This window comes from Streptomyces sp. NBC_01298 (genome assembly GCF_035978755.1).
GTDB lineage: Bacteria > Actinomycetota > Actinomycetes > Streptomycetales > Streptomycetaceae > Streptomyces.
On record NZ_CP108414.1, the window covers coordinates 7,342,340 to 7,571,177 of the forward strand.

General features: G+C 72.3%; 203 protein-coding genes, 3 rRNA genes, 6 pseudogenes and 2 riboswitches (1 of these 214 only partly in view). Of the genes and pseudogenes, 133 read left to right on the forward strand and 79 right to left on the reverse strand.

The annotated features are described in order from the left end of the window. Positions 1-45 precede the first annotated feature (45 nt). The 3 genes from coaBC (at position 46) to OG730_RS33430 (ending at position 4,919) form a co-directional block, all read left to right on the forward strand. The gene (coaBC, locus tag OG730_RS33420) at positions 46-1,260 is read left to right on the forward strand and encodes a bifunctional phosphopantothenoylcysteine decarboxylase/phosphopantothenate--cysteine ligase CoaBC (RefSeq protein ID WP_327307720.1); all 1,215 of its coding nucleotides are present in this window, start codon (positions 46-48) and stop codon (positions 1,258-1,260) included. Between the two features lie 195 nt (positions 1,261-1,455). Continuing rightward, positions 1,456-2,664, forward strand: a complete 1,209-nt coding sequence (gene metK / locus OG730_RS33425; protein WP_243334350.1) for a methionine adenosyltransferase — start codon at positions 1,456-1,458, stop codon at positions 2,662-2,664. A 152-nt stretch (positions 2,665-2,816) separates the two neighbouring features. Then, the gene (locus OG730_RS33430) at positions 2,817-4,919 is read left to right on the forward strand and encodes a primosomal protein N' (RefSeq protein WP_327307721.1); all 2,103 of its coding nucleotides are present in this window, start codon (positions 2,817-2,819) and stop codon (positions 4,917-4,919) included. Between the two features lie 332 nt (positions 4,920-5,251). Here the strand turns inward: OG730_RS33430 and OG730_RS33435 are convergent, their stop codons facing one another. Further along, positions 5,252-5,782, reverse strand: coding sequence for a hypothetical protein (locus OG730_RS33435; protein ID WP_327307722.1), 531 nt, complete (start codon positions 5,780-5,782; stop codon positions 5,252-5,254). Between the two features lie 261 nt (positions 5,783-6,043). Here OG730_RS33435 and fmt point away from each other — a divergent pair, with 261 nt between their 5' ends. Both fmt and OG730_RS33445 read left to right on the forward strand, forming a co-directional pair. Next, positions 6,044-6,988, forward strand: a complete 945-nt coding sequence (gene fmt, locus OG730_RS33440) for a methionyl-tRNA formyltransferase (protein WP_327307724.1) — start codon at positions 6,044-6,046, stop codon at positions 6,986-6,988. 67 nt (positions 6,989-7,055) lie between these two features. After that, complete coding sequence (locus OG730_RS33445) at positions 7,056-8,510, forward strand: RsmB/NOP family class I SAM-dependent RNA methyltransferase (protein ID WP_327307726.1); 1,455 nt, start codon at positions 7,056-7,058, stop codon at positions 8,508-8,510. A gap of 148 nt (positions 8,511-8,658) precedes the next feature. Here the strand turns inward: OG730_RS33445 and OG730_RS33450 are convergent, their stop codons facing one another. After that, entirely contained in the window at positions 8,659-9,054 is a 396-nt protein-coding gene (locus tag OG730_RS33450) for a RidA family protein (protein ID WP_327309529.1), read from the reverse strand. 158 nt (positions 9,055-9,212) lie between these two features. Here OG730_RS33450 and OG730_RS33455 point away from each other — a divergent pair, with 158 nt between their 5' ends. From OG730_RS33455 to OG730_RS33480, 6 genes are all read left to right on the forward strand, one after another. Further along, positions 9,213-10,196 carry a helix-turn-helix transcriptional regulator gene (locus OG730_RS33455; RefSeq protein WP_327307727.1) on the forward strand — a complete coding sequence of 328 codons (984 nt, stop codon included), beginning with the start codon at positions 9,213-9,215 and terminating at the stop codon, positions 10,194-10,196. Between the two features lie 782 nt (positions 10,197-10,978). Then, positions 10,979-11,665: a ribulose-phosphate 3-epimerase gene (gene rpe / locus OG730_RS33460; RefSeq protein ID WP_327307728.1), complete on the forward strand. Its 687-nt coding sequence runs from the start codon at positions 10,979-10,981 to the stop codon at positions 11,663-11,665. Positions 11,666-11,803: 138 nt separating this feature from the next. Then, on the forward strand, positions 11,804-12,817 hold the full coding sequence (locus OG730_RS33465; RefSeq protein ID WP_442815226.1) for a sugar-binding transcriptional regulator: 1,014 nt from the start codon (positions 11,804-11,806) through the stop codon (positions 12,815-12,817). A gap of 136 nt (positions 12,818-12,953) precedes the next feature. Beyond that, positions 12,954-13,178 (forward strand): hypothetical protein, encoded by a 225-nt coding sequence (locus OG730_RS33470; RefSeq protein ID WP_250741347.1) that lies wholly within the window; start codon positions 12,954-12,956, stop codon positions 13,176-13,178. Between the two features lie 232 nt (positions 13,179-13,410). After that, complete coding sequence (locus OG730_RS44360; RefSeq protein ID WP_442815101.1) at positions 13,411-13,713, forward strand: guanyl-specific ribonuclease; 303 nt, start codon at positions 13,411-13,413, stop codon at positions 13,711-13,713. Continuing rightward, the gene (locus tag OG730_RS33480; protein ID WP_327307731.1) at positions 13,710-14,147 is read left to right on the forward strand and encodes a barstar family protein; all 438 of its coding nucleotides are present in this window, start codon (positions 13,710-13,712) and stop codon (positions 14,145-14,147) included. Before OG730_RS44360 ends, OG730_RS33480 begins: the two co-directional genes overlap by 4 nt. A gap of 96 nt (positions 14,148-14,243) precedes the next feature. Here OG730_RS33480 and OG730_RS33485 read toward each other — a convergent pair whose 3' ends face one another. The 5 genes from OG730_RS33485 to OG730_RS33505 all read right to left on the reverse strand — a co-directional run bounded on the left by OG730_RS33485 (position 14,244) and on the right by OG730_RS33505 (position 17,758). Continuing rightward, positions 14,244-14,723, reverse strand: a complete 480-nt coding sequence (locus OG730_RS33485) for a group II truncated hemoglobin (protein ID WP_327307732.1) — start codon at positions 14,721-14,723, stop codon at positions 14,244-14,246. After that, a complete protein-coding gene (locus OG730_RS33490) occupies positions 14,720-15,049 on the reverse strand; it encodes a putative quinol monooxygenase (protein WP_327307733.1) in 330 nt (109 codons plus the stop codon). Before OG730_RS33490 ends, OG730_RS33485 begins: the two co-directional genes overlap by 4 nt. Before the next feature lie 90 nt (positions 15,050-15,139). Next, entirely contained in the window at positions 15,140-15,637 is a 498-nt protein-coding gene (locus tag OG730_RS33495; RefSeq protein WP_327307734.1) for an ATP-binding transcription factor AbmR, read from the reverse strand. Between the two features lie 88 nt (positions 15,638-15,725). Next, positions 15,726-17,369, reverse strand: a complete 1,644-nt coding sequence (locus OG730_RS33500; RefSeq protein ID WP_327309530.1) for an FAD-dependent oxidoreductase — start codon at positions 17,367-17,369, stop codon at positions 15,726-15,728. Between the two features lie 116 nt (positions 17,370-17,485). Next, entirely contained in the window at positions 17,486-17,758 is a 273-nt protein-coding gene (locus tag OG730_RS33505) for a UBP-type zinc finger domain-containing protein (protein WP_266876491.1), read from the reverse strand. A gap of 295 nt (positions 17,759-18,053) precedes the next feature. Here OG730_RS33505 and OG730_RS33510 point away from each other — a divergent pair, with 295 nt between their 5' ends. From OG730_RS33510 to OG730_RS33655, 30 genes are all read left to right on the forward strand, one after another. After that, positions 18,054-18,878, forward strand: coding sequence for a type 1 glutamine amidotransferase domain-containing protein (locus tag OG730_RS33510; protein ID WP_327307735.1), 825 nt, complete (start codon positions 18,054-18,056; stop codon positions 18,876-18,878). Positions 18,879-18,931: 53 nt separating this feature from the next. Beyond that, complete coding sequence (locus OG730_RS33515; RefSeq protein ID WP_327307736.1) at positions 18,932-20,587, forward strand: thiamine pyrophosphate-binding protein; 1,656 nt, start codon at positions 18,932-18,934, stop codon at positions 20,585-20,587. Positions 20,588-20,646: 59 nt separating this feature from the next. Continuing rightward, entirely contained in the window at positions 20,647-21,078 is a 432-nt protein-coding gene (locus OG730_RS33520) for a nuclear transport factor 2 family protein (protein WP_327307737.1), read from the forward strand. 32 nt (positions 21,079-21,110) lie between these two features. Beyond that, positions 21,111-21,566 (forward strand): nuclear transport factor 2 family protein, encoded by a 456-nt coding sequence (locus tag OG730_RS33525; RefSeq protein WP_327307738.1) that lies wholly within the window; start codon positions 21,111-21,113, stop codon positions 21,564-21,566. Between the two features lie 13 nt (positions 21,567-21,579). Further along, positions 21,580-21,951 (forward strand): nuclear transport factor 2 family protein, encoded by a 372-nt coding sequence (locus tag OG730_RS33530; protein ID WP_327309531.1) that lies wholly within the window; start codon positions 21,580-21,582, stop codon positions 21,949-21,951. A gap of 11 nt (positions 21,952-21,962) precedes the next feature. Beyond that, a complete protein-coding gene (locus OG730_RS33535) occupies positions 21,963-23,567 on the forward strand; it encodes a GMC family oxidoreductase (RefSeq protein WP_327307739.1) in 1,605 nt (534 codons plus the stop codon). Further along, positions 23,560-24,216 carry a DJ-1/PfpI family protein gene (locus tag OG730_RS33540; RefSeq protein ID WP_327307740.1) on the forward strand — a complete coding sequence of 219 codons (657 nt, stop codon included), beginning with the start codon at positions 23,560-23,562 and terminating at the stop codon, positions 24,214-24,216. The genes OG730_RS33535 and OG730_RS33540 overlap by 8 nt, the downstream gene beginning before the upstream one ends. A gap of 8 nt (positions 24,217-24,224) precedes the next feature. Then, a complete protein-coding gene (locus OG730_RS33545; protein ID WP_327307741.1) occupies positions 24,225-24,650 on the forward strand; it encodes a VOC family protein in 426 nt (141 codons plus the stop codon). A 1-nt stretch (position 24,651) separates the two neighbouring features. Beyond that, complete coding sequence (locus OG730_RS33550) at positions 24,652-26,472, forward strand: AGE family epimerase/isomerase (protein WP_327307742.1); 1,821 nt, start codon at positions 24,652-24,654, stop codon at positions 26,470-26,472. A gap of 36 nt (positions 26,473-26,508) precedes the next feature. Next, the gene (locus tag OG730_RS33555) at positions 26,509-26,853 is read left to right on the forward strand and encodes an STAS domain-containing protein (protein WP_327307743.1); all 345 of its coding nucleotides are present in this window, start codon (positions 26,509-26,511) and stop codon (positions 26,851-26,853) included. Beyond that, positions 26,850-28,985 (forward strand): glycogen debranching protein GlgX, encoded by a 2,136-nt coding sequence (gene glgX / locus OG730_RS33560; RefSeq protein ID WP_327307744.1) that lies wholly within the window; start codon positions 26,850-26,852, stop codon positions 28,983-28,985. The genes OG730_RS33555 and glgX overlap by 4 nt, the downstream gene beginning before the upstream one ends. Before the next feature lie 60 nt (positions 28,986-29,045). Then, positions 29,046-29,357: an STAS domain-containing protein gene (locus tag OG730_RS33565; protein ID WP_327307745.1), complete on the forward strand. Its 312-nt coding sequence runs from the start codon at positions 29,046-29,048 to the stop codon at positions 29,355-29,357. Positions 29,358-29,362: 5 nt separating this feature from the next. Further along, the gene (locus OG730_RS33570; protein ID WP_327307746.1) at positions 29,363-29,827 is read left to right on the forward strand and encodes an ATP-binding protein; all 465 of its coding nucleotides are present in this window, start codon (positions 29,363-29,365) and stop codon (positions 29,825-29,827) included. Beyond that, positions 29,809-31,068 (forward strand): PP2C family protein-serine/threonine phosphatase, encoded by a 1,260-nt coding sequence (locus tag OG730_RS33575; RefSeq protein ID WP_327307747.1) that lies wholly within the window; start codon positions 29,809-29,811, stop codon positions 31,066-31,068. The genes OG730_RS33570 and OG730_RS33575 overlap by 19 nt, the downstream gene beginning before the upstream one ends. Continuing rightward, positions 31,068-31,820 (forward strand): AAA family ATPase, encoded by a 753-nt coding sequence (locus OG730_RS33580; RefSeq protein WP_327307748.1) that lies wholly within the window; start codon positions 31,068-31,070, stop codon positions 31,818-31,820. The genes OG730_RS33575 and OG730_RS33580 overlap by 1 nt, the downstream gene beginning before the upstream one ends. Before the next feature lie 79 nt (positions 31,821-31,899). Then, positions 31,900-32,640: a type 1 glutamine amidotransferase domain-containing protein gene (locus OG730_RS33585; protein ID WP_327307749.1), complete on the forward strand. Its 741-nt coding sequence runs from the start codon at positions 31,900-31,902 to the stop codon at positions 32,638-32,640. 48 nt (positions 32,641-32,688) lie between these two features. Next, positions 32,689-34,173: an aldehyde dehydrogenase family protein gene (locus OG730_RS33590; RefSeq protein ID WP_327307750.1), complete on the forward strand. Its 1,485-nt coding sequence runs from the start codon at positions 32,689-32,691 to the stop codon at positions 34,171-34,173. A gap of 72 nt (positions 34,174-34,245) precedes the next feature. Beyond that, the gene (locus tag OG730_RS33595) at positions 34,246-34,860 is read left to right on the forward strand and encodes an NADPH-dependent F420 reductase (protein ID WP_327307751.1); all 615 of its coding nucleotides are present in this window, start codon (positions 34,246-34,248) and stop codon (positions 34,858-34,860) included. After that, positions 34,845-35,384 (forward strand): (2Fe-2S)-binding protein, encoded by a 540-nt coding sequence (locus tag OG730_RS33600; protein WP_327307752.1) that lies wholly within the window; start codon positions 34,845-34,847, stop codon positions 35,382-35,384. The genes OG730_RS33595 and OG730_RS33600 overlap by 16 nt, the downstream gene beginning before the upstream one ends. Before the next feature lie 5 nt (positions 35,385-35,389). Beyond that, the gene (locus tag OG730_RS33605; protein WP_327307753.1) at positions 35,390-37,816 is read left to right on the forward strand and encodes a xanthine dehydrogenase family protein molybdopterin-binding subunit; all 2,427 of its coding nucleotides are present in this window, start codon (positions 35,390-35,392) and stop codon (positions 37,814-37,816) included. Further along, positions 37,813-38,640, forward strand: coding sequence for an FAD binding domain-containing protein (locus tag OG730_RS33610; RefSeq protein WP_327307754.1), 828 nt, complete (start codon positions 37,813-37,815; stop codon positions 38,638-38,640). Before OG730_RS33605 ends, OG730_RS33610 begins: the two co-directional genes overlap by 4 nt. A gap of 35 nt (positions 38,641-38,675) precedes the next feature. Next, a complete protein-coding gene (locus OG730_RS33615) occupies positions 38,676-40,010 on the forward strand; it encodes an MFS transporter (RefSeq protein WP_327307755.1) in 1,335 nt (444 codons plus the stop codon). Continuing rightward, positions 40,007-41,554, forward strand: coding sequence for an ATP-binding protein (locus tag OG730_RS33620; protein WP_327307756.1), 1,548 nt, complete (start codon positions 40,007-40,009; stop codon positions 41,552-41,554). The genes OG730_RS33615 and OG730_RS33620 overlap by 4 nt, the downstream gene beginning before the upstream one ends. 12 nt (positions 41,555-41,566) lie before the next feature. After that, positions 41,567-41,908, forward strand: coding sequence for a nuclear transport factor 2 family protein (locus tag OG730_RS33625; RefSeq protein ID WP_243334431.1), 342 nt, complete (start codon positions 41,567-41,569; stop codon positions 41,906-41,908). Positions 41,909-42,009: 101 nt separating this feature from the next. Next, positions 42,010-42,657 carry a TMEM175 family protein gene (locus OG730_RS33630; protein WP_327307757.1) on the forward strand — a complete coding sequence of 216 codons (648 nt, stop codon included), beginning with the start codon at positions 42,010-42,012 and terminating at the stop codon, positions 42,655-42,657. Positions 42,658-42,729: 72 nt separating this feature from the next. After that, positions 42,730-44,055, forward strand: a complete 1,326-nt coding sequence (locus tag OG730_RS33635) for an IS701 family transposase (protein ID WP_327307758.1) — start codon at positions 42,730-42,732, stop codon at positions 44,053-44,055. Continuing rightward, positions 44,055-45,257, forward strand: coding sequence for an XdhC family protein (locus tag OG730_RS33640; protein ID WP_327307759.1), 1,203 nt, complete (start codon positions 44,055-44,057; stop codon positions 45,255-45,257). The genes OG730_RS33635 and OG730_RS33640 overlap by 1 nt, the downstream gene beginning before the upstream one ends. 136 nt (positions 45,258-45,393) lie before the next feature. After that, positions 45,394-46,836 carry a GuaB1 family IMP dehydrogenase-related protein gene (locus OG730_RS33645; protein ID WP_327307760.1) on the forward strand — a complete coding sequence of 481 codons (1,443 nt, stop codon included), beginning with the start codon at positions 45,394-45,396 and terminating at the stop codon, positions 46,834-46,836. A 151-nt stretch (positions 46,837-46,987) separates the two neighbouring features. Then, positions 46,988-47,785: a VOC family protein gene (locus OG730_RS33650; protein ID WP_327307761.1), complete on the forward strand. Its 798-nt coding sequence runs from the start codon at positions 46,988-46,990 to the stop codon at positions 47,783-47,785. 279 nt (positions 47,786-48,064) lie between these two features. Continuing rightward, positions 48,065-48,634 carry a sigma-70 family RNA polymerase sigma factor gene (locus OG730_RS33655; protein ID WP_442815105.1) on the forward strand — a complete coding sequence of 190 codons (570 nt, stop codon included), beginning with the start codon at positions 48,065-48,067 and terminating at the stop codon, positions 48,632-48,634. Between the two features lie 36 nt (positions 48,635-48,670). On the opposite strand, the pseudogene OG730_RS33660 reads toward OG730_RS33655, so the two are convergent. The 9 genes and pseudogenes from OG730_RS33660 to OG730_RS33700 form a co-directional block, all read right to left on the reverse strand. Beyond that, positions 48,671-51,808: pseudogene (locus OG730_RS33660) on the reverse strand (AAA family ATPase); the annotation flags it as partial. 56 nt (positions 51,809-51,864) lie between these two features. Further along, positions 51,865-53,100, reverse strand: coding sequence for a histidine kinase (locus tag OG730_RS33665; RefSeq protein ID WP_327307762.1), 1,236 nt, complete (start codon positions 53,098-53,100; stop codon positions 51,865-51,867). A gap of 166 nt (positions 53,101-53,266) precedes the next feature. Continuing rightward, a complete protein-coding gene (locus OG730_RS33670) occupies positions 53,267-55,072 on the reverse strand; it encodes a sodium/solute symporter (RefSeq protein WP_327307763.1) in 1,806 nt (601 codons plus the stop codon). A gap of 154 nt (positions 55,073-55,226) precedes the next feature. Next, complete coding sequence (locus OG730_RS33675) at positions 55,227-55,502, reverse strand: hypothetical protein (RefSeq protein ID WP_327307764.1); 276 nt, start codon at positions 55,500-55,502, stop codon at positions 55,227-55,229. Between the two features lie 200 nt (positions 55,503-55,702). After that, positions 55,703-56,560: a LytR/AlgR family response regulator transcription factor gene (locus OG730_RS33680; RefSeq protein ID WP_327307765.1), complete on the reverse strand. Its 858-nt coding sequence runs from the start codon at positions 56,558-56,560 to the stop codon at positions 55,703-55,705. Between the two features lie 116 nt (positions 56,561-56,676). Further along, a complete protein-coding gene (locus tag OG730_RS33685) occupies positions 56,677-57,624 on the reverse strand; it encodes an SCO0930 family lipoprotein (protein ID WP_327309533.1) in 948 nt (315 codons plus the stop codon). A gap of 139 nt (positions 57,625-57,763) precedes the next feature. Further along, positions 57,764-58,828 carry a GDSL-type esterase/lipase family protein gene (locus tag OG730_RS33690; protein ID WP_327307766.1) on the reverse strand — a complete coding sequence of 355 codons (1,065 nt, stop codon included), beginning with the start codon at positions 58,826-58,828 and terminating at the stop codon, positions 57,764-57,766. Next, complete coding sequence (locus OG730_RS33695; RefSeq protein WP_327307767.1) at positions 58,825-59,700, reverse strand: SDR family NAD(P)-dependent oxidoreductase; 876 nt, start codon at positions 59,698-59,700, stop codon at positions 58,825-58,827. The genes OG730_RS33690 and OG730_RS33695 overlap by 4 nt, the downstream gene beginning before the upstream one ends. Further along, positions 59,697-60,821, reverse strand: a complete 1,125-nt coding sequence (locus OG730_RS33700; RefSeq protein ID WP_327307768.1) for an LLM class flavin-dependent oxidoreductase — start codon at positions 60,819-60,821, stop codon at positions 59,697-59,699. Before OG730_RS33700 ends, OG730_RS33695 begins: the two co-directional genes overlap by 4 nt. A 309-nt stretch (positions 60,822-61,130) precedes the next feature. Here OG730_RS33700 and OG730_RS33705 point away from each other — a divergent pair, with 309 nt between their 5' ends. Beyond that, positions 61,131-62,615, forward strand: a complete 1,485-nt coding sequence (locus tag OG730_RS33705; protein ID WP_327307769.1) for an amino acid permease — start codon at positions 61,131-61,133, stop codon at positions 62,613-62,615. A 10-nt stretch (positions 62,616-62,625) separates the two neighbouring features. Continuing rightward, complete coding sequence (locus tag OG730_RS33710) at positions 62,626-63,081, forward strand: Lrp/AsnC family transcriptional regulator (RefSeq protein WP_243334460.1); 456 nt, start codon at positions 62,626-62,628, stop codon at positions 63,079-63,081. Here the strand turns inward: OG730_RS33710 and OG730_RS33715 are convergent. The 6 genes from OG730_RS33715 to OG730_RS33740 all read right to left on the reverse strand — a co-directional run bounded on the left by OG730_RS33715 (position 63,059) and on the right by OG730_RS33740 (position 68,471). After that, positions 63,059-63,499: a WhiB family transcriptional regulator gene (locus tag OG730_RS33715; protein ID WP_327307770.1), complete on the reverse strand. Its 441-nt coding sequence runs from the start codon at positions 63,497-63,499 to the stop codon at positions 63,059-63,061. The two genes, OG730_RS33710 and OG730_RS33715, sit on opposite strands and share 23 nt — an antisense overlap. 193 nt (positions 63,500-63,692) lie before the next feature. Further along, on the reverse strand, positions 63,693-64,838 hold the full coding sequence (locus tag OG730_RS33720; RefSeq protein ID WP_327307771.1) for an LLM class flavin-dependent oxidoreductase: 1,146 nt from the start codon (positions 64,836-64,838) through the stop codon (positions 63,693-63,695). A 72-nt stretch (positions 64,839-64,910) separates the two neighbouring features. Beyond that, a complete protein-coding gene (locus OG730_RS33725) occupies positions 64,911-66,278 on the reverse strand; it encodes an NtaA/DmoA family FMN-dependent monooxygenase (protein ID WP_327307772.1) in 1,368 nt (455 codons plus the stop codon). 26 nt (positions 66,279-66,304) lie between these two features. After that, a complete protein-coding gene (locus OG730_RS33730) occupies positions 66,305-67,498 on the reverse strand; it encodes an LLM class flavin-dependent oxidoreductase (RefSeq protein ID WP_327307773.1) in 1,194 nt (397 codons plus the stop codon). A gap of 61 nt (positions 67,499-67,559) precedes the next feature. Continuing rightward, positions 67,560-67,670: a putative leader peptide gene (locus tag OG730_RS33735; protein WP_327307774.1), complete on the reverse strand. Its 111-nt coding sequence runs from the start codon at positions 67,668-67,670 to the stop codon at positions 67,560-67,562. 93 nt (positions 67,671-67,763) lie between these two features. Beyond that, entirely contained in the window at positions 67,764-68,471 is a 708-nt protein-coding gene (locus tag OG730_RS33740) for a GNAT family N-acetyltransferase (RefSeq protein ID WP_327307775.1), read from the reverse strand. 174 nt (positions 68,472-68,645) lie between these two features. Between OG730_RS33740 and OG730_RS33745 the strand changes: the two genes are divergently transcribed. The 4 genes from OG730_RS33745 (at position 68,646) to OG730_RS33760 (ending at position 72,018) form a co-directional block, all read left to right on the forward strand. Further along, positions 68,646-68,762, forward strand: coding sequence for a cell envelope biogenesis protein OmpA (locus OG730_RS33745; RefSeq protein WP_327307776.1), 117 nt, complete (start codon positions 68,646-68,648; stop codon positions 68,760-68,762). Positions 68,763-68,810: 48 nt separating this feature from the next. Beyond that, complete coding sequence (locus OG730_RS33750; RefSeq protein ID WP_327307777.1) at positions 68,811-69,266, forward strand: glutathione S-transferase family protein; 456 nt, start codon at positions 68,811-68,813, stop codon at positions 69,264-69,266. A gap of 177 nt (positions 69,267-69,443) precedes the next feature. Next, on the forward strand, positions 69,444-70,244 hold the full coding sequence (locus OG730_RS33755; protein ID WP_327307779.1) for a carbon-nitrogen hydrolase family protein: 801 nt from the start codon (positions 69,444-69,446) through the stop codon (positions 70,242-70,244). A gap of 76 nt (positions 70,245-70,320) precedes the next feature. Next, entirely contained in the window at positions 70,321-72,018 is a 1,698-nt protein-coding gene (locus tag OG730_RS33760) for a flavin monoamine oxidase family protein (RefSeq protein ID WP_327307780.1), read from the forward strand. 304 nt (positions 72,019-72,322) lie between these two features. Here OG730_RS33760 and OG730_RS33765 read toward each other — a convergent pair whose 3' ends face one another. The 3 genes from OG730_RS33765 to OG730_RS33775 all read right to left on the reverse strand — a co-directional run bounded on the left by OG730_RS33765 (position 72,323) and on the right by OG730_RS33775 (position 75,761). Beyond that, positions 72,323-72,973: a DUF5995 family protein gene (locus OG730_RS33765; RefSeq protein ID WP_327307781.1), complete on the reverse strand. Its 651-nt coding sequence runs from the start codon at positions 72,971-72,973 to the stop codon at positions 72,323-72,325. Between the two features lie 76 nt (positions 72,974-73,049). Continuing rightward, a complete protein-coding gene (locus OG730_RS33770; protein ID WP_327307782.1) occupies positions 73,050-74,462 on the reverse strand; it encodes a uracil-xanthine permease family protein in 1,413 nt (470 codons plus the stop codon). 81 nt (positions 74,463-74,543) lie between these two features. Beyond that, on the reverse strand, positions 74,544-75,761 hold the full coding sequence (locus tag OG730_RS33775; RefSeq protein WP_327307783.1) for an MFS transporter: 1,218 nt from the start codon (positions 75,759-75,761) through the stop codon (positions 74,544-74,546). A gap of 54 nt (positions 75,762-75,815) precedes the next feature. Here OG730_RS33775 and OG730_RS33780 point away from each other — a divergent pair, with 54 nt between their 5' ends. Then, positions 75,816-76,994, forward strand: a complete 1,179-nt coding sequence (locus tag OG730_RS33780) for an ROK family transcriptional regulator (protein ID WP_327307784.1) — start codon at positions 75,816-75,818, stop codon at positions 76,992-76,994. 147 nt (positions 76,995-77,141) lie between these two features. Here OG730_RS33780 and OG730_RS33785 read toward each other — a convergent pair whose 3' ends face one another. Then, a complete protein-coding gene (locus tag OG730_RS33785) occupies positions 77,142-79,535 on the reverse strand; it encodes a chitinase C-terminal domain-containing protein (protein WP_327307785.1) in 2,394 nt (797 codons plus the stop codon). A gap of 339 nt (positions 79,536-79,874) precedes the next feature. Continuing rightward, positions 79,875-80,005, forward strand: a riboswitch (FMN riboswitch). 150 nt (positions 80,006-80,155) lie between these two features. On the opposite strand from OG730_RS33785, the gene ribD reads away from it, so the two are divergent. The 10 genes from ribD to OG730_RS33835 all read left to right on the forward strand — a co-directional run bounded on the left by ribD (position 80,156) and on the right by OG730_RS33835 (position 88,894). After that, a complete protein-coding gene (gene ribD, locus OG730_RS33790) occupies positions 80,156-81,322 on the forward strand; it encodes a bifunctional diaminohydroxyphosphoribosylaminopyrimidine deaminase/5-amino-6-(5-phosphoribosylamino)uracil reductase RibD (protein ID WP_442815107.1) in 1,167 nt (388 codons plus the stop codon). Beyond that, a complete protein-coding gene (locus tag OG730_RS33795; protein WP_327307786.1) occupies positions 81,323-81,961 on the forward strand; it encodes a riboflavin synthase in 639 nt (212 codons plus the stop codon). A gap of 5 nt (positions 81,962-81,966) precedes the next feature. Further along, positions 81,967-82,614 carry a nicotinamide mononucleotide transporter family protein gene (locus OG730_RS33800; RefSeq protein WP_442815227.1) on the forward strand — a complete coding sequence of 216 codons (648 nt, stop codon included), beginning with the start codon at positions 81,967-81,969 and terminating at the stop codon, positions 82,612-82,614. Then, on the forward strand, positions 82,611-83,918 hold the full coding sequence (locus tag OG730_RS33805; protein WP_327307788.1) for a bifunctional 3,4-dihydroxy-2-butanone-4-phosphate synthase/GTP cyclohydrolase II: 1,308 nt from the start codon (positions 82,611-82,613) through the stop codon (positions 83,916-83,918). Before OG730_RS33800 ends, OG730_RS33805 begins: the two co-directional genes overlap by 4 nt. A 56-nt stretch (positions 83,919-83,974) precedes the next feature. Further along, complete coding sequence (gene ribH, locus OG730_RS33810; RefSeq protein ID WP_327307789.1) at positions 83,975-84,463, forward strand: 6,7-dimethyl-8-ribityllumazine synthase; 489 nt, start codon at positions 83,975-83,977, stop codon at positions 84,461-84,463. Positions 84,464-84,495: 32 nt separating this feature from the next. Further along, positions 84,496-84,774, forward strand: coding sequence for a phosphoribosyl-ATP diphosphatase (locus OG730_RS33815; protein ID WP_327251701.1), 279 nt, complete (start codon positions 84,496-84,498; stop codon positions 84,772-84,774). A 122-nt stretch (positions 84,775-84,896) separates the two neighbouring features. Next, positions 84,897-85,745, forward strand: coding sequence for an ATP phosphoribosyltransferase (gene hisG, locus OG730_RS33820; RefSeq protein WP_266876436.1), 849 nt, complete (start codon positions 84,897-84,899; stop codon positions 85,743-85,745). A 58-nt stretch (positions 85,746-85,803) separates the two neighbouring features. Further along, positions 85,804-86,268, forward strand: a complete 465-nt coding sequence (locus OG730_RS33825) for a PH domain-containing protein (RefSeq protein WP_327307790.1) — start codon at positions 85,804-85,806, stop codon at positions 86,266-86,268. A gap of 203 nt (positions 86,269-86,471) precedes the next feature. After that, positions 86,472-87,854 (forward strand): hemolysin family protein, encoded by a 1,383-nt coding sequence (locus OG730_RS33830; RefSeq protein WP_327307791.1) that lies wholly within the window; start codon positions 86,472-86,474, stop codon positions 87,852-87,854. After that, positions 87,851-88,894, forward strand: coding sequence for a hemolysin family protein (locus OG730_RS33835; protein ID WP_327307792.1), 1,044 nt, complete (start codon positions 87,851-87,853; stop codon positions 88,892-88,894). The genes OG730_RS33830 and OG730_RS33835 overlap by 4 nt, the downstream gene beginning before the upstream one ends. 131 nt (positions 88,895-89,025) lie before the next feature. Here OG730_RS33835 and OG730_RS33840 read toward each other — a convergent pair whose 3' ends face one another. Both OG730_RS33840 and OG730_RS33845 read right to left on the reverse strand, forming a co-directional pair. Beyond that, positions 89,026-90,978, reverse strand: a complete 1,953-nt coding sequence (locus OG730_RS33840) for an AAA family ATPase (protein WP_327307793.1) — start codon at positions 90,976-90,978, stop codon at positions 89,026-89,028. Between the two features lie 399 nt (positions 90,979-91,377). Further along, complete coding sequence (locus OG730_RS33845) at positions 91,378-92,022, reverse strand: uridine kinase family protein (RefSeq protein WP_327307794.1); 645 nt, start codon at positions 92,020-92,022, stop codon at positions 91,378-91,380. A 344-nt stretch (positions 92,023-92,366) separates the two neighbouring features. On the opposite strand from OG730_RS33845, the gene OG730_RS33850 reads away from it, so the two are divergent. The 3 genes from OG730_RS33850 to OG730_RS33860 all read left to right on the forward strand — a co-directional run bounded on the left by OG730_RS33850 (position 92,367) and on the right by OG730_RS33860 (position 94,591). Continuing rightward, positions 92,367-93,779 (forward strand): C39 family peptidase, encoded by a 1,413-nt coding sequence (locus OG730_RS33850; protein WP_327307795.1) that lies wholly within the window; start codon positions 92,367-92,369, stop codon positions 93,777-93,779. Positions 93,780-93,863: 84 nt separating this feature from the next. After that, positions 93,864-94,313: an SPW repeat protein gene (locus OG730_RS33855; protein WP_327307796.1), complete on the forward strand. Its 450-nt coding sequence runs from the start codon at positions 93,864-93,866 to the stop codon at positions 94,311-94,313. Between the two features lie 119 nt (positions 94,314-94,432). Continuing rightward, on the forward strand, positions 94,433-94,591 hold the full coding sequence (locus OG730_RS33860; protein WP_243341628.1) for an SCO1431 family membrane protein: 159 nt from the start codon (positions 94,433-94,435) through the stop codon (positions 94,589-94,591). On the opposite strand, the gene OG730_RS33865 is transcribed toward OG730_RS33860, so the two are convergent. The 3 genes from OG730_RS33865 to OG730_RS33875 are packed head-to-tail and all read right to left on the reverse strand — an operon-like array spanning position 94,566 to position 97,008. Beyond that, positions 94,566-95,510, reverse strand: a complete 945-nt coding sequence (locus OG730_RS33865) for a hypothetical protein (RefSeq protein WP_327307797.1) — start codon at positions 95,508-95,510, stop codon at positions 94,566-94,568. The two genes, OG730_RS33860 and OG730_RS33865, sit on opposite strands and share 26 nt — an antisense overlap. Further along, entirely contained in the window at positions 95,507-96,469 is a 963-nt protein-coding gene (locus OG730_RS33870) for a DUF6114 domain-containing protein (RefSeq protein ID WP_327307798.1), read from the reverse strand. The genes OG730_RS33865 and OG730_RS33870 overlap by 4 nt, the downstream gene beginning before the upstream one ends. Next, on the reverse strand, positions 96,460-97,008 hold the full coding sequence (locus tag OG730_RS33875; RefSeq protein ID WP_442815228.1) for a DUF6230 family protein: 549 nt from the start codon (positions 97,006-97,008) through the stop codon (positions 96,460-96,462). Before OG730_RS33875 ends, OG730_RS33870 begins: the two co-directional genes overlap by 10 nt. Before the next feature lie 188 nt (positions 97,009-97,196). Here OG730_RS33875 and OG730_RS33880 point away from each other — a divergent pair. The 3 genes and pseudogenes from OG730_RS33880 to OG730_RS33890 all read left to right on the forward strand — a co-directional run. Beyond that, positions 97,197-97,709, forward strand: a pseudogene (locus OG730_RS33880) (TetR/AcrR family transcriptional regulator); the annotation flags it as partial. Between the two features lie 497 nt (positions 97,710-98,206). Further along, on the forward strand, positions 98,207-99,376 hold the full coding sequence (locus OG730_RS33885) for an acyl-CoA dehydrogenase family protein (RefSeq protein WP_327307800.1): 1,170 nt from the start codon (positions 98,207-98,209) through the stop codon (positions 99,374-99,376). Between the two features lie 95 nt (positions 99,377-99,471). Then, positions 99,472-99,804: a GNAT family N-acetyltransferase gene (locus tag OG730_RS33890; RefSeq protein ID WP_327309535.1), complete on the forward strand. Its 333-nt coding sequence runs from the start codon at positions 99,472-99,474 to the stop codon at positions 99,802-99,804. A gap of 4 nt (positions 99,805-99,808) precedes the next feature. Here the strand turns inward: OG730_RS33890 and OG730_RS33895 are convergent, their stop codons facing one another. The 3 genes from OG730_RS33895 to OG730_RS33905 all read right to left on the reverse strand — a co-directional run bounded on the left by OG730_RS33895 (position 99,809) and on the right by OG730_RS33905 (position 102,871). After that, positions 99,809-99,985, reverse strand: a complete 177-nt coding sequence (locus OG730_RS33895; protein WP_327307801.1) for a hypothetical protein — start codon at positions 99,983-99,985, stop codon at positions 99,809-99,811. 222 nt (positions 99,986-100,207) lie between these two features. Continuing rightward, positions 100,208-101,077 (reverse strand): AraC family transcriptional regulator, encoded by an 870-nt coding sequence (locus tag OG730_RS33900; RefSeq protein ID WP_327307802.1) that lies wholly within the window; start codon positions 101,075-101,077, stop codon positions 100,208-100,210. A gap of 153 nt (positions 101,078-101,230) precedes the next feature. Beyond that, on the reverse strand, positions 101,231-102,871 hold the full coding sequence (locus tag OG730_RS33905) for a CocE/NonD family hydrolase (RefSeq protein ID WP_327307803.1): 1,641 nt from the start codon (positions 102,869-102,871) through the stop codon (positions 101,231-101,233). 136 nt (positions 102,872-103,007) lie between these two features. Between OG730_RS33905 and OG730_RS33910 the strand changes: the two are divergent. The 5 genes and pseudogenes from OG730_RS33910 to OG730_RS33925 all read left to right on the forward strand — a co-directional run. Then, positions 103,008-103,358, forward strand: a pseudogene (locus tag OG730_RS33910) (TetR/AcrR family transcriptional regulator); the annotation flags it as partial. Positions 103,359-103,434: 76 nt separating this feature from the next. Beyond that, positions 103,435-103,887 carry a pentapeptide repeat-containing protein gene (locus OG730_RS44365; RefSeq protein WP_442815229.1) on the forward strand — a complete coding sequence of 151 codons (453 nt, stop codon included), beginning with the start codon at positions 103,435-103,437 and terminating at the stop codon, positions 103,885-103,887. Beyond that, positions 103,860-104,288 (forward strand): annotated as a pseudogene (locus tag OG730_RS33915) (TetR/AcrR family transcriptional regulator C-terminal domain-containing protein); the annotation flags it as partial. The gene OG730_RS44365 and the pseudogene OG730_RS33915, both read left to right, overlap by 28 nt. Positions 104,289-104,652: 364 nt before the next feature. Then, positions 104,653-105,786 (forward strand): Rv3169 family protein, encoded by a 1,134-nt coding sequence (locus OG730_RS33920; RefSeq protein ID WP_327307804.1) that lies wholly within the window; start codon positions 104,653-104,655, stop codon positions 105,784-105,786. A gap of 73 nt (positions 105,787-105,859) precedes the next feature. Continuing rightward, the gene (locus OG730_RS33925) at positions 105,860-106,963 is read left to right on the forward strand and encodes a phosphotransferase family protein (protein WP_327307805.1); all 1,104 of its coding nucleotides are present in this window, start codon (positions 105,860-105,862) and stop codon (positions 106,961-106,963) included. A gap of 27 nt (positions 106,964-106,990) precedes the next feature. Here OG730_RS33925 and OG730_RS33930 read toward each other — a convergent pair whose 3' ends face one another. Continuing rightward, positions 106,991-107,437, reverse strand: coding sequence for a hypothetical protein (locus OG730_RS33930; protein WP_327307806.1), 447 nt, complete (start codon positions 107,435-107,437; stop codon positions 106,991-106,993). Between the two features lie 218 nt (positions 107,438-107,655). On the opposite strand from OG730_RS33930, the gene OG730_RS33935 reads away from it, so the two are divergent. The 4 genes from OG730_RS33935 (at position 107,656) to fxsA (ending at position 111,829) form a co-directional block, all read left to right on the forward strand. After that, the gene (locus tag OG730_RS33935; RefSeq protein ID WP_327309536.1) at positions 107,656-108,096 is read left to right on the forward strand and encodes an Lrp/AsnC family transcriptional regulator; all 441 of its coding nucleotides are present in this window, start codon (positions 107,656-107,658) and stop codon (positions 108,094-108,096) included. A 237-nt stretch (positions 108,097-108,333) separates the two neighbouring features. Continuing rightward, the gene (locus OG730_RS33940; RefSeq protein ID WP_327307807.1) at positions 108,334-109,992 is read left to right on the forward strand and encodes an amidohydrolase; all 1,659 of its coding nucleotides are present in this window, start codon (positions 108,334-108,336) and stop codon (positions 109,990-109,992) included. 311 nt (positions 109,993-110,303) lie between these two features. Further along, the gene (locus OG730_RS33945) at positions 110,304-111,113 is read left to right on the forward strand and encodes a polyprenol monophosphomannose synthase (protein WP_327307808.1); all 810 of its coding nucleotides are present in this window, start codon (positions 110,304-110,306) and stop codon (positions 111,111-111,113) included. Between the two features lie 122 nt (positions 111,114-111,235). Further along, entirely contained in the window at positions 111,236-111,829 is a 594-nt protein-coding gene (gene fxsA, locus OG730_RS33950) for an FxsA family membrane protein (RefSeq protein WP_327307809.1), read from the forward strand. 134 nt (positions 111,830-111,963) lie between these two features. On the opposite strand, the gene OG730_RS33955 is transcribed toward fxsA, so the two are convergent. The 4 genes from OG730_RS33955 to OG730_RS33970 form a co-directional block, all read right to left on the reverse strand. Then, a complete protein-coding gene (locus tag OG730_RS33955) occupies positions 111,964-112,338 on the reverse strand; it encodes an RNA polymerase-binding protein RbpA (protein ID WP_007262928.1) in 375 nt (124 codons plus the stop codon). Between the two features lie 311 nt (positions 112,339-112,649). Then, positions 112,650-114,044 (reverse strand): MFS transporter, encoded by a 1,395-nt coding sequence (locus OG730_RS33960; RefSeq protein WP_327307810.1) that lies wholly within the window; start codon positions 114,042-114,044, stop codon positions 112,650-112,652. A gap of 68 nt (positions 114,045-114,112) precedes the next feature. Beyond that, positions 114,113-114,883, reverse strand: a complete 771-nt coding sequence (locus OG730_RS33965) for a glycerophosphodiester phosphodiesterase family protein (RefSeq protein WP_327307811.1) — start codon at positions 114,881-114,883, stop codon at positions 114,113-114,115. Positions 114,884-114,980: 97 nt separating this feature from the next. After that, positions 114,981-115,601 (reverse strand): hypothetical protein, encoded by a 621-nt coding sequence (locus OG730_RS33970; protein WP_327307812.1) that lies wholly within the window; start codon positions 115,599-115,601, stop codon positions 114,981-114,983. 237 nt (positions 115,602-115,838) lie between these two features. Here OG730_RS33970 and OG730_RS33975 point away from each other — a divergent pair, with 237 nt between their 5' ends. After that, entirely contained in the window at positions 115,839-117,341 is a 1,503-nt protein-coding gene (locus OG730_RS33975; protein ID WP_327307813.1) for an SCO1417 family PLP biosynthesis transcription factor, read from the forward strand. 31 nt (positions 117,342-117,372) lie between these two features. Here the strand turns inward: OG730_RS33975 and OG730_RS33980 are convergent, their stop codons facing one another. After that, on the reverse strand, positions 117,373-119,010 hold the full coding sequence (locus tag OG730_RS33980; RefSeq protein ID WP_327307814.1) for a P-loop NTPase family protein: 1,638 nt from the start codon (positions 119,008-119,010) through the stop codon (positions 117,373-117,375). Positions 119,011-119,060: 50 nt separating this feature from the next. Next, positions 119,061-119,255: a hypothetical protein gene (locus tag OG730_RS33985; protein WP_007262923.1), complete on the reverse strand. Its 195-nt coding sequence runs from the start codon at positions 119,253-119,255 to the stop codon at positions 119,061-119,063. A 280-nt stretch (positions 119,256-119,535) separates the two neighbouring features. On the opposite strand from OG730_RS33985, the gene OG730_RS33990 reads away from it, so the two are divergent. Both OG730_RS33990 and OG730_RS33995 read left to right on the forward strand, forming a co-directional pair. Continuing rightward, positions 119,536-120,009 (forward strand): ankyrin repeat domain-containing protein, encoded by a 474-nt coding sequence (locus tag OG730_RS33990; RefSeq protein ID WP_327307815.1) that lies wholly within the window; start codon positions 119,536-119,538, stop codon positions 120,007-120,009. A gap of 390 nt (positions 120,010-120,399) precedes the next feature. After that, on the forward strand, positions 120,400-121,806 hold the full coding sequence (locus OG730_RS33995) for a HEAT repeat domain-containing protein (RefSeq protein WP_327307816.1): 1,407 nt from the start codon (positions 120,400-120,402) through the stop codon (positions 121,804-121,806). Positions 121,807-122,355: 549 nt separating this feature from the next. Here OG730_RS33995 and OG730_RS34000 read toward each other — a convergent pair. The 3 genes from OG730_RS34000 to OG730_RS34010 are packed head-to-tail and all read right to left on the reverse strand — an operon-like array spanning position 122,356 to position 124,669. Next, positions 122,356-123,243 carry a 5-oxoprolinase subunit C family protein gene (locus OG730_RS34000; RefSeq protein WP_327307817.1) on the reverse strand — a complete coding sequence of 296 codons (888 nt, stop codon included), beginning with the start codon at positions 123,241-123,243 and terminating at the stop codon, positions 122,356-122,358. Continuing rightward, entirely contained in the window at positions 123,240-123,872 is a 633-nt protein-coding gene (locus tag OG730_RS34005) for a 5-oxoprolinase subunit B family protein (RefSeq protein ID WP_327307818.1), read from the reverse strand. Before OG730_RS34005 ends, OG730_RS34000 begins: the two co-directional genes overlap by 4 nt. Further along, complete coding sequence (locus tag OG730_RS34010) at positions 123,869-124,669, reverse strand: LamB/YcsF family protein (protein WP_327307819.1); 801 nt, start codon at positions 124,667-124,669, stop codon at positions 123,869-123,871. Before OG730_RS34010 ends, OG730_RS34005 begins: the two co-directional genes overlap by 4 nt. A gap of 107 nt (positions 124,670-124,776) precedes the next feature. Here OG730_RS34010 and OG730_RS34015 point away from each other — a divergent pair, with 107 nt between their 5' ends. The 3 genes from OG730_RS34015 (at position 124,777) to OG730_RS34025 (ending at position 132,630) form a co-directional block, all read left to right on the forward strand. After that, positions 124,777-126,282, forward strand: coding sequence for a hypothetical protein (locus tag OG730_RS34015; RefSeq protein WP_327307820.1), 1,506 nt, complete (start codon positions 124,777-124,779; stop codon positions 126,280-126,282). Between the two features lie 589 nt (positions 126,283-126,871). After that, positions 126,872-127,819 (forward strand): hypothetical protein, encoded by a 948-nt coding sequence (locus OG730_RS34020; RefSeq protein ID WP_327307821.1) that lies wholly within the window; start codon positions 126,872-126,874, stop codon positions 127,817-127,819. A 68-nt stretch (positions 127,820-127,887) separates the two neighbouring features. Continuing rightward, positions 127,888-132,630 (forward strand): hypothetical protein, encoded by a 4,743-nt coding sequence (locus tag OG730_RS34025; RefSeq protein ID WP_327307822.1) that lies wholly within the window; start codon positions 127,888-127,890, stop codon positions 132,628-132,630. A gap of 55 nt (positions 132,631-132,685) precedes the next feature. On the opposite strand, the gene OG730_RS34030 is transcribed toward OG730_RS34025, so the two are convergent. After that, positions 132,686-133,144, reverse strand: coding sequence for a hypothetical protein (locus OG730_RS34030; protein ID WP_327307823.1), 459 nt, complete (start codon positions 133,142-133,144; stop codon positions 132,686-132,688). 396 nt (positions 133,145-133,540) lie between these two features. On the opposite strand from OG730_RS34030, the gene OG730_RS34035 reads away from it, so the two are divergent. Genes OG730_RS34035 through OG730_RS34050 form a run of 4 tightly spaced genes read left to right on the forward strand, consistent with a single transcriptional unit; the run spans position 133,541 to position 138,125 of the window. Further along, complete coding sequence (locus OG730_RS34035; protein ID WP_327309537.1) at positions 133,541-136,636, forward strand: nitrate- and nitrite sensing domain-containing protein; 3,096 nt, start codon at positions 133,541-133,543, stop codon at positions 136,634-136,636. Further along, complete coding sequence (locus OG730_RS34040; protein ID WP_243341589.1) at positions 136,633-137,070, forward strand: roadblock/LC7 domain-containing protein; 438 nt, start codon at positions 136,633-136,635, stop codon at positions 137,068-137,070. Before OG730_RS34035 ends, OG730_RS34040 begins: the two co-directional genes overlap by 4 nt. 10 nt (positions 137,071-137,080) lie before the next feature. Continuing rightward, positions 137,081-137,521, forward strand: coding sequence for a DUF742 domain-containing protein (locus tag OG730_RS34045; protein WP_327307824.1), 441 nt, complete (start codon positions 137,081-137,083; stop codon positions 137,519-137,521). Continuing rightward, complete coding sequence (locus tag OG730_RS34050; RefSeq protein WP_327307825.1) at positions 137,502-138,125, forward strand: GTP-binding protein; 624 nt, start codon at positions 137,502-137,504, stop codon at positions 138,123-138,125. The genes OG730_RS34045 and OG730_RS34050 overlap by 20 nt, the downstream gene beginning before the upstream one ends. 214 nt (positions 138,126-138,339) lie before the next feature. On the opposite strand, the gene OG730_RS34055 is transcribed toward OG730_RS34050, so the two are convergent. The 4 genes from OG730_RS34055 to OG730_RS34070 form a co-directional block, all read right to left on the reverse strand. Beyond that, positions 138,340-139,530 carry a lipid-transfer protein gene (locus OG730_RS34055; protein WP_327307826.1) on the reverse strand — a complete coding sequence of 397 codons (1,191 nt, stop codon included), beginning with the start codon at positions 139,528-139,530 and terminating at the stop codon, positions 138,340-138,342. Further along, the gene (locus OG730_RS34060; RefSeq protein ID WP_442815230.1) at positions 139,527-139,991 is read right to left on the reverse strand and encodes a Zn-ribbon domain-containing OB-fold protein; all 465 of its coding nucleotides are present in this window, start codon (positions 139,989-139,991) and stop codon (positions 139,527-139,529) included. The genes OG730_RS34055 and OG730_RS34060 overlap by 4 nt, the downstream gene beginning before the upstream one ends. Positions 139,992-140,055: 64 nt before the next feature. Then, positions 140,056-140,436 carry an Mpo1-like protein gene (locus OG730_RS34065; RefSeq protein ID WP_327307828.1) on the reverse strand — a complete coding sequence of 127 codons (381 nt, stop codon included), beginning with the start codon at positions 140,434-140,436 and terminating at the stop codon, positions 140,056-140,058. 13 nt (positions 140,437-140,449) lie between these two features. Then, the gene (locus tag OG730_RS34070) at positions 140,450-141,283 is read right to left on the reverse strand and encodes a M15 family metallopeptidase (RefSeq protein WP_327307829.1); all 834 of its coding nucleotides are present in this window, start codon (positions 141,281-141,283) and stop codon (positions 140,450-140,452) included. Between the two features lie 29 nt (positions 141,284-141,312). On the opposite strand from OG730_RS34070, the gene OG730_RS34075 reads away from it, so the two are divergent. Continuing rightward, entirely contained in the window at positions 141,313-141,822 is a 510-nt protein-coding gene (locus OG730_RS34075) for an NUDIX domain-containing protein (RefSeq protein WP_327307830.1), read from the forward strand. 190 nt (positions 141,823-142,012) lie between these two features. Continuing rightward, positions 142,013-143,854 (forward strand): M1 family aminopeptidase, encoded by a 1,842-nt coding sequence (locus tag OG730_RS34080; protein WP_327307831.1) that lies wholly within the window; start codon positions 142,013-142,015, stop codon positions 143,852-143,854. 141 nt (positions 143,855-143,995) lie between these two features. Here the strand turns inward: OG730_RS34080 and OG730_RS34085 are convergent, their stop codons facing one another. After that, on the reverse strand, positions 143,996-146,497 hold the full coding sequence (locus tag OG730_RS34085; protein ID WP_327307832.1) for a glycoside hydrolase family 31 protein: 2,502 nt from the start codon (positions 146,495-146,497) through the stop codon (positions 143,996-143,998). A gap of 248 nt (positions 146,498-146,745) precedes the next feature. Here OG730_RS34085 and OG730_RS34090 point away from each other — a divergent pair, with 248 nt between their 5' ends. Beyond that, positions 146,746-148,725, forward strand: coding sequence for an acetoacetate--CoA ligase (locus tag OG730_RS34090; RefSeq protein ID WP_327307833.1), 1,980 nt, complete (start codon positions 146,746-146,748; stop codon positions 148,723-148,725). A 70-nt stretch (positions 148,726-148,795) separates the two neighbouring features. After that, complete coding sequence (locus tag OG730_RS34095; RefSeq protein ID WP_327307834.1) at positions 148,796-149,719, forward strand: DUF8829 domain-containing protein; 924 nt, start codon at positions 148,796-148,798, stop codon at positions 149,717-149,719. 82 nt (positions 149,720-149,801) lie between these two features. Here the strand turns inward: OG730_RS34095 and ptsP are convergent, their stop codons facing one another. After that, entirely contained in the window at positions 149,802-151,472 is a 1,671-nt protein-coding gene (gene ptsP / locus OG730_RS34100) for a phosphoenolpyruvate--protein phosphotransferase (RefSeq protein WP_327307835.1), read from the reverse strand. Between the two features lie 71 nt (positions 151,473-151,543). Then, entirely contained in the window at positions 151,544-151,993 is a 450-nt protein-coding gene (locus OG730_RS34105) for a PTS sugar transporter subunit IIA (RefSeq protein ID WP_327307836.1), read from the reverse strand. A 740-nt stretch (positions 151,994-152,733) separates the two neighbouring features. Here OG730_RS34105 and OG730_RS34110 point away from each other — a divergent pair. The 13 genes and pseudogenes from OG730_RS34110 (at position 152,734) to OG730_RS34170 (ending at position 168,463) form a co-directional block, all read left to right on the forward strand. After that, a 16S ribosomal RNA gene (locus OG730_RS34110) occupies positions 152,734-154,258 on the forward strand. Positions 154,259-154,541: 283 nt separating this feature from the next. Beyond that, positions 154,542-157,664 (forward strand): 23S ribosomal RNA (locus tag OG730_RS34115). Between the two features lie 74 nt (positions 157,665-157,738). Beyond that, positions 157,739-157,856 (forward strand): 5S ribosomal RNA (gene rrf, locus OG730_RS34120). The 16S, 23S and 5S rRNA genes sit together here, the layout of an rRNA operon. A 130-nt stretch (positions 157,857-157,986) precedes the next feature. Continuing rightward, positions 157,987-158,577: a cardiolipin synthase ClsA gene (locus OG730_RS34125; protein WP_250745186.1), complete on the forward strand. Its 591-nt coding sequence runs from the start codon at positions 157,987-157,989 to the stop codon at positions 158,575-158,577. Between the two features lie 99 nt (positions 158,578-158,676). Continuing rightward, positions 158,677-161,172, forward strand: coding sequence for a sugar phosphate nucleotidyltransferase (locus OG730_RS34130; RefSeq protein ID WP_327307837.1), 2,496 nt, complete (start codon positions 158,677-158,679; stop codon positions 161,170-161,172). 133 nt (positions 161,173-161,305) lie between these two features. Next, positions 161,306-162,208: a DUF881 domain-containing protein gene (locus OG730_RS34135; protein ID WP_327307838.1), complete on the forward strand. Its 903-nt coding sequence runs from the start codon at positions 161,306-161,308 to the stop codon at positions 162,206-162,208. After that, a complete protein-coding gene (locus OG730_RS34140; protein WP_112452698.1) occupies positions 162,205-162,537 on the forward strand; it encodes a small basic family protein in 333 nt (110 codons plus the stop codon). Before OG730_RS34135 ends, OG730_RS34140 begins: the two co-directional genes overlap by 4 nt. Before the next feature lie 5 nt (positions 162,538-162,542). Beyond that, positions 162,543-163,397 (forward strand): DUF881 domain-containing protein, encoded by an 855-nt coding sequence (locus tag OG730_RS34145; protein ID WP_442815112.1) that lies wholly within the window; start codon positions 162,543-162,545, stop codon positions 163,395-163,397. 483 nt (positions 163,398-163,880) lie between these two features. Then, positions 163,881-164,420, forward strand: coding sequence for an FHA domain-containing protein (locus OG730_RS34150; RefSeq protein WP_274547808.1), 540 nt, complete (start codon positions 163,881-163,883; stop codon positions 164,418-164,420). Between the two features lie 19 nt (positions 164,421-164,439). Continuing rightward, positions 164,440-165,213 carry a transcriptional regulator FtsR gene (gene ftsR, locus OG730_RS34155; protein WP_327307840.1) on the forward strand — a complete coding sequence of 258 codons (774 nt, stop codon included), beginning with the start codon at positions 164,440-164,442 and terminating at the stop codon, positions 165,211-165,213. Between the two features lie 107 nt (positions 165,214-165,320). Next, positions 165,321-165,794 (forward strand): bifunctional nuclease family protein, encoded by a 474-nt coding sequence (locus tag OG730_RS34160; protein WP_327307841.1) that lies wholly within the window; start codon positions 165,321-165,323, stop codon positions 165,792-165,794. Positions 165,795-166,142: 348 nt separating this feature from the next. Next, positions 166,143-166,640, forward strand: a pseudogene (locus tag OG730_RS34165) (MerR family transcriptional regulator); the annotation flags it as partial. Positions 166,641-166,729: 89 nt separating this feature from the next. Beyond that, the gene (locus OG730_RS34170) at positions 166,730-168,463 is read left to right on the forward strand and encodes a DNA polymerase IV (protein WP_327307843.1); all 1,734 of its coding nucleotides are present in this window, start codon (positions 166,730-166,732) and stop codon (positions 168,461-168,463) included. A gap of 256 nt (positions 168,464-168,719) precedes the next feature. Here the strand turns inward: OG730_RS34170 and OG730_RS34175 are convergent, their stop codons facing one another. Further along, the gene (locus tag OG730_RS34175) at positions 168,720-169,085 is read right to left on the reverse strand and encodes a PRC-barrel domain-containing protein (RefSeq protein WP_327307844.1); all 366 of its coding nucleotides are present in this window, start codon (positions 169,083-169,085) and stop codon (positions 168,720-168,722) included. 120 nt (positions 169,086-169,205) lie between these two features. Then, positions 169,206-169,304, forward strand: a riboswitch (glycine riboswitch). A gap of 199 nt (positions 169,305-169,503) precedes the next feature. Here OG730_RS34175 and gcvP point away from each other — a divergent pair. After that, positions 169,504-172,389 (forward strand): aminomethyl-transferring glycine dehydrogenase, encoded by a 2,886-nt coding sequence (gene gcvP / locus OG730_RS34180; RefSeq protein WP_327307845.1) that lies wholly within the window; start codon positions 169,504-169,506, stop codon positions 172,387-172,389. A gap of 83 nt (positions 172,390-172,472) precedes the next feature. On the opposite strand, the gene OG730_RS34185 is transcribed toward gcvP, so the two are convergent. Together OG730_RS34185 and OG730_RS34190 are read right to left on the reverse strand one after the other, a co-directional pair. After that, positions 172,473-172,679, reverse strand: coding sequence for a DUF5999 family protein (locus OG730_RS34185; RefSeq protein WP_327307846.1), 207 nt, complete (start codon positions 172,677-172,679; stop codon positions 172,473-172,475). 272 nt (positions 172,680-172,951) lie between these two features. Continuing rightward, positions 172,952-173,572, reverse strand: coding sequence for a hypothetical protein (locus tag OG730_RS34190; RefSeq protein WP_274547803.1), 621 nt, complete (start codon positions 173,570-173,572; stop codon positions 172,952-172,954). A 512-nt stretch (positions 173,573-174,084) separates the two neighbouring features. Between OG730_RS34190 and OG730_RS34195 the strand changes: the two genes are divergently transcribed. Continuing rightward, on the forward strand, positions 174,085-175,599 hold the full coding sequence (locus tag OG730_RS34195; protein ID WP_327307847.1) for a glutamate-cysteine ligase family protein: 1,515 nt from the start codon (positions 174,085-174,087) through the stop codon (positions 175,597-175,599). 161 nt (positions 175,600-175,760) lie between these two features. Beyond that, positions 175,761-176,564 (forward strand): CPBP family intramembrane glutamic endopeptidase, encoded by an 804-nt coding sequence (locus OG730_RS34200; protein ID WP_327307848.1) that lies wholly within the window; start codon positions 175,761-175,763, stop codon positions 176,562-176,564. Between the two features lie 21 nt (positions 176,565-176,585). Here the strand turns inward: OG730_RS34200 and OG730_RS34205 are convergent, their stop codons facing one another. Continuing rightward, positions 176,586-177,410 carry a PhzF family phenazine biosynthesis protein gene (locus OG730_RS34205; RefSeq protein ID WP_327307849.1) on the reverse strand — a complete coding sequence of 275 codons (825 nt, stop codon included), beginning with the start codon at positions 177,408-177,410 and terminating at the stop codon, positions 176,586-176,588. A 334-nt stretch (positions 177,411-177,744) separates the two neighbouring features. Between OG730_RS34205 and OG730_RS34210 the strand changes: the two genes are divergently transcribed. After that, positions 177,745-178,365, forward strand: coding sequence for a PadR family transcriptional regulator (locus OG730_RS34210; protein WP_327307850.1), 621 nt, complete (start codon positions 177,745-177,747; stop codon positions 178,363-178,365). Between the two features lie 130 nt (positions 178,366-178,495). On the opposite strand, the gene OG730_RS34215 is transcribed toward OG730_RS34210, so the two are convergent. After that, on the reverse strand, positions 178,496-178,924 hold the full coding sequence (locus OG730_RS34215; RefSeq protein WP_327307851.1) for a type II toxin-antitoxin system Rv0910 family toxin: 429 nt from the start codon (positions 178,922-178,924) through the stop codon (positions 178,496-178,498). Between the two features lie 192 nt (positions 178,925-179,116). On the opposite strand from OG730_RS34215, the gene OG730_RS34220 reads away from it, so the two are divergent. Together OG730_RS34220 and OG730_RS34225 are read left to right on the forward strand one after the other, a co-directional pair. Beyond that, positions 179,117-180,082 (forward strand): EamA family transporter, encoded by a 966-nt coding sequence (locus tag OG730_RS34220; protein ID WP_327307853.1) that lies wholly within the window; start codon positions 179,117-179,119, stop codon positions 180,080-180,082. A gap of 165 nt (positions 180,083-180,247) precedes the next feature. After that, positions 180,248-181,273 (forward strand): DMT family transporter, encoded by a 1,026-nt coding sequence (locus OG730_RS34225; protein WP_327307854.1) that lies wholly within the window; start codon positions 180,248-180,250, stop codon positions 181,271-181,273. Here OG730_RS34225 and OG730_RS34230 read toward each other — a convergent pair. Next, positions 181,260-181,988: a pyridoxamine 5'-phosphate oxidase family protein gene (locus OG730_RS34230; RefSeq protein ID WP_327307855.1), complete on the reverse strand. Its 729-nt coding sequence runs from the start codon at positions 181,986-181,988 to the stop codon at positions 181,260-181,262. The genes OG730_RS34225 and OG730_RS34230 overlap by 14 nt on opposite strands. Positions 181,989-182,025: 37 nt before the next feature. Between OG730_RS34230 and OG730_RS34235 the strand changes: the two genes are divergently transcribed. Then, positions 182,026-183,357 carry an aminotransferase class I/II-fold pyridoxal phosphate-dependent enzyme gene (locus OG730_RS34235; RefSeq protein WP_327307856.1) on the forward strand — a complete coding sequence of 444 codons (1,332 nt, stop codon included), beginning with the start codon at positions 182,026-182,028 and terminating at the stop codon, positions 183,355-183,357. Between the two features lie 129 nt (positions 183,358-183,486). Here OG730_RS34235 and OG730_RS34240 read toward each other — a convergent pair whose 3' ends face one another. Next, a complete protein-coding gene (locus tag OG730_RS34240) occupies positions 183,487-184,488 on the reverse strand; it encodes a DMT family transporter (protein ID WP_327307857.1) in 1,002 nt (333 codons plus the stop codon). Between the two features lie 75 nt (positions 184,489-184,563). On the opposite strand from OG730_RS34240, the gene OG730_RS34245 reads away from it, so the two are divergent. After that, positions 184,564-185,505: a LysR family transcriptional regulator gene (locus tag OG730_RS34245; protein ID WP_327307858.1), complete on the forward strand. Its 942-nt coding sequence runs from the start codon at positions 184,564-184,566 to the stop codon at positions 185,503-185,505. 55 nt (positions 185,506-185,560) lie between these two features. On the opposite strand, the gene OG730_RS34250 is transcribed toward OG730_RS34245, so the two are convergent. Continuing rightward, positions 185,561-185,986: a pyridoxamine 5'-phosphate oxidase family protein gene (locus OG730_RS34250; protein WP_327309538.1), complete on the reverse strand. Its 426-nt coding sequence runs from the start codon at positions 185,984-185,986 to the stop codon at positions 185,561-185,563. A gap of 199 nt (positions 185,987-186,185) precedes the next feature. On the opposite strand from OG730_RS34250, the gene OG730_RS34255 reads away from it, so the two are divergent. Continuing rightward, on the forward strand, positions 186,186-186,800 hold the full coding sequence (locus OG730_RS34255; RefSeq protein WP_327307859.1) for a cysteine hydrolase family protein: 615 nt from the start codon (positions 186,186-186,188) through the stop codon (positions 186,798-186,800). A gap of 282 nt (positions 186,801-187,082) precedes the next feature. Beyond that, positions 187,083-187,502 (forward strand): hypothetical protein, encoded by a 420-nt coding sequence (locus OG730_RS34260; protein ID WP_327307860.1) that lies wholly within the window; start codon positions 187,083-187,085, stop codon positions 187,500-187,502. Here the strand turns inward: OG730_RS34260 and OG730_RS34265 are convergent. Both OG730_RS34265 and OG730_RS34270 read right to left on the reverse strand, forming a co-directional pair. Continuing rightward, the gene (locus OG730_RS34265; protein ID WP_327307861.1) at positions 187,423-187,815 is read right to left on the reverse strand and encodes a hypothetical protein; all 393 of its coding nucleotides are present in this window, start codon (positions 187,813-187,815) and stop codon (positions 187,423-187,425) included. The genes OG730_RS34260 and OG730_RS34265 overlap by 80 nt on opposite strands. Then, positions 187,812-188,954, reverse strand: a complete 1,143-nt coding sequence (locus tag OG730_RS34270) for a molybdopterin-dependent oxidoreductase (RefSeq protein WP_327307862.1) — start codon at positions 188,952-188,954, stop codon at positions 187,812-187,814. Before OG730_RS34270 ends, OG730_RS34265 begins: the two co-directional genes overlap by 4 nt. Before the next feature lie 198 nt (positions 188,955-189,152). Here OG730_RS34270 and OG730_RS34275 point away from each other — a divergent pair, with 198 nt between their 5' ends. Then, on the forward strand, positions 189,153-189,587 hold the full coding sequence (locus tag OG730_RS34275) for a hypothetical protein (RefSeq protein WP_327307863.1): 435 nt from the start codon (positions 189,153-189,155) through the stop codon (positions 189,585-189,587). A gap of 71 nt (positions 189,588-189,658) precedes the next feature. On the opposite strand, the gene OG730_RS34280 is transcribed toward OG730_RS34275, so the two are convergent. Further along, complete coding sequence (locus OG730_RS34280) at positions 189,659-191,683, reverse strand: glycosyl hydrolase family 8 (protein ID WP_327307864.1); 2,025 nt, start codon at positions 191,681-191,683, stop codon at positions 189,659-189,661. 271 nt (positions 191,684-191,954) lie between these two features. Here OG730_RS34280 and OG730_RS34285 point away from each other — a divergent pair, with 271 nt between their 5' ends. From OG730_RS34285 to OG730_RS34315, 7 genes are all read left to right on the forward strand, one after another. Continuing rightward, the gene (locus OG730_RS34285; protein ID WP_327307865.1) at positions 191,955-192,794 is read left to right on the forward strand and encodes a HipA family kinase; all 840 of its coding nucleotides are present in this window, start codon (positions 191,955-191,957) and stop codon (positions 192,792-192,794) included. Further along, positions 192,791-193,174: a DUF3037 domain-containing protein gene (locus OG730_RS34290; protein WP_327307866.1), complete on the forward strand. Its 384-nt coding sequence runs from the start codon at positions 192,791-192,793 to the stop codon at positions 193,172-193,174. Before OG730_RS34285 ends, OG730_RS34290 begins: the two co-directional genes overlap by 4 nt. 143 nt (positions 193,175-193,317) lie before the next feature. Next, complete coding sequence (gene fabG, locus OG730_RS34295) at positions 193,318-194,079, forward strand: 3-oxoacyl-ACP reductase FabG (protein ID WP_327307867.1); 762 nt, start codon at positions 193,318-193,320, stop codon at positions 194,077-194,079. 20 nt (positions 194,080-194,099) lie between these two features. Continuing rightward, the gene (locus OG730_RS34300; protein ID WP_250745254.1) at positions 194,100-194,861 is read left to right on the forward strand and encodes an SDR family oxidoreductase; all 762 of its coding nucleotides are present in this window, start codon (positions 194,100-194,102) and stop codon (positions 194,859-194,861) included. Positions 194,862-195,013: 152 nt separating this feature from the next. Continuing rightward, on the forward strand, positions 195,014-196,597 hold the full coding sequence (locus OG730_RS34305) for an ABC transporter substrate-binding protein (RefSeq protein WP_327307868.1): 1,584 nt from the start codon (positions 195,014-195,016) through the stop codon (positions 196,595-196,597). 161 nt (positions 196,598-196,758) lie between these two features. After that, entirely contained in the window at positions 196,759-197,427 is a 669-nt protein-coding gene (locus OG730_RS34310; protein ID WP_327309539.1) for a uracil-DNA glycosylase, read from the forward strand. A gap of 96 nt (positions 197,428-197,523) precedes the next feature. Next, positions 197,524-198,033, forward strand: coding sequence for a hypothetical protein (locus OG730_RS34315; RefSeq protein ID WP_327307869.1), 510 nt, complete (start codon positions 197,524-197,526; stop codon positions 198,031-198,033). A gap of 26 nt (positions 198,034-198,059) precedes the next feature. On the opposite strand, the gene OG730_RS34320 is transcribed toward OG730_RS34315, so the two are convergent. Next, positions 198,060-198,653: a hypothetical protein gene (locus OG730_RS34320; RefSeq protein ID WP_327307870.1), complete on the reverse strand. Its 594-nt coding sequence runs from the start codon at positions 198,651-198,653 to the stop codon at positions 198,060-198,062. A 72-nt stretch (positions 198,654-198,725) separates the two neighbouring features. Further along, positions 198,726-199,250, reverse strand: a complete 525-nt coding sequence (locus OG730_RS34325) for a DinB family protein (RefSeq protein WP_327307871.1) — start codon at positions 199,248-199,250, stop codon at positions 198,726-198,728. A gap of 82 nt (positions 199,251-199,332) precedes the next feature. Between OG730_RS34325 and OG730_RS34330 the strand changes: the two genes are divergently transcribed. Beyond that, entirely contained in the window at positions 199,333-200,238 is a 906-nt protein-coding gene (locus OG730_RS34330; RefSeq protein ID WP_327307872.1) for a Gfo/Idh/MocA family protein, read from the forward strand. Here OG730_RS34330 and lnt read toward each other — a convergent pair. From lnt to OG730_RS34355, 5 genes are all read right to left on the reverse strand, one after another. Continuing rightward, positions 200,162-201,793: an apolipoprotein N-acyltransferase gene (gene lnt, locus OG730_RS34335; RefSeq protein ID WP_327307873.1), complete on the reverse strand. Its 1,632-nt coding sequence runs from the start codon at positions 201,791-201,793 to the stop codon at positions 200,162-200,164. The two genes, OG730_RS34330 and lnt, sit on opposite strands and share 77 nt — an antisense overlap. Before the next feature lie 76 nt (positions 201,794-201,869). Next, on the reverse strand, positions 201,870-202,349 hold the full coding sequence (locus OG730_RS34340) for a nuclear transport factor 2 family protein (RefSeq protein WP_327307874.1): 480 nt from the start codon (positions 202,347-202,349) through the stop codon (positions 201,870-201,872). Positions 202,350-202,418: 69 nt separating this feature from the next. After that, entirely contained in the window at positions 202,419-202,595 is a 177-nt protein-coding gene (locus tag OG730_RS34345; protein ID WP_243339660.1) for a DUF8839 family protein, read from the reverse strand. Between the two features lie 114 nt (positions 202,596-202,709). Continuing rightward, positions 202,710-203,588: an undecaprenyl-diphosphate phosphatase gene (locus OG730_RS34350; protein ID WP_327307875.1), complete on the reverse strand. Its 879-nt coding sequence runs from the start codon at positions 203,586-203,588 to the stop codon at positions 202,710-202,712. A 48-nt stretch (positions 203,589-203,636) separates the two neighbouring features. Continuing rightward, positions 203,637-204,374 (reverse strand): TVP38/TMEM64 family protein, encoded by a 738-nt coding sequence (locus tag OG730_RS34355; RefSeq protein ID WP_327307876.1) that lies wholly within the window; start codon positions 204,372-204,374, stop codon positions 203,637-203,639. Between the two features lie 49 nt (positions 204,375-204,423). On the opposite strand from OG730_RS34355, the gene OG730_RS34360 reads away from it, so the two are divergent. From OG730_RS34360 to OG730_RS34375, 4 genes are all read left to right on the forward strand, one after another. Continuing rightward, entirely contained in the window at positions 204,424-205,149 is a 726-nt protein-coding gene (locus OG730_RS34360) for a DNA alkylation repair protein (protein WP_327307877.1), read from the forward strand. Positions 205,150-205,413: 264 nt separating this feature from the next. Then, positions 205,414-206,595, forward strand: coding sequence for an elongation factor Tu (tuf, locus tag OG730_RS34365; RefSeq protein WP_327307878.1), 1,182 nt, complete (start codon positions 205,414-205,416; stop codon positions 206,593-206,595). Positions 206,596-206,713: 118 nt separating this feature from the next. After that, the gene (locus OG730_RS34370; RefSeq protein ID WP_327307879.1) at positions 206,714-207,622 is read left to right on the forward strand and encodes a patatin-like phospholipase family protein; all 909 of its coding nucleotides are present in this window, start codon (positions 206,714-206,716) and stop codon (positions 207,620-207,622) included. Positions 207,623-207,689: 67 nt separating this feature from the next. Further along, entirely contained in the window at positions 207,690-208,481 is a 792-nt protein-coding gene (locus OG730_RS34375) for a spermidine synthase (protein WP_327309540.1), read from the forward strand. 29 nt (positions 208,482-208,510) lie between these two features. On the opposite strand, the gene OG730_RS34380 is transcribed toward OG730_RS34375, so the two are convergent. Both OG730_RS34380 and OG730_RS34385 read right to left on the reverse strand, forming a co-directional pair. Further along, on the reverse strand, positions 208,511-209,824 hold the full coding sequence (locus OG730_RS34380; RefSeq protein ID WP_327307880.1) for an MFS transporter: 1,314 nt from the start codon (positions 209,822-209,824) through the stop codon (positions 208,511-208,513). 70 nt (positions 209,825-209,894) lie between these two features. After that, positions 209,895-210,956, reverse strand: coding sequence for a DUF8017 domain-containing protein (locus OG730_RS34385; protein ID WP_327307881.1), 1,062 nt, complete (start codon positions 210,954-210,956; stop codon positions 209,895-209,897). Positions 210,957-211,051: 95 nt separating this feature from the next. Between OG730_RS34385 and OG730_RS34390 the strand changes: the two genes are divergently transcribed. From OG730_RS34390 to OG730_RS34405, 4 genes are all read left to right on the forward strand, one after another. After that, entirely contained in the window at positions 211,052-211,504 is a 453-nt protein-coding gene (locus OG730_RS34390) for a DUF4442 domain-containing protein (RefSeq protein WP_327307882.1), read from the forward strand. 100 nt (positions 211,505-211,604) lie between these two features. Continuing rightward, on the forward strand, positions 211,605-211,757 hold the full coding sequence (locus OG730_RS34395; protein ID WP_327309541.1) for a DUF2191 domain-containing protein: 153 nt from the start codon (positions 211,605-211,607) through the stop codon (positions 211,755-211,757). Between the two features lie 334 nt (positions 211,758-212,091). Continuing rightward, positions 212,092-214,617, forward strand: a complete 2,526-nt coding sequence (locus OG730_RS34400) for a beta-glucosidase family protein (protein ID WP_327307883.1) — start codon at positions 212,092-212,094, stop codon at positions 214,615-214,617. Positions 214,618-214,678: 61 nt separating this feature from the next. Beyond that, the gene (locus OG730_RS34405) at positions 214,679-215,380 is read left to right on the forward strand and encodes a DedA family protein (RefSeq protein WP_327307884.1); all 702 of its coding nucleotides are present in this window, start codon (positions 214,679-214,681) and stop codon (positions 215,378-215,380) included. Between the two features lie 64 nt (positions 215,381-215,444). On the opposite strand, the gene OG730_RS34410 is transcribed toward OG730_RS34405, so the two are convergent. Continuing rightward, complete coding sequence (locus OG730_RS34410) at positions 215,445-215,990, reverse strand: gamma carbonic anhydrase family protein (protein ID WP_327307885.1); 546 nt, start codon at positions 215,988-215,990, stop codon at positions 215,445-215,447. 126 nt (positions 215,991-216,116) lie between these two features. On the opposite strand from OG730_RS34410, the gene OG730_RS34415 reads away from it, so the two are divergent. Continuing rightward, positions 216,117-216,893, forward strand: coding sequence for an acyltransferase (locus tag OG730_RS34415; RefSeq protein ID WP_442815118.1), 777 nt, complete (start codon positions 216,117-216,119; stop codon positions 216,891-216,893). Positions 216,894-216,939: 46 nt separating this feature from the next. On the opposite strand, the gene OG730_RS34420 is transcribed toward OG730_RS34415, so the two are convergent. After that, on the reverse strand, positions 216,940-217,809 hold the full coding sequence (locus OG730_RS34420; RefSeq protein ID WP_327307886.1) for an EamA family transporter: 870 nt from the start codon (positions 217,807-217,809) through the stop codon (positions 216,940-216,942). Between the two features lie 115 nt (positions 217,810-217,924). On the opposite strand from OG730_RS34420, the gene OG730_RS34425 reads away from it, so the two are divergent. Further along, positions 217,925-218,506 carry a helix-turn-helix domain-containing protein gene (locus OG730_RS34425; protein WP_327307887.1) on the forward strand — a complete coding sequence of 194 codons (582 nt, stop codon included), beginning with the start codon at positions 217,925-217,927 and terminating at the stop codon, positions 218,504-218,506. 30 nt (positions 218,507-218,536) lie between these two features. Here OG730_RS34425 and OG730_RS34430 read toward each other — a convergent pair whose 3' ends face one another. Both OG730_RS34430 and OG730_RS34435 read right to left on the reverse strand, forming a co-directional pair. Then, positions 218,537-219,217, reverse strand: coding sequence for an HAD family hydrolase (locus tag OG730_RS34430; protein WP_327309543.1), 681 nt, complete (start codon positions 219,215-219,217; stop codon positions 218,537-218,539). A gap of 228 nt (positions 219,218-219,445) precedes the next feature. Continuing rightward, positions 219,446-219,850 carry a CoA-binding protein gene (locus tag OG730_RS34435; protein WP_327309544.1) on the reverse strand — a complete coding sequence of 135 codons (405 nt, stop codon included), beginning with the start codon at positions 219,848-219,850 and terminating at the stop codon, positions 219,446-219,448. Between the two features lie 186 nt (positions 219,851-220,036). Between OG730_RS34435 and OG730_RS34440 the strand changes: the two genes are divergently transcribed. Further along, positions 220,037-220,588: a hypothetical protein gene (locus OG730_RS34440; RefSeq protein ID WP_327307888.1), complete on the forward strand. Its 552-nt coding sequence runs from the start codon at positions 220,037-220,039 to the stop codon at positions 220,586-220,588. Positions 220,589-220,603: 15 nt separating this feature from the next. Here the strand turns inward: OG730_RS34440 and OG730_RS34445 are convergent, their stop codons facing one another. After that, complete coding sequence (locus OG730_RS34445; protein ID WP_327307889.1) at positions 220,604-220,975, reverse strand: S1 domain-containing protein; 372 nt, start codon at positions 220,973-220,975, stop codon at positions 220,604-220,606. Between the two features lie 87 nt (positions 220,976-221,062). After that, a pseudogene (locus OG730_RS44370) lies at positions 221,063-221,317 on the reverse strand (IS110 family transposase); the annotation flags it as partial. A 51-nt stretch (positions 221,318-221,368) separates the two neighbouring features. Between OG730_RS44370 and OG730_RS34455 the strand changes: the two are divergent. Then, positions 221,369-221,995 carry a YigZ family protein gene (locus OG730_RS34455; RefSeq protein WP_327307891.1) on the forward strand — a complete coding sequence of 209 codons (627 nt, stop codon included), beginning with the start codon at positions 221,369-221,371 and terminating at the stop codon, positions 221,993-221,995. 473 nt (positions 221,996-222,468) lie between these two features. On the opposite strand, the gene OG730_RS34460 is transcribed toward OG730_RS34455, so the two are convergent. After that, entirely contained in the window at positions 222,469-223,959 is a 1,491-nt protein-coding gene (locus tag OG730_RS34460) for an RHS repeat-associated core domain-containing protein (protein WP_327309545.1), read from the reverse strand. A 699-nt stretch (positions 223,960-224,658) separates the two neighbouring features. Between OG730_RS34460 and OG730_RS34470 the strand changes: the two genes are divergently transcribed. Together OG730_RS34470 and OG730_RS34475 are read left to right on the forward strand one after the other, a co-directional pair. Beyond that, on the forward strand, positions 224,659-225,831 hold the full coding sequence (locus OG730_RS34470; protein ID WP_327307892.1) for an exonuclease SbcCD subunit D: 1,173 nt from the start codon (positions 224,659-224,661) through the stop codon (positions 225,829-225,831). Next, positions 225,828-228,838 carry the 5' portion of an AAA family ATPase gene (locus OG730_RS34475; RefSeq protein ID WP_327307893.1) on the forward strand. The gene runs 1 nt beyond the window's last position, so the window shows 3,011 of its 3,012 coding nt (coding positions 1-3,011); its start codon is at positions 225,828-225,830; its stop codon straddles the right edge of the window (only 2 of its three bases are visible, at positions 228,837-228,838). The genes OG730_RS34470 and OG730_RS34475 overlap by 4 nt, the downstream gene beginning before the upstream one ends.

Consider the following 228,838-nt stretch of genomic DNA (forward strand, 5'->3'; position numbering starts at 1 on the left):
TGTCGTCGCGGTCAGTCGACGCAGTCAGCCGAAGGGGCGTGTGTGGTGGGTAAGCCGAAGGTCGTGCTCGGAGTCAGTGGCGGGATCGCCGCTTACAAGGCGTGCGAGCTGCTGCGCCGGCTGACCGAGTCCGGGCACGACGTCCGCGTGGTGCCGACGGCGGCGTCGCTGAACTTCGTCGGGGAGGCCACCTGGGCCGCCCTCTCGGGGAACCCGGCCTCCACCGAGGTCTGGGAGAGCGTCCACGAGGTGCCGCACGTGCGCATCGGGCAGAGCGCCGACCTCGTCGTCGTCGCCCCGGCCACCGCCGACATGCTGGCCAAGGCGGCCCACGGGCTGGCCGACGACCTGCTGACCAATACGCTGCTCACCGCGCGCTGTCCCGTGGTGTTCGCACCCGCGATGCACACCGAGATGTGGGAGCACCCGGCGACCCGGGAGAACGTGGCCACGCTGCGCCGGCGGGGCGCCGTCGTCATCGAGCCCGCCGTCGGCCGGCTCACCGGCAAGGACACCGGCAAGGGGCGGCTGCCCGACCCCGAGGAGATCTTCGAGGTGTGCGCAAGGGTCCTCGCCCGCGGGGTGGCCGAGCCCGACCTCGCCGGGCGGCACGTGGTGATCAGCGCGGGCGGCACCCGCGAGCCGCTGGACCCGGTCCGCTTCCTCGGCAACCGCTCCTCCGGCAAGCAGGGCTACGCCCTCGCCCGTACCGCGGTCGCCCGCGGGGCCCGGGTCACCCTGGTCTCCGCCAACACCGCGCTCGCCGACCCCGCCGGGGTGGACCTCGTACGGGTCGGGACGGCCCTGCAGCTGCGCGAGGCCGTGCTCAAGGCCGCCGCGGACGCCGACGCGGTGGTGATGGCCGCGGCCGTGGCCGACTTCCGGCCGGCCGAGTACGCGGGCGGGAAGATCAAGAAGAAGGACGGGCAGGAGCCCGCACCGGTCGCCCTCGTACGCAATCCGGACATTCTCGCGGAGATTTCCTCCGACCGGGCCCGGGAGGGCCAGGTCGTGGTGGGATTCGCCGCCGAGACGGACGACGTCCTCGCCAACGGGCGGAGCAAGCTCCTCCGCAAGGGGTGTGACCTTCTCGTCGTGAATGAGGTGGGTGAGGCGAAGACCTTTGGTTCCGAGGAGAACGAGGCGGTCATCCTGTCCTCCGACGGAAGCGAACTCGCCGTCCCCTACGGTCCGAAGGAATCGCTGGCAGACGTGATTTGGGACCAGGTGGCACCGCGACTCGCGGCGCGACGCGCCTGAGCGGAGGCCCTTTCCGCAGGCTGCTCCTTGGGTAAGAATGGAGTGTCGCAGGTCACACGGCTCCCATAGGGCGAGACGGGTGGTCCGGCGAACGGTGGCGACCGATAAACTGCAGCCGGAACGTGATCGGGCGCAGCCTCCGATGTCGTTCCACCAAAATTTCAGCCAGCAGCCGCTGCAACCCCAGGGAGCGTTGTGTCCCGTCGCCTGTTCACCTCGGAGTCTGTGACCGAGGGTCACCCCGACAAGATCGCTGACCAGATCAGCGACACCATTCTCGACGCGCTCCTCACCGAGGACCCGACCTCGCGCGTCGCCGTGGAGACCCTCATCACCACCGGTCTCGTCCACATCGCGGGAGAGGTGACGACGAAGGCGTACGCGCCGATCGCGCAGCTCGTCCGCGACAAGATCCTCGAGATCGGCTACGACTCCTCGAAGAAGGGCTTCGACGGCGCCTCCTGCGGCGTGTCGGTGTCCATCGGCGCGCAGTCCCCGGACATCGCGCAGGGCGTCGACACCGCGTACGAGAAGCGGGTCGAGGGCGATGAGGACGAGCTCGACAAGCAGGGCGCCGGCGACCAGGGCCTGATGTTCGGGTACGCCTGCGACGAGACCCCCGAGCTCATGCCGCTCCCGATCCACATCGCGCACCGCCTCTCGAAGCGGCTGTCCGAGGTCCGCAAGAACGGGACCATCCCGTACCTGCGCCCCGACGGCAAGACCCAGGTCACCATCGAGTACGACGGCGACAAGGCCGTCCGCCTCGACACGGTCGTCGTGTCCTCGCAGCACGCCGCGGACATCGACCTGGACTCGCTGCTCGCCCCGGACATCCGCGAGTTCGTCGTCGAGCACGTGCTGAACCAGCTCGTCGAAGACGGCATCAAGCTCGACACCGAGGGCTACCGCCTGCTGGTCAACCCCACCGGCCGCTTCGAGATCGGCGGCCCGATGGGCGACGCCGGCCTGACCGGCCGCAAGATCATCATCGACACCTACGGCGGCATGGCCCGTCACGGTGGCGGCGCCTTCTCGGGCAAGGACCCGTCCAAGGTCGACCGCAGCGCCGCCTACGCCATGCGCTGGGTCGCCAAGAACGTGGTCGCCGCCGGTCTGGCCTCGCGCTGCGAGGTCCAGGTCGCGTACGCGATCGGCAAGGCCGAGCCCGTCGGCCTGTTCGTGGAGACCTTCGGCACGCACAAGGTCGACGTCGAGAAGATCGAGAACGCCATCGGCCAGGTCTTCGACCTGCGCCCGGCCGCGATCATCCGCGACCTCGACCTGCTGCGCCCGATCTACGCCCAGACCGCCGCCTACGGCCACTTCGGCCGCGAGCTGCCGGACTTCACCTGGGAGCGCACCGACCGCGTGGACGCCCTGCGCACCGCTGCCGGCCTGTAGGACCCGCGCGTCCTGCTCGTAGGACCGCTCGTGGCACCCGCTCGACGGACGGCCCCGGACCCCTGTGGTCCGGGGCCGTATTCCGTTGGCGCTATCGCGCCGGTGCCGCACCCTGGACGCCACTGTCGGTGGCGTTTGGTAAGAATGCTGCTGTGAGCAGCGCGAACGATTCCCCGCCGGAGCAGCTGGCGCTGATGCGGGAGATGGTCGCCGAGGCGAAGGCCAAGGCACCCAAGGCCAAGCCGCGGACCTGGCGCGGGGCCTCCGTCGCCGAAGAACTGCCCGTGGCCCGGGTCCTGGTCAACAAGGGCGTGCTCCACCTCGACCGGCTCTTCGACTACGCCGTCCCCGCCGAACTCTCCGCGGACGCCCAGCCCGGCGTCCGCGTCCGGGTCCGCTTCGGCGCGGGCTCCCACCGGGTCCACGGCGGCCGCCGCGAGGGCGGCGGGCTCATCGACGGCTTCGTCATCGAGCGCCGCGCCGAGTCCGACTACAACGGAGCCCTCGCCGCCCTCGCCCAGGTGGTCTCGCCCGAGGTCGTGCTCGGCCCCCGCATGCTCGCCCTGGCCCGGGCCGTCGCCGACCGGTACGCCGGCAGCCTCGCCGACGTCCTCCAGCTCGCGCTGCCCGCGCGCAGCGCCCGCGCCGAGTCCAAGCCGTCCCCCGAACCGCTGCCCCCGCCCGCCGCGCCCGAGCCCGCCGGCTGGGAGCGGTACGGAGCCGGCCCCGGCTTCCTGCGCGCCCTGGCGAGCGGCGGAACCCCGCGCGCCGTCTGGACCGCCCTGCCCGGCCCCGGCTGGGCCGACGAGCTGGCCCGCGCCATGGCCGCCGCCCTCGCCTCCGGACGCGGCGCCCTCGCCGTGGTCCCCGACGGACGCACCGCCGCCCGCGTCGACGCGGCGCTCACCGCCCTCCTCGGCGAGGGGCGGCACGCGCTGCTGACCGCCGAGTCCGGGCCGGAGAAGCGCTACCGCGAGTGGCTGGCCGTCAGCCGGGGCTCGGTGCGGGCCGTGGTCGGCACCCGGGCCGCGATGTTCGCCCCCGTACGGGACCTGGGGCTCGTCGCCGTCTGGGACGACGGGGACTCCAGCCACAGCGACGTCCACGCCCCCTTCCCGCACGTGCGGGAGGTGCTGGAACTGCGCGCGGTCACCGACGGCTGCGCCTTCCTGGTGGGCAGCACCAGCTGCACGGTGGAGGCCGCGCAGCTCGTCGAGTCCGGCTGGGCCCGGCCGCTGGTCGCCGACCGCGAGACCGTCCGGACGTACGCGCCCCGGATCCGGACCGTCGGCGACGAACTGCTGGCCCGCGACGGGGCCGCGCGGGCCGCACGGCTGCCGAGCCTCGCGTGGGAGACCGTACGGGAGGGACTGAAGACCGGGCCCGTGCTCGTACAGGTGCCCCGGCGGGGCTACGTGCCGCGGCTGGCGTGCGAGCGGTGCCGGACGCCCGCGCGGTGCACGGTGTGCGCGGGGCCGCTGGAGGCGCCCGACCAGCGTGACCTGCACTGCGGGTGGTGCGGAAGGGGCGAGCCGGCCTGGCACTGCGAGGAGTGCGGATCGTTCCGGCTGCGGGCCCAGGTGGTGGGAGCGCGGCGGACCGCCGAGGAGCTGGGGCGGGCCTTCCCGGCCGTACCCGTACGCACCTCCGGGCGCGACCACATCCTGGACGAGGTACCGGACCGGCCCGCGCTGGTGGTGTCCACGCCCGGCGCCGAGCCGGTCGCGGCGGGCCCGGGGTACGCGGCGGCGCTGCTCCTGGACGGCTGGGCCATGCTGAGCCGGCCCGACCTGCGGGCGGGCGAGGACGCGCTGCGGCGGTGGATCGCGGCGGCCTCGCTGGTACGGGGGGACGGGCAGGTGGTGGTGGTCGCCGAGCCGACGCTGCGGCCGGTCCAGGCGCTGGTGCGGTGGGATCCCGTCGGGCACGCGGTACGGGAGCTCGCGGAGCGGGCGCAGCTCGGGTTCCCGCCGGTGTCCCGGATGGCGGCGGTGGCCGCGGGCAGCGCCGAACTGGTGCAGACCTTCCTGGCGGGGGCCGGGCTGCCGCCGGACGCGGAGGTGCTGGGGCCCGTGCCGCTGCCCGGGCTCCGGGGGGAGCCGTCGGCGGGGGAGCGGGCGCTGGTCCGGGTCCCGCCCGGGAGCGGGGCCGCGCTGGCCGCTGCGCTGAAGTCTGCGCAGGTGGCCCGTCTGGCGCGGGGCGTCCCGGCGGCGGAGGCGGTCCGGATCCGGATCGATCCGCTGGACATCGGCTAGGCCCGGGCTGGGCTGGGCCGGCGTGCCCTGCGGGGCTGTCCCCTACCCGCCCTTCGCCCGTTCCCCGGGCTCCGCCCGGACCCTTCTGGGGCTCCGCCCCAGACCCCGCGCCTCAAACGCCGGCGAGGCTGGATTCGCCGTGCCGCGGCATCTCCAGCCGTCCGGCGTTTGAGGACCGGGTCCGGGCTGGTCCGGGGAACGGTGGAAGGGCGGGTAGGGGACCCTCTCCGTCCTTCCCGTTGCCAGGAAGGACGAAGCCCCCGGCGGGGCGGCCCTGGGGGCGCTCTGGCGGGGGCTGGGCCGTCGGGGGTCGGCGTCCCGACGGGGGTGGGTCAGCCGTTGCGGGGGCCGGGGAAGGCGGCGGGGCGGGACGAGGCGCCCGCCTCCTCGCGCACCGGCTGCGGCGGCACCGAGCGGGCCGCCGGGACGGTGGGCAGGGGGCCCAGGGTCCGGGTCGTCGTGGTGGTCGTCGTGCCCTCCGCCAGCGGCTCCCGCTCGGCGGACTCGGAGCTCTGCGCCCGCCGCGCACCGTAGCGCCGGTGGACGGCCTGCTTGGTGACGCCGAGCGCCGAGCCGACCGCGTCCCACGAGAAGCCGAGCGAGCGGTCGAAGTCCACCGCGGCGGTGACCAGCGTCTCGACGCTGTCCCGCAGCTCCTGGGCGAGGCGGACGGTGGGCGCGGGTGCCCGGCCGTAGACGACGAAGCCCGTGGACGGGCCTGAGCGGCGCGGGCGGTAGACGTTGCCGAGCTGGGCGGTGAGCGTACGCAGAGCATCCACCTGCCGGCGAACCCGCTCGATGTCCCGCACCAGGAGGTGCAGGCTGGCCCGTGCTTGGGCGTCGTGGGTGGCGTGGTCGGCCATGAAGAAGCCTCTCGAACCGGTGCTGAAGAGCGGATAGGGCCGCAGACACCGTTCTGTTTCGCGGCCCGTTTCGGTCAATCTCTCTTGACCAACGCGCTACCGGGTGGGCAGGTCACGCTGTGGGGGCGTGTCGGCATATGCGAGGAGCGCGCGTGTGTGCGTACGCCCCCTCGGGCGGGCGGTGCGACGCAGGTGGGACCGTGGGCGGACAGACCATAGACTGATGTGCTGCTGACAGCCGAGATAGCGAGGTAGACCCCAGTGAAGCTCGTCTTCGCAGGCACCCCCGAGGTCGCCGTGCCCGCCCTGGACGCTCTGATCGCCTCCGGGCGTCACGAGGTCGCCGCCGTAGTCACCCGGCCCGACGCCCCGGCCGGCCGGGGCCGTCGCCTCGTCGCCAGCCCCGTCGCCGAGCGCGCCGAGGAAGCCGGCATCGAGGTGCTCAAGCCCGCCCGGCCGCGCGACCCGGACTTCCAGGCCCGGTTGAGGGAGATCGGGCCCGACTGCTGCCCGGTGGTCGCCTACGGTGCGCTGATTCCCAAGGGCGCCCTGGACATCCCCAAGCACGGCTGGGTCAACCTGCACTTCTCGCTGCTGCCCGCGTGGCGCGGTGCCGCGCCCGTGCAGCAGTCGATCATGGCGGGCGACGAGGTCACCGGTGCCTCCACCTTCCGGATCGAGGAGGGGCTGGACACCGGCCCGGTCTTCGGGATCCTCACCGAGGAGATCCGGCCCACCGACACCAGCGGCGACCTGCTGACCCGCCTCGCCTTCGCCGGCTCCGGGCTGCTGGTCGCCACCATGGACGGCATCGAGGACGGCACCCTGCGCGCGGTGGAGCAGCCCGCCGACGGGATCTCGCTCGCGCCGAAGATCACCGTCGAGGACGCCCGGGTCGACTGGAAGGCGCCCGCGATGCGCGTCGACCGGCTGGTGCGCGGCTGCACCCCCGCGCCGGGCGCGTGGACGGTCTTCCGGGGGGAGCGGCTCAAGCTGGTCTCGGTCAAGCCGGTCGCGGACCGGACGGACCTCGCGCCGGGTGACCTGGGCGTGGCCAAGAACAACGTCTACGTCGGCACCGGCTCGCACGCCGTGGAGCTGCTCTGGGTGCAGCCGCAGGGCAAGAAGCCCATGAAGGCCGCCGACTGGGCGCGCGGGGTGCGGATCGCCCCCGGCGAGCGGCTGGGCGGGACCGACGTAGGCTGATTTTCTGAGTTTGTTTTTGTTTGTTTTGTTCCATCCCAGCGGTACGTAAATCCGGAGCACCTTTCACGTGAGCGAACAGCCCAAGAGCGGCGGCAAGCCCGCCAAGTCGGCCAAGCCCCACCGGAGGCCCAAGAAGGACCCCGTCCGGATGCTGGCCTTCGAGGTGTTGCGGGCGGTGGACGAGCGCGACGCGTACGCGAACCTCGTGCTGCCGCCGCTGCTGAAGAAGGCCCGCAAGGACGAGACCTTCCAGGCGCGGGACGCGGCGCTGGCCACCGAGCTCGTCTACGGGACCCTGCGCCGCCAGGGCACGTACGACGCGGTCATCAAGGCCTGCATCGACCGGCCGCTGCGCGAGGTCGACCCGCCGGTGCTCGACGTGCTCTCGCTCGGCGCGCACCAGCTGCTCGGGACCCGGATCCCCACCCACGCGGCGGTGTCCGCGAGCGTGGAGCTGGCCCGGGTGGTGCTCGGGGACGGGCGGGCGAAGTTCGTCAACGCGGTGCTGCGCAAGATCTCCGCGCACGACCTGGACGAGTGGCTGGAGAAGGTCGCCCCGCCGTACGAGGACGATGCCGAGGAGCACCTCGCGGTCTTCCACTCGCACCCGAGGTGGGTCGTCAGCGCCCTGTGGGACTCGCTGGGCGGCGGCCGGGCCGGGATCGAGGACCTGCTGGAGGCCGACAACGAGCGGCCCGAGGTCACGCTCGTCGCACGGCCCGGGCGGTCCACGGCCCAGGAGCTGCTGGAGGCGGTGGGCGAGGACTCGGCGCTGCCCGGGCGCTGGTCCCCGTACGCGGTCCGGATGGCCGAGGGCGGTGAACCGGGCGCGCTGGAGGCGGTGCGCGACGGCCGCGCCGGAGTCCAGGACGAAGGCAGCCAGCTGGTGGCGATGGCCCTGGCGGCCGCCCCGGTCGAGGGCCGCGACGAGCGCTGGCTGGACGGATGCGCCGGACCGGGTGGCAAGGCGGCGCTGCTCGCGGCGCTCGCCGCCCAGCGGGGTGCGTTCCTGCTGGCCTCCGAGAAGCAGCCCCACCGGGCCCGGCTGGTCGAGCGCGCGCTCGCCGGCAACCCGGGCCCCTACCAGGTCATCACGGCCGACGGCACCCGCCCGCCGTGGCTGCCGGGCTCCTTCGACCGGGTCCTGATGGACGTGCCCTGCTCGGGCCTCGGCGCCCTGCGCCGCCGCCCGGAGGCGCGCTGGCGCCGCCGCCCGGAAGACCTGGAGAGCTTCGCGCCGCTCCAGCGCGGGCTGCTGCGCGAGGCGCTCTCGGCCGTCCGGGTGGGCGGCGTCGTGGGCTACGCGACGTGTTCGCCGCACCTGGCGGAGACCCGGGTGGTGGTGGAAGACGTACTGAAGGGCCGGGGCGCGGGTGCGGCCCCGATCGCGGCGGAACTGATCGACGCGCGACCGTACATGCAGGGGGTCCCGGCCCTGGGCGACGGCCCGGACGTACAGCTGTGGCCGCACCTGCACGGGACGGACGCTATGTATCTGGCGCTGATCCGCAGGACCGGGTAGCGGAGCGGTTCGGTCGGTTCGGGTCGGTCGGTTCGGGTCGGTCGGTTCGGGTCGGTTCGGTCGGTTCGGGTCGGTTCGGTTCGGTCGGTTCGGTTCGGTCTGGTCCGGCGGCCGACCATCCCCCGGGTGGTCGGCCGGACCGGGCGCCTTACGCGACGGCGGTTCCCTCCAGCTCGACCAGCTGGCCCGGGATCGCCAGCCGTGACACCCCGAGCATCGTGGTGGTGGGCGCCACCCCGGCGGCGCCCAGCCGCGACGCCAGCTCGCCGTAGTGCCGGAAGAGCAGGTCGACGTCGGTCGTGTAGACGTTGAGCCGGACGAGGTTGGCGAGGGACATGCCGGCCTCGGCGAGTACCGCCTCCACGTTGTCGATGCTCAGCGCCAGCTGCGCCGCCATGTCGCCGTCGTGCTCGGGCTTGCCTTCGGCGCTCATCGCGGTCTGGCCCGAGAGGTAGAGGGTCCGGGTCTGGCCGGAGACGACCTCGCCCTGGTTGAAGCCCATCTCGACCGACCAGGTCACGGGGTTGACGGCGGTGCGCTGGATTTGCGTGGCCATGTCGGCTCCATCGGTTCGTTGGGGAAGAGGCTGGGCTGCTGCGTTGCTGCGTTGCTGCGTTGCTGTGCTGATGTGCTGCTGTGCTGATGAAGAGCCTCGCAATGAATCACGACACCCTCTGTCATGTATTCCGATAGAGTTTTTTCATGCGCGCAGATCGCTTGGTCTCGCTCGTACTGCTGCTGCGTCAGCGCGGTCAGCTGACCGCGGACGCGCTGGCCAGCGAGCTGGAGGTGTCCACCCGCACGGTGCTGCGCGACATCGAGGCGCTGTCGGCCGCCGGGGTCCCGGTCTACGCCGAACGCGGCCGGCACGGCGGCTTCGCGCTGTCGCCCGGATTCCGCACCGAGCTCACCGGCCTGAACCACGAGGAGAGCCTCGCCCTGCTGGCCGCCGGATCGGGGCACGGCGAGCAGGCCTTCGGCCTGGGGCCGGCGCTCGCTTCGGCGAGGCGCAAGGTGGTCGACGCGCTCCCCGAAAGCCATCGGGCCGTCGCCAGTGACGCGGCGCAGCGATTCCTCGTCGACCCGGAGGCCGACCTTCTCTCGCGCAGGCGGGTCGCCGAAGAAGTACCCGGCGCCACGATGATGGAGGTCCGGCGCGCGGTGCTCGCCGGACACAAGCTGCGGATCCACTACGCGGCCACGGGCGGAACGCCGCAGTGGCGGACGGTGGACCCGATAGGGCTGGTCACCGTACGGGACCGGGGCTATCTGCTGGCCACGAGATCCGGCGAGGACCGCACGTACCGGCTGTCGCGCGTGCTGGCGGCCGAGGAACTCCCCGAGGCGGCAGTGCGGCCGAACCGGGTCGATCTGGACCGGATCTGGCGGGAACGCTCGGCGCAGTTCCTGTCGGGCGGCGACCACATCGCCGTGCGGCTCCGGGTGAACCCGGAGCGCCGGGAAGACCTGCTGAACACCGCACTGGCGGTCCGCGCGGAGGTGCCGGAGAGCGACGGGGACGGCTGGCTGCGCCTGGAGGTGACCTTCCAGGACATGCGCCATGCCCAGTGGGCGCTGTGGCAGCTCGGCACGGACGGCGAAGCCCTGGCCCCCCAGTCGCTGCGCACGCTGCTGCGGGAGCGGGCGGAGGCGGTGGCGGCGCGTTATGGGGGGTCTGGGGTGTAGGGGGTGTAGGGGGTGTTGGGGTGACGGGGTGGTGGGGTGACGGGGTGGTGGGCTTGTGCTGCGGGTTGGTCGGTGGCGTTGGCATGGTCCGGGGGGAGCCCGGCAGTCCAGCGTCCTTTCGGTGCGGGCCGGTCCCTCAAGGGCGCTCCCTTCGGTCGCGTCGCTACGCGATGGCCTTCGGCCACCCTTGACCGACCGGCCCACCCCGAAACGCCACAAGACTTCCGGGATCCCCCCGAGGAACGGCCGGGAGGGAGGACAGGGAGGAGCGGCCCAGTCGCAGATACGCAGCCCCCTCCGGCCAGTGGGCATCCGTCACGGCTCCGGCAGGACAGGAAGCTCAGTCACCACACACGCGCGGGGCGATCAGAGCATCCAGGGCCGGGCGTCTGGACACCCTTCCCGTGACGGTCGCCCGCCACCACGAGCGAGAGGGGGACATGCAGCCCCTCGGAGTCGGTGGGCGCGACAGATCGCTACACACTCCCGCTCGGCTTAGCGACTAACCGCCGTCCCTGGCTGATCTGGACGGGGTGTCCGGGACGGGCCGGAGTCCGGGAGGTTGTCGCGGAGGTCTTCGGCGCGGCCTGCCGGAGCCGTGTATGGATGGCCATCAGCCGGAGAGGGCCCACAAGGAAGCGACTGGGCCGCTCCTCCCCTCCTCCCTCCCGGGCTCCCCCCCCGGACCATGCCAACGTCACAGATCGGCCCGCAGCACGAGCCCAGCACCCCACTTCCGGGGTAGTGGCCGGAAGGCGTTGGCGGCATGGCACGCTTGGGGCATGGCCGTTCAGATCAATCCCAGCATCTTGTCCGCCGACTTCGCCCGACTCGCCGAGGAGGCGAAGGCCGTTCAGGGGGCCGACTGGCTGCATGTCGACGTCATGGACAATCACTTCGTCCCGAACCTCACGCTGGGCGTGCCGATCGTGGAGTCGCTGAGCCGGGCGACGGACATCCCGCTCGATCTGCACCTCATGATCGAGGACCCCGACCGCTGGGCCCCCCAGTACATCGAGGCCGGTGCCGGCTCCGTGACCTTCCACGCCGAGGCCGCCGCCGCGCCCGTGCGGCTCGCGCGGGAGATCCGGGCCAAGGGGGCGCGGGCGTCGATGGCGCTGAAGCCGGCGACGCCCATCGAGCAGTACGAGGACATCCTTCCCGAGCTCGACATGCTGCTGATCATGACCGTGGAGCCCGGCTTCGGCGGTCAGCCCTTCCTCGACATCATGCTGCCCAAGATCCGCCGCACCCGGGAGCTGATCTCCAGGCACGGTCTGGAGCTGTGGCTCCAGGTCGACGGAGGCGTCTCCGCCACGACCATCGAGCGGTGCGCGGAGGCGGGCGCGGACGTGTTCGTGGCGGGCAGCGCGGTCTACGGAGCGGTGGATCCGGCGGCAGCCGTACGCACGCTGCGTGACCAGGCGGGTGCGGCGATCGCCGCTGCGCCCTGGGCATGCAGCCACTGAGACAAGGCTTGGTGAACAGCTCGGTGAACGGGAGCTGTCCAGGCTGATCAACGGCCGTCGGATCTGACAGGATGAACGGCGAGTCGAGAGTGTGAACACGATGGTGTGAACAGCAGTGAGGAGAACGCGGTGTCTGCAATGTCGGCGGGACGGTCAGCCCTGCGGATGGGACCCGCGGAGCTCGTGCAGGCGGCGGCCATGGCGCGCCGCTTCTACCTGGAGGGGAAGTCCAAGATCCAGATCGCCGAGGAGTTCGGCGTGAGCCGCTTCAAGGTGGCCCGGGTCCTGGAGACCGCTCTGGAGCGCGATCTCGTACGCATCGAGATCCGCGTACCGGCGGAGCTGGACGCGGAGCGGTCCGACGCGCTGCGCGCCCGGTACGGGCTGCGGCACGCCGTGGTCGTGGAGTCTCCGGCCGATGCCACCGAGGACGCGCCGGACCCGGAGAACCTGGGTGCCGTAGCCGCCGATCTGCTGGGTGAGCTCGTCAACGAAGGGGACGTGCTGGGTCTCGCGTGGGGGCGGTCGACCATTCACATGGCCGCCTCCCTGCACCGCCTGCCTCCTTGCACCGTCGTCCAGCTGACGGGCGTCTACGACGCCGGTACGGCCGAGCGCGGGTCCGTGGAGGCCGTGCGCAGGGCCGCGCAGGTGTCGGGCGGCGATGCCCACCCGATCTACGCCCCGATGCTGCTGCCCGATCCGGCCACCGCGGCCGCCCTGCGGAACCAGACGGGGATCGCGCGGGCCTTCGAGTACTTCGACAAGGTGACGGTCGCCGCCGTCTCCATCGGGTCCTGGGAGACGGGCATCTCTACCGTCCACGACATGCTGAGCGACGAGGAGCGGGCGCACTACGCCTCGCTGGGTGTCGCGGCCGAGATGTCCGCCCATCTGTTCGACGCCCAAGGGCGCCGGGTCGGGCGGGACCTCGGCGAGCGGTGCATCACCGTGGAGGCGGACCGGCTGCGCCGGATCCCCGAGGTCGTGGCCATCGCCGGCGGGCTGCGCAAGGCGTCCGCGATCGGGGCGGTGCTGCGCTCGGGACTCGTGACCAGTCTGGTCACCGACACCGCCGTAGCGGACTATCTGCTGACCGAATCGGAGCCCGGTCTGCGGCCGGCGCTGGAGCGGGCCGACCCCGACGAGTGATTGTTCGGATTGGTCCGATTGTCCGGACGAATGCCGGTCAAACGCGGGCACGTGAGGTTCGCCGATGCGGATGGTGCCGTAATTGAGATCCGAACGGCGGACCGTTCGACGGCCTGCTGGGCGCATACTGGGTGCAATGACAAAGTCCGCAGTACCTCGCCGCCATCTGCCGTCCAGCCCGTTCAAGGCCCCCGTGGAAGCGCCCCTCCGGCACTTCAGCGTCGGCGACCGGGTTTCTCACGATGAGCACGGCCTCGGCCGTGTCGTCGCCATTGAGGAGGGGATCGCTGTCCTCGTCGAATTCGGGCCTGAGGTCCGTAAGCGCATCCTGAGTCCGTACACCAAGATGTCCGCCCTCTGAAGACACCGCGCGACTCGCGGGAGAATCGGATATTTGGCACGATCGGTGCATGATCTTTCGGAACGTGCCCCGATCGTTGCTGCGTGTGCTGGGGGCCGTGTTCCTCTGCGCGGCGCTGGTCGGTGCGGTGGGTTGCAGCGGGAAGAAACCCGCGCCTGCCGCGGCCACCAGTACGAGCGCGAGCGCCGGCTCCGGCGTTGACGTTGCCCCGAGCGGGGCGGCGAGTTCCGCCGTGCCGACGCCCGGATGGGCGAAGGGCATGGCGACGGTACGGGCCTCGGCATTGCCGCAGCAGGCCCGGGACGTGCTGACGCTGATCGACAAGGGCGGGCCGTACCAGTACCGGCAGGACGGGACCGTCTTCGGCAATTTCGAGAAGGTCCTGCCGCAGAAGAAGCGCGGCTACTACCACGAGTTCACCGTGAGGACGCCCGGTGAGCGGGACCGTGGGGCCCGGCGGATCGTGACCGGTGGGGGCGGGGAGTTCTTCTACACGGACGACCACTACGAGACCTTCAAGGCGGTTCTCCGATGACCTTGGACCCGCGGCCCCTGGCCCCCGCGCTCGAAGCGGCCGAGGCCGCCGGGTGGGCGACCGTACGGCTGGATCTGGACGGCGTACGGAGCAAGGCCGAGCTGATGCGGCGGTGTGGCGGCGCGCTGCGGCTGCCGCCGTGGGTCGGGGGGAACTGGGATGCCCTGTCGGATGCGCTGAGGGATCTGTCGTGGTTGCCGGCGGCGCCGGGGCGGCTGATCGCGGTGACCTCTTGGCGGGGGTACGCGGAGGCTCGGCCTGCGGACTGGGAGACGTTGCGGGAGGTCTTGGAGGAGGCCGTCGATTTCTGGCGGGCGGACTCCGGGGGCGAGGGTGACGGGCCGGTGCTGACGGTGCTGCTCGCCGAGTCCGGCCCTGGGCCGGCTGCCGGGGCTCCGCCCCGGGCCCCGCGCCTCAAGCGCCGGCGAGGCTGACGGATTCGGGGCTCCGCCCCGGACCCCGCGCCTCAGACGCCGGCGAGGCTGGAGGTGCCCCGGCGGAGCCCGGGGGCTCCGCCGGGGGGCCTGGAATCAGGACTTCGGGATCCAGGGTGGGGTCTGGCCCCAGGACCAGACCGGGATGTCGGCCGCGTCGACCGGGGGTGGGTTGGGGCCCGAGTAGATCAGGGCCATGCGGGTGCCCCACTCGATGTAGTACGCGAAGACCGCGCGGAACTCCGGGTCCGTGGGCAGGCCCACCTCGTCGGCCGTGTCCGTCAGCAGGTCCACCCAGCGGCGGCGCTGCTGTTCGGTGATGCCGCGGCCCAGGTGCTTGGTGGCCATGTGCTGGTGGCCGCCGTGGGAGGCGGTGTACTGCTTCGGGCCGCCGAAGACCTCCGCCAGCCAGACCGCCACGTGCTGCGGGTGCTCGGAGTCCATGCCGGCGAAGACCGGGGCCAGGATCTCGTCCCGCAGGGCGTGCGCGTAGAAGACGTCCGTGAGGCGGTTCATCGCCTCTTCGCCGCCCATCCATGCGTAGATGGTGGGCGTGGTGTCGGGTGTGGTGCTCATGACGGGGTGGAAGCCTTTCCGGGGCCGGCCACCTTGGTGACGAGGTAGTGCTGCATTTCCTCGATGGCCGTGACGTACGGGCGGATCGCCGTGAAGAACGCGGGGAAGTGCTCGCCCTTGCGGAATCCGTTCAGGTGGGCGTCGATCGAGGTCCAGCGGATGCGGAGGATGTAGCGTTCGGGCTCCTCCTCGCAGCGGGCGAGTTCGTAGTCGACGCACTCCGGCGAGGCGGCCAGGGCCTCGGAGGCCCTGACGTACGCGTCCTCGAAAGCCGGCTGGTCGTCCAATGCGATCCGGTAGCGGATGTATTCGACGGTGGTGGTCATGGTGCGGCCTCTCCCTGGGGTCGGGCGTTGATCGCCGGTGGTCCGTGCCAGGCTCGCGCGATCTTGCGGGCGCGGGGAGATCTTTCGCCGTTATGACCCGGACTTCTGGGAGTCGGCGAGGTCCGGACCCTCGGCGCGGACCTGCTGGACCCGGTCCAGGGACTCGCGCAGGTCCGTCAGCCAGGTGTCGGTGTTGCGTCCGACGAGGCGCACGCACCAGGCCAGGGCGTCGGCGCGGCTGCGGGCGACCCCGCCCGCGACCAGGGTGTCGAGGACCTGGCGCTCGGGCTGGCGCAGGCGGGTCATGACCGGGACCGCGAGGTGGGTGAAGAGGGTCAGCTCCTCGCCCGACCGGGCGGCCCAGGACACCTTGCGGCGGTAGAGCTCCTCCGCCTGCCGGGCGACCTCCACGCGCTGTTCGCGGGTGCGCTCGCGGAAGGCCGCGACCGATTCGGTGGCGGGGATCTCACCGACCACGGTGATCTCCTCCCGGTCGACCGTGACCGAGAGGAGCGAGGCGTAGACGTCCACCGGCAGGTGCTCGGCGAACCAGGTGCGGAGCTGTTCGTTCTGCTCGGATGTAATCATGTAATCAACGGTGCGTCCGGGCCGGGCTTGATCGCAAGTGGGTCGGTGCGATGTTCGCTCTCAGCCCAGGAGGATCAGCCCAGAGGGGTCAGCCCATCGAGCGGTAGCGGTGGATCAGGGAGACCGCCATGGCTCCCTCGCCCACGCCCGAGGCGACGCGTTTGACCGAGTGGGCCCGTACGTCCCCGGCCGCGAAGACGCCGGGGACGCTGGTCTCCAGCGGGTACGGGGCGCGCTCCAGGCTCCATTCCTCCGGGAGTTCGCCGCCGTTCGAGATGAGGTCCGAGCCGGTGAGCACGAAGCCGTACTCGTCCCGTTCCACCACCCCGGCCAGCCACCCCGTGTGCGGGCGGGCGCCGATGAAGGTGAACATGAAGCGGGCCGGGACCTCCTTGTCCTCCCCGGTCTCGGAGTTGTGGAGCGTCAGGCGTTCGAGGTGGTCCTCGCCGTGCAGGCGGACGACCGTCGTGCGGACCCGCACCTCGATGTTGGGGGTGCGCTCGATCTCGTCGATGAGGTAGCGGGACATGCTGTCGTCGAGCGAGGCCGCGCGGACCAGGATCGTGACCCGGGCGGCGTACTTGGCGAAGTGCACGGCGGCCTGGCCGGCCGAGTTGGCCCCGCCCACGATGAACACGTGCTGCGAGATGCACGCGGAGCTCTCCGTGGTCGCGGCGCCGTAGTAGAGCCCGGCGCCCTCGAAGCGGTCGGCGCCGGGGGCGTCCAGCCGGTTGTACGAGACCCCGGTGGCCAGGAGCACCGTCTCGGCGCTGATCTCCGTGCCGTCCGCCAGGGTCAGGATCTTCGCCGGGTCGTCGCGGGTCAGCGAGGTCACCTCCACCGGGTGCAGGATCTCCGCGCCGAAGCGGGAGGCCTGGATGGTGGCGCGGCGGGTCAGGTCGCCGCCGGAGAGGCCCGAGGGGAAGCCGAGGTAGTTCTCGATCAGGCTGGAGGTGCCGGCCTGGCCGCCCGGGGCGCGGGAGTCCAGCATGAGCGTGGACAGGCCCTCGGAGGCCGAGTAGACCCCGGCCGCGAGGCCTGCCGGGCCCGCGCCGACGATGACGCACTCGTAGTGCGGGCGCGAGGCGGTGGTGGCCAGGCCCAGGCGCTGGGCGAGCTGCGTGTCCGTAGGCGCGGAGACCACCGAGCCGTCCGGGAAGCGGACCAGGGGCAGGGCGGCGTCGGGCTGGGCGGCGGCGATCACGGTCAGGGCCTCGGGGTCCCGTTCCACGTTGAGGAAGCGGAAGGGCTGGCCGTTGCGGGTGAAGAAGTCCCGGACGGCGTGGGTGCCGGGGGAGACCAGGTGACCCGCGACGATGATCCCGTCGTACGCCGGGCGGTAGGTGGCCAGCCAGTCGGAGAGCAGGTCGTCCAGGACCGGGAAGAGCCGCTCGTGCGGGGGGTCCCAGGGCTTGAGCAGGTAGTAGTCCAGGCGGACCCGGTTGATGGCGGTGATCGCCGCGTCCGTCTCGGCGTACGCGGTGAGGAGCACGCGGCGGGCGTCGGGGAAGCGGCTGACGGCCTCCAGCAGGAACTCGACCCCGGTGACGTCCGGCATCCGCTGGTCCACGAGGAACAGCGCCGGGTCGTGGCCGCGCTCGTCGAGGGAGTCCAGGATCTTGAGCGCGTCGGCGGCCGAGGAGGCGCCGAGCACCCGGTAGCGGTCGCCGTACGCGCTGCGCAGGTCGCGGCGGACGGCGCGCAGCACCTGCGGGTCGTCGTCCACGGCCAGGATGACCGGCTTGCGGTTCTCCGCGCGGGCCGCGGCTTCGGCGGTCGCGGAGGTGGTGCTCGTGGGCGCGTTGGCCGTGGGCGGGGTGCCCGCGGTGGCGCTCTCCGGGGCCGTGCTCACGCCGGGTCCAGCATCAGCTTGTCGGCGTAGCACCAGGCCCAGTCCTCGCCGGGCTCGTGGGAGGCGGCGATGGGGTGCCCGGTGGTCCCGTAGTGCCTGGTGGCGTGACGGTTCTTCGAGGAATCGCAGCAGCCGACGTGCCCGCAGCTCAGGCACATCCGCAGGTGCACCCAGGCGTCACCGGAGACGAGGCACTCCTCGCAGCCCTCGGTGCCGGGTTTCACCGGACGTATCGACTCGATGTGGGTGCACAACAGGTCCATCGTCATCGTCCCCGTCCCTCTCTCGCGCTCTCGCGCCCTCGCGCTTCGCGCCCGTGATTGCGGCGCGCCCGTGATTCCGGGGCGTCCAGACCATAAGGCGGAGCCCCGGCGACGGTTCAGTGATTCGGACGAAGTCAGGTAGTCCGGAAGCTACTTCATGACATCGCCGGACGACTTCCTGAGGTGCCCCCATGACCTGGGCGACTACCTCACGAAGTCGCACACCAGCGCTTTGACGGAACCCCCGGGCGCGGCCAGTGTGGGGGACGCCAACGACAACAGGCGGCGCCTGGAGGAATCCGTGAGCAGAAAGATTCTGGTCATTGTCTCCGAACACGGTTACTGGGCCGAGGAACTGATCGGCCCCGTATCGCAGTTCGACGAGCAAGGCTATGAAGTCGTATTCGCCACGCCGACCGGAAAGCGTGCCCACGCTCTCCCGCCGAGCCTCGACGCGAACTACATCGATCCTCCGCTGGGACGCTCGGTCACCACCGAGGAGAACGCCCGGCTGGGCCGGGAGTTCGAGCAGTCGAGCCGGCTCGACTCCCCCCTCGACATCGAGGCCTTGGCCCCCGAGCGCCCGTACACGAGCGACTCGGCCTATCTGCCCAAGCTCGAGCAGTACCACCGCGATCTGGACAAGCTCCAGGCCGACATCGCCGGCTTCGACGCGGTGCTCATCGTGGGAGGCAGCGGTCCGATCGTCGACCTCGCCAACAACGAGCGCGTGCACGCCCTGATCCTCGCCTTCAAGAACGCGGGCAAGGTCGTCGCCGCCGAGTGCTACGGCGTCGCCTGCCTGGCCTTCGCCCGGGACTGGGGCGACCGGCGCAGCATCATCTGGGGCAAGCACGTGACCGGCCACTGCAAGGAGTACGACTACAAGGACGGCACCGGATTCCTCGGTACCGATTTCAACATGGGGCCGCCGCCGTATCCGCTGGAGTACATCCTGCGCGATGCGACCGGGCCGCGCGGCGCGTACATCGGGAATTTCGGCCACCCCCTTTCGGTGATCGTCGACTTCCCCTTCGTGACCGGTCGTTCGACCCCCGACTCATATCTCACGGGGCAGAAGATCGTGGAAGTCCTGGAGAACGGTCTCACTCGGTACGGCTGGTAATTCCGGTAACTCCGGCAATCCGGAACGACGGTACGCAAAGGAGGGGGAGTTCGATGAGTTCTGGAGCCACTCCCGGACGGGAAAGGCTGATCGACCAGTTCAAGGCCGACGGCCTGAACGTCATGTTCGGAAATCCGGGGACGGTGGAACAGGGATTCCTCGACGCGGTCGACGCGGCGGAGGACTTCCACTACGTCCTCGCCCTCCAGGAGACGGTGGCCGCCGGCATCGCCGACGGCTACGCCCGGGCCACCGGCGGGGCGGCCCTGCTCCAGCTCCACTCCGGGGTGGGGCTGGGCAACGGCATCGGCATGCTCTACCAGTCGCTGCGGGGCCACACCCCGCTCGTCGTGGTCGCCGGCGACGCCGGGGTGCGCTACGACGCCATGGACGCGCAGATGGCGTCCGATCTGGTGGCGATGGCGAAGCCGGTGACCAAGTACGCGACCCGGGTCACCGACCGGCACTCCGTGCTCCGCACGATCCGCCGCGCGGTGAAGATCGCCCTGACCCCGCCGCGCGGCCCGGTGTTCGTGGCGCTGCCGATGGACGTGCTGGACGAGCTCAACTCCGAGCTCGTCCTGCCCGCCGCGGTGCCGCTCACGGACGTGGCGCCCTCGCCCGCCTCGGTGGGGCGGGCGGCGGAGCTGCTGGCCTCCGCCGAGCGGCCGGTCGTCCTCGTCGGGGACGGGGTCGCGCTCTCCGGGGCGCAGCGCGAGCTCGTCGCCGTCGCCGAGCTGCTCGGCGCCGACGTGTACGAGGTCGACTCCTCCGAGGTGAACATCGCGGCCTCGCACCCGCTGCGCCGCGGTCAGACGGGCCACATGTTCGGCCCGCACAGCAAGGAGCTGATCGGTCGGGCGGACGGGGTGCTGATCGTCGGCACCTACGTCTTCCCCGAGGTGTTCCCGGAACTGGAGAGCCCCTTCCGGGCCGGCGCGCGGGTCGTGCACATCGACCTGAACGCCTACGAGATCGCCAAGAACCACCCGGTGGACCTCGGGCTCGCCGCCGATCCCCGGCAGGCGCTGCGCGCGCTGGCCGGCGTACTGGAACACGTGCTCACCCCCGCGCAGCGGGCGGCGGCGGCCGGGAGGCTGGACGCGCGGACCCGGGAGCGGGTGCGCACGGACCAGACCGAGCGGGAGGCCAAGGAGGCGGACGGTTCGCCGATGGCGGTCTTCCTGCGGACCCTGGCCGAGCGCACCGGCGGGGACCTGATCGTCTTCGACGAGGCGCTGACCACCTCTCCGCTGGTCACCCGGTACCTGCCGCCGGAGCGGCCGGGCGACTACCACCTCACCCGGGGCGGATCGCTGGGCGTGGGCTTCCCGGGCGCGGTCGGCGTCAAGCTGGCCCGGCCGGAGCGGACCGTCGTCGGCTTCGCGGGCGACGGCGGCTCGATGTACACCTACCAGGCGCTGTGGACCGCGGCCCGGCACGGCATCGAGGCGAAGTTCGTGGTCTGCAACAACCGCAAGTACCGGCTGCTGGACGACAACATCGCCCAGTACTGGCGGGAGCGGGAGATTGCGCAGCACGGCTTCCCGGGCTCCTTCGACCTCTCGCACCCCGAGATCGACTTCGCCGCCCTGGCCCGGTCGCTCGGGGCGGGCGGGATGCGGGTGGAGAAGCCCGACGAGGCGATCGCCGCCGTGGGCCGGATGCTCGCCCATCCCGGGCCGTTCCTGGTCGACATACAGATCTGACACCGCCGGATCTGACGCACGGACCCCACGCAGAGCACGGACAGACAGGAGGAGACCGCATGCCCGCCGAGCGGCTGACCGAGGACGCGATCCGCGCCTTCGCCGAGAAGTGGTACGTGGCCCTGGACCAGCACGTCCAGCCGGACCAGGTGCTGGCCCTGATCACCGAGGACCTGGAGTTCAAGGTCCCGGAGGACACCTTCGTCGGCCACCAGGGCTTCGGCCGCTGGTACGAGGCGGTCACGAACCGCTTCTTCGACGAGGTGCACACGGTCACCAAGGTGGAGCCCGTCATCGAGGGGGACCGGGCGATCGTCCGGGTCCTCGTCAACTGGCAGGCCAAGATCTGGGACCCGCCGGCCGCCCGCAGCGTGTGGCTGGGCTTCGACGCCGACCAGACCTGGACCGTGGTCGCCGGCCCCGACGGGCCGCTGATCCGGCAGTACACCGTCAACGACCTGGCGCCCATGCCCGGCTCCGCCTCCCTCTGAGCGCCGGACTGATCGCCGAAGGAGAAGCGACGATGACCGAAGTGACACGGGAGCGGGTCGAGGCGGCGTACCGCGCCCTCGGCTCCGGCGACCGGGCCAGGATCCTGGAGTACTACGCGGAGGACCTGCGCTGGCAGGTCCCCGGCAACCATCCGCTCGCGGGCTGGTACGAGAGCCTGGACGCCTTCCTGGAGCTGATGGGCCAGACCCACAAGCTCACGGGCGGCACCTTCCGCATGGACATCGAGGCCGTCCTCGTCGGCGAGGACTGCAGCGCGGACGTCTGCCGCAACGTCGCCGTGCGCGGCGGTGCCGACGAGTCGAGCGGGTCCCCGTACGAGCGGATGGACTACCCGGTCTTCCACTTCATGCGCTGGCGGGGCGGCCGCATCGTCGAGGGCCACGACGGGCTCTTCGGCGACACGGCCACCGCCTTCAGCCAGTTCTGGGCGCCCTTCGCGCCCGACGGAACCCGCAGGGACCAGTAGGGGGTTGAGCGCCATGGACGCGCGGCAGATCTTGCAGAAGTACTACGAGTACGCCAACGCCGGTGACTGGGACAGCTGGTGCGACCTGTTCGCCGAGGACCAGGTCATGGACGAGCAGCTCGCCGGCCACATCGAGGGCCTGGACACGCTGCGGTCGATGATGAAGGGCATGGGGACCATGTACCGGGTCTTCCGCAACGAGCCCGTGCACTTCCTCGTCGACGGGGAGAAGGCCGCGGCCGTCTCCCACCTGACCGCGGTCACCCCCTCCGGGGACGGGATCGAGGCCGAGGTCATGAACTTCTTCCGGATCGTGGACGGAAAGATCGCCTACATGGCGAACTACCACGACACGGTTCCCTTCCAGGTCCTCGGCCAGGGCTGAGGGGGCGCGCGATGGCCGTGGATGAGTACGACTACATCGTCGTGGGATCCGGCACCGCCGGCAGCGTCCTCGCGAACCGCCTCTCCGAGGACCCGGACGTCACCGTCCTGGTCCTGGAGGCGGGGGCGGGCCGCATCCCTCCCGAGGTGGACGATCCGTCCTCCTGGTACAAGCTGCTCGGCGGGCCCGTCGACTGGGGTTACACCAGCGTCCCGCAGCCCGGCCTGGACGGCCGCCGCACCTACGAACCGCGCGGCAAGGCCCCCGGCGGCAGCAGCAACCTCTACATCATGATGCACATCCGGGGCCACGCCTCGGACTTCGACAACTGGGCCTACCAGGGCGCGGCGGGCTGGGCCCACGAGGACGTACTGCCCTACTTCTCGCTGCTGGAGGGCCAGGAGGACGCCACCGCGCCCACCACCGGCACCCGCGGGCCGCAGCGGATCACCCACGCCGGGCGGCACGGCCCCAACCCGGTCTCCCGGGCCTTCATCGACGCCGCGGTCGAGCTCGGTCACGAGGAGATCGCCGACTTCAACACCGACGGGCCGCGGCGCGGACTCTTCGGCACCGGCTGGCACCACATCGACGTGGCCGACGGCCGCCGCCAGGGCGTCCTCGCCGCCTACCTGGAGCCGGCGCTGGACCGCTCGAACCTGACCCTGCGCACCAGTGCGCAGAGCACCCGGCTGCTCTTCGACGGGGACACCTGCACGGGTGTGGAGTACGTCCAGCTCCAGGCCCCCGCCCAGATTCCCGGGCGGACGGTGCGGGACGGGCACAGCACGGCGTCCGAGCCCGGGCTGCACACCGTACGGGCCCGCCGAGAGGTGATCGTGGCCGCCGGGGCGATCGAATCGCCGAAGCTGCTGCTGCTCTCCGGGATCGGGCACCCCGAGCAGCTGCGCGAGCACGGCATCGGGACCGTCGCCGCCCTGCCCGGGGTCGGCGAGAACTTCCACAACCACGTACTGACCGGGCTGATGGCCGAGGTCACCCAGGAACTGCCGCCGCCCGCACAGAACTTGTCGGAGAGCGCGCTGTTCCTCTCGTCCCGGCCCGGGCTGCCGGCGCCGGACCTGCAGATCGCCTTCGTCCACGTGCCGTTCGACGTGATCGTCGGCCAGGACCACCCGAACACGGTGTCCATCCTGCCCGGCGTCGTCCGGCCCGTCTCGCGGGGCTGGATCAAGCTGGCGAGTGCCGATCCGCTGGCCCACCCGCTGATCAACCCGAACTACCTGGGCGACCGCTGGGACCTGGAGCGGATGGTCCAGGGCGTCAAGACCGCCCGGGAGCTCTTCGCGACCTCCGCCTTCTCGCCCTGGTACAAGCAGGAGCTCCAGCCCGGACCCGGCTACGTGTCCGACGAGGACCTGCGCACCTTCGTGAAGCAGAAGTCGGAGAGCTACCACCACCAGGCCGGCTCCTGCCGGATGGGCATCGACGACCTCTCCGTCGTCGACCCGGAACTGCGGGTGCACGGCGTACGGAACCTGCGCGTCGTCGACGCGAGCGTGATGCCCGCCGTCCCGTCGGGCAACTGCCACACCGCCATCGCGATGATCGCCGAGCGCGCGGCGGACTTCCTGAAGGGAGTGTCCCGTGCCTGATGTGGTCCTGCGCGAGGGCGCGCTGACCGGAACCCGGATCGCGGTCCTGGTCGAGAGCGACTTCTACGAGCCGGAGATCTTCTACTACGGCCACCGGTTCGCGGAGGAGGGCGCCGAGGTCGACTTCCTGACCCGGCTGTGGGGCAACGACTCCATCACCTTCTCCGGGCACGAGTACCGGGCGCCGTTCACCGCCACCCAGTCCCTGGAGGGGCTGAGCGACGAGGACCTGCGGCGCTACTCGGCGATCATCGTGCCCTCGGGCATGGTGGCCGACCGGCTGCGCTACACCGAGGACGTGGACGTACTGGCCCCGGCGACGGAGCTGCTGCGCCGGGCCTTCGAGGAGCCGACGGTCCTCAAGGGGATCATCTGCCACGGCATGTGGCTGGCCGCCTCGATCCCGGACAAGGTGCGCGGCCGCAAGGTCGTCTGCCACAACAACCTCATCGGCGACGTCCGGAACATGGGCGGCGAGTACGTGGACGAGGACGTGGTCGTCGACGGCGACCTGGTCACCGGCCGCACCGGGGCCCACCACCACCTGTTCGCCCGCCGGATCATCGAGCTGATCGCCGCCGACCGGGGCGCGCGGGGCGCTCGGGGAGCGGGAGCGGGGAGCGTACCGGGCGCGCGGGGCACCGCCTGATGGCCCCGATGGTCTGGTCGCACGTGGGCCTGAACTGCGCCGACCAGAAGACCACCGAGGAGTTCTACACCCGGTACTTCGGCTTCGCCCGGGCCCGGGTGGTCGACCTCGGAGACGCACAGATCATCTTCCTCCGCCAGGGGGACGTGTACCTGGAGCTCTTCGCGGCCGGCACCGAGCCGGGCGACACGGCACAGCACGACGGGCCGGCGGCGCCGGGCCGGATGCGTCACCTGGCCTTCCAGACCGACAGCGTGGACGGCTTCCTGGCCACGCTCGGCGACGCGGCCGAAGTGACCCTGGGGCCACTGGACTTCGACGACTTCATCTGCGGGTGGCGGACCGTGTGGGTCCGCGATCCCGACGGGGTGATCGTCGAGGTCAGCCAGGGATTCGAGGACGAACACGGTCAACACGACAAGGACGGTGCATGACATGGCGGACGCCGTGAGCTTCTCCTTCTCCGACACGATCGCCGGCTACGTCGGCCGCTTCGACTCCGGGTCCCGGCTGCTGAGGCTGAAGACCTCGGACGGCCGCGAGTTCGACGTCTCCCTGGCCGGGGACCCCAGCGCCGAGCTGGTCCGCAACCTGGACGAGCCGTACATCGACGCCTCCGGGCACATCGACGAGATGCTCTCGCCGGGACGGTTCCTCTACGTCTACGGGGTGCACTACCCCGAGCAGGGCGGCCGCTTCGAGGCCAAGCGCCTGGTGTTCCTGGGCCGCGGGGCCGAGGACTACCGCTTCGAGGAGCCCAGCTGGTGGATCAAGCAGATCGAATCGCTGGCCGACTTCTACAAGCGGGCGCAGTTCGGCGACGGGCCGGTGGACTTCACCGACTACCGCACCGAGATCCGGCTCGGCGGTGACAAGACCGCCAGTCATGTCCAGGAGACCGACACGATCTCCCGCCTGGTCTACGGCATGGCCTCGGCCTATCTGCTGACCGGCAAGGACGAGTACCTGGAGGTCGCCGAGCGCGGCACCGAGTACCTGCGCAAGCACATGCGCGTCGTGGACAGCGAGGAGGACGTGGTCTTCTGGTACCACGGCATCAGCGTGGACGGGGACAGCGAACGCAAGCTGTTCACCTCGGAGTTCTCCGACGACTACGACGCGATCCCGATGTACGAGCAGATCTACGCGCTGGCCGGCCCGATCCAGACCTACCGGATCACCGGTGACATCCGGATCAAGAACGACGCGGACGCCACCATCCGGCTGTTCGACAAGTTCTTCAAGGACCCGGAGCAGGGCGGCTACTACTCGCACATCGACCCGATCCTCTTCAGCGCCGACCACGAGTCCCTCGGGGAGAACGCGGAGCGCAAGAACTGGAACTCGGTCGGCGACCACGCGCCCGCGTACCTGATCAACCTGTACCTGGCGACCGGGGAGCAGCGCTACGCGGACTTCCTGGAGTACACCTTCGACACGATCGCCGACAAGTTCCCGGACTACAAGAACAGTCCCTTCGTCCAGGAGCGCTTCTTCCGCGACTGGTCCCACGACACCGCGCACAGCTGGCAGCAGAACCGCGCGGTCGTCGGCCACAACCTCAAGATCGCCTGGAACCTGATGCGGATGAACTCGCTGAAGGCCAAGCCGGCCTACGAGGAGCTCGCCCGCAAGATCGGCGAGATCATGCCGGCCGTCGGCAGCGACGTGCAGCGCGGCGGCTGGTACGACGTGGTCGAGCGCGTCAAGTCGGGGGACGAGGAGACGTATCGTTTCGCCTGGCACGACCGCAAGGCCTGGTGGCAGCAGGAGCAGGCGATCCTCGCCTACCTCATCCTGAACGGCACCGTCGGCGGCGACGCGAACCTGCGCGAGGCCCGGCAGGCGCAGGCCTTCTACAACACCTTCTTCCTCGACCACGACGAGGGTGCCGTCTACTTCAACGTGCTCGCGAGCGGGACCCCGTACCTGCTCGGGACCGAGCGGCTCAAGGGCAGCCACTCGATGTCCATGTACCACTCGGCGGAGCTCTGCTACCTGTCCGCCGTCTACAACAACCTGCTCATCAACGGCCGGGAGATGGACTTCCACTTCCAGCCCGACCCGACGAACCTGCCCGACCGCGTGCTGCGCGTCTCGCCCGACCTGCTCCCCGCCGGCTCGGTGCGGATCGCGTCCGTCGAGATCGACGAGAAGCCGTACACGGACTTCGACGCCGACGCGCTCACCGTCCGGCTGCCCGACGTACAGGGCCGGGTCAAGGTCAAGGTCCGGCTCCGCCCGACCGCCCAGTAGCGCTCAACGGGGGCGCCCCACCCAGAGGGGAAAGCAATGACCCTGAACGTGAAGGAACGCCGCAACAAAGCGGGAACCGTGCTCGTCGCCATCGGCGAGATCAACAGCGAGACCTCCGGAGCGCTGCTGCAGACGCTGCTGCCGCTGGTCCGCGAGGGCAGGCCGCTGCGCATCGACCTGACGGCCGTCACCTACGTCTCCAGCGCCGGGCTGCGCACCCTGCTCGTCGTCTACCGCGAGGCCCAGCACGCCGGGGTCGCCGTCACCCTCTACGGGGTGAGCGAGGAAGTCCGGTTCGTCATGTCGGCCACCGGCTTCCTCGACTTCTTCTCCACCGGAGAGGCCGCCGCGGCGGCCTCCAAGGCCAAGGCCGTCCGATGAGCGAGTCGGCCTCCGAACAGGTGCTGCGCGTCGACGCGTACCCGACCCACGAGGTGGGCGGGTTCCGCGTCCGCGCCGGCAAGCCGTTCCCCTTCGGGGCCAACGTGGTCCCCGGCGGGGTCAGCTTCTCCGTCTTCTCCGACCAGGCCACCTCCATGACCCTGGTCCTCTACAAGCGCGGAGAGCCCGAGCCGATGGCCGAACTGGAGTTCCCCCAGGAATTCCGCACCGGCAGCGTCTTCGCCATGACGGTCTTCGGCCTCGACCACGAGAACATCGAGTACGGGTACCGGGCCGACGGCCCCTACGACCCCGTCACCGGCCACCGCTTCGACGCCCGCCAGGTGCTCTCCGACCCGTACGCCCGGCTGATCGCCGGCCGTGACGTGTGGGGCGTGGAGCCGGACCGCAGCCGCGGCTACCAGTACCGCTCCCGCGTCTGCCTCCAGGACTTCGACTGGGGCGACGACACCCCGCTGGGCATCCCCGCCGAGGACCTCGTCGTGTACGAGACCCACGTGCGCGGCTTCACCCGGCACCCCTCCTCGCAGGTCACCGCCCCCGGCACCTTCGCGGGGCTGCGGGAGAAGATCCCGTACCTGAAGGAGCTCGGGATCAACTGCATCGAGCTGCTGCCGGTGTTCGAGTTCGACGAAAGCGACAACCCGCGCACCAACCCGGAGACGGGCGAGCAGCTCTTCGACTACTGGGGCTACAACACCGTCTCCTTCTTCGCCCCCAAGGCCGGCTACGCGGCCACCGGACGCTACGGCATGCAGGGCGACGAGTTCCGCACCCTGATCAAGGACCTGCACGCGGCGGGCATCGAGGTCATCCTCGACGTGGTCTTCAACCACACGGCCGAGGGCAACGAGCACGGCCCGACGATCTCCTTCAAGGGGCTCGACAACGCCACGTACTACATGCTCACGCCCGAGGGGTACTACTTCAACTTCAGCGGCACCGGCAACACGGTCAACTGCAACCACCCCGTCGTGCGCAACTACGTGCTCGACTGCCTGCGCCACTGGGTCGCCGACTACCACATCGACGGGTTCCGCTTCGACCTCGCGGCCATCCTCGGCCGCTCCCCGGACGGCACCCCGCTGCCCAACCCGCCGCTGCTGGAACTGCTCGCCTACGACCCGGTGCTGCGGCACACCAAGCTCATCGCCGAGGCCTGGGACGCCGGCGGCCTCTACGAGGTCGGCAACTTCCCGGCGTACGGCCGCTGGGCGGAGTGGAACGGCAAGTACCGCGACACCGTGCGCAGCTTCCTCAAGGGCGACCCCGGGGTCACCGGGGAGCTCGCCACCCGGCTCGCCGGCTCGCCCGACCTCTACTCCAGCCGCGGGACCTCGGCATCGGTCAACTTCCTGACCGCGCACGACGGTTTCAGCCTGGCCGACCTGGTCTCGTACAACGACAAGCACAACGACGCCAACGGCGAGGGCAACAACGACGGCGGCAACGACAACGCCAGCTGGAACTGCGGAGCCGAGGGACTGACCGACGATCCCGAGGTCAACGCGCTGCGGCTGCGGCAGATGAAGAACGCCCTGGCCATCCTCTTCACCAGTCAGGGCATCCCGATGCTGCTGTCCGGCGACGAGGTGGCGCGCACCCAGCAGGGCAACAACAACACGTACTGCCAGGACAACGAACTGTCCTGGTTCGACTGGAGCCAGGTCGACGAGAACTCCGAACTGCTCCGGTTCACCCGGGAGATGATCGCCTTCCGCAAGCACCACCGCGAACTGCGCTCCACCTCCCACCCCACCGGACAGCTCCGCGACACCCTCGGACTGCCCGACATCAGCTGGCACGGGGAGCGGGCCTGGCAGCCCGACTGGTCGGCGGAGAGCCGGCTGCTGGCGGTCGCCCGCTGCGGCACCGGTGACGACGACGTGGTGTACGCGGCCATGAACTCCCACTGGGAAGCGCACGACCTGGAACTGCCCGCCCTCCCGGGCGGCCGCAGCTGGCACCTCTTCGCGGACACCGGGGCCGAGGCCCCGCACGACATCCGCACCCCCGGCGCCGAACTCGAACTGGAGAACGCCGGCAAGTACCTCATCGGTCCGCGCTCGGTCGTGATCCTCGTCGGCCGCACGCCCGACGCCGAGCTCTAGCCGGCGACCGAGCTCCGGCCTACGGCCAAGCTCCAGTCCACGCACCGAAGGAGACCTGACATGCCGCTTTCCGTGTCCCTGAGCATCGAGGGCGACACCACCGTGATCGAGCTCGAGGGCGAACTCGACGCCAAGACCGCGCCGGACTTCCACCAGACCATAGAGAAGGCCGCCGGCCACGGCACCAGCACCGTCGAGATCCGCATGGCCGGCGTCGGCTACATGGCCAGCGCCGGACTGCGCTCCCTGGTCTTCGCCCAGCAGAAGGTGGGGGAGCACGTCACCATCAAGGTGGTCGGCGCCATCGAGCCCGTCGCCCGGACCATCCGGACGGCCGGGCTCGACCGCAGCATCGTGCTCTCCGACGACTGACCCCGATGGACGAGGCGGTCAAGACGGCGAGGACGTCCGCCGAACTGGAAGTGCCGGCCACCCTGGCGGCACTGGGCGACATCGCCGCGCTCGTCCTGCGGCTGGCCGGGAGCGCGGGCCTGGGCAAGGGTGCCGCGTACCGGATCCGGCTGGCCGTGGACGAGCTGGCCACCAACATCGTGATGCACGGGTACCGGGGCGGCGACGGACGGATCACCGTCCGGGGCCGCTCCGGGCCGGGCCGGGTACGGATCTCCATCGAGGACCGAGCCCCGGCCTTCGACCCGGTCCAGGGGCGACTGCCGCCCGAACCGCACACCGCTCCCGAGCGGCGCCGGATCGGCGGACTCGGCATCCACCTCGCACTGACCAGCGTGGACGAGTTCGACTACGTACGCAGGGACGGCCGCAACATCAGCACGCTGACTGTGATGGCTGAGGGGACGGACCCATGCCCTCCACGACCGTGATCATCCTCGACGAGTACCCGCCGCCTCCCCTCGAACTCCTCGGAGCACTGGAGGAGATGGGGGCGGCACTCGTCCCGCGCACGCTGGCCGAACTACTGGCCGGCCCACTGGAGGAGCTGCCCGAAGCGGACGTACTGCTCGCCCCGGCCCAGGCCGACGGGGACTCCGTACGGACCGCCGTGCGCCGGCTGCGCCGCTGGGCCGGAGCCCCCATCGTCGTCGTGTGGACCGTGACGGAGTTCGCCGCGCTGGAGGCGCACGTCCGGATCGGGCACGACTACCTCGTACCCCCCTTCCTGCCCGCCCTCGTCGGGGCCCGGCTGCACAGCTGCTCGGAGCGCGCCGGACTCGGGCGCACCCTGCGCGAAGCCGACGCCCGCGCCGAACTCATGGGCTACGAAAAGGAGTTGGAGATCGGCCGGGAGATCCAGGCCGGCTTCCTGCCGGAATCGCTGCCGGTCCCCGAGGGCTGGGAGATCGACGTGTGCTTCCGGCCCGCCCGGCAGGTCGCCGGGGACTTCTACGACGTCTTCGAACTCTCCCGCGGCAGACGCCTGGCCTTCGTCGTCGCCGACGTCTGCGACAAGGGGGTCGGCGCCGCGCTCTTCATGGCGCTCATCCGCTCCCTGCTGCGGCACACCGCCGAGAACAGCGGCCTCCAGCACCTGGTGGCCGCCGGCCGCACCGGCAACAGCCGGCGCATACCCGTGGTCGGCGCCACCCCGCTGCTCAACGCGGTCACCGCCACCAACGGCTACCTGACCCGCAACCACCTGCGGCAGGGCTACTTCGCCACCCTCTTCTTCGGGGTGCTCGACCCGCTCACCGGATCCCTCGTCTACATCAACGGCGGCCACAACCCGCCGCTGCTGCTGGACGCGGACGGTGGCGAGCCCCGCACGCTGGAGGTCACCGGCCCCGCCGTCGGGGTGCTCCCGGACTGTGTGTACACGCTCGGCTACGCCCAGTTGAACCCCGGTGACACGCTCTTCGTGTTCACCGACGGAGTGCCCGAGGCGCGCTGCCCCAGCGGCAGCTTCCTCGGCGACGAGCGGATGCTGCAGCTGCTGTCCGGCCCCCCGGTCAGCGGCAGGGAGGTGGTTCACCGGATGGACACGGCCGTACGCGAACACACCGGAACAGCCGAACAGCACGACGACGTCACCATGCTGGCCCTGCACCGGCCACGCGCGGCGCGGGGGCCGCACGCGGGCGGGGCCGATCGCCAGGTCGTGGCCTGATGACCCGGACCATCGTGGTGCACTCGTACCGCGGCGGTACCGGAAAGTCCTCGGTGCTGGCGAACCTGGCCCTGCTCCTGGCGGCCGAGGGACGCCGGGTGGGGGTGATCGACACGGACATCCAGTCGCCCACCCTGGACCTGCTCTTCCGGCTCCGCCCCGGCCCGTCACTGGCCGACTACCTGCTCGGCCGGTGCGAGATCGAGGCCGCCGCCCAGGAGGTCACCACGAGCTGCGGCCGCGGTCTGTACGTCGTACCGGCGCGGACCGGGACGGCGGCCTTACGAGAACTCATGACCACCGGCTACGACGTGGGGCTGCTGCCCGAGGGCTTCGACCGGCTGGCCGTGCACCACGCCCTGGACGTCCTGCTGCTCGACACCCACGCCGGACTCAACAACGAGTCGGTCACCGCGATGGCCAGCGCCGACGTCCTGCTGATCATGGCCCGGGCCGACCGGATCGACCTCCTCGGCGTCGAGGAGACCATCGCCCTGACCGGCCGGCTCGCCTGCCGGCGGACCCTGGTGATGAGCATGGCGCCCGAGGGCATCGACCGGGAGGCCGCAAGGCGGCGGGCCGAGGAGGTCTACCGCACGCCCCTGGCCGGAATCCTTCCCTACGTTCCGGAAATGGCGGCCCTCTACGGGGAACGCATATTTTCCGAAGCCCATCCCGACCACCCCCTGGTCGGTGAATTCCGCACCATCATCTCGGCGTTGGACGCACGTGACGAAGTATCGCGTGCCTGACGCCTCCCCCTTACGCCCCTAGCGAGGGGCGTGTTGAATCGGCAGCGAATCCAGCGCAGCCAGATAGAGGAGAAGAGTCATGAAGATTCTCGTCGTCATGACGGCCAAGGCCACGCTTCATCTGCTGGACGGGGAACAACACCCCTCGGGCTTCTGGGCCGAGGAATTCGCCGTTCCCTACACCCTCTTCAAGAACGCGGGCCACACCGTGGACGTGGCGACGATCGCGGGCGAGACCCCGACGGTCGACGCGACCAGCATCGACCCCCAGTTCCTCCAGTGGGTCCGCCCCCAGGGCTCCGCCGACACGGACACGGCCAGCGCCGCGGAGTACACCCGCGTCATAGAGAACTCCCCGCAGCTGAGAAACCCGATCGCCCTGGAGACCCTGGGCGAGAAGGACATCGCCGACTACGACGGCATCTACATCAGCGGCGGCCACGGGGCCATCGGGGACCTGCCCAAGTCCGACGAGCTCGCCCAGATCCTGCGCTGGGCCATCGCCCAGGACAAGCCCCTGGCCACGGTCTGCCACGGGCACACCGCCCTGCTGGCCCTGCGCGACGGCGAGGGCCAGTGGCCCTTCGCGGGCTACCGGATGACCGCCTTCTCGCACAGCGAAGAGCTCGTCACCAACATGGCCGGCCGCCTCCCGCTGATCCTGGAGGCCGAACTCACCCGGCTCGGCGCCCGCTACGAGAAGGCCGACGCGATCTGGGACTCGCACGTGGTGGTGGACCGCAAGCTCACCACCGGCCAGAACCCCTACTCCTCCAAGGCCCTCGCGGAGACGTTCTTAACCCAGCTCGCGCGGGGCTAGCCGAAGCGCCCTGCCCCTCGCACCCGAAACCGGAAGGCGGCGACAGCCATGACCCAGCGCGCGCTCAGCGACCAGCCCTTGGCCAACCCCGGGAAACTGTTCATCGGCGGCACCTGGGTCGAGGCCCGGGACGGCCGCACCGAACCGGACATCAGCCCCGTGGACGGCCAGGAGATCGTGCCGGTGGCCCAGGCCGCCGCCGCCGACGCGGACGCGGCGGTGGCCGCCGCCCGCACGGCGTACGAGGAAGGTCCCTGGAGCAGACTGTCCGCCCAGGAACGCGCGCTGCGGCTGAACCGGGTCGGGGAGCTCATCGAGCGCGACCTGGAGGAGATCGCCCTGCTGGAGACGGTGGACATGGGCAAGCCGTTCGCCTTCTCCTCCACGGTCGACGCCCCCATGGCCGCCCAGCTCATGCACTACTACGCCGGCGCCGTGACCCGGGTGGACGGCTCCTCCCGGGCCCCGGCCGGCGGGCAGCTCGCGTACACCCTGCGCGAACCGCTGGGCGTGGTCTGCGCCATCACCCCCTTCAACTTCCCGCTGCTCCTGTCGATGACGAAGATCGCCCCGGCGCTCGCGGCCGGGAACACCGTGGTCCACAAGCCCTCGCCCGCCACCCCGCTCACCGCCCTGAAGATCGCCGAGCTGTTCCAGGAGGCGGAGATTCCGGACGGAGTGCTGAACGTCATCACCGGTCCGGGCGTGGAACTGGGCGAGACCCTCACCGGCCACCCCGGCATCGACAAGATCGCCTTCACCGGGTCCACCTCCGTGGGCCAGTCGATCATCCGCAAGGCGGCCGGCACCCTGAAGAAGGTGACGATGGAGCTCGGCGGCAAGTCCGCCAACATCGTCTTCGCCGACGCCGACCTCGACGCCGCCGAGGAACTCGCCTTCTTCGGCATCTACTACAACAAGGGCGAGATCTGCACCGCCGGCTCCCGGCTGCTGCTGCACCGCCCGATCCACGACGAGATGGTCGAACGGTTCGTGGCCCGCGCGGCCGCCCTGCTGCCCGGAGACCCGCGCGACCCGGCCACCCTCTTCGGGCCGCTCGCCCACCGCGGCCAGTTCGACAAGGTCAGCTCGTACATCGAGGTCGGCGAGAAGGAAGGCGCGGTCCTGCGCGTCGGCGGCACCGGCTGGACCCCCGAAGGGGCCTCCTCCGACGGCCTGTACTTCCTGCCGACCATCTTCACCGGCGTCGACAACTCCATGCGGATCGCCCAGGAGGAGATCTTCGGACCCGTCCTGTCGATCATCCCCTTCGACACCGAGGAGGACGCCGTGCGCATCGCCAACGACAGCGCGTACGGCCTCGCCGCCGGGGTCCACACCAAGGACCTGCGGCGCGCCCACCGGGTCGCCTCGCAGATCAAGGCCGGCACGGTCTGGGTCAATTGCTACAACCAGTACGACCCCTCCGTGCCCTACGGCGGCTACAAGGCCTCCGGCTACGGGCGCGAGTGCGGCCCCGAGTCGCTGGAGAGCTACACCCAGACCAAGTCGGTCTGGATCGGAATGGACTGACATCCGGCACGGCGCCCCCGGCGCGGCCCCGGCCGGCACCCCGCTCGCACCGCGACCACCTGAGGAGCCCCCATGCGGATCGGCATCATCGGAACGGGCCGGATCGGATCGACCCTGGCCAGGATCCTCGTGGCGGCGGACCATCAGGTCGTGCTCGCCAACGCCCGGGGCCCGCGGAGCCTCGCGGACCTGCTGGCCGAACTGGGCCCCGCGGCCTCGGCGGCGCACCCCGCCGAGGTCGCGGACCGGTCCGAAGTCCTCGTCCTGATGGTGCCGTTCGACAGCGTCCAGGGGCTGCTGCCCCAGGAAGCCGTACGGGACACCGTGCTGGTGGACGCCACCAACGCCTTCGACGGCCCGGGCAACGCTCGCAACCTCGGCGGCAGGGGATCCAGCGAGTTCGTCGCCGAATGGTATCCGGGGACCCGGATCGTGAAATCCCTGAACACCATGCATTTCGAGACGCTCGCCGTCGCCGGCACCGCGCCGGGCCCGCGTCTGGCCCATTTCACGGCGGGCGACGACGGGAAAGCCAAAGAAATAGTCGCGGGAATCATCACGGATCTCGGATTCGCTCCCGTGGACACCGGCCCGCTGCACTCCGGAGGAATTCTCCAGCAGCCCGGCGGGCCCCTCTTCAACCGGCCGCTCACGGAAGCGCAGGCGCTGGCATGGACCTCTCACTGAACGTCAACGGAAGACCCGAGCAGTTCTCGGCGCAGCCGAACGAACTGCTCGTGGAACGGCTCCGGGACGGCCTCGGGCTGACCGGCACCAAGGTCGGCTGCGACACCGGCCAGTGCGGAACCTGCGTCGTCCGGCTCGACGGCCGCTCCGTCAAGAGCTGCCTGATCCTCACCGCGGCGGCCGCCGGCTCCGCGGTGACCACCATCGAGGGGGTCACCACCCCCGGCGGTGAACTCACCGGCCTCCAGGAGGCCCTGCGCGAGGAACACGGCACCCAGTGCGGCTTCTGCACCCCCGGGATGGTCATGGCCCTGGGTGAGCTCGTGGAGAACACCGAGCACCGCGAGCCGCCCACCGAGCCCGAGATCCGCGAATGGCTCACCGGCAACCTGTGCCGCTGCACGGGCTACCACAGCGTCGTACGGGGAGTGCAGCGCGCCTGCTCCGCGGCCCGCGCGCAGGTGCCCGTGGAGCAGGGCACCGCGCAGCCGGCCACCGCCGCCGCGTCCGGACAGGAGGGGTGAGGGAGATGACCGCAGTCACGGGGGAGACCCCGCTCCAGGCGCCGATCCAGGGCAACGGCCTGCTCGGACAGCCGCTGGACAGCCGCGAGGACCCGCAGCTCCTGCGCGGAGAAGCCACGTACGTCGGGGACATCGACCTGCCGGGCACCGCCCACATGGCGATCCTCGGCAGCCCCGTGGCCCACGCGAAGGTCCTCTCCATCGACACCAAGGCCGCCGAGCAGCTGCCGGGCGTACTGAAGGTGGCCACCGCGGCCGACTTCACCGACGTCATGCCGCTGCCCTGCATCTGGATACCCGGCGGGGTCGAGAGCCACTTCCCGCCCCACCCCTACGGGCTTCCCGGCTCCCGCCCGGTGCTCTCCGGCGACACCGTGCGCCACGTCGGCGACCCCGTCGCCGTGGTCGTCGCCGAGACCCCGCGCCAGGCCGCCGCCGCGCTCGCGGCCATCTCCGTCGAGTACGAGCCGCTGCCCGTGGTGACCCGCGCCGACGAGGCCCTCGCCGAAGGCGCCCCCCAGCTCCACGAGGCCGTCCCCGGCAACCTGAACGCGTACTGGACCTGCGGCGACAAGGACCGCACCGACGCGGCCATCGCCGCGGCCGAGGTCACCGTCGAGCTGGACCTCGTCAACCAGCGGACGATCAACAGCCCCATCGAGCCGCGCGGCGCGGTCGGCGACTACAACACCGCCACCGGCGAGTACACGCTGTACGCCTCCACCCAGGGCCCGCACAACCACCGCTTCCTGCTCTCCGCGCTGGTCCTCGGCATCCCCTTCAACAAGCTCCGGGTCGTCGCCCCGACCGTCGGCGGCAGCTTCGGCACCAAGGGATACCTGTACCCCGACATGCCGCTGGTCCTGCTGCTCTCCAAGGCGCTCGGCCGGCCCGTGAAATGGGTCGACACCCGCACCGGGCTGATGAACTCCACCGTCCAGGGCCGCGACCACCGCCAGCACGTCACCCTGGCCGGCACCCGCGACGGCCGGATCACGGCCGTGCGCTGCACCAGCTACGCCAACCTCGGGGCCTACCCCTCGACCATCGGCCCCGGTGTCGCCACCGCCCTGATGGGCCGTTCCATCAGCGGCATGTACGACATCGACGCCGCCTTCTGCGAGGTCTACGCCGCCTTCACCAACACCGTCTCGCTCGGCGCCCAGCGCGGCAGCGGGCGGGCCGAGGCCGCGTTCCTGATGGAGCGGCTCGTGGACCGCTACGCCTCCGAGATCGGCATGGACCCGGCGGCGGTGCGCCGCCGGAACCTGGTGCCGAAAGAGAAGTTCCCGTACGACAACGGCCTCGGCTGGACCTACGACTCGGGCGACTACCAGCTCAACTTCGACCGGGCCATCGAACTCTCGGGCTACGCCGACATGCCCGCCCGCAAGACCGAGGCCCGCACCCGCGGCAAGCGGCTCGGCGTCGGCATCGCCTCCTACGTGGCGATCTGCGGGGTCGGCCCCTCCACCCGGATGTCCAAGGAGGGCATGCTCGGCGGCACGTGGGAGAGCGCGAACATCCGCGTCCACCCCACCGGCGAGGTCACCGTCACCGTGGGCTCCGCCTCCACCGGCCAGAGCCACGGCACCGTCTTCGCGCAGGTCGCCGCCGACGAGCTCGGCATCGACCCGGCGACGGTCAATGTGTACGAGGGGGACACCCTCAAGGCCCCGTACGGGCAGGGCACTTACGGTTCGCGCTCCTACAGCATGGCCGCGCCGGCCATCGCCCTCACGGCCCGGAAGATCAAGAGCAAGCTGGTCAAGGCCGGCGCCGTCTTCCTCGGCGTCCCCGAGGACAAGGTCGTCTACGCGGACGGCAAGGTCTTCGAAGAGGGGCACGAAGACGACCCCGAGAAGAGCAAGACCTTCGCCGAGCTGGCCATGGCCATGTGGTACGGCTGGGGACTGCCGCCCGAGATCGAGCCCGCACTCGACGAGACCACCCACTTCGACCCGCCGGACTTCAACTACCCCTTCGGGACGCACGTGGCGGTCGTCGAGATCGACGAACTGACCGGCGAGACCGAGGTGGTGGCCTACACCGCCGTCGACGACGCCGGGAACATCGGCAACCCGAAGATCGTGCTCGGCCAGATCGAGGGCAGCATCCTGCACGGCCTCGGCCAGGCCCTCATGGAGCACGCCGAGTACGACCCGGACGGGCGGCTCGTCAGCCGGGACCTGAACCACTACGCCCTGCCGCGCGCCATCGACGCGCCCTTCTTCACCCTCGACAAGACCACCACGCCCTCCCCGCACAACCCGCTGGGAGCCAAGGGCGCGGGCGAGATCGCCACCGTGCCGCCCGCCGCGGCCGTCGTCAACGCCGTCGTCGACGCCCTGTCCGACCTGGGCGTCCAGCACATCGACATGCCCGTCACCCCCGAGAAGGTCTGGCGCCGCCTGAGAGGGGAATCCCAGTGATCCTCGCCGACTTCGACTACGTACGCCCCGTCGGCCTCGACGAGGCGCTGACCCTGCTGGCCGGCCGTCCCGGCGCCCGGGTGCTGGCCGGCGGGCAGAGCCTGCTGCCCGGCCTGCGCACGGGGGAGGAGCGGGCCTCCCTGCTCGTCGACCTGCGCCGGCTGGAAGAGCTCCGGGGGGTCGAGCCGGTGCCCGGGGGGCTGCGGATCGGTGCGCTGACCACCCTGGCCGAGCTGGCCACGGACCCCCTGGTCCTGGCCGGGGCGCCGGAGATCGCCGCCGCGGCCCGTGCCAACGGCGACCCCCAGGTCCGCAACCTCGGCACCGCCGGGGGCAACCTCGCCGCCACCGGCCGGGCCACCGACCTGCCCGTCGCCGCCATCGCCGCCGGCGCCACGGCCGAACTGGCCGGTCCCGGCGGGGTGTCGACGCTCACCGCCGAGGAGCTGGCCGCCTCCGGGGTCCCGGCGGGCACCGTCATCACCGCCCTGCTCGTCCCCGTGGTGGCCGGCGGCGGCGCCGCCTTCGAGAAGACCGCCGACCGGGCGACCCGCTACCCGGTCTGCGCCGCCGCCGTACGGATCACCCCCGACGGGCCGCGGATCGCGGTCACCGGGGCCACCGTCCGCGCGGTGCGGCTGCGCGGGGTCGAGGAACGGATCGGGGAGGGCCCGTACAGCACGCAGAACGTGCTGGCGGCCTTCCGCGCCGAGCCCCGGGAGCTGTTCGTCCCGGGTCGCGGCACTTCGGCCGAGTACCTCGGCCACCTCGCGGGCGTACTCACCGCCCGCGCGCTCACGAGGGCCGTGCAGGCACCCGCCTGACCGCCCACGACGGGGGAGTTGAAGCAGTGGAACCGTTGCCCACGACAGCACGGACCGCGCCGTCCGCGACCACCACGGGGGTCACCTTGCGTCCAGCCGCCGGCTCCGCAGGCGCACCGGGAGGCTCCGGCTTCTGGGTGGTGGGCGCGGTCCTCGTCCTGCTGATGCTCTCCTCCTCCGTCCCCTCGGCCCTCTACGTGCTCTACCAGCAGGAGTGGGGCCTGTCCTCCGGCATGATCACGGTGGTCTTCGCCCTGTACGCCGTCACCGTGCTCGCCGGACTCCTGCTGTTCGGCTCGCTGTCCGACACCCTCGGCCGGCGGCCCGTGCTCGCCGCGGGGCTGGTCCTCGCGATCGTGGCCATGGGCCTGTTCGCCGCGGCCCAGGGGCTCGGGCTGCTGCTCGCCGCCCGCGCCGTACAGGGGCTGGCGGTGGGCCTGGCCACGGGGGCCATGGGCGCCGCCCTGCTGGAACTGGCCCCGCGGTCCAAGCCGGCGCTCGGCGCCCAGGTCAACAGCGCCGGCCCGACGGTGGGCATCGGCCTCGGCGGCATCGGGGCCGGGCTGCTGGTGCAGTACGCGCCCGCGCCGACCGTCCTGACCTACGTGCTGCTCGTGGGGGCCTTCGCCGGCTGCCTGATCGGCGTGGCCCGGATGGCGGAGAGCGCGCCGGGGCGGGCGGCGGGTGGGGCGGCCGGGGCTGCCGGGGTGGCTGGGGCTGCCGGGGTGGCTGGGGCGGCTGGGGGCCGCTTCAAGCTGGCCCCGCACCGGATCCACATCCCCGCCGCCGTGCGCGGCCGCTTCGCCGTGCTGATCCTGACCATCGTGGCCGTCTGGTCGGTCGGCGGGTTCTACCTCTCGCTCGGCCCGCACCTGGCCCTGTCCCTGCTCGAGAGCACCAACTACCTCGTCGGCGGCGCCACCGTGGCCCTCCTCGCCGGAGCCGCCACCGCCGCCCAGCTCCTGCTCGGCCGCACCGAGGCCCTGCGCACCGCCGTCCTCGGCCTGCTCGGGCTGCTGGGCGGGCTGGCCCTGGTGCTCCTCGCGCTCGGGCTCGGCTCGGCCCCCGTGTTCCTCGTGGCCACCGCCGTCCTCGGAGCCGGCTGGGGCGCCGCCTTCCTCGGCTCCTTCCGCGCCCTGAGCGCACTGGCCGAGCCGGCCCACCGGGGCGAACTGACCGCGGCCGTCTACGTGTTCGCCTACCTCGCGATGAGCGTGCCGGCGGTGCTGGCCGGACTGCTCACCAACATCCACGGACTGCACCGCACCTCGGTCGGCTTCATGGCCACCGTCGCCGCGGTGTGCGCCCTGGCCCTGCTGGCCACCCTGCGGCTGGCGGCCCGGAACAGGACGGAAGGGAGCACCGCATGACCGGTTCCCCGGGCACCGCCGCCCTGCGCACCGCACTGCGCGGGCTGGAGATCTTCGAGGGCCTCACCGAGGAGCAGCTGGACTGGCTGGTCTCCGTCTCCGAACCGAGGGTGCTCGCCGACGGCGAGGTCCTGTTCCGGGACGGGGAGGAGGCCACGGGCTTCCACGTCCTGCTCTCCGGGGGCCTCGTGGTCACCAAGGTCGTCGACGGCCGCGAGGAGGTCCTGACTCGGCACTCCACCGAGGAGGAGAGCGCGGCCGCCGAGGACCACGACGGCAAACCCTCGGCCGCACACCGGTTCACCGGCGAACTCCCCCTGCTGACGGACGGGGCGTACGTGGCCACGGCCGCCGCGAGCGGGCCGGCCACCACCGTGGTGGCGTACGCGAAGCCGGTCTTCTTCGAGATGCTGACCCGTTGCCACGGGGTGGCCGCCGTACTGATCCCCGTACTGGCCTGGCGCATCAAGTCCTCCGAGGTCCAGGCCCGCAAACGGGCCACCGTCGAAGCGCTGGGGACCCTGGCGGCCGGCCTCGCGCACGAGCTGAACAATCCCGCCGCCGCCGTGGCCCGGGCCGCGCAGGAACTGGCGCCCGCCCTGGACCAGCTGACCCGCACCGCCCAGGCCTGGGGCGCGGCCGCCACGGCGGCCGAGCGCTCCGTGTTCGACCAGCTCGCCGACGAGCTGGACAAGGTGGCGCCGCCGGAGGTCACCGATCCGCTGGCCCAGGCGGACGCCGAGGAGGAGATCGCCGACTGGGCCGAGGAGGCGGGCGCGGAGCGGGCCGGGCTGCTGGGCTCGGGGGTCTCCGACCTCGGACTGAAGCTGGGCGGGCTGCTGGAGCGGCTGGAGGGGGTCGGCGAGCGCGCCCTGCCGGCGGCGCTGGACCATCTGGCGGCCCTGCTGGAGATCCGCTCGCTCGCCGCCGAGCTGCGGGCGGCCGGTCCGCGGATCTCCCAACTCGTTTCGGCGACCCGGGATTACGCCAATCTCGACCGGGCCCCCGAGCAGCGCTTCGCGGTGACCGAAGGGCTGGAGAACACGCTGGTCGTGCTGCGTGCCAAGCTCGCGGGGATCGGGATCGTGCGCTCGTACGACCCGGACCTGCCCGAACTGACGGGCTATCCGAGCGAGCTGAACCAGGTGTGGACCAACCTGGTCGACAATGCCGCGGCGGCCATGGAGGGCTCCGGAACCCTCACCCTGCGGGCACGGGTCGAAGGCGTCTGCATGGTGGTGGAGATCGCCGACACCGGCTCGGGCATCCCCGCGCAATCCCTGCCGAGGATCTTCGAACCCTTCTACACGACCAAGGACGTGGGCAAGGGCACGGGCCTCGGCCTCCACCTCAGCTACCGCATCGTGACCCAGCGCCACCACGGTTCGATCACGGCCCGCTCGCGGCCGGGGGAGACCCGGATGACGGTGCGGCTGCCGCTGTCCGGCACCGATCCGTCCTGCGCGGTGCCGGCCGTGGCCCACGAGCCCACCGGTTCCACCGAATCCACGGATTCCACCGCTCCATCCCCATCGAAGAGTTGAAAGGGAGTCGACATGCCCAAGTACGACATCTCCACGCTGCACCCGGTGTTCGTCCGGCAGATGGACGCGCTCGCCGCGCTGGACATCGAGGCGGTCATGAAGAACTACACCGACGACGCGGTGCTGTTGCGCTTCGAGGGTGTCTCCGTCGGCATCGACGCGGTGCGCGAGACCTTCACCGGGTACCTGACGGTGAAGCCCACCCTCGTGGAGCTCCAGGAGTACGTCGAGACCGACGACACGATCTTCTACCGGGCGATCATGAACCTGAACGGGGAACCGGAGCACGCGTTCGGGACGCTCGTTGTCCGGGATGGCCGGATCTGGCGGCAGACTGCCGGATTCGGCGGCTGATTGCGGAAATCTGGGTAGCGTGTGCGGGGAGGGTGGGGATGTGCACCCTCCCCGTATGTGCGACAGCCGTAGATATATGCAAGAAGCGTGAAGGGGAGGTCATGGAAACGGAAACCGGCCGGGTCGAGGCATTCAGCGATGGCGTATTCGCGGTCATCATCACGATCCTTGTCCTGGAATTGAAAGTTCCGGAAGAAACCGGCTCCGACTTCTGGCACGGAGTGCGCGAGCAGTGGCCGCACTACGCCGCCTATGTGGTGAGTTTCCTCATCATCGGCGTGATGTGGGTGAACCACCACACCATCTTCAGTCACATCAAGCGCGTGGACCGTCCTTTGCTGTTCCTGAACCTCCTGGTGCTGATGGTCGTCTCGGTGGTCCCGTACACGACCAACGTGCTCGCCGAACACCTCATGGAAGAAGGGGGATCGGCCAACGCGGCCGCCGTCCTCTACAGCCTTCTCACCGTGGCCTACGCCCTGGCCTTCCTGGCCTTCTGGTGGTACGTCACCCGCGTCGGACACCTTTTCCACGACCAGGTGGACAAGGACGGCGCACGAGCCACCAGGGTCCGCTTCGGTCTGGGTGCCATCGCCTACCCGTGCACCGTCGTGCTGGCCTTCTTCTCGGCTCCGCTCACTCTCGTCGCACACTTCCTGATCGCGCTCTACTATGCGGCGAACCAGATCCCCATCCCCCTCGTGGTAGAGGAAGAGCGGCTCGAAACTGCGAGCGACCTCAGGAAGTAGCCGCCGGGACCTACGGCCGTTCTGTGCGGTCAAGTAGGGTAATGGATCTAGCTGGTCGCGGGGGAGGCCCAGATGGCTCGCGTAGTCCTGCCGGAGGAATCCACGAAGGAAATCTCCGAATTGATCGACGTTCTGATCTCGCTCTTCTTCGAGTCGTTACCCCGGCGGGACCAGCGAAACTGGGCCCGCGTATATCTGAACGGCCTGGTACAGACGAACGGCAAGAAAACAATTCGTAACATCGCCGGAACCGGGGCCAGTTCCGTCGAGCAGAGCCTTCAGCAGTTCATCAGCAAATCCCCCTGGGACTGGACCCCGGTCCGCCGCTCCCTCGCCCAGCACCTGGAACGCACCGCGCAGCGCCCGCTGGCCTGGGTGGTGCAGCCCATGGTCATCGAGAAGGCCGGCGACCGGTCGGTGGGAGTGGGGCGGCAGTTCGTCCCCCAGCTGGGACGCACCGCCAACTGTCAGCAGGCCAGCGGGATCTGGCTCACTTCCAGCGATGCGGGCTTCCCCGTCGAATGGACCCTCACCCTCCCCGGGCCCTGGACGGCGGAACTCCTGCGGCGCCGGCGGGCCGGCATCCCCGACACGGCCCGCTCGCTCACTCCGGCCCAGGACGCGGTCCACGCCGTCCAGCGGATGGCCTCCACCTGGCAACTCCAGCGCCGGCCCGTGGTGATGGAAGTCTCCAACACCGAACTGCCGCAGTGCGTCGAATCGTTCGCGATGCAGGACATCCCCTTCGTATTCAAAGTGGACGGCACCCTGCCCGTCTCCTTCGGCGGGGCCGGCCGGCACAAACCCGGGCCGCACACCGCGCCGGCCCGGGAGCTCATCGACTCCCTGCGCTCCCAGCGCCGGGTCGTCGAATGGACCCGGCACGGCCGCGCCGAGGGAGCGGTCACCCTGCTCACCTCGGCCGCCATCTTCGCCACCCCCGGTGAGGACCGCCTCGTACCGGCGCCGCCCACCCCGCTGCTGCTCGTCGGGGCCTGGACGGAGGCCGCCCTGCTGCCCACGGAGTTCTGGATCACCAACATCGGGGACCGGCCGCTCGCGCAGCTGTTCCTCCTCGCCAAACTCACGGACCGGGTCGCGCTCGACTTCACCGAGGTCTGCGAGCCCGCCGGAATCCGGGACTTCGAGGGCCGCTCCTTCCGGGGCTGGCACCACCACGCCACCCTCGCCAGCGTCGCCCACGCCGCGATGCTGCTGGGCGCGCGCGGCCGGGGCCCCCACCCGTCACAGCCCGACGCGTACCCCGGCCCGGTCCGGACCGCCCCCACCCGCGCGGTCGCCGCCGTCCACGCCGCCGGACACGCCGCCGGACCTCCCGCGCTGCCGCCGAGACCGGTCATCCCCGGGCAGAGCCCGCGCCGCGAGTACATCCGCTGATGCTCGACATCGCCGAAGAGCTACGCGCGTGGTGCGCCGCCGGACGGGACTTCGCCGTGGCCACGGTGGTGGCCGTCAGCGGCAGCGCGCCGCGCGGTCCGGGCGCCTCGCTGGCCGTCGACACCGGGGGCACCGCCCTCGGCTCCCTCTCCGGGGGCTGTGTGGAATCGGCGGTGCACGAACTGTGCCTGGAGGCGATCGCCTCCGGGCACAGCAGCGTGCACCGCTTCGGATACAGCGACGACGACGCCTTCGCGGTCGGGCTGACCTGCGGGGGAGTCCTCGACGTCCTGATCACCCCGGTGCGCCGGCACGACCCCGTGCGCCCCGTCATCGGCGCCGTGCTCGACGCTGCCTGCGGCGGGGCCCGCTCCGCGCTGGGCCGGGTGGTCTGCGGGCCGCCGGAACAGCTGGGCCGGGCCATCGCCGTGCACGCCGACGGTTCCTACGAGGGCCGGCTCGGCGGGGGCGCCGAGCTGGACCGGGCCGCCGCCGGGCGGGTCCGGGACTGGCTCGCGGCCGGCCGGACCGGCACCGCCGAGCTGGGCACGGCGGGCGGGCTCTGCGGGCAGCCCCTGACCCTCCTGGTCGAATCGGCCGCGGAGCCGCCCCGGCTGCTCGTCTACGGGGCCATCGACTTCGCCGCCGCCCTCACCCGCGTCGGCGCCTTCCTGGGCTACCGGGTCACGGTGTGCGACGCCCGGCCCGTCTTCGTCACGGCCGCCCGGTTCCCCGACGCCGACGAGGTGGTCGTGGACTGGCCGCACCGGCACCTGGCCGCGGAGTGGGAGGGCGGCCGCCTGGATTCCCGTACGACCGTGTGCGTACTGACCCACGACGCCAAGTTCGACGTCCCGCTGCTCACGCTCGCGCTCGGCCTGCCGCTCGGGTACGTCGGAGCCATGGGCTCGCGCCGCACCCACGAGGACCGGGCCCGACGGCTGCGGGCCGAGGGGGTGGCGCCGGCCGCGCTGGCCCGGCTGCGCTCGCCGATCGGACTGGACCTCGGCGGGGGAACCCCCGAGGAGACCGCGCTCGCCATCGCCGCCGAGTTCACCGCCGTGCGGTACGGGGGAACGATTCTTCCGCTGGCCCGGAGCCAGGGCCCGGTCCACGGCCCCGCCCAGGACCCCGTCCTCCACGGCCCCGCCCACGGCCGGGCCGTCCCGCCACCGCCCGTACGGAGGGCGAAGGTCCCGTAGGAAGCGACCATCCGGCCCCAAATGTCCTGGACGATCGGCCGGGGCGGTGTGAACTCCAGGTCGTGTGAGAATGAAGTACGTGCGTTCCTCGACTGCCCTGTCGGGGTCACCTCCGAACGACTGGGATGTTCAGCACGTGCGTTTTCTCAATGACCTGAAGCCGCCGTACGACCTGACGTACGACGACGTATTCATGGTGCCGAGCCGCTCCGCGGTCGGTTCCCGGCAGGGCGTCGACCTTTCCGCGCCTGACGGCACCGGCACCACCATTCCGCTGGTCGTGGCCAACATGACCGCCATCGCCGGCCGCCGGATGGCCGAGACGGTCGCCCGCCGCGGCGGCATCGTCGTCATCCCGCAGGACATCCCGATCGACGTCGTCACCGACGTGATCTCCTGGGTGAAGACCCGCCACCTCGTGCTCGACACCCCGATCACGCTGGCCCCCACCCAGACCGTCGCCGACGCGCTGTCCCTGCTGCCCAAGCGCGCGCACGGCGCCGGCGTCGTCGTCGACGCGGACGGCCGCCCGGTGGGCGTCGTCACCGACCACGACCTGACCGGCGTGGACCGCTTCACCCAGCTCTCCGAGGTCATGTCGAAGGAGCTCCTGCTCATCGACGCCGACATCGACCCCCGCGAGGCCTTCACCAAGCTCGACGCCGGCCACCGCAAGCTGGCCCCGGCCGTCGACAAGGACGGCAGGCTCGTCGGCATCCTCACCCGCAAGGCCGCGCTGCGCGCGACCCTGTACACCCCCGCCACCGACGCCAACGGCAAGCTGCGCATCGCCGCCGCCGTCGGCATCAACGGGGACTTCGTGTCGAAGGCCAAGCAGCTGCTCGACGCGGGCGTCGACACGCTCGTCATCGACACCGCGCACGGCCACCAGGAATCGATGATCAGCGCGATCAAGGCCGTCCGCGCCCTTGACCCGCAGGTCCCGATCGTGGCCGGCAACATCGTCGCCGCCGAGGGCGTCAAGGACCTGATCGACGCCGGCGCCGACATCATCAAGGTCGGTGTGGGCCCCGGCGCCATGTGCACCACCCGCATGATGACCGGTGTGGGCCGCCCGCAGTTCTCCGCGGTGCTGGAGTGCGCGGCCGAGGCGAAGAAGCACGGCAAGCACGTCTGGGCCGACGGCGGCGTCCGTCACCCGCGCGACGTGGCGATGGCGCTGGCCGCCGGTGCGTCGAACGTCATGATCGGCTCCTGGTTCGCCGGTACGTACGAGTCCCCGGGCGACCTGCAGCAGTCGGCCGACGGCCGCCTGTACAAGGAGTCCTTCGGCATGGCCTCCGCGCGCGCGGTCCAGAACCGCACCTCGGAGGAGTCCTCCTACGACCGCGCCCGCAAGGGTCTCTTCGAGGAGGGCATCTCCACCTCGCGGATGTTCCTGGACCCGGCCCGCCCGGGCGTCGAGGACCTGATCGACTCGATCATCGCGGGCGTCCGCTCCTCCTGCACCTACGCCGGTGCGGCCTCCCTCGCGGAGTTCGAGGAGAAGGCCGTCGTCGGCATCCAGTCCGCGGCGGGCTACGCCGAGGGCAAGCCGCTGCACGCCAGCTGGAGCTAGTCGCTCGACACACCACCGCGCCGGGGCCCCCGTGGGAGCCCCGGCGCAGTGCTGTCCGCTGCCCGTGCCGCCCGTCCTCCCGTGGACCGACGGGCGGGGGCGGGTGCCGGATGCCACGCTGGTCGTACCCGATCCGCGAAAGGCAGTCGTCATGATCACCACTGACTTCGTCCCCGGCTCCCCCTGCTGGCTCGACCTCGGCGTACCCGACGTCCCCGCGGCCGCGGCCTTCTACGGAGCCGTCCTCGGGTGGGACTACGAGTCCATGGGCGCGGGGGAGGACATGGAAGGCGGCATGTTCCAGAAGGACGGGAAGACCGTCGCCGGCCTGGGCAAGCTCACCGAGGAAGGCGCCCGCCCCGCCTGGATGATCTACTACAGCGTCCCCGACGCCGAGGCCACGACCCGCGCCGTCCGCGAGGCCGGCGGCACCGTCCGGGTCGAGCCGAGGAAGCTCGACGCGTGGGGCACGATGGCGCAGTTCAGCGACCCGCTGGGCGGCCAGTTCGCCGTCTGGCAGCCGGGCGACAACAAGGGCGTCGACCTCGTGGACCAGCCGGGATCGCTGTCCTGGACCGAGCTGTACACGAGCGACGCCGCAGCCGCCCGGACCTTCTACGGGGCCGTCTTCGGCTGGCAGTTCAGCGATATGCAGATGCCGGGCGGCGAGGGCACGTACACCCTGATCACCCCCGCCGGGCACTCCGAGGGGAGCATGCAGGGCGGGCTCATGGAACTCTCCGCGGAGGACCTCGCGGTGGCGGGCGGCCGGCCGTACTGGCACCCGGTCTTCCACGTCACCGACTGTGACGCGGCGGTCGCCGAGGTCACCGGGCACGGGGGCAGCGTGCAGATGGGTCCCGCCGACGCCGAGGGCGTCGGCCGCCTCGCCGTCTGCCTCGACCCGTCGAACGCCGACTTCGTGGTGCTGACCCCGTCCCGGGACTGAACCCCCGCTCCGCAGCCCTTCCCACCCTCACCGCGGCCCCGCCGCCGTCCGTCCGGACGGTGAGCGGGGCCGTTCGCGTACCGCCCCGCCCGCCGCCGCACCCCGGGGACGACCGTTCACCGACGGGGGACGACCGGTGGGCGCAGGGTGCGGCGGGATACGTCAGGCGGCGGATAACTCCACGCGCGCGGTCCGGCACGCTCGGTGCATCCCCACCCGCATGCCAGCTGTATTCGACCCGCATCCCGACGCGCATCCCCGACCCGGAAGGGGTAGCCCATGTCGCCCATGTTCGCGACCGCCGGCATCATCACGGTCCCCCGCCGCCGCACCGACGCGTACGCCCTCGCCCGGCTGGAGCGGGAGCACGGCAAGGCCCTCCACGGCTTCCTCCTCGGGCTCACGTTCGGTGACCGCCATCGGGCCGAGGACCTCGTCCAGGAGACCCTCTTCCGCGCCTGGAAGAACCCGGAAGCCCTGGAGACCGGCGCCCACGCCTCCATGCGGCCCTGGCTGTACACCGTCGCCCGGCGCGTGGCCATCGACGCCCGCCGGGCCCGCCTGTCGCGCCCCGCCGAGGTCGGGCCCGACGGGCTGGAGCAGTCGCCCGCCGACGAGGACCGCACCGAGCGGTCCGTCGCCGTCCTCGACGTCCGCGACGCCCTGCGCTCACTCAGCCCCGATCACCGGGCCGTCCTCCTCCAGATCTACTTCCGCGGGGCCAGCGTCTGCGAGGCCGCCGAGGCGCTCGGAGTACCCGCCGGGACGGTCAAGTCCCGTACGTACTACGCCCTGCGGGCCCTGCGCGCCCTCCTGCCCGGCTACGATGACGGCCACTTCCGCCCGTGAGCGGACCTCCAGCTTCGCCAGGATGTGCGAGACGTGGGTCTGGACGGTCCGGCGGGACAGGAAGAGCGCCGAGGCGATCTCCGGGTTCGTCCGGCCCCGCGCGACCAGCAGCGCCACCTTCAGCTCCGCCGGAGTCAGCGCCTCCCACCCCCGCGCCGGCCGCCGCCGGGCCGCCCGGCTGCCCCGCCGCACCCCCAGGCTCCGCAGCCGCGCGTCGGCCCGCGCGATGTCCCACCGGGCGCCCAGGAGTTCGTACGAGGCCACGGCCCCGGTCAGCGCCGACCGCGCGCCCGGCAGGTCCCCGTGCCAGGCCCGGGCCACCGCCAGGTCCTCCAGGGTCTGGCCCGCCACCAGCCCGCCCCGCGCCAGCGCCGCCGTCCGCCCCAGCAACTCCGGGTCCTGCGCGAACAGCCCGCGGGAGCGCAGCAGCGCCAGCGCCGGACCCGGCTGCTCCGGCAGGGCCGCCGCCGTGCGGGCGCAGGCGGCCAGTGCCGACCGGGCCGTACCGGTGTCCCGGTCCTCCAGCGCGAGCCGGACGGCCTCCGACAGCGCCCAGGGACGGTCGAAGGCCACCGCCTCGTCCACGCCGTCCTCCAACGCGGGCAGCAGCGCCTCCAGCGCCGCGCGGGGGCTCCCGTCGCGCTCCGCCAGCAGGGCGCGGGCCAGCAGCACGTGCGCGGTGTGCCGGCGGGCCGCGGGCGGCTCGTACGCGTCCGGGCCGAGCGCGGCCAACTCCGCCCGGGCGGCCTCCTGTTCGCCCCGGTGACCCAGGATCAAGGCGCGCAGCCCGCGGGTCAGCACCGGGAGCCAGACGTCCGAGACGGGCATGCGCCGCGCCCGGGCGAGGCCGGCCAGTGCGGCGTCCCAGTCGCCGAGCCGGTAGCGGAGATCGGCCAGCAGGGCCTCCGTCACCACGAGCCGGCCCGTCGAACCGGTCCGGGCCGCCAACTGCCGTGCCTCGCGCAGCGCCTCCGCGGCGGCGCGCGGCTCGCCGAACCGCAGATGGCCCTCGGCCTGGTTGGCGAGCAGCAGCAGCCGCATGTCGTTGGCGGCCGGGCTGCGGCGGGCGTGCGCGATCCCGGCCGCGACGTGACGCAGCGACTCCCGGCCCCGGTTCAGGTGGAACAGCGCGAAGGACATGGCGTGTTCGACCTCCGCCCCGCACACCGGATCACCCAGCACCCGAGCCCGGTCGACCAGCGGCCCGGCGAGCGCGTACGCCTCCTCGGGCCGGCGCAGATCGGCCAAGGCCAACACCCGACACGCCTCCAGCCGCAACCGCATGCTCACACCGGGGGCGGCCTGGACGGGTGCGGCTTCGGCGGGTGCGGTCTGGGTGGGTGCCGCTTCGGCCCGTACCGCCCCGGCCCGTGCCGCCCCGGCGGGTGCCTCCCCGGAGGGTGCCTCCCCGGAGGGTGCGGCCTTGGCCCGTATCGCCTCGGCCCATACCGGCCTGGGGGCTGTGGCCGCGGCCGATCCCTCCCCGGCCGGTATCGATCCGGCCTGGTCAGCCTCGGCCGGTATCGACCCGGCCAGTGCCTCCTCGGCCGGTATCGACTCGGCCTGGGCCGCCTCGGCCAGGGCCTCCTCGGTGACCTCCAGGGAGCGGGCCATGTCTCCCTGGATCATCAGCGCCGACACCAGCTTGAAGGCGAGCGCGGCCCGTCGCTCGGGATCCCGCGACCGTTCCCGCAGGGTGCCGAGCAGCTCCACGGACTCGGGCCGTCGCAGCATGAGCGCGGCATCGGCGAGCCCGTCCTCCAGGGCCTCGTGGAACCGGTCCGCGTCCTGGTTCCGGGGCGGTCCCGCAACCTGCGCCGGGGTCCGCCTCAGGGCCTGGTCCGTGTCCTGTTCCGGTGTCCGTCCCGCGGTCTGGCCCGCGGCCTGGCCGGGGTGCTGCCCGGGGCCCTGTTCCGTGCTCTGTTCCACGGCCCGGGCCAGCAGGGCCGCCGCCGCTTCGGGGGCCACCGCGATCAGGGCCTGCGCCGACTCGGCCGTCCAGCGCACCGCCCAGGGGTCCAGTTCCCCGCCGGCCAGCAGCTGTCCCGCGGTCCGGGCGGGATCGAGCCCCGCCTCGGCGAAGGCCCGCGCGGCGTCCTGGTGGAGGGCGCTGCGGGCGGCCCGCGGCAGCTCCGCGTACAGGGCGAGGCGCACGGCCGGCTGCCGGAACCGCAGGGCGTCACCGCCGGACGGGAGCCCGGCGGGCAGGGTGCCCGGTTCCAGGACCCCGGTCAGGAGGGGGGCCTCCAGGTCCGCGAGCAGATCCCGGACCGGGAGGGTCCGTACGAGGGCCAGCTCGCGCGCCGTGAAGGCCGGTCCGAGCAGGGCGGCCTGCCGGAGCGTGGCCACGGCCGCCGCGGGGAGCCGGGACAGTTCCCGCGTCGCCGCCTCCGGCGGTGGCGGCAAGTCCTGCACCGAAAGGGTGAGTTCGGCGCGGTCGCCATGGACTTCGATGATGCCGGACCAGTGCGCGAGCAGCTCCCGCAGCAGCCGGGGATTGCCGCCCGCGTGCCCGGCGGCCTCCCGCAGCCGGGGGCCGGGGGCCGCGCCCAGTACCTCCCGCACCAGCGCCGCCGATTCCGCCCCGGTCAGCGGCTCCAGCCGCAGCGTGCGCCCGCCCGGCCGGCCGCCCAGGGAAGCGCTCAGCTCCTCCACCTCGGGCCGCCGGGGCAGCCGCCGCCGGGCCGTCAGGAGCAGCAGCGGCAGCCGCTGCGCGGCCCGCGCGAGGTGGCGCCACAGCAGCAGCGAGGCCGGATCCGCCCACTGGAGGTCGTCCAGGGCCAGCAGCAGCGGCCGCCGTGCGCACCACTCCTCCACGTCGGCGGCCAGCAGGTCCACCGCCGCCAGCAGCGCACCGCCGGGCTCGGCCGACCGGGCGGCCTCCCGGAGCAGGGCCAGGACCCGCGCCCGCCCGGGGCCGGCCGGGTGCAGGCAGTCCAGCGCCGCGCGCAGCGGAAGCCCGGTGCCCAGGGACTCGGCGGCCCCGTACCGGACCCGGCAGCCGAGCGCGGCCGCGTCCGATAGCGCCTCGCGCAGGAAGGAGGTGCGGCCCGCGCCCGGCTCCCCCTCCACGAGCAGGCAGGCTCCGCCGCCCGCCTCGCCGATGGCTCCCCGCACCCATGCCCGTAACGCCGTACGGCACTCGTCGCGGTGCTGTTCTCGCCCGACCCGCACGTCGGCGATCCCTCCGGTCGTTCGCGCCCCCTCCAGGATGGCAGGCCGCGGGCCGGTCAGCGCCGGGGAATTCGGCCAGATGGGGCCGAACTGTGCACCCCCGCACGGTATTTGGGAATGCGGACCGTTATCTTCATGCCCGCGCCCACGCCCGTCTCGATGACCAGCCCGTGGCCGTCCCCGTAGACCTGGCGCAGCCGCTCGTCCACATTGGGCAGCCCGATGCCGGAGGAGGAGCCCGGCTGCTCCCCGGCCAGGATCCGGCGCAGCAGGGACGGATCCATGCCGACGCCGTTGTCCTCGATGGTGATCAGCGCCTCCGCGCCCGCGTCCTGGGCCGCGATGGTGATCCGGCACTCCTCGGTGGAGTCCTCCAGCCCGTGCTTGACGGCGTTCTCCACCAGCGGCTGCAGGCACAGGAAGGGCAGCGCCACCGGCAGCACCTCGGGCGCCACCTGCAAGGTCAGCTTCAGCCGCTCCCCGAACCGGGCCCCGGCCAGCGCCAGGTACTGCTCGATGGACCGCAACTCCTCGGCCAGCGTGGTGAACTCCCCGTGCCGCCGGAAGGAGTAGCGGGTGAAGTCCGCGAACTCCAGCAGCAGGTCCCGGGCCCGCTCCGGATCGGTGCGTACGAACGAGGCGATCGCCGCCAGGGAGTTGAAGATGAAGTGCGGGGAGATCTGCGCGCGCAGCGCCTTGATCTCGGCCTCCATCAGCCGGGTCCGCGAACGGTCCAGCTCGGACAGCTCCAGCTGTACGGACACCCAGCGCGCGACCTCGGTGGCGGCCCGCACCAGCACCGCCGACTCCCTCGACCCGTAGGCCACCAACGCGCCCAGCATTCCGTCCTCGCCGGTCAGCGGGGCGACCACGGCCCACTTGAGGGGGCAGTCGGGCCGCTCGCACTCGGTGCGCACGCTCTGGCTGCGCCCGGAGTCGAGCATCACCGCGACCCGGGCCATCGCACGGCGCTCGTGGTGATCGGCGCCCGGGCCGTCCCAGGCGAGCACGTGCGCGCGGTCGGTGAGGCACAGGGCCTCGGTGCCGAGGAGGGAGCGCAGCCGCTTGGCGGCCTTGCGGGCGGCGTCCTCGGTGAGGCCGGCGCGCAGCGGGGGAGCGGCGAGGGAGGCGGTGTGCAGGGTGTGGAAGGTGGCCCGTTCGACCGGGGTGCCGAGGTCGAGGCCGAGGGCCCGCTCACCGCGCCGGGCCTGCCGGCGGCCGCCGATCCAGCCGAGCCCGAGCAGCAGCGCCCCGCCGGCCGCGCCGAGCACCGAGAGCAGTGCTCCGGTCATGGGGTGCCGCCCTTCGCCGAGAGCGGTGCTCCGGTCGGAGTGCACCGCGCTCGACCGTGAGCGGTGCTTCGGGTCGCGGCTCCGTCGTCTGCCGTGAGCTCCGCTCCGGCTGTGGAGCACCGAGCCGCGATCGGAGCACCGCTCTCGTCCCGGTGTGCTGCTCCGGTCACGGAGCACCGCCCTTTCCGTAGTGCGCGGCGGACCCGACCCGGCCCGCGGCCGTACCCGTCCCCCCGCCCCCGACTTCGCCGGCCGCGGGGGCCGACTCCGCCACGTCCTCCGGCAGATGCAGCCGTGCCAGCGTCGCCGCCGTGTTCGGCGGGATCCGCCCGCGCGTACCCAGCGACACCACCACCATCGTCAGGAAGCCCAGCGGGACCGACCACACCGCCGGCCACGCCAGCAGCGTGTTCGCCCACCCCGCCGGCGCCAGCCCGGCCCGTGTCGCCAGCACCGCGCCGAGCGCCGCGCCGCCCCCCGTCACCAGCCCGGCCACCGCCCCGGGCGGCGTCAGCCCGCGCCACCAGATCCCCAGCACCAGCAGCGGGCAGAACGAGGACGCCGACACCGCGAAGGCCAGCCCCACCGCGTCCGCCACCGGCACCTCCGTCACCGCCACGCTCCCGGCCAGCGGCACCAGGATCGCCACCAGCACCGCGACCCGGAAGCTCCGTACCCCGCGCGAAGGCAGCACGTCCTGGTGCAGCACTCCCGCCACCGCCATCGTCAGCCCCGAAGCCGTGGACAGGAACGCCGCGAACGCGCCCCCCGCCAGCAGGGCCCCCAGCAGTTCCCCGGCGAGCCCGCCCACCACCCGGGCCGGCAGCACCAGCACCACCGCGTCGCCCTCGCCCGTCAGGGCCAGCTCCGGGGCGTAGATCCGGCCCAGCGCCCCGTACACCGGCGGCAGCAGGTAGAAGGCGCCGACCAGGCCGAGCACCACCAGCGTGGTGCGCCGCGCGGCCCGGCCGTTCGGGCTCGTGTAGAAGCGCACCGCGACGTGCGGCAGCCCCATGGTCCCGAGGAAGGTGGCCAGGATCAGCCCGTACGTCGCGTACAGCCGCAGCTCGGGCCGGTCCCCGGACAGCGGCTCCGACCAGCTCGACACCCCGGGGCCCGACTCCGCCCGGCCCTGCGGCACCGCGGAGTCCGGGGCGAACTCCAGCCGCGCGTGCGCCCGTACGGAATGCTGCCCGGCGCCGAGGGTCACGGACTGCCCGGTGTACGCGCGCCCGTCCACTTGCCCGGTCACGGCCACCGTCAGCGGCGCGTCCAGGGACAGCCGCACGTCCTCGGCCAGCGTGACGGCGGTGTGCTCGCGGAACACCGCCGGGGCGTCGAAGGAGGCGCGCGGGGCGCCGTCCCCGGCCCAGGCCGCCAGCAGGAAGAAGGCGGGCACCAGCAGGGCGGTGAACTTCAGCCAGTACTGGAAGGCCTGCACGAAGGTGATGGACCGCATCCCGCCGGCCGCCACGGCCGCCGTCACCACACAGGCGACGACCACCCCGCCCACCCAGTGCGGGGCACCGGTCAGGATCTCCAGGGTCAGCCCCGCGCCCTGGAGTTGCGGCAACAGGTACAGCCAGCCGACGCCGAGCACGAACAGCACCGCGATCCGGCGCACCGCCTGCGATTCGAGCCGGGCTTCGGCGAAGTCGGGCAGCGTGTACGCGCCCGAGCGGCGCAGCGGCGCCGCGACCAGCACCAACAGCACCAGGTACCCGGCGGTGTAGCCCACCGGGTACCAGAGCATCTGCGGCCCCTGGAGCAGCACCAGCCCGGCCACGCCGAGGAAGGAGGCCGCCGAGAGGTACTCGCCGCCGATGGCCGCCGCGTTGAGGCGCGGGCCGACCGTGCGCGAAGCGACGTAGAAGTCCGAAGTGGTACGGGAGATCCGCAGGCCCAGCGCGCCGACCAGCACCGTGACCAGGACGACGACGGCGACCGCGGTCAGCGCGTACGTCTGGTTCACCGGCGGTCCTATCGCTGGGGCGCGGGCGCGCGGCGCGGCCCGGCGGCGGTGTCGGGTCCCGGCCGTCTGCCGGGGCTCCGGGAGTCTACGCACGCCCCCGGACCGGGCGACAGGCCCTTTGGCGACAGGCCCGGCAGGTCAGGCCGGATATGGCTCAGCGGGCGGGATCGCGGTGCTCCGCGCAGTCCCGCAGGGCGATCTCCAGCTCCACGTACGATTCCTCGGCGCGCCGGAAGGCCAGCGTCAGGGCCGCCTCGGCCCGGGGCGGCAGGTGTCCGTACGCCCCCTCGTGGACCTCGTACAGGACGTCGGCCCAGCGCGCGGCCGCGCTCCGCAGCCGGGCCAGCAGGACCTCGGCCTCGGCGGGACCGGCCGGGCGGGTGCGCGGCAGTCCGGTCAGTGCGTCGAGCAGCGCCTGGATTTCGGACATCTGCCACCTCCCGGGGCCGAAGATCCACGATACCCGCGGGGACCCGCCCGGACGGGCGGAACGGCCGGCGCTGCGGCCGACGGCCCGGGCGGATCGCCGTACGCCCCCGCCCGCACGGTGAACGGTCCGCCGCCGCGCCGGACGGTCGGCGCGCCCCCGCCCCGCCCCTTCCCGGAACCGGGACCGGGACCGGGACCGCTTCAGCTCATCGCCTGGCGCATCAGCAGGTCCCGCAGCTCCCGCGTGTGTCTGCGGCTCACCTGGAGCTCGGCCGAACCGACGCGGACCGTGGTGGTCCCGGAGTCCAGGCGCAGTTCGTCGATGCGGGCCAGGGCGACCAGGTGGCGGCGGTGGATGCGGACGAACCCGCGCGCCGCCCACCGTTCCTCCAGCGTGGCCAGCGGGATCCGCACCAGATGGCTGGTGCCCTCGTCGGTGTGCAGCCGGGCGTAGTCGCCCTGGGCCTCCACGTACGCGATGTCCGCGATCGCCACGAAGCGGGTGACGCCGCCCAGTTCGACGGCGATCTGGTCGGGCGAGCGGTCGGGGGCCTTGTCGGGGGCCCGCTCCCCGCCGCGCGCGGCGGGGACCGCCGCCACGGGGGCTCCGGGGGACTCATGGGCGGGCGCGGCCTCGGGGGCGGCCGTCGCGGCCCGCTCCCCGGTGCGGCCGGACTGTTCCCAGGCCCGCCGTACGGCCTCGGCCAGCCGCTCCGGCCGGACCGGCTTGAGCACGTAGTCCACGGCCTTGAGGTCGAAGGCCTGTACGGCGAACCCCTCGTGCGCGGTGACGAAGACGATCAGCGGCGGCCGCGCGAACCCGGCCAGCAGCCGGGCGATGTCCAGCCCGGTCAGCCCCGCCATGTGGATGTCGAGGAAGACCACGTCGATGACGTCGGCCCCGTCGGGGCCGCTCTCCAGCGCCCGGGTGATCCGGCGCAGCGCCTCGGTGGCGTCCGAGGCACCCTCGGCGCTGAGCACCCGGGGGTCCGAACGCAACAGGTAGAGGAGCTCTTCGAGCAGGGGCTTCTCGTCGTCGACGGCCAGTACGCGCAGCATGATGCGGAGTCTAGGTTCCGCCCGCGCGGGGCGAAACGGTGCGCGGCCCCCGCCCCGGGGGGAGGGGAGGCGGGGGCCGCGCGGTCGGGTGGTCGGATGGGCGCCGGTCGGGGGGCCTACTGGACGGTGATGAGCTTGCCGTCGGGGGCGACCGCGTACCAGGTGCCGCCGACGCCCTGGCCGTTGATGTCGCCGGCCTTCTTGTCGCCGGTGAAGGTGTAGACCGGCCAGCAGTTCACCGTCTGCTGCTTCTTGCCGTCGGGGCGGTCGAGCACCAGGTAGTTCTTCTCGATGATCCCCTTGGCGTTCGCCTTGTCCACCGGCGGCACGACCGGCCACTTGGCCACGCAGGCGCCCTCGCACTTGGAGACCATGGGCCACGCGGTGTCGGGCTTGAACCGGTAGACGGTCATTCCGTTGCCGTCGACGATGTGCTCGCCGAGCTTCGGGTCCTTGGCCACGGTCAGCGCGCCGGAGGTCTGGCCCGCGCCGCCGGGAGCGGGGGCGGCCTTCGCCGCCTTCTTGCCGTCGGGGGCCGCCGCGAACCAGGTCCCGCCGACGCCCTGTCCGTTGGTGTCGCCCGCCTTGGTGTCCTTGCTGAACCGGTACACGGGCCAGCCCGCGACCGTCAGCTGCTTGCTGCCGTCGGTGCGGACCACCTCGCCCAGCAGCGCCGGGTCCATGCCCGCGGCGGCGGTGGCGTCACCGGCCGCGACCACCGGCCAGGTCTTCGCGCAGTCCCCGTCGCAATGGGACTTCGACGGCTTGGCGGTGTCCTTGTCGAAGCGGTAGAGGGTGAAGCCGGCGCTGTCGGTGAGGACGGAGCCGAGCTTCTCGTCCTGGGCGATGGCCAGTTGACCGCCCGGCTTGGCGTCGCCGGCGGGGGCGGCCGCGTCGTACCCGGAGCCGTAGCCGTCGCCCGAGGAGGGGGCCTGGGAGGGAGCGGCGACCGCTCCGGCCGGCTTGGCGGTGTCGCCCGCCGAGTCGCTCCCGCCGCACGCGGTCGCGGTGAGTGCGACGACGACCGCCACGGCCGCCAGGGTGGTTCCGCGCTTGATGCCCATCTTGATCTCTCCCACGTGTGTGTCCCTGCCTGCGCCGCCGCGTCCGTCCGCCGGAGCGGAGTGGAGCGGCGGCAACTGTGTGCAGGACACGACCTGTCGGAGCCGTTCTGTTCAATTCCTCCGATGTGGGCTGTTTCACTCACCCCGCGCCGAACCCGGCCCGCTTCATGGCCGTGGCCACAGCGAGGCCGAGCGTGCGGTGTCCCGCGTCGTTGGGGTGCAGGCCGTCCGCCAGATGCTCGGGGCCCAGCACCTCCCGGCCCGGCAGCAGCACCAGCCGCTCGTCCCCGGCGGCGATCCGCTCCCGGGTGGCCCGCTCCATGGCGTCGCGCAGGGCGCCCAGGGTGGCGCCCAGCTTGTTCGGGGTGCGTTCCGCGTCGGGGCGCAGCACGGGGGAGAGGAGGAGCAGCGGGGTCCTGGGGTGGCCCTGGCGGACCAGTTCGAGGAACGCGCGGGTGGTCTCGTACAGCAGTGGCGCCGAAAAGGGCACGCGGGACCAGCAGTTGGTGCCGAAGGCGAGGGTGAGGACGTCGGCGGGGAGTCCGGCGATCTGCTCGGCGCAGGCCAGCTCCCCGCGCGCGGCGCCCGCGTAGCCGAGGTTGACGGTGTCCCAGCCGAGCGCCCGCCCGGCCACCGAGGGCCAGCCGTGGGCGGGCCGGGTGGACCACCAGCCCTCGGTGATGGAGTCGCCGTGCACCACCCAGCGGGTGGCGGGCGGCGCGGGGGCGAGGGGGCCGCCGATCCCGCGCAGGCCGAGGATCAGCGGGGACTGGGTCTCGGGCGGGTGGATGGTGAACGGGCCGCAGCTGCCCGGCAGTTCGAGGCGCACGACGGCTTCGGCGGCCGGCTCGGTGTACAGCTCGCCGACCACCCCGTGCCGGTCCCACAGGGCGAACCCGTGCGCGAGGTCGCGCAGCGCGTCGGTGGGGCCGGGCACGGTCGCCCGGTAGTGGATCTCCACCGCCCGGGCGGCGGCCGCGGTGAACTCCAGGCGCACCCCGATGGGCAGGGTGGCCCGTTCGCCGGTGTCCCAGGGCAGCCGCATGGTGTCGGCCGGGTCGGCCCGCACGGGGCGGCCCCCGTCCAGCCAGGCCACGCCGCGCAGGAAGGGGGCGGGGTCCAGCCAGGGCCCGGCGTCCGCATCGGCGTGCGCGGCCGAGGACACCCCCGTGCCCGCGTCCGGTCCGGCTTCCCGTGTGCTCATCGTGCGCCTCCGACCGTCGGGTACGGGAACTTCACGCCGACGCCGCCGTCCACCACCAGCGTCTGGCCCGTCATGTACGAGGACTGCGGCGAAGCCAGGAAGTACAGCGCGGCCGCGATGTCCCGGGTCTCCGCGACCCGGCCCAGCGGAGCGTTCTCCGCGTTGAGCCGGCGTCCCTCGGGACCCAGCAGGGCGGCGACCCGCGGGGTCCACACCACCCCCGGTGCCACCGCGTTGACGCGTACCCCGCGCGGGCCCAGCTCTACCGCCGCCGAGCGCACCAAGGACATCAGGCCGGCCTTCGCGGCCCCGTACGCGGCGTGCAGGGGGGCCGCGGTGAGCCCGGAGACGGAGGCGACGAAGACCAGCGGTCCGCCGCCGGCCGCCGCGACGGCCTCGCCGCCGTACTGGACGGCCAGCCAGGCGTGCCGCAGAACCAGGTCGAAGTGCCAGTCCCAGCCCTCGTCGTCCAGCTTGGGCAGCGCGGCGTACCGGGCCATGCCGACGATGTCGACGACCCCGCCGACCGGGCGGCCGCCGAGCAGCTCCGGCGCCGCGGCGAAGAGCTCCCGTACGGCCTCGCGCCGCGTGACGTCGGCGGCGTACGGGACGCCCCCGGTCTCGGCGGCGACCGCCCGGGCCCGCTCCTCGTCCAGGTCCACGCACAGCACGCGGGCCCCGCCCGCGGCCAGCGCGTGCGCGGTCTGCCGGCCGATGCCGTTGCCGGCGCCGAGCAGGACGAGGGCGCGGCCGTCGAGGCGGTGCAGGGCGGCGTAGTCGGGGACGGGGGAGGTGTCGGGGGAGGCGTCGGGGACGGGGGAGGTGTCGGGGACGGAAGCGGCATCGGCGGACGACTCGGGGCCGCCGCTCACGCGGAGGCCTTCCGGGGCGTGTAGCGGGCCAGCTCCGGGATGACTTCCTTGCCCAGGATCTCCAGGGTCCGCAGGATCTCCCGGTGCTCCAGGTATCCCCACTGGACGTAGCAGATGAGCTGGTCGACGCCGAGGTCCGCGTACCGCTTGGCCTTGGCGACGATCGTCTCCGCGTCCCCGATGAGGATCATGTCCCCGTCGCTGAACTCCCGTACGGGTACGTTCCCTTCGAGGATCGGCGTGAGCAGCGGGAAGGTCCGCTCCCGCTCCTCCGGGCTCAGGTGCGGCAGCTCCCAGTCCAGGGTGAACCGCGCCAGGTTGGAGTACCACCAGGCGACCGACTCCCAGACCCGCGGGCCCGGCTCGGCGCGCGGCCCGGTCGCGTGGACCAGGGTGTAGGCGGCGACCCGGTCCGTGGTGACGTCGGTGAGGGGGCTCGGGGCCGCGGCCGCGGCCCGGTAGGCGGCCACCTGCGCGGCCATGGCCTCCAGCGGCTGCATGATCGAGAAGGAGAGCAGCCCCAGGCCGTGCGCGCCCGCGACCTCGGCGGAGCCCGGGGAGGTGGCCGCCATCCAGGCGGGCGGGTGCGGATCCTGCACCGGCTTGGGGGTGACCATGCGGCGCGGGAAGCTGAAGCGCTCCGACTCGTACGCGAAGTACTCCTCGCGCCACATTCCGGTCACGATTTCGATGGCCTCGCGCCAGTCCTCGCGGGACTTCTCCCGGTCCACCCCGAAGGCCGCCTGTTCCATGGGCGTGGACCGGCCGGTGCCCCATTCCACCCGGCCGCCGGAGAGCACGTCGACGGTGGCGACCTTCTCAGCGATGCGCTGGGGCGGGGTGAAGGCGAAGGGGGTCAGGGTCACGCCGAAGCCCAGTCGGATCTGCTCGGTGAGCCCGGCCAGGTGTCCGAGGAGCACCTCGGGGGCCGGGCAGTGCGAGCGGCCCTCGCGGAAGTGGTGTTCGACCGCCCACACGGTACGGAAGCCCATGCGGTCGGCGAGCCGGATCTGTTCCACCGCCTCCCGGTAAGCGCGCTGCTCAGCGGCCCGCTGGCCGTGCGGGTGGGCTCCCCGCCAGGGCCGCGGCACGTCGATCTCGTAGAGCACGTCCAGGTCCATGGCGGCACGCTGCGGCAGATCTGACGAAGTGTCAAGAATGCCGGTCGAGGTCGGCCGCGCAGTGATCGATCATCCCCGCGCAACAAAGGACCATCCAGGACAGATCCGCGCAACGATCAGTCGCCTATGTGCAAGGATGGTGCATTACGGGCGGTATCACTCAGCTCGTAGGCTCACTCGCTGTACGTGGAGTGGCGTGGACCGCCTGCTCGGCGGTCCCCCATGCCCAGGCCCTTGCGGCCTGCTCCTGCTCCGGACCGCTGCGGTCGACGCCTGAAACCCCACCCGCAGTGACAAAGGAGTCCCCTCGTGCTCGACCACGGCCAGGCGCCACCGCTCACGTCCGCGCGCCCCAAGGCGGCCCACCCCCTGCTGCGCCGCAAGCCGGTGGAGCAGCTGGTCGCCGAGGGCGGCCAGGGCGAGGGCGGGTCCCTGCGCCGCTCGCTCACCATGTGGCAGCTGACGATGATCAGCATCGGTGCGACGCTCGGCACCGGCATCTTCGTCGTCCTCGGCACCGCGGCCCCCAAGGCCGGTCCCGCCGTCACGATCTCCTTCATCATCGCGGGCCTGACCGCCCTGTTCTCGGCCCTCTCCTACGCGGAGCTGGCCGGATCGGTGCCGGTCTCCGGATCCTCGTACTCGTACGCCTACGCCACCATGGGCGAACTCGTCGCCTGGGTCTGCGGCTGGTGCCTGATCCTGGAGTACGGGGTCTCCGTCGCGGCGGTCGCCGTCGGCTGGGGCGAGTACCTCAACGAATTCCTCGACGGCACGATAGGGATCACCATCCCGGAGAGCGTCTCCGCCCCGCTGGGCGAGGGCGGCTTCATCAACCTGCCGGCGCTCGTCGTCGTCCTGCTCGCCATGGTCTTCCTCATGCGCGGAGCCAAGGAGAGCGCCCGGATCAACTCGATCATGGTCGGCGTGAAGATCGTCACCCTGCTGCTCTTCATCGGCATCGGCGCCATGGGCATCAAGTCCGGCAACTACTCGAACTTCAACCCGCTCGGCCGGGACGGTGTCATGGCCGCGGCCGGCACCCTCTTCTTCTCCTACATCGGCTTCGACGCCGCCTCCACCGCCGGTGAGGAAGCGAAGAACCCCAAGCGCGACCTGCCCCGCGCGATCATGCTCTCGCTGTTGATCGTCACGGTCCTCTACGTCCTCGTCGCCTTCGTCGCCGTCGGCGCCATGCCGTGGCAGGACTTCGAGGGCACCGAGGCCGCGCTCGCCCAGATCATGACCGACGTCACCGGCCACAGCGTCTGGGGCGTCGTCCTCGCCGCGGGCGCCGTCGTCGCCATCGCCTCGGTCGTCTTCGCCGTGCTCTACGGACAGACCCGAATCCTCTTCGCGATGTCCCGCGACGGCCTCGTGCCCAAGGCGTTCGGCAAGGTCAACGCGCGCACCGGCGTTCCCCGCGCGAACGTGGTGATCGTCGGCCTCTTCTGTGGACTCCTCGCCGCCACCATCCCGCTCGGCAAGCTGGCCGACGCCACCAGCATCGGCACGCTCTTCGCCTTCGGCCTGGTCAACGTCGCCGTGATCATCCTGCGCTTCACCCGCCCGGACATGCCGCGCACCTTCAAGGTGGCCCTGTTCCCGCTCACGCCGATCCTCGGCTTCCTGGCCTGCGGCTGGGTGATGTGGAGCCTCGACGCCGTCACCTGGCAGGTCTTCGGTGGCTGGATGGCCGTCGGGCTCGTGATCTACTTCCTCTACGGCATCCGCCGCTCCCGACTGGCCACAGCCCAGCCGACCGCTACGCAGTCGGCCGCAGCAGAGAAGTGATCCACGCGCAGTGCGACTGAACGATCTCGACGAACGCATCGTGCACGCCCTGGCCAAGGACGCCCGCCGCTCCTTCGCGGACATCGGCTCCGAGGTCGGACTGTCCGCCCCCGCCGTGAAGCGGCGCGTGGACCGGCTGCGCGCCGAAGGAGCCATCACCGGCTTCACCGTCCGCGTGGACCCCGCCTCGATGGGCTGGGAGACCGAGGGCTTCATCGAGATGTACTGCCGCCACAACACCTCGCCGGACGACATCCGGCGGGGCCTGGAGCGCTACCCCGAGGTGGTGTCCGCGTCGACCGTCACCGGCGACGCGGACGCCCTCGTCCAGATCTTCGCCTCCGACATGCGGCACTTCGAGCGGGTCCTGGAGCGGATCGCGGGCGAGCCCTTCGTGGAGCGCACCAAGTCCGTGCTCGTCCTCTCCCCGCTGCTGCGCCGCTTCACTTCCGGCGCGCCCGCGTAGCGGGGCCGCTCCGCCCGGTCCGTCCCTCCGGTGCGGTGGCCGCCGCGGCCGCGAGGGCAGCCGGGCTCCTGCCGGTCCTGCGGGAGCGGACGAGCAGCGTGCGGCGCTCCTCCTCGGTCAGGCCGCCCCACACTCCGTACGGCTCCCGCGTGCGCAGGGCGTGCTCCAGGCACGCCGCGCGCACCGGGCAGTCGGCGCAGACCCGCTTCGCCGCCGCGTCGCGCTCCTCCCGGTCCTCGCCCCGCTCGCCCGCGGGGTGGAAGAACCGGTTCGAGCCGAGTGCGCGGCAGGCCGCGCGCAGCTGCCACTGCCAGTGGTGGGAGCCCGGACCGGGCTGGGCGGCACCGGCCGATATCCGGGGAGTCGGGGGCGCGGGGGTCGCAGTGGTTGTGCCGGCCCTGGAGGCCCTGTGGGTCATGACGGTTCCTTTCGCGCTGCGGTCGCCGGATGCTCTCCTGCGCGTGTGACCGCTCCGCACGGCACCAAACCCCCGCCGGCCGCATGCCCGACCCCGGATCCCCGCGGCCCCGCCCGGACCCCGCAGCCCCCGGCCACATGCCCGACCCCGGATCCCCGCGGCCCCGCCCGCCCGAGCCCCGTAAGGGTCCGCGCTACCAGCGCAGATGCCCCCGGCGGGCCCACTCCCCGGCCAGCAGCCGGTACGAGCGCACCCGGTCGGCGTGCCCGTGCGTGATCGTGGTTATCAGCAGCTCGTCCGCGCCGGTCGCCTCCCACAGCCGCTCCAGCGCGTCGGCGACGGTGGCCGGGGAGCCGGCGAACTGGGTCTCCACCCGGTCCGCCACCAGCTCGTGGTCGGCCGCCGACCAGTCCCGGGTCAGCGCGCGGGCCTCCCCGGGCGTGGGGAAGGGGATCGCGCCGTCGCCCGTCCTGATGCCGTGCACCCAGGGCGCGTACCCGGCGGCCAGTTCCCGGGCCTCGTCGTCGTCCGGAGCGACCACCACGTCGGCGGACACGCTCAGGTACGGCCGGTCCAGCCCGCCCGGCTCCGCCGAGGGCTTGAAGGCCGCCCGGTAGGCCTCGGCGGCCTCCAGCACGCTCGCCGGGCTCACGTGGTAGTTCGCCGTGAACCGCAGCCCGCCCGCCCCGGCCGTCTCCGCGCTCACCCCCGCACTGCTGCCCAGGATCCACACCTGCACCTCGGCCCCCTCGCCGGGTACGGCGTGCCCCTCCACGCCCTCCGGCGTTCGGTACTCCCCGCGCAACAGGGCCAGTACGTCGCCCACTTGCTCGGTGTACTCCTGCGGCGTGGCACCCGGCAGCTGCAGCAGCCGGTTGTGGAGCGCGATGCGCGGGTGATCTCGCAGGTGGGCGAAGGAGAACGGCTTCGGTATGCGCAGCCCGTTCGCCGTGGTGTACGCCACCGGCGGCTCGGCGCCGGCCCGGCGCGCGGGCGGGCCGCCCGCCGAGCGGCCCAGACCGAGGTCGATCCGCCCGGGGTGCACCGCGTCCAGCAGGCCGAACTCCTCGACCGTGGACAGGGCCGTGCGGTGCCCGAGCTGGACCGCCCCCGAGCCGATCCGGATCGTGGAGGTGGCCGAGGCGGTCAGCGCCAGCACGACGGCGGGCGAGGTCCCCGCGACACCCGTGTTCAGGTGGTGCTCGGCGAACCAGTAGCGGGTGTAGCCGAACCGCTCGGCCTGCCGGGCCAGGTCTACGGTGGAGCGCAGGGCCTCGGCCGCCGTGGAGCCGGACGGGATCGGGATGAGGTCGAGGACCCCGAGCGGGATACCGGGCATGGTGTGGCCCCTTCTCTGTGACGGCTTCGGATGCGGGCCCGCGGGCCCGGACGTGTCGCTGGTCGGCGCGCTTCAGCCGCGGACCGGGGCGAGCGTGCGCGGCGCGGCCAGCCCGAGGTGGTCGCGCAGCGTCGGGCCCTCGTACTCCCGGCGGAACACCCCGCGCTCCTGGAGCAGCGGGACGACGGTGTCCGCGAAGGCGTCGAGCCCGCCGGGCGTCAGGTGCGGGACCAGGATGAATCCGTCGGCCGCGTCCGCCTGGACCAGGCCGTCGATGGCCTGGGCGACGGTGAGGGGCGAGCCGACGAAGGACTGCCGGGCGGTGGTCCGTATCACCAGCTCCCGGATCGACAGGCCCTCGGCGGCGGCCAGCTCCCGCCACTCCCGCGCGACGGCCACCGGGTCCCCGTGCATGCGCACGCTCGCCCGCCCCAGCGCGATGGTGTTCTCCCCGGGCTCGGGATCGACGTCCGGCAGCGGCCCGTCCGGGTCGTAACCGGACAGGTCCCGGTTCCACACGTGCTCCAGGTACTTGATCGCGGTCGCCCCGCTGACCTGCTGGAGCCGCACCTCGTGGGCCAGTTCCCGCGCCTCGGCGTCGGTGTCGCCGAGCACGAAGCTCGCCGCCGGCAGGATCTTCAGCTCGTCGGGGGTGCGTCCGTACCGGGACAGGCGCCCCTTCACGTCCGCGTAGAAGGCGCGGCCCTCCTCCAGCGTGCGGTACCGGCCGAAGATGGCGTCCGCGGAGGCCGCGGCGAACTCCCGGCCCTCGTCCGAATCGCCCGCCTGGAAGATCACCGGCCGCCCCTGGGGGCTGCGCGGCACGTTGAAGTGCCCGGAGATGTCGAACTGCTTGCCCCCGTGGGCGAAGGCGCCGGGGCCCGCGTCGCGCAGGAACTCCCCGGAGACCGGGTCGGCGAGGATCTCGCCGCCGTCCCAGGAGTCGAAGAGCTCGTGGGCGGTGTCGAGGAACTCCTTCGCCCGCTCGTAGCGTTCCTCGCGCGGCAGGAAGCCGCCGCGCCGGAAGTTCTCGCCGGTGAAGGCGTCCCAGGAGGTGACCACGTTCCAGGCCGCGCGGCCCCCCGACAGGTGGTCGAGGGAGGCGAACTGGCGGGCCACCTCGTACGGTTCGTTGAAAGTGGAGTTGATGGTGCCGGTCAGCCCGAGGTGTTCGGTGACGGCGGCGAGCGCCGCCAGCACGGTGAAGGTGTCCGGGCGGCCCACCACGTCCAAGTCGTATATCTCACCGCCCTGTTCGCGCAGGCGCAGACCCTCGGCGAGGAAGAGGAAGTCGAACTTCGCGCGCTCGGCGGTCCGTGCGAAATGGACGAAGGAATCGAAGTCGATCTGGCTCCCGGCGGCCGGATCGCTCCACACGGTGGTGCTGTTGACCCCGGGGAAGTGCGCTGCGAGATGGATCTGCTTGAGCGGCTTGCTCATGGCTGCTGTCGGTCCTTCCTGGGGGATCAGGCGGCGGGAGAAGAAGCGGGGGAGGTGGCGGCGGCGAGGGGGGCCGCGTACCGGTTCGCCGGGCGTGCCAGCCCCAGCAGGCCGCGGAGCGAGGAGGCCTCGTAGGCCTGCCGGAACACCCCGCGCCGCTGGAGCTCCGGGACCAGGCCGCGGGTGATCGCCGGCAGGTCGTGCGCGAGCACCCCCGGCCGCAGCCGGAAGCCGGTCAGCCCGGCCTCCCGCCACTCCAGCAGCAGGTCGGCGAGGTCCGCCGGAGTCCCCGCGAACACGCGGGCGTCACTCGTGTACGCGGCCCCGTGCGCGGCGTCCAGCCGCTGGAGCCGCCGCTCCGCCGTGGCTTGCCGCTCGTCGAGGAAGACCGTCAGCTCGCCGAACAGATGGGGGGTGGCGGGGAGCGCGGCGACGGCGGCGCGGACCTCGCCGGCGTCGTGCGCCGTCACGTAGCCGATGTCGGCCGACCGGGCGAGGAAGGGGTACACGGCGGCGTCGGAGGCCAGTGCGCTGACCGGGGGCAGGCCCTGGGGCGGCCGGGGGGTGATGGAGGGACCCTTCACGCTGAAACGGGGGCCCTCGAAGTCGATGTAGTGCAGTTTGGCGCGGTCGATGAACCGACCGGTGGCCACGTCCCGGATCTCGGCGTCGTCCTCCCAGCTGTCCCACAGCCGCCGCACCACCTCGACGTGGTCGGCGGCTTCCGCGTACAGCTCGGTCGGGTCCAGGGGCGTCGTACGGCGCCCGAAGTGGCCCACCTCGTCCGGGCGTTCGGAGATCTGGATGCGCAGCCCGGCGCGCCCGCGGCTCACGTAGTCCAGGGTGGCGAGCGCCTTGGAGACGTGGAAGGGCTCCGTGTGGGTGGCCACCACGCTCGGCACCAGCCCGATGTGCCGGCTGAGCGGCGCCACCCGGGCGGCGACGAGCACCGCGTCGAGCCGGCCCCGCACCAGGTCGGTGCGGCCGTCGGGCCCCGCCGGATCGGTGGACTGCAGGCTCAGCGAGTCCTCGAAGGTGACGAAGTCCAGCAGTCCCGCCTCCGCCTCGGCGACGAGCGCGGCCCAGTGGCCGGCGGTGAACAACCGGTCGGCTCCGGCCCCCGGTTCGCGCCAGGCGGCGGGATGCCAGCCCGCGCCGTCGAGGGCGACGGCGAGGTGGAGCGCGGGGGAGGGGGAGGAGGGGGAAGGGTGCACGGGCATGACGGAACTGCCTCCTGATCGGACGGCGCGGCGAAGAACGAATCGGATCGCGGAACGCTGATCAGGAACGACAGAGGCAACCGGCGACGCGCAGGAGGTCGATGTGCGCGCGGGAGTGCAGGTGGACGGAGCGGCGCGGGGTGAGGGCGGCGCCGGCGGTTCGTACGGTCATGCCCTGCCACCCCCTTCCACCTCGTGTTCCGGCCGTCCCTCCGACGCTAGATCAGGGGAGACCGGGCCACAACGGGTGGAATGTCAATCCGTGTTAACGCTTCGTGTCGGGCGTGCGAAGCCCGATGAAGACCGGCTCGCGGCGCAGGGTGAAGCCCATCGAGAGGTACAGCCCCACGGCGTGGGTGTTCTGCGCCGCGGCGTGCAGGAACGGGGCGTCCCCGCGCTCCTCCACGGCGGCCGCGACCGCGCGGACCAGCCGTCCGGCGAGCCCCTCGCCACGGTGGTCGGGATGCGTGCACACGGCGCTGATCTCCGACCAGCCCGGCGGCCGCATCCGCTCGCCCGCCATCGCGACGAGCCGGCCGCCCCGGCGGATCCCGAGGTACGTGCCCAGCTCGACGGTGCGCTCCCCGAAGGGGCCGGGCCGGGTCAGCTCGACCAGCTCCAGCATCTCGGGCACGTCGGCGGGCCCCAGCAGGACCGCCTCCGGCTCCTCCTTGCCGCGGACCGCCCGGCCGTCGAGCTGCACGCCCGGTATGGACATCAGGGTCTCCCAGCCCGCGGGCGGGGTCGGCAGCCCGGTCACCCAGACCTCCCGGCCGGGGCCGGTGAGCTCGGCCAGATCCGCCCAGGCCCGCGGATCCTCCGGGTCGTGGAGGGCGGCGAAGGGCGATACGCCGGCCGCGTACCGGGCGGCGAGCCCGGCGGGACCGGCCTCGGCGAAGCCCTGGTGCGGGCCGCCCAGCGCGGCCCAGACGGGATTGTCGAGGACTGCGTCGGGCCGGGACTCGCGGGACATGGGCGGGAGCTTCCTTCCATCGGGAGCAGACACTCGTACGGCACTCGTACGGCTGGTCCGACACTTGTGCGGTACTCGTAAGGCAACTCGTGCGGGCGGTCTTGACGGCCCCTGGCGGTGCCACGAGACTGCGAACGCCAGCCTAATGGGGGCAGCGGACAGGAAGGGGACCCGGTGAACCAGCTCGCCACACCCTCCTCCTCCACCACCCCGCTGCGCCGCTCCTGGCTCACCCGCCGGCTGCACATAGATCTCCTCCGCGTCTGCAGCGCCACGGCCCCGGCCTCCTGAGGCCCCGCCGAGCACGCACGTACGTACGCAGACAGACCGAGGAGAGCCATGCCCCAGACGCATGTCCAGACCCCTGCCCAGACCCCTGCCCAGGCCCATGTCCAGGGTCCTGCCCAGGCCCCTGCCCAGACCCCGATCCAGCCCCGCCGGCCCGAGGTCCTCCGGGGCCGGATCGGGACCGGCTTCTCGCCGGAGCCGCACCGGTACCGGCTCTACGTGGCCGCCGACGACTGTCCGAGCTGCCTCGGCGTCACCGCCGCCTTCGCCGACCTGGGCCTGCGGGACACGGTCGCCCTGACCGTGCTGCGGCCCGGCTCCGACCCCGCCGGGCACGAGGCGCTGCGCCGCGCCTACGAGGCCGCCGGGCACGACCACGACGGGACGCTCACCGTCCCCGCGCTCTGTGACGGCTGGAGCGGCCGGGTGGTCTCCAACCACGCTCCCGACATCCTGGAAGACCTGCGCAGGCTGAGCGTGCACCCGGCCTTCCGTCCGGGCCGGTAGACCCCCCGAAAAGGCCTTTCGGACCGTTCGCGGAGCCCTCGCGCAACGAATCGCCGCTTTCTCCCGCCGATGCGCAACGAATCGATGCGCGGCGCGCAACGGTCGCGCCTTGTCGCGGTCGAACGCACGAACGTACCGTTGAGGGACCCCCACCCCTCCTGCCACAGAGGTCCGCCCATGCCCCCGTTGCGCACCGCCCTCCTCCAGAGTTCCGGACGGCTCGGCGACACCGCCGACAACCTGAAGGCGCTCGAAGAGGCCGTGGCACGCGCCGCACAGGCGGGGGCCGGGCTCCTCGTGACCTCGGAGATGTTCCTGACCGGCTACGCGCTGGAGATCGAGGACATCGCCCGGCTCGCCGAACCGGCCGACGGCATGTCCGCCCGCGCCATCGGCGAGATCGCCCGCCGACACGGGCTGGCCGTGCTCTACGGCTACCCCGAGCGGGACGGCGACGCCGTCTACAACGCGGCGCAGCTCGTCGGCCCCGACGGGGAGCGGCTCGCGAACTACCGCAAGACCCACCTCTTCGGCGGCTTCGAGCAGGCGGCCTTCACCCCGGGCGACACCCCGGTGGTCCAGGCGGACCTCGGCGGCCTGCGCGTCGGCGTCATGATCTGCTACGACGTGGAGTTCCCCGAGAACGTCCGGGCGCACGCCCTCGCCGGCACCGACCTCCTCCTGGTGCCGACCGCGCAGATGCACCCGTTCCAGTTCGTCGCCGAACAGCTGGTACCCGTACGGGCCTTCGAGAACCAGATGTACATCGCGTACGTCAACCGCACCGGCCCGGAAGGCGAGTTCGAGTTCGTCGGGCTCAGCTGCCTGGCCGGCCCGGACGGGACCACACGGACCAGGGCCGGGCGCGGCGAGGAGCTGGTGTTCGGCGAGGCCGACCCCGAGCTGCTGCGCGTCTCGCGCGAGACCAACCCGTACCTGCGAGACCGCCGCCCCGGGCTGTACGCCTCGCTCGTCTGACCGAGGCCCCGCGCCCGCCGCCGCCCCCTCCGGCTTGCCCTTCCCCCCTGCCCCACCCCGCTAGGAGTCGTACCCCATGACGTCCACGGTGCCCACCACCGCCGTCCCGCACAGCGACGGACAGCTGCCGATCACGATGTTCGGCCCGGACTTCCCCTACGCGTACGACGACTTCCTCGCCCACCCGGCGGGCCTCGGGCAGGTCCCGGCGACCGAGCACGGCACCGAGGTCGCCGTCATCGGCGGCGGGCTGTCGGGCATCATCTCCGCCTACGAGCTGATGAAGATGGGCCTCAAGCCCGTCGTCTACGAGGCCGACCAGATCGGCGGCCGGCTGCGCACGGTGGGCTTCGAGGGAGCGGGCACCGAGGAGCTGACCGCGGAGATGGGCGCCATGCGCTTCCCGCCGTCCTCCACGGCCCTCCAGCACTACATCGACCTCGTCGGCCTGATCACCGAGCCCTTCCCGAACCCGCTCGCCGAGGCCACCCCCTCGACGGTGGTGGACCTCAAGGGCGAGACCCACTACGCCGAGACCATCGCCGACCTCCCGCAGGTCTACCGCGACGTGTCCGCCGCGTGGAACGCCTGCCTGGACGAGGGCGCCGACTTCTCCGACATGAACACCGCGATGCGCGAGCGGGACGTCCCGCGCATCCGGGAGATCTGGGCGAAGCTCGTCGAGAAGCTCGACGACGAGACCTTCTACGGGTTCCTCTGCAAGTCCGAGGCCTTCAAGTCCTTCCGCAAGCGCGAGATCTTCGGCCAGGTCGGTTTCGGCACGGGCGGCTGGGACACCGACTTCCCGAACTCCATCCTGGAGATCCTGCGCGTCGTCTACACCGAGGCCGACGACCACCACCGCGGCATCGTGGGCGGCTCGCAGCAGCTCCCGCTGCGCATGTGGGACCGAGAGCCCGAGAAGATCGTGCACTGGGCCCAGGGCACCTCGCTCTCCTCCCTTCACGGGGGCACCCCGCGCCCGGCGGTCACCCGCCTGCACCGCACGGCGGGCAACCGCATCACGGTCACGGACGCCTCGGGCGACATCCGCACGTACCGCGCCGCGATCTTCACGGCCCAGTCCTGGATGCTGCTGTCGAAGATCGCGTGCGACGACACGCTCTTCCCGATCGACCACTGGACGGCGATCGAGCGCACCCACTACATGGAGTCCTCGAAGCTCTTCATCCCGGTGGACCGCCCGTTCTGGCTGGACAAGGACGAGGAAACGGGCCGCGACGTCATGTCGATGACCCTGACCGACCGCATGACCCGCGGCACGTACCTCCTCGACAACGGCCCCGACAAGCCGGCCGTCATCTGCCTCTCCTACACCTGGTGCGACGACAGCCTGAAGTGGCTGCCGCTGTCCGCGAACGAGCGGATGGAGGTCATGCTGAAGTCCCTCGGCGAGATCTACCCCAAGGTCGACATCCGCCGCCACATCATCGGCAACCCGGTGACCGTGTCCTGGGAGAACGAGCCCTACTTCATGGGCGCGTTCAAGGCCAACCTGCCGGGCCACTACCGCTACCAGCGCCGCCTGTTCACCCACTTCATGCAGGACCGCCTCCCCGAGGACAAGCGCGGCATCTTCCTCGCGGGCGACGACATCTCCTGGACGGCGGGCTGGGCGGAGGGCGCGGTCCAGACGGCCCTCAACGCCGTCTGGGGCGTCATGCACCACCTCGGCGGCTCCACGGACTCCACCAACCCCGGCCCGGGCGACGTCTACGACGAGATAGCCCCGGTCGAACTCCCGGAGGACTGATTCTTTAACGCGCCGCTCGCACCACTCGGCCCTGGCGGGCCTCCTGGGCTTCGCGGCGCTGAGCCGGACTCCGTCCGGCGGTGGCCGGTCGGGGCTGCCGCCACCGCCGTCCCGGCGCGGGCCCGGTGGGCGGGTGCGGCTGGTTCGGCCCTGCGGGGCGGAGTCCCCTACCCGCCCTTCGCCCGTTCTCCGGGCCGCGCCCGAACCCTTCCAGCCGGACGCCGGCCAAAATCCAGCCCTCCGGCGTTCGAGGAGCGGGGGTGCGGGGGCTGGCCCCCGGAACAGCCCCGCAGGGTTGCCGGTTTCACCCCGTAGGCGTCAGCAGGCAGCGGCCCACCAGGCCGACGCCCGCGTCGAGGGACTCGGTGAACTCCTCCGCCAGGTCGGGGGAGCGGCGCAGGGACCAGAGCAGGCGGGCCGAGGCCCAGGCCCCCGCTCGGGCCCGCTCCAGGCTCCAGGCGCCGAGGAGGTGCGTCAGGGGGTCCGCGATCTCCAGCAGGTCCGGGCCCGGCATCAGGTCCTCCCGGATGTGCTCCTCCAAGGAGACCAGGGTGTCGCCGACCCGGTCGAAGTCCGCTTCGAGCGCCGCGGGCTCGCAGTCGAGCGAGCGGCAGGTGGCGACCACCGCCAGCGCCAGGTCGTGGCCGATGTGCGCGTTGATCCCGGCCAGCGCGTGCTGGAGCGGCCGGATCCCGGGGTGACGGCGGTACTGGAGGAGCGGCCGCCAGCACGCCGGGGCCCGCTCGGCCTCCACCGCCGTCAGGTAGCGCTCGGCGAAGCGGACGCTGAGGGCTTCCGCCCGGCGGGGCGAGGGGAAGGCGCCGTGCGCGATCCCCTCGTGCAGGGTCTGCGTCACCGTGAGGTACACCCGGTTGAAGACGGCGACGCCGTCCCGCTCGGGGAGCCGCTCGTCCAGGGCGCGCATCCGCGCCAGCACCGCTTCCATGGGGACCATGGGACGCAGCGTCGCAGCCGCGGGCCGGGATCAGGGGAACTTGGCCGTACGCTTCGCCGGTTCGGGCGAAACTCCGTCAACCCCGCTTGTCGCCGGGCTCTCCGGAGGAACCCTCCTCGGTGTCGTCGTACGCCGACGTGCCCGCGTCCAGCAGCGGTTCCTGCCGCTTCAGGTGCGGCGGGGCGAAGTACCGCAGCGCGTGGTAGCCCGTGATCACGACGATCGTGCCGAGCGCGATCCCGCCCAGCTCGAAGCTGTCGGTGATGTTCAGCTTGACCCCGCCGACGCCGATGATGATGCCCGCCGCGGCCGGCACCAGGTTCAGCGGATTGCGCAGGTCCACCCGGCCGTTGATCCAGATCTGCGCGCCGAGCAGGCCGATCATGCCGTACAGGATCACGGTGATCCCGCCCAGCACCCCGCCGGGGATCGCGGCGACGACCGCGCCGAACTTGGGGCACAGGCCGAAGAGGAGGGCGAAGCCGGCCGCGGCCCAGTAGGCCGCCGTGGAGTACACGCGGGTGGCCGCCATGACGCCGATGTTCTCGGAGTACGTGGTGTTCGGCGGGCCGCCCACCGCCGTGGAGAGCATCGAGGCGGCGCCGTCGGCCGCGATGGCCGTGCCGAGCTTGTCGTCGAGCGAGTCGCCGGTCATCTCGCCGACGGCCTTGATGTGTCCGGCGTTCTCCGCGATCAGCGCGATGACCACCGGCAGCGCGATCAGGATCGCCGACCACTCGAAGGCCGGCGCGTGGAAGGTCGGCAGCCCGACCCAGTCGGCCCTGGCGACCCCCGAGAGGTCGAGCCTCCAGTGGTCCACCGCCTCGGGACCGCCCACCGTCGAGTGGATCTTCCCGAAGACGAGGTCGAAGATCCAGGAGATGCCGTACCCGAAGACCAGGCCGAGGAAGATCGCGATCCGCGACCAGAAGCCCCGCAGGCAGACCACGGCCAGTCCGGTGAAGGCCATCGTCAGCAGGGCCGTCCACTGGTCCTGGGGCCAGTACGTGGACGCCGTCACGGGCGCCAGGTTGAAGCCGATCAGCATCACGACCGCGCCCGTCACCACCGGCGGCATCGCCGCGTGGATGATCCGGGCCCCGAACCGCTGGACCGCCAGCCCCGCCAGGAACAGCGCCGCGCCGACCACGAAGACCGCGCCCGTGACGACCGCGCTGTCCCCGCCGCTCGCCCGGATCGCCGCCGCGACCCCGACGAAGGAGAGCGAGCAGCCCAGGTACGAGGGGACCCGGCCGCGGGTCGCCAGCAGGAAGATGACGGTGGCGACACCGGACATCATGATGGCGAGGTTCGGGTCCAGCCCCATCAGGACCGGCGCCACGAAGCTGGCTCCGAACATCGCCACGACGTGCTGGGCCCCCAGCCCGGCGGTCCGCGGCCACGACAGCCGCTCGTCCGGCCGCACCACCGCGCCGGGGGCGGGGGTCCGCCCGTCTCCGTGCAGGGTCCAGCGCACGCCGAGGCCCATGTTCCACCGCTTTTCGTTCGTACCGCGTCGTTCGTCGGAAGCGTGGTCACGCTACGAGTCCGTAGGTGACCAGGCGACATATTACGGCCGGATAGGCGCGGGTTCGTCCCGGTTGATGATCGGGACCTCCGCCGCCACCGGCCGCTGCCGCAGTACGGTCGCCCCCAGGATCAGGGCGAACGACAGCAGCGTGACCAGCCCGAACGACACCACGAGCGAGGTCGCGTCGGCCACCGCGCCGATCGCCGAGGGGGCGATCAGCCCCGAGGTGTACGTGATCGTCGCGACACCGGCGATGGCCTGCGCCGGGGCCGGCCCGCTGCGCGCGGCCGCCGCGAAGGCGAGCGGGACCACCACGGCGATGCCGAGCCCGATCAGCCCGAAGCCGGTCAGGGCCGCGGCCGGATGGCGGACCGTGACCACGAGCAGCCCGCCCGCGGTGGCCAGCGCGCCGCCCGCGCGGACCGTGCGTACGGCCCCGAAGCGGTCCACGACCTTGTCCCCGACCAGCCGGGCCAGCGCCATCGTCAGCGCGAAGGCGGTGGTCGAGGCGGCGGCGAGACCGGCGTCCGTGTGCAGCACGTCCCGCAGGTACACCGCGGACCAGTCCAGGCTCGCGCCCTCCGCGAAGACCGCGCAGAAACCGATCGCGCCGATGAACAGCGCGGACTTGGGCGGCAGCGCGAAGTGCGGCGGCGCTTCCTCCCCGCCGGTGTCGGTGCGCAGGTCCAGGACGCCCCGTACGGCGATCAGCCCGAACAGCGTCAGGGCGAGCGCGGCGACCAGGTGGTGCAGGCGGGCATCGGCGCCGGCGTGCGCGGCGACCGTGCCGGCGGCCGAGCCGATCAGGGCGCCCACGCTCCACATGCCGTGCAGCGAGGACATGATCGAGCGCTTCAGCCGGTTCTCGGTCTCCACGCCCAGCGCGTTCATCGCCACGTCCGACATGCCGGCGGTGGCCCCGTAGACGAAGAGCACGAAGCAGAGCGTCCACAGGTTCGGGGCGAGGCTCGGGAGGATGAGGGCGAGCGTCCACAGGCTCAGCAGCATCCGCAGGGCGGTGCGCGCGCCGAAGCGGTGGTTGATGCGGCCGGCCAGCGGCATCGTGAAGGCCGCGCCGAGCGCGGGGAAGGCGAGGGCCAGGCCCAGGGTGCCGGCGCTGAGCTGCGCGTGGTCCTGGATCCAGGGGATGCGGGTCGCGAAGGAGCCGGTGACCGCGCCGTGAGCGCAGAAGACGCCGGCGATGGCGAAGCGGGCATGGCGCAGTCGCGCCGGGCTGAGGTCGGTTTCCCCGGTCATGACACGTAAACTATCAGGGACCCTGCCTGATAGTTAGCCCCCGGAACTCCTAGGATGGGCGACGTGACTCCTGCCAAGGCCCTGACCGCCCTCACCCGCGCCGCGTCCCACGCCCCGTCCCCCGCGTCGCCGAGCACGGCCCGGGCCATCAACGACCGGCTCGCCCTCGAACTCCTCCAGGAGGAAGGACCCCTGACGGCGCCCCAGCTGAAGGAGCTGACCGGCCTGTCCCGCCCCTCCGTAGCCGACCTGGTGGAACGCCTCACCGGAGCCGGACTGATCGAGGTCGTCGGGGAGTCCGGCGAACAGCGGCGCGGACCCAACGCCAAGCTCTACGGGATCGTCGCGCGGCGGGCCCACCTCGCCGCGCTCGACGTGCGGACGGACAGCGCCACGGCGGTCGTCGCCGACCTCCTCGGCCGGCCGCTGGCGCAGGCGGCCCTGCCGGTGGACGCCGTGGACGAAGCGGTGGACCGGCTGGAGGACCTCGTCCGCGAGGCGGGCGCCGACCGGCTCCACACGGTGGTGATCGGAGCGCCGGGGCTGGTGGCCCCGGGCACCGGAGAGCTCCGCGACACCGCCGGCCTGCCCGCCTGGCACCGGGACCTGGTGGCGGCGGTGCAGCGGCGGCTGCCGGCGGTGGTCGTGGTGGAGAACGAGACCAATCTGGCGGCCCTGGCCGAACAGCGCGTCGGAGCCGCCCGGGACCTGGACTCCTTCGTGCTGCTCTGGCTCGGCGAAGGGGTCGGCGCCGCCGTGGTCCTGGACGGGCGGCTGCGCCGGGGCGCCTCCGGCGGAGCGGGGGAGATCGGCTTCCTGCCGGTGCCCGGGACGGGCGGCCTCCCGTCGGCCTCGAACTGCGACGGCGGCTTCCACCAGCTGGCCGGGCGGGCCGGGGTGACGGCCCTCGCCGCCGCCCACGGCTACGACGGGCCGGTCGAGGAGGCCGTCGCGGGCGCGGCCGGACCGGAGTTCCTCGACGCCCTGGCCGAGCGGCTGGCGCTGGGGGCGGCGGCCGTCGCCGCGATCCTGGACCCCGGCTGCGTCGTGCTCGGCGGGGAACTCGGCCGCGCGGGCGGACCCGCCCTGGCGGCCCGGGTCGCCCGCCGCCTCACCGCCCTGAGCCCGGTCCCGACCGAGGTCCGGGCCGGCGCGCTCGGCGATACGGCGGTGCTCACGGGCGCGCGGCTCGCGGCCCGCGAATCGGCGCAGTCCGTCCTCTTCACGGCCTGACCCCTGCGCCCCGGGGCCATCGCCGCGTACGAACCCGGCAAGACCGCCGACCGGTCCGGGAAACGCGAGGACCCGGTGGCCGCCGGGCCACCGGGTCCTCACGTTCCTTCACCTGCGCGGTCACCTATGCGGTCACCGCGCGGGGAGTCAGCAGGCGCCCTGGTCCTTCCAGACGCCCCACTCGCCCGTGGTGCCGGGCGTCTCGTTCTGCGTCCACCACTGGGCCTTCCAGTTGTGGCCCTGGTGCGAGACGACGCTGCCGCTGTTGTAGACCGTGCCCGCCACGTACGCGGGGTTGGTGCACGTGCCGCCCGGAGGAGTCGTGGGCGGGGTGGTCGGCGGCGTGGTCGGGGGAGTGGTCGGCGGAGTCGTCGGCGGGGTGGTGGGCGGCGTGGTCGGCGGGGTGGTGGGCGGCGTGGTGCTGCCCGGCTGGACCACCGTGGTGCCGCGCGCCAGGTCACCGGCGAGGGCGTACGTCGTGCCGGAGATGTTCACGGTCCAGTTGGAGGGCGTGGACACCGGCAGGTAGTAGTTGAAGGCCAGGTCGACCGAGGCGCCCGGGGCGAGCGTCTGCCACGCCGGGAGCTTCAGCGAGACCCGGTGGAAGTCGCCCTTCAGACCGCCGGCGTTGCCGCCGGTGTGGTCGCTCTTGATCACCTTGGTGCCGAAGCCCGACTGGTCGGAGGCGTTGGCCGGAGCCGCCGTCGAGTAGTCGAACTGGAACTCCGTGCCGCCCGGAAGCGTCGCGTTCGTGTTGTTGGTGATCTTGAGCTTCGGGGTGATCGGGTAGTTGGAGTCGCCGAGCTTGAACTCGTTGAACTCCGTCTTGATGTCCACGGCCTGCGTCGGCAGGGCGGTGTTGGACTTCTTGGCGCCGTACGGGGAGGCCGCCTTGAACTTGTCGTACATCACGGAGGTCAGCGTGTCGCCGATCTCGTACTGGCCCTTGGCGGCGTTCCAGCCGTAGTCGCCGGCCATCTCCCAGACCATGGTGCCGCCGATGCCGCGGTTGACCACGTAGTCGGCCTTGGCCGCCACCGACTGCTCGTCCTCCGTGGAGAGGAAGACCTTCTTCTGCGCGTTCCACAGCCACGGGGCGACCAGGTTCGCGTCGTACTTGCGGACGTAGGTGCCGGTCAGCGTGGTGTTCGCGGGGAAGCCGTACTTGGTGACGTAGTCGCCGACGATGCCCTTTTCGAGGTTCTTGGCGTGCCACATCGGGTTGGAACCGGCCGGGGACTCGACCCCGTTGGTGTCCTTGTCGTGCCACAGGTTGTCGATGCCGACCGCGCCGTCACCGCACTTGGTCAGACCCGCGCCGGCCGGGCAGGTGGTCGCCGCCGCCTTGCCCCACAGGCCGTCGGTGCCGCCCTGGACGTTCTTGAAGCCGCGGGTGTAGTAGGGCAGGCCGATGTTGATGCGGCCGGCCGGCATGGAGCCGCGGAAGTAGTGGTAGGCCCAGTCGGTGTTGAGGTAGCCGATGCCGCCGTACTGGGAGCTGCCGTAGACGTTGGCGGCCGCCAGCTCGGCGTCCTTGCCGTCGTCGAAGAGCGAGGCGTTGGGGCCGACGTACTCGTTCCAGGCGCCGTGCAGGTCGTAGGACATGATGTTGACGTAGTCCAGATACTTCTGCATCTGGAAGGTCTCCATGCCCCGCAGCAGGTAGCCGGAGGAGGGGGCGGCGACGGTCAGCAGGTAGTGCTTGCCGTCGGCGGCGCCGGCCCGGTCGAGCTTCTCGCGCAGGGACTTCATCAGGGCGTCGTAGCCCTGGACCAGCCCGGCCCGGCGGGCGTTGGACAGCTGCCAGTCGAGCGGGTTGCCCGCGTCCTTCATCGTGGTCGGGTACTCGTAGTCGATGTCGACGCCGTTGAACCCGTACTTGCGGATGAACTCGACCGAGGAGTCCGCGAAGGTGTTGATGCCGGCCTGGTTGACCGAGCCGTCGGCGTTGGTCGCCATCGAGTAGAAGCCGCCCGACGCGACGCGGTTGCCGTCGTCGCCGAAGTAGCCGCCGGTCTCCGCCCAGCCGCCGACCGAGATCAGCGTCTTGACGTTCGGGTTCTGCTTCTTGAATTTGTTCAGAAGGTTGAAATTGCCCTTGTAAGGGAGGGTGGGGTCCATCTCGGCACCCGCGACGCCCGGCCAGGTCATCCCGGTGGCGGAGTTGTTCGCGTTGTCCGCGCCGACCGAGATCTTGTTGCTGCCGTCGACGTGGGCGAAGGCGTAGTTCAGGTGGGTGACCTTGGACCACGGGATGTTGCTGGGCAGGTAGGCGGGGGTGCCGTCCTTGCCCGTGCGCCAGCCCGTGAAGTAGCCGATGACGCGGCGCTGGTGGTCGGCGCCCATCTTCTCGCGGCCCTCGGTGTCGTAGACCGAGCAGTACGGGACGTCCACGCCCGCGGTCTTGTACAGACCGTCGGGGCGACAGGACTCGTTGTCGGCGGCGTGCGAGACGCCCGCCGAGAGCCCGGCTACCAGCAGACCGGCGATTGCGGCGCCGGACGTCAGGAGCATGGCCCGCGTCTTGGTGGGGGACAGCATTGTGCCTCCTGGGGAGGGGAGGATGGCAGGACACAACAGGCTGAAACGTGGTGCGTGTTGGCCCGTGACGTGCGCACATCTGACGGGCTGTCTCCCGGGGAAGATGAAGGGAACGTTAAGAGGACTAGACCAACCCGTCAATAGGTCTGGACCAAAGTGCGCGATCCGGCAAGACCCGGAGCGGGTTCCGTCAAGGGGATCTCGCGCGCATGTGCGGGGGAGGGATCGGCCGAACGGCGCAATCCGTGCCAGGGAGTGGCCGCATGTGTGACCCAGGCCACATTGACTCACCCGCATGGCCGCCGATCACCCGTGGCACACTGGCTTCAGTACCAGTAGCAGCGCACTCCGGGGTCGGTGTAATTCCGAACCGGCGGTTATAGTCCGCGACCCGTCCGCAGCCAGCGGCCGGTTGACCAGGTGAAATTCCTGGACCGACGGTTAAAGTCCGGATGGGAGGCAGTGCGCGGCGGGCCAGTCACCGGTACGCCGCCGTCGGCGGTCCATCGGCACATCCCTCGGGACGTGCCGTCGAACGGATCGTTTTCCGGCCTCGGCGTCCCCGCGTGTGCTACCCGCTTCATCTGTCGTATCCCGACAGGCCCCGGAGTCCGTGCCCGATGAGGCAGGAGGACCCGGTGGCGAACCACGCCGCGCACGCAGCACCCGACGCGGGCACCCGCGCCATGCGCCGAGCCATCGAGCTCGCCGCCCGCGGACTCGGCTCCACCAGCCCCAACCCCGTCGTCGGCTGCGTCATCACCGATGCCTCGGGCGCCGTCGTCGGCGAAGGCTGGCACGAGCGGGCCGGCGGCCCGCACGCCGAGATCCACGCCCTGAACGCGGCAGGCCCGGCGGCCCGTGGCGGCACCGCCTACGTCACCCTCGAACCCTGCGACCACACCGGCCGTACGGGGCCCTGCGCACAGGCCCTGATCGCCGCCGGGATCACCCGCGTGGTCTACGCGGTCTCCGACCCGAACCCGCAGGCCAGCGGCGGCGGAGCCACCCTGCGCGCCGCCGGGATCGACACGGCGGCCGGGCTGCTCGCCGAGGAGGCCGAAGCGGGCAACGCCGCCTGGCTGACCTCCGTACGCCTGGGCCGCCCGTACATCCTGTGGAAGTACGCCGCGACCCTCGACGGCCGCATCGCGGCCGCCGACGGCACCAGCCAGTGGATCAGCTCCCCCGAGTCCCGCGCCGACGTCCACCGGCTGCGCGCCGAGTCCGACGCCGTCGTCGTGGGCTCCGGCACCCTGCGCGCCGACGACCCGCACCTCGCGGTACGGGGGATCGACGGCTTCACCGCCGCCGACCAGCCCCTGCGCGTGGTCCTGGACACCCATGCCACCATCCGGCCCACCGCCCGGGTCCTGGACGAGGCCGCGCCCACCCTGATCGCCGTCGCCGAGGATGCCGACACCCGCCACCTCGCCGGAGTGGAGCTGGCCCGGCTCCCGTACGACAAGTACGGGATCTCCGTGGACGCCCTGCTGCGCGAGCTGTACGGGCGCGGCATCCGCTCCGTCCTCCTCGAGGGCGGGCCCACCCTGGCCGGCGCCTTCGTCGCCGCCGGGGCCGTCGACAAGGTCGTCGGCTACCTCGCCCCCGTACTCCTCGGCGCGGGCCCGCTCGCCCTCGCCGACGCCGGCATCGGCACCCTCGCCGACGCGCTCCGGCTCCGGATCACCGAAACCGTCCGCGTCGGCACGGACATCCGCGTCACCGCCGTCCCCGCGTCGGCCCCGTCCGCCCCCACCGTCCTCACAGCCCTCAAGGAGCACTGAGTGTTCACCGGAATCGTCGAAGAACTGGGCGAGGTCGTCGCCGTCGAGGAGCTCGCCGAAGCCTCCCGCTTCCGCCTGCGCGGCCCGGTCGTCACCGAGGACGCCAAGCACGGGGACTCCATCGCCGTGAACGGCGTCTGCCTGACGGTCGTGGAGACCGGTGACGGCGAGTTCACCGCCGACGTCATGCAGGAGACCCTGAACCGCTCCAGCCTCGGCGCCCTCACCCACGGCTCCCGGGTCAACCTGGAGCGCCCGATGGCGCTCGGCGGACGGCTCGGCGGCCACCTGGTGCAGGGGCACGTGGACGGAACCGGCGAGATCCTCGACCGGACCCCCTCCGAGCACTGGGAGATCGTCAAGGTCGCCCTCCCGGAGAACCTCTCCCGCTACGTGGTCGAGAAGGGCTCCATCACGGTCGACGGCGTGAGCCTCACCGTGGTCGAGGCCGCCGCCGACTGGTTCACCATCAGCCTCATCCCCACCACCCTCGCGCTGACCACCCTGGGCATCAAGAAGCCCGGCGACCCGGTCAACCTCGAGGTCGACGTCCTGGCCAAGTACGTGGAGCGACTGCTCGCCGCCGGCGTCACCCCTCTGGCCTCAGACGTGCCGCACCGGACGGGGGAGTCGCAGTGAGCGCCCTGACCTGGATCAACAGCGATGCCTTCGTGGCCTTCGGCAAGGGCATCAAGTGGAGCGACATGGTCGGCAACACGATGGGCCTGATCGCCCTCGCGCTCGGCTGGCGCCGTTCCATATGGACCTGGCCCGCCCAGCTGTTGTCCGGCGCCATCCTCTTCACCACGTTCGCCTTCGGCGGTATGAGCGGCATGGCCGGCAAGCAGGCCGTGGTGATCATCGTGGCCGTGTGGGGCTGGGCCATGTGGAACCGCGGTCGCCAGAAGGCTCAGGACGGCACGCTCGCCGTTCGGTTCGCCACCTGGCGTGAGCGCGGCTTCCTCCTCGGCGCCGCGGCCCTCGGCACCCTGGCCGTCGGCGGCCTGTTCACCGTGTTTCCGAATCTCTCCTGGGCCCCGTGGCCCGACGCGTACATCTTCGTCGGCACCCTCGTGGCCATGTACGCCCAGGCCAAGGGCATGGTCGAGTTCTGGTTTGCCTGGCTCCTGGTGGACGTCGTGGGCGTCCCCCTTGCCTTCTCCACCGGCTATGCCTTCTCCGGCCTCGTCTACGTCGTGTACTTCGCCCTCGTCGTCTGGGGCGCCTACGACTGGTACCAGCGCTCGCGCACCACCACCACCGCCCCGGCTCTGGAAGGAGCAACGGCATGACCCCCTCGAACCCGAACCCCGTCCTGAAGCCCGTGCCCGACGTCGAGCTGGAGACGTTCCGGCTCGACCCCGTCGAGCAGGCCATCCGCGACATCGCGGCCGGCCGTCCGGTGGTCGTCGTCGACGACGAGGACCGCGAGAACGAGGGCGACCTCGTCATCGCGGCCGAGAAGGCCACCCCCGAGATCATCGCGTTCATGATGAGCGAGTGCCGCGGCCTGATCTGCGCCCCGCTGGAGGGCGACGAGCTGGAGCGGCTCGAACTCCCGCAGATGGTCCAGCACAACACCGAGTCGATGCAGACCGCCTTCACCGTCTCCGTCGACGCGAGCGGCGCCCACGGCGTCACCACCGGCATCTCGGCCGCCGACCGCGCCACCACCCTGCGGCTGCTGGCCGACGGGGTCTCGGGTCCGGGCGACTTCGTGCGCCCCGGGCACGTGTTCCCGCTGCGCGCCAAGCCCGGCGGCGTACTCGTCCGCAACGGCCACACCGAGGCCGCCGTCGACCTCGCCCGCCTCGCGGGCCTGCGCCCGGCCGGGGCCATCGTGGAGATCGCCGGCGAGGACGGGGTGATGCTGCGGCTGCCCGAGCTGATCCCCTTCGCCCGCAAGCACGGCCTGACGATCATCTCCATCGAGGACCTGATCGCCTACCGCCGCTCCGCCGAGCCGACCGTGCGCCGCGAGGCCAAGGTCAGCCTGCCGACCTCCTTCGGCCACTTCACGGCGTACGGGTTCCGCTCCACCGTCGACGGCGTCGAGCACGTCGCCCTCGTCCACGGCGAGATCGGCGACGGCGAGGACGTCCTGGTCCGCATGCACTCCGAGTGCCTGACCGGGGACATCTTCCAGTCGCAGCGCTGCGACTGCGGCCCCCAGCTGCACACCGCCATGGAGCGGGTCCAGGCGGCCGGCCGCGGTGTGATCGTGTACCTGCGCGGCCACGAGGGCCGGGGCATCGGCCTGCTGTCCAAGCTGCGCGCGTACGAGCTCCAGGAGCGCGGCCGCGACACCCTCGACGCCAACCTGGAGCTGGGCCTGCCGGCCGACGCCCGCGACTACGGCGCCGGCGCGCAGATGCTCGCCGACCTCGGCGTCCACAGCGTCCGGCTGCTGACCAACAACCCCGAGAAGTCGGCGGCCCTCATCAGCCACGGCATCAAGGTTTCCGACCGGGAGCCGATGCCCATGGAGGCGGGCGAGCACAACCTGCGCTACCTGCGCACCAAGCGGGACCGGATGGGGCACGACCTGCCCTGGCTGGACGGGGCCGTGACCACGTCGGCCTGCGGCAACCAGTAACAGCAACACCCCCGAATTCTCAGAACACCACACGAATCGCAACGAGGAGCAGAGCTGTGAGCGGCAAGGGCGCACCCGAACTGAGCGTGAAGAACTGCGGAGACCTGCGCGTCGCCGTGATCGCGGCCCAGTGGCACGAGAAGGTCATGGACGGCCTGGTGGACGGCGCCCTGCGGGCCCTGCACGAGCTGGGGATCGACGAGCCCACCGTGCTGCGCGTCCCGGGCAGCTTCGAGCTCCCGGTCGTGGCGAAGGTACTGGCCGGTCGCGGTTACGATGCCATCGTCGCCCTCGGCGTGGTCATCCGCGGCGGCACCCCGCACTTCGACTACGTCTGCCAGGGCGTCACCCAGGGCCTGGTACAGGTGTCGATCGACACCGGAGTCCCCGTCGGCTTCGGCGTACTGACCTGCGACAACGACGAGCAGGCGCTGGACCGCGCCGGACTCGAGGGGTCGAACGAGGACAAGGGACACGAAGCGGTCACCGCCGCCGTCTCCACCGCCATGACCCTGCGGACCGTCAGCGAACCCTGGCGCCAGTAGGCGACCGCGGACCCCGTATTCTGAGGACCATCATGGCGAACAAAACCCCCAAGAGCTTCGAAGAGCTCTTCACCGAGCTCCAGCTCAAGGCCAACGGTGACCCGAGCACCTCCCGTACCGCAGAGCTGGTCGGCAAGGGTGTCCATGCCATCGGCAAGAAGGTCGTCGAGGAGGCCGCCGAAGTCTGGATGGCCGCCGAGTACGAGGGCAAGGAAGCCGCCGCCGAGGAGATCTCCCAGCTGCTCTACCACGTCCAGGTGATGATGGTGGCGCGCGGGATCTCCCTCGAAGACGTCTACGCGCACCTCTAGGCCGCACCAGTTCTCAGGCCGCGGCAGTTCCGCGCGAGCCCCGGCCCACCGTGCCGGGGCGTCCGCGCGTCCGTACCCGTACCAGCACACCCTTTCGCACCTACGCACCAAAGGAAGCCCCCATGCTGCGCATCGCCGTCCCCAACAAGGGTTCACTCTCCGGACCGGCGTCGGCGATGCTCCATGAGGCCGGCTACCGGATGCGCAAGGAGTCCAAGGAGCTCGTGGTCGTCGACCCCGAGAACGAGGTGGAGTTCTTCTACCTCCGCCCCAAGGACATCGCGATCTACGTGTCCTCCGGCAAGCTCGACATCGGCATCACCGGCCGCGACCTGCTGCTCGACTCCGGCGCCAGCGCCGAGGAGATCCTGCCGCTGAACTTCGGCCGCTCCACCTTCCGCTACGCCACCATCCCCGGCACCGCGAAGGGCCCCGAGGACTTCCACGGGATGACCATCGCGACCTCGTACGAGGGAATCGTCGCGAAGCACCTCGCCGACCAGGGCATCGAGGCCTCCGTCGTCCACCTCGACGGCGCGGTCGAGACCGCCATCCAGCTCGGCGTCGCCCAGATCATCGCCGACGTCGTCGAGACCGGCACCAGCCTGCGCAACGCCGGACTGGAGGTCATCGGCGAGCCGATCATGACCTCCGAGGCCGTCGTCATCCGCGGCAACGGCACCGACCCGGAGGACCCCCGGGCCCAGCAGTTCCTGCGCCGTCTCCAGGGCGTCCTGGTCGCCCGCAGCTACGTGATGATGGACTACGACTGCCGCGCCGAGCACCTGGAGCGCGCGGTCGCCCTCACCCCGGGCCTGGAGTCGCCGACCGTCTCCCCGCTGCACAACGAGGGCTGGGTCGCCGTCCGCGCCATGGTCCCCGCCAAGGAGGCCCAGCGGATCATGGACGACCTGTACGAGCTCGGCGCCCGCGCGATCCTCACCACCTCGATCCACGCCTGCCGCCTCTGACGGCACGCCCGGTTTCCCCGATCCGCCACCCGGCACCACCCGAAGGCACCTGACGCACATGGCCGACGCCACCGCCCAGTCCGCACCGCCCGCCCTGCCGGTCACCTTCCGGCCGACCCGCACGCGGGCCGTCCTGCTGGGCGTGGGCGCCGCCATGTTCGTCACGATCTCGGCGATCGCGCTGATCCTCGAAACCCTGCACCCCGGTGAGCGGATCGCCTTCGTCTTCACCGCGGCCCTGCTCTCCTGCGTCCTCGTCCTGCTCAGCCGCCCCAAGGTGGTCGCCGACGAGACCGGGGTCACGGTCGTCAACCTCACCACCACCCGCCGCCTGGAGTGGGCGCAGATCCTGCGCGTCAACCTCCGCCCCGGCGACGCGTGGGTGTTCCTCGACCTGAACGACGGCACCAGCCTGCCCGCCCTCGGCATCCAGCCGGGGGTCGCCAAGGCCCAGGCGATCGCCGACGCCCGCGCCCTGCGCGCCCTGGCCGAAGCCCACGGAACCGGCTCCAAGAACGGCTGAGCCCGGCCGACCTCGTCGCTGCGTCCCATTGCGGCGGCGGTCCCAATGACTAACCTGGTGGGCGGGGCGCGCACACGCGTGCCCTCCCACACGCCCCGGGACCCCGTGGCCCGTGGGCACCATCGACCTGAGGAGTGACTCCCTCCAGCAATGGACGGATCGTCCGGTAGTACACGCGCCGCCCTCCCTCCGGAGGCGGCGGCATGACCATCCCGCTACTCCTGCTCGTGGCGGCATTCGCCCTGATCCTCGCCAACGGTTTCTTCGTGGCAGCCGAATTCGGCCTCGTCACCGTCGAGAGACCCGAGGCCGAACGCGCCGCGGCCGAGGGCGACCGCCGTGCCCGCACGGTCGTCGCAGCCCTTCGGGAGCTGTCCTTCCAGCTCTCCGGCACCCAGCTCGGCATCACCATCACCTCCCTCGTGGTCGGCATGCTCGCCGAGCCCGCCCTCGCCGCCCTGCTGGCCGGGCCGCTCGAAGCGACCGGCCTCCCCAAGGGCGCCGTCCCCGGTGCCGCCGTCGTCATCGGCATGCTGCTCGCCTCCGCCGTCCAGATGGTCGTCGGCGAGCTCGTCCCGAAGAACTGGGCCGTCTCCCGGCCGCTCCAGGTGGCCCGTTTCGTGGCCGGCCCGCAGCACGTCTTCTCCCGGGTGTTCCGGCCGGTCATCGCGGGCCTCAACGCCGTCGCCAACCGGCTCGTCCGGGCGCTCGGCGTAGAGCCCACCGACGAGATGGCCTCCGCCCGCACCCCCGGCGAGCTGGTCTCCCTGGTCCGTCACTCGGCCCAGGCCGGCGCCCTGGAACAGGACACCGCCGACCTCTTCGTACGGACCATTTCGCTGGGCGAACTCACGGCGCAGCTGGTCATGACCCCCCGGGTCAAGGTCAGCGCCCTGCAGCACACGGCCACCGCGGCCGACGTGCTGAACCTGACCCGCGCCACGGGCCTGTCCCGCTTCCCCGTCTACCGCGAGCGCATCGACGAGATCACCGGGGTCGTCCACCTCAAGGACGCCCTCGCCGTGCCCGAGTCCGAGCGCGCCCGCACCAGCGTCAGCGGGATCTGCGTGGCCCCGATGCTGGTGCCCGGCTCCCTGCCGGTGCAGCCGCTGCTGGAACGCCTGCGCAGCGAACAGCCCATGGCCGTGGTCGTCGACGAGTACGGCGGCACCGCCGGGGTCGTCACCCTGGAGGACATCGTGGAGGAGCTCGTCGGCGAAGTCCGCGACGAGCACGACCTCGCGGAGGACGGCAGCCCCGAACTGGCCGCCGTACCCGCCGAGGACGGCCGCCCCTCCTGGGAGGCCGACGGGAGCTGCCGCGTGCAGACCCTGCGCCGGATAGGCCTGGAGGTCCCCGAAGGGCCGTACGAGACCGTCGCCGGGCTCGTCGCCGACCTGCTCGGCCGCATCCCCGCCCCCGGGGACCGCGCCGAACTGCCCGGCTGGAAGCTCTCCGTGCGCCAGGTCCGCCGCTACCGCGCCGAGCGGGTCCGCCTCGTGCGCACCGCTCCCGAGGGACTCGGCCCCGACCGGCTCGGTTCGGTACCCGCCCCCGCCGAACTGGCACAGGTGGGTGGCCGGTGAACGCGCTCCAACTCCTGTTCGCCCTGCTCCTCGTCCTGGCCAACGGCTTCTTCGTCGGCGCCGAGTTCGCACTCGTCTCCGTCCGCCGCAGCCAGATCGAACCCCTGGCGGCCGGCTCCAAGCGGGCCCGCCAGGTGCTCCACGGCCTGGAGAACCTGCCGCGCATGATGGCCGCCGCGCAGTTCGGCATCACCATGTGCTCGCTCACCCTCGGCGCCGTGGCCGAACCCACCGTGGCCCGGCTCCTGGAGCCCGTCTTCCACGCCGCCCACGTGCCCGAAGGCCTGATCCACCCGCTGGGCTACGCGGTGGCCCTCACCGCGGTGATCTTCCTGCACCTGGTCATCGGCGAGATGGTCCCCAAGAACCTCGCCATGGCCGCCCCCGAGAAGACGGCCCTGTGGTTCAGCCCGGGCCTGGTCGCCTTCGCACGGGTCTGCGGACCGGTCACCACGGCCCTGGGCGCCTGCGCCACCCTGATCCTGCGGCTCTTCAAGGTGGAGCCCAAGGACGAGGTCGAGGCCGTCTACACCTCCGCCCAGCTCGGCCGCCTGCTCAAGGACTCCCGGCAGGCCGGTCTCCTGGAGCCGGTCGAGCAGGAGCGCCTGGAGGACGCGCTGGAACTGGGCAGCCGCCCGGTCACCGACGTCCTCCTCGCCCCGGACCGGCTGGTCACGGTCGGCCCGGCCGTCACCCCGCGCCAGATCGAGCAGCTGACGGTCCGCACCGGATACTCCCGGTTCCCCGTCCGCACCGAGACCGGTGCCTTCATGGGCTACCTGCACGTGAAGGACGTCCTGGACCTGGAGGACCGGGAACGGGCCGTGCCCCAGCGGGTCTGGCGCCGGATGACCACGGTCTGCTCCACGCTCCCGCTGGACGACGCCCTGACGGTGATGCGCCGCGACGCGACGCACCTGGCGCAGGTCGCCGATCCCTCGGGCCGGGTCCTGGGCCTGGTCGCGATGGAGGACGTACTGGAAACCCTGGTCGGCGAGGTCCGCGACCCCGCGCACCGGGGGTACGCGCGGAGCGCGTAGGAGGTCCCGGAGGGGTTGGATGTGCCGCTGCGCGGCACATCCAACCCCTCCGGCGTTTGAGGAGCGGTGTCTGGGGCGCGGAGCCCCAGGGAACGGTGGAAAGGCGGGTAGGGGACGGCTCCGCGCAGCGGCTACAGCGGCGGCGGCTCCGGCCGCTCCTGCGGGCCGCGGCCCGAGAGGACCTCCCCGTAGGCCTGCATCAGGTCCGCCAGCCGCAGGGTGGAGAGGTCCTCCCGGGACGGATCACCGGTGAAGCCCGACAGCCGCAGGTCCCGGTACGCGCAGCTCTTCTCGTACAGCGTGCGCAGGAACCGCCCGTTGCCCAGCTCGTCGATCCACCCCTGCTCCACGACGTGCCCGCTGATGCTCCGCAGCTCCTCCAGCGCCTCCTCGTCCCACCGGTCCCCGTTGGCGTCGGCCAGCACCCCGCCGATCGAGGTGAGTTCCAGCGGCCGGTAGCTGGGGAAGTCCACCCGCGTGGTGAACCGCGAGGACAGCCCCGGATTCGTGGCGAGCAGCCGGTCCATCCCCGCCGGGTAGCCCGCGAGGATCACGACCAGGTGGTCCCGGTTGTCCTCCGCCCGCTTCAGCAGCACCTGCAGGGCCTCGTCCCCGTACGCGTCGCCCTTGCTGTAGCCGGAGTTGGAGAGGCTGTACGCCTCATCGACGAACAGCACCCCGCCGATCGCCGAGTCGATCAGCTCGTTCGCCTTCACGGCGGTCTGCCCGAGGAACTCGCCGACCAGGTCCGCGCGCCCGGCTTCGACGAGGTGGTCGCCGCCGAGCAGGCCCAGCGCGTAGAAGACCCGCCCCAGGATCCGCGCCACCGTGGTCTTGCCGGTGCCCGAAGGCCCGGAGAAGACGAAGTGCCGTTTCGGCGGCTGCACCGGCAGTCCCTGACCCGTCCGCAGCCTGGCCATGTGCAGCTGCGCGGAGAGCGCCTTCACCTGCCGTTTGACCGGCTCCAGGCCCACCATCCGCTCCAGCTCCGCGAGCGCCTCGGCCAGCGCCGCCGGATCCGCCGGTCCGGCAGGCAGTTCCACGGGTCCGGGCTGCGCGGGCAGCGAGGCCTTGTGCCGTACCCCGGCGGGCAGCCCCGCCCCGGGCCCCGGGGCTCCCGGGCCGTGCCGCGGCTCCGGCGGGTCGGCCGCCGCGAGCGGGTCCGTGTCCGGCTGTCCGTCGGCGGCGATCCCCTGGACCGGACCGCCGCCGCCCAGGGCCACCGCCGCGAAGTCCCCGCCCGACGGTGCCGGTCCGTGCCCGCCGACGGCCTCGTAGCCGGCGCCGCTCGCGTACCCGGCCAGGCCGTCGGCGTCCTCGCTGTCCTCGATGGCCGTCAGCCGGGCCGCCGTGTCCATGAACGCCGGGTCCACCCGGTGCACCGCCCGGTACAGCGGCAGGGCCGCGGCGCTGCGCCCGGTCCCCTCGTGCGCCCGCGCCAGCCAGTACCGCAGCTCCTTGCGCTGGGGCTGCTCGCTGCGGCAGCGCATCAGCGAGGCCGACAGCAGCGGCTCGGCCTGCCCGTACATCTCCAGCCGGACCCGGGCCATCCCGCCGAACAGACCCGCCTCGATGCCCAGGAGCGGATCGTCGACCAGCGATTCGGTGGAGCGGACCAGCTGCTCCCAGTCCTTGACCAAGTAGGCCCGGCAGGCGTGCAGGAAGCGCACCTGCGGGTCGGTGTCCACGGGCGGCAGGGCCGCCAGCGCCTGGTCCAGCTCGGGGACGTGACGTCCGTCCAGCCAGTGCGAGGCGTGCGCCAGCAGCAGGTCCCGCCGGGTCTCCAGGACCGGCTGCACCCACCAGCCCAGCCAGTACCAGGAGTTCAGCGTCCGCCGGTGGCGGGCCCGCTGCTCCCCGAACCGGTCCCGGTGGGCGTACATGCGCAATAACGCGTTCGTGGTGTCGACGCGGAGCGCGTGCAGCCCGAGCCAGGCGTCGGCCATGGCGGGATCGAGTCGTACGGCCGCCCGGAACTCCTCCTCGGCCTGCGGGTAGGCGCCCATCGTGCAGGCGTCCACTCCTCGCAGCCAGGCGAGTTCGGCCGGGGCGTGCGCGCTGCTGCCGTGCGCGGCGAAGTCCATCACATCCCCCACAAGCGTGCCCCCGTGGTGCCCAGCAACCCCCGCGACGCATACGCGAGTTGTCCCTGCGCCGATGAAATCAGGGGTGCATCGTACCTGCGGTTACGCACCTTACGTAGGGTGCGTCGAAGACCTGCCGGGTGCACATCCGAGTCGTCCAGGGTGACGCACGGTGATGATTTCGCCGGAATGGGCCCCGTGCGACGCCGCGAAGAAGGAGTGCCGGGCGGTACTTCGAGGGGGATCGGCGACGACACGAAGCCCCCGATCACGGGGGAACAATCGGGGGCTCCGCGTCCGCGGCGGCCGGTGAGGGCCGCCTCTTCAGAACGTAAGGCCGTCCCCGCCCCGGGTCAAGGAGCCGGGAAGCACCCGCGGAGGGACCCGTCCCCCCGCCCTTCAGGCCTGGGGCACCCCGTCACCCTCAGTCACTTTCACGCCGGTTTCCGCCGCCCCGGCAGCCCCGGAAGTCCACTCGTATCCCGTACTGCTCTGTCGCACCAGGGTGTCCGCGAAGGGGCGCGAAGGGTCATCCGAGAAGTGCGCGAGCTCCGCGCGCTCCCATCCGTCCCAGAAGTCGGACAGTTCGCGCCCGTCCCGGTCGCGCCCGCGCCCCCAGGACTTCGCACGCGGGGTCTCCATCCACAGCAGCCGCGCCAGGTGCGGGCGCAGGGCGCGCCGTCCGGCACCTACCCCCTCGACCAACAGCACCGGACCGGGCTCCAGCACCCGTTCCGGACCGAACCGCCGCTCGACCCAGTCGTACGGAGCCCAGTGCGCGGCCCGCCCCGCGGCGAGCGGCTCCAGCACCTGCGCGCGCAGCCGCCCCACCCAGCCGAACAGCTCCTCATGGGTGGCCACATCGTCCAGCCGCAGCACGGGAACCCCACCCAGCGCCTCGGCGAGCGCCCCGGCGAAGGTGGTCTTCCCGGACCCGGCGTGCCCGTCGATCCCGACGAGGCGGACGGGTCCGAGGGAGGGCGGCACGGCGAGGATCTCGCGCGCGAGCGGCCAGAGTGACGAAAGTGACGGCTGAGTCTCCACGAACCCAGCGTATGGCCTGGGCCATGGGCGCCCTCAGCCACCGGCAGCGACCTTGCCGCTGCGCGGGGGAGTTCCCCTACCCGCCCTTCGCCCGTTCCCCGGGGCTGCGCCCCGGACCCCCTGGGGCTGGCCCCCGGGAACGGCGCCGCACCCGGCAAGGGTCCGGGCGGAGCCCGGGGAACGGTGGAAGGGCGGGTAGGGGACCCAGCCCCGTGGGGCCCGCCCCCAGAGGGGGCCGCGCCCCGTCACCCCGACACGGCGGCCCGGCTTCACGGTCCCGTGGGCGGGAACTGGAAGGGTGGGCGGGAGCCGACCCGCCGCACCGACCCCTGGGGGCCACGCCGATGACCGCACCCACACCCCGCCGCGCCCTGCTGGCCGTGGTCCTCGCGGCCGCGACCGCCGCCACCGTCCCCGGCGGTGGCGGCCGAGCCGCCGCGGCGGAGCCGAAGCCCGCCCCCGGGGGGCCGGGACAGGACACCCCGGCCCCGGCCCCGGAGGGGGCCGCCGCCGGAGCCGCCCGCAAGACGGTGGACAACCGGTTCTGGTACTCGTACGCCCACTGGACCGCCGGCCTCCACCAGGGCACCACCGCCATCGGCGGCGCCCGCCCGGGCCTGGAGATCAAGACCCCGACGGGCCGCAGGGAGTACGCCGACCCGCACACCGGCAAGAAGAGCACCTGGGAGTACGCCACCTGGACCTCCCCGGTCCACGCCTCCACCGTGCCCGCCACCGAGGCCATCGCCTCCTGGAACGCCCGCACCCCGGCCGGCACCTGGATCCAGATCGAGCTGCGCGGCACCTACACCGACGGCGCCGCCACCCCCTGGTACGTGATGGGCCGCTGGGCCGCCGGCGACGGGGACATCCGGCGCACCTCCGTGGACGGGCAGACCGACGGCAAGTCCACCGTCTGGACCGACACCCTCGCCGTGGACGCCCCCGCGAGCGGGCTGCGGATCAAGGACTGGCGGCTGCGCCTGACCCTGTACCGCAAGCCCGGCGCGAGCCGCGGCCCCACGGTGTGGCTGGCCGGCGCCATGGCCTCGGACGTCCCGGACCGGTTCTCGGTCCCGGCGACCGCCGCCTCCGGCGGGGCCCACGAGCTGAAGGTGCCGAGGTACTCGCAGGAGACGCACGCCGGCCAGTACCCCGAGTACGACAACGGCGGCGAGGCCTGGTGCAGCCCCACCTCCTCGCAGATGATCATCGAGTTCTGGGGCCGCAGGGCCAGCGCCACGTCCGTGGCCTGGGTCAAGAAGGACTACGCGGACCCGCAGGTCTGCCACGCCGCCCGCTCCACCTACGACGCCGCGTACAAGGGCTGCGGCAACTGGCCCTTCAACGCCGCCTACGCCGCCACCTACCGCCAGCTCGCGGGGGTCGTCACCCGCCTCGGTTCGCTGGCCGACCTGGAGACCCTGGTCCGGGCCGGCGTTCCGGTCATCACCTCCCAGTCCTTCACGGCCGAGGAGCTCCCGGGCGCGGGCTACGGCACGGCCGGCCACCTGATGACCGTCATCGGCTTCACCGCCTCGGGCGACGTGATCGCCAACGACCCGAACTCGGCCGACAACACCGCCGTGCGCCGCGTCTACCGGCGCAGGCAGTTCGAGAACAACTGGCTGCGGACCAAGCGCCACAACGCGGCGGGCAAGGTCGTCTCCGGCACCGGAGGCGTCTGCTACCTCTACGGTCCGATCCGGCCGAACCCGGCTCAGGTCCTCGCGCTGCGGGCGGTCGGGGTGCTCTGAGATTTCGCGTTGCCCCGAAAGGCATGTAAGCGCAACATAAAGGGCAAAAGGGCAATAGGAGCTTCTCATAGGAGGCAGCCCGCCATGACCACCCAACCGAGAATCGAACACCACCCCGACCTCGCTGAGATGCGCTCGCGGTTCGAGCGGGTCACCAGCACTCCGAGTGCCCAGATCGTCGAGGCGCTGGCCCTGATGACGGGCCTCTACATCGCCGCCTCGCCGTGGATCGCCGGATTCAGCGGGCTCAGCTCGCTGGCGATCAACAACCTGATCGCGGGCCTGGCGTACTGCCTGTGCATGAGCGGACTCGGCTCCGCTTATGAGCGCACCCACGCCATGGCCTGGACGGCGGTCGGTCTCGCCGCCTGGACGATCGTCGCGCCCTTCGTCATCTCCGGCGACGTCAGCACCACCCGCACGGTGTGGAGCAACGTCCTCGCCGGCGGTATCGCCCTGTGCCTGGCCCTGGCCATGGCGGGCATGGCGGGCCGCGACCGCACCACCATGGCGGGACGTGGCCGCACCACCTGATCCGGCCCGTACGCGCCGCTCGCGCCCCCGGTCCGCACCACGCGGCCGGGGGCGTGAGACATGCCACCCGTGACGGTCGTCTCTACCGCGAGGGCCGCCCCCGCTGTCACATTGGAGGCATGACCGCACACAGCGCCGCCCTGACCGCCCGCGCCCGCAACCTGGTCCGCACCGGCGGACCGGAGGACGATTCCTCCTCCTGGCTGGAGCACGTGCTCGGCTGGACCCTGGTCGTCGTCGTGGCCATGTTCGTCACCCAGGTCGGCTGGTTCTTCTAACCTTCGCCCCGGCGGCCGCCGCGGCCCCGTCCTCCGTCTCCACCCCGGCTTCCGCTTCCGGTTCCACCCGCCAGTGCCCGTCCGGAATGCCCACCAGCCCGTACAGCGCCCGCACGGGCGACCGTGCCGGCAGCAGCGCCACCCCGGCCAGCAGGGCGAACGCCCCGGTTCCGGCCCACCACCCCAGCAGCCGGACCAGCACGCTCGCGCCCACCGCCCCCGCGAACGGCAGCCCGTAGACCCCCGCCCCGGCGATCGCCACCGCGATCACCCTCGGCACCTTGAGGTCCGCCGCGGCGCCCGGCAGCCGCCAGCCCTCCACCAGCCAGCCGATCTCGGTGAGCAGCATCGTGCCGATGACGGCCGTCCCGAAGATCAGCACGGCCAGGAAGGTGCCCGTGGTCGCGAAGGCCAGCACGCCGTTCAGGACACCCTCCCCGGACCAGTCCGCGAAGGCCCGCGGATCGGCGCTCAGCAGCCGTTCGTACCCCCTGCCGTCCCACCCGTGGATCAGGGTGAAGAACAGCAGGAAGTACCCGGCCACCGCCTGGAGGTATCCCCAGTACCCGGCCCCGACCAGCACGAACAGCCGCGCCGTCAGGAACCCGAGCAGGGCGCCTGCCACCACCGAGGCCCCGTAGAAGAGGGCGAAGCCCGCCCACACCCCGTCGTGGTCGCGGGCCACGTGCATCGTCGACCAGGCCGGGTTCTGCCAGAGCAGGTACGCCCCCGTGGGGGCGGGCAGCAGGGCCGCGTAGAGCAGGGTGAGCGCCAGGTAGGGATTGGCCGCGCGGCTCCTGGTACGGACGCCCTCGCCCCGGACCGACCGCTCCCACCACTGGAGCTGGCGCCCGGCGGCCACCGCGAAGGTGGCGCCGATGCCGTACGCCCACAGCGGCGCGGCCTGTACGGGGATCACGAGGCCACCAGCCGCAGGTCGTCGGTCCTGATCACGTCGGAGGTGACGAGCGCCTGCTCCGCGCTCACCCGGGTCATGAAGGCGAACGGCGGGATGACCGGGGGAGCGGGCAGCCCGTCCGGACTGAAGGTCACGCACAGCAGGCCCCCGATGCACCCGCTGAACCTCGTCAGGTACAAGGTCACCTCGCCGCTCAGGTCGAGCCGCTTGGCGGCGAGCCCGTACTCCTCGCGGCCGTCCCGGCTGTGCAGTTCGTAGTCGGTCAGCGTGGCGGCCCGCATCCGCAGCACCAGCACCTTCAGCGGGCCGTCCACCGTGGGCACCTGCGTGACCCCCGCGAAGGCGAACCCCTGCGGGGCGAAGAGCGAGGTGGTCACGGTCGGGGGAGTGCGCGCGGCCATCGGCGGGCCGGCCGAGGCGGCCCTCGCCTCCCCGGTGCCCGCCACCAGCGAGGCGAGCAGCACCACCGGCAGCGCGGCGGCCAGCGTGCGCGGGCCGCTGCCGTCCAGGCTCGGGATGTACGGGCCCTCCTCGCCCGCCTCCGGATCGGGCACCGGGGTCCAGCCGAAGGCCAGCGCGCTCCCCGCGATGCCGAGCAGCATCCCGACGAGGAAGCCCCCGAGGTTGGTCGCCACGAAGGACACCACCGAGAGCAGCAGGGCGTGGATCGAGACGTAGGCCCGGGTCTGCGGCAGGAGCCACAGGAACAGGCCGGCGGCGATCAGCGCGAGGCCGATCCCGATGGCCGCGATTCCGCCGAGGCCCAGGCTGACCAGCACGGTGAGCGGGGAGAGCGGGACCAGCAGCAGCTCGGTCCCGCCCAGGATCACCAGCAGCCCGCCCCAGAAGGGGCGGGTGCGGCGCCAGGTGCGCAGCCGCCGCCGGGGGCCGGGCAGCGGGAGGCGGCGTTCCAGCCATCCGCTGCCCGGCCCCGCGGGCCCGCGCAGGCCTAGAAGCACTTCTTGCCGTCCAGGCTGACGTTCAGCTTCAGGCCCTTGAGGTGGAAGTTGCCGCCGGTCGCCGACCAGGCGTGCGACTTCACGTCCACGACCTCGATGTCCCCGGCTTGGAGCCCGAACTTGCCGGCCTCGCCCTTGATCCCGCCGACCTGGTCGAGGGTGGAGGCGTCGCGGCCGATCTGGGCCGTCCCGAAGACGGCGTCGCCGGCCAGGTCCTCGCCGTCGATGACGAGATTGCTGGCGGTGACGTTGCCGGCCGGGCCGCCGGCGGTCAGCTTGAAGATCACCTTGCCCACCGGGGTGTCCACCTCGGCGGCCTGGCAGATGTCGGTGAGGGTGGCCTCGCCGATGCCGAGCAGTGCGACGGGATGCCCCTTGCCGTCGACGGAGCGGTCCGTCTGCACGTAGGAGGACAGGCCCTTGCTGCTCAGCTTGGACGAGGAGACTTGGAAACTGGTCCCCGAGACGGCGAAGGAGGCGGCGAGCGCGCCCTGCGCCATGACCATCGCCATCGCTCCGACCGCGACGACCGCGGGCATCGCGACGGCGGCGGTCTTCTTCCAATTGGCCCGGCCCTCGGGCGCGTTTCTGGTCGTGTTGGTCCTGCTGGTGCCCATGATGTGGTCCTCCCGTACGTCGTCCGGTGCGCAGGGGGAGTGCGAAGGGGGGTGCCAGGGGGTCTGCCATACTGCGGGCATCCTGTGGCAGTTCGAGGCTAGGGCTGAATTTGAATAATAGTCAACAGCGGGGAGCGACCGGACGTTCGCAGGTTCGGCGGGCCGAACTCATAGCGATCGGCCGCAAGTTGTTCGCAGACACCTCGTACGACGCGCTCTCCATGGACGACATCGCCAAGCACGCGGGCGTGGCCAAGGGGCTCATCTACTACTACTTCAAGAGCAAACGCGGCTACTACCTGGCCATCGTCGAGGACTCGGTGGCCGAGCTCGTGGCCCGCGCCGCGGGCGAGAGCGAACTCCCCAACGCGCAGCGGGTGCGCAGCACCATCGACGGCTACCTCTATTACGCCGAGCACCACCAGGCCGCCTACCGCACCATCGTCACCGGCGGCGTCGGCTCGGACTCCGAGGTCCTCGCCATCCGCGACGCCGTCCGCGAGGAACTCATCGCGACCATCGCCGAAGGCGCGTACGGCCGCCGCGAGATCCCGCCGGTCGCCCGGCTGGCACTGGTCGGCTGGCTCGCGGGCGTCGAGGGCAGCACCCTCGACTGGATCGGCCCGGCGGACGCCGCGGTGCGGGCTCCTGCGGCGGCTGCGGTGCGGGGCGCTGACGAGGCGCCGGATCAAACCCGCGGGCAGGACCCGGCCCAGATCCCGCCGCAGATCCCGGCCCAGGTGCCTGCCCAGCTCCAGGTCCTGCCGCAGATCCCTGCCCAGGTCCCGTCGCAGGCCCGGGAGGGCCGCGGGCCCGGGGCTCCCGGCGACCCGGGGCACCCCGACCGGGCCGCGGTCGGAGCGTTGCTGGTGCGCACGCTGCGCGCGACCCTGACGGTGATCGAGGAGTTCGTCCCGGAATGCCCGGCCCCGCCCGTCCCCGAGGAGGATCTTCAGCCCGTGACGGGAAGCCCCTGATCGGGCATACTCAACCGCCGCAGCCCCTTGAACAGGACCTTCCCGCGATCCGGGAGGGCACCATCGGTTGTGAGCCCCGAGACCCGGCGACGCGTACCACCCTCACGCGCCGCCCCGTGCTTGAACGTGAGGAGAGCGCCGCCATGACCGACCGCGCGCCGCAGGTGGACCGATCGCTGCCCACCGAGGAGTCCCGAGACCTGCTCGCGCTCGTGCGCGAGATCGCGCAGCGGGAGATCCGCCCCCGGGCCGCCGAGGAGGAGGACACCGGCCGCTTCCCCCGCGAGGTCTTCGCGCTGCTCTCCGAGGCCGGACTGCTCGGGCTTCCGTACGCCGGCGAGTTCGGCGGCGGCGACCAGCCGTACGAGGTCTACCTCCAGGTGCTGGAGGAGCTGGCCGCGGCCCGCCTGACCGTCGGTCTCGGTGTCAGCGTGCACTCGCTGGCCTGTCACGGCCTGGCCGGCTACGGAACCAAGGAGCAGCGGGGCGCCCACCTGCCCGCCATGCTCGGCGGCGGACTGCTCGGCGCGTACTGCCTCTCCGAGCCGTCCTCGGGCTCCGACGCGGCCTCCCTGACCACCAAGGCGGTCCGCGACGGCGAAGACTGGCTGATCAGCGGCACCAAGGCCTGGATCACCCACGGCGGCGTCGCCGACTTCTACACGGTGCTGGCCCGCACGGGCGTGGACGGCCCGAAGGGCATCACGGCCTTCCTGGTCCCGGGCGACGCGCAGGGCCTCACGGCGGCGGTCCCCGAGAAGAAGATGGGCATGAAGGGCTCGCCCACCGCCCAGCTGCACTTCGACGGGGTACGGGTCCCCGACTCGCGCCGCATCGGCGAGGAGGGCCAGGGCTTCACCATCGCCCTGGCCGCCCTGGACGCGGGCCGCCTCGGCATCGCCGCCTGTGCGATCGGCGTGGCCCAGGCCGCCCTGGACGAGGCCCTGGCCTACGCGCTGGACCGCAAGCAGTTCGGACACCCCATCGCGGACTTCCAGGGCCTGCGGTTCATGCTGGCCGACATGGCGACGAAGATCGAGGCGGGCCGCGCGCTGTACCTGGCGGCGGCGCGGCTGCGGGACGCGGGCAAGCCCTTCTCCCGCCAGGCGGCGATGGCCAAGCTCTTCTGCACCGACGCGGCGATGGCCGTCACGACGGACGCGGTCCAGGTCCTGGGCGGCTACGGCTACACGGCGGACTTCCCGGTCGAGCGGCTGATGCGCGAAGCGAAGGTCCTCCAGATCGTGGAGGGCACGAACCAGATCCAGCGCATGGTGATCGCCCGTCACCTGGCGGGCCCGGAATCCCGCTGACCGGCCGGCCCGGGGCGGAGCCGGCCGCGGGCGAGCCGCGGCCCCGGGCGGAGCTGACCGTACGGGAGGCCCTGTCCGACGCGGAGCTGAACGAACTGTTCTCCGTGTCCTGGCCGGGGCACCGGGACACGTCCTTCGCGCCGGTCCTGGCCCGCAGCCTGACCTGGATCGCGGCGCGCGGCGGCGGGCGGCTCGTCGGCTACGTCAACGTGGCCTGGGACGGGGGCGCGCACGCCTTCGTCCTCGACACCACGGTGCACCCGGACGAGCGCCGCCACGGGCTCGGGGTGCGCCTGGTCCGGGCGGCCGCCGAGGAGGCGCGGGGCGCGGGCGCGCAGTGGTTGCACGTGGACCACGAGCCGCACCTCGGCGCGTTCTACGCCCGGTGCGGTTTCCGCCCGACGGCGGCGGGTCTGCTCGCCCTGTGAGCGGTCAGCCGCCGAAGAGGGGGCCGGTCGGCCAGATGGGGGAGGAGGCGATCCGGGACCACTCCGGATCGCGCTGCCCCGGCAGGGTCCGGCCGTCCTCCTCCCACCGGGTGAGCAGCGCACGGTAGATGGGCGGGTCGGGGGCCTGCCGAACCGATTCTTCGTACCCTGCGGCAGGCACCCGCCGCCGGCGCCCCACCTTCGGCGTGGAAGTCTCCATCGTGGTCATACCGGGCCAACGCGCCACCGGAGCCACGGGTAACCCCGCCCATCCGTTCGACCTTTCCCCTCCGGGCTCCCCTCCGGGCTCCCCTCGGACTCCCCTTGGGGTCCGCTCCGGGTCTGCTCCGGCTCCCTCCGAGCTCCCCCCGCCTTCCCGCCGGAGCCGGGATCGCGCGATCCGTCACGCCGGTTCGACGGGCAGCCACAGCTCGCAGGTGGCGGTGCTGAAATCTTCGGCGCGTTCGAGGATCGTGACGATCGAGGGGCCGGGCCGCAGCAGCCACGGGTTGGAGGGGAACCACTCGGTCGCGGTCGCGGCCCAGGTCGTCTGCAGGGCCTGAGGGTGGGGTCCGGCGGTGCGGAACACCGCCCACGTGCCGGCCGGTACCTCGATGGCGTCCAGGTCGTCGGGCGCCGCCGTCTCCCGGGACAGGGCGACCCCGTGCAGGTAGGTCAGTTCGCTCCCCTCCGCGCCGTCGGGGTCGACGTCGTCGGAGACCTGCAGCAGGCCCGCCGGTTCGGTGTCGCCGAGGGCCTTCAGCCGGAGGTGCTCCTCCGGCGGCAGCGCGGTGATGTGCCGCTGGATGTGCGGGTTGACGCCCCGGTGGACGAGCGGAATCCGGACGGCGTGTCCGACCAGCCGGAACGCGGGGCGGTCGATGAGGCGGGTGTCCATGGGGATGCTCCCTTCGACGGTCAGGCGGATCCTGAGCCGTGGCTGTGTGCGCAGGGGGCCTCCGTCGCGGCGCACGTCACGGGGACCGGCGCCGTGGACCGCGCGGAACGCGCGTCCGAACGCCTCGGTCGAGCCGTATCCGTACCGGACGGCGATGCCCAGCAGATCGGCTTCGCCCCGTACGACGTCGGCGGCGGCCACGGTCATGCGGCGCCGGCGCACGTACTCCGACAACGGCATGCCGGCCAAGGACGAGAACATCCGGCGCAGGTGGTACTCGGTCGTGCCGAGCCCTGCGGCCAGTGCGTGGACGTCGAGTTCCTCCGCGAGGTGTTCCTCGACGAGATCGACGAGCTGGTTGAGTGCCGAGATCACGAGGCCTCCTTTCGACGTCAACCCTGCCCGGTCGCACCCCGCCGGGACCCGACCGTTGCGATCCGATCCGATCGCGCGGCCGATCGCGCGGCCGATCGCTGTACGGCCCGTGCGGCCCGTACAGCTCGTACGGGCCGCACGGCGGCCGGCTCGTCAGCCGTTCCCCGTGGTTCCGGCCCCGGAACCACGGGGGAGCACGGCAAGCATCAGCGCCGAGTCCGCGTGCAGCGTGATGCGCACCGGCGCGAAGGCGGTGGCGTCCAACGGCGACTCCCCGGTCCCGGGATTGCGGGCGTAGCGCGGATGGGCGCCCCCGCTGATCTGCCAGCGGACGCGGTGCCCGACGGCGAAGCGGTGGGCGGTGGCACTCATCGGCACGGTGATCCGGGAGGGCTCCTGCCCGTCAGTCCGGAGCCGGCCCAGCCCGTCGCAGACGTTGATCGAGCGGCCTTGCTCGTCCACGTCGCACAGGCGGGTGAAGACGTCGGCGTGGCCGGTGTCCGTGGAGACGCTCAGCCGTGCGGAGACCGGGCCGAGTACGTCCAGGGGCTCGGTCAGCGGCGGGCCGGTGAAGGTCAGTACGTCGTCCCGGATCTCCAGGGTGCCGTTGTCGCGGGCACCGGCGGTACGGGAGAGCAGCGGGCCGCCGACCGAAGGGGTGGGGTCGGCCGGGTCGTAGCGGAACGAGACCAGGGGTGCGGATTCCGCGGTGGCCTGCCGGATCAGATGCCCCTGCGCGGTGGGAAACCACGGACCGACGACCGCGGCCGGCGGCCAGTCCTCGACGTCCCGCCAGTCGCCCGCGCCGCCGCCTTCGCCGCCGACGTGCACGCGCACCCTCGTGGGACGCAGCGCCGAGGGGTCGGCGCACAGGTGTGCGCGCAGCCAGGCGAGGCTCTCCGCGAACACCTCGGGCCACCCCTGCTGCAGCGCTGACGTATGGGTCCAGGGGCCGACGAGCAAGGAGGTCTCGCACCCGGCCTCACGGAGCCGGCGGTACTGCTCGAGGGTCTGGTCGCCCAGTACGTCGTGCCATCCGGTGATCAGACCGGTCGGCACCTCCAGCCGCCGTGCCACCGCCGCCAACGACGCACCGTCCCAGTACGCGTCCTCGGCGTCCGGGTGGGACAGCACCTCGTCCAGCCAGGGCACGTCGCCCCCGAGGGCGGACGCGTGCGCCCCGCGCAGCGGCTGCGCGGTGGTGACCTCGCGCAGGCGCCGCTGCAGACGCAGGGTCGCCTTCAGGAACGGCGCCATCCCCCGGTGCTGGTACGTCATGCCGACGCCGACGGCGAGGGCGTTCTCCAGGCGGAGCGCGCCGTCCGCGTGGAACAGGGCGTGCGGATCGTGCAGCCCCACCTGCACCACCATCGCCTTCAGCTCCGGTGGCGGGTCCTCGGCGAGGGCCCACTGCACGTATCCCAGGTAGCTGGGGCCGACGGTCCCCAGCGTTCCGTTGAACCAGGGCTGCTCGCGCAGCCAGGACACGGTGGCCCGGCCGTCGGCCGCCTCGTTGCGCCACAGGTCGAACTCGCCGCCGGAACCACCGGTACCGCGACAGCTCTGCAGCACCACGTGGAAGCCCTGCTCGGCGAAGAGCACGCCGTACATGGGGGACCACGGCAGGCCCCTGCCGTACGGAGAGCGGACCAGGAGGGTGGGGAAGTCGCCCTCGGCGCGCGGGAAGTAGTGGTCCGTGATCAGCGGGCTGCCATCGGCGGCGGGCACCGCCAGCCCCGGCTCCCACCCGACGGTGTGCCGCCTGGCCGGCAGCCCCTTCCAGGTCGCCCTCATGAGCCGTGAGCCCAGCGGCGGCTTGCCCGAAGGCGGCGTCCAGGCCGCCCCCGTCACAGGACCGTGCGTATGCGCTGCTGCCGTTGTCATCGTTCGTCCCCCTCCTCGCTATCCGTACACTGTACGAGAATAGCCCATGCTTGGATGGGACCCGCAAGGGCCGCCTCGATCAAGGGAGGGGGTGCGGACCGTGCCCCGTACGGGAGAGGCCGGCGCGCCGGGCATCGACCCCGAGCAGCTCTGGCTGGGCTCCGCGAAGCCCCGCAGGGGCCGCAAGCCCTCCTTCAGCCGAGAGGCGATCACGGCGGCGGCCGTCGCCCTGGCGGACGCGGAGGGCCTCGAAGCGGTCACCATCCGCAGGGTCGCGGCCGAGGTCGGCGCCGGCGCCATGTCGCTCTACAGCTACGCCCCCGACAAGGAGACGCTGCTGGAGCTGATGGTCGACCACGTCACCGCCGAACTACTGACCGCAGACGCCCTCCCCGGGGCCGGGCCGACCGGAGGCACGCTGACCGGAGACGCGCCGGCCGGAGACGGGCCCACCGGGGACGCGTCGGCCGGGGATGGACCTACCGGGGACGTGCCTAGCGGGAACGGACCTAGCGGGGACGTGCCTACCGGGAACGGACCTAGCGGGGACGCGCCTACCGGGAACGGACCTAGCGGGGACGGACCTAGCGGGGACGTGCCTAGCGGGGACGTGCCTACCGGGGACGTGCCTAGCGGGGACGGGCCTAGCGGGGGCGCGCCTACCGGGGACGGGCCTACCGGGGACGCGTCGGCCGGGGATGGACCTACCGGGGACGCGCCTACCGGGGGCGTGCCTACCGGGAACGGACCTAGCGGGGACGCGCCTACCGGGGACGGGCCTAGCGGGGACGCGCCTACCGGGGACGTGTCGGCCGGGGACGGGCCTACTGGGGACGGGTCGGCCGGGGGCACGCCGACCGGAGACAGGCCGACCGGAGACAGGCCGACCGGAGACAGGCCCGCCGGCGACTGGCGCGTGGAGCTGAAGGCCATCGCCCACCTCCAGCGCGCCCACATGCTGCGCCATCCCTGGCTGCCCGCAGCCCTGACCGGCCGCCGCGTGCCCGGCCCCAACACCCTGGCCTTCCTGGAACGCGCGCTCGCCGTCCTGCGGCCCACCGGACTGGACGGTGCGGCGAAGCTGGAGGTGTTCGCCCAGCTCACCGCATTCGTGGCCGGGCACGTCGCCCATGAGATCGCGGGGGCCGCGGCCCTGCGGTCCCCCGACCGGCTCGCGGCCGAAGCCCGCTACCTAGGCGCCGTCGCCGCGGACGGCCGGCACCCGGAACTCGCCGAAGCCCTCGCCGCCCCCGGCCGCCCCCTCGCTCCGGAGGCCACCTTCACCCGCTTCCTGAACCGCCTGATCGACGGCCTGACCGCCGGCTGACCACCTCCGCCGCGCCCCCCCGCCCCGCGACCCGCGCCCTCCTGCAACCCACGGGGCCGCGCCCCGCGCCCTGCGCTCAGGGATCCACAACCCACGGGGCCGCGCCCCCCGGCCCCGCGACCCGCGACCCGAGGTCCCCGCCCCACGGCCCGGGCCCGGGGCCGGGCTCGCTCCGCCGGCGTGGTGGCCCCGACCCGCGGTCCCGGAGCGGAAGCACCGGGGTCCTAGGCCCGGCCCGGCCGGGTCCCCGCACGATGTGTCTCCCTGCCAGTTCGTGCCACAACCCTGTTCCCCGGCACGCCATCTGACGTACCGTCATCTCCGCCCAGGTGTCACCCCCCGCACCCGTCCACGGAGGTTCGCCATGCCCGCCGACCGGCCCGTACCGCTCGACGAATACCCCATCCACCAGGCCCCGTTGTCGATGAAGCACCTCGTCACCGGAGACCGCAACGCCTACGACCGCTGCATCTTCCACGTCTTCGACCACGCGGGTCGCGCCGTCCTGATCCTCGGCCTCGGGGTCTACCCCAACGCCGGGGTCATAGACGCCTACGCCACCCTCCGGGTCGGCGACGAACTGCTCGCGGTCCGCGCCTCCGACGCCCTCACCGACGACCGCATGAACCTCTCCGTCGGCCCGCTCCGCATCACGGTCGACGAACCCCTCCGGCGGATCACCCTCTCCTGCGCCGCCGACCCCGAGGACCCCGACGGGCTCTCGTACGAGATCACCTGGACCGCGGAGTTCCCCGCCGTGTGGGAGCCGCACCACACCCAGCGCCGGGGCGACCGCCTCATCCTCGAAGGCCGCCGCTTCGTCCAGGCCGGCGGCGTCACCGGCACCATCCGCGCCAAGGGGGAGGAGTTCACCCTCGACGCCGACTGGACCGGCACCCGCGACCGGAGCTGGGGCGTGCGCCCCATCCCCGGGGAGGAGGGCGGCCGCGCCGCCGAGGAGCACCGCCCCGAAGGGTTCCACTGGCTCTGGATCCCCGTCCGGTTCGAGGACCGTTTCCTGATGGTCATCACCCAGGAGGACGCCGACGGCCACCGGGCCCTCAGCGAGGCCGTCCAGGTCTTCCCCGAGGGGGCCGGCCGCCACGACGTCCAGCTCGGCTGGCCGCACACCGACATCCGCTACCGCCCCGGCAGCCGCCACCCCGAGAGCGCCGTCGTCCACCTCACCGACCCGGCGGGCCGCAAACCCCTCGAACTCGGCGTGGAGATCCTGAACTCCTCCCCGCTCGCCGTCGGCGCCGGCTACCCGCCCGCCTCCGACTGGCAGCACGGCACCTGGCAGGGCCGCGCCTGGACCGACCGCCGCACCTACGACCTCTCCGACCCCACCGCCCACCCCATGGCCGCCTTCGGAGTCACCGACCACTCGGCCCGCTTCACCCTCGAAGGCCGCACCGGCTACGGCATCTTCGAGCACGGCAGCTTCGGCCGCCACGACCCCAGCGGCTTCGCCGACTACGGCTCGGTCGCCCCGTAACCCCGGCCCGGAACCTCACACCTCACACCTCAAGCCGCACGCCTCAACGGCCAATCCAGAGAAGGGGTTTCCCATGGCAGGACCGGCACCGCGCCCCCGTACCTCCACCCGCGAACCCGAGGAGCTGGGCCGGCGCCTCGCCGCCTGGCTCGACACCGAGCTGCCCGGCGCCAAGGTCACCAACATCTCCGTCCCCGGCTCCAACGGCATGTCCAGCGAGACCCTGCTCTTCGACATAGAGCACCCGGATGCCCCGATCCACGCCTGCGCGCTGCGCCTCGCCGCCGACCCGGCCGCCTACACCGTCTTCCCGACGTACGACATGCCCCGCCAGCACCGGGTCATGAGCCTGGTCGCCGCCCACACCGACCTGCCGGTCCCGCGCGTGCAGTGGCTGGAAGAGGACCCCGGCCCGCTCGGAGCCCCGTTTTTCGTGATGGCCCGCGCCGAAGGGCGCGTACCGCCCGACGTGATGCCCTACACCTACGAGGGGAACTGGCTGCACGCCGCGACCGACGCGCAGCGTGCCGCGCTCCAGGAGGCCAGCATCGCGCTGCTTGCCCGGCTGCACGACCAGTTCCCGCCCGAGGAGGCGAGGTTTCTCCTCGGGGAGGGCGACGGCAGCCCGCTGCGCCACCATGTCGAGTCCCAACGCGCCTACTACGACTGGGTGGTTGAAGGGAAATCCCGATCACCGCTCCTCGAGCGGGCGTTCGCCCGCCTGGAAGAGCTGTGGCCGGCCGGCGAGGGCGGCCCGGCCGTCCTCAACTGGGGCGACGCACGCATCGGCAACGTCATCTTCGAGGCTGACGGCTTCGAACCCGTGGCCGTCCTCGACTGGGAGATGGCGGCCTGCGCCCCGCGCGAGGTCGACCTCGGCTGGACCGTCTACCTGCACCGGTTCTTCCAGGACCTGACGGTCGGTTTCGGCCAGCCGGGCCTGCCGGACTTCCTGCGCCGCGAGGACATCGAACGCCGGTACGCCGAACTCACCGGGCACACGCCGCGGGACATGGAGTTCCACACGCTCTACGCCGCCCTGCGGCACGGGATCGTGATGCTGCGCATCGCCTACCGGCAGGCGCACTTCGGAGAGGTGGAGATCCCGGCTGATCCCGACAGCCTGATCCTGCACCATGCCAGCCTCACCGCCATGGTGCAGGGAACGTACTGGTAGACGTCCCGGTACCCGCTCGGCCCGTGCTCAGGCGGCCTGCGCGTGCTGGCGCATCTGCGGCATCACCGCGGGCGCCGGCATCCGCACGGGCCGCGAGCCGGGGCCGCCGACGTGCGAGAAGGGCTGCGTCCGCCAGTCCAGCCCCTGCGGCAGCGCCAGGTGGACGACGGGCTCCAGCTCCGTGGCCTCGCCGTCGCCGAAGTCGAGGGTGGGCAGCGCGTCGGAGGCGGGCCGGCCGGTGCCCGCGCACACCGTGAGCCCGAAGGGGTTCCACGGGCTCAGGCAGAGGGCGTGCTCCGGCAGGAACTCCTCGTCCGCGACGAGGGCGATCGACTGGCCGCAGTCGGGGCAGGTCGCGTGGTGGATCTCGAAGCCCTCGGCGTATTCGAGGTAGTCGTCGTCGTCGGCGTAACCGCTCTCGACGATTTCCAGGGGCTCCGGTTCGGTGCGACCGGCGCGCTTGGTGTTCAGCATGGATGTACTCCCCCTTGGGTGGGCCGGGCGGGCAGGTTCTTCGGCCACGGCCACCCCAAGCACTTCCCGTCGCGCGGCACGAGTAACCACATCCGGCCGCCGTACGCCCGCTTACCCCTGTGGCCTTGGTCACATGCCCGCCGCAGGTGCCACCTCAATCCGTGGACACGGCTGGGCCTGAAGGGATCGGGGCCGTAAGTTGTGCGGCTATGAGCGCAATGGAGGAGCTGGACCGCCAGATCGTGGATCTGCTCGTACGGGACGGGCGGATGAGCTACACGGACCTGGGCAAGGCCACCGGACTGTCCACGTCGGCGGTCCATCAGCGAGTACGCCGGCTGGAGCAGCGCGGGGTCATCCGCGGTTACGCGGCGGTCGTCGACCCCGAGGCCGTCGGTCTTCCCCTCACGGCCTTCATCTCGGTCAAGCCCTTCGACCCGAGCGCGCCCGACGACATCGCGGACCGGCTGTCCGGGGTTCCCGAGATCGAGGCCTGCCACAGCGTCGCGGGCGACGAGAACTACATCCTCAAGGTCCGCGTGGCCACCCCTCTGGAGCTCGAAGACCTCCTGAGCCGCCTGCGCGCCCTGGCCCACGTCTCCACCCGCACCACGGTGGTCCTCTCCACCCCGTACGAGGCCCGCCCGCCCCGGGTGTAGCAAATCCAGCTCCACTGGCCCAAATCAGCCCCTCCGGCGTTTGAGGAGCGGGGGTCCGGGGGCTGGCCCCCGGGAACGGCGCCGCACCCGGCAACGGGGTCCGGGCGCAGCCCGGCTGGGGGTCCCCCCGGACGGAGTCTGGGGGATGGTGGAAGGGCGGGTAGGGGACCTTGCCCCGCAGGGCCCCCACCAGGGCCCGTGTTCCGTGAGGCGAATCGCACCCGCCAGACTGTCGGCATGACAGACCGCACCGCCGACTCCGCCAACGCCGCCGGAGGCACGAGCCCCGCCCCCGCCCCCACCGCCGGAGGCCCCCGCACGGTCCTCCTCCGCGGCGGAGAGGTCCACAGCCCCGCCGATCCCTTCGCCACCGCGATGGTCGTCGAGCGCGGCCACATCGCCTGGGTCGGCTCCGAGGGCGCCGCCGACGCCTTCGCGCAGGGCGTGGACGAGGTCGTCGACCTCGGCGGGGCGCTCGTCACCCCCGCCTTCACCGACGCCCACGTGCACACCACCTCCGCGGGCCTCGCCCTGACCGGCCTGGACCTGTCCGCGGCCGCCTCCCTCGCCGAAGCCCTCCAGCACGTGCGCGCGTACGCCGAGGCCCGCCCCGGCGACCGGGTGCTCCTCGGCCACGGCTGGGACGCCGCCCGCTGGCCCGAGCGCCGCGCACCGCGCCGGCAGGAGCTCGACGAGGCCACCGGCGGCCGCCCGCTCTACCTCAGCCGCATCGACGCGCATTCCGCCGTGGTGACCACGGCCATGCTCCGCCTCGTACCCGAGGCGAGCGCGGCGGCCGACGAACCGCTGACCCGCGATGCCCACCACGTCGTACGCCGCGCCGCGCTCGGCGCCCTCACCCCGGCCCAGCGCGCCGAGGCCCAGCGGGCCGCCCTCGACCGGGCCGCGTCCCTCGGGATCGGCTCCGTCCACGAGTGCGGCGGCCCGGAGATCTCCTCCCCGGAGGACTTCACCGCCCTCCTGGAGCTGGCGCGGACCCACCCGGGCCCGCGGGTCTTCGGCTACTGGGCCGACCGGGACCTCGCCCTCGTCAAGGAACTCGGCGCCGTAGGGGCGGCCGGCGACCTCTTCGTCGACGGGGCCCTCGGCTCGCACACCGCCTGCCTGCACGCCCCGTACGCCGACGCGGAGCACACCGGCACGGACTACCTCGACGCGCGGGCCGTCGCCGAGCACGTCGCCGCCTGCACCGAGGCGGGCCTCCAGGCGGGCTTCCACGCCATCGGGGACGCCGCGATCACCGCCGTGGTCACCGGGGTCCGGGCAGCCGCCGACAAGGTCGGCCTGGACCGCGTCCGCGCCGCCCGGCACCGCGTCGAGCACGCCGAGATGATGACCCCGGCCACCATCGCCGCCTTCGCGGAGCTCGGCCTCACGGCCTCCGTGCAGCCCGCCTTCGACGCGCTGTGGGGCGGTGAGCGGGGCATGTACGCCGATCGGCTCGGCGCCGAGCGCGCCCGCACCCTCAACCCGTACGCGGCCATGCTCAAGGCCGGCGTCCCGCTGGCCTTCGGCTCCGACGCCCCGGTCACCCCGCTGGACCCCTGGGGCACCGTCCGGGCGGCCGCCTTCCACCACACGCCGGCCCACCGCATCTCCGCACGGGCGGCCTTCGCCGCCCACACGCGCGGCGGCTGGCGGGCCCTGGGCCGCGACGACGCGGGCATCCTCGTCCCCGGCGCCCCGGCCGACTACGCGGTGTGGGACACGGCCGAACTGGTCGTCCAGGCCCCCGACGACCGGGTTGCCCGCTGGTCCACGGACCCCCGCTCCGGGACCCCCGGACTGCCGGACCTGACCCCCGGCGGGGAGCTGCCGGTCTGCCTGGCGACCGTGGTCGGCGGCCGGGAGGTATTCGTACGGCCACAGGGGTGATGAGGGTGGCCGTGGTTCGGTGAGGGCGGCCGGACCCGGATAGGTTCGGCCGGGTCCACCACCCGGACGTCCGAACCGGACGGAGCCGATCGCTCAGCCGCGCCCGCGCCTCGGGGGCGAGGGAAGGTTTCGCCGCAAGGGTGTCCCCCCTGCTCCGCAAGAGAATTGGGGGCCGGTGGCCTCAGATCGGGGCACCGCGGTCCAGTAGACAACGGTCAGGCGGCCCGCAGCCAGCGGGAGCCGGTCCGGCCCGAAGGACCGCGGGCCCCGATCGCTGTTCTAAAATCATCCTCTGCGACACGACGTACTGGATGTACGAGAACGCAAAAGGGGAATCAGTGAGCGACGGCGGACAGCGAAGCTACGGACCGCTCGGCACAGCCTTGGTGATCATTCCGACCTATAATGAGGCGGAGAACATCGGGCTGATCGTCGGCCGCGTCCGCGCGGCTGTGCCCGCGGCGCACGTCCTGGTCGCGGACGACAACAGTCCGGACGGCACCGGAAAGCTCGCCGACGAGCTGGCGGCGTCGGACGACCAGGTCCACGTCCTGCACCGCAAGGGCAAGGAAGGCCTCGGGGCCGCCTACCTGGCCGGCTTCACCTGGGGCCTGGAGAACGGCTACGGCGTCATCATCGAGATGGACGCCGACGGCTCCCACCAGCCCGAGGAGCTGCCCCGGCTGCTCACCGCCCTGGAGGGCGCCGACCTGGTGCTGGGATCCCGCTGGGTGCCGGGCGGCCGGGTGGTCAACTGGCCCAAGAGCCGCGAGTTCCTCTCCCGGGGCGGATCCACGTACTCCCGGCTGATGCTGGGCGTCCCGATCCGCGACGTGACCGGCGGCTACCGCGCCTTCCGCCGGGAGACCCTCGAGGGCCTGGGCCTGGCCGACGTGGCCTCGGCGGGCTACTGCTTCCAGGTCGATCTGGCCCGGCGGGCCGTGCAGAAGGGCTTCCGCGTCGTCGAGGTGCCCATCACCTTCGTCGAGCGCGAGTTCGGCGACAGCAAGATGAGCAAGGACATCGTGGTGGAGGCCCTCTGGAGGGTCACCCAGTGGGGCATCAAGGAGCACGCCGGCAAGCTCTCGGACAAGCTGACGGGCAAGCCCCGGGGCAAGTAGTCCGCTCCGCTGGTGATCCGCTCCGCCGTTGGTCCGCTCCGGGGCGGTGCGCGCCACCCCTAGGGGATGTCCGGTACCTCCGGCTGAGGACGTCTTTACGCCGGCCCAGGCACACTGGGGATATGACGACCGGAGTTCCGACCTCTACGGCCCCCCGGCGGCGTTCGCCCGCCCGTACGTACCTCCCCCTGGCCATCGTGGCCTGGCTGGTCCTGGAGATCTGGCTGCTCGGCCAGGTCGCCGGAGTGGTCGGCGCCGGCGGTGTCGCCCTGCTGCTCGCGGGCGGCCTGGTGCTGGGTGCGGTGGTCATCAAGCGGGCCGGGCGACGTGCCTTCAAGAACCTGACGGAGACCTTCCAGCAGGCCCAGGAGGGCCGTCAGCCGACTGCGCCGCAGCCCGGCAAGCCCGGCACGGGCAACGGCCTGACCATGCTGGCCGGTCTGCTCCTGATGATGCCGGGCCTGATCTCCGACGCGGCCGGTCTGCTGCTCCTGCTCCCGCCGGTCCGCGCCTGGATCGGCCGCCGGGCCGCCGGCTCCCTGGAGCGGAAGATGGCCTCCGCGCCGGCCGGCTCCTTCGGCGACGCCTTCCAGCAGGCCCGGATCCACTACCCGGACGGCAAGGTCGTCCCGGGCGAGGTCATCCACGGCGAGGTCATCCGCGAGGACGCCCCGAGGCGGCCCGACCACGGCGGCCGGCCGCCGCTGACCCACTGAGCCGCCCCCGCTGAGCCGACAGCCTGAGCCGACAGCCTGGCCAAGACAGCACGAAGCGGAGGGGCCCACCACAGGGTGTGTGGTGGGCCCCTCCGCTTCGTGCTGTCTTACTGCGCCGCTGTGGCGTCCGGCTGTCAGGCGGACTTGCGGCTGTCCCGCGGATGCACGGCAATGTTCATGGCGCCGGAACGAAGGACCGCCAGCCTCTCGGCCAGCACTTCCTCCAGCTCCTCGCGGGTGCGCCGCTCCATGAGCATGTCCCAGTGCGTTCGCGCAGGCTTGCCCTTCTTCTCTTCGGGCCCATCCCCGTCAACCAGGAGTGCCATGGCGCCACACGCCTTGCACTCCCACTCCGGCGGAATTTCTGCCTCAACCGAGAACGGCATCTCAAATCGATGTCCGTTCTGGCATGCGTACTCCACCGCCTGGCGCGGGGCCAGATCGATGCCGCGGTCCGTCTCGTAGCTGGTAACCACGAGCCGCGTACCGCGGAGAGCTCGCTCACTCATGAATCGTGCCTCCCGGGCTTGTCGCCCACAGGACAGGTGTCGCTGTCGTCGTCATCCGGTCAACGTCCGGTCGGCGGTATAGATTCCCGCTCCGGGTCATGCGTCGCCCGTCGTACCGCCCCTTGTTGTACCCACCAGTGCCCGTTTTGTCACATCTGGCAGCAGATGTCACCCAACGTCTTCACTTCATAAGCACGCAGTAACGGTCCGCCTGGCAGGCCAAAGGCGTACACTACCGGCCCTTAGCTTGAACGTCGAAATTCGTTCCGAATTAGCGCGCCCGTAGCCCCTCGGATCCGTTGGATCCCTGGTCAGATCCGCTCGGGTACAGGATTCCCCGCCGCCTCCACCGCGCGCCGCACCGGCACTCGGGCGAGGAGCACGAAACCCAGTGCGAAGAAGACCACCAACGAGATGATCGCGTCCCGGTAACTGCCCGTGACCTGGTACGTCAGCCCGAAAACCAGGGGCCCCACCCAGCTCAGCCCCCGGTCGCTCATCTCGTACGCCGAGAAGTACTCGGCCTCCTTGCCCGCCGGAACCAGGTGCGAGAACAGCGAACGGGACAGCGCCTGACTGCCGCCCAGCACCAGCCCGATCATCGCGGCGAGCGCGAAGAACCACACCGGGGTCCGGGCCGGCAGGAAGTACCCGGCGGCCAGCGTCACGCCCCAGGCCACCAGCGATCCGAGAATCGTCCGCTTGGCGCCGTACCGGACGGCCAGCCGGCCCATCCCCAGCGCACCCGCCACCGCCAGGATCTGCACCAGCAGAACGGCCACGATCAGCGTGGACTGCTCCAGCTCCAGCTCCTCGGAGCCGTAGACGGAGGCCTGGGAGATCACGGTCTGCACGCCGTCGTTGTAGATCAGGTACGCCAGCAGGAACGACAGGGTCAGCGGATAGCGCCGCATGTCCTTCAGCGTGGCCACGAGCTGCTTCCAGCCGCTGACCGGCGGACCCTCCCCGGGCTCCCGGACCACGGCCCGGTCCCGGAGCCGGCGCAGCGGCACGATCGTGAAGGCGCCCCACCAGAGCCCCGCCGAGGCCAGGCAGATCCGTACGGCCTCGCCCTCGGTGAGCCCGAAGGAGTCGTGGCCCTGGTAGAGCACCAGGTTCAGTACGAGCACGAAGGCGCCCGAGGTGTACCCGAAGGCCCAGCCGCGCGAGGAGACGGTGTCCCGCTCCTGCGGGGTGGAGATCTGCGGCAGATAGGAGTTGTAGACCACCACGGAGCACGACAGCGAGGCGTTCGCGACGATCAGCAGCAGTCCGCCGAGCAGGTACCGGTCGCCGCTCAGGAAGAACATCCCGGCGGTGGCCGTCGCGCCCGTGTACGCGGCCGCCGCCAGCAGCGGCTTCTTGCGGCCGCTCCGGTCGGCCAGGGCGCCCACCAGCGGCATGATCAGGACGGCGACGATCACCGAGGCCGACACGGTGTACGCGAAGTAGGAGCCCGCCCGCACCGGGATGCCCAGCGGGTGGACGTAGCCGTCGGAGTCGGCGGCGGCCTTGGCCACCGCCGTCAGGTACGGCCCGAGGAACACCGTGAGCACGCTCGTCGAGTAGACCGAGCTGGCGAAGTCGTAGAAGTACCAGCCGTGCTGTTCGCGCTTGCGCGCCGCCGCCGCGGCCTTGGCCCCGGCGGCGTCCGGTCCGCCGTCCCCGGCCCCCGGTTCCGCGTCTTCCGTCGTCTGCGCACTCATTGGTGCCCCCTTGCTGGTCCCCGTACCGCTTCGGCCGCCGTCACCGGGCGCGCAGCCGTTCGGGCCGGTCAGGCCCAGGCTCCGCGCCGGTCCAGCACCGTGCGCAAGATGTCGATCCGGTCGGTCATGATGCCATCGACTCCGAGGTCCAGGAGAGCCTCCATGCGTTCCGGTTCGTTCACGGTCCACACGTGCACCTGGAGCCCCCGCTCGTGGGCGGCCCGCACGAACCTGCGGTCCACCACGCGGATGCCCGCCTGGGTCTCCGGCACCTGCGCCGCCACCGCGCCCGCGCGCAGCGCCGCGGGGATCGCGAGCGACCGCAGCCGCAGCCCGAGCACCCCCGCGACCCCGTACGAGGTCGCCAGCCGGGGGCCGGCGATCTTCTGGGCCCGGGCGACCCGGCGCTCGGAGAAGGAGCCCACGCACACCCGGTCCCAGACCCCGGTCCGGGCGATCAGGCCGACCAGCGGGTGCACGGCGGACTCGTCCTTGATGTCCACGTTCCACCGGGCGTCCGGGAATTCCTCCAGCAGGTCCTCGAAGAGCGCGAGGGGCTCGCTCCCGGCGGCCCGGACCTCGCGGATCCGGCTCCACGGCAGCTCCCGGATGCGGCCCTGCCCGTCGGTGATCCGGTCCAGGGTGGCGTCGTGGAAGGCGACCAGTTTCCCGTCGGCGCTGGCGTGCACATCGGTCTCGAAGTACCGGTAGCCCGCGGCGGCGGCCCGCCGGAAGGCCGCGGCGGTGTTCTCCAGCCCGTCCGCGGCCCCGCCGCGGTGCGCGAAGGGGATGGGACCGGGGTGGTCGAGGTAAGGGTGGGGGAGGCGTCCGTGTGTCACCGCGGCAGTATGCCCGCTGCTCGCGCCGGCGCGGGAGCACCCCCGGTTGCCGGTGGGTGAACGGCCGCCGGGGCCGGTGGGGCGGTGGGCCGCCGGGTCAGCTCCCCGGCATGCGCGGCCCGAGGCCGGAGGACACGTACGCGGCAGGGTCCCGCGGGTCGTACCCCGGCATGCGCGGTCCGAGGCCGGAGGACACGTACGCGGCACGGGCCCGCGGGTCGTCGTAGCACTCGGCCTCGCCCCGGTGCACGGCCACCAGCGAGTCCGGTCCCCGCCACCAGTCGTCCGCGATCCCCACGACCTCGGGCACCCGCTCGAAGCCGGTCAGGTCGAGGTCGTCCACGGCGTCGCCGGTGAGCCTGGTGACCTGGTTCGCCCACCGGAAGGCGTCGCGGGCCAGCGCCTGCGACTCGATCCACCCCTCCACCGTGGCGTGCAGCGGGGCCCACTGTTCGCCGTAGGCGCCGAACTCGCCGTCCGGAGAGATCAGGAACCCGAAGCTGACCGAGCACCGCGGGAATCCCGCGGGGATCCACCACCCCTCCTCGGCGGAGCCCTCCGGGATGTCGGTGTCCAGGACCTTGGGTCCGCCCTCGAACTGGTGCGAGGGCGGCAGGATCAGGCCGCCCCAGCGCGCCGCGTACGCCTCCGCCCGGTCGATCTCCCGCGCCGGGACGCCGTGGGCGAGCCAGCGCTCCCGGTGGGAGCCGACGTCCACCGGCTCCTGTCGGGCGCACTACACCGCCACGAAGTGGGCGGCGCGCTCGGTCAGGTCCGGGATCCCGCGGGGAAAGAGGTCTAGGGCCACCCTCCGGACGCTACAGGCGGGCCCCGGACCGGGGCCTCCCCTATTTCGCGCGGACCGCTCCGTGGCACCCTGGACCCGGCGGGATCAATCCAATGCCGGCCCCCACGGGTCGGCAGGGGCCAATTCGACGAAGGTGGACCGGACGACATGGCGCAGTGGACCTCGGCTGTCGGTGCCGCACAGCTCGGCCGGCTCATCACCTCCCAGCAGGGCCGGACCGCCCCGCCCGGAGGGCGCAAGCTGCCCGCGTACCGCACGCTCGCCGACGGGATCCGCCTGCTCGTCCTGGAGGGCCGCATCCCCGTCGCCGCCCGGCTCCCCGCCGAGCGGGAACTGGCGGCGTCCCTCTCCGTCAGCCGCACCACCGTCGCCGCCGCCTACGAGGCCCTGCGCGGCGAGGGGTTCCTGGAATCCCGCCGGGGCGCGGGCAGCTGGACCTCCGTGCCCGCCGGCAACCCCATGCCGGCCCGCGGCCTGGAGCCGCTGCCCCCCGAGTCCCTCGGCTCGATGATCGACCTCGGCTGCGCAGCCCTCCCGGCCCCCGAGCCCTGGCTCACCAAGGCCGTCCAGGGCGCCCTGGAGGAACTCCCGCCGTACGCCCACACCCACGGGGACTACCCGGCCGGGCTGCCCGCCCTGCGCCGCATGCTCGCCGACCGCTACACCGAGCGCGGCATCCCGACCATGCCCGAGCAGATCATGGTCACCACGGGAGCGATGGGGGCCATCGACGCCATCTGCAGCCTCTTCGCGGGCCGCGGCGAGCGGATCGCCGTCGAATCCCCGTCCTACGCCAACATCCTCCAGCTGATGCGCGCCGCCGGGGTCCGCCTCGTGCCCGTCGCCATGGGGGAGGGGCTGACGGGCTGGGACATGGACGTCTGGCGCCAGGTCCTGCGCGACTCGGCCCCCCGCCTCGCCTACGTGGTCGCCGACTTCCACAATCCGACCGGCGCCCTGGCCTCCGACGAGCAGCGCCGCGCGATGGTGGAGGCGGCCCGCTCGGCCGGCACCGTCCTCGTCGCCGACGAGACCATGGTCGAGCTCCAGCTCGACCCGACGATGGAGATGCCCCGCCCGGTCTGCTCCTTCGACCCGGCCGGCTCCACCGTCATCACGGTCGGCTCCGCCAGCAAGGCCTTCTGGGCCGGCATGCGCATCGGCTGGGTCCGCGCGGCCCCCGACGTCATCCGCAGCCTGGTGGCCGCCCGCGCCTACGCCGACCTGGGCACGCCCGTGCTGGAACAGCTCGCGGTGGACTGGCTGATGCGCACCGGCGGCTGGGTGCAGGCCGTGGAGATCCGCCGCGACCAGGCCCGGGAGAACCGGGACGCACTGGTGGCGGCGGTCCGCCGGGAGCTGCCGGACTGGGAGTTCCGGGTCCCGCTGGGCGGCCTGACCCTGTGGGCCCGCGCGGGCGGGCTCTCCGGCTCCCGGCTGGCCGAGGTGGGGGAGCGGGTGGGCGTACGGGTCCCCTCAGGACCCCGGTTCGGTGTCGACGGGGCCTTCGAGGGGTACGTCCGGCTCCCCTTCACGGTCGGCGGCCCGGTGGCCGAGGAAGCGGCGGCCCGGCTGGCCGCCGCGGCCCGGCTGGTCGCCACCGGAGCGGGCGGCGGCGGGGCGGAGCCGCCGCGCACCTTCGTCGCGTAGGAGCGGGAACGGGAACGGGAACGGGAAGGACCTACGGGGCGTCCGCCGGGACCTCGGGGATCTCCGAGGCGTCGATCGCCGGGCTCTGGGCCTGGGCGGGCGGCTGCACGATGTGCAGCGGCTTGCCCAGCGTGACGTGGTCCGGGACGGGCTTGGCCGGCGCCTGCCGCTCGGGCAGCAGGTCCAGTACCGCCTGGCGGTGTCCCGGGTGGGTGGCCTCGTCGTACGGGTCCGGCGTGGCCGGGACCTGGAGCCGGTGCACGGGGCCGGCGCCGAGCCGGGCGTACCCGCGCCCCGGCGGCAGTACGGCCGTCGGCGTGGTGTGCGGGGGCAGTCCCAGCACATCGGCGATCTGCTGGATCGAGGCGGCTCCGAGCACCACCCGGGCCCGCGTGTGCTGCCAGACGGAGTCGTTCAGCAGCTCCAGGTGGTCGAACTGCTCGGCCACCACCACGGTGACGTGCGCGGCGCGCCCGTGCCGAAGCGGCACCTGGAGCTGCGCGATCGGGTCGGGGGCGCCCTCGGCGGCGGCCAGGTGGGCCAGCACGCTGGGCCGGTCGAGCAGGATCCACAGCGGGCGCCGGGTGTCCTCGGGCGCGGGCCGGCCGGCTTCGCGGGCCCGGTGGGTGGCGATCAGGCGCCGCTCGGTCTCGCGGGCGGCCCATTCCAGGGTGGCCAGCGCCCCGGCCGGCCCGCACTCCACGGCGAGGACGCCGACGCGGCCGGAGAGGCAGGAGTACTCGCCGGTGCCGCCGCCCTCCACGATCAGTACGTCGCCCCCGTGCCGCAGGGCCTGCAGGGCGACGGAGCGCAGCAGCGTGGACGTACCGCTGCCGGGCTGGCCCACGGCCAGCAGATGGGGTTCGGCGGAGCGGGACCCGGTGCGCCAGATGACCGGCGGCACGTCCCGGGGCTCGTCGCCGTCCAGGACGGGCAGGGTGCGCTGCACGCTGCCGGGGTCGGTGAAGCCGAGCACGGTCTCACCCGGGGAGGTGACGAAAGGCTGGGCGGCGATGCCCGTGGGCAGCGCCGCCAGCACGCTCAGGTCGAGCTGGTTGCCCTCCTCGTCCCAGTCGAAGAGATACTCCCGTCCGCGCCCGGACTTGGCGTGCAGCAGTGCCTCGATCCGGGCCCGTGACGCGGCCTCGCCATCGGTGAAGTAGGCCGGGTAGCGGATGTGGAGCCGGGTGACGCGGCCCGCCTCGTCGAACTCGTAGCCGCTGAAGGCCTTGTCCCACTCCCCGCCGTGGGCGAAGAGGGGGCTGGGGTCCTCCGGGATGGAGAAGTACGGCACGAGGGCTTCGTAGAGGGAGCCGAGCCGCTCGGTCTCGGCATCGCTGGGCCCGGTCTTCACCGGGGTGCGGTCGCGTCCCTGCCAGGCCGCCGCCGCCATGAGGGTGATCAGGGCGGTGAGGGGGCCGTAGGGGACGAGCGCGACCACGAGGACGCAGGCGGCCCCCAGGAACAGCGCGGGACCACGCTTGTCCTTGGGGGTGTCGCACCATTTGCGCCGCCCGGCCGAGGCCAGGACGCGCAGTCCGCGTCCGATGGTGAGGAGCGGATGGAGGACGTCCGTGGCGCTGTCGGCGGCCGTGCGAGCGAAGTCGCGGCCCCGGGTCAGCGACACGGTGCCGCTGCTGAGGATGCGGGGAAGTGGGCGCCGGGCCACGGGCGTCTCCTGGAGTTGTGGAAGCTTCGGGTGGGTGCCGGGGCCGGGCGCTAGAGCTTGATCCCGCCGAGAAGGCTCGCGAGGCTCGCCGTGCTCGCCGTGATGCTGGGGGCGATGGCCGAGCCGGCGAGGAAGAAGCCGAAGAGTGCGCACACGAACGCGTGCGTCAGCTTCATGCCGTCCTTCTTGAAGAACAGGAAGCAGATGATGCCGAGCAGGACGACACCTGAGATGGACAGGACCATGAGTCAGTTCTCCTGGTGGGTGGGGACAGTCACCATCAGTTCTTCCAGGCTCACAGGAAGTATCAATGCGATAAAAGGTGCATACGGGTGAATCCAGCAATTTTTCACTTGACCGGCCCATCCCGAGTGGCGCGCCTGGCGGGTTGGGGGCAGGGGGGCCGCAAGGTGATCATTGCCTCGGCCCGCGCCTCTCATGTGCAGGTCCGGGCGCTACTCTGGCGCTTCACCCGTACGGACGCAGTGCCGTGCGCAGCCCTGCCCGTGAAAGGCGGTACGACCGATGAGTGAGCACGTCGAGAACGGCTCCCAGGACTCCCGGGCTCCCCAAGCCCCCCAGGCCTCCCAGGACTCTCCGGGCGTTCCCCCCGGCGTTCCCGACGAGGACGTCATCGAGCTGGCCACCAAGATCTTCGACCTCGCCCGCAGGGGTGAGACCGAGGCCCTCGCCGCGTACGTCGACGCGGGCGTCCCGGCGAACCTCACCAACGACCGCGGCGACACCCTCGTCATGCTCGCCGCCTACCACGGCCACGCCGAAGCCGTCACGGCCCTGCTGGCCCGCGGAGCCGAGGCCGACCGCGCCAACGACCGCGGCCAGACCCCGCTCGCCGGCGCCGTCTTCAAGGGCGAGGAGGCCGTCATCCGCGCCCTGCTCGCCGGCGGAGCAGACCCGAAGGCCGGAACGCCCTCCGCGGTGGACACGGCCCGCATGTTCGCCAAGGCCGACCTGCTGGAACTTTTCGGAGCCAAGTAGTCCGCTTCTGATCGGTCCCCCACCCGGCCCCCACCCGGCCCCTGCCCGGCCCCTGGCCGGTTCCCGGCCGGTTCTTCGGCCGGTCCAGACCTCACGGGTTGGTCACGGCGGCCTTAAATGTGGTCGCGGCGCACAAACCGCCTGGGTCATCATGGCGTCGGATTCGATTCGCGGACAGGACGGACGGGCAGGAGCGGGCAGGACACAACGGGTGTCCGACCCCCACTCCTGCCGGGGGACCGCCGCCCTGGCCGAGAAGCACCGACGAGAGTGAGAAGGCAATGGTCTACATCGAGCGGAACCTGACGGCGGACGTCCTCACAAGCTGTTACGCGGCCCTGTGAATTCCGATTCCCGGTTGCGTCCCCAGCTTGATTTGAGGCCATTCCCATGTTCGAACCAGTCATAGCGCCGAGCGGCACCCTGCTCGGTCTCCTCCAGCGCGGCCGCGGCGACGGCACGCTGCACGCACTCGCGGCGCCCAGGGCCGAGGCCCTCGCGGCGCTCAACCACTGCGTGGCCGGCGATCCGCGCCAGGACTGGCAGGTCGAGAACCGCTCCCTGTACTACGCACGCCTGTACCTGGATCTCGACGGCCCCCTGGGCGAGATCGAGGCCCACCTCTTCAGCGTCGATGACCTGCTCGACGAGGACGACCACCGCACGGGCCTCGCCCTGTCCGTCCTGGGCCACCTGGCCTCGTACGGCCGTGACGACGCGCTCATGCTGCTGCGCCGGTACGCCGCCACGGGTGCCAACTGGGCCTGGGCCCTCGACGAGCTCGCCCTGCGCGACGACGACGAGGGACTGCGGTCACTGGCCGCCCCCGTCCTCGCCCGCTTCCCCGCCACCCCCGAGGGGGAGGCGCTGCTCGCCGCCGCCGTCCGCGACGCCTACGAGCCCAGGCCCTGGTGCCTGTGGGAAGAGGCGGCGCAGCCCAACGAGTACGCCGAGCGGCTGCGCGCCGCCCGCCAACAGGGCTCCTTCGACCGCTGGCAGCGCCAGCTCACCCCGCGCGGCCCCCAGCCCGGCTGGGGCGTCCAGGCCGTCTTCGACTGGGCCGCCGACGGACTGCGCCGGGGCACCCCCCTGCACGTCCCGGCCGCGCGCTGCCTCGCCGCCGTGGCCACCCCCGAGGACCGCTCCGCGATCCTGGCGGCCGCCGCCGGCGCGTCCGGCGAGGCCGCCCGCGCCACCGCGCTGCACCACCTGGTCCTCGCCGAGCCGGAGAACCCGGCCGTACTGGACCTCATCGAAGCCGCCGGCGACGAGCCGGCCGTAGCCGCCTACGAGCGCATGTGCGGCCCCGCCGCCGTCGAACGGGCCCGGCGCTGGGTCCAGCGGCCCGACGCCCTCGGAACGGCCGCTGCGACCCTCCTGGCCGCCCGGGGCGGAGCAGGCGACACCGCCCTCGTCCTCGGAGCCCTCCGCTCCACCGTCCGCGGCTCCGGCCCGGACTCGACGCCCCTCTTCACCCTGGTCGACGGAGCCGGCCGGCTCCGCATCGCCTGCGCCGCGCCCGTCCTGCGCCACATCTACCGCGAGACGGCCTCCTCCGCCCTCCGCGGCCGCGCCGCCCGCGCCCTGGCGGCGACGGACCCTTCCTTCGCGGCGGGCTTCGCCGTCGAATGCCTCTGGGACTGCGAGGAGACCACCCGGGAGGTGGCCGCCCGCCACGCCGAAACGGCCGACGCCCGAGTGGCCCCGCGCCTGCGCCGCCTGGCGGCGGACCCGGCGGAAGAAGAAGACGTCCAGTCGGCGGTCCGCAGCCGCATAACCCCGGAGTCGACGGTGTAACCCCCGCCCGCCAGCCCGGCGGGCCACGGCCCACCCGAGGCCGGCCCACCGCCCACACCCCTGCGGGGCTGCGCCCATCACCCCGGAGCGGCTGCCACGTGCAGCCCCGCCGGGGTGTGGCATTTCAGCCGTCCGGCGTTTGAGGACCGGGGTCTGGGGCGGAGCCCCAGGGGGTCCGGGCGCAGCCCGGCACCCCTTTCCCAGCCCGTCCGGCGCTTGAGGACCGGGCCAGGGCAGAGCCCTGGGAACGGTGGAACCGGGGGTCCCCCCGGACGGAGTCTGGGGGAGGGTAGGGGAACTCCGCCCCGCGCAGCGGCAAAGGGTCGCAGCGGGGTACTCCGCCCCGCGCAGCGGCAAGGCAAAGGGTCGCAGCGGGGAACTCCGCCCGCGCAGCGGAAAGGGCCGCAGCGGGGGACTCCGCGCAGCGGCAACCCCGGCCCCGGGCAGGAGCAGCCCCGAGCCCGCCGGCCCCGGCCGAGCCGCCGCAGGAGGACCCCGGGGGCCCCCGGGCGGGCACCCCACCAGACGGGCCCCGGACGGGCACACCCGTCAGCGACGGACGAACCGCACCGCACCCCCCGGCCCCACCTGCGCCGCCGCATCGAGCGCGGACCCCACGACGACCCCGACCACGGGATACCCCCCGGTCACGGGATGATCGGCGAGGAACACCACCGGCTGCCCGTCCGGCGGCACCTGCACCGCCCCCAGCACCATCCCCTCACTGGGCAGCTCCCGCCGTCCACTGTGCACCCCACCCCCCGCCCGCACCAGCCCCGGCCCCTCCATACGCAGCCCGATGCGGTTCGAGGCGGCCGAGACCCGGTACGTCGCCCGCAGCAGCCGCCCCGTCACCGACTCGGCCGTGAACCAGTCGGCCCGCGGCCCCAGCCGCAGCGGAAGCACCAGCTCCGAAGGCGGACCCGGCGCCGCCAGACCATCCACCCCGGCCACCGGGTCCGGATCCGGACCCGGCGCGCCCACCGGCAGCAGCGCCCCCGCCGCCAGGACCGGCGGTCCGAGGCCCGACAGCAGATCGGTCGAGCGACTGCCCAGCACCGGCTCGACCGCGAAACCTCCCCGCACCGCGACGTAGCCGCGCACGCCCGACTCCGCCCGGCCCACCTCCAGCTCCTCCCCGGCGCGCAGCAGAACGGGCGCGCCCCAGGCCGCCGGGCGCCCGCAGACCCGTACCGCACACGGCGCCCCGGTCACCGCCACCGTCACCGCCCCGCCCACCGCCCGCAGTCCCACGCCGTCCAGGGTCGTCTCCAGGACGGCCGCCCCGGGCGGATTGCCGAGCAGCCGGTTCGCCAGCCCCCGCGCCCCCCTGTCGAGGGCCCCCGACCGGGGGACGCCGAGGTGGGCGTACCCGGGCCGCCCCAGGTCCTGGACGGTGGTCAGCGCGCCCGCCCGTACGACCTCCAGCCCCCTCACAGCGCGGCCCCCGCCCCGGCCGGGGCGAACCGCACCCGCGCCCCGGGCACGAACAGCGCCGCCGGCTCGCGCGCCGGGTCCCAGAGCACCGCGTCGGTGGACCCGATCAGCTGCCAGCCGCCGGGGGAGGAGCGCGGGTAGACCCCCGCGTACTCGCCCGCCAGGGCCAGCGAGCCCGCCGGTACCGCCGTACGGGGCGTCGCGCGCCGGGGCAGATGGAGCCGGGCGGGGAGCCCCGTGAGGTAGCCGAAGCCCGGGGCGAAGCCGCAGAACGCCACCCGGAAGGTGATCGCGCCGACGATCCCGGGCACCTCGCCGGGGGCCACCCCCCACAGCCCGGCCACAGCCGCCAGGTCCGGGCCGTCGTAGCGCACGGCGACCGTCACCGGGGGCGGCCCGTCGGCCGGGGCGAGCGGGGGGACCCGCCAGCGGGCGATCCGGGCCGCGAGGGCGCGCGGCTCCCGTACCCCGTCCAGCAGGACGGTCCGCGCCGCCGGCACGATCTCCCGTACGCCGCCCAGCTCGCCCGCGTCCCGGCGCCGCAGCAGCTCCGCGTGGAGCGCGGCCACCTCCTCGGCGGAGTCCACCTCCAGCAGCAGTGCTTCGGCGCCGGCCTCCAGCGCCCTCATGCGAAGGCCTCCACCCGGACCCCGGCCCCGCCGAGCGCCCCGCGCACGCGCAGGGCCAGCTCCGCGGCGCCCGGGGTGTCCCCGTGCAGGCACAGGGAGCGGGCGGCCACCGGGATCCGGGAACCGTCGGCGGCGGTCACCACGTGCCCCGCGGCCATGTCCACCGCGCGGGCCACCACCGCGTCCGGGTCGTGGACCACGGCGCCCGGCTCGGCACGCGGCACGAGGGTGCCCGCGGGGGTGTAGGCGCGGTCGGCGAAGGCCTCCGGGACGGTCCGCAGCCCGGCGCGCCCGGCGGCGGCCAGCAGCAGGGAACCGGGCAGCCCGAGCACCGGGAGCCCGCCGGGACCGGCCGCGAGCAGCACGCCGGCCACCACGGCGCCGGCCTGGTCCTCGTCGCGGACGGTGCGGTTGTAGAGCGCGCCGTGCGGTTTCACGTACGACACCCGGGACCCGGCCGCCCGCGCGAAGACCTCCAGCGCCCCGATCTGGTAGGCCACCTCGTCGGCCAGCTCACCGGCCGGCACGTCCATCGAGCGGCGGCCGAAGCCCGCGAGGTCCCGGTACGAGACCTGCGCGCCGATCCGTACCCCGCGCGCGGCCGCCAGCTCGCAGACGCGGCGCATGATGGACGGGTCTCCGGCGTGGAAGCCGCAGGCGACGTTGGCGCTCGTGACGACGGACAGCAGGGCCTCGTCGTCGGTCAGTGTCCACCGCCCGAAGCCTTCGCCGAGGTCGGCGTTGAGATCGATCACGGGTCCGGCCGCCGGGGTGCCCGGCGTGATCATGGAAGCCATGCGGTGAGCGTAGAACAGGGTGCGGGCCGCGCTCCCGCCGACGGCGGGGGGAACGGGCGAACCATCCCGTTTGGGATGTTGTCAGGGTCAGCGCCTAGTCTTTGCCCGTGACTCTCCCTGCCCCGGCGAAGACCCTTCCCTCCCCGGCGTCGGGCCCGGCCGCCGACGAGGGCCTGGCCCGGCGGCTGCGCGCGCTCGCCTGCACCGCCCCGCTCCACGACCTCGACGTGCGCAAGGCCAATCTGGCCGGCGAGTACGGGGTCTACGCGATGGCGGAGGTCGCGCTCGCCGCGATCGACCTGGTCACGCTCAACATGGACTTCGACACCGGCGCGGACCACGAGCAGATAGTGGCTCGCCTGCTGCCGCGCGTCGCCGCCCAGGCCCCGGCGCGCCCCGCGGCCGAGCACGAGCGGGTGGCCCGCTGGGTGCTGGAGAACCTGATCAACGTCGGCAGCGTGGACCGCGGATTCCGCGCGATCTACGGCACGTTCGGCCCGGACGGGGTGTACGTCCGCCGCGACTACGACTTCAAGCTCATCGAGGAAGTCCCGGGCTACGGCGGCGCGGTGTACCTGCGCACGACGGACGAGGCCGTCAACGTCCTGGTCGGCGCCCTCGACACGGACGTCACCAGCGCGCAGATCGCCGCCGAGGTCAAGCTGGAGGTCCTGATCAGCCGGGGCCGGCTCGCCGACGCCCAACTCGCCGCCGAGCAGGCCCGCTACCGCACCGTCCAGTACGCCGAGACCCTGCGCCGCACGCTCGACGCGACCCGGCGCAACGTCCGGGCCGTGGACTGGCTGGTCACCGTCCCCGACATGATCGCGGAGGCCCTCGATCACGTCGCCGACCGCTACCGGCACGAGAACGCGATCCTGACCAACATCCGCAAGGCCCGCGACGAGGCGGAGGAGCCCGACAACAAGCGGCGCGCCGCCGAGCTCGTCGACATCGTCAAGGACTGCATCCGCCGGCACACCCAGCTCCAGTCCCGGCTCCTGGACGCCGGACCGCTCTTCCGCGCCGAACAGGACCGCCAGGCCTTCGCCGCCCCCGCGCCGCGCTCCGGGATCGACCTCTACGGGCAACTGGTGGCCCCCACGCTGCCGCTCCCGGTCGCCCAGGCCATCCGCGTGACGGACGCCTTCTTCGCGTCGGGCTCGGGCCTGCGCACCCCCGTCTCGGTCCGCGTCGCCGACCTGGTGGAGATCCTCCTCACCCCGCCGGTGGAGCGTGAGCACCTCGGTCTGGAAATGCCCGAGCCGGACCTGATCGCCACTCCGGACGACAGCCGTTTCAGCGAGGAGCAGCTCGCCGCCGCGATGGCACTCCTCGAACTCCCGCACGACGCCCCGCGCCGCCTGTCCGGCCTCCTGGCGGAGGCCCGCCGCTCCGACCCGGACCTGCCCTACCTGGTCGCCCTGCTGGCCGTCCACGCGGCGAGCCCGGCGGTGGGCACGGCCTACCGCCAGGGCGAGGAGCGCCTCCTCTTCGCCGTCGACGACGGCACGGAACTCGAAGACCCCGAATTCGGCGGCGCGGACCTGATCGTCGGCACCGCCCTCCTGGACGCGGCAGCCATGACGGCGGACCGCACGGAGGCGGCATGACCTTGCCCTGTCCCCGGCCGGCCGACGCCCCGTGCCCCCGCGGAGCCGTCCGCGACGGAGCTGCGCGCTACGGAGCGGCCGCATGCGGAGTGGCCCGGTACGGAGTGGCCGCATGCGGAGCTGCCCGGTACGCAGTGGCGGCCGTCGGCGGGAGGGCTCCTGAGGCTCGTCGCCCCGGACCCGACCGGGCCCCGGCCGCGAATGTCGTCCAGTGCCCGGGTGTCCCGTCCCCGACCCGGGCGACGCCCCCTGTCACCGGGGCGGAGCCCCTGGTGGTGCCGTCCCACCCGGGGGTGTGGGGGCTTGCCCCTGCTTTCGGGAAGGGGCGGGGTGGGGGAAGAGCCGTCCCCGCCGCCCCCGCGACTGGCCCCGCTGCCGCTGCCGCTGCCGCTGCCGCTGCCGCCGGCTCTGGCTCCGGCTCCGGTCCCGCGGACGGGCCCGCCTGGCCCGCGTCCGCCGGCGCCGGCCCTGCCGCGGTGCGGCCCGCGCACGTCGGCCCGCGAGCCGCCAGGCCGCACAACGCCCGCGCCGGGCGTACCGGTAGCAGCACCCGCCACCCCCGCACCCGTACCACCGAGGAGATCCACCCGTGAGCGACCACCACGCCGAGCGGCACCCCGCGTGGAGCGAGCCAGCCGCACACGAGGCCCCGGCCCCGACCCCGACCCCGGCCCCCGTACAGGCTCACGGGCCCGCCCAGGGCCCGGCCACCACCCCGGTCACCCCGGCGGACGCCGCGGACGCGGCCCGGCTCGTCGCGTTCGGGCTCCAGCCCAAACTGCTGCCCGCTCGCGACGCCGAGTACGCCGAACTGCTGCGCCGCTACCGCGAGGACCCCGCCTTCGCCCGGCTCGCGGACGCCGTCGCCACCGGCCTCGGCCTCGTCGTCCTGGAGGTGTCCTCCCGCGCCGGCATGGCCGTGGCCGCCGGTGAGGACTCCGTCTTCGCCGTCCGCATGGGCGACTACGCCCGCCGCACCACCGCCGACTCCGCGGACCGCTTCCTGCACGGGCTCGCCCACCTCGCCGTGGCGGCCCTGGCCTTCCCCCGCCCCGAGGACCTCGCCGACGACGGCTACATCGGCCGGATCACCGTCAACGGCGTCGACGCCTTCGTCCGGCAGACCTGCCGCCGCCTGGAGGAGCGCGCCGAGGAACTCGGCGAGAACACCGACCCGGCCTCCGACGCCCCCGGCCTGGAGGCCGCCTGGCGGGTCTACGCCCGCCGCAGCGCGACCGGCGCCACCAAGGACGCCCGCCGGCTGGCCGGTTCCACCACCGGCATCGTCGGCAAGGCCGCCGCCTTCCTCACCGACTCCGGCTTCCTCCAGCGCACCGGGGACGACGCCGGAGGCACGTACCGCACCACCCCCCGCTACCAGCTCCAGGTCCGCGACATGGCGGGCAGCGCGGCCATGGCCGAACTCCTCGACCTGGGCGTCGTCGCCGTCAGCGACGGCTCCGCCAGCCTCCTGCCGCCGCCCGAGGGCGACGACCTCGAGCTCGCCGCCGACGCGGGCCTGCCCTTCCACAACTGAAACGCCCCGGCACTCACCCGCCACCCCGTCCCCGTACGACCTACGAAAGACCACGAGAGTCCGCCGCCATGTACGAGCTGTCCCGGATCCGCCTCTACTCCATCGGGCCCGCCGGCGCGCGCTACGCCGACACCGTGCTCGACCTGCGCGGAGTGGGCGAGCCGGTACCCCATCCGGCGCCCGCCCAGGCGGAGTTCTTCGAGGACGAGCCCACCGGACCGCCGCGCCGCCCCGCGCCCGCCGGCGTGCTCTTCCTGGAGAACGGCGGCGGCAAGTCCGTCCTGCTCAAGCTGATCTTCTCGGTCATGCTGCCCGGCCACCGCAACACCCTGGGCGGCGCCAGTTCCGGCGTCCTGCGCAAGTTCCTGCTGGCCGACGACTGCGGCCACGTGGCATTGGAATGGCAGCACACCCAGACCGGCGAGTGCGTGGTCGTCGGCAAGGTCAGCGAGTGGCGCGGGCGCCAAGTCTCCAACGACCCGCGCAAGTTCGCGGAGGCCTGGTACTCCTTCCGCCCCGGCCCGGGCCTGAGTCTGGACAACCTCCCGGTGGCCGAGGCCACTTCGGTGCGCCCGCCGGTGGAAGGCGTCTCCGGCGCCCAGGGGCGGCGCCGCACGATGAAGGGCTTCCGCGACGCCCTGACCGAGGCCGGCAAGGCGTACCCGCACCTGGAGGTGTACTTCGAGGAGATCCACGACCGCTGGAACGAGCACCTCACCGAGGTCGGCCTCGACCCCGAACTCTTCCGCTACCAGCGCGAGATGAACGCCGACGAGGGTGAGGCCGCCGGCCTCTTCGCGGTCAAGAAGGACTCCGACTTCACCGACCTCCTGCTGCGCGCCGTCACCGACACCCGGGACACGGACGGCCTCGCCGACCTCGTCCACGGCTTCGGCAACAAGCTCGGCCGCCGCGCCGAGCTGATGGCCGAACGGGAGTTCACCGCGGGCTCCGTAGACCTCCTCAACAAGATCGTCGAAGCCGCCGGGACCCGCTCCCGGCTGCGCGATGTCCACGCCGGCGCCGAACGCCGTACGCGCACCCTCGCCCGCCGCCTGTCCGCCCGCGCCGGCGAGGAGCGCGGCCGCGCCGCCGACCTCGCGCAGCGCGTCACCGGCGCCGCCCACCAGGTCACCGCTGCCGAGTCCGCGCGCGCCCGCAGCGCCGCCGTCTCGGCCGAACTCGCCTACCGGCACGCCTCGCTGGCCCTGACCGTCGCCGACAAGGCCGCCGCCGCGCAGCGCCGCGAGCTCCTCGAAGCCCGCACCCTGCACTCCGCCTGGCAGGCCGCCGAGCACGTGCTGCGCCACCGCTCCGCCGCCGACCGCTCCGCCCGGGTCGCCGCCGCGATCCTGGAGGCCGAGCGGGACGCCGCCCCGGCGCTCGCCGCCCGGGCCACCGCCGCCACCGAGCTCGTACGGGCCCTGCACGCCGCCGCCGAGCAGGGGGAGCGGGCCGCCAACGAGGAGGAGGAGCGTTCCGCCGTCCTCCAGGAGACCGGCGAGTCCTCCCACCGCGCCGCCACCGCCGCCGCCACGGCCGCCCAGCGGGCCCGCAGCGAGGCCGAGCACCTGCGCGCCCGCCTCGCCGAGGTCCAGCAGGAGACCGCCGAGGCCGTCCGGGCCGGCTGGCTCGACGACTCCGCCCCCGACGCCGACCCGGCCCGCGCCGCCCTGGCCGCCGCCGACGCGGAGAAGACGGCCGTGGCCGCCTGGGACGAGTCCCGGGAGGCGGCTCGTACCGCCGCCGAGGCCGCCCGCGAGGCCGCCGCGGCGGAATCCCGCGCGGAACTCACCGCCGCCCGCGCGGCGGACGCCGCGGACGCCGCCGAGGCCGCCCACGACGCCGAGCACCGGGCCGCCGCGTCCCTCGCCGGAGCCCCGCGCCTGGCCGCCCTCCTGGGAGCCCCGTCGGCACCCGGCACCGCGGACCCGTCCCCGCGCGCCGACGACGCCCCGGCGTCCGGGCGGGCCGACGGCGCTACGCCTCCCGGCGGTTCCGGGGCCGACGCCTCCGGGCGGGGCTCCGCCGGAAGCCCGCCCGCGGGCCGGCACGACACGTCCGGCGCCACCGGCTGGCTCACCGCCGAAGACCTCGACCGGGGCGCCGACGAGCTGCGCACCCTGCTCACCGACGCGGTCGCGGCCGCCGAACGCCAGCTCTTCGACCTGCGCACCGCCGCCGCCGACGACTCCCGCATCCTCGGCGCCCTCGGCGACGGCGGCCTGCTGCCGCCGGGCCCCGACGTCCTCGCGACCGTCGAGTTCCTCGGTGAGCACGGCATCCCGGCCCTCCCGGGCTGGCGCTACCTCGCCCAGTCCGTGGACCCGGCCGACCACGCCGCCGTCCTCGCCGCCCGCCCCGAACTCGTCGACGGCGTGGTCATCACCGACCCCGACACCCACTCCCGGGCCCGCGAGGTCCTCTCCGGCGCCGCGCTGCTGCCCCGCTCCACCGTCGCCGTCGGCACCGCGGCGGCCCTGCTGGCGCCGGTTCCCGCGGGCGGCGACGCCACCGGGTCCGGGATCTACGGCATTTTCATCGTTACGCCGAACCCGGCCATGCACGACGAGCACGCCGCCGACGAGGAGCGCCAGGCGCTGCGCGCCCGGGCCGCCGCCCGCGACACCGAGATCCGCGAGCTCGCCGCCCGCCTGTCCGGCGACCGCGAGCTCGCCGCCCGGCTGCGTTCCTGGCGCACCGGCTGCCCGCCCGGCCGCCTCGCCGAGCTCGCGGAGCAGGCCGCCGCCGCCCGCGGCTTCGCCGAGGAGACCGACGCCGAGCTCGCGGAGGCCCGTACCGTCCGCGCCGAGGCAGACGAGGCCGCCGCCGACGCCGCCCGGGTCCGCGACGAGCGCCAGGACACCGCCCAGCGCGCCCGCCGGGTCGCGGACGCCCTCGCCGGCCTCGCCTACCGGCTGCGCGAGCGCGCCGGCTGGCAGACCAAGCTGCGCGAACTCGCCGACGACGCCGCCGAGTCCGAGGCCCGCGCCGAGGTCTGCCTCGACCGGGCCCGGGCCGCCGACGAGGACCGCCGCGCCGCCCAGCGCGCCGCCGACGACGCCCGCCGCACCGCCCGCGCCCTGCGCGCCGAGCGTGCCGAGATCGCCGGAGCCCCCGATCCGCTGCCCGAGTCCCCCGCAGGGAACGGGGCCACGGCCAAGGCGCCGCTCCCGGCCCTCCGCGAGGCCTACCGCGCCGCCTCCCAGCTCTACGAGAAGGTCGGCGTCGGCGCCGACCTGCGCTCCGAACAGGCCCGCGCCGAGAGCGACGAGTCCGTGGCCCTCGCCGAACTGGACCGCCTCACCAACAAGGTCCGTACCCGCGCCGCCCAGCTCCTCGAAGGCACCGACGGAGCCGACGGCCCCTCCCGGCAGGCCGCGGCCGCCCGCGCCGAAGCCCTCGTACAGATGCTGGAGACCCGCGCCTCCACCGCGAGCGAGCAGCTCGGCCGGCTCCGTGGCGAGGCCGAACGGCACGCCCCCGCCGAGGGCGAGGCGCACACCGAGCTGCCCGAGGAGCTGATCCCCGACAACGTCGAGGACGCCCAGGCCAGGCTCCGCACCGCCACCGCCCAACTCGCCGCCCACACCGGCGCCGTGGAGTCCGCCCGCGCGGCCCACGCCGACCTGCTGCGCGCCCACCGCACCGCCGAGGAGGGCGCGGGAGGCTTCGACGAGACCGCCGCCATGCTCCGCGACCTCCTGCGGGACCACACCCACCAGGAGGACGAGCAGGAGCCGGTGGCCCACCCCGGCAGCCTGGAGGAGGGCCGCCAGTCGGCCACCGAGGCCCGCCGTTCGCTACGGGCCTGCGCCGCCGACCTGTCGGCCGCCGAGGCCGCCGTCCGCGAGGCGAGCGACATCCTGGTCCGGCACGCCAACGCCAACCGCTACGAGCAGGTGCGCACCCCCGCGCGCCAGCAGATCCGCGAACTGCCCGCCTCCGCCCTGCCCGAGCACGCGGCCGCCTGGGCCGTCGCCTTCGCCCCCCGGCTGCGCGTCCTCACCGACGAGCTGGCGCAGCTGGAGCGCAACCGGGACAGCATCGTGGACCGGCTGCGCGGCCTCGTGGAATCGGCCCTGGCCACCCTGCGCTCCGCCCAGCGGCTCTCCCAGCTCCCCGAGGGCCTGGGGGAGTGGTCGGGCCAGGAGTTCCTGCGCATCCGCTTCGAGGAGCCCGACCAGGCCACCCTCACCGAGCGGCTCGGCGAGGTCATCGACGAGGCGACCCGCGGCGCCCTGAAGAAGAACAGCACCGCCACCTTCGGCGAGGGCCGCCGCGACGGCATGTCCCTGCTGCTGCACGGGGTCTCGGCGGCGCTGGAACCCAAGGGCATCGCGGTGGAGATCCTCAAGCCCGACGCGGTGCTCCGCGCCGAGCGGGTCCCGGTGGGCCAGATGGGCGACGTGTTCTCGGGCGGCCAGCTCCTCACCGCCGCGATCGCGCTCTACTGCACGATGGCGGCGCTGCGCAGCAACGACCGGGGCCGCGACAAGCACCGGCACGCGGGCACGCTCTTCCTCGACAACCCGATCGGGCGCGCGAACGCCACGTACCTGCTGGAACTCCAGCGGGCCGTCTCGGACGCGCTCGGCGTCCAGCTGCTGTACACCACGGGCCTGTTCGACACCACGGCCCTCGCCGAGTTCCCCCTGGTCATCCGGCTGCGCAACGACGCCGACCTGCGCGCGGGGCTCAAGTACATCAGCGTCGAGGAGCACCTGCGCCCGGGCCTGCCCCAGCAGTTCACGGACGGGGAGACGATCCACGGCGAGATCACGGCGACCCGCATGTACCGCCGCAGCTAGGCCGTCTCCTTCGGATCTCGCCGGGCCCGCGCCCCCTGGCCCTGCCGCGCGCGCCTCAGCCCCGCCCGGTGCCCGTGGGCGGCGGCCAGATGCCCGTCGCCTCGCCCCGCACCGGTATGCGGGGCGGCAGCGGCGGCGCCGAGCGGGCCTCCCGGCGCGCCCTGCGGCGCTCGCGGCGCCGGCCCCGCGCCGTGCTGCTGGGCTCCGAGAGGACTCCGTACCGCTGGTTCCACGCCTGCCGGGTGATCAGTACGTCGAGCACGCCCCAGGTGGCCACCACGGTCCCCGCTATCGCGCCCAGCGACAGCGGAAGGGCCAGCCAGGAGCCGGTGACCGTCAGGAAGAAGGCGATCGTCGCCGCCGTCAGCGTGACGGCGACGATCAGCACCGCCCGCACGGCGGACCTCCGCACCGGGTCCGGCATCCGCCGCTGCCCCGCGGGCTGGTCCACCCACAGCGTCTGCCCCCGCCCGCCTCCGGACCCCGCGCCGTCGTCCTCGTACCTCTTCGCCATGGTCGGCTCCCTGCCCTCTCCGCGGCCGCTCATGCCCGCCCCGAACAGGTAGACGCACGAAGGGCCCGAGAGATTCCCGGATCCCGGACCCGCCGGAGGCCCCGAAGTGTCGCGGAACGAAGAATTCCAGCCATCCATTCCACTACGGGAACCGAGGCCCCACGGAGTGTCATGTGCCACATATCGGGCCGCACTTCCCCGGAACTATCGGACAACTCGTGATCTTCGCCCAGGGGTCAGGCCGAAAACGTCCGGACAGGTCTTCGAAGGTTCCCTGTGGCAGTAGTAGGCTCACGCCGTTTAAATGACGGAACACCAACCCCCGGTAACGGGGTTGAGCTGGGGGAGGCTGGGGAGGCCATGCGCTTTCGCGGGAAGTCCATCCGCCGGAAGATCGTGGCGTTGCTCCTTGTGCCGCTCGTCTCCCTGACCGCCCTCTGGGGCTTCGCAACGGTGATCACCGGCCGCCAGGCCGTCCAACTGCTCGGTGTCGCCTACGTCATCGACAAGGTCGGCTACCCCATTGAGGACGTCGTCCGCGTCATCCAGAAGGAGCGCCGCCAGACCCTGGTGGTCATCGGCGACCCGCGCGCCTCCAACGCCACCACCGAGCTGGCCAGGAGCCGCGCGGCCACCGACGAGGCGGTCGACAGGATCTCCGCCGACGCACGGGACCCCGAGGTCGTCGACGAGCTCACCCCGGCCACCGCCCAGCACCTGAACTCCATCCTCGAGGCCTTCCACGGCATCGGAGCGCTGCGCGGCGCGGTGGACGGGGGCTCCGTCGACACCAACCAGGCGCTGGAGCTCTACAACCGGCTCGTGGACCCCTGCTACGACTTCCTCATGAACCTCCACGCGCTCCAGGACGTGGAGATGGACAAGCAGGGCCGCGCCCTCGTCGGGATCACCCGCGCCCGCGAGACGCTCTCGCGCGAGGACGCCCTCGTCGCGGGCGCCCTCGCCGCCCGCAACGTGAGTTCGGCGGACATCCGGCGCGTCTCCGACTTCGTGGCCAACCGCAAGCTGCTCTACGAGTTCAACCTCGCGATCCTCCCGGCCGCCGACCGGGAGCAGTTCGAGCAGTACTGGAACAACCCGGAGAGCCGCGCCCTGCGCGAGGCAGAGGAACGATTCCTCGTCCAGGGCCCGACCCACAGCCCGCGCAACGTCCCCGTGGCCCATTGGGACGAGGCCGCCGGAAAGGTGCTCGGCGACCTCGCCGTCATGGGCACCGCCGCGGGCGACCGCTACCAGAAGCGCGTCGAGCCCGTGGCCATGGACGTCCTGGTCCAGGCCGCCCTCGCCGGCGTGCTCGGGTTCATCGCCCTCGTCGTCTCCCTCGTCCTGTCCGTGCGCATCGGCCGCGACCTGATCCGCGACCTGTCCCGGCTCCGCAAGGAGGCCCACGAGGTCTCCGGCATCCGCCTCCCCGGCGTGATGCGCCGTCTCGCCGCGGGCGAGCACGTGGACGTGGAGACCGAGGCGCCCCGCCTGGAGTACGAGAAGGACGAGGTCGGCCAGGTCGGCCAGGCCCTCAACTCCCTCCAGCGCGCGGCCATCGAGGCCGCCGTCAAGCAGGCCGAGCTCCGTCGCGGGGTGTCCGAGGTGTTCGTCAACCTGGCCCGCCGCAACCAGGTGCTGCTGCACCGCCAGCTCACCCTGCTCGACACCATGGAGCGGCGCACCGAGGACACCGAGGAGCTCGCCGACCTCTTCCGCCTCGACCACATGACCACCCGCATGCGCCGCCACGCCGAGGGCCTGGTGATCCTCTCCGGCGCTGCGCCCTCCCGCCAGTGGCGCAAGCCCGTCCAGCTGATGGACGTCGTACGGGCCGCCGTCGCCGAGGTGGAGGACTACGAGCGCATCGAGGTGCGCCGGCTGCCGCGCCTGGGCATCGCCGGCCCGGCCGTCGCCGACGTCACCCACCTCATCGCCGAACTCCTGGAGAACGCCACCGTCTTCTCCCCGCCGCACACGGGGGTCCAGGTCCTCGGCGAGCGCGTGGCCAACGGCTTCACCCTGGAGATCCACGACCGGGGCCTCGGCATGACCCCCGAGGCGCTCTTCGACGCGAACCTCCGGCTCACCGAGACCTCCGAGTTCGAACTCTCCGACACCGACCGGCTCGGCCTGTTCGTCGTCAGCCGCCTCGCGCACCGGCACGAGGTCAAGGTCCGCCTCCAGATCAGCCCCTACGGAGGCACCACCGCGGTGGTCTTCCTCCCGGTGGCCCTGCTGACGGAGGCTCCCGACACCAACGGCACCGGCATCCGGCTGGCCGGCGGCAGGGCGGCCGGCGGCCCGGTCGGCTCCGCCCGTCCGAAGGCCGTGGCCGAGCGGGGCGCCGGCGACCGCAGGCTCCCGGCCGGCGCCGAACTGCGCGGTCCCGTCGAGCTGGAGGCCCCGATCGGCATGCTGGGGCTGGACGAGCCCGTCCCGGCCCCTGAGGACGTCCCCACGGGCATCACGGGCTCCACCGGAGCGATCGGGCTCACCGGGCTCTCCGGAGCCAAGGGCAGGCCCGCCATGGCCACCCTCGACGACGAGACCCCGCCGAACGGCATTTCGCGGGGCTCCCTGCTCGGACTGCCCCCGGCGGCCCGGCCCCACACCGACAAGCACACCGACCGCGGCGGCCCCCGCAAGGGCGACCGCGGCGCGGACCGCATGGGCGAGCGGCCCGCCGACGGCTCCGGCGACCGTACGGGCCTGTGGAAGGGCGAGCGTTCCACCGAGGCCCCCGCCGAGCGGGCCGGAGCCCGGCACGGCGACCGCGATTCCGCCCGGGAGGGCTTCCGCGACCGCGGCCACCGGGAGCGGGACCGGGAGCCCCTGCCTCCCACCGGCCCGGTCCGCCTGGAACCGGCGCGGGCGGAGTCACCCCGCCCCGACGGCGCCCGTTCGCCCGGCGCGGTCCCGCTCCCGCGGCGCCGCCCCACCCCGACCCTGGTGGCCGAACACGGCCGCCGCGTGGAGCCCCGTCCGGTCTCGGCGGTCCCGGACGCGCAGACGGGTCCGGTGCCGAACGGCCCCGCGCACCCCGCGGCCGCTCCCCCCGGCGCGACCCTGCCCCGGCGGATCCGTCAGGCCAGCCTCGCGCCCCAGCTCAAGGACGCCCCGGCCCAGGCAGCCGCCGAAGCCGCGGGCGACCCGGTGGCCGACCGCGACGCCGAGGACGTGCGCCGGCGCATGTCCTCGCTCCAGCGCGGCTGGACCGCGGGCCGCGACCACCACGCGCGGCAGCAGGCGGAACGGACCGAGCAGTCGGAACGGACCGAGCAGTCGGAACGGACCGAGCTGTCGGAGCGGACCGAGCTGTCGGAGCGGACCGAGCTGTCGGAGCGGAGCGAGCAGCCCGCATCGGCGGTCCAGCCCGCCGACCAGACGCAGCACGCGCAGCCACACGCACCACACCAGTCCGTGACCGAGGCCGGCACCCCTGCCGCCACCGGTCCCGGATGCGAGAGCGAAAGGGACGGTCGATGACCGCACCGCAGTCCGGCAACGACACCAGGGGCCGTGGTTCCGGCCCCCTCAACTGGCTCCTCGACGAGCTCGTCGACCGGGTCGCCAGCATCCGCAAGGCCGTGGTCCTCTCCGGGGACGGCCTGCCCACCGGCAGCTCCAAGGACCTCACCCGGGAGGACAGCGAGCACCTGGCCGCCGTGGCCTCCGGCTTCCACAGCCTCGCCAAGGGCGTCGGCCGCCACTTCGACTCCGGCAGGGTCCGCCAGACCGTGGTCGAGCTGGACGAGGCGTTCCTCTTCGTCATGGCGGCCGGCGACGGAAGCTGTCTGGCGGTCCTGGCCGACGCCGACTCCGACGTCGGCCAGGTCGCGTACGAGATGACCCTCATGGTCAAGCGGGTCGGTGACCACCTGGCGACCGCCCCGCGCACCGGGCTGCCCGCCGGAGGGTGAGTCGGACGGCATGAGCGATCCAGGCCAGGACCACCCCGCCCACATCCCAGGCACCGCTGCCGGCTCCGACGCCGCGGCCGGCCAGTGGTTCGACGACGACGCCGGTCCCGTGGTGCGTCCGTACGCGATGACCCGCGGCCGGACCAGCCACGCCGGACAGCACCGCCTCGACCTGATCGCACTGGTGGTCGCGGAATCCGCGGCCGACGACCCGGTCTGGGACACCACCCTGTCCCCGGAACACGCCGACATCCTCGGCCTCTGCCTGCTCCGCCCGCAGTCCGTGGCGGAGATAGCGGCCGAACTCGACCTCGCGGTCGGGGTCGTACGCGTCCTGATCGGAGATCTCGTCGACGACGAACTGGTGCACGTGACCCGGCCGGTCCCCCCGGCCGAACTGCCCGACGAATCCATTCTGCGTGAGGTGATCGATGGCCTTCGGGCGCTCTAGCCGCACCGGCGCCATGCATGCCGTGACGCCGGTCGAGCCGCTGACCCTGAAAATCCTGGTCGCGGGCGGTTTCGGGGTGGGCAAGACCACCCTGGTCAGTGCGGTGAGCGAGATCAGACCGCTCCGGACGGAGGAACGCCTCTCCGAGCCGGGCCGCGGCATCGACGACACCCAGGGGGTGGAGGGCAAGAGCACCACCACGGTGGCCATGGACTTCGGGCGCATCACGCTGCGCGAGGACCTGGTGCTGTACCTGTTCGGCACACCCGGACAGGACCGCTTCTGGTTCCTGTGGGACGAGCTGGCCCAGGGCTCGCTCGGCGCCGTCGTCCTCGCGGACACCCGGCGCCTCTCCGACTGCTTCGCCGCCATCGACTACTTCGAGCGCCGCGAGATCCCCTTCGTGGTCGCCGTGAACTGCTTCGAGGGAGCCGAGCGGTACCCCGTGGTGGCCGTACGGGCAGCCCTGGACCTCACCCCCGAGGTGCCGGTGCTGCTGTGCGACGCACGCGACCGGGAATCGGTGAAGGACGTCCTGGTGGGAGTCGTGGAACACGCGATGACCCTGGCCAGAGCCCGCCGCGCGAGCCTGACCACGCCGTAGGGAGGCCTCCGCACCGGGCCGCGACATGGAGGCGGCCCGTACCCCCGCCGACTGGGGTACGGGCCGCAGCTCTCATGGGGGGATCCGGGTGTCCCGGTGGCGGCGCGGGACCGTGGAGAGAGTGTGAACCCGCCGCTGGGGACCGTCAAGCGTTCGGACAGCAGCCGCTGTTCAGCGGCCCACCGGGAGCCGGGCGGCCGCGGGGGACGGCCGCTCAGCGCACGGCGACGACCGCCGATCCGTGCCCGAACAGCCCCTGGTTCGCGGTGATTCCGACCCGTGCCCCCGCCACCTGCCGCTCTCCGGCCGTGCCCCGGAGCTGCCAGGTCAGCTCACAGACCTGGGCGATGGCCTGCGCCGGCACAGCCTCCCCGAACGACGCCAGTCCACCACTGGTGTTGACGGGGATCCGCCCGCCGAGCGCCGTCGCGCCCTCGCGCACGAGCTTGGCCCCCTCGCCCTCCCCGCACAGGCCGATGTCCTCGTACCACTCCAGCTCCAGCGCGGTCGACAGGTCGTAGACCTCGGCCAGCGAGAGGTCGTCCGGCCCGAGCCCCGCCTCCTCGTACGCGGCCCGCGCGATCGAGGCCCGGAAGGAGCCGGGAGTCGCCGCCACGGCCGTCACCGAGTCGGTGGCGATGTCCGGCAGGTCCAGGACGGTACGGGGATACGTGGGCGTCACCGTGGACACGGCCCGGATCCGCACCGGGTCCAGGACACCCCGCGAGCGCGCGAAGTCCATGCTGCTCAGCACCAGCGCCGCGCCCCCGTCGGAGGTGGCGCAGATGTCGAGCAGCCGCAGCGGATCGGCGACGATCGCCGAGGCGGCCACCTCCTCGGCCGTCACGGCCTTGCGGTAGCGGGCGTTCGGGTTCAGCAGACCGGCCGCCGCGTTCTTCACCTTGACCTGCGCGAAGTCCTCACCGGTGTCCCCGTACAGGGCCATCCGGCGCCGGGCGTACAGCGCGAAGTACGCCGGGTTCGTGGCCCCCAGGACCCGGAAGCGCAGCCAGTCCGGGTCGTCCGGCCGGTCCCCTCCCGCGGGCGCGAAGAACCCCTTCGGGGCGGCGTCCGCCCCGACCACCAGCACCACGTCGGCGAGCCCGGCCAGGATCTGCGCCCGGGCCGCGCCGATGGCCTGGGCGCCGGACGCGCAGGCCGCGTACACGCTGGTCACGCGGGCTCCCTGCCAGCCCAGCGCCTGCGCGAAGGTGGCTCCGGCCACGTAGCCGGGGTAGCCCGACCGGACGGTGTCGGCCCCCACGATGGACTGCACGTCGGTCCAGTCCAGCCCGGCGTCGGCGAGCGCGGCCCGCGCCGCGGCCCGTCCGTACTCGACGAAGCTGCGGCCCCACTTGCCCCACGGGTGCATGCCGGCCCCGAGGACGGCGATGTCGGTGCTCACAGTTCCACCCCCACCGGCCGGAAGTGCCAGGTGGTCCACGTGTTCCCGTCGGGGTCCTCGTTCAGCACGCCGCCGACCACCTCGACCTCCATCCCGACCGCCAGGTCGGCGACGCCCACCCCGGGCACCGTCTGCCCCAGCACGACCATCCCCTCGGCCTCCAGCTCCACGGCGACCAGGGTGTACGGGGTCCAGGGCGCGTCCGGGTCGGACACGTACGGCGCGGGCGGCCGGTACCGCCCGTCGGTGTAGGACCAGACCCGGCCGCGCGGGGACAGCGGGGTCTCGGCGAGCTCGCCGCCGCCCGGGCAGTGCGGATTGCGGCAGTACGCGTCCTCGCGCGGGAAGAACACGGCGGCGCAGGCGGAGCACCGGGTGCCGAGCAGCCGGAACCCGCCGTACCCGCCGTCCGTTTCGGCTGTGCCGTCTGCGTAGTCCCCGCTGAACCACCCGCTGACCACGGGTGTACGTGTGCGTTCCAAGACCCCTCCCGAAACAGGCATCTGACGATCCGTCAGGAGTCTGTCAGGGAACGCTCGGGAACGCACCCCCGGTGCCGCACTCCTCGCACGGGTTCTCGGCGAGCCACTTCCGCGCGATCTCGCCGAGCTCCGCGTCCCGCCCGGCCAGCATCATCCGGATCATCTGAGCGTCCCCGCGCAACGACCATCCCGGACTGCCGAAGCTGGCGGGGTTGTTCCGCTCGATCAGGAAATGCGCCGGCCACGCGGTCCCGTACCCGATCAGGGGCAGCGCGGCGATGTACCGCTTCCGGCCGCGGGCCAGCCCGTAGGCGGAGAGCGCGAGGCCGGTGAGGGTACCGGCGAGATGGATCCAGCGGGTGGCGGCGCGGGAGTGCATGGCGACGTAGTAGGGCCAGAACTCCTCGTACGAACTGAATGTCATGCGGGCACGGTACTCAGCGGTGAACGGAGGCGACAGAGACGGGGAAATCGAAATACGTGGCCGGGAACGACTCCGGCGCGTACGTGAAATGCCACCACTCCTGGGGCAGGTTCACGAACCCCTGCCGGCCGAGCACCCGCTTGAGGAGATCACGGCGTTCGCGGGCCGCCCCGGTCACCCGAGGGCTGTCGGTGTGCGCGAGCGGGTCGAAGAAGTCGAAGGGAGTCCCCAGGTCGAGCGCCCCCCGGCCGAGCTCCGCCAAGGTCACGTCGACGGTGCTGCCGCGGCTGTGCCCGGACCGCTCGGCGATGTACCCCTCCGGGATCAGCCGGTCCTTGGCCACCCCCGGATAGAACTCCGCCTTGGTCGACTGATCGGCCCCGTCCCGGGCCCACCGCACGAACCGGTCGACGGCCCGCTGCGGCCGGTAGCAGTCGTGCACCAGCAGCGAGTACCCGCGGCGCAGCACCTCGCGCTGCGCCCGCCGCAGCGCCTCGGCGGCGGGCCGGGCGAGCAGGCAGACGGGCTCGTCGTAGCCGTCCACGACCGCCCCGGTGAAATTGTGCGGGGTGGCGTACCGCATCTCCTGCCCGATGCTCGCGTCCACCTCGGCAACGGCCACGAACCCGACGGCGAAGGAGGCCCGCCCGCCGGGGCCACCGGGCGCACCGGTCCCACCGGTCCCACCGGGCGCGGCCCGGGACGCGGCCGCCACCCCGGTCCGCGCGGCGGGGCCGCTCACCGCCCCCACCGCCCCCACCGTCCCCGGCGCGGCCACGCCCGCTGGCGCGGCCACCGCCGCCAGCACGCCCAGCAGCCCGCCCACCCATCCCGCAACAACCGCCATCCGCATGTCCCTTGGCATACCATCGCCGCATGCCGGCGCACCTGAAGGACTCGCACTGCTCCGCCTGTGGAGCCCTGTTCGACTCGGCCGACTGGCCCCGTACCTGCCCCTCGTGCGGCGCGGTCGCCTACCGCAACCCCCTCCCGGTCGCCGTCGCCCTGCTCCCCGTGGAGGACGAGCTCGGCACCGGTCTGGTGGTCATCACCCGCACCATCGAGCCCGCCCTCGGCGCCGTCGCCCTGCCCGGCGGATTCATGGACTTCGGCGAGGACTGGCGCGAGTCGGTGGTCCGCGAACTCCGCGAGGAGACCGGCATCCACGCCCCGGCCTCCGAGGTCGCCCTCGCCGACACCCTCAGCTCCCCGGCCGGCCACCTGCTGGTCTTCGGCCTCCTGCCCGTCCGCCCGGCCGCGTCCCTCCCGGCGTCGGTCCCGACGGACGAAACCACCGGCTGGCACGTCCTGCGCGGCCCGGAGCCGCTGGCGTTCCCCCTGCACACGGCGGTGGCCGGGGCCTGGTTCGAGGGCCGTTACCGCTGAGCGGTACCGCCCAGAGGAACTCACCGTTCGGAGAACGAACCCTTTACCTGCCTCTGATGGCATGCTCCGGTCAAATCTGCCAGGCTTCCCGGCAGCCGTCACCCCCGCGGCTGCCCTCCGGCGCACCCAGGCCGGCCGGGCAGCAGCCACCGAGCAGGCCGCAACCCCGGCCGCCTCAAAGGAGTTTCGCGTGAGAGCCACCCCCCACAAGGCCCTCGCGGCGAGTGCGTTCGCCATCGCCGCGCTGGTAGCAGCCGCCCTGCCCGCCACCTCGGCGGCAGCGGCGCCCGCCGCCTGTACCCCCGCCCAAGTGGTCGCCAACGGCGGCTTCGAAGGCGGAGCGTCACCCTGGACCCAGTCGCAGACCGGCCTGATCACCAACCGCACCGGCCAGAGCGCCCACGGCGGTACGTACTTCGCCTGGCTGAACGGCGTCGGCAGCACCCACACCGACACGCTCTCCCAGAGCGTCACCATCCCCTCCGGGTGCAGCAGTGCGAGCCTCACCTTCTGGATGCACGTCGACACCGCCGAGACCACGACGTCGACCAAGTACGACAAGCTGACGGCGAAGATCGGCACGACGACGCTGGCGACGTACTCGAACCTCGACAAGAACACCGGCTACGTCCAGAAGTCCTTCGACGTCTCCGCGTTCGCCGGCCAGACCGTGAGCCTCGCCTTCACCGGCACGGAGGACTCCAGCCTCAAGACCAACTTCGTCCTCGACGACATCGCCCTCGACACCTCCGGCGGCACCACCCCGCCCGGGGACTCCACGCGCACCCCGGCGGCTCCCGCCTACACCGTCAGCCTGAGCAGCGACGCGGCCGGCACCGTCTGGACCGGTCACCAGAGCGCGAGCTTCACCAACACCTCCGCCACCCCGCTCGGCGAGGTGTACCTGAGGCTGTGGGACAACTACCACGGGACCTGCGCCGCGATGCCCATCGTGGTCAGCAACGTCACCGGCGGCACGGCGGGCGCCCTGTCCGTCAACTGCACCGCGCTCAAGATCGACCTGCCGGCGCCGCTGACCCAGGGCCAGAGCGCCACGATCGGCTTCGACCTCGGCATCACCGTGCCCAGCGGCGCCGACCGCTTCGGCCACGACGGGGCCTTCAGCTTCATCGGCAACGCCCTGCCCGTGCTCGCGGTCCGGGACGGGGCCGGCTGGCACCTGGACCCGTACACGAACAACGGCGAGTCGTTCTACTCCCTGGCCGCCGACTTCAGCGTCGCCCTCGACCACCCGAGCGGCCTGCTCGTACCGGCCACCGGCGCATCGGTGGACACCCCGGGCACCAGCGGGCGCACGGTGACCACCGCCACCGCCTCCAAGGTGCGCGACTTCGCCTGGGCGGCCGGCCCGTTCAGCAAGATCTCCGGAACCTCCGCCGCCGGAACCCCGGTCAACGTCTACTCCGTCTCGGGCATCAGCGCGGCGGACTCCCAGTCGATGCTCACTACGGCCAAGTCCGCCGTGGACGCCCACTCCGCCCGGTTCGGGGCCTACCCGTACGGCGAACTGGACGCGGTGATCGACAACAACTTCTGGTTCGGCGGCATGGAATACCCCGGGTTCGTCCTCGACCTGGTCAGCACCACGGCGCTCACCCACGAGATCGCCCACCAGTGGTGGTACGGCATCGTCGGCGACGACCAGTACAACAATCCGTGGCTGGACGAGGCGTTCACCGACTACGCCACCGACCTCGCACAGAACAAGACCGGCGCGAGCTGCTGGAACAGCACCTCCTGGGCCTCGTCGGCCGAGAAGATCAGCAACTCGATGGCCTACTGGGACACCCACTCCTCCCGCTACTCCACCGTCATCTACGGGTACGGCAAGTGCGCCCTGCACGACCTGCGCAGGGTCCTCGGCGACACCGCGATGGCCAAGCTGCTGAAGGACTACGCCACTTCGCACTGGTACGGAGTCTCGACCACGGCCGAGTTCAAAGCGGCCGCCCAGGCCGCCACGACCACGGACCTGACCTCGTTCTGGACCACGCACCGCATCGACGGCTGACCCCGGACCGGTCCGCCGGGGCCCGCGCCTCCGAGCGCCCCGGTGGACCGGCACCTCCGGGCCCAGCAGTCGGCACCCTCCTAGGGCCTGTCGTCAAACTCCCGCCTGCCGCGGGCGACGACGGGAGTTTGACGACAGGCCCTAGAGCCCCCGCAGCACCACCCCGTCCACCCGCTCCCCGGCCTCGTCCTCCACCACCACCGCGTCCCCGGCCCACCGCACCACGTACCGCTCCACCTCGACCGGCTCGAAGCCCGGCCCCGGGTCCCGGATCACCACCCCGCCGCCCGTGCGCCCCCGCGCCGGAGCCCACGCCTCCAGGGCCACCGACCCGTCGGCCGCCCGCACCGGCAGCAGCGAGCCGGCCCGCGCCAGTACCGGGATCCGGTCCGCCGGGGCGTCCAGCAGGATCTGGCCCGGCCCCTCGTACGCCAGGCCCGTCACCGTGTCGTACCAGCGCCCGCGCGGCAGCCGCACCGCCCGCCGGTCCGACCCGCACTCCAGCACCGGCGCCACCAACAGGGCGTCACCCAGCAGGAACGCGTCCTCGCAGTCCCGTAGCGCGCGGTCCTCCGGAGCCCCCCACCACAGCGGCCGTACGTACGGCGCCCCGGTCCTGCGCGCCATATGGGCCAGCGTCACGAAGTACGGGCGCAGCCGCTCCCGTTCCGCCAGGACGGCCCGCGCGGCCCGGGTGGTCTCCTCCCCGAACTCCCACGGTTCCCTGCGCCCGGCCCAGATCGCCGAGTGGGTCCGGAACAGCGGCAGGTAGGAGCCCAGTTGCAGCCACCGCAGGTACAACTCCGGGGAGGGCGAGCCCCAGAAGCCGCCGACGTCCGGCCCCGAGTACGGCACCCCGCACAGTCCGAGGCCCAGTACCAGCGCCAGCGAGGCCCGCAGCCCGTCCCAGCTGCTCTCCACGTCACCCGACCACGTGCCCCCGTACCGCTGCATCCCCGCCCACCCCGACCGGGAGAAGAGGAACGGCCGCTCGGCCGGGCGCAGCCGTACGAGTCCCTCCCAGCCCGCGCGGGCCATCGCGAGGGCGTACACGTTGTGCGCCTCCCGGTGGTCCCCGCCGGCCCCCTCCAGCGCGTGCCGCGCCGACCGGGGGAGCGTCCGGTCCCCGAACGGGGCGAAGGACACCGGCTCGTTCATGTCGTGCCAGACCCCGGCGAAGCCCTGCGCGAGCCGCTCCGCGTACAGCTCACCCCACCACCGCCGCACCGCCGGATCCGTGAAGTCCGGGTACGCGCACTCGCCCGGCCACACCTCGCCCCGGACCTCCCGCCCCGCGGCGTCCCGTACGAACGCCCCGTGCGCCCCGACCGCCAGCCCCGCGGCGTGCAGCGGGTCGCCCGTCTTCACCGCCGGGTCGACGATGGAGACCAGTCGAACACCGCCGTCCGCCAACTCCCGCGCCAGCTTCGGCAGATCGGGAAACCGCTCGCGGTCCACGGTGAAGACCCGGTGGCCGTCGTAGTGGTCGATGTCCAGATGGACGGCCGACAGCGGCAGCCCCCGCTCGGCGTAGCCCGCCACGATCCGGCGGACCTCCGCCGCACTCCCGAACCCCCACCGCGCGTGCTGGTACCCGAGCGCCCACTCCGGCGGCACGGCGGCCCCGCCCGTCAGTCCGGACCAGCCCTGCAGCACGCGCCCGGGCGGCCCCACCAGCACCCAGCACCGCAAGGGGCCGCCCTCCATGCGCAGTTCGCAGGAGCCCGGCCGGTCCGCCCCCGATCCCGCGCCCTCCTCGCCCTCCCGCAACACCACCCGCCCGTCCCAGGAGTTGTCGTGGAACACCAGGTGCGTGCCCGCGTCCGCGACCACCAGCTGCACCGGCATCGTGATGTAGAGGGGCTCCTCGCCGGAACCGTCCGCGCCCCCGAACCCGCCTTCGGGATCGGTGTTCCACAGTCGGTAGCTCCCGTCCCGCAACCGCGGCCCCACCGCCCGCCCGCCCAGCCCGAACACCCGCGCGTCCGCCGCCACCTCGCTCCGCAACAGCCACCGCGAGCCGCCGCCCGCCACCCCGCCGCCGTCCCGCCCGTCCCCGTCCGCCCCGTCCCGGTCCGCACCGCCCGTGTCCGCCCCGACCTCGTCCGGCCCGCCCCCGGCCGCCCCGCCCGCGCTGCCCGGCTCGGCCGCATCCCCTTCGGCCCCGGCGGACCCCACGCCCACCGGGTCCCACCACCGCGGCGGCAGATCCCGCCGCAGCACCGTCCCGCCGGGGGTGCGCACCTCCACCGCCCCGTGCCGGGACACCGCCACCGTCACCCGCTCCGACACCACCCGCCAGCCGCCGTCGGTGTCCGGCTCCAGCTCGGCGCGCGGATCGGGCTCCGGCCCGCTGGCGACCACCGCGTACGAGGGCGCCGGCGCGGCCCCGTCCCAGCCCCAGAACACCGCCCCGCCCACGGTGACCCGCACCAGTAGCTCCGAACGGGTGAACCGGAGCACCCCACCGCCCGGCCGGGCCTCCGTACCGGTCAGCAGACCGGGCACCCGCGCCCGCTCGACGCCCCGGGGCGCGAGCCCCGCCGCGTCCACGCGCCGGTTGCGCCACGCGGAACGCCACGCGCGCCGCCCCCGCTCGTCGCCGAGGTCCTTCACCGCACGCACCAGCCCACGACCGTCCATGGCGCAACCCTGCCACCGCGACCCGCCCCAGAAGGCGCCGTTCAACTGCCGTTCACCCGCGAAAGGATCACGGCCGACCGCCGATGACGGCTCTGGTGCGGATGTCGATCACATGGCATCGTCCCTGTGAGCCCCCGTGCGCACACCCCGCGCGCGATGGCACCGTACGAACACCACATGCCACACCAGACGCCACACCACGCCACGCCCACGAGGCGCGAACCGCAGACGTGACCGGGAGCCGACGCATGACCGCAGCAGCCACCTCCTCCGAGCCCCTCTGGTCCCCGGGCCCCGACCGGATCGCCGCGGCCCGGATCACCGCCTTCCAGGCCTGGGCCGCCGAACACCACGGCGCCCCCGCGGACGGCGGCTACCCGGCCCTGCACAGCTGGTCCGTCGACGAGCTGGACACCTTCTGGCAGGCCGTCGCCGAGTGGTTCGACGTACGGTTCACCACCCCGTACGAGGCCGTCCTCGCGGACCGGTCCATGCCCGGCGCGGTCTGGTTCGAGGGCGCCACCCTCAACTACGCCGAGCACGCCCTGCGCGCCGCCGAGGACCCGGCCCGCGCCGCCGACGCGGCCCTGCTGTACGTGGACGAGACCCACGAGCCCACCCCCGTCACCTGGGCCGAGCTCAGCCGCCAGGTCGGCGCGCTCGCCGCGGAACTGCGCGCCCTGGGCGTGCGCCCCGGCGACCGGGTCAGCGGTTACCTCCCCAACATCCCCGAGGCCGTCACCGCGCTCCTCGCCACCGCCGCCGTCGGCGCCGTCTGGACCTCCTGCGCCCCCGATTTCGGCGCCCGCAGCGTCCTGGACCGCTTCCAGCAGGTGGAGCCGGTGGTCCTCTTCACCATCGACGGCTACCGCTACGGCGGCAAGGAACACGACCGCCGCGACACCGTCGCCGAACTGCGCGCCGAGCTCCCCTCCCTGCGCGCCGTCGTGCACATCCCGCTCCTCGGTACGCCGGCCCCCGCGGGCGCCCTCGACTGGTCGGCCCTCACCTCGGGCGACGCGGAGCCGGTCTTCGAGCCGGTCCCCTTCGACCACCCGCTCTGGGTCCTCTACTCCTCCGGCACCACCGGCCTGCCCAAGGCCATCGTCCAGTCGCAGGGCGGCATCCTCCTCGAACACCTCAAGCAGCTCGGCCTGCACTGCGACCTGGGCCCCGAGGACCGCTTCTTCTGGTACACCTCCACCGGCTGGATGATGTGGAACTTCCTCGTCTCCGGCCTGCTCACCGGCACCACCGTCGTGCTCTACGACGGCAGCCCGGGCTTCCCAGACACCGGCGCCCAATGGCGCATCGCGGAGCGGACCAAGGCCACCCTCTACGGAACCTCGGCCGCCTACGTGATGGCCTGCCGCAAGGCGGAGGTCCACCCCTCCCGCGACTTCGACCTCTCCTCCGTCAAGTGCGTGGCGACCACCGGATCCCCGCTGCCGCCCGACGGCTTCCGCTGGCTCCACGACGAGGTGGCCGAGGACCTCTGGATCGCCTCCGTCAGCGGCGGCACCGACGTCTGCAGCTGCTTCGCCGGCGCCGTCCCCACCCTCCCGGTGCACATCGGAGAGCTCCAGGCCGCCTGCCTGGGCACGGACCTCCAGGCCTGGGACCCCTCCGGCAAGCCCGTGACCGGCGAGGTCGGCGAGCTCGTCGTCACCAACCCCATGCCGTCCATGCCGATCCGCTTCTGGAACGACCCCGACGGCAGCCGCTACCGCGACAGCTACTTCGAGATGTTCCCCGGAGTCTGGCGCCACGGGGACTGGATCACGATCACCGATCACGGCTCCGTCGTCATCCACGGCCGCTCCGACTCCACCCTGAACCGCCAGGGTGTCCGGATGGGCTCCGCGGACATCTACGAGGCCGTCGAGCGACTCCCCGAAATCAAGGAGTCCCTGGTCATCGGCCTTGAGGAGCCGAACGGCGGGTACTGGATGCCGCTCTTCGTCCACCTCGTGCCCGGCGCCGTCCTCGACGAGGCCCTCCGCTCGCGGATCAAGGCCACGATCCGCGAGGAGCTCTCCCCGCGCCACGTCCCCGACGAGATCATCGAGGTGCCGGGCATCCCGCACACCCTCACCGGCAAGCGCATCGAGGTCCCGGTCAAGCGCCTCCTCCAGGGCGCTCCCCTGGCCAAGGCGGTCAACCCCGGCTCGGTCGACAACCTCGACCTCCTGCACTTCTACGAGGAGCTCGCCCGCACCCGCGGCTGACGCGAACGGTCACTGTCAGTGGCGATGATTACTCTGAGTGAGCAAGCGATCGCTTCACTCAGGGGGAACCATGCGCCGCTCGAACGACACCGGAACCCGCACCACCCCACCGCGCCCCGTCCGCGCCGGCAGGCGCCGCACCCTGCGCCGCGAAGTCCCCAGCACCGTCGGCCTCCTGGCCGACGCCGGGGACTTCGCGGCCATGCGTGGATACCGCAGCTTCGCCTTCGACGACCACCGCGACTACCTGGACCACGTGGACCGGCTGCTCCGCTCCCTCGCGGCCCAGGGCATCCACACCACGGTCGCCCTCTTCGACCCGGTGGAGTACGCCGACTTCTGCGCGGACCGCGGACTGGCCCCGGACTCCGCCGGGTCCCGCACCCGCTTCACCGCCGAGCTGGGCGCCGCCACCGGCGGCCTCCCGTATGCCGGCCAGCCCATCGACGAACTGGTCCCGCTCCTCGTGGACGCGGCCGTCCGCCGGGCCACCTGGGAGTACGCCGGCTCGCTGCTGGCCGAAGTGGGCCGCTGCGCCGACTGCGGGGAGGACATCGGGACCGCCTCCCTGGAGCGCGCCGCCGAGGCGCTCCGGCGCCTGGTGGACGGGGCCGGCCCGGGCCACCACCACCTGGTGTGCAGCGTCCCGGCGCGGCACGAACAGCTCGTGGCGGTCCTGCACGCCGACACCGGGGAAGGCCCCCGCGACCGGCCCCGCGTGGACGGCCGCGACGGCCTGGACTTCGTGACCGTCCTCGCCGCGGGCCTGGCCCTCGGCGGACCCGGGGGACTGGTCCTGCGCACCACCACCGAGGGCGACCGGGACCGCGTCCACGGCTGGCGCCTGGACCGGGGCCGCCTGGTACCCCTCTCGGCGGCGGCCGTCTTCAACGCCTACTGCACCGACGCCGACACCGGAGAACCCGTGGGCCCCGAGCCCGGCGTCGAGTACTGCCCCGGCTACGAGGTGGACGACCCGGGCCCGCACCACTGAGCCCGGCGCACCCCGCCCACCCGGCGACGACCGAGGGGCCCCCGCCACCGGCGAAGGCCCCTCGAACGTCGGTCTTCTCGAACTACTCGCCGGACAGGACCGCCTGGGCGGCCACCCGGGCCTCCTCGGCGCTGTCCGCGGCACGCGCGGCGGCAGCCGCACGCTCGCACTGCGCGAGGGAGTACTTGGCCAGCGTCGCCCGCACGTAGGGAATCGAAGCGGCACCCATCGAAAGAGAGGTGACACCCAGCCCCGTCAGCACACAGGCCAGCAGCGGGTCGGAGGCGGCCTCGCCACAGACGCCACAGCTCTTGCCCTCGGCCCTGGCGGCATCGGCCGACATGGCGATCAGGTCGAGCAGCGCGGGCTGCCACGGGTCCTGCAGCCGCGATACGGCACCGACCTGACGGTCGGCGGCGAAGGCGTACTGGGCCAGGTCGTTGGTCCCCAGCGAGAGGAACTCGACCTCCTGGAGGATCGAGCGCGCCCGCAGCGCGGCGGAGGGGATCTCCACCATCGCACCGAACTTCGCCTTCAGACCGGCCTCGCGGCACGCGTCCGCGAACGCCTTGGCGTCGATGCGGTCGGCCACCATCGGGGCCATGACCTCGAGGTAGACCGGCAGCCCCTCGGCGGCCTTGGCCAGCGCGGTGAGCTGCGTACGCAGCACGTCCGGGTGGTCGAGCAGCGAACGCAGGCCACGGACACCCAGAGCCGGGTTCGGCTCGTCGGCCGGGGTCAGGAAGTCCAGCGGCTTGTCGGCGCCGGCATCCAGAACGCGTACGACCACACGACCCTCGGGGAAGGCTTCGAGGACCTTGCGGTACGACTCGACCTGCTTCTCCTCGGTCGGCGCGTGCTTGCTGTCGTCCAGGAAGAGGAACTCGGTGCGGAACAGGCCCACACCCTCGGCCCCGGCATCGACGGCCGCCGGCACGTCCGCCGGACCGCCGATGTTGGCGAGCAGCGGCACCTTGTGACCGTCGGACGTCGCGCCCGGACCGGACGACGCGGAGAGGGCGGCCTTGCGCTCGGCGGCCGAGGCCTCCAGCTCGGCCCGCTTCGCCGCGCTCGGCTCCACGAACAGGTCGCCGGTGCTGCCGTCGACGGCGATGACCGTACCCTCGGCGATCTCACCGGCACCCGGCAGCGCCACGATGGCCGGCACGCCCAGCGCCCGCGCGAGGATCGCGCTGTGGCTGGTCGGGCCACCTTCCTCGGTCACGAAGCCGAGGACCAGCGCCGGGTCGAGCAGAGCGGTGTCCGCGGGAGCCAGGTCCCGCGCGATCAGCACGTACGGCTCGTCACTGTCGGGCACACCCGGCATCGGCACGCCGAGCAGGCGCGCGACGATGCGGTTGCGCACGTCGTCCAGGTCGGCCACCCGGCCGGCCATGTACTCACCGGCACCGGCGAGCAGGTCACGGTAGGCGGCGAACGCGTCGTACACACCGCGCTCGGCGGTGCTGCCGACGGCGATCCGCCGGTCGACGTCCGCCATGAGCTCGGGGTCCGTGGCGATCATCGCCTGGGCCTCGAGCACGTGCTGGGCCTCGCCACCGGCCAGCTGGCCCCGGGCGATCAGGTCGGCCGATACAGCTTCCACGGCCTGACGGGCGCGCCCCTGTTCGCGCTCCGCCTCGTCCGCGGTGATCTGCTTCGCCGGCGGTTCGAGAACCGCCGTGCCCATGTGCCGAACCTCGCCGATCGCCACACCGTGGCTCACGCCGACGCCTCGCAGCGTTGTCTCCATTTCACCTGTCTCCGATTGAGCGGCGGGTCCACCCGCCGCGTTGGATGTGCCAGTGCGTCTAGAAGGCGAGGTCACTGCCAGCCGAAGAGAGCGTCCCCGGCCTTGACGTCTCCGGCCTCGACCACGCCGGACAGGGAGTCGGCAGTCGCTTCAAGTGCCACGACGGGGCAGATGGGGGACTTGCCGGCGGCCTCGACCGCGGCGGGGTCCCAACGAATGACCTCCTGGCCGCGGGTCACGGTGTCGCCCTTGTTGACGAGCAGCTCGAAGCCCTCGCCGTTGAGCTGAACGGTGTCGATGCCCAGGTGCGTGAGGACACCGTGGCCCTCGCTGTCGACTACGACGTACGCGTGCGGGTGCAGGGAGACGACTACACCGTCTACGGGCGACACCGCCGCCGAAGGCTCGCGCACGGGATCAATGGCGGTGCCCGGTCCCACCATCGCGCCGGAGAACACCGGATCGGGCACTGCCGCGAGTCCGATGGCGGTCCCGGCAAGTGGGGACGTCACGCTGGTCATGGGGGCCTCCCAGGGGTGGGGCTTCGTCGTGTCGCCGTCACTACCTGTCGCGAACGGCGTACTCTCCAGAAGGATAAGTCACAAGATGTTCGGGTTCGCCCGATGTTGGTCCCGAACCGGACTGGTCCTTCGGCACGGAGACTAGTGGACTAGACCGGTGGACTAGACCATACGCCTGAATCGATTTGCCTGGGCTGTGGTGGACCTGTACTGTCGTGACTCCCGCCAGGAGGCCCCGCGTGAACATTTCGCAAACGGCCGATGGACGGGACTCCTCCTCTCTTTAGTTCTGATCTTGACCTGTCCTTCTTTCCGCATGCCTATTTGGCAATTCGGAGAGTGGTCAGAGAGCAAGAAAAGGACTGATAGAGTCGGACTCGCCGGAAAGGGAAAACGCGAAAGCGGATGACCTGGAAGGCGGGAAACAAGCGAGACAGACTCTGATAGAGTCTGAAACGCAAGAACAGAACAGAACGAAAGCCCGGAGGAAAACCCGCGAGGGTGAGTACAAAGGAAGCGTCCGTTCCTTGAGAACTCAACAGCGTGCCAAAAATCAACGCCAAAAAGTTGATACCCCGTCCATTTCGGTGGATGAGGTTCCTTTGAAAAAGACCTGTGAGGTCGCGGTTCTGCCGTGATGCTTGCAGGCAATTACACAGCGAGGACGCAGTGGACGGTCGGTCTTATTCCGACATGACTGTCCCGCTCTAAGTGCGTGTGCACCCGATTACGGGTAAACATTCATGGAGAGTTTGATCCTGGCTCAGGACGAACGCTGGCGGCGTGCTTAACACATGCAAGTCGAACGATGAAGCCCTTCGGGGTGGATTAGTGGCGAACGGGTGAGTAACACGTGGGCAATCTGCCCTTCACTCTGGGACAAGCCCTGGAAACGGGGTCTAATACCGGATAACACTCCTGCCTGCATGGGCGGGGGTTAAAAGCTCCGGCGGTGAAGGATGAGCCCGCGGCCTATCAGCTTGTTGGTGGGGTAATGGCCCACCAAGGCGACGACGGGTAGCCGGCCTGAGAGGGCGACCGGCCACACTGGGACTGAGACACGGCCCAGACTCCTACGGGAGGCAGCAGTGGGGAATATTGCACAATGGGCGAAAGCCTGATGCAGCGACGCCGCGTGAGGGATGACGGCCTTCGGGTTGTAAACCTCTTTCAGCAGGGAAGAAGCGAAAGTGACGGTACCTGCAGAAGAAGCGCCGGCTAACTACGTGCCAGCAGCCGCGGTAATACGTAGGGCGCAAGCGTTGTCCGGAATTATTGGGCGTAAAGAGCTCGTAGGCGGCTTGTCACGTCGGATGTGAAAGCCCGAGGCTTAACCTCGGGTCTGCATTCGATACGGGCTAGCTAGAGTGTGGTAGGGGAGATCGGAATTCCTGGTGTAGCGGTGAAATGCGCAGATATCAGGAGGAACACCGGTGGCGAAGGCGGATCTCTGGGCCATTACTGACGCTGAGGAGCGAAAGCGTGGGGAGCGAACAGGATTAGATACCCTGGTAGTCCACGCCGTAAACGTTGGGAACTAGGTGTTGGCGACATTCCACGTCGTCGGTGCCGCAGCTAACGCATTAAGTTCCCCGCCTGGGGAGTACGGCCGCAAGGCTAAAACTCAAAGGAATTGACGGGGGCCCGCACAAGCAGCGGAGCATGTGGCTTAATTCGACGCAACGCGAAGAACCTTACCAAGGCTTGACATATACCGGAAAGCATTAGAGATAGTGCCCCCCTTGTGGTCGGTATACAGGTGGTGCATGGCTGTCGTCAGCTCGTGTCGTGAGATGTTGGGTTAAGTCCCGCAACGAGCGCAACCCTTGTCCTGTGTTGCCAGCATGCCCTTCGGGGTGATGGGGACTCACAGGAGACCGCCGGGGTCAACTCGGAGGAAGGTGGGGACGACGTCAAGTCATCATGCCCCTTATGTCTTGGGCTGCACACGTGCTACAATGGCCGGTACAATGAGCTGCGATACCGTGAGGTGGAGCGAATCTCAAAAAGCCGGTCTCAGTTCGGATTGGGGTCTGCAACTCGACCCCATGAAGTCGGAGTTGCTAGTAATCGCAGATCAGCATTGCTGCGGTGAATACGTTCCCGGGCCTTGTACACACCGCCCGTCACGTCACGAAAGTCGGTAACACCCGAAGCCGGTGGCCCAACCCGTAAGGGAGGGAGCTGTCGAAGGTGGGACTGGCGATTGGGACGAAGTCGTAACAAGGTAGCCGTACCGGAAGGTGCGGCTGGATCACCTCCTTTCTAAGGAGCACAGTACCGATTGCAGACAAACGTTCTGCACGGTCAGCTCAGGGTGGAACGTTGATTAGTTGGCACGGTTTCCTGGATGGATCACAAGTACTGCTTCGGCGTGGAAAGTGACTCACTGACGGGGGATCGTGCTTGGCACGTTGTTGGGTATCTGAGGGTACGGCCGAAAGGTCTTATCTTCGTGATGCCGGCCCCAGTGAACTTCGTCTCCGGACGAGGGTGATGGGTGACTGGTCGTTGCTTGAGAACTACACAGTGGACGCGAGCATCTGTAGGCCAAGTTTTTAAGGGCGCACGGTGGATGCCTTGGCACCAGGAACCGATGAAGGACGTGAGAGGCCGCGATAGGCCCCGGGGAGCTGCCAACTGAGCTTTGATCCGGGGGTGTCCGAATGGGGAAACCCGGCAGTCGTCATGGGCTGTCACCCATGCCTGAACACATAGGGCATGTGGAGGGAACGCGGGGAAGTGAAACATCTCAGTACCCGCAGGAAGAGAAAACAACCGTGATTCCGGGAGTAGTGGCGAGCGAAACCGGATGAGGCCAAACCGTATGCGTGTGATACCCGGCAGGGGTTGCGCATGCGGGGTTGTGGGAATTCTTTTGATCGGTCTGCCGGCCGGTCGGCGAGTCAGAAACCGTTGATGTAGTCGAAGGACATGCGAAAGGTCCGGCGTAGAGGGTAAGACCCCCGTAGACGAAACATTAACGGCTTGCTTAAGAATCTCCCAAGTAGCACGGGGCCCGAGAAATCCCGTGTGAATCTGGCGGGACCACCCGCTAAGCCTAAATATTCCCTGGTGACCGATAGCGGATAGTACCGTGAGGGAATGGTGAAAAGTACCGCGGGAGCGGAGTGAAATAGTACCTGAAACCGTGTGCCTACAAGCCGTGGGAGCGTCGCCGTTATTCTTCGGAATAACGGTCGTGACTGCGTGCCTTTTGAAGAATGAGCCTGCGAGTTAGCGGTGTGTAGCGAGGTTAACCCGTGTGGGGAAGCCGTAGCGAAAGCGAGTCCGAATAGGGCGATTGAGTTGCACGCTCTAGACCCGAAGCGGAGTGATCTAGCCATGGGCAGGTTGAAGCGGAGGTAAGACTTCGTGGAGGACCGAACCCACCAGGGTTGAAAACCTGGGGGATGACCTGTGGTTAGGGGTGAAAGGCCAATCAAACTCCGTGATAGCTGGTTCTCCCCGAAATGCATTTAGGTGCAGCGTCACGTGTTTCTTGCCGGAGGTAGAGCACTGGATAGGCGATGGGCCCTACCGGGTTACTGACCTTAGCCAAACTCCGAATGCCGGTAAGTGAGAGCGTGGCAGTGAGACTGTGGGGGATAAGCTCCATGGTCGAGAGGGAAACAGCCCAGAGCATCGACTAAGGCCCCTAAGCGTACGCTAAGTGGGAAAGGATGTGGAGTCGCAGAGACAACCAGGAGGTTGGCTTAGAAGCAGCCACCCTTGAAAGAGTGCGTAATAGCTCACTGGTCAAGTGATTCCGCGCCGACAATGTAGCGGGGCTCAAGCGTACCGCCGAAGTCGTGTCATTGCAGCAATAGGGCCAACGCCCGCTGTGATGGGTAGGGGAGCGTCGTGTGCCGGGTGAAGCAGCAGCGGAAGCTAGTTGTGGACGGTTCACGAGTGAGAATGCAGGCATGAGTAGCGATACACACGTGAGAAACGTGTGCGCCGATTGACTAAGGGTTCCTGGGTCAAGCTGATCTGCCCAGGGTAAGTCGGGACCTAAGGCGAGGCCGACAGGCGTAGTCGATGGACAACCGGTTGATATTCCGGTACCCGCTTTGAAACGCCCAATATCGAATCAGGCGATGCTAAGCCCGTGAAGCCGTTCCGGACCCTTCGGGGAAAGGAAAGTGGTGGAGCCGGTGACCCAGACTTGTAGTAGGTAAGCGATGGGGTGACGCAGGAAGGTAGTCCAGCCCGGGCGGTGGTAGTCCCGGGGTAAGGGTGTAGGCCGAGGGGTAGGCAAATCCGTCCCTCATTAAGGCTGAGACCTGATGCCGAGCCGATTGTGGTGAAGTGGATGATCCTATGCTGTCGAGAAAAGCCTCTAGCGAGTTTCATGGCGGCCCGTACCCTAAACCGACTCAGGTGGTCAGGTAGAGAATACCGAGGCGTTCGGGTGAACTATGGTTAAGGAACTCGGCAAAATGCCCCCGTAACTTCGGGAGAAGGGGGGCCATCACTGGTGATCGGATTTACTCCGTGAGCTGGGGGTGGCCGCAGAGACCAGCGAGAAGCGACTGTTTACTAAAAACACAGGTCCGTGCGAAGCCGTAAGGCGATGTATACGGACTGACGCCTGCCCGGTGCTGGAACGTTAAGGGGACCGGTTAGTCACATTTCGGTGTGGCGAAGCTGAGAACTTAAGCGCCAGTAAACGGCGGTGGTAACTATAACCATCCTAAGGTAGCGAAATTCCTTGTCGGGTAAGTTCCGACCTGCACGAATGGCGTAACGACTTCTCGACTGTCTCAACCATAGGCCCGGTGAAATTGCACTACGAGTAAAGATGCTCGTTTCGCGCAGCAGGACGGAAAGACCCCGGGACCTTTACTATAGTTTGATATTGGTGTTCGGTTCGGCTTGTGTAGGATAGGTGGGAGACTTTGAAGCGGCCACGCCAGTGGTTGTGGAGTCGTCGTTGAAATACCACTCTGGTCGTGCTGGATGTCTAACCTCGGTCCGTGATCCGGATCAGGGACAGTGTCTGATGGGTAGTTTAACTGGGGCGGTTGCCTCCCAAAAAGTAACGGAGGCGCCCAAAGGTTCCCTCAGCCTGGTTGGCAATCAGGTGTTGAGTGTAAGTGCACAAGGGAGCTTGACTGTGAGACCGACGGGTCGAGCAGGGACGAAAGTCGGGACTAGTGATCCGGCGGTGGCTTGTGGAAGCGCCGTCGCTCAACGGATAAAAGGTACCCCGGGGATAACAGGCTGATCTTCCCCAAGAGTCCATATCGACGGGATGGTTTGGCACCTCGATGTCGGCTCGTCGCATCCTGGGGCTGGAGTCGGTCCCAAGGGTTGGGCTGTTCGCCCATTAAAGCGGTACGCGAGCTGGGTTTAGAACGTCGTGAGACAGTTCGGTCCCTATCCGCTGTGCGCGTAGGAATATTGAGAAGGGCTGTCCCTAGTACGAGAGGACCGGGACGGACGAACCTCTGGTGTGCCAGTTGTCCTGCCAAGGGCATGGCTGGTTGGCTACGTTCGGGAGGGATAACCGCTGAAAGCATCTAAGCGGGAAGCCTGCTTCAAGATGAGTATTCCCACCTCCTTGAGAGGGTAAGGCTCCCAGTAGACGACTGGGTTGATAGGCCAGATGTGGAAGCCCGGTAACGGGTGGAGCTGACTGGTACTAATAGGCCGAGGGCTTGTCCTCAGTTGCTCGCGTCCACTGTGTTAGTTCTGAAGTAACGAACTGTGCTCATATCCGGTTGGTTAACTTCATAGTGTTTCGGTGGTCATAGCGTTAGGGAAACGCCCGGTTTACATTCCGAACCCGGAAGCTAAGCCTTTCAGCGCCGATGGTACTGCAGGGGGGACCCTGTGGGAGAGTAGGACGCCGCCGAACAATTATTGTAGAGAGCCCCGTACCAGGGAACTGGTACGGGGCTTTTCTGCGTTTACGGGGCGGTGCACCGGCTCCTGTAGGGTCAGGGGGCATCGTTCGACATTTCTACAGTCACAGTGGAGGCCCCCGGGTGGAGGTCCAGGAGACTCGGGTTCAGACTGACCGAATTTTCACCATTCCGAACATCCTGAGCATGGCTCGCCTCGCCGGCGTACCCCTGTTCCTGTGGCTGATCCTGGCCGAGCACGACGGCTGGGCTCTTGCCGTCCTCATGCTCAGCGGGATCAGCGACTACCTGGACGGGAAGCTGGCACGGCGCTGGAATCAGATCAGCAGCCTCGGCCGGCTGCTGGATCCCGCCGCGGACCGGCTCTACATCCTGTCCACCCTGTTCGGTCTCACGTACCGCGAGATTCTGCCGCTCTGGCTCACCGGGGCGCTGCTCGCGCGTGAGCTGATGCTGCTGGTCATGGTCTGGATCCTGCGCCGGCACGGCTATCCGCCGCCCCAGGTCAACTTCCTCGGGAAGGCCGCGACCTTCAACCTGATGTACGCGTTCCCCTTCCTCCTGGTGAGCACCTGGTCGGGTTGGTTGGCCTGGATGGGGTCAGTTTTCGGATGGGCGTTCGCCGGATGGGGTACAACCCTCTATTGGTGGGCAGGAGTCCTTTACGTGGTACAAGTCCGCCGGCTGGTGAAGGCGGACGCCACGGCCGATTGAGCTCGCTCGGCGCATGACTGACGCGGGGGAGTGGTCCAGTCACCGTCCGGGACGGGTGAGGTCGGCGATACGCCGTCTCTCAAGGAGGACTCTTCCGACATGAAGGCCGTCGTGATGGCTGGTGGCGAAGGCACTCGGCTTCGCCCCATGACCTCAAGCATGCCCAAGCCGCTCCTGCCGGTGGCGAACCGGCCGATCATGGAGCACGTGCTCAGGCTGCTCAAGCGGCATGGGCTCAGCGAAACCGTGGTCACCGTGCAGTTCCTGGCGTCGCTCGTCCGGAATTACTTCGGTGACGGCGAGGAGCTCGGTATGGAGCTCACCTATGCCAACGAGGAGAAGCCACTCGGGACCGCCGGCAGCGTGAAGAACGCCGAGGAGGCTCTGAAGGACGACACCTTCCTCGTCATCTCCGGCGACGCGCTCACCGACTTCGACCTGACCGACCTGATCCGTTTCCACAAGGAGAAGGGCGGCCTCGTCACGGTGTGCCTCACCCGCGTGCCGAATCCGCTGGAATTCGGCATCACCATCGTGGACGAGGAAGGCAAGGTCGAGCGCTTCCTGGAGAAGCCGACGTGGGGCCAGGTGTTCTCGGACACCATCAACACCGGCATCTACGTCATGGAGCCGGAGATCTTCGACTACGTGGACGCGGACGTCTCGGTCGACTGGTCCGGGGACGTCTTCCCGCAGCTGATGAAGGAAGGCCGGCCCATCTACGGCTACGTCGCCGAGGGCTACTGGGAGGACGTCGGCACCCACGAGAGCTACGTCAAGGCCCAGGCCGACGTGCTCGAGGGCAAGGTCCAGGTCGACATGGACGGCTTCGAGATCTCCCCGGGCGTGTGGATCGCCGAAGGGGCCGAGGTGAGCCCCGACGCGGTGCTGCGCGGGCCGCTGTACATCGGGGACTACGCCAAGGTCGAGGCCGGGGTGGAGATCCGCGAGCACACCGTCATCGGATCGAACGTCGTCGTGAAGAGCGGTGCCTTCCTGCACAAGGCCGTCGTGCACGACAACGTGTACATCGGGCCGCACAGCAATCTCCGCGGCTGTGTCATCGGCAAGAACACCGACATCATGCGGGCCGCCCGGATCGAGGACGGGGCCGTCATCGGCGACGAGTGCCTCGTCGGCGAGGAATCGATCATCCAGGGGAACGTGCGGGTCTACCCCTTCAAGACGATCGAGGCGGGCGCCTTCGTCAACACCTCTGTCATCTGGGAGTCCCGGGGGCAGGCACATCTGTTCGGGGCGCGCGGGGTCACCGGGATCCTCAACGTGGAGATCACCCCGGAGCTGGTGGTCCGGCTGGCCGGTGCCTATGCGACGACCCTGAAGAAGGGGGCGACGGTCACCACGGCCCGCGACCACTCCAGGGGTGCGCGAGCGCTCAAGCGGGCCGTGATCTCGGCGCTCCAGGCCAGCGCCATCAACGTCCGGGACCTGGAGAACGTACCGCTGCCCGTGGCGCGGCAGCAGACCGCGCGCGGCAGCGCCGGCGGGATCGTGCTGCGGACCTCGCCCGGAGTGCCCGACTCCGTCGACATCATGTTCCTCGACGAGCGCGGGGCGGACCTCTCCCTCCAGCAGCAGCGCAAGCTCGACCGGGTCTACGCGCGCCAGGAGTACCGGCGGGCCTTCCCCGGAGAGATCGGTGACCTGCAGTTCCCGGGAAGCGTCTTCGACGCCTACACCGGCTCGCTGCTGCGGCGCGTGGACACCACCGGGGTCGCGGACTCCGGGCTCAAGGTGGTCGTGGACGCCTCCAACGGCAGCGCCGGCCTGGTGCTGCCCAGCCTGCTGGGCCGGCTCGGGGTGGACGCCCTCACCGTCAACCCGGGACTCGACGAGTCCCGGCCCACCGAGAGCACCGAATCCCGCCGGGCGGGACTGGTGCGGCTCGGGGAGATCGTGGCGTCCTCGCGGGCCGCGTTCGGAGTGCGCTTCGACCCGGTGGGCGAGCGGATCTCCCTCGTGGACGAGCGCGGCCGCATCATCGAGGACGACCGGGCCCTGCTGGTGCTGCTCGACCTGGTGGCCGCCGAGAAGCGCAGCGGCAAGGTGGCGCTGCCGGTGACCACGACCCGGATCGCCGAGCAGGTGGCGGCGTACCACGGGACCCAGGTGGAGTGGACGACGACCTCGCCCGACGACCTGACGCGGGTGGGCCGGGCGGAGAACACCATCTTCGGTGGTGACGGGCGGGGCGGATTCATCGTCCCCGAGTTCAGCAGCGTCTTCGACGGCTCGGCCGCCTTCGTGCAGTTGATCGGGCTGGTGGCCCGGACACAGCTCACGCTGAGCCAGATCGATGCCCGCATCCCGCGGGCGCACGTGCTCAAGCGGGACGTGCCGACCCCGTGGGCGGTGAAGGGGCTCGTCATGCGGCGGGTCGTGGAGGCGGCCGGGGACCGGCAGGTGGACACCACCGACGGGGTGCGGGTCGTGGAGGCCGACGGACGGTGGGCGCTGGTGCTGCCGGATCCGGCGGAGGCGGTCACGCACCTGTGGGCGGAGGGACCCGACGACGCGTCCGCGCAGGCGCTGCTGGACGACTGGGCAGCGGTGGTGGACGGCGCCGGGAACTGAGCCGCCCGCGGGTGAGGGCGTAGGCCGCGACGGAGCGGCGTAGGGCCTGAAGTCCGGTGGAGCGGGCGGGGCGTAGGTCCCGTCCGCTCCACCGGGCGTCCGCATTCGGTGGGAGCGGCGCCGACATGCGACGATGTGCGGCATGTCGCAGCCGCCCCACAACCGCAGTTCGGTACCTCCGGCGCGGCCGGACGCCTCCATGTCGCTGCTGACGCACGTGATGGACCACTCCCTCGACGAGGGCTACGCGGAGGCTTCGGCCCGGCGCGAGGCCGAGGGCACCTCCGGCCTGCCGCGGACCCTCAAGGCCAAGCTGGGTCTGGCCGCCGGGCTCGTGCTCGCCGCCAGCGTCGTCACCCTGGGCGCCGCGCAGGCACGGGCGACCGCGCCGGTGCTGGCCAAGGAGCGTCAGGAACTCATCGACCGGGTCGAACGGGCCGACGCGCACGCGGACGGTCTGGAGCGGGACATCGAGCGGCTCCGGGCCACCGTCGCGGACCGCCAGCGCGAGGCGCTCAAGCAGCACGGCGGCGAACAGGGCCAGCTCGTGGCGCTGCTGTCGGGAGCCACCGAGGTGCACGGGCCAGGGGTCAAGCTGACCGTGGACGATGCCAAGGGCTCGTCGACCGGAGACGGCTCCGCGCCGCGCGAGAGCGCCGGATTCTCGGACACCGGGCGGCTCCGCGACCGCGATATGCAGAAGATCGTCAACGGGCTGTGGCAGTCGGGGGCGGAAGCGATCTCGATCAACGGGCAGCGGCTGACGTCGCTCTCGGCGATCCGGGCCGCGGGTGACGCGATACTGGTCGACAACAGGCCGCTGGTGCCGCCGTACGAAGTGCTGGCGATCGGCGACAAGAAGCGCCTCGGGACCGCGTTCCAGGACTCCGCGGACGGCCAGTACCTGCACGTGCTGCAGGAGAACTACGGCATCCGCTACACCTTGTCGTCCGAGGCAGAGATGCGCCTTCCGGCCGCGTCGAGCCTGACCGTACGTACGGCTACAGCAGCAGAGCAGCAGAAGGGTGCATCGTGATCGCGGTACTGGGCCTCGTGGTCGGAGTGGTGGTCGGACTTCTCGTCCGCCCCGAAGTGCCGGCCGTGGTGGAGCCTTATCTGCCGATCGCCGTGGTCGCGGCGCTGGACGCGGTGTTCGGAGGCCTGCGCGCGATGCTGGACGGCATCTTCGTGGACAAGGTCTTCGTGGTGTCGTTCCTGTCGAACGTGGTCGTGGCGGCGCTGATCGTCTTCCTCGGCGACAAGCTGGGCGTCGGCTCGCAGCTGTCCACGGGTGTGGTGGTCGTCCTCGGCATCCGCATCTTCTCCAACGCCGCGGCCATCCGCCGGCACGTGTTCCGGGCGTGAGGCCGATGAGTACGAACGACACCCCGCCCGAGGAGCCGACGGCCGGGCCCGTGGGCCAGGAGCCCGATCCCGGAGCCGCGCCGGCCGGGGCCGCTCAGCCCGGAGCGGCGCAGGCCCGTCCCGTTGAGGCCGGACCCCAGGAGACCGGCCGGCAGCGGCTGGCGGCCGGGTTGTGGCCGCCGCGGGTGAGCCGGGCCCAACTGATCGTCGCGGTGCTGCTGTTCGTCCTGGGGCTCGGTCTGGCCATCCAGGTACGGTCGAACAGCGACTCCAGCGCGCTGCGCGGTGCCCGTCAGGAGGACCTCGTACGGATCCTCGACGAGCTGGACGGGCGGACCAAGCGGCTGGAGGACGAGAAGCAGAAGCTCGACGACCAGCGGCGGGAGCTGGAGAGCAGCTCCAACCAGGCCGAGGAGGCCCGGAAGCAGACCGTGGAGAAGGAGCGCCAACTCGGGATCCTGGCCGGTACGGTGGCCGCGCAGGGTCCGGGAATCGTGCTGAAGATCACGGACCCCAAGGGTCAGGTGTCGTCGGACAAGCTGCTGGACACCCTCCAGGAGCTGCGGGCGGCCGGTGCCGAGGCGATCCAGATCAACGGGGTGCGGATCGTGGCGGACTCGTACTTCTCGGACGAGGAGGACGGGGTCGCGATCGACGGTAAGAAGATCACACAGCCCTACGAGTTCAAGGTGATCGGCAAACCGCAGGATCTGGAACCGGCGCTCAACATTCCCGGTGGCGTCGTCCAGTCGCTGGAGAAGGAGCAGGCCGTCGTCAGCGTCACACGTCCGGCGAAGATCATTGTGGATGCCTTGCGGGCTGCGAAGCAGCCTGACTACGCTCGGTCGTCATCGTCGTGATGCGGGAGGTGCGGGAGAGCGGCTCACGCGGGCGGATGCCTGCGGGGGGTCGAGGCGCCGAAGTCGCGGTGCGTGGTGGAAACTGTCTGATGGTTACGGACGTTGTAAGTATGTCCGGGTCGGCAGGTGTTGCATTCGGAGTTCGTCCTGCCCCACGGGCGGGTCTGTTTCGGTCAAGGGGAATCGCCCGTGAAGTTGTTTGAGAAGTTGTTCGGCAAGAAGAACCGCGAGGAAAGCGGTGCGGCCAGGCACCGTGCGGGGCACGGAGACGTGGAAGGGCAGGGCGACCGGCCGCTCTTCCGCGACGAGGTCGCCGGAGCGGGTGACATTTCGGGCGCGCACGGCGCGTCGACTGTTGACCCTGCCGGTACCGGACGCATAGGTTTCGGTGAACCATCAACCTCAAGTACGGGTGGAGGGTTTGCCCCCGACCCGTATGCCACCAATGCCTCCGCGGGGCAGCCGCGGCGCGAGGAGCCGTCCATGTCGGCCGAGCAGATTTGCAGCAGGTGCGGGCACCGCAGCGATGCGGCGAGCCGGTTCTGCTCCAACTGCGGGGCGCCGCTGCGGGCGGGTCTGACGCCGGAGCGTGCCTCGGAGACCACGTCCACCATCTCGATCTCGGGCCTGGAGGCCTACGAGGCCGAGGTGTCGGGACAGACGCACGTGTCGTCCTCGCTGTCCCCCGAGGCCCAGGCCGCGGTGGAAGCGCTGCCGCCGGGTTCCGCTCTGCTGATCGTGCGGCGGGGCCCGAACTCCGGCAGCCGGTTCCTCTTGGACGGTGAGCTGACGACCGCCGGCCGGCACCCGCAGAGCGACATCTTCCTGGACGACGTCACCGTCTCCCGGCGCCATGTCGAGTTCCGCAGGAGCCACGACGGTTTCACCGTCTCCGACGTCGGCAGCCTCAACGGCACGTACGTGAACCGTGAACCGATCGACTCCGTCGCCCTGCACAACGGCGACGAGGTGCAGATCGGCAAGTACCGGCTGGTCTTCTACGCGAGCCTGCGGGGGCACTGACCCTTCAAGGGAAGGTCCCATGCTGCGTATCCCGGCAGGCGGTGCCGCCAAGAGCGGCGCCGCCACCGCGGCCTCCTCGGGCGTGCGGCTGGTGAGCATCGGAACGGTGCTCACGATGCTGCGCGACGAGTTCCCCGACGTCACGATCTCGAAGATCCGTTTCCTGGAGGCGGAGGGGCTCGTCGAGCCCCGGCGCACACCTTCCGGATATCGCAAGTTCAGCACCGACGACGTGGAGCGCCTCGCCCACGTCCTGCGGCTCCAGCGCGACCACTACCTTCCGTTGAAGGTCATCCGCGAGCAGCTCGACGCGCTCGCGCGGGGTGAGCAGATCCGTATCCCGTCGCCCACGGCGCACGGGGAGTCCGTGGACCCCGCGAGCCCCGTCGCCCTCTACGGCGAGGTGGGCCGCGAGCGGCCGACCGTGGCCCGGGTGGGCCGGGCCGAGCTGATGGCCGCCGCCGAGGTGGACGAGGTCCAGCTCGTGGAGTGGGAGTCGTACGGGCTCATCGCGGAGGCCCCCGGCGGTGGTTTCGACGCCGAGGCGGTCACGGTGGCCCGTCTGGTGGCCGATCTCGGCCGATTCGGTCTGGAGCCGCGTCACCTGCGCGCGATGAAGGCCGCCGCCGACCGGGAGGCCGGTCTGGTGGAGCAGGTCGTCTCGCCGCTGCGCCGGCACCGCAATCCGCAGACCAGGGCCCATGCGGAGGCCACCCTGAAGGAGCTCGCGGGGCTCTCCGTACGGCTGCACGAGGCCCTCGTACAAACTGCTCTCGGGGTCCGGCTGCGCTGATTCCGAGGGGTTTTCGGGCCGACTTCGGCCGACTTCGGAGGGGCTTCGGGGCAGGCTTGGGGGAGCCCGACTACCCAAACCTGCCGGGCAGGTCCTAGGGTTGCTGTGTGAACGAGCTCGACGTTGTGGGTGTCCGGGTGGAAATGCCCTCGAACCAACCGATCGTGCTCCTGCGTGAAGTGGGAGGCGACCGGTACCTCCCCATCTGGATCGGACCAGGGGAGGCGACCGCCATTGCCTTCGCGCAGCAGGGCATGGCCCCTGCCCGGCCGCTGACACACGACCTGTTCAAGGACGTGCTGGAGGCGATCGGCGAGGAGCTCACCCAAGTCCGGATCACGGATCTGCGGGAGGGCGTTTTCTACGCGGAGCTCGTCTTCGCCAGCGGGGTCGAGGTGAGCGCGCGGCCTTCCGATGCCATAGCGCTCGCCCTGCGGACCGGGACGCCGATCTTCGGCAGCGACGGCGTGCTCGACGACGCCGGCATCGCGATCCCGGACGAGCAGGAGGACGAGGTGGAGAAGTTCCGCGAGTTCCTCGACCAGATCTCGCCAGAGGACTTCGGCACCGGCCCGCAGTGAGGCGCGGGTCGCGCCGTCCTCCCGGATATTTCAGCCCATTCGAGTAGCCTTTCCCCGCAATGGGGTACGGGAAACCACTCTCAGGGTGATTATCACTCGGCGTGCCGAGTGTGGCGATCGTTGACGCACCCCTGGTGACTGCCTACCTTCGAGGTGGCAGGTCAAGGACGGAGGGTCGGCGTGAGAGTCACGGGCGACGGTATGACCGGGGGCATCCCCGCACGGAGTGACGGTGGGCCGTACCCGCTGCACGGTGGTGCGGTGAACTCCGCGCGCCGTCAGCCGGAGCCCGCGCCGATCGGTTCGGTGGGGCCGGTGGGGTCAGTGGAGTCGGTGGGTGGCGAGACCGCACCGGAGCAGGTCGGATACCGGGGGCCGACGGCGTGTGCCGCGGCCGGCATCACGTACCGGCAGCTCGACTACTGGGCGCGCACCGGGCTGGTGGAGCCCACGGTGCGGCCCGCGTACGGGTCGGGGACGCAGCGCCTCTACAGCTTCCGGGACGTGGTCGTCCTCAAGATCGTGAAGCGCTTCCTGGACACCGGGGTGGCGCTGCAGAACATCCGCACCGCCGTGCAGCACCTGCGCGACCGGGGTTTCTCGGACCTGGAGCGGATGACGCTGATGAGCGACGGCGCCACCGTGTACGAGTGCACCTCGCCGGATCAGGTGGTCAGCCTGCTCCAGGGCGGCCAGGGAGTCTTCGGGATCGCCGTGGGCGTGGTCTGGCGCGATGTCGAGAACGCCCTGTCCCAGCTGCACGGGGAGCGCGTGGACACCGGCGAGACCGTGGTCGGGCACAACCCGGCCGATGAGCTGGCAGCCCGGAGGAACCGGGCCGTCTGAGACGGACGACGTCGGTGACGGGCGGGCCGTACGGCTCGCCCGTTCCGCGGTCGGGCCGATTGTCAGTGGCGTAGGGCAGCATCGGAGCCGTGAGATCCGCGCCGACCATCCTGCACCTGGACATGGACGCCTTCTACGCCTCCGTGGAGCAGGCGTCGAAGCCGAGCCTGCGCGGCAAGGCAGTCATCGTCGGCGGACTCGGGCCGCGCGGGGTCGTCGCCACCGCCTCCTACGAGGCCAGGCGCTTCGGGGTGCATTCGGCCATGCCGATGGCCCAGGCGCGGCGGCTCTGCCCGAACGGCGCGTGCCTCGTTCCGCGCTTCAGCCTGTACCGCGAGGTCAGCGACACGGTCATGGCGATGCTCCGGGAGCTGTCGCCCCTCGTGGAGCCGCTGAGCCTGGACGAGGCCTTCGTGGACCTGGAGGCGGGCGGCGTCGCCTTCGACGCGGAGGCCGCGCGGGCCGTGGGCGAGCGGCTGAGGGCTGATATCGCCGCCGTGACCGGGCTGAGCGGGTCGGTGGGGCTCGCGGGGTCCAAGATGCTGGCGAAGGTCGCCTCCGAGGAGGCCAAGCCGGCCGGGCTGCTGCTGATCGAGGTCGGCACGGAGCGGGCGCACCTCGCACCGATGTCGGTACGGACCCTGCCCGGGGTGGGGCCGGCCACGGGGGAGCACCTGCGGCGGGCCGGGATCACCACCGTGGGGGAGCTCGCCGAGGCCGGTGAGGACGAACTGGTCCGGATGGTGGGGCGCTCGCACGGGGTCGGGCTGTACCGGATGGCGCGGGGCGTGGACGAGCGGCCGGTGGTCGCCGAGCGCGACGCCAAATCCGTCTCGGTGGAGGACACCTTCGACGTGGACCTGCACGACCGGGTGCGGATCAGGGGCGAGGTGCAGCGGCTCGCGGAGCGGTGCGTGGAGCGGCTGCGGGCGTCGGGGCACTCGGGGCGGACCATCGTGCTCAAGGTGCGGCGGTACGACTTCTCCACGCTGACGCGCTCGGAGACCCTGCGGGGGCCCACGGACGACCCCGCGGTGGTGCGGGAGGCCGCCGGGCGGCTGCTGGAGGCGGTGGACACCACGGGTGGGGTGCGGCTGCTGGGTGTGGGGGTGACGGGGCTGGCGGACTACACGCAGGAGGACCTGTTCGCCTTCGCCGACGCGATGGCTGCGCGAGCCGGGGCGGGTGGGTCGGGTGTGGACCCGTGGCGGGGGCACGCCGATGGGGCTGCGCCCTCGGGCGGGGGGCCGGATGCAGGCACCGACGGGGATCAGGCGGCTGCTGTTCCGGGCCGGGCCACGAGCGAGGGCGCGGGCGCGGGCGAGGGCGCGGGCGACGGGCCGGATGAGGCTGTCCCTCGGGGGCAGGGCGCCGAGCAGGGACCGGTCGATGCTGGCGGGGACGGACCTGGTGGCGCGTCCGTGCCGGGCGCCGGGCCGGTTCGGGCTGTCCCGCACAGCGAGGCCCCCGGGGAGGGGCAGGAGGCCGGGCCCGAGCAGGGTGTCGGGCCGGGGCAGGGCGAATCCGCCGGGCGGGGGCAGGGCGGCGAACCTGAGGCGGGGGTGGCGTCGGGCGCCGAAGGGGTCGTGGAGCGGCGGTGGGCGGCCGGGAGTGATGTGCGGCATGCGGTGTACGGGCCGGGGTGGGTGCAGGGCAGCGGGGTCGGGCGGGTGACCGTGCGGTTCGAGCAGCCCGGATCCCAGCCGGGGCGGGTCCGCACCTTCCTGGTGGATGATCCCGAGCTGGAGGCGTCCGATCCGATGCCGCTGGTCGGGGACCGGGTCTTGGAGGTCGGGGGCCCGACGGCTGTTGAGCGGGCCTGAGAGGGCGTGGCCGTGCCTGACCCGCGGGCACGGGAGCTGTTCGCTGCTCGGGCGGGCGTGCCTGTTGCGGTGCCCGCCAGTAGGCGCTCATGCTGCCGGCAGGTGCCTGCTGTGGGGCGGGTGCGGGTGCGGGGGAGGCGGGAGGGGGTGGGCCCTGCGGGGGCTGTCCCCTACCCTCCCCTTCCACCGTTCCCCGGGGCTCCGCCCCGGGCCCCGCTCCTCAAACGCCGGAGGGGCTGGATTTGGCCGCCCCCGGTCAGGGGGTGTCGGGGGAGGTGTGGCCGAAGTCGTGGGTGAAGTCTGAGGGGAGGGCCAGGTCCAGGCCGTAGTGGTGGTAGAGCTGGAGCTCCTGTTCGGGGGAGAGGTGGCGGCCCACGCCGAAGTCGGGGGCGTCTCGGATGAGGGAGCGTTCGAAGGGAACGCGCAGGGTGTCGCCCACCATCTCGCTGGGCTCCAGCGGGACGAAGGCGTCCCGGCTGAAGAGGCCGGTGCGTACGGCGGCCCATTCGGGGACGCCCGTGGCGTCGTCGAGGTAGACCTCGTCGACGGTGCCGATCTTGGTGCCATTGCGGTCGAACGCCTTGCGGCCGATCAGGCTGCGGGGATCGATGTCGGTCTGCACGGTCCGGTCCCTCCATCTGGGCGCGACTCCTCCGTAATGACTACAAAAGTGCATTTCCGGAGAGGGGGCCACTCGAAGGGAGGCGTCCACATCCTCGCTGGTAGGCTGGGTGGCGGCTGTTGACCCTGTGCGGGAGAGTCCTCCGAGTGAGTGAGACGGAGGCGCCGAAGGAGCAAATCCTCCCCGGAATCTCTCAGGCATACGTACCGCACGTGGTGAGGCCACTCTGGAAAGCAGGTTGCGGGTACCGGGCGCGCAGTGCCGGTCCCTCTCCTCACCGACGGTGAAAGCCGGACCCCGTGGGCGATCCCCGCGTGGCCCGGTGAAGCTCTCAGGTTGTGATGACAGAGGGGGAGGCCGTCCGGGTGCCCGCGCCGTGGTGCCCCTCGCAGGTCGTACGACCAGGAGGCCTCCGTACATGACCGCCAACCGCATTCCGCTCTCCCAGCTGGAGCGAGGCATCCCCTTCGAGCAGCGCCACATCGGCCCGGATGCCGAGGCGCAGGCGAAGATGCTCGCCCAGGTGGGCTACGGCTCGCTGGACGAGCTCACCGCAGCCGCGGTGCCGGATGTGATCAAGACCACCGCCGCGCTGAACCTGCCCGAGGCGCGGACCGAGGCCGAGGTGCTCGCCGAGCTGCGTGAGCTCGCCGACCGCAACCAGGTTCTGTCCTCGATGATCGGCCTGGGTTACTACGGCACCTTCACGCCGCCGGTGATCCTGCGCAACGTCATGGAGAACCCGGCCTGGTACACGGCGTACACGCCGTACCAGCCGGAGATCTCGCAGGGCCGCCTCGAAGCCCTGCTGAACTTCCAGACCGTCGTCGCCGAGCTGACCGGCCTGCCGACCTCCGGCGCCTCCCTGCTCGACGAGGGCACGGCGGCCGCCGAGGCCATGACCCTGGCCCGCCGCGTGGGCAAGGCCAAGGGCAACGTCTTCCTCATCGACGCCGACGCGCTGCCGCAGACCATCGCGGTGATCCAGACCCGTGCCGAGCCGATCGGCATCGAGGTCGTCGTCGCCGACCTGAGCGCGGGGATTCCGGCCGAGATCGTCGAGCGCGGCGTCTACGGCGTGCTGCTCCAGTACCCGGGTGCCTCCGGCGCCGTGCGGGAGATCAAGCCGGTCATCGAGCAGGCGCACGGGCTCGGCGCCATCGTCGCCGTCTCCGCCGACCTGCTCGCCCTGACGCTGCTGACCTCCCCGGGCGAGCTGGGCGCCGACATCGCCGTCGGCACCACCCAGCGTTTCGGCGTCCCGATGGGCTTCGGCGGACCGCACGCCGGCTACATGGCCGTCCAGGCCAAGCACGCCCGCTCGCTGCCCGGCCGCCTCGTCGGCGTCTCCGTGGACGCGGACGGCAACAAGGCCTACCGCCTGGCGCTGCAGACCCGTGAGCAGCACATCCGCCGCGAGAAGGCCACCAGCAACATCTGCACCGCGCAGGTGCTCCTCGCCGTCATGGCCGGCATGTACGCCGTCTACCACGGCCCGGACGGGCTGCGGACGATCGCCCGCCGCACCCACCGCTACGCCGCCCTGCTCGCCGCCGGTCTGACGGCCGGCGGGGTCGAGCTGGTGCACGGCTCGTACTTCGACACCCTCACCGTGCGGGTTCCGGGCCGGGCCGCCGAGGTCGTGGCCGCCGCCCGCGAGGGTGGCGTCAACCTCTTCCAGGTCGATGCCGACCTCGTCTCCATGGCCTGTGACGAGACGACCCTGCGCGCCGACGTCGAGGCCGTCTGGGCCGCCTTCGGCGTCACGGCCGACATCGAGGCGCTCGACGGGAGCGCCGCCGACGCGCTTCCCGAGGGGCTGCTGCGCTCGGACGCGTACCTGACCCACCCGGTCTTCCACCAGCACCGCTCCGAGACCGCGATGCTGCGCTACCTGCGCAAGCTCTCGGACAAGGACTACGCGCTGGACCGCGGCATGATCCCGCTGGGCTCTTGCACCATGAAGCTCAACGCGACCACCGAGATGGAGTCGGTCACCTGGCCCGAATTCGGCCAGTTGCACCCGTTCGCCCCGGTCGAGCAGGCCGAGGGGTACCTCACGCTCATCACTGAGCTGGAGGAACGTCTCTGCGAGGTCACCGGCTACGACAAGGTCTCCATTCAGCCGAACGCCGGCTCCCAGGGTGAGCTCGCCGGCCTGCTGGCCGTCCGCGCCTACCACCGGGCGAACGGCAACGAGCAGCGCACCGTCTGTCTCATCCCGTCCTCCGCGCACGGCACCAACGCCGCGAGCGCCGTGATGGCCGGCATGAAGGTGGTCGTCGTCAAGACCGCCGACGACGGCGAGGTGGACGCGGACGACCTGCGCGCCAAGATCGAGCAGTACCGCGACGAGCTCGCCGTACTGATGATCACGTACCCCTCCACGCACGGTGTGTTCGAGGAGCACGTCGCCGACATCTGCGCCCAGGTGCACGACGCCGGCGGCCAGGTCTACGTGGACGGCGCCAACCTCAACGCCCTGGTGGGCCTGGCCAAGCCGGGTCACTTCGGCGGCGACGTCTCGCACCTGAACCTGCACAAGACCTTCTGCATCCCGCACGGCGGCGGCGGCCCGGGCGTGGGCCCGGTCGGTGTCCGGGCGCATTTGGCCCCGTACCTGCCCAACCACCCGCTCCAGCCGACCGCCGGTCCGGAGACGGGCGTCGGCCCGATCTCGGCCGCTCCGTGGGGCTCGGCGGGCATCCTGCCGATCTCCTGGTCGTACGTGCGCCTGATGGGCGGCGAGGGCCTCAAGCGCGCCACCCAGGTTGCGGTGCTCGGCGCCAACTACATCGCCAAGCGCCTCGAGCCGCACTACCCGGTGCTCTACACCGGCCCGGGCAACCTGGTCGCGCACGAGTGCATCATCGACATGCGCCCGCTGTCGAAGGCGACCGGCGTGAGCATCGACGACATCGCCAAGCGCCTGATCGACTACGGGTTCCACGCGCCGACCATGTCCTTCCCGGTCGCCGGGACGCTCATGATCGAGCCGACGGAGTCCGAGGACCTGGCCGAGATCGACCGCTTCTGCGACGCGATGATCGCCATCCGCGCCGAGATCGAGCGGGTCGCGGGCGGCGAGTGGCCGGTGGACGACAACCCGCTGGCCAACTCCCCGCACACGGCTGCGGCGCTGGGCGGCGAGTGGAACCACCCGTACACCCGCGACGAGGCCGTCTTCCCGGGCGGGGTGTCGGCCGCGGAGAAGTACTGGCCGCCGGTGCGCCGCATCGACGGTGCCTTCGGCGACCGGAACCTGGTGTGCTCCTGCCCGCCGCTGGACGAGTACGACAACTGATGCCTCAACTGGCGCGGTGACATGACGAAGGGGCCGGTCCGGGAGTTTCCTCCTGGGCCGGCCCCTTTCGTTTCCGTCGTCGGCTAGGCCGCCTTCATCACCTGCGTCGCCGCGAGCGGGCGGTTCGGGGCGATGATCTGGCCGTCCGGCAGCAGCTCACCGGTGTCCTCGAACAGCAGGACGCCGTTGCACAGCAGGCTCCAGCCCTGTTCCGGGTGAACGGCCACGGGGTGCGCGGCCTCCCTGTCGGCGGAGTCGGCGGTCGGGCATGCTGGCTTGTGCTGGCACATGGATGCGTTCTTTCGCTGCGGTGTGGTCTGTGTGCTGCGGCTCGATGCGTTGTTCATGGCCGCCCCCCGTATCAACGACGACTTGGCTCGGTCAGAGTCCCCAGTGTTCCCCCACGGCACGGTGTCCGGAGGGATTTCCCGGCAGCTGTCCTCATAGATTGATGACGCATCACCCGTGCGGGCGGTTCAGGTCAACTCCCCTGTCATTTCGGATGGTTCACGGGGGGCCCGAGTGGGCTAGGCCGAATGGGCAGAACCGGCCAGGGGCCGGGTCAGGCGGCCGGTGCGGCCATGGACGGCGGTACCGGAGGGGCCGTCGGCGTGAGCCTGTGGGTCAGTACGGGCAGCAGTTCGGACACGGGGTGCGGGCGGTAGGCGGCGATGCCGGGTGGGGCCGGCGCCAGCGGGACCAGGAGGTCGGCGGCGGCCGGCAGGCCGGCGGAGGCGTCGGCGCCCACCGATCCGTGCAGCCACAGGGTCAGCATGTACAGCTCCGGTACGGACAGCAGGCGGGGCTGGTAGTTCTTGCCGAGCGATTCGGCCTGGCGCAGCGCGCGTTCGGTGGCGGCGACGTAGGGGCCCTCGAAGAAGTGGGAGAAGACCCACCCGTCCGGTGTCAGCCGGGTGTCGGCCGCGGCGACGTAGCGGTCCCCGCTGCGGATCAGGAACCGCCAGCCCGTCAGCCGGGTACGCGGCGGCCTGCCGCCTGCGGTCAGCCCGGAGATGTGCAGCCGGTCCAGGACGTGGACGGGCAAAGGCAGTTCGGCGGTCATCGGGCCCTGCAGGGCGCGCAGGGCCGGGGTGTGCGCCTCGTGGACGGCTGTGGGGGAACCGAGGGCCGCGAGGACACTGCGCAGGGCGGGCGCGGGAGCCGGAGGGACGTGCAGCGGCATGGTGGGTCGCCTCTCGCTAGGGAGACCTGTGGAACGGGGCGGGTGCGGGGTGTGGACGGCGCTGTCGCATTCTGGGGTCAGAGGGGGGCTGAGGGGCAATGGCCGCGCGCCAACTCTCTGCCTCGCATGCGGAGTTTATCTGACATGTGTTCACGCAGTGTTTCGGCTAGCTGTCCCGCCTATTGCCGACAAGGCGCTTACCGGTCCCGCTGACGTGGCATTCATGCCGGGTGCGCGCAAAAATTCCGCGCTGACCTCGGAGGTTACCGGATGAGGGCTCGGCTGAAAAGCGTCGGTTATCGATAACCGGCAAGTTCTACGCTGTATTTGCGTACGAGTGCTTGCCAGGTGAATGTGCCAAAGCGCCTGTCGGCCAAACCGGCGCGCGCTCCCCGCCAGTCACGCCCCCTCCGCGTTATCGATCACGCCGCCGGGGCATCATCGACCGTAACGCGCGCCCGGGTGGCGGATCATTCGACGCCGGCCGGGCCCAGTCGAGGAGGGACGCTCCGATGGGGGAGAAGGTCGTGGCGGGCGGATTCGACCTGTCCGATCGGCAACGGTACCGGAGGAAGCTTCACGAGTGCCTGGAGGTACTGGAGCGACTTCTGGAGGAGAAGAGGTTCGATCGCCCCAAGAACATGATGGGGCTGGAGATCGAGTTGAATCTGGCGGGTGCCGACGGGTTGCCGAGAATGGTGAATGCCCAGGTCCTTGAGCGTATTGCGAGCAACGATTTCCAGACCGAACTGGGAATGTTCAACCTGGAGGTGAACGTCCTTCCCCACCGGCTCGGCGGCCGGGTATTCGACCAGCTCGCCGAAGAACTGAGTGCGGGTCTCGGCTATGCCCACCGGCAGGCTCAGGAGGTCGGCGCCGGGGTGGTCATGATCGGAATTCTGCCGACGATCTCCCGCACCGACCTGGTCACCGCCAACCTCTCGGCGGTGGACCGCTACTCCCTGCTCAACGAGCAGATCCTGATGATGCGGGGCGAGGACTTCGTGCTCGACATCGACGGGGTCGAGCGGCTGACGTGGACCTCCGGGTCGATCGTGCCGGAGGCCGCCTGCACCTCCGTACAACTGCACCTGCAGGTGACTCCCGCGCGGTTCGCGGACGTGTGGAACGCGGCGCAGGCGGTGGCGGCCGTACAGATAGCCGTGGGCGCCAACTCGCCCTTCCTGTTCGGGCGGGAGCTGTGGCGGGAGTCGCGGCCGCCGCTCTTCCAGCAGGCCACCGACACCCGGCCGCCCGAGCTCCAGGCGCAGGGGGTGCGGCCGCGCACCTGGTTCGGCGAGCGCTGGGTGGACTCGGCGTACGAGCTCTTCGCCGAGAACGTCCGCTACTTCCCGGCCCTGCTGCCGATCTGCGACGAGGAGGAGCCGCTGCGGGTGCTCGCCGAGGGCGGGGTGCCGAGCCTGCAGGAGCTGGTGCTGCACAACGGCACCGTCTACCGCTGGAACCGCCCCGTCTACGGGGTCGCCGACGGGGTGCCGCACCTGCGCGTGGAGAACCGCGTGCTGCCCGCCGGTCCGACGGTGGCCGACGTCGTCGCCAACGCGGCCTTCTACTACGGGCTGGTACGGACCCTCGCGGACGAGCAGCGCCCGGTGTGGAGCCGGCTGCCCTTCGCGGAGGCGGAGGCCAATTTCGACGCGGCCTGCCGTTACGGCATCGACGCCCGGCTGCGCTGGCCGCGCCGGGGCCGGGGCGGGGGGCTGGCGAGCGTGCCCGCGGTCCGGCTGGTGCTGGAGGAGCTGCTGCCGATGGCGGCCGCCGGACTGGACGCGTGGGGCATCGAGCCCGCCGACCGGGACCACTACCTCGGCATCATCGAGGAGCGGTGCCGGCGCCGGGTGAACGGCGCCACCTGGCAGGTGGACACGTACCACCGGGCGCTGGCGGGCGGGCTGGAGCGGGACGCGGCGCTGGCGGCGACCACGCGCCGGTACAGCGAGCTGAGTCACCGGGGCGATCCCGTGCACACCTGGCCGGCGGGGCTGGGGGGTGGGCCCACGGCCTGACCGCCAGCCGGGCCGCCAGCCGGCCCGGCCTTCGACGGCCGGTTCCGGGGCCCGTCCGGTCCCGCCCGATGATCCGATCGCCCCGTGGAGGAGGCAGTATGGGGTCATCGGGGCGGGACGCCCCGCGAGACGTCGCAGCGGGTGCGGGACGGGAGACGGGCGTGCGGACGGTGCCGGAACCGGTGGTCGGGGAGCTCGAAGAGGGCCCTGGCGGGCGCGGGACGCTGCGCTCCGAGACGCTGCTCGTGCTCGCGCTGTCCCTGGGCGCGAGCGGCGTCTCGGCGCTGATCAGCTTCATCGGTTCGCTGACCAAGCCCGGCGGGCTCAAGGACCAGGCCGCCACGCTCAACGGCTCGTACGCCCCCGGCCGGCCCTGGCTGGACCTGGCCTGGCAGCTGTTCGGCATCGCGAGCGCACTCGTCCCCGTCCTGCTCGTCGCGCACCTGCTGACCCGTGAGGGAGCGCCCGGACTGAAGGTGCTGGGCTTCGACCGGACCCGGCCCTGGTGGGACCTGGGCCGCGGCGCGCTCGTCGCCGCCTGCATCGGCAGCGCGGGACTGGCCTTCTACCTGGGGTCCCGGGCGGCCGGCTTCAACCTCACGGTGGTGCCGGAGGCGCTGCCCGAGGTGTGGTGGAAGTTCCCCGTGCTGATCCTCTCCGCGGTGCAGAACTCCGTGGTGGAGGAGGTCATCGTGCTGGCCTACCTGCTGCGCAGGCTCGGGCAGCTCGGCTGGTCGCCGATGGCCGCGCTGATGGCCAGCTCCGTGCTGCGCGGCTCGTACCACCTCTACCAGGGCATCGGCGGGTTCATCGGGAACATGGTGATGGGCGTCGTCTTCGTCCTCGCCTACCGGCGCTGGGGCAGGGTGGGTCCGCTGGTCGTCGCGCACGCGCTGCTCGACATCGTGGCCTTCGGCGGGTACGCCCTGCTGGCGGGCAAGGTGGGCTGGCTGCCCACCCCGTAGGCCGGTGAAGGGCCCGCCCGCTCACGGTGCGGTGAGCAGCTCGCCGTCGACGACCGTGACCGCGCGTCCGATCAGCAGCGTACGGTCGCCCAGCAGCCGGACCCGGACGAGGCCGGTGCGGGCTCCGCCCTGGAGGCCGACGAGCTCCGTGCGGCCGAGGCGCCGCGCCCAGAAGGGGGCCAGTGCGGTGTGGGCGCTGCCGGTGACCGGGTCCTCGTCGATGCCGAGCACGGGGAAGAAGCCGCGCGAGACGAAGTCGTAGCCGCGGGAGGGGTCCTCGGCCGGCGCGGTCACGATGATGCCGCGCCGGGAGTAGCCGCGCAGTGCGGCGTGGTCCGGCGTGAGCTCCCGTACGGTCCGCTCGTCGGCCAGCTCCACCACGAGGTCCCCGATGTGCTCGGACGTGTCGTGGACCGACTTGGACGTGGCGCCCAGCGCGCGCTCCATGGCGGTGTCCGGTTCGACCTCGGTCAGGGAGGAGGTCGGGAAGTCCATGACCAGGGTCCCGTCCCCGGCGGCCGTGACCGTCAGGATCCCGCAGCGCGCCGAGAAGCGGACCGTCCCCGTCGCGAGGCCGTTCGTGGCCAGGACGTGGGCGGTGGCCAGCGTGGCGTGGCCGCACATGTCGACCTCGGCGGCCGGGGTGAACCAGCGCAGCGCCCAGTCGGCCTCGCCGCCCGGCGGGAGCGGATGGGCGAAGGCGGTCTCGGAGAGGTTGACCTCGGCGGCGACCTGCTGGAGCCAGGCATCCGGGGGGAACCCGCCGTCGCTCTCGAGGAGCAGGACCCCGGCGGGGTTGCCGCCGAAGGGGCGGTCGGAGAAGGCGTCGACGATTCGGATGCGCATGTCACCGACCGTAGGGACGCGGTGGATCCACCCGCAAAGGCCAATTCGGGATGACTGGACTGGTCACCAGCCCATGTTCGCGGCCACCTCGCCCTGCGCGGTGGCGATGTCGTCCTCGGTGGACTCCATCAGGTCGCCCGTCTCCTCCAGGCGGGCCAACAGGTCCGCGAGCATCCTGCCAGGTCAGCGGCCTATGGGCGGCGTGGATCCGGGTGAGCGAGGCTGTTCGTTGAAGAAGTTTCCGATATATCGTTGACGCATCGCGATGGGTCAACGATAGTAGAGACATCGCACTAGCGACAACGAATCACCGAATGAGGAAAGGAGCGCAGTCATGCGTTCACACGGACAGCACGGACACGACCACGGACATGAGCACGGACGGGGTCACGGCCACTGCGGGCCGGACCGTCGGGAGGAGTTCCAGGGGCGGCGTGCCGCCTTCGGGCCGTTCGGGCCGCCCTTCGGCGGCGGGCCCTTCGGCGGGCGGGGCGGGCGCGGCGGACCGCGCGGCCGGGCCCGGCGGGGGGACGTGCGCGCCTCGATCCTGGCGCTGCTCGCCGACCGGCCGATGCACGGCTACGAGATGATCCAGGAGATCGGCGAGCGCAGCGGCGGGGCCTGGAAGCCCAGCCCGGGGTCGGTCTACCCGACCCTGCAGCTCCTGGAGGACGAGGGCCTCATCACCAGCGAGAGCGAGGGCGGCAAGAAGCTGTTCACGCTCACCGACGCCGGCCGCACCGAGGCCGAGTCCGGCCCCGACGCCCCCTGGGCGGAGGCCGGCCGGGGCTTCGACTTCGAGGCGATGAACGAGGTCCGGACGGCCGGATTCGGCCTGATGGAGGCCTTCGGGCAGGTCTTCAAGACCGGCACCCCCGCACAGCGGGAGAAGGCCCTCGCCGTCATCAACGACACCCGCAAGAAGCTCTACCTGATCCTGGCCGACGAGCACTGAGTGCGAGTGGGCCGGACGGATCCTCCGGTACGACGGCGCGCCCCGCGAGAGCCTTCTCGCGGGGCGCGCCGTCGTATCCGCGTGTGTACGGACCTGCTCGTTCGGGAGGGGGAGCGGGGGCGGAGCGTGGTCAGGCGACCAGGCCTGAGAGCTTGCGGAGCGACTCGTTGAGGGCGGCGGTGGCCGAGTCCTTGAGCTTGCCCGCCATCAGGGAGACCGCGGCGCCGGTGAACTCGCCGTCGATGCGGACGGTGGTGGCCCCGCCGTCCGGGACCAGGGTGTAGCGGGTCAGGATGGCCACGCCCATGGGGCCCTTGCCGGTCAGCGCGAAGACGTGTCCGTCCTCCAGCTCCGAGATCGTCCAGAGGACCTCGGCGGGGAAGCCCATCATCTTCATGTTCTCGGAGAAGGTGGACCCGATCGCGAGGGTCTCGGGGCCGCCCTTCGGGAAGTTGGTGTGGGTCATGCTCCACTGGCCGTAAGCGTCCCAGTCGGTCAGCTGGGACCAGAGCTTCGCGGCGGACGCCTCGATGCGTGATTCCGCGGTGACTTCAGCCATGCGACCACCCCTTCTCGTCAGGTACGTGCGGCGGAAGGTAGTCCCGGGGGGCGCAACATTCAAGACTGACGACCTGTCAGATATTGGGGGGCGGGGTGGGCGCGGACCCCACCGGTATCGGGCCGGTCTCGGGAGCGTCTCAACAGGTGTCACGGCCTCGTCGCTCCTGACCGGGCCTGCCATGATGTCCGAATGCAAGCGTCAGGGAGACATGCCGGACTGGGCCTCGCCCTCATTTCGGCGATCGCGTTCGGTGGTTCGGGAGTGGCGGCGAAGCCGCTGATCGAGGCGGGTCTGGACCCGCTCCACATGGTCTGGCTCAGGGTGGCCGGGGCGGCCCTCGTACTGTCCCCGCTGGCCTGGCGCCATCGCGATCTCGTACGCCGCAAACCCCTGCTGCTCGCGGGCTTCGGGATCGTCGCCGTGGCCGGGGTCCAGGCCTTCTACTTCGCCTCGCTGTCCCGGATCCCGGTCGGTGTGGCGCTGCTGCTGGAGTACCTCGGCCCCGCGCTGCTGCTCGGCTACATCCGCTTCGTGCAGCGCAGGCCCGTGACCCGGGCCGCCGCGGCCGGCGCCGCCGTGGCCGTCGCGGGTCTCGCCTGCGTGGTGCAGATCTGGGCCGGGCTGAGCCTGGACCCGCTCGGCGTGCTGCTCGGCCTCGCGGCCGCCTGCTGCCAGGCCTTCTACTTCGTCTTCGCCGACCAGGGCAGTGACGGGGACGACGTGCCCGACCCGATGGGCATGATCGCGTACGGCATGATCGTCGGCACCCTCGTGATGACCGCGATCGCCCGGCCCTGGCGGATCGACTGGCAGGTACTGGGCGGCGACGCGGCGCTCGGGGACCTGACGGTGCCCGCGGGCGTCCTGCTCGGCTGGGTGGTGCTGATCGCGACCGTGTTCGCGTACCTGACCGGCGTGGTCTCCGTGCGCAAGCTGTCCCCGCAGGTCGCCGGCGTGGTGGCCTGCCTGGAAGCGGTCGTGGCGACCGTACTGGCCTGGGTGCTCCTCGGCGAGCACCTCTCGACCTGGCAGATCATCGGCGGCGGGCTGGTGCTGGGCGGGGCCTTCATCGCGCAGACCTCCCGGCAGGGCGCGCCCGCGCCCGGGGTCGCGGAGCCGGTGGCCGCTCTGGACCGCGATCCGAGCAAGGTCTAGGCTCGCGATCATGCCGATGACCGTGCTTCCGCCTCCCGCCGCCTAGCGCGGGCGGCTGCCACCACGCAGGAGAACCCGGCCCGGGCCGTGTCCCGGGCCGATTCGCGCTGCCCGCGAAGCGATGACCCGTTCCTTTCATCCTTCACGCACGCGCGGAGACCTCTCGTGTCGATCCAGTCGGACCAAACGCCCGCCACCGGGCGCAGCCTGCTCTACCTCGTCATCGCCGGAACCGCCTGGGGCACGGCGGGGGCGGCGGCCTCGCTGCTCTACCTCGCCAGTGACCTCGGCCCGCTCGCCCTGTCGTTCTGGCGGTGCGCGGGCGGGCTGGCGGTGCTGCTCGCGGTACTCGCCGTACGCCGACGCCCGCGGGGCGGTGCCGTCGGGACGGGTGCGGTCCGGGCGGGTGCCGTCCGGGCGCGGGCCTCGGTGGGGTCGCTCATCGGGACCGGGCTCATGTTCACCCTCTTCCAGTCCGCGTACTTCGCCGCCGTGCGCGAGACCGGCCTCGCCGTGGCCACCGTGGTCACCCTCGGGTCCGGGCCCGTGCTCATCGCGCTCGGGGCCCGGTACTGGATGGCGGAGCGGCTCGGCCGGGGCGGGGCCGTCGCGGTCGGCGGGGCGCTGGCCGGGCTGGCCGTGCTCGTCCTCGGCGGCGGGGGCGGCGAGGTGCGGCCGCTCGGCGTCGGCTGGGCCCTGCTGTCGGCGGCCGGCTACGGGGCCATGACCCTGCGGGCCAGGCTGCTCGGGCGGCGCGGGACCGGCGGGGACCCGCTGGTCACCACCGTCTGGTCCGTCGGGGTGGGCACGGTGTGCCTGCTGCCGTTCGCCCTGGTGGAAGGGCTGATGCCGCATACCGCGGAGCCCGTCCGGGTGCTCTGGCTGCTCGCCTACATGGCCACCGTGCCGACCGCGCTGGCCTACGCGCTCTACTTCAGCGGGGCCGCCGCCGTGCGGGCCGCGACGGTGTCCGTGATCATGCTGATCGAGCCCGTCGGAGCGGCGGCGATCGCCGTCCTGGTGCTCGGGGAGCGGCTGACCGGCGCCGTGGCGCTGGGCACCGTACTCCTGCTGACGGCGGTGGGGGCGCTGATCGCCGCCGAGTCCCGGCGTCCGGCGGACGCGGGTGAGGGCGGGCCGGACGAGGTCCGGCCCGCCCTCACCGCCGAGGCGGTCGTCAGAGCGCGGTGACGTAGGCCGGGACGGGGATGCCCGCGGCGAGGTCGGCGGCCGGGATCGGGGTCCCGTACGCCGGCGCGACCGGGACCACGCCCGACCAGAACGGCAGATCGAGGTCCTCGGCGTCGTCGCCCGGGCCGCCGCTGCGGACCTTGGCGGACACCTCGTTCAGGTCCAGGCGGATCACGGCGGTGGCCGCGAGCTCCTTGGCGTTCGCCGGCCGGGAGTCGGCCGAGCGGCCCGGGACGACCTGGTCGACGAGGGCGTCGAGCGCGATCCGGCGCTCCTGCGGGTCGGTCACCTCGTAGGCCGTGCCGTGGACGACCACGGAACGGTAGTTGAGCGAGTGGTGGAAGGCGGAGCGGGCCAGGACCAGGCCGTCGAGGTGCGTCACGGTGAGGCAGACCGGCAGCCCCGGGTCGGCCTTGCCGGCCGCGAGCAGCGGGCGCGAGCCCGTGGAACCGTGGACGTAGAGGGTCTGGCCGACCCGGCCGAAGAGGGTCGGCAGGACCACCGGCGCGCCGTCGCGGACGAAGCCGAGGTGGCAGAGGTAGGCCGCGTCCAGTATCGAGTGCACCGTCTCGTGGTCGTAGTGCGCGCGGTCGCGGTACCGGCTCGGCACGCTCCGGTCGGTGGGCTCGTAGGTGGTGGCCGCTTCGGTCGGCGCTGCCGCTGCCGCTGCAGTGGGCCGTTCTGCGGTGGTCTCGGGGGCGGGCGTGACGCTCATGATGCGGACTCCGTTGTATTAGTGCATACTGTGCTTTGTGCTAGGAGAGTATCTGATCATCGGGCGGCGCGCATCGGAAATCGCCGCGAGTGTGGAAGCGGGCGTCGCCTCGGGCGCGCTCGCGCCGGGAGCGCTGTTGCCGCCGATGCGGGAGCTCGCCGGAGTGCTGGGGGTGAACCCCAACACCGTGGCCGCCGCGTACCGGACGCTGCGCGAGCGCGGGGTCATCGAGACCGACGGGCGCCGCGGCAGCCGGGTGCGGTCCCGCCCGGCGACCGCGCCGCGCGACCAGCTGCGGATGGACGTCCCGGAAGGGGTGCGCGACATCGCCTCCGGCAACCCGGACGTGCGGCTGCTGCCCGCTCTGGGGGACGCGCTGGCGGGTGCGGCGCGCCGGTACGCCGCCGAGCCGACGCTCTACGGCCAGGATCCGGTCGCTCCGGAGCTGGCCCGGCTCGCCCGGGCCGCCTTCGAGGCGGACGGGGTGCCGGCCGGGGAACTGGCGGTGGTCTCGGGCGCGCTGGACGGCATCGAGCGGGTGCTGGCCGCGCACCTGCGCCCCGGGGACGCGGTGGCGGTCGAGGACCCGGGGTGGGGGAGCGTGCTCGACCTCGTGCCGGCGCTGGGGCTGCGGGTGGTGTCGGTGGCCGTGGACGACGACGGGCCGCTGCCCGACGCGGTGGAGCGGGCGCTGGCCCAGGGCGTCCGGGCGCTGCTCGTGACGGCCCGGGCGCAGAACCCGACCGGGGCGGTGGTGAGCGCGGAGCGGGCCGCGGAGCTGCGGGCGGTGCTGGCCGGGTATCCGGAGGTGCTGGTCATCGACGACGACCACGGACACGGCATCGTGGACCTGCCGCTGAACGTGCTGGGCGGGGTGACCCGTCACTGGGTGCTGGTCCGCTCCACCGCCAAGGCGTACGCGCCGGACCTGCGGATCGCGGTGCTGACCGGGGACGGGGTCACGCTCGACCGGGTCCGGGGGCGGCAGCGGCTGGGCCCCGGGTGGGTGAGCAGGCTGCTGCAGTACACCGTGGTGGAGCTGTGGCGGGCCGGAGCGGTCGATCACGCGGCGGTCGCGCGGTCCTACGGGGAGCGCCGCGACGGACTGGTCGCGGCGCTGGCCCGGCGCGGGGTGAGCGCGCGGGGGCGGAGCGGGATGAACGTGTGGGTGCCCGTCGCCGAGGAGACCGCGGTGGTGACGCGCCTGCTGGGCGCGGGCTGGGCGGTCGCGCCGGGGGCCCGGTTCCGGATGGAATCGGGGCCGGCGGTGCGGATGACGATGTCGACGCTGTCCCTGGCGGACGTACCGGTGCTGGCGGAGGCGGTGGCCTCGGCCGTCCGTCCGGCGGCCGGGGGGCGGCTCGACTAGGCCGTCGCTTTCGGATCTTGCCCCGCCTGACCGGCAAGACTCGAAAGGGACGGCCCTAGGGTCTGTCGTCAAGCTCCCGTCGTCGCACGAAGGGCGGCCGCGCGGCAGGCGGGAGTGTGACGAGGGGCCCTAGCGGCGTCGGGTCTGGGTGAGGGCCGCGCCCGCCAGGACGACGGCCGCGCCCACCGGGGTGTTCCAGTGGAGCTGTTCGTCCAGAAGCAGGACGCCCGCCGTCGTCGCGATGACCGGGATGAAGTACGTGACCATCTGAGCGGTGGTCGGGCCGATCTCCGTGACGAGGCCGTACTGCATCTGGAGGGCCATGCCCGTGCCCAGGGCGCCCAGCGCGATCACCGACAGGGTCGGCCAGAGCGGGAACGAGGTCGGGGCCGAGGTGAACAGGGCACTGACCAGACCCAGTTGGAGGGTGGAGACCAGGAGCTGGGCGCCGGTCAGGGCCACCGGGGAGCCCGGCGTGGAGGCCAGGGTGCGGCGTACGTAGATCCAGCCGATCGGATAGCAGAGCGCGGCCAGCAGGGCGAGCGCGGTGCCCTTGGCGTCGAGGCCCGAGAAGCCCTGCCAGGCGCCCAGGACGGTCAGAACGCCGAGGAAGCCCAGGCCCAGGCCCGCGAAGCGGCGGCGCGTCGGGCGGTCCTCGGAGAGGGCGACCAGGGAGAGGGCCATCCCCCACAGCGGCGAGGTGGCGTTGCAGATGCCCGCCAGGCTGGAGGGGATGCTCAGTTCCGCGTACGCGAAGAGGGAGAACGGGGCGGTGTTGAGCAGCAGCGCCGCCACCGTCAGGTGCCCCCAGGTGCGCCGGCCCCGGGGGAGCGGCTCGCGGCGGATCAGGAGCACGGTGAGCAGGGCGAGCGCGCCGAAGAAGACCCGGCCGAGGGCCACCTGGAACGGGGCGTAGGCCTCCGTGCCCACCTTGATCAGCAGGAAGCTGAAGCCCCAGATCACCGAAAGGACCGCGAAGCGCAGGCGCCAGTCCAGGCGGCCGCCGACGGGAGCCTTCGTGGTGGGGTTGGGGCTGGGGGTCGTGCTGGCTGTGGCCGGGGCCGTGGCGGCGGCCACAAGCCGGTGCGGGGCGGGGGTGGCGGCTGGGACCGGGATGCTGGGGGCGCTCATGGCAGCCACCTTCGCCCCTGGCGACCTCGTAGGACAAGCGAAAGTTGTTGGGGGCGACGTCGTAGGATCGCTTACATGTTGAACCTGGAGCGACTGCGCACCCTCGACGCCCTCGCCCGCCACGGCTCCGTCAGCGGCGCCGCCGACGGGCTGCACGTCACCACCTCCGCCGTCTCCCAGCAGATGGCCAAGCTGGAACGGGAGGTCGGGCAGCCGCTGCTGGCCAAGAACGGGCGCGGGGTCCGGCTCACCGACGCGGGCCGGCTCCTCGCCGAGCACGCGGCCCGGATCATCTCGCAGGTCGAGCTCGCCCAGGCCGACGTCGAGGCCCGGCGCGGGTGCGCGCTCGGCGAGCTGCGGATCGGCGCCTTCCCGACCGCCATGCGGGGGCTACTGCCGCAGGTTCTGGCGCGGTTGCGTGCGGAACACCCCGAACTGCGGCCCCGGGTACGGGAGCAGGAGCCGGAGGAGAGCATGGCCGCCGTGGTGCGGGGCGATCTCGACATGGCCCTCGCCATCGACTGGCACAACAAGCGGATGCCCGTGCCGGCCGAGCTCACGCGGGCCCATCTCCTGGACGACTCCATGGACATCGCGGTGCCGGCGGGGCATCCGCTGGCCGGCCGCGCCGAGATCTCGCTGGCCGAGTTCGGCGAGGACGACTGGATCTCCTGGACCGAGGGGCAGTTCTGCCACGAGTGGCTCGTCTCCACCCTGCGCGGCACCGGCATCGAGCCCCGGATCGCGCACATCGCGGAGGAGCACCACACGCAACTGGCCTTCGTCGAGGCCGGCCTCGGGGTGTGCGTGGCCCCCCGGCTGGGGCGCGGGCCCGTGCCGCCGGGGGTCCGGCTGCTGCCGGTGTCCGACAGCACGCGGCGCCACGTGTACGTGGTCTGGCGGGCGGACGCCGACCGCCGGCCGTCGATCCGGGCCGCCGTCGAGGCCTTGCGGAGGGCGGCCGCCGCCGCGGCCGGGGAGGTCCGGGCGGTCGAGGGGGAGGGAGGCCGGGCCTGATCTGCGAGGCGCGGCACCGGGCGGCGCGGGCCAGGCGAGATCCGAAAGGGACGGCCTAGATCTTGCGGAAGTCCCAGGACACGATCGAGTCCGGTGTGAGCCGGATCCAGGCGTGCCGACCGTCGTGCGGCATCTCCGTGATGCCGAAGTTCTTGACGGGGAAGAGGCGCTCCGGCTCGGCCAGTTCCTCGCAGGGCTCGCCCGTACGGGGGGCTTCGCCCACGAAGACGGCCGTGCCGGACAGCTCGACCCCGCGCAGCTCGTCGTAGGCCTCGCCGGAGTCCACGACCACCGAGATCCGCGGATCCTTGCGGAGGTCGGACCAGCGGCGGCTGCGGGTGATGGAGTACAGCCACAGCGAGGTGCCGTCCCAGACGAACCAGAGCGCGCCCACGTGGGGGCGCCCGTCGGGGGAGACCGTGGCCACCCGGCAGGTGCGCTGCTCGCGCAGGAAGGTGTCCGTCTCCTCGTCGGTCATCATGATGCGGCGGCCCCGCCGCTGCGGCCTGTCCGCGGGTGTGCTGTCGGCGAGCGTGCTGTCCACGGGTGTGCTGTCCACGAGCGTGCTGTCCACGGGTGTGCTGTCCACGGGTGTGCTGTCCATGTGGTCCGTGCCCCTTCACATCTGACTGTGTGTCAGGAATCATGCGTGCTCTTCCGTCGCCACGCCAGGGGGAGCCATGCCCGATCTCGATCCCGCCACCACCGCACTGCTCACCGTCGAGTGCCAGAACGGTGTCGTCGGCGAGGAGAGCGCACTCCCCGAGCTGGCCAAGGAGGCGCGGGACTCCGGCATGCTGGACCGGGTCGCCGCGCTGGTCGAGGCCGCGCGCGGGGCGGGGGTGCAGGTGCTGCACGCGGTCGCCGAGCGGCGGCCGGACGGGCTCGGGGCCAACACCAACGCGCGGCTGTTCCGGGCCGCGGGGAAGCTGCCGGTGCGGCAGCTGACCGGCAGCCGGGCCGTGGAGGTCGCCGCGCCCATCGTCGTCGCCGAACAGGACCTCGTGGTGCGCCGGCTGCACGGGCTCTCCCCGATGGCCGGCACCGACCTGGACGCCCTGCTGCGCAATCTCGGCGTCCGCACCCTCGTCGTCACCGGGGTCTCCTCCAACATCGCGATCCCCAACACCGTCTTCGACGCGGTGAACCTCGGCTACCAGGTCGTGGTTCCCTCCGACGCCATCGCCGGGGTGCCCGCGTCCTGCACCGCCGAGGTGATCCGCAACTCCCTCTCCCTCGTCGCGGCCGTCACCACGGCCGAAGCGCTCATCGCCCAGTGGGCCCCGGAGCGCTGACCTCCGTACGGACGCGGGGTCCTGGGCGGGCCGAAAGCGCCCGGCGTACGAGGATCGCGGGCGCCCCCGTCGAGCTGACGGGGCAGCCCGTCCTGTCCGGCCGGGACAGCGGAGCCCAGCGCAGCCCGGTCCACGCGACGCTGATCGGCGCGCTCGTGGTCCTGCCCGTGCCCCTCGCCGCGGTCGCGCTGACCCTGCTGCCCGTCCGGCTGTACGCGTGGGGCGACCGGCTCGACCGGCTCGACCGGCCGCGCCGGGCGCACCGCCCGGACCCCGCGCTCGGTGGTCCTGCCCCTGCAGGCCCTGATCCTCAACGCGCTGTCCACCTGCGCGGCGTACGGCGTGGTCGTGCTGGTCTGGCAGGAGGGTCACGGCAGCGAGGCGCTGTTCGACGCCCCGGCGATCGGGGCGGTGACCCGATGGATCCCCATGGCGGTCTTCGCCTTCCTCTTCGGACCGTCCATGGACTACGAGGTGTTCATCCTCCACCGCATCCGCGAGACCCATCTGGAGCTGACCGCCCGGGGCGTGCGCGACACGGTGGTCCGCTCCGTCGTGACGGGCATCAGCCGGACCGGACGGCTGGTCACCTCCGCGGCGCTCATCCTCCTCTTCCTGGCCTTCACCGCACTGGCCGGCGGCCCCGCACCCACCGGGAGAGGTGAAGCAGGGCGGCCGTGGCGGCCACCGCCGCGAGGGTGATCAGCCAGTTGCGCGGATAGTCCAGCGGGAGCACGGACGGGTTGTTCGGCGAACCGGGGCGCAGGAGTACGGGCAGTGCCACCACGGTCAGGGAGCCCGCGACGATCAGCGCCCCGCGTACGGTCGTGCGCGCGCGCAGGCCCGTCAGGAGCAGGCCGAGGGCCAGGACCAGCGGGGCGACGAAGCCGTCGTGCACGGCGACGGCGCCGGCCAGCCAGATCGCCACGTCGACGTACTGGCCGCCCCGGAGCAGCAGCGCCACGCCGTAGCCGAGGAGAGCGACGCCGAGGGCGCCGCAAGCCGCGCGGATCACAGCACCTCCAGCCGGTGGACCCACTTGGTCTGCAGGACACCGGGCCGGTTCGGCGCGATGATCCGGGCCGGGAAGCCGTGGTCCGGTGACAGCGCCCCGCCGTTCAGCCGCAGGGCGAGCAGGGTGAGTTCGTCCCGGGCGTAGGTGTGGGCCAGCTCCGTGACGGAGTACGCGCCGCCCCGCTCCATGGAGACCACCCGCACCCGGGCTCCGCGGGGAGCCCCCGCCCGGTCGAGCAGATCCCGGATCCGTACGCCGCTCCAGTCGGCGGACTTGCTCCAGCCCTCCACGCACGCGATCGGCAGCGTCGCCTCGTACTGCCTCATCGCCCGGAGCCCGTCGAGCGTCAGCTCGTACGGACGGGGCCCGGCCACCGTGAGCCGCCAGTCCCGGGCGGACACCGCCGCGACACCGGCGGCGACGGCCGTACGGTTCACCGGCAGGCCCTGCGGCCCGTGGTCGGGGTGGCGGGGGGCCAGCAGGTCGAACCGCCCCAGCGGGGTGAAGGACTGGCCGGCCGTCGTGAGGGTGACGGCGCCGACCGCGGCGAAGACTCCGGTGAGCAGCGCGCGCCGGTTCGGGCCGTCCTCGGCCGGCAGCGCGAGCGTGCCGGCCGACCCGCGGCTCCAATGTGCCTTGATCTCCGGTGCCTTGAGGGCGATGTGCAGCACCAGCGCGCCGGTGAACGTCCAGCCCAGGGCGTAGTGCACCTGGACGAAGTCGAACGGCCAGGGGTACCACTGCGCGGTGTTGAGCAGTCCGGTGAACAGTTCCAGGACGGCCGACGCGACGAGCAGCGCCGCCGACAGCCGTTCCAGTCCGTGGCGGACCGACCGCACGGCGGGCCACTCGAACAGGCGCGGATAGACGGTCCACATCTTCGCCAACAGCAGCGGAACGGCGGCGATGCCGCTCGCGACATGGAGTCCCTGGGTCAGCCGGTAGCCCCCTGAGGGACGGCTGGGCAGGTCGTCGGCGAGCCAGGCGGGCGGATGCTGGAGGTAGTGGCTGACGAGGCCGGTGACGAAGCACACCACGACCGCCAGGGCCAGCCAGCGGCCGATCGCCGTCGCCGTCCGGGCGTCGTGGAGCCGTCCGGAGAACGCCGGCGGACGCGGTGGAGGGACGCGCAGTTTCATGAGCCCATGACACCTGCCGCGGGTCCCGCGCGGGGGCGTGGGCGCCTTACGAAACCCTGACAGCGATCCGTCACGTGCGGCCGTCTTCCGAGTTGAGGTCCCGTGACCGATCATCGACCCCGGGAACCCGCCCCACCGGGCCCCCGCGGTCCGTTGCCCGCCCGGCGGGCATCACCTGCGAAGAGGAGCGGCATCTTCATGGAAGACGAGGCGGGGGACGTGGTGGCCGCGGCCACGGCGATCGTGCGTGCGGCGGCCGCCAGGCGGGCGGGGCAGGACCGGGTCGTACGGGCCGGGGCGTGGCTGTCGGGCGCGGTGTTCCTCGCCGGGTGCCCGTCCGGCCTGTGGTGGCAGGGCGACCTGGCGAACATCCCGCTCGTCGGACGGGTGCTCGCGAGCTGGGGACCGGGCGGCGCGATGCCCTGCCCCACCGGCCTGGTCGGGCTGCTGCTGCTGGTGTTCGCGGCCCTCTTCGTGGCCGCCGGGGTCGGCGCGCTGTGGTGCGGCGCCGCCGACGTCGCCCGCCGCGAGAGCCCGTTCGCCCGCTACGACCGCTACGACCGCGACGACCGCTACGACCGCGACGACCGCGACGACCGCGACGGCCACCGATCCGCCGAGCGCCGTAGGTGATCCCGACCGGCCGGGCGGTGCGCGCTCCCCACGCCGCGCGCACCGCCCTCCAGAGCGACGGGGTTACGGGGTTACGGCACCCAGTGGTTGCCGGATGCCGTGATCATGACCTGGAGCTGGATGCTCGCCGAGAAGTAGCTGCTGGTGTCGATGGGCGTGGTCAGCATCTTGTTCCACAGCGCGTCCAGCCAGGCCTGACTGCCCGCGTCCGTCATGGCCGCCAGCGCGAACGGAGCGAAGTACGCCGCTTCGCTCCCGGAGGAGATCTGCGTGCCGTCGAGCTTGTAGCCGATGGCGATCTTGTTCGGGTCGCCGCCCGTCTTGCCCTTGATCCAGCTGTTGATCTTCCGTGCCGACGCGAGGGACTTGGCGTCCCCGCTGGTCACCGCGTCGTCCGCGATGCGCCACGGGGTCCGGCAGGCGTTCCACCAGTAGGCGCCGTCGTTCGGGTCCTCGAGGACCTGACCGGGGGCGGGCTTGGGGGTGGTGTTGGTGTTGACGACGAAGTCGGGCAGCAGCCCCGTGTTCGGCGCGTAGGACGCCTGCAGGTTGGTGATCTGGTTCTGGTGCGCGGAGCGCACGGTGTCCCAGGCCGCGTCCCCGGTCGCGGTCCGGAAGGCCCGGAAGTGGTCGACCATCCAGTCCGAGGTGCGGGTGATGTAGTAGTACTGGTCACCCGAGCTGCTCCAGTCGCCCAGCTTGAGCAGGTGGGTGGACGGGTTGAGCTCGTCCTTCTTGATCGCGTTGATGTGCTTGATCGCGAGCGCCTTGTAGTCGTACGTGCCCGCGCTGCCCCACTGCTTGTCGGCGAGCAGCAGCCCGTACGCGACGTCCATGTCGCCGTCGGTCGCGCCGTCACCGCCGTTGACGCTCCGGCAGGCGGTGTCCTGCTCGGCGGCCAGCAGGTCGGGGTTGACCGCCGAGGGGTGGTCGATCATCCACTTCGTCAGACCGTCGAATATCTTCTTCGCGTCGGGGTCGGCGCCGGCCATCGTCGCGGCGATCACCATGCCGTACCCCTGGGCCTCGGCCACGTACGGGTGGTCGGCGTCGGGGGAAATGATCTGGTACCAGCCGTTGCCGCAGTTCTGCCGGACGAACGCGGACTTCCAGGAGTTGTAGTAGGCGACGGTCTTCTGGTCGAGCGTGCTCTGGGTGCCGGTCGGCTTCAGCGTCCCGGCGGCGTAGGGGCGGCTGTGGCCGCCGAACGGAACCGCCGGGCCGGAGCCGCTCGCGGGCTGGGTGGTGACGCTGAGCGCGTTGCCGGCCGGGGAGACGTTGCCCGCCGCGTCCCGCGCCCTGACCGTGTAGCCGTAGCTCGTGGAGGCGGTGAGGCCGGTGTTCGTGTACGAGGTCCCGGTGACGCCCGCGACGTGCGTGGCGCCCCGGTAGACGTCGTAGCCGGTGACGCCCACGTTGTCGGTGGCGGCGTCCCAGGCCAGCGAGACGCTGGTCGACGTGGTTGCCGTCGCGCGCAGACCGCCCGGAGTGCTCGGCGCGGTGGTGTCGGAGCCGCCCGAGACCGGGGAGCCGTAGACCTCGAACGCGAAGAGGGAGTAGCCGTACGCGGTGCCCCGCGCGGTGGCGTACACGCGGACGTAGCGCCCGGTCCCGGTGACCGTCAGGTCGTCGGTCGCGCCGTTGCCGGTGCTGGTGGAGTAGATGTCGGTCCAGTTCGTCCCGTCGTTCGACGTCTGGATCCTGTACGCCTTCCCGTACGCGGCCTCCCAGTCGAGCTTGACGCGGCTGATGGTGTGCGCCGCTCCGAGATCGACGCGGATCCACTGCGGGTCCACGCCCTCCACGCTGGCCCAGCGCGTCGTCGCGGAGGCATCGACGGCCTTGCCGGCCTCGAAACCGCTCGCCTCGACCGACGAAGCGCTCGCGGGCTTTCCGGTGGAGACCAGTACCGCGGCGGCGGTAGCGGTGGTGGTAGCGGAAGCGGCCCGGACCGCGGTCCCGGCTGTCGCGGCGGGGGCGTTGAGGGCGGTGAGGCCGGCCATGGCGGCGGCGAGGGCGGCAAAGCCCGCCAGCGGGCGGTGCCAGTGGGGGCGGCGGGTGAGGTGCGCGGAACGTTGCTGATGTGCTCGTGACATCGGTCGTCCTCGGATGAGTGCAATGCGAGTGGGGAGCGGCCGGTCGGGGACCCCGGCGCCAATGGTTAGGAATGGTTCCTAACCATTGGCGGAGAGAGTAGGAACGGAAGGGGGTGCCGCGCAAGACCCCGCGCCCGATCCGCTCGGCACGCCGCGCAGTCGCTGCGCCCCCCGACGGGTCGCACGTCTCACACGGTCACGGCGAGCCATCGGCCGCCGCTGCGGCGGCATCCCCCGAATCCGATGTGTGATCGCCGGTTAGCCTGGGGAAATGCTCACAGAAGTGATCGCGACCCGTTACGTCACGCCTTTGCGGGAGGGCGGCTCGCTCCCCGGAATCGTCGAAGCCGACGACCTCGGTACCTACGTCATGAAGTTCACCGGAGCCGGCCAGGGCCGCAAGACCCTGGTGGCCGAGGTCATCTGCGGCCGGCTGGCCCAGCGGCTGGGGCTGCGCGTTCCCCGGCTGGTGCAGATGCAGCTCGACCCGGTCATCGGGCTCGGCGAACCCGACCAGGAGGTCCAGGAGCTGCTGAAGGCCAGCGGCGGGCTGAACCTGGGGATGGACTACCTCCCCGGCTCGATCGGCTTCGACCCGCTCGCGTACCAGGTGGACCCCGTGGAGGCGGGGCGCGTGGTCTGGTTCGACGCGCTGATCAACAACGTCGACCGGTCCTGGCGCAATCCGAACATGCTGGTCTGGCACGGGGACCTCTGGCTCATCGACCACGGCGCCACCATGATCTGGCACCACAACTGGCCCACCGCCGGGAGCGCCGCCGCCAAGCCGTACAACGCCTCCGACCACGTGCTGGCCCCGGTCGGCCCGGACATCGCAGCGGCGGCGGCCGCGCTCGCTCCGCTGGTCACCGAGGAACTGCTGACCGAGGTCGCGGCCGACGTGCCCGACGAATGGCTGGTCGACGAGCCGGGCTTCGACTCCACCGACGCGCTGCGCCGCGCCTACGTGGAGGCCCTGCTGCCGCGTGCGGCCACGATCCACGAGAGGATCACGATGGAGGCCGAGGCGAAGGTCCGGTCGGGTCCGCCCGGCTGGCTCGCCGACCGCCTCGACCCCCGTCCCCGGAAGATGAAGAGCGACAGCGAGTGATCAAGCGGGACGTGTTCGAGTACGCGCTGGTGCGCGTGGTGCCCCGGATGGAGCGCGGCGAGTGTTTCAACGCCGGCGTGATCGTCTACTGCCGGGCGCATTCCTACGTCCGTGCCCGCACCCACCTCGACGAGGCCAAGCTCCTCGCACTGGATCCGGGGGCCGACGTGGCCGGGGTGCGGGCCGCCCTGCGCGGCGTCGAGGGCCTGTGCGCCGGCGGTGAGTCCGCGGGGCAGGCCGCGGGTGACGACGCGGGGCGGCGCTTCCGGTGGCTGATCGCGCCGCGCAGCACGGTGGTGCAGCCGGGCCCGGTGCATACGGGCCTGACGGCCGACCCCGCCGCTGAGGTGGAGCGGCTGCTGGACCTCCTGGTCCGGTGAGGCGCTGACGGCCATCGCGTCGGGAGCCCTGGAACCCGGTGGCGTTGACACCGGGTGCCAGGGCTCCTAGCGTCTCCTCAGCTGAAGCTACTAAGCGGTTGCTCACCTCTGAGGACCGCTTTCCCAGTGCGAGGAGATCCAGCATGTCCACCACCGAGCAGCGCGTCGCGATCGTGACCGGGGCGGCCCGGGGCATCGGCGCGGCCACCGCCGTACGCCTGGCCGCCGAAGGCCGGGCGGTCGCCGTACTCGACCTGGACGAGGCGGCCTGCAAGGACACCGTGGAGACCATCACGGCGGCCGGCGGCACGGCCGTCGCGATCGGCTGCGACGTGTCCGACAGCGCCCAGGTGGAGGCTGCCGTCGAGCGGGTGGCGAGCCTGCTCGGCGCCCCGACCATCCTGGTCAACAATGCGGGTGTGCTGCGGGACAACCTGCTGTTCAAGATGAGCGACACCGACTGGGACACCGTCATGAACGTCCACCTGCGCGGTGCGTTCCTGATGTCGAAGGCCTGTCAGAAGCACATGGTGGCAGCCAAGTTCGGCCGGATCGTGAGCCTCTCCAGCAGCTCCGCCCTCGGCAACCGCGGCCAGGCCAACTACTCGGCGGCCAAGGCCGGTCTGCAGGGCTTCACCAAGACCCTGGCCATCGAGCTCGGCAAGTTCGGCATCACCTCGAACGCCGTCGCTCCCGGGTTCATCGTCACCGAGATGACCGCCCACACGGCCGCCCGTGTCGGCATGGACTTCGAGGACTTCCAGGCCGCGGCGGCCACCCAGATCCCGGTGCAGCGCGTCGGGCGCCCGGACGACGTGGCCAACGCCATCGCCTTCTTCACCGGCGAGGCCGCCGGCTTCGTCTCCGGCCAGGTCATGTACGTGGCCGGCGGCCCGCTCAGCTGAGAGAAGGCAGGGTGCACGTCATGACGTACGACGGAACGGACAGCGGCAAGGTCGCGCTGATCACCGGAGCGAGCCGGGGCATCGGCTACGGCATCGCCGAGGCCCTGGTGGCGCGCGGAGACCGGCTCTGCATCACCGGCCGCAACGAGGAGGCCCTCAAGGAGGCCGTCGAGCGGCTCGGCGCGGACCGGGTGATCGCGGTCGCGGGCAAGGCGCACGACGAGGCCCATCAGGCCGTCGCCGTGGAACGCACGATGGAGGCCTTCGGCCGCGTCGACTTCCTGATCAACAACGCGGGCACCAACCCGGTCTTCGGACCGATCGCGGACCTGGACCTCGGGGTCGCCCGCAAGGTCTTCGAGACCAACGTGATCTCGGCGCTCGGCTTCGCCCAGCGGACCTGGCACGCCTGGCAGAAGGAGAACGGCGGCGCGATCGTCAACATCGCCTCCATCGCCGGGGTCTCCGCCTCGCCCTTCATCGGGGCGTACGGGATGAGCAAGGCGGCCATGGTCAACCTGACCCTCCAGCTCGCCCACGAGATGGCGCCGGGGGTCCGGGTCAACGCCATCGCGCCGGCGGTGGTGAAGACCAGGTTCGCGCAGGCCCTCTACGAGGGGCGCGAGCAGGAGGCGGCGGCGGCCTATCCGCTGGGCCGGCTCGGGCTCCCGGAGGACATCGGAGGGGCCGCGGCCTTTCTTACATCTGCACAAGCGGAATGGATCACAGGACAAACTCTCGTCGTCGACGGGGGAATGTTCCTCAATGCCGGGGTGCACTGACCGATAATCGGACGCATTTGCCTCCGAAGGGGAGGCAAATGCGTACCGAATAGGCATGTAATCGGTCAAGTGCCGCACGAAACCTACCCATTGGTTTCGTGATGCTCTGCGGTAGGGTCTGCCGCACCCCTGGCTGATCGAGGAGCGTGCACGTGTTCAACCGGACCAGATGCCTGCAGATCACTGCGGCCCTTGCGTCCATATCCCTGCTCTCCGGATGCGGCCTGTTCTCGGACGACGGCGGCAATGGAGACCAGCGGATTGTCGTCGGAACGACGAGCGCACCCACGACCCTCGATCCGGCGGCGGCCTGGGACGGTTCCTGGGAGCTCTACCGGAACGTCTACCAGACCCTGCTGGCGTTCCCCACGGGTGCCACCAAGCCCCAGCCGGACGCCGCCTCGAGCTGCGAGTTCACCGACGCCGGGAACGAGTCGTACCGCTGCACGGTGCGCAAGGGCCTGAAGTTCTCCGACGGCGAGCCGCTCGACGCCAAGGCCGTCAAGCACTCGCTGGACCGGATCAAGACCATCGACGCCCCGTCCGGCCCCAAGGCCCTCTTCGGCAGCCTCGACAAGATCGAGACCCCGGACGCGCAGACGGTGGTCTTCCACCTGAACACCCCGGACGCCACCTTCCCCTTCGTGCTCGGCTCCCCGGCCGCCTCGCTCGTCTCGCCGAAGCAGTACCCGGCCGACAAGCTGCGCGAGGGCGACAAGGTCACGGGCTCCGGCCCGTACACCCTGGAGTCGTACAAGGAGGCCGGCGAGGCGGTCCTGAACCGCAACGAGAGCTACAACGGCTTCGCCAACCGCCGCAACGGCGGGGTCACCATCCGCTACTTCGCGGACTCCAAGAAGATGATCGCCGCCCTCAAGGGCAAGGAGATCGACGCGACCTACCGCGGCCTCTCCGCCGACGAGGTCAAGGACCTCCAGGCCCCCGCCTCACACGACGCGGGCGTCCAGGTCGTCGAGAACGTCGGCTCGGAGATCCGCTACCTGGTCTTCAACCCCACCGACCCGCAGGTCGCGAAGGTCGAGGTGCGCCGGGCCATCGCGCAGATCGTCGACCGCGGGGCGCTCGTCTCGAAGGTCTACCAGGGCACCGCCGAGCCGCTCTACTCGATGGTCCCCAAGGGCGTCGTAGGCCACCGCACGCCGTTCTACGACTCCTACGGCCAGCCGGACGTGGCCAAGGCCAAGAAGGCCCTCAAGGACGCCGGGATCCCGACGCCGGTGCCCCTGACCTTCTGGTACACCACCGACCGCTACGGCGCCTCCACGGCGGACGAGTTCACCGAGCTCAAGCGCCAGCTCGACGAGAGCGGGCTCTTCAAGATCACCCTGCGCGGGCAGCCCTGGAAGACCTTCCAGGAGGGCTACAAGAAGGGCGAGTACCCGATCTTCGGCCGCGGCTGGTTCCCCGACTTCCCGGACCCCGACAACTTCATCGCGCCGTTCGTCGGCAAGGAGAACGCGGTCGGCACCCCGTACGAGTCCAAGGAGATCGTGGACGTCCTCCTGCCCAAGTCCCGCCGCGAGAGCGACCGGTCGGCCGGAGTCCACGAGTTCGAGAAGGCCCAGCAGATCTTCGCCGACGACGTCCGGCTGCTGCCCCTGTGGCAGGGCAAGCTGTACGTCGCCGCCCGCGACGACATCGCCGGCGCCGAGCGGGCGCTCGACCCGCAGACCGTCATGCAGGTGTGGGAGCTGTACCGCAAGACCAGCTGGTAGCAGGCCCGTACGCCGCCCCCGCCCGTCCGCACCGCCCACCCGGGCGGGGCGGGCGGGCGTCGCGTTGTCAGTGGCCACCGGTAGGTTCTGGAGCAGTCGCGCGAAGCAGTTGCGCGAGTGCGCATGAACAACGTGTACCGGAGGTTGTCGCCGTGCCCCAGATGCTCCCCGATTCCTGGCTCCCCGTCCTTGGCGGAGAGCTGGAGCAGCCCTACTTCACGGAGCTCACCGAGTTCGTCGAGAAGGAGCGGGCGAACGGGCCGGTCTACCCGCCCCGCGAGCAGGTCTTCGCGGCCCTGGAGGCCACCGCGTTCGACCAGGTGAAGGTGCTGGTCCTCGGCCAGGACCCCTACCACGGAGCGGGCCAGGGCCACGGGCTGTGCTTCTCCGTGCAGCCCGGCGTGAAGACCCCGCCCTCGCTGCGCAACATCTACAAGGAGATGCACGCCGAGCTGGGCACCCCCGTTCCGGACAACGGCTACCTGATGCCGTGGGCCGAACAGGGCGTCCTGCTGCTCAACGCCGTGCTCACCGTCCGCGAGGCCGAGCCCAACTCGCACAAGGGCAAGGGCTGGGAGAAGTTCACCGACGCAGTGATCCGCGCGGTGGCCGAGCGCCCCGACCCGGCCGTCTTCGTGCTCTGGGGGGCCTACGCGCAGAAGAAGCTCCCGCTGATCGACGAGGAGCGGCACATCGTCGTCAAGGGCGCCCACCCCTCCCCGCTGTCGGCCAAGAAGTTCTTCGGCTCCCGGCCCTTCACCCAGATCAACGAGGCCGTCGCCGCCCAGGGCCATGCGCCGATCGACTGGCGGATCCCGGACCTGGGCTGATGGCCGACCGCGCCTAGGCGGCATTGCAGGTGCCTCCGGCTAGCGTCTTGATGATCGGACCGGAGCAGGTCTGACGGGAACAAGCCGGAGGCCGCGTTGACGGAGCAGCAGGAGGCGTCCGAGGACGCCGTCATGACCAGGATCGGCCAAGCGGTCATCCTGCTGCACGCCGGCGACCGCGAGGAGGCCCGCAACCGGCTCGGAGAGATCTGGTCCGAGATCGGCACGGAGGGCGACTCCCTGCACCGCTGCACGCTCGCGCACTACCTGGCCGACGCGCAGGACGACCCCGCCGAGGAGCTGGCCTGGGACCTGCGCGCCCTGACCGCCGCGCACACCGAGGCCGACGGCCCCGGCCCGCCGGCGGCCGTACGGGTCTTCTACCCCTCGCTGCACCTGAGCCTGGCCGCCGACTACGTGAAGCTACGGCGTCCCGAGGCGGCCCGGATCCACCTGGCGCGGGCCCGCGCCGCCACCGGAGCCCTGGCCGACGACGGGTACGGGAACGGCGTACGGGCCGCCATCGCCCGGCTGGAGCGCCGCCTCGCGGCGGAGCCGACGGAGCCGGCGGAGCGGCGCCGGCCCTTCCCGGAGCAGAACCAGTAGCGGGCCGGGTCTGCCGGGCCGGGCGGTCAGCCGCCCTGGACGCCCGCGCAGATACGGGCCTCCGGGCTGTCCGGATGCCAGCGCCCGTGCCGGCGGCCCAGCGCGCACACATCGGCCGGCCGCACCGGCAGCTCCCGCACCAGCTTGCGCGGCACCTCGCCGCCCTCGCCGCGCGCCCGGCCGGGGGGCCGGCCGGCAGAGCGCCCGTCGGCGTGCTCGCGGTTCAGGCCGGGCCGCCGGGGCTCCGGGATGTCCGGGACCGGAGCGGCCGCCGCCGGGGCTCCGCGGCCTCCCCGCCGGCCGCTTCCGGCGGCCTCCGCGGCCGGGACCGCGGCCCGCGGGACGGCGGCCCGGCCGGACGCGGAGGGGGCCGGCCCCGCCGGTCGTCCCGGCGCGGCCTCCACGGCCTCCAGCGCCTCCAGAGCGGGTGCCCGGACGACCACCGGCGCGGCCTCCTGGCCGCCGAGGGGCTCGTGCCGGGGCGGAGCCCCCGGGGTGCCGGGGCCGGCGACCGCCCCCGGCATCCCGGGAGCCGGGGTCACGTTCACGCAGCCGGAGACGGCCGAGACCGCACAGGCGACGCCGAGCAGCAGCTTTGTCGTGGTTCGGGTTGGATGCACTCACCCAACTCTGCTGTGCGGGCACCCCGTCGGGAAAACCCGGAGCCGATATTCACCCCGCACGGGTGACGGCTACTCGCCCGTGGCGCCGTCGAGGTGCTCGCGCAGCAGGTCGGCGTGGCCGTTGTGGCGCGCGTACTCCTCGATCATGTGGGTGTAGACCCAGCGCAGGCTGAACACCTCGCCCCGGCGGTGGCTCTCGGGCTTGGAGGCCAGCTCCAGGGAGCGGCCGGCCGTGGCCTGCCGGGCCAGCTCGATCTCGGTCTGCCACACCTTCTCGGCCGCGGTCCAGGTGTCCTCGTCGGTGAAGTGGAAGTCCCCGTCCGGGTTCTCGCGGGTGCTGTACAGCTCGGGCAGATCCTCGTCCAGCATGATCTCCCGGAACCAATACCGTTCCACCTCCGCCATGTGGCGCACCAGCCCCAGCAGGCTCAGTCCGGACGGCAGCAGCGGGGTGGTGCGCAGCTGTGCGTCGGAGAGTCCCTCGCACTTCCAGGCCAGGGTGGAGCGGTGGTAGTCGAGCCAGCCGTCGAGCATCTCGCGCTCGCCGGCCGTGGTGGAGGGTTCGGAGCGGTGGGATCCGTCACTGATAGTCATGGGCCCCATCCTGGTCGAACACGTCGGTGGTCACCACCGATTAGGCTGCGTACTCCCACAAGGAACGAACCTGGAGGTCCCGGTGAAGGTCGGCTGTATCGGACTCGGCGACATCGCGCAGAAGGCGTACCTGCCCGTCCTGACCACCCGCCCGGGGCTCGAACTGCACCTGCAGACCCGGACCCCGGCCACCCTCGAACGGGTCGGCGCCCAGCACCGCGTCCCGGCCGAACGCCTGCACACCGACCTCGACGCGCTGCTCGCGCAGAAGCTCGACGCGGCCTTCGTGCACGCCCCGACCGCCGTCCACCCCGAGATCGTGGAACGGCTGCTCGAAGCGGGCGTGCCCACGTACGTCGACAAGCCGATCGCCTACGAGCTCGCCGAATCGCGCCGCTTGGTCGAACTGGCCGAGGAGCGCGGGGTGTCGCTCGCCGTCGGCTTCAACCGCCGCCACGCGCCCGGCTACGCGCAGTGCGCCGACCACGCGCGGGACCTGATCGTCATGCAGAAGAACCGGGTCGGCCTGCCCGAGGACGTACGGACCTTCGTCCTGGACGACTTCATCCACGTCGTCGACACGCTGCGCTTCCTGCTGCCCGGCGAGGCCGACCAGGTCGACGTACGGGCCGTGGTGCGGGACGGCCTGATGAGCCAGGTCGTGCTCCAGCTGTCCGGTACGGGCTTCACCGCGCTCGGCATCATGAACCGCCTCTCCGGTTCCACGGAGGAGGTGCTGGAGGTTTCCGGCCAGGACACCAAGCGTCAGGTCGTCAACCTCGCGGAGGTCATCGACCACAAGGGCCAGCCCACGGTCCGGCGGCGCGGGGACTGGGTGTCGGTGGCCCGCCAGCGCGGCATCGAGCAGGTCGTCGACTCCTTCCTGGAGGCCGTCGCCACGGGCACGACCCTCAGCGCGCGCGACGCGCTGCTGACCCACGAACTGTGCGAGCGGGTGGTGCGCTCGGCGCTGGAACAGGCGTCCTGAGCGAGTCCCGTACGGCGCGGGCGCCCGAGGCCGTGCAGTACGCGGCCAGGGCGGCCAGCGCCGCGCCCACCGCCCAGTCCCCGAAGCGGACGTAGAGGGTCGTGCCCCGGGCGAGGGGGACCTCGTACACCCGCGCGGTCCGCGCCGAGGTCGACAGCGCGGACCCGATCCGCTCGCCGGACGGGCCGTGCACCGCGCTGATCCCGGTGAGGGCGGCGTGCACCTCGGGCCGGCCCGTCTCGGCCGCCCGCAGCGCGGACAGCGAGGCGTGCTGGGCCGGGGCCCAGCCGTCCTGGAAGCTGGACGTGGCCGACTGGTCGATCAGCACGGCGGCTCCGTCGCGGACGAGGCGCCGGCTCATGTCGGGGAACGCCGACTCGAAGCAGACCAGCGGGCCCAGGCGGACGTCGGCCCGGCCGGGCAGCTCCATCAGGACCTGAGCGTCGCCCGGGACGCGGTTCTCGTCCGCCGCCTTGCCGACCGAGGTGGCCCAGCCCAGCAGTTCGCGGGCCGGCACGTACTCCCCGAAGGGGACCAGGCGCATCTTGTCGTACCGGTCGCCGGTCGGGCCCGCGGGGCCGACGAGCACCGCCGATTTGCGGATCCCCGGCCGGTCGGTGGCCCGCGCGTCCACGTTGACCAGCAGCGGAGCCCCCACCCGCGCCGACAGCGCGGCGAGCCGCCGGGCCAGGTCCGGGCGGGCCGTCAGGTCCTCGCCGACGCTGCTCTCTCCCCATACGACGAGGTCGGGGCGGAGCCCCGCCAAGGAGCCCGTGGGGCTGAGCCCCGCCAGGGTCCCGGTCAGCCGCTCCCCGGCGGCGAAGCGCCGCTCCGCGCCGTCCGGGCCGTCCTCGACCGTGCCCGGCTGTACGACGGCCACGCGCAGCACGCCCGAGACCTCCGGGCGGGGAGCCCACAGCCACACCGCCCCCGTCAGCACCGCGCAGCCCGTCACCCCGGCCAGGGCCGCCGCCCGCGCCGCCCCCGGGGCCGTGACGATCAGCGCGAGCGCGCAGTTCACCGCCACGACCAGCAGGCCGACCAGCCAGACCCCGCCCACCGAAGCCAGCCGCAGCGCGGGCGCCACCTGCCACTGACTGGCACCGAGCAGCCCCCACGGCCCGCCCAGCCCGTTCCACGACCGGGCCAGCTCCGACAGCAGCCAGCCCGCCGGTACGAGGACCAGGGCGGCGCCCGCCCGGACCCCGCCGGGCCGCCCGCCCAGCAACTCGCGTACCAGCAGGGCCCAGGGGATCCAGAGCAGGCCCAGCAGCGCCGCCAGGGCGAACAGGAACACGTGCAGGCTGGGGAGCAGCCAGTGGTGCACGGCGAAGACGAAGCCGGCGCCGCCGAGCCAGCCCTCCAGGGCCGCGCGCCGGCCGGTGGGGGCCGACCTCAGCAGCAGGATCCAGGGCACGAGGGCGACGTAGGCGAACCACCACAGCGCGGGGGCGGGGAAGGCGAGGCAGGGCAGGGCTCCCGAGGCGACGGCCGCCACCGCGCGCCACCACGGGACCCGCTCCGGGGCCGTCGGGACCCCAAGGACCGTCAGCATTGCGCAGGCCTCCGCTTCCCGTGTGGAACAGCCCCGCCCGTCGGCGAGCCGGCCCGTCGGCCGGCCCGTCGATCCGTCAGAACGACATGTGCCGCCACTTCTCGTGGACGGTGACCCGCGAGAGCCGCCAGCCGGACCGGGCGGTACGGGCGACGGCGAAGGTGTAGCGGCCCGCCGCGACGAAGTTCGGCGCGGTCACGGGGGCCGCACCGTCGTCGGGCTCTTCTCCGGCCAGCCGCATGGGATTGAGGAAGTCGGCCCGGACCTCCGCCGTGTCACCGGGGGAGCCGCCCAGGTCCGGGATCCGGATCAGCCGGTTCACGATGAGGTGCTGGCGCACCGGGAACAGCTTCATCGTCTCCGCGAGCCAGTCCGCGACCTCCCCGGCCGGGCCCTCGATCCCGCCGGCCGAGGCGTAGTCGGCCCGCCCGCCCGGGGCGAACAGGGCCCGGTACGCGTCCCAGTCGCCGTCGTCCACGGCGATGGCGTACCCCGTGATCAGCTCGTCGATCGCCAGTCGGTCCATCACGCCCGCAAGGTCCACACGCTGCGTCATCGGGTCAGTGTGCGGGCGCGGGGCGCGGAGGCCAAGGGGCGTGCGCGGCCCGGATCTTCCGGCGCCGGATCAGTGACCGGAACGCGCCTCCCGGGGGCGGACCACCACGAGGTAGGCATCGCTGGCCAGATCCATCACCACCTCCGCGGGCACGCCCTCGCGCATCCGCTGCGCCGCGTACTCCTCCGCCGGCCAACTCCCCCTCGGACTTCCGGCCGGAAACCGCTCCAACACCACTCGACCCATGGGACACCCCCTGCTGTTCGTCTTCAGGTCTCTCCCTCCACAACGACGCGGAGGCCGCCCGGGAACGTTCCCGGGCGGCCTCCGATTCACGCGAAGCGGTGAGCGGGCGCCCTGTCAGCCGGCCGACTCGCCGGCGTGGGGGCTGAGCACACCCATGCCGATCAGCACGAACAGCAGGATGCCGAGCAGGACCCGGTAGATCACGAACGGCATGAAGCTCTTGCTGGAGATGAACTTCATGAACCACGCGATGACCACGTAGCCGACGAGGAAGGCGACGACCGTGGCGAAGATGGTCTGGGGCCATTCGATGTGCCCCGGGTCCTCCATCACGTCCTTGATCTCGAACAGGCCGGAGGCCAGCACGGCCGGGATGGCGAGGAGGAAGGAGTAGCGGGCCGCGGCCTCGCGGGTGAAGCCCAGCAGCAGACCGCCGGAGAGCGTGGCACCGGACCGGGACACACCCGGGATCAGGGCCATCGCCTGGCAGAGACCGAAGATGAGGCCGTCCTTGACGCCCAGTTCCTTCAGGGTCTTGCGCTCGCGGATGGCGCGGTGCCGGCCGCCCTCCTCGTCGCGCGCGGCCAGCCGGTCGGCCACGCCGAGCACGATGCCCATCACGATGAGTGTGGTGGCGATCAGCCGCAGATCGCGGAACGGGCCCTCGATCTGGTCCTTGAAGGCGAGGCCGAGGACGCCGATCGGAATCGAGCCGACGATCACCAGCCAGCCCATCTTGGCTTCCTGCTCGGAGCGCAGCGCCTTCGTGTACAGCGAGCGGAACCAAGTGGAGATGATCTTCGCGATGTCCTTGCGGAAGTAGATCAGTACGGCGGCTTCGGTGCCGATCTGCGTGATGGCGGTGAAGGCCGCTCCCGGGTCGTGCCAGCCGGCGAACGCCGCGGTCAGCCGGAGATGGGCGCTGGAGGAGATCGGGAGGAACTCCGTAAGTCCTTGGACGAGACCGAGGATGAGGGATTCGATCCAGTTCATGTCGGGGTGCGCTCGTCCTTGTGATCGTCGGGCAGTTCGGGTCCGATGCTAGGGCCCGTGGGGTGCGGCCGTGACCACAGGGGGGTGCACAGCCGTCAGTTCCCGCGCGGGCAACGGCCGCTCGGCCCCGCGCACGGGCGCCAGCCGGTGCCGCTTGCGCCAGGCGACGACCGCCGCCCCGACCGCGGAGAGGGCGATGAAGCCGAACGAGGCGAGGAACGCGGGAGAGGTGGGGGAGGAGGCGCTGGCCCCCGCGACCACGTACGCGGCGGTGTTCGGGACCACGCCGATCGCGGTGGCGAGGAGGAAGGGGAGCCAGCCGCAGCGGGACAGCGCGGCGGCGTAGTTGGCCATCGCGAAGGGCAGACCGGGGAAGATCCGGATCGCCAGCATCGAGCGGAAGCCGTGCCGGGCCAGCTGGTCGTCGGCCGCCTGCAGCCAGCGGCCGCGGATCAGCGGACGCAGGGCGTCACGGCCCATCATCCGGCCGAGGCCGAAGGAGATCCCCGCGCCGAGCACCGAGCCGCCGACCGCGGCGAGCAGGCCGAACTGGGAGCCGAAGAGGGCCCCGGCGGCCAGGTTCAGCAGGGGGCGCGGCACCAGGGCGGCCGTGCACACCCCGTACGCCGCGGCGAAGAGCAGGACGGCGGTGCCCACCGGGAGCCCCGGGGGCCAGCCCTCCGAGAGCAGGCGCTGGGGCTCGTACAGCACGACGCAGACGCCGGCCGCGAGGAGCAGCACGACGAGCAGCGAGAGCCGCGTCCACGGCGCGAGGAGGAGGGACATTCCGGGAGACTAACCGACCCCCCTGTCCGGGCGCCGTAATCTGGGCCTCATGCAGTCGAACGACCGGCGGTCGTCGCGGGTTCCGCGAAGCGACCTGGCCGACCTCGTGGTGGCGCGGCTCACGGAGTCCTACGGCGCCGCGGCCGACGGGGAGCGGGCCGGGCCCATGACCGCGTACATGAAGGACGTCTCGCCCTTCCTCGGGATCCCCACCCCGCTGCGCCGCGAGCTGTCCCGGGCCGTGACCAAGGACACGCCGAAACCGTCCGAAACGGACTGCGCGGCCCTCGCGCTGCGCTGCTGGGAGCTACCGGAGCGTGAGTACCGGTACTTCGCCGTCGACTACCTGCGCCGGCACGTCCCGCGCTGCTCCTCCGGCCTCCTGCCCGTGGTCCGGCACCTGATCGTGACCGACTCCTGGTGGGACACCGTCGACCTGCTCGCCGCGCACACGGTCGGCCCGCTCGTGGCGGCGGATCCGGCGCTCGCCGCCGTCATGGACGAGTGGATCGGGGACGAGAACCTGTGGGTGGCCCGCACCGCCCTGCTCCACCAGCTCGCCTACAAGTCCGCGACCGACGCCGACCGGCTCTTCGCGTACTGCCGGCGCCAGGCCGGCCACCCCGACTTCTTCGTCCGCAAGGCCATCGGCTGGTGTCTGCGCGAGTACGCCAAGACGGACCCGGGCGCCGTACGCGCCTTCGTCACCGCCGAGCGGGAGTCGCTGTCCCCGCTCTCGGTGCGCGAGGCGCTGAAGAACACCGGCGGGGCGTAGGCGGGTAATTCGCTGGCCCCGCCGTGTCCGTTCCGGCAGGATCTGGCACATGTCCAGGCAGACCTTCCCCGCAGCGCCGTCCGCAGTCGCGGACGCGCCGGAGGCTGCCGTCCCCGCACCGCTCCCCGCGGGCGCGACCGCATTCGGCGGCGCACGAAGCTGACCCTTCCCGGATCGTCCGGCGGACCCCACAGGGGGAGGGTCGGTTCGCTCAGGGGGTCCCGTCATTCGAGCTTCAGCTTCGGAACCACACGGGAAGACATCATGGCCAAGACGGCCTTCGTGCGCACCAAGCCGCACCTCAACATCGGCACCATGGGTCACGTCGACCACGGCAAGACGACGCTGACCGCCGCCATCACCAAGGTCCTCGCCGAGCGCGGCGGCGCCTCCTTCGTGCCCTTCGACCGGATCGACCGGGCTCCCGAGGAGGCCCGGCGCGGCATCACCATCAACCTCACGCACGTCGAGTACGAGACCGACACCCGGCACTACGCCCACGTGGACATGCCGGGCCACGCCGACTACATCAAGAACATGGTCACGGGCGCGGCCCAGCTCGACGGGGCGATCCTCGTCGTCTCCGCCCTCGACGGGGTCATGCCGCAGACCGCCGAGCACGTGCTCCTGGCCCGGCAGGTCGGCGTCGACCACATCGTCGTCGCGCTGAACAAGGCCGACGCCGGGGACCCCGAGCTCACCGACCTGGTAGAGCTGGAGGTCCGCGAGCTGCTGACCGCGAACGGGTACGGCGGGGACGCCGCCCCCGTCGTACGGGTCTCCGGGCTCGGGGCGCTGGACGGCGACCCGCGCTGGACCTCCTCGATCGAGGCCCTGCTCGACGCCGTGGACACGTACGTGCCCACGCCCGTGCGGTACACCGACGCGCCGTTCCTGATGCCGGTGGAGAACGTGCTGACCATCACCGGTCGCGGCACCGTCGTCACCGGCGCCGTGGAGCGGGGCACCGTGGCCATGGGGGACCGCGTCGCGCTGCTCGGCGCCGGCGAGGGTGCGGCCGTGGAGTCCGTGGTCACCGGGCTGGAGACCTTCGGGAAGCCGATGGACTCCGCCGAGGCCGGGGACAACGTCGCGCTGCTGCTGCGCGGGGTGCCCCGCGACGCGGTGCGCCGCGGGGACGTGGTGGCCGCGCCCGGCAGCGTCGTACCGGGGCGCCGCTTCACGGCTCGGGTGTACCTGCTGTCCGCCCGCGAGGGCGGCCGCACCACGCCGGTGGCGACCGGCTACCGGCCCCAGTTCTACCTCCGCACCGCCGACGTGGTGGGGAACGTGGACCTGGGCGAGGCCGGCGCGGCCCGGCCGGGGGACACGGTCACCATGACTGTCGAGCTCGGCCGGGACGTCCCGCTGGAGAGCGGCCTCGGCTTCGCGATCCGCGAGGGCGGGCGCACCGTCGGGGCCGGGACGGTGACCGAGGTCGGCTAGCGGCCCGGTGGTGGCCCAATGGTGGCCCCGTGGCGGGCGGGCGGTACCCGACTGTGGTGGCGGCGGTCGGCTTGCGCCAGACTGCCGTCACCACAGGCACGCGGGGAGGGAGCGGCACATGGGCAGCGGCAGCGAGGGCGGCAGCGGGAAAGGCAGCCAGGAAGGCAGCCGGAAAAGCGGGGGCACGGCTCTGGTGCTCGGCGGCGGCGGGCTGACCGGCGTCGGCTGGGAGGCCGGGATGCTCTACGGGCTCGCCCGCGCGGGCGTCGACCTGACCGGCGCCGACCTCGTCGTCGGGACCTCGGCCGGCTCGGTCGTCGGCGCGCAGCTCACCTCCGGACTGCTCACCCCGCAGGAGCTGTACGAGCGCCAGCTCGGCGACCCCGGCGGGGAGCTCCCCGCGAAGCTGGGCGCCTCCCTGATCGGGCGCTACGCCGTCGCGATGGTGCGCTCCCGCGACGCGAAGTCCTACCGGCGCCGGATCGGCGCCTTCGCGCTCGCCGCCGACACCGAGCCGGAGGGCGTGCGCCGCAAGGTGCTGGAAGCCCGGCTGGTGTCGCACGACTGGCCCGAGCGGCGCCTCGTCGTCACGGCGGTGGACGCGCTGACCGGCGAACTCGCCGCATTCGAGCGCGGGAGCGAGGCCGGGCTGCTCGACGCCGTCTCGGCGAGCTGCGCCGTACCCGGGGTGTGGCCGCCCGTGACCGTCGCGGGCCGGCGGTTCATCGACGGCGGGATCCGCTCCGCGACCAACGCCGACCTCGCCTCCGGCTACGGGCGCGTGGTGATCCTCGCGCCGATGGCCACGGGCGCCGGGCTGATCCCCTCGCCCGCGTCGCAGGCCGCGCGGCTGCGGGAGGCCGGGGCGAAGGTGCTGCTGATCACCCCGTCGCCGCAGGCCCGCAAGGTCTTCGGGCGCAACGTACTGGACCCCGCGCGCCGCGATCCCGCCGCCCGGGCGGGGCTGGAGCAGGCCGCGGTCCACGTGGAGCGGGCGCGCGAGGTGTGGGCGGCTCCGGGGGCCTGACAATGGTGCGGTGAGTGACGAACAGATCCCGGTGATCCGGGACGTGGCCCAGGGCACCGCCAAACTGATGCCGGACATCGACCGGGAGCGGGCCTGGCTGCTCACCGTGGACGGGGCGCCGCAGTCCTACGTGGACCTCGACGACCCGGAGCACCTGGAGTTCGAGTACGTACGCCGCCTCGCGCACGTCCTGGACTGCGTGGGCGAGCCGGGGGCCGCGCTGGACCTGCTGCACCTGGGCGGCGGGGCACTGACCCTGCCGCGGTACGCGGCGGCGGGCCGGCCGGGGTCGCGGCAGGACGTGGTCGAGTTCGACGCCGGGCTCGTCGCGCTGGTCGGGGAGTTCCTGCCGGTAGCCGCCGGGAGCGGGATCACGGTGCACGTCGCCGACGCGCGGGCCTGGCTGGCCGCGGCGCCGGACGCGAGCGCGGACGTGGTGGTCGGCGATGTCTTCGGGGGATCCCGGGTGCCCGCTTCGCTGGCCTCGGTGGAGTACGCGCGGGAGGTCGCCCGGGTGCTGCGGCCCGGCGGGGTGTACGTGGCGAACCTCGCCGACGGGGCGCCGTTCGGCTTCCTGAAGGGGCAGCTCGCGAACTTCGGGGCGGCCTTCGGGGAGTTGGCCCTGATCGCGGAGCCCGGGGTGCTGCGGGGACGGCGGTTCGGGAACGCGGTGCTGCTGGCTTCGCGGCGGGAGCTGCCGGTGGCGGAGCTGACGCGGGTGTGCGCGGGGGACGCGTTTCCCGCGCGGGTGGAGGCGGGGGCGGCTCTCGCGCGGCTGATGCGGGGGGCCCTGCCGGTGTCCGACGCCGATGCGGTGGCTTCGCCGGAACCGCCGGAGGGGGCGTTCAGCCTCGGTTGAGGTTGAGGTTGAGGGGGTTCCCCCGCGCCTCAGACCCCGGCGGGGCTGGACTGGGCGGGGCTCGGCTTGGTGAGGTCGGGGGCGCCGGGGCCGATGGGGGCGGTCGGTTTGCGTGTCATGCGGCGGACGTCCGGGACCAGGAGCACGGCGGCCGTCGCGATGATCACCAGGGCCGCGCAGCCCCAGAGGGCCGAGGTGCGGCCGATCGCCGATTCGACCGGGCCGGCCACCGCCATGGCCAGCGGGAGCATCGACAGCGAGCCGAACCAGTCGTAGGCGGAGACGCGGGAGAACATCTCCTCCGGGATCTCCTGGTGCATCGTCGTCATCCAGTTCACGGCGAACATCTCGATGCTGACGCCGCTCACGAGCATCGCCAGGCACAGCCCCCACACCGGCAGCGGCACGGCGAGTCCCGCCGCGGGGAGCGCGCTCGGGAACATGCACAGGGTGGCGACCAGCAGCAGCCGGCGCGGCTTCCAGAACATCATCAGGACGGCCCCGCCGATGGTGCCGAGACCGAAGAAGGCCAGGGCCACGCCCCAGGGAGCCGCCCCGCCCAGTCGCTCCACGGCGACCAGGGGACCGTAGACCGCTTCGGCTGCGCCGATGACGGCCACGACGACCGAGAACTGGAGCACGATGCTCCACAGCCAGGGGCGGCTCCTGAACTCCGCCCAGCCCTCGCGCAGATCGGCCAGCAGCCCGCCGCCGGGGGCGCGTTCGGGGATGTGGCCGACGTCGAGGAAGGCCCGTAGGGCTCCGGCGGCGGCGAACGCGGCCGCGTCCACGGCGAGGACCCAACCGGGGCCCATGAAGGCGACCATGGCTCCGCCGAGGGCGGCGCCGCCCACACCGGCGCCGTTCATCGCCATCCGGAAGAGGGCGAAGGCGCGGGTGGCCTGCGGGCCGGAGACGGTGGCCATGAGCATGCCCTCGGCGGCCGGGTTGAAGAAGGCCGTTCCGGTGCCGCACAGCGCCGTGAGCAGCATCATCTGCCACAGCTTCGGATCGCCGGTGAGGACGAGGACGGCGAAGACGCCCTGCGAGAGGAAGTTGAGGGCGTTGGCCGCGACCATGACGTGGTGGCGGGGGATCCGGTCGGCGACGGCTCCGCCGATGAGGAGGAAGAGGACGAGCGGCAGCGTGCGGGCGGCGGCCACCAGGCCGACGTCACCGGCGGAGCCGCCCGACTGCACGACCGCCCAGGTGGTCGCGATGAGCGCTCCGTGGCTCCCGAGGTTCGTGATGACCGCGGCACCCGTCAGCAGGGTGTAGTTGCGGCCGGCCCACTCGGGCTTGCGGCCGGAGGGGCGGGGAGAGAGGGAGGGGAGTGAGCTCACCTCCGGACTATCCCCGTCCCGGGCCGGGAATCCAAACGGATTTCCGGCCCGGGGGCGGAGGCGTCGGAGGTCAGCCCGCGTTGAGGCGGATGCTGCTCAGGATCTTCTCGTAGGTCTCCTTGCTCACTTCGCCCGGGACGCCGGCGGCGCCGTAGAGGACCCAGGTGGAGAGGTCACCGTTGGCGGTCGTGAAGCTGAAGGCAACGGACTTGCCGTCCGAGGAGCACTTGTTCTCCTTGGGCAGGCCGCTGACGGTCGCGGTCGCCATGTGCCCCTTGAGCCCGGAGGAGGTCGTGTACTCCTTCGCCTGGACGACCTTGGTGGTGCCCTTCGGCGCCTTCTGCGCGTACGCGGCGAAGGCCCAGTTGCCGGCCTCGTTGTACGCGGCCTCGGCGGTGCTCTTCGCGCCCATGCCGCCCTTGGTGCCGACGGCGGCCAGGGAGGTCGAATCCTCCTTGCCGTCCTTGTCGGCGTCGACCAGGCACCACTCCTCCTTGAGGATGGCGGGCGCGCTCATCATGACGAGGGCCGATCCGTCGCTCTTGGACTCGTCCCCGAAGCCGATGGACAGGCCCGAGGACTGGACGTCCCAGTCCGGCGGGACGTCGAAGGCGGTGCCGCGCTTCGGGTTGAGGACGACCTTCCAGCCGGGGATCACCGGCTTGACCTCGCCGCCGCCGCGCGGGTTGGCGCCGGAGCTCGCGGGCGCGGGCGCGGAGGAAGAGGCCGGGGCGGAGGGGGAGGAGCTCGGCTTGCCGTCCGCCTGGTCGGAGCCCTTGTCGTCCCGGGTCAGGACGAACGCGCCGGTGGCGGCGGCCGCCACGACGACGGCCGAGGCCGCGACGATGGCCACGGTCCTGGTCGCGAACGGGCTTCCGCCGCGCGGCGGCGGGGGCGGCGGGGTGCCGCCCCACTGGGGTACGGGAACGGTCGGGGGCTGCTGGCCCCAGCCCTGGGGAGCGGGGGGCTGCTGCGGGTACCCGTAGCCGGGCTGCTGCTGCTCCCCGTACGCCGCCGGGGGCGGCTGCTGCTGGTACGGGTTCGGCGTTCCCGGCTGCTGCTGGTACGGGTTCTGATGCGCGTCCTGGGGGTTGGGTTCTCCCCCGGGCGGCTGCTGCTGTCCTGGCCACATGGCCGGTAACGATAGTGGGAGTGCCGTCGGGGATCCACGGCCGCCCCCGGACGGGTATGGCCAAGGCCTACTACTCGCGGGTAACATCGCGTGCCATGAGCGCTGAACAGATGAACGTGGGCGAACTGCTCGCCGCGACCGTGCCGATGGCCAAGACCCTGAACCTCCAGTTCGTGGAGACCACCCCCGAGCGTGCCGTCGTCCGGCTCCCCGACCAGCCCGACTTCCACAACCACCTCGGCGGCCCCCACGCCGGCGCCATGTTCACCCTCGCCGAGTCCGCGAGCGGCGCGATCGTCCTGGCCGCCTTCGGCGACCAGCTCTCGCGCGCGGTGCCCCTCGCGGTGAGCGCGGAGATCGGCTACAAGAAGCTCGCCAAGGGCGTCGTGACGGCCACCGCCACCCTCGGCCGCCCGGCCGCCGAGGTCGTCGCCGAACTCGACGCGGGCGGCCGCCCGGAGTTCCCCGTCACCATCGCGATCCAGCGCGAGGACGAGGCCGTGACCGGCGAGATGACCGTGGTCTGGACCCTGCGCCCCAACGCCTGAGCCCGCTAGAGTCCCTCCTCCGACGACGGATGGAGGGGGTCCCGTGCCGGGCCGAGCCAAGATCAGCATCAGCCTCGACGCCGAGCTCGTGGTGGAGGTGATGGTCCTCGCCGGGATCGGTTCGCCCCAGGACGCGGTCGAGGCCGTCGTACGGGACTACATCGAGCGCGGCCACCGCACCGAGGCACGGGTCCAGCTCCAGGACGGGCCCCGGCGCGAGGCCGACTGCGGGGACCGGCCGCCGCAGGGCTGAGCCTCGGCGGCCTCCGGCCCCGTGCCGGGGACGGCGCGGGGTCTTCGGTGCCCGTAGGTCTCGGGCGGCAGCCGGCGCGGGGTCTTCGGTGCCCGTAGGCCTCGGGCGGCAGCCGGCGCGGGGTCTTCGGCGTCCGTAGGCCTCGGGCGGCAGCCGACACCGGGTGGAGCTTCGGCGCCCTCCGGCCGCAGCCGCCGCAGGGCTGAACATCGGGCTCGCGGTGGCGCGCCTGAAGCGGGCCCGCGCGGGGGGCGGCGCACAGTGGGGGCGGGAGCGGTCCGGCGCGGGCCGCTCCCGCCACCTGACGCCGATGCCCACGCCGCAGGGAGCGCCCATGAGCGAGGCCGTGTCCAGACGCCGTGCGATGCGCCTCCTCGGGGCGGTGGGCGTGGCCTTCGGCGCGGCCGGCTGCGTACCGGCGCCGCCGCCCGGCACGCGGCCCCGTAAGGCCTCCGCCCCCGCCGGATCCCCCGCCGCCGCGCCCGCGGCCGGCAGCGCCGCCCGGATCGACGCCCTGCTGGACCGGCTCACCCTGGAGGAGAAGACCGTCCTGCTGCACGGCGGCCCGGACCCCGAACCGCTCGGCCAGGCCGGCTACGTGCCGGGCATCCCGCGCCTGGGCATCCCGGCGCTGCGCCTCGCCGACGGTCCGGCGGGGGTCCGCGTCGCCCGGCCCGCCACCGCGCTGCCCGCGCCGGTCCTGCTCGCCTCCGCCTTCGACCCGGCGCTCGCCCGCGCGTACGGGCGGGTCATCGGCCGTGAGGGCCGCGCGCTCGGCATCGACGTGCTCCTCTCGCCGATGGCCAACCTCATCCGCACCCCGTACGCCGGACGGAACTTCGAGACGTTCTCGGAGGACCCGAAGCTGACGGCGGACCTGGTCGCCGAGGTCGTCCGCGGCATCCAGGACGAGGGCCTCATCGCCACCGTCAAGCACTTCGCGCTCAACAACCAGGAGAAGGGCCGCGACACCGTCGATGTGATCGCCGCCGAACGGACCCTCCACGAGACGGAGCTACGGGGCTTCGAAGCCGCCGTGGCCGCCGGGACCGGCGCCGTGATGGGCGCCTACAACAAGGTCAACGGGGTCTACGCCTGCGAGAACAAGCCGCTCCTCGACGAACTGCTCCGCGGGCGCTGGGGGTTCGACGGCTGGGTGATGTCGGACTGGGACGCCACCCACAGCACCGTCGCCTCGATCGGCGCCGGCCTCGACATGGAGATGCCCGCGGGCACCCACTACGGCGCCCCGCTGCGCGAGGCGGTGCGCGGCGGCTCCGTCCACGAGGACACCGTCGACCTCGCCGTACGCCGAATCCTGACCACCATGGACCGCTTCGGACTGCTCGCCGGGCACCCCGCCGCGCGGCCCGCCCGGGATGCCGCCGCCGGTGCCCGTACGGCGCGGCAGATCGCCACCGCCGGAGCGGTCCTGCTGCGCAACGAGCGGGCGACCCTGCCGCTGACCGGCCCCGCCGCCCGCTCCGTCGCGGTGATCGGCCCCACCGGGCGGACCCCCTTCGTCGGTGGCGGCGGCAGCGCGCACGTGGTGCCGGACGCGGCCGCCGCCCCCCTCGACGAGATCCGGCGGCGGGCCGGGAGCGGCTCCACGGTGACCTACGCGCTCGGCGAGGACCTGTACGGGCGCCCGCTGCCGGCGAACCTGCTGACGCCCGGCGCGGGCCTCGAGGACCGGGCGGTGGCCCCGGGGCGCACCTGGGGCTACGAGGGGACCTTCCGGCTCGCCGCCGACGACGAGTGGACCCTGCTCGTCCACTACACCGGGAAACGGCCGGCCGTCCGGCTCGACGGGGAGGAACTCTTCCCCGTACGGCAGGGCGTGGCCGAGCAGTTCGCCGGAGGACTGCTGGGCGCCGCGCCCGACGGCCGCACCGTGCGCCGCCGCACCCTCGCGCTCAAGGCGGGCGAACACCGCCTCGCCGTCTTCGCCGAGGGCGGGCCGAAGGGGCAGCGGCTGCGGCTGCGGCACACCACGAAGGCGACGCGGGCCGCCGACCTCGCCGAGGCCGTCAAGGCGGCCAAGGCGGCCCGCAGCGTGGTGCTGTTCGCCTACGAGGACGCCACCGAGGGCAGCGACCGCACCTCGCTCGCGCTCCCCGGCGGCCAGGCGGCGCTGATCGAGGCGGTCGCCGCCGCCAACCCGCGCACCACGGTGGTGCTCAACACCTCCTCCGGTACGGCCATGCCGTGGCTGCCGCGCACCGGAGCGGTCCTCCAGATGTACTACCCGGGCCAGGAGGGCGCGGCCGCCACCGCCGACGTGCTCTTCGGCGACGCGGACCCCGGCGGCCGCCTCACCCAGACCTTCCCGGCCGACGAGCGGGCGAGCCCGGTCGGCGCGGACCCGGTCCGCTATCCGGGGGTCGGCGGGCGGCAGGAGTACACCGAGGGCGTGCACGTCGGCCACCGCTGGTACGACCAGCAGCGGGTGGCTCCGCTGTTCGCCTTCGGGCACGGGCTCTCGTACACGACCTGGGCGTACGAGAAGCTGGCGGTCCGGCGGGGCGGCGCGCACGGGAAGCACGGCGGGCTGCGCGTGGAGTTCACCGTCCGCAACACCGGACGCCGCGCCGGCACCGAGGTGGCCCAGGTCTACGTGGGCCCGTCCCCGGACCTGAAACTGGACCAGCCGGTCCGGGCGCTGGCGGGGTATCGGCGGCTCACTCTCAAGCCCGGCGAGGCGCGGCGGATCGTCCTGGACATCGACGCGCGCACCCTGTCTTCCTGGGATCCGGAGCGGGAGGCGTGGGTGGTGGGGACGGGGCGCCGCGAAGTGTTCGCGGGGCGTTCCTCGCGCGAACTGCCGCTGCGGGCAAAGGCTGTGGTGGCGACCGGATAGGCTGCCCGTTCGGCCCGCCACAGGGGGCGGGCCGGGCGGAGAACCTCGGGAGGACGTACCGGTGCACATCCAGGAATGGCTGGAGACGATTCCGGCGGTCAGCATCTACCTCCTGGTGGGGCTCGTCATCGGACTGGAAAGCCTCGGCATCCCGCTGCCGGGGGAGATCGTTCTGGTCAGCTCGGCGCTGCTGGCCTCGCAGCAGGGGCACATCGACCCCGTGGTGCTGGGCATCTGCGCGACCACCGGGGCGATCGTGGGCGACTCGATCGGCTACGCGATCGGGCGCAAGGGCGGGAAGCCGATGCTGGAGCGGCTGGGCCGGCGCTTCCCCAAGCACTTCGGGCCGGACCAGGTGGCCATGGCGGAGCGGTCCTTCGAGAAGTGGGGCATGTGGGCCGTCTTCTTCGGGCGGTTCGTGGCGCTGCTGCGGATCTTCGCGGGGCCGCTGGCGGGCGTCCTGCACATGCCCTACTGGCGGTTCCTCATCGCGAACGTCCTCGGCGGGATCCTGTGGGCGGGCGGGACGACGGCCGTCATCTACTCGATCGGGATCGTCGCCGAGCCGTGGCTGAAGGGGTTCTCGTGGGTGGCCCTCGCCCTGGCCCTCGTCTGCGGGCTTGCCATGACCCTGGTGGTGCGCGGACGGATGAAGAAGGCGGCAGCGGCGGCGCGGGCCGAGGCCGGCGCGGACGGGGCCGCGGACGCGGCTGCTCCGGTGCCGGAGCAGGCCGCGGCCGCCCCGGCCGTACGCACCGACTGAGGGGCTCGCTCCCGGCCCGGCACTCGCTCCCCGCGGGCGGGGAGCGAGTGCCGGGCCGCGCCCGTTACGCGCCCGCGGCCACCGAGGCTCCGTGCTGCTTGGCCAGTTCGGTGTACATGAGCGCGTTGACCTTGATGCCCTCGCGCTCCTCCGCGGTCAGCTCGCGCCGCACCTTCGCCGGCACGCCCGCGACCAGCGAACCCGGCGGGACGATCATGCCCTGCGGGACCAGCGCCTGGGCGGCCACCAGCGACCCGGCCCCGATCACCGCGCCGTTGAGCACCGTCGCGCCCATCCCGATCAGGCAGTCGTCCTCGACCGTGCAGCCGTGCACGACGGCGTTGTGACCGATGGAGACGCGCTCGCCGATGGAGACCGGGAAACCGGGGTCCACGTGCACGGTGCAGTTGTCCTGCACGTTGCTGTCGGCGCCGAGGGTGATGGGACCGCAGTCCGCGCGGAGCACCGCCGAGTACCAGATGCTCGCGCCCGCGCCGAGGGTCACGTCCCCGACCACGACGGAGGTGGGAGCGGTGAACGCCGTCGGGTCGATCTCGGGGTTCTTCCCGCCGACACCCATCACGAGTGCCTGGGCCGCCTGCTGCGTCATGTGATCTCTTCCTCTTCCGGTACGTCGCGTCGCGCTACCGGAAACCGTAGGCCACGCCCCCGGGCCCGCGGGGATGGGGTGAAGATCACGGCGCGGCCCGGGCTCCCGGCGCGCTACGGTGACCCGGTGGCGAAGAACCAGAACACGTTCTCTTCTCTCTCTTCTCTGACGGCGCTCTCCTCCCTCGCGGGCCTGCGCCGCCGGCTCGCCGGGCGCGCGGTCCACGCGGGCTGGCGCTGGATGCAGCGGGCCGGCGCGGTCACCGCCCAGACCCCCGGAGGGCTGCGCTTCGGCGCGATCGGGCACGGCACCCGGCTCGCGTTCCCGCAGGGCACGGTCTTCGGCGAGCCCTGGATCAGGCTCGGGGACCACTGCATCATCGGGGAACAGGTCACGCTCACGGCCGGGATGATGCCGGACCTCGACCTCGGTGCGGAGCCGATGCTGGTCCTGGGCAACGGCGTGGTCATCGGCCGGGACAGCCACGTCATCGCCGACACCCGGATCACGATCGGCAACGACACCTTCTGCGGTCCCGGGGTGTACATCACCTCCACCAACCACAGCTACGACGACCCGCACGAGCCCGTCGGCAAGCAGTGGCCGCGCAGCGCCCCGGTGGAGATCGGCCCGGGCTGCTGGCTGGGGACCGGAGCGGTGATCCTGCCCGGCGCGCGGCTCGGCCGCAACGTCGTGGTGGCGGCGGGGGCCGTCGTACGGGGCGAGGTCCCGGACCACGCCGTGGTGGCGGGGGCCCCCGCGCGGATCGTCCGCCGCTGGGGCCCCGAGACGGGCTGGCAGCCCCCCCTGCGCACCCCGGCCCCGGTCCCGATCCCCGACGGCGTGACCCCGGAGCAACTGCGCGCCCTGGGCGCCTTGGCGGACGTGTCGGAGCAGGAGTGAACGCGGCGGGCGCCCGCGAGCAGCGGAACGGGTGCCCGGGAGGGCGTTAGCCCGCCGCGAGGAGGACCGTGCCTGCCAGGGCCAGGCCCGCGCCCGCCGCCTGGACGGTGCGCAGGCGTTCCTTGAGGACGGCGAAGGCGGCCAGGGCGGTGATCACCGGGTAGAGGGAGGACAGTACGGCGGCGGTGGTGACCGGGCCGTGCTGGGCTGCGATCGAGTAGGTGCCGTTCGCCGCGACGTCGGCCAGTCCGACGAAGGCGAGCGCCGGCAGCAGGCTCCACAGGATCCGCCGGCCGCCCGTACCCGCCGGGAGGGCCGGGACGCCGCGCCGGGTCCGCACCCACAGGGCCGTGCCGCCGACGGCGACGTTGGTGACGCGCTGGACGAACAGCGCGAGGAACAGGCCGGGCACGGTGGAGGAGGCGGGGGCGATCAGGGCCATCACCGCGCCGAAGCCGAAGGCCGCGACGAGGGTGAGGACGACGGCCTGCCGCTGGACGGGAGCGCCGCGCAACTCGGGGCCGCCGGCGAGGACGATGCCCACCACGGCCACCGCGATCCCGGCGAGCTGGGCGGCTCCGGGGCGCTCGCCCAGCAGCAGCCCGGCGGCCATCGGCACCACCACGCCGAGGGATCCGAGCGGGGAGACCACGCCCATCGGGCCGAGGGCGAGCGCCTTGTAGAAGCTGAGCATCGCGACCGGCCCCACCAGCCCCGCCCCCACCGCGAACCAGAGCTGCGGTCCCGCCTCCCGCCACGCACCGGTGCCCAGGACCACCGTGCCGAGGACGAGGACGGCGAGGATCTGGGAGGCCACGACCACCGTGAGGGCCGGTATCCGGCGGGTCAGCAGCCCGCCGCCGAAGTCGGCGAGGCCCCACAGGACGGCGGTGGCCAGGGCGAACAGGGCGGTCATGGCGGGCCTCGCAGTACAGTGCGTTGAACGGTGGAGTACACCGTGGAGTACAGCGCACGATAGTTCAGTCTAGTGAACTCTGTCATCCAGAATATTGTACGGAGTGGATGGAACGGTGTCGGACCTCGAACAGCTCACCCAGGCACTGGGCCGCAACCTCAAGCGCTGGCGCGGGGAGCGCGGGTTCACCCTCGAGGCGCTCGCCGCCCGCGCGGGGGTGAGCCGCGGCATGATCATCCAGATCGAGCAGGCACGTACGAACCCCAGTGTCGGCACGACGGTCAAACTGGCCGACGCGCTCGGCGTCAGCATCACCACCCTGCTCGACCATGACCGCGGTCCGCGGGTGCAGGTGGTCCTGCCGGGGCAGGGGGTGCGGATGTGGTCCACCGAGGGCGGCAGCGGCGCGAGCATGCTGCTCGGCGACGACCGCCGCGGGCCGGTGGAGATGTGGACCTACCGGCTCGAGCCCGGCGAGGGCACCGCCTCGGACCCGCACCCGCCGGGCACCTTCGAGATGCTGCACGTCACCGCCGGGGAACTGACGCTGCTGGTCGCCGACGAGACGTACGCGGTACCGGCCGGCGGGGCCGTCTCCTTCGAGGCGGACGCCCCGCACGCCTATCGCAACGAGGGGGCCGCGCCTATGGAGATGACGATGGCGGTCTCCATCCCTCCGGTGACCGCCCACGCGTAGGCGGAGGGTTGGCCGGGCCCCGGTGAGCGGTCAGCGCGGGCCGGCGACCCCCGCGTCGGCGTCGGCGTCGGCGTCCCGGTTCGTCGCGCCGAGCACCGGGTGCGTCGCGATCAGGTCCTGGCAGACGGCCAGCACGTCGCGCCGGTCGGCCGTGATCCAGTCCCGGTCCATCGCCCAGCCCCGCAGCACCGGGTCCGGTTCGAAGGCCACGGCCAGTCCGGCCTGCTCGAACACCTCGGCGTCGGAGGGGGAGTTCCCGATGGCGAAGGAGCTCCGGCGGTCCACGGGGCCGCCCCTGGTCGCGGTGCGCAGGGCCGCGCGCTTGCCACCGGGCAGGGCCGGGGTGGTGGTGAGGGCTCCGGTGCAGCGGCCGCGCCGGAACTCGGCCCGCGTGCCGTGGGCCTCGCCGATGCCGAGTTCGGCCGCGGCGCGCCGGACGATCTCGTACGGGCTCCCCGAGATCAGCACCGTCCGCAGCCCGGCCGCGTGCGGGAGCCGTACGAGCTCGTCGGCGAAGGGCAGGATCCTCTTGCGGGCCGCCGGCCAGGCGGCTTCGGCGGCCAGCTCCACCCGGGTGCGGTCCGCGCCTTGGAGGGCCCGCGCGAAGTGGGCGTAGAAGGCGGCGGCCGTGGGGGCGTGAGCGGCGGCGTCTGCCGGATCGGCGCTCCCCGGGGCGCCGGCCCCGGCGCTCTCGTCGTGGTAGCCCGCTATCGCGTCGAGCGCCGCCCGTCCCGCCTGCGGATGCTGGACTGGCCGTGGGGCTGGCTGTGGGCACGACTGATCACGGCGGGGCTCCCTGGTCGGGGTCGGTCCGAGGTGCGCGGCAGACCCCGACGGGGAGGCGCGGTCTCAAGTATTCGTACCGTTTGGGCGGTTTGGATACGTGAGCCGCGTTGAAAGGGTTGAAGGCGGGGCGGGCCCGTGGGGCCCCACCGGGCTTCAGAGAGCGGGGATCTCGATCGCCGGGCAGCGGTCCATGATCATGTCCAGGCCGGCCGCGCGGGTACGGGCGAAGGCGGCCTCGTCGATCACGTCCAGCTGGAACCAGACGGCCTCCGCCCCCTTCGCGACGGCCTCGTCGGCGACCGTGCCCGCCAGCGAGCTGTTCACGAAGACGTCCACCACGTCCACCTCGAACGGGATCGCCTCCAGCGAGGGATAGCCCTGCTCGCCGTGGACCGTCTCGGCCTTGGGGTGCACGGGGATCACGCGCTTGCCGTACCGCTGGAGGACCTCGGCCACGCGGTACGCGGCCCGGTCCCGGTTGTTGGACAGGCCCACCACGGCCCAGGTGTCGCCGAGCTCGGTGAGGACCTTGCGGATGGTTGCCGGATCGCCGTACACGTGTGCCGCCTCCTGGTGCTGGTGCTTGCGCTGGTGCTGTGTCTGGCCGCTGATCGCCGCCCACCCGATCAACGGAAAAGACGCATGTCGGATTCCCGTAGACGCCTCAGGGCCCCACTCGTCAGGCTGTGGCGCCCGGCCCGCTGTGTAGCCTGTCGATCTGTTCCAACGGGATGAGGGCGGGACGTGGAGACTCTGGTGGAGGGGACCGTCGAGGCGGCGCTTCGTGACGGGCCCGGCGACGCGGTCCGCCTGTATGTCGCCGCCTGTGCCGAACGCATGGCGCCGCTGTTCGTGGGACTGCGGGCGGGCGTATCGGGGCGGGAAGCCGACGTGGACCTCTATGTGGAGTCCGTGAGCGGTCTTTGGCATGCCGACCGGCCACTTGCCGACGTCGCCGAGCGCGTGCGCCTGCTGGAGCGGTTTCCGGAGCTCCAGCCGCACGAGGAGGGGATCACCGGTGTCGCCGACACCTACGCGTTCTTCGGCGCCCTCGGCCTGCGATATGCCCTGCTGGCCAATGGTTCGGGCAGCGCTGATGACGCGGTGTCCTGCGGCCATGCGGCGCTCACCGCGATGGGGATGCTGGACCAGAATGCGGTGGGCGCAAGTTTTCTCGCCGATGAGCAGCGGCTCCAGTCCCTGTCGCTGAGCGGTGACGCCGCAGGTCTGTGGGACGCGAGCGCGACGGCAGGGCGGGAGCGGTTCCGTGCCGTGGTGGGCCGGCTGCCCCGCTAGGTCCTGCCTTTCGGATCATGCAGGGCCGGCGAAAGGCTGGGTGGGGCTGGGCGGGAACGCCCAGCGCGGCAGTAGGTCTTCGTGCTCGGCCCACTCGCCGGGCATGACCCCCACCTGGTGGTTGTGGTCGGCATGCCAGACGACCTCGCCGGTGACACGCTGCCCCACGGTCGGCAGCTCCATGCACCTGGGCATCCTGTCGATCCTGGCCAGGCCCATGGCGTCGGGGTGGTCGTCGATGGAGAGGAAGACACCGAAGGGCTGCCGGCCGACGACCTCACCGGTGATGCGGTTACCGACGGGCAGAACGCGGACGGTCTCGGTCCAGGCTGAGGCCGCGTCGGGAATGCGCCTGCCGTTCTCCCCGGGCCAGGAGTACTCGCTCATCCGCCGATCATGGCATGAGCCGGTCACGCCTGAGAGGCGTCGGTGAAATGGGCATGCTCACGCGCCCGATCAGACTGCCAGGTGGGGCCGGGCGCCGAGCTGGGCGCCGAGGCCGGGAAAGCTGAGGATGACCTCAGCGTCCGGGTGCTGAGGGAACACCTCCTCGACCGCGTCCGCCAGGTTGTCGGTGGCGGTGCAGGCGGCTACCGGCTGGACCACGAGGGCGAGCATCTGTTTGCCGAGTGCGTCCTCGACCGGCGGCAGCTGGTGGGCCCAGGCACCTCGGACGACCTCGTGGAGCCGTTCTACCTCGGCTGCGATGCCCCGCTGACGACCGGCCCGCCCGGTTCTCCTCCGGCCGGACCGTCCTTGACCACGGATTAGGGTGGACGGGTGAAGGCAGACCAGTACGTGACGGTGGCCCGTGAGGGTGTGCACGAGTCCGAGATCAACCGCTCCCGGTTCCTGTGCGCGCTCGCGCCCGCGGCGACCGAGCGGGAGGCGCAGGAGTTCGTCGCCCGGATCCGCAAGGAGCACCCCACCGCCTCGCACAACTGCTACGCCTACGTCATCGGCGCCGATGCCTCCGTGCAGAAGGCCAGTGACGACGGCGAGCCCGGCGGCACCGCCGGGGTGCCGATGCTGCAGATGCTCACGCGCCGGGACATCCGCTACGCCGTCGCCGTCGTCACCCGCTACTACGGCGGCGTGAAGCTCGGCGCCGGCGGGCTCATCCGCGCCTACGGCGGGGTCGTCGGGGAGGCGCTCGACGTGCTCGGCACCGTCACCCGGCACCGGTACCGGCTGGTCACCGTCACCGTCGACCACCAGCGGGCCGGCAAGACCGAGAACGACCTGCGCTCCACCGGCAGGACCGTGATCGACGTGCGCTACGGGGCCGCCGTGGAGATCGAGATCGCCCTGCCCGAGGCCGACCTGCCCGCCTTCGAGGCGTGGCTGGCCGACAGCACCGCGGGGAGCGCCACCCTGACCCCGGGCGGGGAGACGTACGCGTCCTGAGCGGCCGGGGGACGAGGGGGCTGGGGGACGAAGGAGACGGGGCCACGCCGGGGAGGCGTTAGCGTGGAGGGGAGAACGGGAGCGCAGCAGGGCATCTGCCGCGAGACCCGCGGTCAAGGGGATCGGAAGGGTCTTCAGCTCGTCCATGCCGAAGTGGAGCGTGCGGTCTGTGGCCAGTGCGCCGAGGAGGACGCCCAGGGCGGATGCCGCCGCGACCGGTGCCGAGAAGGACAGGCGGGGTCGCAGACCCCGGGGGGTTTTCTTGCGGGCCGCGCGGGCCGCCATCACCAGGAAGGCGGCGGTGATGACGCATGCGGCGGCGAGCGCGCCGAGTCCGGCGGTCTTCCATGTGCCGGGGGACACGTGTACGTCCGATCCGTGGGGGTGAGGTGGCCGGTCCGGGGACCCGCGGCGCGGGTCCCCGGACCGGGGTTCATCTGTGGGGCGGGGGCTCGTTCAGCGACGAGCGCCTCCTACCTGAAGGCGTCCCAGCAGTCCTCCTGCACCGAGGAGAAGCCCATGAAGACGCTGAACGCCGAGAACAGCGCGCCTCCGTAGTACATGCCGGTCCTCCACCAGATGCGGCGCGGGGTGTTCCGCAGTGCCTTGAGCAGGTTGTACAGGCGGCTGAAGCCGACCGACCGGATGATGCGCACCGCCTGTCCGATCTTGGCCGCCTTCATCAGCCAGCCGACACCGCCCGCCCACATGGCGAGCTCGAGGATGGCGTAGACACATTTGGCGATCTTCCACCAGGTGCTTTCCGACCACCACCACTTGCCGCCCAGGTCGTACATGGTGATGGGGTCGGCCGGGTAGCCGTAGGCGTTCGCGCCGCCGTTGACGACCGCGTCGGACTGGAGGAACCGTCCGGTCTTCGGGTCGTACGCCCGGGCGCCCATCAAGGTCAGCCCGGACAGGGTGTCGCCGGAACGCTGCTGGCTGCCCAGCCAGTCGTAGCGTGCCGACGGAGTGCTGGCACGCGTGTTGCCGTACTCGTCGGTGTCGAGGAGCGTCGGCGCGACGGAGGTGTCCAGTGGCAGCAGTGCCACGTCGCCGTGGATGTCGGTGAGCTGGAGGACCGTGTTGCCGGTCTTGCTGGTGGTGGCCGCCAGGCCGCCGCCGATGGAGTCGACGTTGCGGGTGACCGTTCCGGTGGCGGAGTCCTCCACGACCCAGCTCGGCCTGTCGCAGCCGCAGTCGTAGTGGTTGGTCTTCGACTGGGTCTGGGCCCAGGTGCTGCCGCTGCCGGATTCGACCGTCCAGGAGCGGATGCGCTTGGAGCTGTCGATCTTCCAGGTCTGGCGCTGGCCGCCGACCGTCTCCTGCTGGATCCGGTCGTTGGTGAAGTAGCCGAGGGTCACGTTGCCGGGCTTGGCAGTGGTGCGACCGAAGGCGTCGTAGGTGTAGCCGGCGCCGTTCAAGCGGTCGGCACTGTCGTAGGTGGACGTGGTGGTCGTGCCGCCGGTGGTCGGGCAGTCCAGCCCGGGAGTGCCGGTGGCGGTGACCAGGGACGTGCGGTTGGACCGCTTGTCGAAGGCGTAGTCGCGCTTGGTGCAGACCGTCTCAGCGGTGTCGGCCACCGAGGTGAGCCGGCCGATCGCGTCGTAGCCGTAGGTCTGCCCCGAGTTCTGCGCGTCCGTGGTCACCTGTCCGTGGATGGAGCGGGTGGTGATGTCGGACTGCACGATCACGCCGTCGCTGTCACGCGTGTAGGTGCGCTCGACGGGGGTGCCGTTCGGGTCGAAGGCCTGCTTGAGGGAATAGCCGCCGGGCAGCTTCTCCCCGACGAGTGCGCCGTCCGGGTCGTACGACCCCGTGAACCTGCCGGCCACGGAGTCGACGGCCTTGGTGACGAGACCGCGGGGCTCGACCGCGTGGTCGTGGCTGTAGGTCACCGTGGAGGGCACGTTGCTGCCCGACTTGACCTTCCGGCCGAGCAGGTCGTACTCCGTCGTGGTCACGCCACCATCGGCGTCGGTGTAGGAGACGGGGCGTCGCGAGGGATCCTGACCCAGGAGTGCTTCTCGTCGTCCGCGAGTTCCCTTTTCGTGGGGGATGTGTTCGGTTCGGTCCTGTTCCTGCAGGATGAGGAAATCGCATCTCCGGCCCTGGGCTGTGATGGCGAAGTGGTGCGGGCCGTTTCGCCCGGCCAGCGACAACACCGCCCTCATCGCGCTGCGCGCACCCCACCCCCCCCGCCAGCCCTGAGGCCCAACGCCATGGACCACGGAACGGACGCCCCGACCGACTCGCCCCGATAGACGCCGCGTCCCCTGCACGCATCGTGGCCCTGCGTGGCACCGACAACGGGTGGGACGAACCGGGCCTGCGAGCCGCCTTCACCCGGGCCCACATCCGCGACCGTCTCCGCTGATCGTCGACCTGGTATCCCTCGAACATGCCGCGCTCACCGCCATCACCGCGGCTGATCTGCTTCGCCCACGGCAACACCCTCGTGCGCGAGCCGGGCGTGCCGCTGTGGCCGAGGTGCTTCGGCGTAGTGAGAATTGACCTCCAATTTTCGGGGTGATCTGAGGTGACTGTGGTGGATCAGGGGGCGCCATGGGTTAGCGTGGCAAGCGTTGATGGCGGGCCCCCGTGCTGGTTCGTGCTGACTTTTGAGGCGCAGTAGGGGTAAACGTGCAGGTCAGAGCGATTTCATGAGATTCCTGCACACCTCCGACTGGCACCTCGGCCGGTCCTTCCACCGGGTGAACCTGCTCGGGGCCCAGGCCGCCTTCATCGATCACCTCGTCGAGACCGTGCGGGAGCACGAGGTCGACGCCGTGCTCGTCGCCGGTGACGTGTACGACCGTGCCGTGCCCCCGCTGCCCGCCGTGGAGCTCTACGACCGGGCCCTGCACCGGCTCGCCGACCTCGGCGTGCCCACCGTGATGATCTCCGGGAACCACGACTCCGCCCGCCGCCTCGGTGTCGGGGCCGGGCTGATCGGGCGGGCCGGGATCCACCTGCGGACCGACCCCGCCGGGTGCGCCGACCCCGTGGTGCTGGCCGACGTACACGGTGACGTGGCGCTGTACGGGCTGCCGTACCTGGAGCCCGCGCTGGTCAGGGACGAGTTCGGCGCGGGCAAGGTGAGCCACGAGGCCGTGCTGGGCGCGGCCATGGACCGGATCCGGGCGGATCTGGCGGGGCGCGCGCCCGGGACCCGCTCCGTCGTCCTCGCGCACGCCTTCGTCACCGGAGGGCAGGCCAGCGACAGCGAGCGCGACATCACCGTCGGCGGGGTCGAGGCCGTGCCGGCCTCCGTCTTCGACGGGGTCGACTACGCCGCCCTCGGCCACCTCCACGGCTGCCAGACGATCAACGAACGGGTCCGCTACTCCGGTTCCCCGCTCGCCTACTCCTTCTCCGAAGCCGACCACCGCAAGAGCATGTGGCTCGTCGAGCTGGGCGGGGAGGGGGAGATCCTGAGCGCCGAGCGCGTCGACACCCCCGTGCCGCGCCGCCTCGCCCGGGTCCGGGGACCCCTGGAGGAGCTGCTGTCCGAGGGCTCGTACGCCCGGTACGAGGACTCCTGGCTGGAAGCCACCCTCACCGACCCCGTCCGGCCCGAGGACCCCATGGCCCGGCTCGCCGTCCGCTTCCCGCACACCCTCAGCCTGGCCTTCGACCCCGAGGGCCGCACCGAGGACGGCGCGGGCTCCTACGCCCAGCGGCTCAAGGGCCGCAGCGACCAGGAGATCGCCGAGGACTTCGTCGCCCATGTGCGCGGGGGCGGCGGTTTCTCCGACGAGGCCGAACGGGCCGTGCTCCAGGGCGCCTTCGACGAAGTACGCACCGAGGACAGCCGGCAGGAGACCCACCGATGAGGCTGCACCGGCTGCGCATCACCGCCTTCGGGCCCTTCGCCGAGCCCCAGGAGATCGACTTCGACGCGCTCTCCGGCGCCGGGATCTTCCTGCTGCACGGTCCCACCGGCGCGGGCAAGACCTCCGTCCTGGACGCCGTCTGCTACGCCCTGTACGGGTCCGTGCCCGGTTCCCGGCAGGCCCCGGGTACCAGTCTGCGCAGTGACCACGCGGCGTCCGACACCCCGACCGAGATCACCCTCGAACTCACCGCGGGCGGCCGGCGCCTGGAGATCACCCGGCGCCCCGAACAGGACCGGCCCAAGAAGCGCGGCACCGGGACGACGAAGGACAAGGCGCAGAGCTGGCTGCGCGAGTACGACGGGGAGGGCTGGAGCGCGCTGAGCCGGTCCCATCAGGAGATCGGCGAGGAGATCGAGCAGCTGCTCGGCATGAGCCGCGAGCAGTTCTGCCAGGTCGTGCTGTTGCCCCAGGGAGAGTTCGCGCGCTTCCTGCGGGCCGACGAGGCCGCGCGCGGCCGGCTGCTCGGCCGGCTCTTCGACACCCGCCGCTTCGCCGCCGTCGAAACCCTGCTCGGCGAGCGCCGCCGCGCCGCCGAGGCCAAGGTCCGCGCCGGAGACGAGCAGGTGCTGCACACCGCCCAGCGGCTCGCCCAGGCCGCCGGGGACGCCGCCGACCTGCGCGCCTGGCCGCTGCCCCGGCACCAGCCGGGCGACCCCGGGCTGGCCGGGGCGATCCGCGCCTGGGCCGCCGTCGCGCGCTGCTCCGCCCGGGAGCGGCTCACCGTCGCCGAGTACGCCCTCGCCGCCGTCGAGGGGCGCTACCACGCCGCCCGGCGGGCCGCCGAGGAGGCGCGGGAGCTCCACCGGTTGCAGCACCGGCACGCGGAGACCACCCGTCGGGCGGCCCTGCTCACCGAGTCCGGTCCGGAGCGGGAGCGGGTGCGCGCCCTGCTCGACCGGGCCCGGCGCGGCGCCCTCGTCGCCCCCGCCCTGGAGCTGCGCGGAGCCGCCGCCGGCGCCCACATGGCCGCCGCGCACGCGGAGTCCGTGGCCCGGGCGGAGCTGCCGCCGCAGCTCGCCGAGGCGGGGACCGAGCAGCTGGCCGCGGTCGAGCAGCGGCTGCGCGAGGATCTGGGAGCCCTCGGAGCCGCCCGCCGCACCGAGCAGCGCAGCGCCGAGATCGGCCGCGAACGGGCCGACCTGGAAAGGGAGTCCCGAGCCGCCGAGGAGCAGCAGCACGAGACCGCCGAGTGGCTCGGCCGCTGGGACGCCACCCGGACCGAGCTCGCCGGGCGCGCGGACGCCGCCCAGCAGGCCGCGACCCTGGCGGAGCAGCTCGCCGGCAAGCTGGAGCCCGCCCGGCTGCACCTGCACGCCGCCCGGCGGCGCGACGCCCTCGACGCCGACGCGGAGCAGGCCTCGGGCGAACTGCTCACCGCGCGCGAGGAGTCGGCCGTCGCCCGGGAGCGCTGGCTGGAGCTCAAGGAGGCCCGGCTGCGCGGGATCGCCGCGGAGCTCGCCGCCGCCCTGGTGGCCGGGGAGCCCTGCACCGTGTGCGGGGCCGCGGAACACCCCGCTCCCGCCCGGCCCGCCCCCGGTCACGTGGACCGGGCCGCGGAGGAGGCGGCGCACGCCCGCTTCGAGGGGGCCGAGGAGCGCAGGGCCGGCGTCGAGCGCAGGCTGGCCGCCGTCCGGGAGGCCCGCGCCGAGGCCGCGGCCGCCGCGGGGGAGGCCACCACCGCCGAACTCCTGGAACTCACCTCCGGCTTGAGTTCCCGGCACGCCGAGGCGCACGCCGCGGCCGCCGGACTGCACACCGCCCGGGAGCGGCTGGCCCGCGCCGAGCGGGAGCACGCCGTGCGCGGCGCCGAGCTGAGCGAAGCCGAGGCACGGGCCGCGGCCAGGGCTTCGCGCCGCGAGGCGCTCGACCGGGAACAGGCCTCGCTGGAAGCGGAGCTGGCCCTCGTGCGGGCGGACGCCCCCAGCGTCGCGGCCCGCGCCGGAGTCCTGGAGGACCGGGTCCGCATGGTCACGGCGGCGGCGGCCTCGCTGCGCCGGGCCGAGACCACCGCGGCCCGGCTGAAGGAGGCCGACGGCCAGCTCGCCGACGCCTCCTTCAAGGCCGGCTTCGACACCACCGAGGAGGCGGCCGACGCCGTGCTCCCGGAGTACGAGCGCAGCGCGCTCCAACGCCGCACCGACGCCTGGCAGGCGGAGGAGGCCATGCTGGCCGACCGCCTCGGCGAGGCCGACACCGCCGCGGCGGCGGCCCTGCCCCCGGCCGCGCCGGAGGAGGCCGAGGCGTACGCGGCGCTGGCCGCCGCGAAGCTTCGTACGGCCGGGTCCGCCGTGGACGCGGCCCGGGTCCGCTGCAAGGACCTCGACGGGCTCTCCCTCCAGGCCGAGCGGGAGCTGCGCTCCCTGGGACCGCTGCGCGAGGCCTACGAACGGGTGGCCCGGCTGGCCGGGCTCACCGCGGGCACCTCCGCGGACAACGAGCGCAAGATGCGGCTGGAGGCCTACGTGCTCGCGGCCCGGCTGGAGCAGGTCGCCGCCGCGGCGACCGTACGGCTGCTGCGCATGTCCGGCGGCCGCTACACCCTGCTGCACTCCGACGCCAGGGCGAGCGGACGCGGGCGTTCGGGGCTCGGGCTGCACGTGGTCGACGCCTGGACCGGCAGCGAGCGGGACACCGCCACGCTCTCCGGCGGCGAGACCTTCTTCGCCTCGCTCGCCCTCGCGCTGGGCCTGGCCGACGTGGTCACCGACGAGGCGGGCGGCATGCGGCTGGACACCCTCTTCATCGACGAGGGCTTCGGGAGCCTCGACGACCAGGCGCTGGACGAGGTGCTCGACGTCCTGGACTCGCTGCGCGAACGCGACCGCAGCGTCGGCATCGTGAGCCACGTCGCCGACCTGCGGACGCGGGTGCAGGCCCAGCTGGAGATCGTCAAGCAGCGCGGAGGCTCGGTCGTGCGCCACCGCACGGCGGGCGGAACGGGCTG

Excerpts from the sequence above, each read along its gene's own strand:
- rpe (WP_327307728.1), top strand. The coding sequence starts at position 10,979 with ATGGCCGTTCAGATCAATCCCAGCATCTTGTCCGCCGACTTCGCCCGA.
- OG730_RS34420 (WP_327307886.1), bottom strand. The coding sequence starts at position 217,809 with ATGACCGCCCTGTTCGCCCTGGCCACCGCCGTCCTGTGGGGCCTCGCC.
- OG730_RS34215 (WP_327307851.1), bottom strand. The coding sequence starts at position 178,924 with ATGGCTGAAGTCACCGCGGAATCACGCATCGAGGCGTCCGCCGCGAAG.
- OG730_RS34065 (WP_327307828.1), bottom strand. The coding sequence starts at position 140,436 with ATGACATTCAGTTCGTACGAGGAGTTCTGGCCCTACTACGTCGCCATG.
- OG730_RS33780 (WP_327307784.1), top strand. The coding sequence starts at position 75,816 with ATGGGCGACGTGACTCCTGCCAAGGCCCTGACCGCCCTCACCCGCGCC.
- OG730_RS33825 (WP_327307790.1), top strand. The coding sequence starts at position 85,804 with ATGGCCGACGCCACCGCCCAGTCCGCACCGCCCGCCCTGCCGGTCACC.
- OG730_RS33960 (WP_327307810.1), bottom strand. The coding sequence starts at position 114,044 with ATGAGTGCGCAGACGACGGAAGACGCGGAACCGGGGGCCGGGGACGGC.
- OG730_RS33650 (WP_327307761.1), top strand. The coding sequence starts at position 46,988 with ATGATCACCACTGACTTCGTCCCCGGCTCCCCCTGCTGGCTCGACCTC.
- OG730_RS34145 (WP_442815112.1), top strand. The coding sequence starts at position 162,543 with ATGAGTACGAACGACACCCCGCCCGAGGAGCCGACGGCCGGGCCCGTG.
- OG730_RS33590 (WP_327307750.1), top strand. The coding sequence starts at position 32,689 with ATGACCCAGCGCGCGCTCAGCGACCAGCCCTTGGCCAACCCCGGGAAA.
- OG730_RS33680 (WP_327307765.1), bottom strand. The coding sequence starts at position 56,560 with ATGCTGCGCGTACTGGCCGTCGACGACGAGAAGCCCCTGCTCGAAGAG.
- OG730_RS33935 (WP_327309536.1), top strand. The coding sequence starts at position 107,656 with ATGGAGGAGCTGGACCGCCAGATCGTGGATCTGCTCGTACGGGACGGG.
- OG730_RS33725 (WP_327307772.1), bottom strand. The coding sequence starts at position 66,278 with ATGAGCAAGCCGCTCAAGCAGATCCATCTCGCAGCGCACTTCCCCGGG.
- ribD (WP_442815107.1), top strand. The coding sequence starts at position 80,156 with ATGAGGCAGGAGGACCCGGTGGCGAACCACGCCGCGCACGCAGCACCC.
- OG730_RS33715 (WP_327307770.1), bottom strand. The coding sequence starts at position 63,499 with ATGACCCACAGGGCCTCCAGGGCCGGCACAACCACTGCGACCCCCGCG.
- OG730_RS33930 (WP_327307806.1), bottom strand. The coding sequence starts at position 107,437 with ATGCTGAACACCAAGCGCGCCGGTCGCACCGAACCGGAGCCCCTGGAA.
- OG730_RS33855 (WP_327307796.1), top strand. The coding sequence starts at position 93,864 with ATGACCACCCAACCGAGAATCGAACACCACCCCGACCTCGCTGAGATG.
- OG730_RS33945 (WP_327307808.1), top strand. The coding sequence starts at position 110,304 with ATGTACGAGAACGCAAAAGGGGAATCAGTGAGCGACGGCGGACAGCGA.
- OG730_RS33995 (WP_327307816.1), top strand. The coding sequence starts at position 120,400 with ATGTTCGAACCAGTCATAGCGCCGAGCGGCACCCTGCTCGGTCTCCTC.
- OG730_RS34270 (WP_327307862.1), bottom strand. The coding sequence starts at position 188,954 with ATGAAACTGCGCGTCCCTCCACCGCGTCCGCCGGCGTTCTCCGGACGG.
- glgX (WP_327307744.1), top strand. The coding sequence starts at position 26,850 with ATGAGCGAGTCGGCCTCCGAACAGGTGCTGCGCGTCGACGCGTACCCG.
- OG730_RS34085 (WP_327307832.1), bottom strand. The coding sequence starts at position 146,497 with ATGGACGGTCGTGGGCTGGTGCGTGCGGTGAAGGACCTCGGCGACGAG.
- OG730_RS34400 (WP_327307883.1), top strand. The coding sequence starts at position 212,092 with ATGAGCGAGGCCGTGTCCAGACGCCGTGCGATGCGCCTCCTCGGGGCG.
- OG730_RS34135 (WP_327307838.1), top strand. The coding sequence starts at position 161,306 with ATGTGCGGCATGTCGCAGCCGCCCCACAACCGCAGTTCGGTACCTCCG.
- OG730_RS33840 (WP_327307793.1), bottom strand. The coding sequence starts at position 90,978 with ATGGACTTCGCCGCGCACGGCAGCAGCGCGCACGCCCCGGCCGAACTC.
- OG730_RS34030 (WP_327307823.1), bottom strand. The coding sequence starts at position 133,144 with ATGGCGAAGAGGTACGAGGACGACGGCGCGGGGTCCGGAGGCGGGCGG.
- OG730_RS33600 (WP_327307752.1), top strand. The coding sequence starts at position 34,845 with ATGGACCTCTCACTGAACGTCAACGGAAGACCCGAGCAGTTCTCGGCG.
- OG730_RS33530 (WP_327309531.1), top strand. The coding sequence starts at position 21,580 with ATGGACGCGCGGCAGATCTTGCAGAAGTACTACGAGTACGCCAACGCC.
- OG730_RS34310 (WP_327309539.1), top strand. The coding sequence starts at position 196,759 with ATGCTCCCCGATTCCTGGCTCCCCGTCCTTGGCGGAGAGCTGGAGCAG.
- OG730_RS33685 (WP_327309533.1), bottom strand. The coding sequence starts at position 57,624 with ATGGGCATCAAGCGCGGAACCACCCTGGCGGCCGTGGCGGTCGTCGTC.
- OG730_RS33525 (WP_327307738.1), top strand. The coding sequence starts at position 21,111 with ATGACCGAAGTGACACGGGAGCGGGTCGAGGCGGCGTACCGCGCCCTC.
- OG730_RS33925 (WP_327307805.1), top strand. The coding sequence starts at position 105,860 with ATGGCAGGACCGGCACCGCGCCCCCGTACCTCCACCCGCGAACCCGAG.
- OG730_RS34150 (WP_274547808.1), top strand. The coding sequence starts at position 163,881 with ATGTCGGCCGAGCAGATTTGCAGCAGGTGCGGGCACCGCAGCGATGCG.
- lnt (WP_327307873.1), bottom strand. The coding sequence starts at position 201,793 with ATGCTGACGGTCCTTGGGGTCCCGACGGCCCCGGAGCGGGTCCCGTGG.
- OG730_RS33625 (WP_243334431.1), top strand. The coding sequence starts at position 41,567 with ATGCCCAAGTACGACATCTCCACGCTGCACCCGGTGTTCGTCCGGCAG.
- OG730_RS34370 (WP_327307879.1), top strand. The coding sequence starts at position 206,714 with ATGGGCAGCGGCAGCGAGGGCGGCAGCGGGAAAGGCAGCCAGGAAGGC.
- OG730_RS33640 (WP_327307759.1), top strand. The coding sequence starts at position 44,055 with ATGCTCGACATCGCCGAAGAGCTACGCGCGTGGTGCGCCGCCGGACGG.
- OG730_RS33485 (WP_327307732.1), bottom strand. The coding sequence starts at position 14,723 with ATGAGCACCACACCCGACACCACGCCCACCATCTACGCATGGATGGGC.
- OG730_RS33635 (WP_327307758.1), top strand. The coding sequence starts at position 42,730 with ATGGCTCGCGTAGTCCTGCCGGAGGAATCCACGAAGGAAATCTCCGAA.
- gcvP (WP_327307845.1), top strand. The coding sequence starts at position 169,504 with ATGACCGCCAACCGCATTCCGCTCTCCCAGCTGGAGCGAGGCATCCCC.
- OG730_RS34210 (WP_327307850.1), top strand. The coding sequence starts at position 177,745 with ATGCGTTCACACGGACAGCACGGACACGACCACGGACATGAGCACGGA.
- OG730_RS33515 (WP_327307736.1), top strand. The coding sequence starts at position 18,932 with ATGAGTTCTGGAGCCACTCCCGGACGGGAAAGGCTGATCGACCAGTTC.
- OG730_RS34045 (WP_327307824.1), top strand. The coding sequence starts at position 137,081 with ATGAGCGATCCAGGCCAGGACCACCCCGCCCACATCCCAGGCACCGCT.
- OG730_RS33990 (WP_327307815.1), top strand. The coding sequence starts at position 119,536 with ATGAGTGAGCACGTCGAGAACGGCTCCCAGGACTCCCGGGCTCCCCAA.
- OG730_RS34130 (WP_327307837.1), top strand. The coding sequence starts at position 158,677 with ATGAAGGCCGTCGTGATGGCTGGTGGCGAAGGCACTCGGCTTCGCCCC.
- OG730_RS33605 (WP_327307753.1), top strand. The coding sequence starts at position 35,390 with ATGACCGCAGTCACGGGGGAGACCCCGCTCCAGGCGCCGATCCAGGGC.
- fabG (WP_327307867.1), top strand. The coding sequence starts at position 193,318 with ATGTCCACCACCGAGCAGCGCGTCGCGATCGTGACCGGGGCGGCCCGG.
- OG730_RS34410 (WP_327307885.1), bottom strand. The coding sequence starts at position 215,990 with ATGACGCAGCAGGCGGCCCAGGCACTCGTGATGGGTGTCGGCGGGAAG.
- OG730_RS34360 (WP_327307877.1), top strand. The coding sequence starts at position 204,424 with ATGCAGTCGAACGACCGGCGGTCGTCGCGGGTTCCGCGAAGCGACCTG.
- OG730_RS33940 (WP_327307807.1), top strand. The coding sequence starts at position 108,334 with ATGACAGACCGCACCGCCGACTCCGCCAACGCCGCCGGAGGCACGAGC.
- OG730_RS33830 (WP_327307791.1), top strand. The coding sequence starts at position 86,472 with ATGACCATCCCGCTACTCCTGCTCGTGGCGGCATTCGCCCTGATCCTC.
- OG730_RS33535 (WP_327307739.1), top strand. The coding sequence starts at position 21,963 with ATGGCCGTGGATGAGTACGACTACATCGTCGTGGGATCCGGCACCGCC.
- OG730_RS34195 (WP_327307847.1), top strand. The coding sequence starts at position 174,085 with ATGGGGGAGAAGGTCGTGGCGGGCGGATTCGACCTGTCCGATCGGCAA.
- OG730_RS33690 (WP_327307766.1), bottom strand. The coding sequence starts at position 58,828 with ATGAGCACACGGGAAGCCGGACCGGACGCGGGCACGGGGGTGTCCTCG.
- OG730_RS33620 (WP_327307756.1), top strand. The coding sequence starts at position 40,007 with ATGACCGGTTCCCCGGGCACCGCCGCCCTGCGCACCGCACTGCGCGGG.
- hisG (WP_266876436.1), top strand. The coding sequence starts at position 84,897 with ATGCTGCGCATCGCCGTCCCCAACAAGGGTTCACTCTCCGGACCGGCG.
- OG730_RS33470 (WP_250741347.1), top strand. The coding sequence starts at position 12,954 with ATGACAAAGTCCGCAGTACCTCGCCGCCATCTGCCGTCCAGCCCGTTC.
- OG730_RS33665 (WP_327307762.1), bottom strand. The coding sequence starts at position 53,100 with ATGACCGGAGCACTGCTCTCGGTGCTCGGCGCGGCCGGCGGGGCGCTG.
- OG730_RS34470 (WP_327307892.1), top strand. The coding sequence starts at position 224,659 with ATGAGATTCCTGCACACCTCCGACTGGCACCTCGGCCGGTCCTTCCAC.
- OG730_RS33750 (WP_327307777.1), top strand. The coding sequence starts at position 68,811 with ATGCCCCAGACGCATGTCCAGACCCCTGCCCAGACCCCTGCCCAGGCC.
- OG730_RS34375 (WP_327309540.1), top strand. The coding sequence starts at position 207,690 with ATGCCGGACATCGACCGGGAGCGGGCCTGGCTGCTCACCGTGGACGGG.
- OG730_RS33860 (WP_243341628.1), top strand. The coding sequence starts at position 94,433 with ATGACCGCACACAGCGCCGCCCTGACCGCCCGCGCCCGCAACCTGGTC.
- OG730_RS34205 (WP_327307849.1), bottom strand. The coding sequence starts at position 177,410 with ATGCGCATCCGAATCGTCGACGCCTTCTCCGACCGCCCCTTCGGCGGC.
- OG730_RS34445 (WP_327307889.1), bottom strand. The coding sequence starts at position 220,975 with ATGAGCGAGTACTCCTGGCCCGGGGAGAACGGCAGGCGCATTCCCGAC.
- OG730_RS34325 (WP_327307871.1), bottom strand. The coding sequence starts at position 199,250 with ATGACTATCAGTGACGGATCCCACCGCTCCGAACCCTCCACCACGGCC.
- OG730_RS34395 (WP_327309541.1), top strand. The coding sequence starts at position 211,605 with ATGGTCCTCGCCGGGATCGGTTCGCCCCAGGACGCGGTCGAGGCCGTC.
- OG730_RS33815 (WP_327251701.1), top strand. The coding sequence starts at position 84,496 with ATGGCGAACAAAACCCCCAAGAGCTTCGAAGAGCTCTTCACCGAGCTC.
- tuf (WP_327307878.1), top strand. The coding sequence starts at position 205,414 with ATGGCCAAGACGGCCTTCGTGCGCACCAAGCCGCACCTCAACATCGGC.
- OG730_RS33575 (WP_327307747.1), top strand. The coding sequence starts at position 29,809 with ATGCCCTCCACGACCGTGATCATCCTCGACGAGTACCCGCCGCCTCCC.
- OG730_RS33955 (WP_007262928.1), bottom strand. The coding sequence starts at position 112,338 with ATGAGTGAGCGAGCTCTCCGCGGTACGCGGCTCGTGGTTACCAGCTAC.
- OG730_RS34230 (WP_327307855.1), bottom strand. The coding sequence starts at position 181,988 with ATGAGCGTCACGCCCGCCCCCGAGACCACCGCAGAACGGCCCACTGCA.
- OG730_RS33585 (WP_327307749.1), top strand. The coding sequence starts at position 31,900 with ATGAAGATTCTCGTCGTCATGACGGCCAAGGCCACGCTTCATCTGCTG.
- OG730_RS34275 (WP_327307863.1), top strand. The coding sequence starts at position 189,153 with ATGGAAGACGAGGCGGGGGACGTGGTGGCCGCGGCCACGGCGATCGTG.
- OG730_RS34390 (WP_327307882.1), top strand. The coding sequence starts at position 211,052 with ATGAGCGCTGAACAGATGAACGTGGGCGAACTGCTCGCCGCGACCGTG.
- OG730_RS34250 (WP_327309538.1), bottom strand. The coding sequence starts at position 185,986 with ATGATGACCGACGAGGAGACGGACACCTTCCTGCGCGAGCAGCGCACC.
- OG730_RS34350 (WP_327307875.1), bottom strand. The coding sequence starts at position 203,588 with ATGAACTGGATCGAATCCCTCATCCTCGGTCTCGTCCAAGGACTTACG.
- OG730_RS33490 (WP_327307733.1), bottom strand. The coding sequence starts at position 15,049 with ATGACCACCACCGTCGAATACATCCGCTACCGGATCGCATTGGACGAC.
- OG730_RS33730 (WP_327307773.1), bottom strand. The coding sequence starts at position 67,498 with ATGCCCGTGCACCCTTCCCCCTCCTCCCCCTCCCCCGCGCTCCACCTC.
- OG730_RS34355 (WP_327307876.1), bottom strand. The coding sequence starts at position 204,374 with ATGTCCCTCCTCCTCGCGCCGTGGACGCGGCTCTCGCTGCTCGTCGTG.
- OG730_RS33700 (WP_327307768.1), bottom strand. The coding sequence starts at position 60,821 with ATGGACCTGGACGTGCTCTACGAGATCGACGTGCCGCGGCCCTGGCGG.
- OG730_RS34090 (WP_327307833.1), top strand. The coding sequence starts at position 146,746 with ATGACCGCAGCAGCCACCTCCTCCGAGCCCCTCTGGTCCCCGGGCCCC.
- OG730_RS33580 (WP_327307748.1), top strand. The coding sequence starts at position 31,068 with ATGACCCGGACCATCGTGGTGCACTCGTACCGCGGCGGTACCGGAAAG.
- OG730_RS34385 (WP_327307881.1), bottom strand. The coding sequence starts at position 210,956 with ATGTGGCCAGGACAGCAGCAGCCGCCCGGGGGAGAACCCAACCCCCAG.
- OG730_RS33875 (WP_442815228.1), bottom strand. The coding sequence starts at position 97,008 with ATGCCCGCGGTCGTCGCGGTCGGAGCGATGGCGATGGTCATGGCGCAG.
- OG730_RS33975 (WP_327307813.1), top strand. The coding sequence starts at position 115,839 with ATGGCGCAGTGGACCTCGGCTGTCGGTGCCGCACAGCTCGGCCGGCTC.
- ptsP (WP_327307835.1), bottom strand. The coding sequence starts at position 151,472 with ATGGAGACAACGCTGCGAGGCGTCGGCGTGAGCCACGGTGTGGCGATC.
- OG730_RS33985 (WP_007262923.1), bottom strand. The coding sequence starts at position 119,255 with ATGGTCCTGTCCATCTCAGGTGTCGTCCTGCTCGGCATCATCTGCTTC.
- OG730_RS34105 (WP_327307836.1), bottom strand. The coding sequence starts at position 151,993 with ATGACCAGCGTGACGTCCCCACTTGCCGGGACCGCCATCGGACTCGCG.
- OG730_RS34070 (WP_327307829.1), bottom strand. The coding sequence starts at position 141,283 with ATGGCGGTTGTTGCGGGATGGGTGGGCGGGCTGCTGGGCGTGCTGGCG.
- OG730_RS34245 (WP_327307858.1), top strand. The coding sequence starts at position 184,564 with ATGTTGAACCTGGAGCGACTGCGCACCCTCGACGCCCTCGCCCGCCAC.
- OG730_RS33735 (WP_327307774.1), bottom strand. The coding sequence starts at position 67,670 with ATGACCGTACGAACCGCCGGCGCCGCCCTCACCCCGCGCCGCTCCGTC.
- OG730_RS34285 (WP_327307865.1), top strand. The coding sequence starts at position 191,955 with ATGCTCACAGAAGTGATCGCGACCCGTTACGTCACGCCTTTGCGGGAG.
- OG730_RS34240 (WP_327307857.1), bottom strand. The coding sequence starts at position 184,488 with ATGAGCGCCCCCAGCATCCCGGTCCCAGCCGCCACCCCCGCCCCGCAC.
- OG730_RS34040 (WP_243341589.1), top strand. The coding sequence starts at position 136,633 with ATGACCGCACCGCAGTCCGGCAACGACACCAGGGGCCGTGGTTCCGGC.
- OG730_RS33740 (WP_327307775.1), bottom strand. The coding sequence starts at position 68,471 with ATGTCCCGCGAGTCCCGGCCCGACGCAGTCCTCGACAATCCCGTCTGG.
- OG730_RS33720 (WP_327307771.1), bottom strand. The coding sequence starts at position 64,838 with ATGCCCGGTATCCCGCTCGGGGTCCTCGACCTCATCCCGATCCCGTCC.
- OG730_RS34010 (WP_327307819.1), bottom strand. The coding sequence starts at position 124,669 with ATGGCTTCCATGATCACGCCGGGCACCCCGGCGGCCGGACCCGTGATC.
- OG730_RS33465 (WP_442815226.1), top strand. The coding sequence starts at position 11,804 with ATGTCGGCGGGACGGTCAGCCCTGCGGATGGGACCCGCGGAGCTCGTG.
- OG730_RS33455 (WP_327307727.1), top strand. The coding sequence starts at position 9,213 with ATGCGCGCAGATCGCTTGGTCTCGCTCGTACTGCTGCTGCGTCAGCGC.
- OG730_RS33655 (WP_442815105.1), top strand. The coding sequence starts at position 48,065 with ATGTCGCCCATGTTCGCGACCGCCGGCATCATCACGGTCCCCCGCCGC.
- OG730_RS33675 (WP_327307764.1), bottom strand. The coding sequence starts at position 55,502 with ATGTCCGAAATCCAGGCGCTGCTCGACGCACTGACCGGACTGCCGCGC.
- OG730_RS34005 (WP_327307818.1), bottom strand. The coding sequence starts at position 123,872 with ATGAGGGCGCTGGAGGCCGGCGCCGAAGCACTGCTGCTGGAGGTGGAC.
- OG730_RS33565 (WP_327307745.1), top strand. The coding sequence starts at position 29,046 with ATGCCGCTTTCCGTGTCCCTGAGCATCGAGGGCGACACCACCGTGATC.
- OG730_RS33480 (WP_327307731.1), top strand. The coding sequence starts at position 13,710 with ATGACCTTGGACCCGCGGCCCCTGGCCCCCGCGCTCGAAGCGGCCGAG.
- OG730_RS34280 (WP_327307864.1), bottom strand. The coding sequence starts at position 191,683 with ATGTCACGAGCACATCAGCAACGTTCCGCGCACCTCACCCGCCGCCCC.
- OG730_RS34345 (WP_243339660.1), bottom strand. The coding sequence starts at position 202,595 with ATGGGTCGAGTGGTGTTGGAGCGGTTTCCGGCCGGAAGTCCGAGGGGG.
- OG730_RS44365 (WP_442815229.1), top strand. The coding sequence starts at position 103,435 with ATGGACCTACCGGGGACGTGCCTAGCGGGAACGGACCTAGCGGGGACG.
- ftsR (WP_327307840.1), top strand. The coding sequence starts at position 164,440 with ATGCTGCGTATCCCGGCAGGCGGTGCCGCCAAGAGCGGCGCCGCCACC.
- OG730_RS33775 (WP_327307783.1), bottom strand. The coding sequence starts at position 75,761 with ATGACCGGGGAAACCGACCTCAGCCCGGCGCGACTGCGCCATGCCCGC.
- OG730_RS33850 (WP_327307795.1), top strand. The coding sequence starts at position 92,367 with ATGACCGCACCCACACCCCGCCGCGCCCTGCTGGCCGTGGTCCTCGCG.
- OG730_RS33435 (WP_327307722.1), bottom strand. The coding sequence starts at position 5,782 with ATGGCCGACCACGCCACCCACGACGCCCAAGCACGGGCCAGCCTGCAC.
- OG730_RS34185 (WP_327307846.1), bottom strand. The coding sequence starts at position 172,679 with ATGTGCCAGCACAAGCCAGCATGCCCGACCGCCGACTCCGCCGACAGG.
- OG730_RS33805 (WP_327307788.1), top strand. The coding sequence starts at position 82,611 with ATGACCCCCTCGAACCCGAACCCCGTCCTGAAGCCCGTGCCCGACGTC.
- OG730_RS33920 (WP_327307804.1), top strand. The coding sequence starts at position 104,653 with ATGCCCGCCGACCGGCCCGTACCGCTCGACGAATACCCCATCCACCAG.
- OG730_RS34190 (WP_274547803.1), bottom strand. The coding sequence starts at position 173,572 with ATGCCGCTGCACGTCCCTCCGGCTCCCGCGCCCGCCCTGCGCAGTGTC.
- OG730_RS34300 (WP_250745254.1), top strand. The coding sequence starts at position 194,100 with ATGACGTACGACGGAACGGACAGCGGCAAGGTCGCGCTGATCACCGGA.
- OG730_RS33520 (WP_327307737.1), top strand. The coding sequence starts at position 20,647 with ATGCCCGCCGAGCGGCTGACCGAGGACGCGATCCGCGCCTTCGCCGAG.
- fxsA (WP_327307809.1), top strand. The coding sequence starts at position 111,236 with ATGACGACCGGAGTTCCGACCTCTACGGCCCCCCGGCGGCGTTCGCCC.
- OG730_RS33555 (WP_327307743.1), top strand. The coding sequence starts at position 26,509 with ATGACCCTGAACGTGAAGGAACGCCGCAACAAAGCGGGAACCGTGCTC.
- OG730_RS34050 (WP_327307825.1), top strand. The coding sequence starts at position 137,502 with ATGGCCTTCGGGCGCTCTAGCCGCACCGGCGCCATGCATGCCGTGACG.
- OG730_RS33495 (WP_327307734.1), bottom strand. The coding sequence starts at position 15,637 with ATGATTACATCCGAGCAGAACGAACAGCTCCGCACCTGGTTCGCCGAG.
- OG730_RS34095 (WP_327307834.1), top strand. The coding sequence starts at position 148,796 with ATGCGCCGCTCGAACGACACCGGAACCCGCACCACCCCACCGCGCCCC.
- OG730_RS33570 (WP_327307746.1), top strand. The coding sequence starts at position 29,363 with ATGGACGAGGCGGTCAAGACGGCGAGGACGTCCGCCGAACTGGAAGTG.
- OG730_RS33505 (WP_266876491.1), bottom strand. The coding sequence starts at position 17,758 with ATGACGATGGACCTGTTGTGCACCCACATCGAGTCGATACGTCCGGTG.
- OG730_RS33905 (WP_327307803.1), bottom strand. The coding sequence starts at position 102,871 with ATGAGGGCGACCTGGAAGGGGCTGCCGGCCAGGCGGCACACCGTCGGG.
- OG730_RS34075 (WP_327307830.1), top strand. The coding sequence starts at position 141,313 with ATGCCGGCGCACCTGAAGGACTCGCACTGCTCCGCCTGTGGAGCCCTG.
- OG730_RS33550 (WP_327307742.1), top strand. The coding sequence starts at position 24,652 with ATGGCGGACGCCGTGAGCTTCTCCTTCTCCGACACGATCGCCGGCTAC.
- OG730_RS33595 (WP_327307751.1), top strand. The coding sequence starts at position 34,246 with ATGCGGATCGGCATCATCGGAACGGGCCGGATCGGATCGACCCTGGCC.
- OG730_RS33760 (WP_327307780.1), top strand. The coding sequence starts at position 70,321 with ATGACGTCCACGGTGCCCACCACCGCCGTCCCGCACAGCGACGGACAG.
- OG730_RS33755 (WP_327307779.1), top strand. The coding sequence starts at position 69,444 with ATGCCCCCGTTGCGCACCGCCCTCCTCCAGAGTTCCGGACGGCTCGGC.
- OG730_RS33630 (WP_327307757.1), top strand. The coding sequence starts at position 42,010 with ATGGAAACGGAAACCGGCCGGGTCGAGGCATTCAGCGATGGCGTATTC.
- OG730_RS33885 (WP_327307800.1), top strand. The coding sequence starts at position 98,207 with ATGACCGACCGCGCGCCGCAGGTGGACCGATCGCTGCCCACCGAGGAG.
- OG730_RS33545 (WP_327307741.1), top strand. The coding sequence starts at position 24,225 with ATGGTCTGGTCGCACGTGGGCCTGAACTGCGCCGACCAGAAGACCACC.
- OG730_RS34220 (WP_327307853.1), top strand. The coding sequence starts at position 179,117 with ATGCAAGCGTCAGGGAGACATGCCGGACTGGGCCTCGCCCTCATTTCG.
- OG730_RS34025 (WP_327307822.1), top strand. The coding sequence starts at position 127,888 with ATGTACGAGCTGTCCCGGATCCGCCTCTACTCCATCGGGCCCGCCGGC.
- OG730_RS34340 (WP_327307874.1), bottom strand. The coding sequence starts at position 202,349 with ATGACGCAGCGTGTGGACCTTGCGGGCGTGATGGACCGACTGGCGATC.
- OG730_RS34255 (WP_327307859.1), top strand. The coding sequence starts at position 186,186 with ATGCCCGATCTCGATCCCGCCACCACCGCACTGCTCACCGTCGAGTGC.
- OG730_RS33770 (WP_327307782.1), bottom strand. The coding sequence starts at position 74,462 with ATGGGCCTCGGCGTGCGCTGGACCCTGCACGGAGACGGGCGGACCCCC.
- OG730_RS33765 (WP_327307781.1), bottom strand. The coding sequence starts at position 72,973 with ATGGTCCCCATGGAAGCGGTGCTGGCGCGGATGCGCGCCCTGGACGAG.
- OG730_RS33785 (WP_327307785.1), bottom strand. The coding sequence starts at position 79,535 with ATGCTGTCCCCCACCAAGACGCGGGCCATGCTCCTGACGTCCGGCGCC.